This window comes from Actinacidiphila alni (assembly GCF_900112845.1).
In the GTDB taxonomy this organism is placed as follows: Bacteria; Actinomycetota; Actinomycetes; order Streptomycetales; family Streptomycetaceae; genus Actinacidiphila; species Actinacidiphila alni.
Genome location: NZ_FONG01000009.1, coordinates 1 through 230,686, shown reverse-complemented (window position 1 = coordinate 230,686; position 230,686 = coordinate 1). Strand labels below are relative to the sequence as shown.

General features: G+C 72.6%; 197 protein-coding genes, 1 tRNA gene, 1 rRNA gene, 2 pseudogenes and 1 riboswitch (1 of these 202 cut by a window edge). Of the genes and pseudogenes, 121 read left to right on the top strand and 80 right to left on the bottom strand.

The window, feature by feature from the left end:
• The 3 genes from BM076_RS17510 to BM076_RS17500 form a co-directional block, all read left to right on the top strand.
• On the top strand, positions 1–246 hold the end of the coding sequence (locus BM076_RS17510; protein WP_093714492.1) for a winged helix-turn-helix domain-containing protein. It extends 363 nt beyond the left edge of the window; 246 of the gene's 609 nt are visible here — the last part of the coding sequence; its start codon lies off the left edge, out of view; it ends in the stop codon at positions 244–246.
• 78 nt (positions 247–324) lie between these two features.
• Positions 325–1,668 (top strand): MFS transporter, encoded by a 1,344-nt coding sequence (locus tag BM076_RS17505; RefSeq protein WP_093714491.1) that lies wholly within the window; start codon positions 325–327, stop codon positions 1,666–1,668.
• Positions 1,669–1,736: 68 nt separating this feature from the next.
• Positions 1,737–2,231: an FBP domain-containing protein gene (locus BM076_RS17500; protein WP_093714490.1), complete on the top strand. Its 495-nt coding sequence runs from the start codon at positions 1,737–1,739 to the stop codon at positions 2,229–2,231.
• Positions 2,232–2,288: 57 nt separating this feature from the next.
• On the opposite strand, the gene BM076_RS17495 is transcribed toward BM076_RS17500, so the two are convergent.
• The gene (locus tag BM076_RS17495; protein WP_093714489.1) at positions 2,289–3,242 is read right to left on the bottom strand and encodes a quinone oxidoreductase family protein; all 954 of its coding nucleotides are present in this window, start codon (positions 3,240–3,242) and stop codon (positions 2,289–2,291) included.
• A gap of 92 nt (positions 3,243–3,334) precedes the next feature.
• Here BM076_RS17495 and BM076_RS17490 point away from each other — a divergent pair, with 92 nt between their 5' ends.
• Positions 3,335–3,793, top strand: coding sequence for a MarR family winged helix-turn-helix transcriptional regulator (locus tag BM076_RS17490; protein ID WP_093714488.1), 459 nt, complete (start codon positions 3,335–3,337; stop codon positions 3,791–3,793).
• 26 nt (positions 3,794–3,819) lie between these two features.
• Here BM076_RS17490 and BM076_RS17485 read toward each other — a convergent pair whose 3' ends face one another.
• Positions 3,820–4,452, bottom strand: coding sequence for a TIGR03085 family metal-binding protein (locus BM076_RS17485; protein ID WP_093714487.1), 633 nt, complete (start codon positions 4,450–4,452; stop codon positions 3,820–3,822).
• 115 nt (positions 4,453–4,567) lie between these two features.
• The gene (locus BM076_RS17480; protein WP_093714486.1) at positions 4,568–5,275 is read right to left on the bottom strand and encodes a hypothetical protein; all 708 of its coding nucleotides are present in this window, start codon (positions 5,273–5,275) and stop codon (positions 4,568–4,570) included.
• Between the two features lie 360 nt (positions 5,276–5,635).
• On the opposite strand from BM076_RS17480, the gene hisI reads away from it, so the two are divergent.
• Together hisI and BM076_RS17470 are read left to right on the top strand one after the other, a co-directional pair.
• Positions 5,636–5,995 (top strand): phosphoribosyl-AMP cyclohydrolase, encoded by a 360-nt coding sequence (hisI, locus tag BM076_RS17475; RefSeq protein WP_407640669.1) that lies wholly within the window; start codon positions 5,636–5,638, stop codon positions 5,993–5,995.
• Between the two features lie 59 nt (positions 5,996–6,054).
• On the top strand, positions 6,055–7,563 hold the full coding sequence (locus BM076_RS17470; protein ID WP_093714485.1) for an anthranilate synthase component I: 1,509 nt from the start codon (positions 6,055–6,057) through the stop codon (positions 7,561–7,563).
• 95 nt (positions 7,564–7,658) lie between these two features.
• Here the strand turns inward: BM076_RS17470 and BM076_RS17465 are convergent, their stop codons facing one another.
• The gene (locus tag BM076_RS17465; protein WP_093714593.1) at positions 7,659–8,885 is read right to left on the bottom strand and encodes a S53 family peptidase; all 1,227 of its coding nucleotides are present in this window, start codon (positions 8,883–8,885) and stop codon (positions 7,659–7,661) included.
• Between the two features lie 511 nt (positions 8,886–9,396).
• Here BM076_RS17465 and BM076_RS17460 point away from each other — a divergent pair.
• The 11 genes from BM076_RS17460 to BM076_RS17415 all read left to right on the top strand — a co-directional run bounded on the left by BM076_RS17460 (position 9,397) and on the right by BM076_RS17415 (position 22,751).
• The gene (locus BM076_RS17460) at positions 9,397–9,996 is read left to right on the top strand and encodes a TIGR02234 family membrane protein (protein ID WP_093714592.1); all 600 of its coding nucleotides are present in this window, start codon (positions 9,397–9,399) and stop codon (positions 9,994–9,996) included.
• A gap of 140 nt (positions 9,997–10,136) precedes the next feature.
• Positions 10,137–10,433, top strand: coding sequence for an HGxxPAAW family protein (locus tag BM076_RS17455; protein WP_093714484.1), 297 nt, complete (start codon positions 10,137–10,139; stop codon positions 10,431–10,433).
• A gap of 88 nt (positions 10,434–10,521) precedes the next feature.
• The gene (locus BM076_RS17450) at positions 10,522–10,980 is read left to right on the top strand and encodes a DUF2752 domain-containing protein (protein WP_245796118.1); all 459 of its coding nucleotides are present in this window, start codon (positions 10,522–10,524) and stop codon (positions 10,978–10,980) included.
• 192 nt (positions 10,981–11,172) lie between these two features.
• The gene (trpC, locus tag BM076_RS17445) at positions 11,173–11,979 is read left to right on the top strand and encodes an indole-3-glycerol phosphate synthase TrpC (RefSeq protein ID WP_093714483.1); all 807 of its coding nucleotides are present in this window, start codon (positions 11,173–11,175) and stop codon (positions 11,977–11,979) included.
• A 10-nt stretch (positions 11,980–11,989) separates the two neighbouring features.
• Entirely contained in the window at positions 11,990–12,133 is a 144-nt protein-coding gene (trpM, locus tag BM076_RS38305; protein WP_407640668.1) for a tryptophan biosynthesis modulator TrpM, read from the top strand.
• 88 nt (positions 12,134–12,221) lie between these two features.
• Positions 12,222–13,505 (top strand): tryptophan synthase subunit beta, encoded by a 1,284-nt coding sequence (trpB, locus tag BM076_RS17440; RefSeq protein ID WP_093714482.1) that lies wholly within the window; start codon positions 12,222–12,224, stop codon positions 13,503–13,505.
• Positions 13,502–14,320 (top strand): tryptophan synthase subunit alpha, encoded by an 819-nt coding sequence (gene trpA / locus BM076_RS17435; protein WP_093714481.1) that lies wholly within the window; start codon positions 13,502–13,504, stop codon positions 14,318–14,320. Before trpB ends, trpA begins: the two co-directional genes overlap by 4 nt.
• Before the next feature lie 118 nt (positions 14,321–14,438).
• Entirely contained in the window at positions 14,439–15,248 is an 810-nt protein-coding gene (locus BM076_RS17430) for a DsbA family protein (protein ID WP_093714480.1), read from the top strand.
• Between the two features lie 75 nt (positions 15,249–15,323).
• A complete protein-coding gene (lgt, locus tag BM076_RS17425; RefSeq protein ID WP_093714479.1) occupies positions 15,324–16,283 on the top strand; it encodes a prolipoprotein diacylglyceryl transferase in 960 nt (319 codons plus the stop codon).
• A gap of 443 nt (positions 16,284–16,726) precedes the next feature.
• A complete protein-coding gene (gltB, locus tag BM076_RS17420) occupies positions 16,727–21,295 on the top strand; it encodes a glutamate synthase large subunit (protein ID WP_245796117.1) in 4,569 nt (1,522 codons plus the stop codon).
• On the top strand, positions 21,288–22,751 hold the full coding sequence (locus tag BM076_RS17415; RefSeq protein WP_093714478.1) for a glutamate synthase subunit beta: 1,464 nt from the start codon (positions 21,288–21,290) through the stop codon (positions 22,749–22,751). Before gltB ends, BM076_RS17415 begins: the two co-directional genes overlap by 8 nt.
• Before the next feature lie 167 nt (positions 22,752–22,918).
• On the opposite strand, the gene BM076_RS17410 is transcribed toward BM076_RS17415, so the two are convergent.
• Positions 22,919–23,845, bottom strand: coding sequence for a hypothetical protein (locus BM076_RS17410; RefSeq protein ID WP_093714477.1), 927 nt, complete (start codon positions 23,843–23,845; stop codon positions 22,919–22,921).
• Positions 23,846–24,008: 163 nt separating this feature from the next.
• On the opposite strand from BM076_RS17410, the gene pepN reads away from it, so the two are divergent.
• From pepN to BM076_RS17395, 3 genes are all read left to right on the top strand, one after another.
• Positions 24,009–26,528: an aminopeptidase N gene (gene pepN, locus BM076_RS17405; protein WP_093714589.1), complete on the top strand. Its 2,520-nt coding sequence runs from the start codon at positions 24,009–24,011 to the stop codon at positions 26,526–26,528.
• Positions 26,529–26,994: 466 nt separating this feature from the next.
• Positions 26,995–28,452, top strand: coding sequence for a pyridoxal phosphate-dependent decarboxylase family protein (locus BM076_RS17400; RefSeq protein ID WP_093714476.1), 1,458 nt, complete (start codon positions 26,995–26,997; stop codon positions 28,450–28,452).
• A gap of 65 nt (positions 28,453–28,517) precedes the next feature.
• On the top strand, positions 28,518–29,993 hold the full coding sequence (locus tag BM076_RS17395) for a lysine N(6)-hydroxylase/L-ornithine N(5)-oxygenase family protein (RefSeq protein ID WP_093714475.1): 1,476 nt from the start codon (positions 28,518–28,520) through the stop codon (positions 29,991–29,993).
• On the opposite strand, the gene BM076_RS17390 is transcribed toward BM076_RS17395, so the two are convergent.
• A complete protein-coding gene (locus BM076_RS17390) occupies positions 29,962–31,800 on the bottom strand; it encodes a bifunctional metallophosphatase/5'-nucleotidase (RefSeq protein WP_093714474.1) in 1,839 nt (612 codons plus the stop codon). The genes BM076_RS17395 and BM076_RS17390 overlap by 32 nt on opposite strands.
• Positions 31,801–32,077: 277 nt before the next feature.
• Here BM076_RS17390 and pyk point away from each other — a divergent pair, with 277 nt between their 5' ends.
• From pyk to BM076_RS17360, 6 genes are all read left to right on the top strand, one after another.
• Positions 32,078–33,514, top strand: a complete 1,437-nt coding sequence (gene pyk, locus BM076_RS17385; RefSeq protein ID WP_093714473.1) for a pyruvate kinase — start codon at positions 32,078–32,080, stop codon at positions 33,512–33,514.
• A 487-nt stretch (positions 33,515–34,001) separates the two neighbouring features.
• Positions 34,002–35,249 (top strand): branched-chain amino acid ABC transporter substrate-binding protein, encoded by a 1,248-nt coding sequence (locus BM076_RS17380; protein WP_245796116.1) that lies wholly within the window; start codon positions 34,002–34,004, stop codon positions 35,247–35,249.
• A 110-nt stretch (positions 35,250–35,359) separates the two neighbouring features.
• Positions 35,360–36,289 carry a branched-chain amino acid ABC transporter permease gene (locus tag BM076_RS17375; RefSeq protein WP_093714471.1) on the top strand — a complete coding sequence of 310 codons (930 nt, stop codon included), beginning with the start codon at positions 35,360–35,362 and terminating at the stop codon, positions 36,287–36,289.
• 5 nt (positions 36,290–36,294) lie between these two features.
• Positions 36,295–38,184 carry a branched-chain amino acid ABC transporter permease gene (locus BM076_RS17370; RefSeq protein ID WP_093714470.1) on the top strand — a complete coding sequence of 630 codons (1,890 nt, stop codon included), beginning with the start codon at positions 36,295–36,297 and terminating at the stop codon, positions 38,182–38,184.
• A 7-nt stretch (positions 38,185–38,191) separates the two neighbouring features.
• On the top strand, positions 38,192–39,163 hold the full coding sequence (locus BM076_RS17365; RefSeq protein WP_093714469.1) for an ABC transporter ATP-binding protein: 972 nt from the start codon (positions 38,192–38,194) through the stop codon (positions 39,161–39,163).
• On the top strand, positions 39,160–39,876 hold the full coding sequence (locus BM076_RS17360; protein ID WP_093714468.1) for an ABC transporter ATP-binding protein: 717 nt from the start codon (positions 39,160–39,162) through the stop codon (positions 39,874–39,876). The genes BM076_RS17365 and BM076_RS17360 overlap by 4 nt, the downstream gene beginning before the upstream one ends.
• 79 nt (positions 39,877–39,955) lie before the next feature.
• Here BM076_RS17360 and BM076_RS17355 read toward each other — a convergent pair whose 3' ends face one another.
• A complete protein-coding gene (locus tag BM076_RS17355) occupies positions 39,956–40,597 on the bottom strand; it encodes an ANTAR domain-containing response regulator (protein ID WP_093714467.1) in 642 nt (213 codons plus the stop codon).
• A gap of 90 nt (positions 40,598–40,687) precedes the next feature.
• On the opposite strand from BM076_RS17355, the gene BM076_RS17350 reads away from it, so the two are divergent.
• Positions 40,688–40,770: transfer RNA gene (locus BM076_RS17350), tRNA-Leu, on the top strand.
• Positions 40,771–40,813: 43 nt separating this feature from the next.
• On the opposite strand, the gene BM076_RS17345 is transcribed toward BM076_RS17350, so the two are convergent.
• Both BM076_RS17345 and BM076_RS17340 read right to left on the bottom strand, forming a co-directional pair.
• Positions 40,814–41,299, bottom strand: coding sequence for a PaaI family thioesterase (locus tag BM076_RS17345; RefSeq protein ID WP_093714466.1), 486 nt, complete (start codon positions 41,297–41,299; stop codon positions 40,814–40,816).
• A gap of 54 nt (positions 41,300–41,353) precedes the next feature.
• On the bottom strand, positions 41,354–43,672 hold the full coding sequence (locus BM076_RS17340; protein ID WP_093714465.1) for an FdhF/YdeP family oxidoreductase: 2,319 nt from the start codon (positions 43,670–43,672) through the stop codon (positions 41,354–41,356).
• Between the two features lie 236 nt (positions 43,673–43,908).
• Here BM076_RS17340 and polA point away from each other — a divergent pair, with 236 nt between their 5' ends.
• Entirely contained in the window at positions 43,909–46,629 is a 2,721-nt protein-coding gene (gene polA, locus BM076_RS17335) for a DNA polymerase I (RefSeq protein WP_093714464.1), read from the top strand.
• Between the two features lie 244 nt (positions 46,630–46,873).
• On the top strand, positions 46,874–48,187 hold the full coding sequence (locus BM076_RS17330; RefSeq protein ID WP_093714463.1) for a lytic transglycosylase domain-containing protein: 1,314 nt from the start codon (positions 46,874–46,876) through the stop codon (positions 48,185–48,187).
• Positions 48,188–48,311: 124 nt separating this feature from the next.
• On the opposite strand, the gene BM076_RS17325 is transcribed toward BM076_RS17330, so the two are convergent.
• Complete coding sequence (locus BM076_RS17325; RefSeq protein ID WP_245796122.1) at positions 48,312–51,080, bottom strand: ATP-dependent RNA helicase; 2,769 nt, start codon at positions 51,078–51,080, stop codon at positions 48,312–48,314.
• A gap of 104 nt (positions 51,081–51,184) precedes the next feature.
• On the bottom strand, positions 51,185–52,087 hold the full coding sequence (locus BM076_RS17320) for a class I SAM-dependent methyltransferase (RefSeq protein WP_093714461.1): 903 nt from the start codon (positions 52,085–52,087) through the stop codon (positions 51,185–51,187).
• A gap of 282 nt (positions 52,088–52,369) precedes the next feature.
• On the opposite strand from BM076_RS17320, the gene rpsA reads away from it, so the two are divergent.
• The 5 genes from rpsA to BM076_RS17295 all read left to right on the top strand — a co-directional run bounded on the left by rpsA (position 52,370) and on the right by BM076_RS17295 (position 57,306).
• Positions 52,370–53,875 (top strand): 30S ribosomal protein S1, encoded by a 1,506-nt coding sequence (rpsA, locus tag BM076_RS17315; protein ID WP_093714460.1) that lies wholly within the window; start codon positions 52,370–52,372, stop codon positions 53,873–53,875.
• A 183-nt stretch (positions 53,876–54,058) separates the two neighbouring features.
• Complete coding sequence (locus tag BM076_RS17310; RefSeq protein ID WP_093714459.1) at positions 54,059–54,988, top strand: PAC2 family protein; 930 nt, start codon at positions 54,059–54,061, stop codon at positions 54,986–54,988.
• A 148-nt stretch (positions 54,989–55,136) separates the two neighbouring features.
• Complete coding sequence (gene coaE, locus BM076_RS17305) at positions 55,137–55,835, top strand: dephospho-CoA kinase (RefSeq protein ID WP_093714458.1); 699 nt, start codon at positions 55,137–55,139, stop codon at positions 55,833–55,835.
• 107 nt (positions 55,836–55,942) lie between these two features.
• Positions 55,943–56,374 (top strand): tetratricopeptide repeat protein, encoded by a 432-nt coding sequence (locus BM076_RS17300; protein ID WP_245796115.1) that lies wholly within the window; start codon positions 55,943–55,945, stop codon positions 56,372–56,374.
• 5 nt (positions 56,375–56,379) lie between these two features.
• The gene (locus tag BM076_RS17295; RefSeq protein WP_093714457.1) at positions 56,380–57,306 is read left to right on the top strand and encodes a slipin family protein; all 927 of its coding nucleotides are present in this window, start codon (positions 56,380–56,382) and stop codon (positions 57,304–57,306) included.
• A gap of 36 nt (positions 57,307–57,342) precedes the next feature.
• Here the strand turns inward: BM076_RS17295 and BM076_RS17290 are convergent, their stop codons facing one another.
• Together BM076_RS17290 and BM076_RS17285 are read right to left on the bottom strand one after the other, a co-directional pair.
• Entirely contained in the window at positions 57,343–59,700 is a 2,358-nt protein-coding gene (locus tag BM076_RS17290) for an alpha-L-fucosidase (protein WP_093714456.1), read from the bottom strand.
• 290 nt (positions 59,701–59,990) lie between these two features.
• Complete coding sequence (locus BM076_RS17285) at positions 59,991–60,494, bottom strand: methylated-DNA--[protein]-cysteine S-methyltransferase (protein WP_093714588.1); 504 nt, start codon at positions 60,492–60,494, stop codon at positions 59,991–59,993.
• A 197-nt stretch (positions 60,495–60,691) separates the two neighbouring features.
• On the opposite strand from BM076_RS17285, the gene BM076_RS17280 reads away from it, so the two are divergent.
• The 7 genes from BM076_RS17280 to BM076_RS17250 all read left to right on the top strand — a co-directional run bounded on the left by BM076_RS17280 (position 60,692) and on the right by BM076_RS17250 (position 70,216).
• Positions 60,692–61,690 carry a hypothetical protein gene (locus tag BM076_RS17280; protein WP_093714455.1) on the top strand — a complete coding sequence of 333 codons (999 nt, stop codon included), beginning with the start codon at positions 60,692–60,694 and terminating at the stop codon, positions 61,688–61,690.
• A 165-nt stretch (positions 61,691–61,855) separates the two neighbouring features.
• Entirely contained in the window at positions 61,856–63,952 is a 2,097-nt protein-coding gene (gene uvrB / locus BM076_RS17275) for an excinuclease ABC subunit UvrB (protein ID WP_093714454.1), read from the top strand.
• Between the two features lie 163 nt (positions 63,953–64,115).
• Positions 64,116–64,694: a TerD family protein gene (locus tag BM076_RS17270; protein ID WP_093714453.1), complete on the top strand. Its 579-nt coding sequence runs from the start codon at positions 64,116–64,118 to the stop codon at positions 64,692–64,694.
• Between the two features lie 126 nt (positions 64,695–64,820).
• Entirely contained in the window at positions 64,821–66,791 is a 1,971-nt protein-coding gene (locus BM076_RS17265; RefSeq protein ID WP_093714452.1) for a TerD family protein, read from the top strand.
• A 224-nt stretch (positions 66,792–67,015) separates the two neighbouring features.
• On the top strand, positions 67,016–68,011 hold the full coding sequence (locus BM076_RS17260) for a TerC family protein (protein WP_093714451.1): 996 nt from the start codon (positions 67,016–67,018) through the stop codon (positions 68,009–68,011).
• 60 nt (positions 68,012–68,071) lie between these two features.
• The gene (locus BM076_RS17255) at positions 68,072–69,106 is read left to right on the top strand and encodes a cytochrome c oxidase assembly protein (protein WP_093714450.1); all 1,035 of its coding nucleotides are present in this window, start codon (positions 68,072–68,074) and stop codon (positions 69,104–69,106) included.
• A 27-nt stretch (positions 69,107–69,133) separates the two neighbouring features.
• The gene (locus tag BM076_RS17250; protein WP_177246483.1) at positions 69,134–70,216 is read left to right on the top strand and encodes an acyltransferase domain-containing protein; all 1,083 of its coding nucleotides are present in this window, start codon (positions 69,134–69,136) and stop codon (positions 70,214–70,216) included.
• Between the two features lie 20 nt (positions 70,217–70,236).
• Here the strand turns inward: BM076_RS17250 and BM076_RS17245 are convergent, their stop codons facing one another.
• Positions 70,237–70,893 carry an MBL fold metallo-hydrolase gene (locus tag BM076_RS17245; protein WP_093714449.1) on the bottom strand — a complete coding sequence of 219 codons (657 nt, stop codon included), beginning with the start codon at positions 70,891–70,893 and terminating at the stop codon, positions 70,237–70,239.
• A 51-nt stretch (positions 70,894–70,944) separates the two neighbouring features.
• Entirely contained in the window at positions 70,945–71,739 is a 795-nt protein-coding gene (locus tag BM076_RS17240) for an alpha/beta fold hydrolase (protein WP_093714448.1), read from the bottom strand.
• Between the two features lie 166 nt (positions 71,740–71,905).
• On the opposite strand from BM076_RS17240, the gene BM076_RS17235 reads away from it, so the two are divergent.
• Positions 71,906–72,769, top strand: coding sequence for a helix-turn-helix transcriptional regulator (locus tag BM076_RS17235; protein WP_093714447.1), 864 nt, complete (start codon positions 71,906–71,908; stop codon positions 72,767–72,769).
• Positions 72,770–72,779: 10 nt separating this feature from the next.
• On the opposite strand, the gene BM076_RS17230 is transcribed toward BM076_RS17235, so the two are convergent.
• Positions 72,780–73,508: a maleylpyruvate isomerase family mycothiol-dependent enzyme gene (locus tag BM076_RS17230; RefSeq protein WP_093714446.1), complete on the bottom strand. Its 729-nt coding sequence runs from the start codon at positions 73,506–73,508 to the stop codon at positions 72,780–72,782.
• Positions 73,509–73,723: 215 nt separating this feature from the next.
• On the opposite strand from BM076_RS17230, the gene uvrA reads away from it, so the two are divergent.
• Positions 73,724–76,729: an excinuclease ABC subunit UvrA gene (gene uvrA, locus BM076_RS17225; RefSeq protein WP_093714445.1), complete on the top strand. Its 3,006-nt coding sequence runs from the start codon at positions 73,724–73,726 to the stop codon at positions 76,727–76,729.
• A gap of 147 nt (positions 76,730–76,876) precedes the next feature.
• Positions 76,877–77,299, top strand: a complete 423-nt coding sequence (locus tag BM076_RS17220; RefSeq protein WP_093714444.1) for a Rieske (2Fe-2S) protein — start codon at positions 76,877–76,879, stop codon at positions 77,297–77,299.
• Positions 77,300–77,326: 27 nt separating this feature from the next.
• Here BM076_RS17220 and BM076_RS17215 read toward each other — a convergent pair whose 3' ends face one another.
• Positions 77,327–78,148, bottom strand: coding sequence for a hypothetical protein (locus BM076_RS17215; protein ID WP_407640667.1), 822 nt, complete (start codon positions 78,146–78,148; stop codon positions 77,327–77,329).
• A 443-nt stretch (positions 78,149–78,591) separates the two neighbouring features.
• Here BM076_RS17215 and BM076_RS17210 point away from each other — a divergent pair, with 443 nt between their 5' ends.
• The 11 genes from BM076_RS17210 to BM076_RS17160 all read left to right on the top strand — a co-directional run bounded on the left by BM076_RS17210 (position 78,592) and on the right by BM076_RS17160 (position 89,577).
• Positions 78,592–79,191, top strand: a complete 600-nt coding sequence (locus BM076_RS17210) for a papain-like cysteine protease family protein (protein ID WP_093714443.1) — start codon at positions 78,592–78,594, stop codon at positions 79,189–79,191.
• A gap of 4 nt (positions 79,192–79,195) precedes the next feature.
• Positions 79,196–80,098: a hypothetical protein gene (locus BM076_RS17205; protein ID WP_093714442.1), complete on the top strand. Its 903-nt coding sequence runs from the start codon at positions 79,196–79,198 to the stop codon at positions 80,096–80,098.
• Positions 80,099–80,299: 201 nt separating this feature from the next.
• Entirely contained in the window at positions 80,300–82,387 is a 2,088-nt protein-coding gene (gene uvrC / locus BM076_RS17200; RefSeq protein ID WP_093714441.1) for an excinuclease ABC subunit UvrC, read from the top strand.
• Positions 82,384–83,310 carry an RNase adapter RapZ gene (gene rapZ, locus BM076_RS17195; protein WP_245796114.1) on the top strand — a complete coding sequence of 309 codons (927 nt, stop codon included), beginning with the start codon at positions 82,384–82,386 and terminating at the stop codon, positions 83,308–83,310. The genes uvrC and rapZ overlap by 4 nt, the downstream gene beginning before the upstream one ends.
• A 2-nt stretch (positions 83,311–83,312) precedes the next feature.
• Complete coding sequence (locus BM076_RS17190; protein WP_093714585.1) at positions 83,313–84,317, top strand: gluconeogenesis factor YvcK family protein; 1,005 nt, start codon at positions 83,313–83,315, stop codon at positions 84,315–84,317.
• On the top strand, positions 84,308–85,285 hold the full coding sequence (gene whiA / locus BM076_RS17185) for a DNA-binding protein WhiA (RefSeq protein WP_093714440.1): 978 nt from the start codon (positions 84,308–84,310) through the stop codon (positions 85,283–85,285). Before BM076_RS17190 ends, whiA begins: the two co-directional genes overlap by 10 nt.
• Before the next feature lie 188 nt (positions 85,286–85,473).
• A complete protein-coding gene (gap, locus tag BM076_RS17180; RefSeq protein ID WP_093714439.1) occupies positions 85,474–86,478 on the top strand; it encodes a type I glyceraldehyde-3-phosphate dehydrogenase in 1,005 nt (334 codons plus the stop codon).
• A gap of 161 nt (positions 86,479–86,639) precedes the next feature.
• A complete protein-coding gene (locus tag BM076_RS17175) occupies positions 86,640–87,854 on the top strand; it encodes a phosphoglycerate kinase (RefSeq protein WP_093714438.1) in 1,215 nt (404 codons plus the stop codon).
• Positions 87,855–87,858: 4 nt separating this feature from the next.
• Positions 87,859–88,644, top strand: a complete 786-nt coding sequence (gene tpiA / locus BM076_RS17170; protein WP_093714437.1) for a triose-phosphate isomerase — start codon at positions 87,859–87,861, stop codon at positions 88,642–88,644.
• A 158-nt stretch (positions 88,645–88,802) separates the two neighbouring features.
• Positions 88,803–89,039, top strand: a complete 237-nt coding sequence (gene secG / locus BM076_RS17165) for a preprotein translocase subunit SecG (protein ID WP_093714436.1) — start codon at positions 88,803–88,805, stop codon at positions 89,037–89,039.
• Between the two features lie 202 nt (positions 89,040–89,241).
• Positions 89,242–89,577, top strand: a complete 336-nt coding sequence (locus tag BM076_RS17160; RefSeq protein ID WP_073497103.1) for an RNA polymerase-binding protein RbpA — start codon at positions 89,242–89,244, stop codon at positions 89,575–89,577.
• 117 nt (positions 89,578–89,694) lie between these two features.
• Here BM076_RS17160 and BM076_RS17155 read toward each other — a convergent pair whose 3' ends face one another.
• Positions 89,695–90,561, bottom strand: coding sequence for a MurR/RpiR family transcriptional regulator (locus BM076_RS17155; protein ID WP_093714435.1), 867 nt, complete (start codon positions 90,559–90,561; stop codon positions 89,695–89,697).
• A gap of 78 nt (positions 90,562–90,639) precedes the next feature.
• Between BM076_RS17155 and BM076_RS17150 the strand changes: the two genes are divergently transcribed.
• The 4 genes from BM076_RS17150 (at position 90,640) to pgi (ending at position 95,664) form a co-directional block, all read left to right on the top strand.
• Positions 90,640–91,683: an N-acetylglucosamine kinase gene (locus tag BM076_RS17150; protein WP_093714434.1), complete on the top strand. Its 1,044-nt coding sequence runs from the start codon at positions 90,640–90,642 to the stop codon at positions 91,681–91,683.
• Between the two features lie 157 nt (positions 91,684–91,840).
• Positions 91,841–92,605 (top strand): sugar isomerase domain-containing protein, encoded by a 765-nt coding sequence (locus BM076_RS17145; RefSeq protein ID WP_093714433.1) that lies wholly within the window; start codon positions 91,841–91,843, stop codon positions 92,603–92,605.
• Positions 92,606–92,720: 115 nt separating this feature from the next.
• Positions 92,721–93,968 (top strand): MFS transporter, encoded by a 1,248-nt coding sequence (locus tag BM076_RS17140; RefSeq protein WP_093714432.1) that lies wholly within the window; start codon positions 92,721–92,723, stop codon positions 93,966–93,968.
• A 37-nt stretch (positions 93,969–94,005) separates the two neighbouring features.
• Entirely contained in the window at positions 94,006–95,664 is a 1,659-nt protein-coding gene (pgi, locus tag BM076_RS17135) for a glucose-6-phosphate isomerase (protein WP_093714431.1), read from the top strand.
• Positions 95,665–95,734: 70 nt separating this feature from the next.
• On the opposite strand, the gene pgl is transcribed toward pgi, so the two are convergent.
• Genes pgl through tkt form a run of 5 tightly spaced genes read right to left on the bottom strand, consistent with a single transcriptional unit; the run spans position 95,735 to position 102,328 of the window.
• On the bottom strand, positions 95,735–96,472 hold the full coding sequence (gene pgl / locus BM076_RS17130; protein ID WP_245796121.1) for a 6-phosphogluconolactonase: 738 nt from the start codon (positions 96,470–96,472) through the stop codon (positions 95,735–95,737).
• 38 nt (positions 96,473–96,510) lie between these two features.
• Positions 96,511–97,551: a glucose-6-phosphate dehydrogenase assembly protein OpcA gene (opcA, locus tag BM076_RS17125; protein ID WP_093714429.1), complete on the bottom strand. Its 1,041-nt coding sequence runs from the start codon at positions 97,549–97,551 to the stop codon at positions 96,511–96,513.
• The gene (gene zwf, locus BM076_RS17120; protein ID WP_093714428.1) at positions 97,548–99,086 is read right to left on the bottom strand and encodes a glucose-6-phosphate dehydrogenase; all 1,539 of its coding nucleotides are present in this window, start codon (positions 99,084–99,086) and stop codon (positions 97,548–97,550) included. Before zwf ends, opcA begins: the two co-directional genes overlap by 4 nt.
• Before the next feature lies 1 nt (position 99,087).
• On the bottom strand, positions 99,088–100,206 hold the full coding sequence (gene tal / locus BM076_RS17115; protein WP_093714427.1) for a transaldolase: 1,119 nt from the start codon (positions 100,204–100,206) through the stop codon (positions 99,088–99,090).
• Between the two features lie 34 nt (positions 100,207–100,240).
• On the bottom strand, positions 100,241–102,328 hold the full coding sequence (gene tkt, locus BM076_RS17110; RefSeq protein WP_093714426.1) for a transketolase: 2,088 nt from the start codon (positions 102,326–102,328) through the stop codon (positions 100,241–100,243).
• A gap of 35 nt (positions 102,329–102,363) precedes the next feature.
• Between tkt and BM076_RS38020 the strand changes: the two genes are divergently transcribed.
• The 4 genes from BM076_RS38020 to BM076_RS17095 all read left to right on the top strand — a co-directional run bounded on the left by BM076_RS38020 (position 102,364) and on the right by BM076_RS17095 (position 105,165).
• A complete protein-coding gene (locus BM076_RS38020; protein ID WP_265737099.1) occupies positions 102,364–102,492 on the top strand; it encodes a hypothetical protein in 129 nt (42 codons plus the stop codon).
• Between the two features lie 150 nt (positions 102,493–102,642).
• Positions 102,643–103,590: a heme o synthase gene (locus tag BM076_RS17105; protein ID WP_093714584.1), complete on the top strand. Its 948-nt coding sequence runs from the start codon at positions 102,643–102,645 to the stop codon at positions 103,588–103,590.
• Between the two features lie 66 nt (positions 103,591–103,656).
• Positions 103,657–103,995 (top strand): hypothetical protein, encoded by a 339-nt coding sequence (locus BM076_RS17100; protein ID WP_093714425.1) that lies wholly within the window; start codon positions 103,657–103,659, stop codon positions 103,993–103,995.
• 72 nt (positions 103,996–104,067) lie between these two features.
• Positions 104,068–105,165, top strand: coding sequence for an amidohydrolase (locus tag BM076_RS17095; protein ID WP_093714424.1), 1,098 nt, complete (start codon positions 104,068–104,070; stop codon positions 105,163–105,165).
• A 31-nt stretch (positions 105,166–105,196) separates the two neighbouring features.
• Here BM076_RS17095 and BM076_RS17090 read toward each other — a convergent pair whose 3' ends face one another.
• The gene (locus BM076_RS17090; RefSeq protein ID WP_245796113.1) at positions 105,197–106,189 is read right to left on the bottom strand and encodes a COX15/CtaA family protein; all 993 of its coding nucleotides are present in this window, start codon (positions 106,187–106,189) and stop codon (positions 105,197–105,199) included.
• A 156-nt stretch (positions 106,190–106,345) separates the two neighbouring features.
• Between BM076_RS17090 and BM076_RS17085 the strand changes: the two genes are divergently transcribed.
• Positions 106,346–107,647: a glycosyl hydrolase family 28-related protein gene (locus BM076_RS17085; RefSeq protein WP_093714423.1), complete on the top strand. Its 1,302-nt coding sequence runs from the start codon at positions 106,346–106,348 to the stop codon at positions 107,645–107,647.
• A gap of 24 nt (positions 107,648–107,671) precedes the next feature.
• On the opposite strand, the gene BM076_RS17080 is transcribed toward BM076_RS17085, so the two are convergent.
• Both BM076_RS17080 and BM076_RS17075 read right to left on the bottom strand, forming a co-directional pair.
• The gene (locus BM076_RS17080; protein ID WP_245796112.1) at positions 107,672–108,457 is read right to left on the bottom strand and encodes an ABC transporter permease; all 786 of its coding nucleotides are present in this window, start codon (positions 108,455–108,457) and stop codon (positions 107,672–107,674) included.
• Positions 108,454–109,380 carry an ABC transporter ATP-binding protein gene (locus tag BM076_RS17075; protein WP_093714422.1) on the bottom strand — a complete coding sequence of 309 codons (927 nt, stop codon included), beginning with the start codon at positions 109,378–109,380 and terminating at the stop codon, positions 108,454–108,456. Before BM076_RS17075 ends, BM076_RS17080 begins: the two co-directional genes overlap by 4 nt.
• A gap of 156 nt (positions 109,381–109,536) precedes the next feature.
• Here BM076_RS17075 and BM076_RS17070 point away from each other — a divergent pair, with 156 nt between their 5' ends.
• The 10 genes from BM076_RS17070 to dapD all read left to right on the top strand — a co-directional run bounded on the left by BM076_RS17070 (position 109,537) and on the right by dapD (position 119,516).
• Complete coding sequence (locus tag BM076_RS17070; protein WP_245796111.1) at positions 109,537–110,364, top strand: helix-turn-helix transcriptional regulator; 828 nt, start codon at positions 109,537–109,539, stop codon at positions 110,362–110,364.
• A complete protein-coding gene (sufB, locus tag BM076_RS17065) occupies positions 110,361–111,782 on the top strand; it encodes a Fe-S cluster assembly protein SufB (RefSeq protein WP_093714420.1) in 1,422 nt (473 codons plus the stop codon). Before BM076_RS17070 ends, sufB begins: the two co-directional genes overlap by 4 nt.
• A 111-nt stretch (positions 111,783–111,893) precedes the next feature.
• Positions 111,894–113,060: a Fe-S cluster assembly protein SufD gene (gene sufD / locus BM076_RS17060; RefSeq protein ID WP_093714419.1), complete on the top strand. Its 1,167-nt coding sequence runs from the start codon at positions 111,894–111,896 to the stop codon at positions 113,058–113,060.
• On the top strand, positions 113,060–113,377 hold the full coding sequence (locus BM076_RS17055) for a non-heme iron oxygenase ferredoxin subunit (protein WP_093714418.1): 318 nt from the start codon (positions 113,060–113,062) through the stop codon (positions 113,375–113,377). The genes sufD and BM076_RS17055 overlap by 1 nt, the downstream gene beginning before the upstream one ends.
• A 7-nt stretch (positions 113,378–113,384) precedes the next feature.
• Positions 113,385–114,149: a Fe-S cluster assembly ATPase SufC gene (gene sufC, locus BM076_RS17050; RefSeq protein ID WP_093714417.1), complete on the top strand. Its 765-nt coding sequence runs from the start codon at positions 113,385–113,387 to the stop codon at positions 114,147–114,149.
• Positions 114,150–114,172: 23 nt separating this feature from the next.
• Complete coding sequence (locus BM076_RS17045; RefSeq protein WP_407640671.1) at positions 114,173–115,423, top strand: cysteine desulfurase; 1,251 nt, start codon at positions 114,173–114,175, stop codon at positions 115,421–115,423.
• 13 nt (positions 115,424–115,436) lie between these two features.
• On the top strand, positions 115,437–115,919 hold the full coding sequence (sufU, locus tag BM076_RS17040) for a Fe-S cluster assembly sulfur transfer protein SufU (protein ID WP_093714415.1): 483 nt from the start codon (positions 115,437–115,439) through the stop codon (positions 115,917–115,919).
• Positions 115,916–116,257 (top strand): metal-sulfur cluster assembly factor, encoded by a 342-nt coding sequence (locus BM076_RS17035; protein ID WP_093714414.1) that lies wholly within the window; start codon positions 115,916–115,918, stop codon positions 116,255–116,257. Before sufU ends, BM076_RS17035 begins: the two co-directional genes overlap by 4 nt.
• 153 nt (positions 116,258–116,410) lie before the next feature.
• Positions 116,411–118,177 (top strand): DUF2264 domain-containing protein, encoded by a 1,767-nt coding sequence (locus BM076_RS17030; protein ID WP_093714413.1) that lies wholly within the window; start codon positions 116,411–116,413, stop codon positions 118,175–118,177.
• A gap of 358 nt (positions 118,178–118,535) precedes the next feature.
• Positions 118,536–119,516, top strand: coding sequence for a 2,3,4,5-tetrahydropyridine-2,6-dicarboxylate N-succinyltransferase (gene dapD, locus BM076_RS17025; RefSeq protein ID WP_093714412.1), 981 nt, complete (start codon positions 118,536–118,538; stop codon positions 119,514–119,516).
• A 23-nt stretch (positions 119,517–119,539) separates the two neighbouring features.
• On the opposite strand, the gene BM076_RS17020 is transcribed toward dapD, so the two are convergent.
• Entirely contained in the window at positions 119,540–120,511 is a 972-nt protein-coding gene (locus BM076_RS17020; protein ID WP_093714411.1) for an NAD-dependent epimerase/dehydratase family protein, read from the bottom strand.
• Between the two features lie 122 nt (positions 120,512–120,633).
• Positions 120,634–121,248, bottom strand: coding sequence for a pyridoxamine 5'-phosphate oxidase family protein (locus BM076_RS17015; RefSeq protein ID WP_093714410.1), 615 nt, complete (start codon positions 121,246–121,248; stop codon positions 120,634–120,636).
• Between the two features lie 175 nt (positions 121,249–121,423).
• Between BM076_RS17015 and BM076_RS17010 the strand changes: the two genes are divergently transcribed.
• Positions 121,424–121,897 (top strand): DoxX family protein, encoded by a 474-nt coding sequence (locus BM076_RS17010; protein WP_177246482.1) that lies wholly within the window; start codon positions 121,424–121,426, stop codon positions 121,895–121,897.
• A gap of 24 nt (positions 121,898–121,921) precedes the next feature.
• On the opposite strand, the gene BM076_RS17005 is transcribed toward BM076_RS17010, so the two are convergent.
• Positions 121,922–123,241: a hypothetical protein gene (locus BM076_RS17005; RefSeq protein WP_245796110.1), complete on the bottom strand. Its 1,320-nt coding sequence runs from the start codon at positions 123,239–123,241 to the stop codon at positions 121,922–121,924.
• A gap of 219 nt (positions 123,242–123,460) precedes the next feature.
• Here BM076_RS17005 and BM076_RS17000 point away from each other — a divergent pair, with 219 nt between their 5' ends.
• On the top strand, positions 123,461–124,948 hold the full coding sequence (locus tag BM076_RS17000; protein ID WP_093714409.1) for a carboxylesterase/lipase family protein: 1,488 nt from the start codon (positions 123,461–123,463) through the stop codon (positions 124,946–124,948).
• Positions 124,949–125,168: 220 nt separating this feature from the next.
• Positions 125,169–126,689, top strand: coding sequence for a hypothetical protein (locus BM076_RS16995; RefSeq protein ID WP_093714408.1), 1,521 nt, complete (start codon positions 125,169–125,171; stop codon positions 126,687–126,689).
• 622 nt (positions 126,690–127,311) lie between these two features.
• Here BM076_RS16995 and BM076_RS16990 read toward each other — a convergent pair.
• The 3 genes from BM076_RS16990 to BM076_RS16980 form a co-directional block, all read right to left on the bottom strand.
• A complete protein-coding gene (locus BM076_RS16990) occupies positions 127,312–127,956 on the bottom strand; it encodes an HNH endonuclease family protein (protein ID WP_093714407.1) in 645 nt (214 codons plus the stop codon).
• 285 nt (positions 127,957–128,241) lie between these two features.
• Positions 128,242–129,474, bottom strand: coding sequence for a TerD family protein (locus BM076_RS16985; protein ID WP_093714406.1), 1,233 nt, complete (start codon positions 129,472–129,474; stop codon positions 128,242–128,244).
• A gap of 62 nt (positions 129,475–129,536) precedes the next feature.
• Complete coding sequence (locus tag BM076_RS16980) at positions 129,537–130,388, bottom strand: alpha/beta hydrolase (protein WP_177246475.1); 852 nt, start codon at positions 130,386–130,388, stop codon at positions 129,537–129,539.
• A 310-nt stretch (positions 130,389–130,698) separates the two neighbouring features.
• Here BM076_RS16980 and BM076_RS16975 point away from each other — a divergent pair, with 310 nt between their 5' ends.
• Positions 130,699–131,934 (top strand): PP2C family protein-serine/threonine phosphatase, encoded by a 1,236-nt coding sequence (locus BM076_RS16975; RefSeq protein WP_407640666.1) that lies wholly within the window; start codon positions 130,699–130,701, stop codon positions 131,932–131,934.
• A complete protein-coding gene (locus tag BM076_RS16970) occupies positions 131,931–133,769 on the top strand; it encodes a sensor histidine kinase (protein ID WP_245796108.1) in 1,839 nt (612 codons plus the stop codon). Before BM076_RS16975 ends, BM076_RS16970 begins: the two co-directional genes overlap by 4 nt.
• Positions 133,770–133,781: 12 nt before the next feature.
• Here BM076_RS16970 and BM076_RS16965 read toward each other — a convergent pair whose 3' ends face one another.
• Positions 133,782–134,612: an NAD-dependent epimerase/dehydratase family protein gene (locus BM076_RS16965; protein ID WP_093714403.1), complete on the bottom strand. Its 831-nt coding sequence runs from the start codon at positions 134,610–134,612 to the stop codon at positions 133,782–133,784.
• Positions 134,613–134,834: 222 nt separating this feature from the next.
• Between BM076_RS16965 and BM076_RS16960 the strand changes: the two genes are divergently transcribed.
• Together BM076_RS16960 and BM076_RS16955 are read left to right on the top strand one after the other, a co-directional pair.
• Positions 134,835–135,767, top strand: coding sequence for a 5-dehydro-4-deoxyglucarate dehydratase (locus BM076_RS16960; RefSeq protein ID WP_093714578.1), 933 nt, complete (start codon positions 134,835–134,837; stop codon positions 135,765–135,767).
• Positions 135,768–135,855: 88 nt separating this feature from the next.
• Positions 135,856–137,067, top strand: coding sequence for a hypothetical protein (locus BM076_RS16955; RefSeq protein WP_093714402.1), 1,212 nt, complete (start codon positions 135,856–135,858; stop codon positions 137,065–137,067).
• 255 nt (positions 137,068–137,322) lie between these two features.
• On the opposite strand, the gene BM076_RS36655 is transcribed toward BM076_RS16955, so the two are convergent.
• The 4 genes and pseudogenes from BM076_RS36655 to BM076_RS16935 form a co-directional block, all read right to left on the bottom strand.
• Positions 137,323–138,270: a hypothetical protein gene (locus BM076_RS36655; protein ID WP_093714401.1), complete on the bottom strand. Its 948-nt coding sequence runs from the start codon at positions 138,268–138,270 to the stop codon at positions 137,323–137,325.
• Between the two features lie 197 nt (positions 138,271–138,467).
• A pseudogene (locus BM076_RS16945) lies at positions 138,468–138,995 on the bottom strand (SigE family RNA polymerase sigma factor); the annotation flags it as partial.
• Positions 138,996–139,115: 120 nt separating this feature from the next.
• On the bottom strand, positions 139,116–141,914 hold the full coding sequence (locus BM076_RS16940; RefSeq protein WP_093714577.1) for an ABC transporter permease: 2,799 nt from the start codon (positions 141,912–141,914) through the stop codon (positions 139,116–139,118).
• A gap of 5 nt (positions 141,915–141,919) precedes the next feature.
• The gene (locus BM076_RS16935) at positions 141,920–142,618 is read right to left on the bottom strand and encodes an ABC transporter ATP-binding protein (protein ID WP_093714400.1); all 699 of its coding nucleotides are present in this window, start codon (positions 142,616–142,618) and stop codon (positions 141,920–141,922) included.
• Positions 142,619–142,685: 67 nt separating this feature from the next.
• Here BM076_RS16935 and BM076_RS16930 point away from each other — a divergent pair, with 67 nt between their 5' ends.
• The gene (locus BM076_RS16930; RefSeq protein WP_093714399.1) at positions 142,686–143,288 is read left to right on the top strand and encodes a PadR family transcriptional regulator; all 603 of its coding nucleotides are present in this window, start codon (positions 142,686–142,688) and stop codon (positions 143,286–143,288) included.
• Between the two features lie 28 nt (positions 143,289–143,316).
• On the opposite strand, the gene BM076_RS16925 is transcribed toward BM076_RS16930, so the two are convergent.
• Complete coding sequence (locus BM076_RS16925; RefSeq protein WP_093714398.1) at positions 143,317–144,093, bottom strand: class I SAM-dependent methyltransferase; 777 nt, start codon at positions 144,091–144,093, stop codon at positions 143,317–143,319.
• 35 nt (positions 144,094–144,128) lie between these two features.
• On the bottom strand, positions 144,129–144,899 hold the full coding sequence (locus tag BM076_RS16920) for an IclR family transcriptional regulator (RefSeq protein WP_093714397.1): 771 nt from the start codon (positions 144,897–144,899) through the stop codon (positions 144,129–144,131).
• A 172-nt stretch (positions 144,900–145,071) separates the two neighbouring features.
• On the opposite strand from BM076_RS16920, the gene BM076_RS16915 reads away from it, so the two are divergent.
• Entirely contained in the window at positions 145,072–146,604 is a 1,533-nt protein-coding gene (locus BM076_RS16915) for an aldehyde dehydrogenase (NADP(+)) (protein WP_093714396.1), read from the top strand.
• Between the two features lie 45 nt (positions 146,605–146,649).
• Here BM076_RS16915 and BM076_RS16910 read toward each other — a convergent pair whose 3' ends face one another.
• Positions 146,650–147,024: a DUF488 domain-containing protein gene (locus tag BM076_RS16910; protein WP_093714395.1), complete on the bottom strand. Its 375-nt coding sequence runs from the start codon at positions 147,022–147,024 to the stop codon at positions 146,650–146,652.
• 121 nt (positions 147,025–147,145) lie between these two features.
• A complete protein-coding gene (locus tag BM076_RS16905; RefSeq protein WP_093714394.1) occupies positions 147,146–148,597 on the bottom strand; it encodes an MFS transporter in 1,452 nt (483 codons plus the stop codon).
• A gap of 70 nt (positions 148,598–148,667) precedes the next feature.
• Here BM076_RS16905 and BM076_RS16900 point away from each other — a divergent pair, with 70 nt between their 5' ends.
• From BM076_RS16900 to BM076_RS16885, 4 genes are all read left to right on the top strand, one after another.
• The gene (locus BM076_RS16900) at positions 148,668–149,639 is read left to right on the top strand and encodes a GlxA family transcriptional regulator (RefSeq protein ID WP_245796107.1); all 972 of its coding nucleotides are present in this window, start codon (positions 148,668–148,670) and stop codon (positions 149,637–149,639) included.
• A gap of 98 nt (positions 149,640–149,737) precedes the next feature.
• The gene (locus tag BM076_RS16895; protein WP_093714392.1) at positions 149,738–150,829 is read left to right on the top strand and encodes an amidohydrolase family protein; all 1,092 of its coding nucleotides are present in this window, start codon (positions 149,738–149,740) and stop codon (positions 150,827–150,829) included.
• A 302-nt stretch (positions 150,830–151,131) separates the two neighbouring features.
• The gene (locus tag BM076_RS16890) at positions 151,132–152,352 is read left to right on the top strand and encodes an SCO1860 family LAETG-anchored protein (protein ID WP_245796106.1); all 1,221 of its coding nucleotides are present in this window, start codon (positions 151,132–151,134) and stop codon (positions 152,350–152,352) included.
• A gap of 143 nt (positions 152,353–152,495) precedes the next feature.
• Positions 152,496–155,654 carry an ABC transporter substrate-binding protein gene (locus BM076_RS16885; RefSeq protein WP_093714391.1) on the top strand — a complete coding sequence of 1,053 codons (3,159 nt, stop codon included), beginning with the start codon at positions 152,496–152,498 and terminating at the stop codon, positions 155,652–155,654.
• A gap of 25 nt (positions 155,655–155,679) precedes the next feature.
• Here the strand turns inward: BM076_RS16885 and cobC are convergent, their stop codons facing one another.
• The 15 genes from cobC to BM076_RS16810 all read right to left on the bottom strand — a co-directional run bounded on the left by cobC (position 155,680) and on the right by BM076_RS16810 (position 175,709).
• On the bottom strand, positions 155,680–156,795 hold the full coding sequence (cobC, locus tag BM076_RS16880; RefSeq protein WP_093714390.1) for an Rv2231c family pyridoxal phosphate-dependent protein CobC: 1,116 nt from the start codon (positions 156,793–156,795) through the stop codon (positions 155,680–155,682).
• Positions 156,779–157,738 (bottom strand): sirohydrochlorin chelatase, encoded by a 960-nt coding sequence (locus BM076_RS16875; protein WP_093714389.1) that lies wholly within the window; start codon positions 157,736–157,738, stop codon positions 156,779–156,781. The genes cobC and BM076_RS16875 overlap by 17 nt, the downstream gene beginning before the upstream one ends.
• Positions 157,735–158,412: a precorrin-8X methylmutase gene (locus BM076_RS16870; RefSeq protein ID WP_093714388.1), complete on the bottom strand. Its 678-nt coding sequence runs from the start codon at positions 158,410–158,412 to the stop codon at positions 157,735–157,737. The genes BM076_RS16875 and BM076_RS16870 overlap by 4 nt, the downstream gene beginning before the upstream one ends.
• 55 nt (positions 158,413–158,467) lie before the next feature.
• Positions 158,468–160,339, bottom strand: coding sequence for a precorrin-3B C(17)-methyltransferase (gene cobJ, locus BM076_RS16865; RefSeq protein ID WP_093714387.1), 1,872 nt, complete (start codon positions 160,337–160,339; stop codon positions 158,468–158,470).
• A complete protein-coding gene (cbiE, locus tag BM076_RS16860) occupies positions 160,336–161,583 on the bottom strand; it encodes a precorrin-6y C5,15-methyltransferase (decarboxylating) subunit CbiE (protein WP_093714575.1) in 1,248 nt (415 codons plus the stop codon). Before cbiE ends, cobJ begins: the two co-directional genes overlap by 4 nt.
• Before the next feature lie 4 nt (positions 161,584–161,587).
• Positions 161,588–162,445, bottom strand: coding sequence for a precorrin-4 C(11)-methyltransferase (gene cobM, locus BM076_RS16855; protein WP_093714386.1), 858 nt, complete (start codon positions 162,443–162,445; stop codon positions 161,588–161,590).
• Positions 162,442–163,173 carry a precorrin-2 C(20)-methyltransferase gene (gene cobI, locus BM076_RS16850; protein WP_093714385.1) on the bottom strand — a complete coding sequence of 244 codons (732 nt, stop codon included), beginning with the start codon at positions 163,171–163,173 and terminating at the stop codon, positions 162,442–162,444. Before cobI ends, cobM begins: the two co-directional genes overlap by 4 nt.
• The gene (locus BM076_RS16845; protein ID WP_177246481.1) at positions 163,170–164,756 is read right to left on the bottom strand and encodes a cobyrinate a,c-diamide synthase; all 1,587 of its coding nucleotides are present in this window, start codon (positions 164,754–164,756) and stop codon (positions 163,170–163,172) included. The genes cobI and BM076_RS16845 overlap by 4 nt, the downstream gene beginning before the upstream one ends.
• Positions 164,753–165,349: a cob(I)yrinic acid a,c-diamide adenosyltransferase gene (gene cobO, locus BM076_RS16840; RefSeq protein WP_093714384.1), complete on the bottom strand. Its 597-nt coding sequence runs from the start codon at positions 165,347–165,349 to the stop codon at positions 164,753–164,755. The genes BM076_RS16845 and cobO overlap by 4 nt, the downstream gene beginning before the upstream one ends.
• A 22-nt stretch (positions 165,350–165,371) precedes the next feature.
• Positions 165,372–167,441 (bottom strand): putative cobaltochelatase, encoded by a 2,070-nt coding sequence (locus BM076_RS16835; protein WP_093714383.1) that lies wholly within the window; start codon positions 167,439–167,441, stop codon positions 165,372–165,374.
• Positions 167,442–167,487: 46 nt separating this feature from the next.
• On the bottom strand, positions 167,488–171,180 hold the full coding sequence (gene cobN / locus BM076_RS16830) for a cobaltochelatase subunit CobN (RefSeq protein WP_093714382.1): 3,693 nt from the start codon (positions 171,178–171,180) through the stop codon (positions 167,488–167,490).
• An 86-nt stretch (positions 171,181–171,266) separates the two neighbouring features.
• Positions 171,267–172,784 carry a cobyric acid synthase gene (locus BM076_RS16825; protein ID WP_093714573.1) on the bottom strand — a complete coding sequence of 506 codons (1,518 nt, stop codon included), beginning with the start codon at positions 172,782–172,784 and terminating at the stop codon, positions 171,267–171,269.
• The gene (locus BM076_RS16820; protein ID WP_093714381.1) at positions 172,781–173,731 is read right to left on the bottom strand and encodes a cobalamin biosynthesis protein; all 951 of its coding nucleotides are present in this window, start codon (positions 173,729–173,731) and stop codon (positions 172,781–172,783) included. The genes BM076_RS16825 and BM076_RS16820 overlap by 4 nt, the downstream gene beginning before the upstream one ends.
• A gap of 150 nt (positions 173,732–173,881) precedes the next feature.
• Positions 173,882–174,010: riboswitch (cobalamin riboswitch) on the bottom strand.
• Between the two features lie 143 nt (positions 174,011–174,153).
• Positions 174,154–174,444 carry a hypothetical protein gene (locus tag BM076_RS16815; RefSeq protein ID WP_093714380.1) on the bottom strand — a complete coding sequence of 97 codons (291 nt, stop codon included), beginning with the start codon at positions 174,442–174,444 and terminating at the stop codon, positions 174,154–174,156.
• 32 nt (positions 174,445–174,476) lie between these two features.
• Positions 174,477–175,709, bottom strand: a complete 1,233-nt coding sequence (locus BM076_RS16810; RefSeq protein WP_093714379.1) for an inorganic phosphate transporter — start codon at positions 175,707–175,709, stop codon at positions 174,477–174,479.
• A 176-nt stretch (positions 175,710–175,885) separates the two neighbouring features.
• Here BM076_RS16810 and BM076_RS16805 point away from each other — a divergent pair, with 176 nt between their 5' ends.
• From BM076_RS16805 to BM076_RS16795, 3 genes are all read left to right on the top strand, one after another.
• A complete protein-coding gene (locus tag BM076_RS16805) occupies positions 175,886–176,551 on the top strand; it encodes a class II aldolase/adducin family protein (protein WP_245796105.1) in 666 nt (221 codons plus the stop codon).
• Between the two features lie 165 nt (positions 176,552–176,716).
• A complete protein-coding gene (locus BM076_RS16800) occupies positions 176,717–177,832 on the top strand; it encodes an alpha/beta hydrolase (protein WP_093714378.1) in 1,116 nt (371 codons plus the stop codon).
• 168 nt (positions 177,833–178,000) lie between these two features.
• Entirely contained in the window at positions 178,001–179,380 is a 1,380-nt protein-coding gene (locus BM076_RS16795; RefSeq protein ID WP_177246479.1) for a hypothetical protein, read from the top strand.
• A gap of 60 nt (positions 179,381–179,440) precedes the next feature.
• On the opposite strand, the gene ypfJ is transcribed toward BM076_RS16795, so the two are convergent.
• Entirely contained in the window at positions 179,441–180,334 is an 894-nt protein-coding gene (gene ypfJ, locus BM076_RS16790; protein WP_093714376.1) for a KPN_02809 family neutral zinc metallopeptidase, read from the bottom strand.
• Positions 180,335–180,504: 170 nt separating this feature from the next.
• Between ypfJ and BM076_RS16785 the strand changes: the two genes are divergently transcribed.
• The 3 genes from BM076_RS16785 to BM076_RS16775 all read left to right on the top strand — a co-directional run bounded on the left by BM076_RS16785 (position 180,505) and on the right by BM076_RS16775 (position 183,653).
• Positions 180,505–182,103, top strand: coding sequence for an ABC-F family ATP-binding cassette domain-containing protein (locus BM076_RS16785; RefSeq protein ID WP_093714375.1), 1,599 nt, complete (start codon positions 180,505–180,507; stop codon positions 182,101–182,103).
• 427 nt (positions 182,104–182,530) lie between these two features.
• Entirely contained in the window at positions 182,531–182,752 is a 222-nt protein-coding gene (locus tag BM076_RS16780; RefSeq protein WP_177246478.1) for a helix-turn-helix domain-containing protein, read from the top strand.
• A gap of 109 nt (positions 182,753–182,861) precedes the next feature.
• The gene (locus tag BM076_RS16775; protein WP_093714373.1) at positions 182,862–183,653 is read left to right on the top strand and encodes an enoyl-CoA hydratase/isomerase family protein; all 792 of its coding nucleotides are present in this window, start codon (positions 182,862–182,864) and stop codon (positions 183,651–183,653) included.
• Positions 183,654–183,768: 115 nt separating this feature from the next.
• Here the strand turns inward: BM076_RS16775 and BM076_RS16770 are convergent, their stop codons facing one another.
• Positions 183,769–184,527 (bottom strand): hypothetical protein, encoded by a 759-nt coding sequence (locus BM076_RS16770; RefSeq protein WP_093714372.1) that lies wholly within the window; start codon positions 184,525–184,527, stop codon positions 183,769–183,771.
• Positions 184,528–184,661: 134 nt separating this feature from the next.
• On the opposite strand from BM076_RS16770, the gene BM076_RS16765 reads away from it, so the two are divergent.
• The 5 genes from BM076_RS16765 to amaP all read left to right on the top strand — a co-directional run bounded on the left by BM076_RS16765 (position 184,662) and on the right by amaP (position 187,380).
• Positions 184,662–185,162, top strand: a complete 501-nt coding sequence (locus tag BM076_RS16765) for an Asp23/Gls24 family envelope stress response protein (RefSeq protein WP_093714371.1) — start codon at positions 184,662–184,664, stop codon at positions 185,160–185,162.
• Between the two features lie 77 nt (positions 185,163–185,239).
• Entirely contained in the window at positions 185,240–185,440 is a 201-nt protein-coding gene (locus BM076_RS16760; protein ID WP_093714370.1) for a hypothetical protein, read from the top strand.
• A complete protein-coding gene (locus BM076_RS16755) occupies positions 185,440–185,811 on the top strand; it encodes an Asp23/Gls24 family envelope stress response protein (protein ID WP_093714369.1) in 372 nt (123 codons plus the stop codon). The genes BM076_RS16760 and BM076_RS16755 overlap by 1 nt, the downstream gene beginning before the upstream one ends.
• Positions 185,812–186,089: 278 nt before the next feature.
• Positions 186,090–186,776: a DUF6286 domain-containing protein gene (locus tag BM076_RS16750; RefSeq protein ID WP_093714571.1), complete on the top strand. Its 687-nt coding sequence runs from the start codon at positions 186,090–186,092 to the stop codon at positions 186,774–186,776.
• Positions 186,777–186,783: 7 nt separating this feature from the next.
• A complete protein-coding gene (amaP, locus tag BM076_RS16745; RefSeq protein ID WP_093714368.1) occupies positions 186,784–187,380 on the top strand; it encodes an alkaline shock response membrane anchor protein AmaP in 597 nt (198 codons plus the stop codon).
• A 160-nt stretch (positions 187,381–187,540) separates the two neighbouring features.
• On the opposite strand, the gene BM076_RS16740 is transcribed toward amaP, so the two are convergent.
• The 5 genes from BM076_RS16740 to BM076_RS16720 form a co-directional block, all read right to left on the bottom strand.
• Positions 187,541–188,302, bottom strand: coding sequence for an SDR family oxidoreductase (locus BM076_RS16740; RefSeq protein ID WP_093714367.1), 762 nt, complete (start codon positions 188,300–188,302; stop codon positions 187,541–187,543).
• Between the two features lie 3 nt (positions 188,303–188,305).
• Positions 188,306–190,114: a glycoside hydrolase family 15 protein gene (locus BM076_RS16735; RefSeq protein ID WP_093714366.1), complete on the bottom strand. Its 1,809-nt coding sequence runs from the start codon at positions 190,112–190,114 to the stop codon at positions 188,306–188,308.
• A 59-nt stretch (positions 190,115–190,173) separates the two neighbouring features.
• Entirely contained in the window at positions 190,174–191,022 is an 849-nt protein-coding gene (locus tag BM076_RS16730) for an SURF1 family cytochrome oxidase biogenesis protein (RefSeq protein ID WP_093714365.1), read from the bottom strand.
• Positions 191,023–191,097: 75 nt separating this feature from the next.
• Positions 191,098–191,349, bottom strand: coding sequence for a hypothetical protein (locus BM076_RS16725; RefSeq protein ID WP_093714364.1), 252 nt, complete (start codon positions 191,347–191,349; stop codon positions 191,098–191,100).
• A 71-nt stretch (positions 191,350–191,420) separates the two neighbouring features.
• Positions 191,421–192,434, bottom strand: coding sequence for a DEDDh family exonuclease (locus BM076_RS16720; protein ID WP_093714570.1), 1,014 nt, complete (start codon positions 192,432–192,434; stop codon positions 191,421–191,423).
• 107 nt (positions 192,435–192,541) lie between these two features.
• Here BM076_RS16720 and BM076_RS16715 point away from each other — a divergent pair, with 107 nt between their 5' ends.
• The 3 genes and pseudogenes from BM076_RS16715 to BM076_RS16705 all read left to right on the top strand — a co-directional run bounded on the left by BM076_RS16715 (position 192,542) and on the right by BM076_RS16705 (position 195,264).
• Complete coding sequence (locus BM076_RS16715; RefSeq protein ID WP_093714363.1) at positions 192,542–193,462, top strand: sterol desaturase family protein; 921 nt, start codon at positions 192,542–192,544, stop codon at positions 193,460–193,462.
• Positions 193,459–194,136, top strand: coding sequence for a lysoplasmalogenase (locus BM076_RS16710; RefSeq protein ID WP_407640665.1), 678 nt, complete (start codon positions 193,459–193,461; stop codon positions 194,134–194,136). Before BM076_RS16715 ends, BM076_RS16710 begins: the two co-directional genes overlap by 4 nt.
• A gap of 16 nt (positions 194,137–194,152) precedes the next feature.
• Positions 194,153–195,264 (top strand): annotated as a pseudogene (locus BM076_RS16705) (zinc-dependent alcohol dehydrogenase family protein).
• Positions 195,265–195,293: 29 nt separating this feature from the next.
• Here BM076_RS16705 and BM076_RS16700 read toward each other — a convergent pair.
• Positions 195,294–196,889, bottom strand: a complete 1,596-nt coding sequence (locus BM076_RS16700) for a S8 family peptidase (protein ID WP_093714362.1) — start codon at positions 196,887–196,889, stop codon at positions 195,294–195,296.
• 143 nt (positions 196,890–197,032) lie between these two features.
• On the bottom strand, positions 197,033–197,254 hold the full coding sequence (locus BM076_RS16695) for a hypothetical protein (protein ID WP_093714361.1): 222 nt from the start codon (positions 197,252–197,254) through the stop codon (positions 197,033–197,035).
• Between the two features lie 270 nt (positions 197,255–197,524).
• Here BM076_RS16695 and moaA point away from each other — a divergent pair, with 270 nt between their 5' ends.
• Positions 197,525–198,514 (top strand): GTP 3',8-cyclase MoaA, encoded by a 990-nt coding sequence (gene moaA, locus BM076_RS16690; RefSeq protein ID WP_218160076.1) that lies wholly within the window; start codon positions 197,525–197,527, stop codon positions 198,512–198,514.
• Here the strand turns inward: moaA and BM076_RS16685 are convergent.
• Together BM076_RS16685 and BM076_RS16680 are read right to left on the bottom strand one after the other, a co-directional pair.
• Positions 198,497–198,751 carry a hypothetical protein gene (locus BM076_RS16685; RefSeq protein WP_093714568.1) on the bottom strand — a complete coding sequence of 85 codons (255 nt, stop codon included), beginning with the start codon at positions 198,749–198,751 and terminating at the stop codon, positions 198,497–198,499. The two genes, moaA and BM076_RS16685, sit on opposite strands and share 18 nt — an antisense overlap.
• 137 nt (positions 198,752–198,888) lie before the next feature.
• Positions 198,889–199,269 (bottom strand): DUF3099 domain-containing protein, encoded by a 381-nt coding sequence (locus BM076_RS16680; RefSeq protein WP_093714359.1) that lies wholly within the window; start codon positions 199,267–199,269, stop codon positions 198,889–198,891.
• Between the two features lie 232 nt (positions 199,270–199,501).
• Between BM076_RS16680 and BM076_RS16675 the strand changes: the two genes are divergently transcribed.
• Positions 199,502–199,786 (top strand): GlsB/YeaQ/YmgE family stress response membrane protein, encoded by a 285-nt coding sequence (locus BM076_RS16675; RefSeq protein ID WP_093714358.1) that lies wholly within the window; start codon positions 199,502–199,504, stop codon positions 199,784–199,786.
• Positions 199,787–199,798: 12 nt separating this feature from the next.
• Here the strand turns inward: BM076_RS16675 and BM076_RS16670 are convergent, their stop codons facing one another.
• Genes BM076_RS16670 through BM076_RS16660 form a run of 3 tightly spaced genes read right to left on the bottom strand, consistent with a single transcriptional unit; the run spans position 199,799 to position 203,325 of the window.
• On the bottom strand, positions 199,799–200,380 hold the full coding sequence (locus BM076_RS16670; protein WP_245796104.1) for an RNA 2'-phosphotransferase: 582 nt from the start codon (positions 200,378–200,380) through the stop codon (positions 199,799–199,801).
• Between the two features lie 24 nt (positions 200,381–200,404).
• Positions 200,405–201,799, bottom strand: a complete 1,395-nt coding sequence (locus BM076_RS16665) for a metallopeptidase TldD-related protein (protein ID WP_093714356.1) — start codon at positions 201,797–201,799, stop codon at positions 200,405–200,407.
• Positions 201,796–203,325, bottom strand: a complete 1,530-nt coding sequence (locus tag BM076_RS16660) for a TldD/PmbA family protein (RefSeq protein ID WP_093714355.1) — start codon at positions 203,323–203,325, stop codon at positions 201,796–201,798. The genes BM076_RS16665 and BM076_RS16660 overlap by 4 nt, the downstream gene beginning before the upstream one ends.
• A 299-nt stretch (positions 203,326–203,624) precedes the next feature.
• Between BM076_RS16660 and BM076_RS16655 the strand changes: the two genes are divergently transcribed.
• From BM076_RS16655 to fabI, 3 genes are all read left to right on the top strand, one after another.
• Positions 203,625–204,536, top strand: coding sequence for a lytic polysaccharide monooxygenase auxiliary activity family 9 protein (locus tag BM076_RS16655; protein WP_093714354.1), 912 nt, complete (start codon positions 203,625–203,627; stop codon positions 204,534–204,536).
• 121 nt (positions 204,537–204,657) lie between these two features.
• Positions 204,658–205,377 (top strand): 3-oxoacyl-[acyl-carrier-protein] reductase, encoded by a 720-nt coding sequence (fabG, locus tag BM076_RS16650; RefSeq protein WP_093714353.1) that lies wholly within the window; start codon positions 204,658–204,660, stop codon positions 205,375–205,377.
• Positions 205,378–205,381: 4 nt separating this feature from the next.
• A complete protein-coding gene (fabI, locus tag BM076_RS16645; RefSeq protein ID WP_093714352.1) occupies positions 205,382–206,173 on the top strand; it encodes an enoyl-ACP reductase FabI in 792 nt (263 codons plus the stop codon).
• Positions 206,174–206,322: 149 nt separating this feature from the next.
• On the opposite strand, the gene BM076_RS16640 is transcribed toward fabI, so the two are convergent.
• Positions 206,323–207,009: a FadR/GntR family transcriptional regulator gene (locus BM076_RS16640; protein ID WP_093714351.1), complete on the bottom strand. Its 687-nt coding sequence runs from the start codon at positions 207,007–207,009 to the stop codon at positions 206,323–206,325.
• 22 nt (positions 207,010–207,031) lie between these two features.
• Here BM076_RS16640 and BM076_RS16635 point away from each other — a divergent pair, with 22 nt between their 5' ends.
• The 4 genes from BM076_RS16635 to BM076_RS16625 all read left to right on the top strand — a co-directional run bounded on the left by BM076_RS16635 (position 207,032) and on the right by BM076_RS16625 (position 209,729).
• Positions 207,032–208,438 carry a CynX/NimT family MFS transporter gene (locus BM076_RS16635; protein ID WP_093714350.1) on the top strand — a complete coding sequence of 469 codons (1,407 nt, stop codon included), beginning with the start codon at positions 207,032–207,034 and terminating at the stop codon, positions 208,436–208,438.
• Positions 208,439–208,480: 42 nt separating this feature from the next.
• A complete protein-coding gene (locus tag BM076_RS38015; protein ID WP_265737098.1) occupies positions 208,481–208,603 on the top strand; it encodes an SGM_5486 family transporter-associated protein in 123 nt (40 codons plus the stop codon).
• A gap of 220 nt (positions 208,604–208,823) precedes the next feature.
• Positions 208,824–209,078, top strand: a complete 255-nt coding sequence (locus BM076_RS16630) for a hypothetical protein (RefSeq protein ID WP_093714349.1) — start codon at positions 208,824–208,826, stop codon at positions 209,076–209,078.
• Between the two features lie 135 nt (positions 209,079–209,213).
• Positions 209,214–209,729, top strand: coding sequence for a SixA phosphatase family protein (locus BM076_RS16625; RefSeq protein WP_093714348.1), 516 nt, complete (start codon positions 209,214–209,216; stop codon positions 209,727–209,729).
• Between the two features lie 33 nt (positions 209,730–209,762).
• Here BM076_RS16625 and serB read toward each other — a convergent pair whose 3' ends face one another.
• Entirely contained in the window at positions 209,763–211,007 is a 1,245-nt protein-coding gene (gene serB, locus BM076_RS16620; RefSeq protein WP_093714347.1) for a phosphoserine phosphatase SerB, read from the bottom strand.
• A gap of 67 nt (positions 211,008–211,074) precedes the next feature.
• Positions 211,075–212,955 carry a streptophobe family protein gene (locus BM076_RS16615; protein ID WP_093714346.1) on the bottom strand — a complete coding sequence of 627 codons (1,881 nt, stop codon included), beginning with the start codon at positions 212,953–212,955 and terminating at the stop codon, positions 211,075–211,077.
• A gap of 231 nt (positions 212,956–213,186) precedes the next feature.
• On the opposite strand from BM076_RS16615, the gene BM076_RS16610 reads away from it, so the two are divergent.
• Positions 213,187–215,922, top strand: a complete 2,736-nt coding sequence (locus BM076_RS16610; protein ID WP_093714345.1) for an FHA domain-containing protein — start codon at positions 213,187–213,189, stop codon at positions 215,920–215,922.
• 72 nt (positions 215,923–215,994) lie between these two features.
• Here the strand turns inward: BM076_RS16610 and BM076_RS16605 are convergent, their stop codons facing one another.
• From BM076_RS16605 to BM076_RS16595, 3 genes are all read right to left on the bottom strand, one after another.
• Positions 215,995–216,840, bottom strand: a complete 846-nt coding sequence (locus BM076_RS16605; RefSeq protein WP_093714344.1) for a lysozyme family protein — start codon at positions 216,838–216,840, stop codon at positions 215,995–215,997.
• Between the two features lie 250 nt (positions 216,841–217,090).
• Complete coding sequence (locus BM076_RS16600) at positions 217,091–218,215, bottom strand: S-adenosylmethionine:tRNA ribosyltransferase-isomerase (RefSeq protein ID WP_093714343.1); 1,125 nt, start codon at positions 218,213–218,215, stop codon at positions 217,091–217,093.
• On the bottom strand, positions 218,212–218,943 hold the full coding sequence (locus tag BM076_RS16595; protein WP_093714342.1) for an SDR family NAD(P)-dependent oxidoreductase: 732 nt from the start codon (positions 218,941–218,943) through the stop codon (positions 218,212–218,214). Before BM076_RS16595 ends, BM076_RS16600 begins: the two co-directional genes overlap by 4 nt.
• Before the next feature lie 193 nt (positions 218,944–219,136).
• On the opposite strand from BM076_RS16595, the gene BM076_RS16590 reads away from it, so the two are divergent.
• From BM076_RS16590 to BM076_RS16580, 3 genes are all read left to right on the top strand, one after another.
• A complete protein-coding gene (locus BM076_RS16590) occupies positions 219,137–220,300 on the top strand; it encodes a GAF domain-containing sensor histidine kinase (protein ID WP_093714341.1) in 1,164 nt (387 codons plus the stop codon).
• Positions 220,293–220,937, top strand: coding sequence for a response regulator (locus BM076_RS16585; protein WP_093714340.1), 645 nt, complete (start codon positions 220,293–220,295; stop codon positions 220,935–220,937). The genes BM076_RS16590 and BM076_RS16585 overlap by 8 nt, the downstream gene beginning before the upstream one ends.
• 198 nt (positions 220,938–221,135) lie before the next feature.
• Positions 221,136–221,378: a chaplin gene (locus BM076_RS16580; RefSeq protein WP_093714339.1), complete on the top strand. Its 243-nt coding sequence runs from the start codon at positions 221,136–221,138 to the stop codon at positions 221,376–221,378.
• 57 nt (positions 221,379–221,435) lie between these two features.
• Here the strand turns inward: BM076_RS16580 and BM076_RS16575 are convergent, their stop codons facing one another.
• The gene (locus BM076_RS16575) at positions 221,436–222,224 is read right to left on the bottom strand and encodes a hypothetical protein (protein ID WP_093714338.1); all 789 of its coding nucleotides are present in this window, start codon (positions 222,222–222,224) and stop codon (positions 221,436–221,438) included.
• A 125-nt stretch (positions 222,225–222,349) separates the two neighbouring features.
• On the opposite strand from BM076_RS16575, the gene BM076_RS16570 reads away from it, so the two are divergent.
• The 4 genes from BM076_RS16570 (at position 222,350) to BM076_RS16555 (ending at position 225,622) form a co-directional block, all read left to right on the top strand.
• Positions 222,350–223,141, top strand: a complete 792-nt coding sequence (locus BM076_RS16570) for an ABC transporter ATP-binding protein (RefSeq protein WP_093714567.1) — start codon at positions 222,350–222,352, stop codon at positions 223,139–223,141.
• 69 nt (positions 223,142–223,210) lie between these two features.
• Positions 223,211–223,642, top strand: coding sequence for an NfeD family protein (locus BM076_RS16565; RefSeq protein ID WP_093714337.1), 432 nt, complete (start codon positions 223,211–223,213; stop codon positions 223,640–223,642).
• Between the two features lie 149 nt (positions 223,643–223,791).
• Positions 223,792–224,757, top strand: coding sequence for an SPFH domain-containing protein (locus tag BM076_RS16560; RefSeq protein ID WP_093714336.1), 966 nt, complete (start codon positions 223,792–223,794; stop codon positions 224,755–224,757).
• A gap of 97 nt (positions 224,758–224,854) precedes the next feature.
• Positions 224,855–225,622 carry a sulfite exporter TauE/SafE family protein gene (locus BM076_RS16555; protein ID WP_093714335.1) on the top strand — a complete coding sequence of 256 codons (768 nt, stop codon included), beginning with the start codon at positions 224,855–224,857 and terminating at the stop codon, positions 225,620–225,622.
• Positions 225,623–225,638: 16 nt separating this feature from the next.
• Here BM076_RS16555 and BM076_RS16550 read toward each other — a convergent pair whose 3' ends face one another.
• The 3 genes from BM076_RS16550 to BM076_RS16540 form a co-directional block, all read right to left on the bottom strand.
• Positions 225,639–226,148 carry an HNH endonuclease gene (locus BM076_RS16550; RefSeq protein WP_093714566.1) on the bottom strand — a complete coding sequence of 170 codons (510 nt, stop codon included), beginning with the start codon at positions 226,146–226,148 and terminating at the stop codon, positions 225,639–225,641.
• Positions 226,149–226,563: 415 nt separating this feature from the next.
• The gene (locus tag BM076_RS16545) at positions 226,564–227,112 is read right to left on the bottom strand and encodes a YbhB/YbcL family Raf kinase inhibitor-like protein (protein ID WP_093714334.1); all 549 of its coding nucleotides are present in this window, start codon (positions 227,110–227,112) and stop codon (positions 226,564–226,566) included.
• A 67-nt stretch (positions 227,113–227,179) separates the two neighbouring features.
• A complete protein-coding gene (locus tag BM076_RS16540) occupies positions 227,180–227,977 on the bottom strand; it encodes a sporulation protein (RefSeq protein ID WP_093714333.1) in 798 nt (265 codons plus the stop codon).
• A gap of 126 nt (positions 227,978–228,103) precedes the next feature.
• Between BM076_RS16540 and BM076_RS16535 the strand changes: the two genes are divergently transcribed.
• The 3 genes from BM076_RS16535 to BM076_RS16520 form a co-directional block, all read left to right on the top strand.
• Positions 228,104–228,739 (top strand): DNA-3-methyladenine glycosylase, encoded by a 636-nt coding sequence (locus tag BM076_RS16535; protein WP_093714332.1) that lies wholly within the window; start codon positions 228,104–228,106, stop codon positions 228,737–228,739.
• A gap of 86 nt (positions 228,740–228,825) precedes the next feature.
• Positions 228,826–230,100: a tyrosine--tRNA ligase gene (tyrS, locus tag BM076_RS16530; RefSeq protein ID WP_093714565.1), complete on the top strand. Its 1,275-nt coding sequence runs from the start codon at positions 228,826–228,828 to the stop codon at positions 230,098–230,100.
• Between the two features lie 454 nt (positions 230,101–230,554).
• Positions 230,555–230,686, top strand: a 16S ribosomal RNA gene (locus BM076_RS16520); the annotation flags it as partial.

Here is a 230,686-nt window from a genome sequence, read left to right as displayed (position 1 = left end):
CGCGCCGAGCGCTACGAGCAGTATCTGAACCAGCAGGGCGCCTGGCCCGCGCAGTGGTCGGACGCCGCCTTCAGCTCCGAGTACATGCCGCGGCTGACCGCCCCGGAACTGCGGGAGATGGCCGAGGAGATCGGCGAGCTGATGCGGCGCTGGGCCGACCGCGGCACGGCCGCGGACGACGCCGGCGACACCGAGGGCCGGGAATTCGTCGCCGTGCAGATGTACGGCTTCCCCTTCCGCCCGTAGCGACCCGGCCCCCGCAGGTCCCGTCCGCGCACCACCGGCAGCCCCGTTCCGTACGCCATGCCCAGGGAGGGCCGCACCATGACCGCGACCGCGATATCCGCCCCGCCCGACCGGCCCGCCCACAAGGACCGCAACGTGCTGCGCTGGCTGGCCGCGTACACCGCGTCCATGCTCGGCGACAGCGTCTACTTCCTCGCCCTCGGCTTCGCCGCCGCCAAGGTCGCGCCGCCGACGCAGGTCGGCCTGGTGATGGCGGCGGGCGCGGTGCCGCGCGCCGCGCTGATGCTCGGCGGGGGAGTGGTCGCCGACCGCTTCGGGCCGCGCCGGGTGGTGATCGGCAGCGACGCGGTGCGCTGCGCGCTGATCCTCGGCGCGGCCGCGGCGCTCGCCCTGGCCTCGCCGGGCCTGTGGCTGCTGGTCGTCGTCGCGCTGCTCTTCGGCGTCGTGGACGCGCTCTTCATGCCCGCGGTGGGCGCGCTGCCGCCGCGGATCGTCGCTCCCGACCAGCTGATGCGGCTCCAGGGCATGCGTGCCCTGACCATCCGCTTCGGCACCATCGTCGGGCCGCCGGCCGGCGGCCTCGTGATGGGCCTCGGCGGCGCCACCGCCGCCTTCACCGTGGCGGGCCTGCTCTTCGCCACATCCGTGCCGCTGCTGGTCACCACCCGGATCGGCCCGCTGCCGTCCCCGTCGTCCGGCGAACCGGCGAAGACCGGCCGGGACAGCGGCGCCTGGCGGGAACTGGTCGACGGGCTGCGCTACGTACGCCGCCACCGGCTGGTCGGACCGCTGGTCGTCTCCGGCGCGCTCTGTGAACTGGGCCTGGTCGGCCCGCTCAACGTCGGCATGGTGCTGCTCACCCAGAACCGCGGCTGGGGTTCCACCGGCTACGGCTGGATCATCGCGTGCTTCGGCGCGGGCGCGGCGGCCGGCGCGCTGCTGCTCACCGTACGGGGGCGGATCGCGCGGGCCGGGGCTGTGCAGATCGGCACCCTCTTCGCCGGGTCCGCGGGCGTCGGCCTGATCGGCGTGGTGCCCGCGCTGCCGCTCGCGGTCGCCGTCGCCCTGGCCACCGGGCTGCTCTGCGGTATCTGCGGGGGCCTTGGCTACGCCCTCGTCCAGTCGGCCGCCGAGGCCGCCTACCTCGGCCGGGTCACCTCCGTGATGAGCCTGAGCAGCTTCGGCCTCGCGCCGCTCGCCTACCCCCTGTTCGGCGCGGCCGTCGGCCTCTGGGGCGCGGGCCCGGTCTTCCTGGCCAGCGCCGGCCTCGGGATGACCGGAGGTCTGCTCGGTCTGCTCACGCCCGCGGTCCGGGCGGCGGAACTGCCGCGCAAGGCGGGCGCGGCTCCGGAGGAGGGCGCCGCGGACGCCGCCGACTCCGCGGACCGTACGCCGGAGCCTGCCGGCGCCGCCCGCGGCTGACCTGCTGACCGCCTGACCGGCGGAAAATGCTGTGACGGGTGCGGGGGAGCGCTGTTAGCTTCGCGTCCATGGACCCCCTCGGTGAAGCAGACATCCGCAATTCGTTCGTCAACTGCTCGAAGGGGGAGGCCAAGCGGATCAGCCTGCCGCGTGACCTGGGCGAGCTGCCGTGGGCCGACCTGGACTTCCTCGGCTGGCGCGACCCGGGCGCCCGTGACCGGGCCTATCTCGTACGTCCCGGTGCCGAGCCGCTCGGCATCACCCTCCGGGTCGCCCCCGGTGCCCGCCGCAATCTGCTGCGCAGCAGCCTCTGTTCGCTCTGCCTGACCGGGCACTCCGGCGGTGGGGTCGACCTCCTCGCCGCCCCGCTCGCCGGCCCCGCCGGCCGCCAGGGCAACACCGTCGCTCTCTACATGTGCGCCGACCTCGCGTGCCCGCTCTATGTCCGTGGGAAGAAGGGTTCCGCCCTGGTCAAGCGGCTCGAGGAGACCCTCACCCTGGAAGAGCAGATTTCCCGTACTCTCCGCAACCTGGACGCCTTCCTGGCCAAAGTCACTGCGTGACGGCACCTCTGCGCACGGGGATGCCCCTATCGGGCACCCCTCTCCGGAGGAGGCGGGTTACCGCGGGGTGAGGACGAGGCGGGTGCCCGGGGCGGCGGGAGCGGTCCAGGCGGATTCGACGTCCGCGAGGGGGACGGACCGGGCCGAGACGGCGAGAGAGGGAAGCTCGGCGATGAGGGAAGGGAGTTCGGCGACGATACCCGCCGCGGTGACCGAGCCCTGCCCGCTGCCGAGAATGCGGAGATTCGCGGCCCGCAGCACGAACGACGGCAAGGCGATCTCCGCCCCGGCCACGGACCCGATCTGGACCCAGTCGAGCGCCGCGCTCCGGTCCGCCCGCCGCTTCAGAAGAGCGGGCATGGCCCGCTGCGTGGGCTCGCCCCAGGTGTAGTCGATCACGACGTCGACATCCGCCGCGGCCGCCCCCAGCCGCTCCGCGGCTTCCTCGGGGTCGCCTGCGAGGGAGACGGTCTCCGTGGCACCGAGGTCACCGAGCAGACCGAGCCGGTCCGCGTCGCGCCCGGCGGCAACGACCCGCGCCGCCCCGAGACGGCGGGCGATCTGCACGGCCATCTGCCCGGCGTTGCCGGTCGCGCCGAGCACGAGCACGCTCTGCCCCGCCCGGAAGGAGATCCGGCGGCGCAGCGCGACCCAGGAGGACATCGCCGGGTTCATGGCGGCGGCGACCACCACCGGATCGGCGTCCGCGGGCAGCGCGACGGCGCGCCGCGGGTCGACGAGCGCCTGCTCGGCCATGGTGCCGGGCACGTCGTCCCCGGCGACGAAGTAGACGCTGCTGCCGTCGGGCAGCCGCCCGACACCGTCGACCCCCGGAACGAGCGGCAGCTTCCCGTCGCTGGTGTAATGCGTGCCCGCGGCACCCGAGCGGACCCGCGGGTGCAGTCCGGCGGCGAGCACGTCCACCAGGACGTGCCCGTCACCGGGCCGCGGGGCCTCGAACTCCTCGTAGCGCGGCGGGTGGTCGAACGAGCGGACGACGGCGGCGTACATGACGACTCCTCACGGAAGGCGGCGCACGGACTTAGTACGTGACACCAACCAAATTAATTGGTGCCACGTACTAAGTCAAGTACGATGGGGCCATGCCGACCGACACCGCACCCGCGGACCCGCCCGCCCAAGCCCCTGACCTGGGGATCGTCGACAGCCTGGCCCAGCTGTCCTTCCTGGTGCAGGGCGCCCTCGCCAAGGTCGCGGCCGAGCTGGGCCTGTCCGTGATCCAGCTCCGCCTGCTGGGCGTGCTGCGCGACCGGGAGCCCGGGATGCAGGAGCTGGCCCGCCATCTGGAGCTGGACAAGTCCAGCGTCACCGGTCTCGTGGACCGGGCCGAGCGTCGCGGACTGGTGCGCCGCGCGCCGTCACCGCGCGACCGCCGCGCCGTCCAGGTGACGCTGACGGACGAGGGGCGGGCGGCGGCCCGGGCGCTGGAGGAGGACGCGGGCCGACGGATCCGGGCGCTCGCCGCGCACCTCGGCGACGAGCAGCGCGCCGCGCTCTCCCGCCTCGCGAGCACGCTGGTGGCCGGCGCCACCGCGGTCTGAGGCGGCGCCGGTAGGGGAGAGAACCGCTACAGGCCGAGCTTGGCGTCGTAGAGCCTGGCCACCGCGTCCTTGTCGCCGTCCACCTCGACCTTGGCGGCGTCCTGGCGGCCGGAGGCGAAGATTGTCAGTTCGGCGGGGTCGCCGGTGACGGTCACGACGGGGGAGCCCTTGCGGGCGACGGCGGTCTGGCCGTTCGGGCGGCGCAGGACGAGGCCGACCGGCGACTTGCGGCCCGCGAGCCGGGCGGTGCGCTCCAGCCGGGCCCACAGCGCGTCGGCGAAGACCGCGTCCACGGCCCGCGGTGTCCAGTCGGGCACGGCACGCCTGACGTCCTCGGCGTGCACATAGAACTCGACGGTGTTGGACGCCTCGTCCAGCTGCTTGATGGAGAAGGGCGACAGCCTGGGCGGACCCGTCCTGATGAGCTGGATCAGCTCCTCGTACGGCTTGCGCGCGTACTCCTTGCGGACCCGTTCCAGCCGGTCCGCGAGCTGCGGGACGATCAGTCCCGCCGCGGCGTCGCCGCGCCGTTCGCGTACCACCACGTGGGCGGCGAGATCGCGGGTGGACCAGCCCTCGCACAATGTCGGGCCGTCCGGGCCCGCCTGCTCCAGCAGATCGGCGAGGAGCAGACGTTCACGCTGGGCATGTGTCGACATGACGCCAGATTACGACCTCGCGGCCGGTACGTCCGCTCCCCGCCCTGCTGTCCCCACGACGACAGGCCGGCGGCCGGGCCCGATGACGTACTCACGGGTCGGCCGGTCCCCGGGCCTAGCCCAGCGGGGCGTAGAGCTTCTTGCTGTTGGTGCCGTTGTTCAGGGTGAGCGAGCAGGTGACCGTCTTGCGGCCCTGCAACTCATAGGTGGTCAGCTTCGGGAACAGCGCGTACGGGTAGTACAGCCGTCCGTCGGCGGGCAGGTGCTTCTTGGCGTCGGCCGTGCACAGCTCCAGCGCCTTGGACTGGATGTCCTGGTCGTCGGTGAAGGTGCCGGACAGCGTCTCGTTGGCCACCACCTGGCCGTCGTGCGCGGAACTGCACGACTTGGTGGTCACCGTGTCGATGGTGGGCGTCAGCGTCGGCGCGTCGAAGCACTTGCCGGGCGAGAGCACCACGTACGGCACGACCTTCTCCGTCGGAGTGGTGGTCGGCAGATCGGTGAACGGGTCGTCGGTCGGCGTCTCGATCGGGTCGTCCGACGGCTCGGTGAAGCTCGGTATCGGCTCGGTGCTGAAGGTCGGCATGTCCGTCGGCAGACCGGTCGGCAGCGTCACCGTCGGCGTGCCGGTCGGCTTGTTGGCCTGGTCCTTGTCGTCGCCCCCGCCACCGGACAGCGCCACGGCGGTGCCGATGCCGGCGACCACGAGGAGCACCACGAGACCGATCAGCAGATTGCGCTTGTTGTTGTTCGGCGGAGGCGGCGGCGGGTAACCGCCGGGTCCACCGGGACCCTGCGGGTAGCCGTAACCACCGGGCGGCACCGGCGGTCCGGGCGGGCCCGGCTGGCCGTAACCGCCCTGCTGCTGGCCGTACGGTCCCGGCGCGGCCTGCGTCGGGTCCTGCGGATAACCGTAGTTCTGACCGCCGCCTTGTTGCGGATAGCCATAACCGCCGTTACCCGGCGGAGGGGGAGGTGGGGGGCCGAAGCCCTGCGGTGGCCCGAAACCGCCCCCCTGGTCGGGAGGGGGCGGCGAACCTTCTGGCGGCGGTGGTGGAAAACCCATGACGGCAGGATGCCCCATACGGGTGACATGAGCGAGCGGCAACCGGATGCCGGTCAACTCACTTGTCCTCTTTGCCGGTTATTGACGCTTTTCGAATTCTTGAAAATCGGCGGCAGAATGGTCACCATGCCCGCCACCTCGCTCGACCCCGAAGTCGCCGCCCGCCTCAAGCGCACGGCCGACGGTCTCGTACCCGCCATCGCCCAGCAGTACGACACCGGTGAGGTGCTGATGCTCGGCTGGATGGACGACGAGGCGCTGCACCGTACCCTCACCACCGGCCGCTGCACGTACTGGAGCCGCAGCCGCCAGGAGTACTGGGTCAAGGGCGACACGTCCGGCCACGTCCAGCACGTCAAGTCCGTCGCCCTCGACTGCGACGGCGACACCCTGCTGGTGAAGGTCGACCAGGTCGGCGCCGCCTGCCACACCGGCGACCGCACGTGCTTCGAGGCCGGCCCGCTGCCGCTGGGCTAGGGCCTGTCCGGAGACGCGGCGCTTGGCCGTGCCCGGGCGGCGGCGACTAATCTCGGCGCATGGACCTTGAGACCTTCCGGAAGTTGGCGGTCGACCGCCGGGTGATTCCGGTGACGCGCAAGCTGCTCGCCGACGGCGACACCCCGGTGGGGCTGTACCGCAAGCTCGCGGGGGAGCGCACCGGCACCTTCCTGCTGGAGTCCGCGGAGAACGGGCGTTCCTGGTCCCGCTATTCGTTCGTCGGGGTGCGGTCGGCGGCCATGCTGACCGCGCGCGACGGACAGGCGCACTGGCTCGGCGCGCCGCCGGTCGGCGTGCCCGTCGACGGCGACCCCCTGGAGGCGCTGCGCGTCACCGTCGAGGCGCTGCACACCCCGCGCGACCTGGCCGCCGGGATGCCGCCGTTCACCGGCGGCATGGTCGGCTACCTCGGCTACGACATCGTCCGCCGCCTGGAGCGGATCGGCGAGCACACCCGGGACGATCTGCGGCTGCCCGAGCTGACGATGCTGCTCACCTCCGACCTCGCCGTCCTTGACCACTGGGACGGCACCGTCCTGCTGATCGCCAACGCGATCAACCACAACGACCGCGACACCGGGGTCGACGAGGCGTACGCGGACGCCGTCACCCGCCTCGACGCGATGGAGGCCGACCTCGCGCAGCCCGCCGAGTACGCCCCGGTCGCGCTGCCGCCGTCCGAACTGCCGGAGTACACCGCGCTGTGGGGCGGGGCCGCATACCAGCGCGCGGTGGACGACGTGAAGGAGCGGATCCGGGCGGGCGAGGCGTTCCAGGTGGTGCCCTCGCAGCGCTTCGAGACGCCGTGCACGGCGTCCGCGCTGGACGTCTACCGGGTGCTGCGGGCCACCAACCCCAGCCCGTACATGTATCTCTTCCGCTTCCCCGGCGAATCCGAGGGCGAGGGCGGCGGCTTCGACGTCGTCGGCTCCAGCCCCGAGGCGCTGGTCAAGGTCGAGGACGGGCGCGCGATGGTGCACCCCATCGCGGGCACCCGGCCGCGCGGCGCGACCCCGCGGGAGGACACCGCGCTCGCCGAGGAGCTGCTCGCCGACCCCAAGGAGCGCGCCGAGCACCTGATGCTCGTCGATCTCGGGCGCAACGACCTGGGGCGGGTCTGCGAGCCGGGCAGCGTGGAGGTCGTCGACTTCATGTCCGTCGAGCGCTATTCGCATGTGATGCACATCGTCTCGACCGTCACCGGCCGGGTCGCCGAGGGCCGTACCGCCTTCGACGTGCTCACCGCGTGCTTCCCGGCCGGCACGCTCTCCGGCGCGCCCAAGCCGCGCGCCATGCAGATCATCGAGGAGCTGGAGCCGTCCCGGCGCGGGCTGTACGGCGGCTGCGTCGGCTATCTCGACTTCGCCGGCGACTCCGACACCGCCATCGCCATCCGCACCGCGCTGCTCCGCGACGGCACCGCCTACGTCCAGGCCGGCGCGGGTGTCGTCGCCGACAGCGATCCGGTGGCCGAGGACACCGAATGCCGCAACAAGGCCGCCGCCGTGCTCAGGGCGGTCGCCACCGCCAACCGTCTGCCGCGCTGAGTCGCTCTTCGCGGAGGAGCAGACACCAAGGGGCGCGGGGACCTGCGCCTGGCGCAGGTCCCCGCGCCCCTGTCGGGCGCCGTGTTCCGAGGGCGTCAGCCCGTGAAGGCGGCGGTGCCGTTCGGGGTGCCGAGGCCCGTGGGGCCGTCGTAACCGTCACCGCCGTTGCACTGGTAGGTGCTGTCGCAGGAGCCGTTCGACCCGCTGGTGACGTCATTGAGGGCGTCGGTGTGGGCGTACGGGAACGACGACGGGTAGGACCCGGAGGACGGCGTACCGGCGAGCGCGTAGACGGACGCGATCAGGGGAGCCGAGGCACTGGTGCCGCCGAAGACCTCCCAGCCGCTGTCCGATCCGTAGGTGTCGTAGACCGCGACCCCCGTGGCCGGGTCGGCGACCGCCGAGACATCGGCGATGGTGCGCTTGCCGCAGCCCGAGTCCGTCTGCCAGGACGGCTTCGCGTCGTAGGCCGAGCAGCCGGAACCGGTGCCGCTCCACACCGACTCGGACCAGCCGCGGCTGGACCCGTCCTTGGTCAGCGAGGTGCCGCCGACCGCGGTGACGTACTGCGAGGCCGCCGGGTACTCCGCCCCGTAGCCGCTGTCACCGGCGCTGACGGTGATCGCCACGCCCGGGTGGTCGAAGTAGGAGCTGTCGTACGACGGGTCGGAGGAGGACTCGCCGCCGCCGTAGCTGTTGGACACGTACTTCGCGCCCAGCGACACCGCGGTGTTGACGGCCTCGCCCAGGTTGGTCATCGACGAGTCGTCCGACTCGACCAGCAGGATGTGGCAGTCGGGGCACGCGGCGCTGACCATGTCGAGGTCGAGCGATATCTCCTCGGCCCAGCCCGCGTCGGGGCTCGGCAGCGAGGACGAGCTGCCGGACTGGCCGACCTTGGAGAAGCAGCCGTTGGCGGTGGAGCACTCGGGCAGACCGTACGTGGAACGGTAGGTCGCCAGGTCCGCCTCGGCGTTGGGGTTGTCGTACGCGTCGACGATGGCCACCGTCGCGCCGGACCCGCCGGAGGACGGCAGGCCGTACGCGCTCTGCAGGTCCGCGGGGCCGAAGCCGGAGGGGGCCGCGGCCGGGTCCACGGAACCGGTGGACTTCTTGAGGGTGCTGATGCCCTTGGTGACCTTCAGCGCCTTGCAGGCCATCACGTCGGGATGGCTGCTGACCGCACAGGAGCGTGCGGTGTCGACGCCGTGCGCCGCGGGGGAGGCCCCGGCGGTGGGCGCGAGGGCGAATCCGGACAGGGCGAGGCCGCCCGCCGCGGCGACCGCGAGCGCGGTCCTGCGGGCGGTGCGGGTGAGGGTGATCGAACGCAACTAATGCCTCCCGTGTGTGGGGTTGGGGGCTGCGGGTGCGTGACTGGTGGTGCCATTGGTGCGAGTAGGAATTAGTGGGACGGCCGAGAACGTACGGTGACCGGCGCACGTCAACAAGGAGGGGTTCGGAAGCTATACCTCCGTTTTGCCTGCGCTATAAGGGAGTTGAGCAACTCATGGCCTCCCGTTGACCTTTCGGCAGGTGTGAAATCGCAACGTCCTGATATCGGATCGAACAGCCGTCATGGCCGGTGTGCCGGGATCACACAGGATCGACACAGCGTCTTTCGGCCGCCGGCCGCACCGCCGTCCCGGCCCTCCCCGCGACCCCGCCCGAGGGGCCGCCGCGAGGACAGGCGATAGTGGAGGGGTGACCGACATCCAGGCCGAGACCGACACCGGGGCCGAGACCGACACCGGCACCGGGGCCGAGACCGAGACCGGGGCGAGCACCGGAGCGGACGCCGGGGCGAGCACCGGCGCCGCCGCCCGCCGCGCCGCCATGCGGACCCTCGCCGTCGCGCTCGCCTGCGGCGTGATCGGCGCCAGTGTCGTCCTGCTCGCGGCGGGCAAGACCTGGGCGCGCGGCACCGCCGCCTTCGGCCAGGGCACCCTGCCGGTGCACGCCACCGGCAGTCAGGCCACCGCCCTGCCCGGCGCCCTGGCCCTGGTGGGCCTCGCCGCCCTGGTCGCCGTCTTCGCCGTCCGCCGGTTCGGCCGCTACGCCGTCTCCGGGCTGCTCGCGCTCAGCGGCCTCGGCGTGATCGTGATCGTGCTGGCCCGCCGCTCGGCCACCGGCGCCCTCAATGAGCGCGCCGCCGCCGCGTCCGGCCTCACCCACGCCACCGCCGGGCACACCAGCACCACCGGCTGGCCGCTGGTCGCGGTGGCCGGCGGCGTCCTGCTGCTGGTCGCCGGCCTGCTCGCGGTGCGGTACGGGGCGGCCTGGCCCGCGATGTCCAGCCGCTACGACCGGCCCGGCGCCCGCCCCTCGGTCCGCGGCCGGGCCGCCGCCCGGCCCGCTCCGGTCGACCCCGACCGGGCCGAGGACCTGTGGAAGGCCCTGGACCGCGGCGAGGACCCCACCCAGGCGGCCGGCTGACCCGCGCCGCCGCGGGGCGACGTACGACACACCCTTCCCGGCCCACCCCCGTGCACGGCGGGGCGGGAAGACGCGCAACAATGGAGAGGACGTCGGTGGTCACAAGGACGCCGCCGGCGACGAGGACTCAGGGAGCACACATGGCGGTCCATCACGACCACGGACACACCCCCGCCGCGTGGACCGGCGTGATCATCTCCTTCATCGGCTTCTGCGCGGCCGGCCTCTTCATGGTCGCCGCCCAGCCGGTCCCCTTCTGGGCGAGCATCGGCGTCATCCTGCTCGGCGCCGTCGTCGGCGGTGCCATGCGGGTCATGGGCCTGGGCAAGAAGGAGGACCCGCAGGTGCGGACCGCGCGCGCCGAGGCGGCCGAGGCGGTCACCGCCCAGTCCGCGACGCCCGCCGAGACCCCGGCCGAGGCCAACGCGAGCGCCTGAGCCGGGCCGCCCACCGGGCGCAGCCGCCGGCCCCCGCCCCGGGGTCCGCGTGCTGCGCCTTCGTGCGTCCGGGGGCAGAATCGGCGCTGTGACCGACGACACGGCCGTCCAGGCCCGCCCCGCGACCGGCCCCGCTCCCGCCGCGCCCGGCGGCGCGCTCGCCCGGGTCGCCGTACCGCTGGGCGTCCTCGGCGCCGTCGCCGCCGCCTTCGCGTACGTCGGCAGCGTCGACCCCAATACGCCGGGCCACTATCCGGCCTGCCCGCTGCTGCACTACACGGGCGTCTACTGCCCCGGCTGCGGCGGCCTGCGCAGCGCCTACGCCGTCGCCCACGGCCACCTCGGCACCGCGCTCGGCTGCAACGCGCTCGCGGTCGCCGGATACGTCGTCTTCGCCGTGGTCTGGACGGTCTGGTTCGGCCGCCGGGCGCGCGGCCGGCCGTTCGAACCCGCGCTGCGCCCGGCGTACGGCTGGGCCCTCGGCGCGCTCGTGCTGGCCTTCACCGTTGTCCGGAATCTGCCGTTCGGCGGCGCGCTGATCCCCTGAACGGCGTCCGCGGCGGTCCGCGTCCCGGAAGGTGTTTGTCCAGGTAGTGGGACCGCGAATCCCCGGATGCGGGCCCCGGGCCCGCATCCCGATACCATCGGAGTGCCGGTGGTTCCCACCATTGGCTTGATCGTTTCGCTGCTTGATCATCCGGCAGTACGAACCCGGCCCGTCCGGAAGGGGAGCTCTCGCGTGAGTGTGCTCGACGAGATCATCGACGGAGTCCGCGCTGACCTCGCCGAGCGGCAGGCCCGCGTCACCCTCGACGAACTCAAGGAGCGGGCCGCCAAGGCACGCGACGCCAGGGACGGGGTGGCCGCGCTGCGCGGCGACGCCGTCAAGGTGATCTGCGAGGTCAAGCGGTCCAGCCCGTCCAAGGGCGCGCTCGCCGCGATCGCCGACCCGGCCGGACTCGCCGCCGACTACGAGGCGGGCGGCGCGGCGGTGATCAGCGTCCTCACCGAGCAGCGCAAATTCGGCGGCTCGCTCGCCGACCTGGAGGCCGTCCGGGCCAAGGTCGACATCCCCGTGCTGCGCAAGGACTTCATCGTCACCGCCTACCAGCTGTGGGAGGCCCGCGCGTACGGCGCCGACCTCGCGCTGCTGATCGTCTCCGCGCTGGACCAGGAGGCCCTGGTCTCGCTGGTCGAGCGGGCCGAGTCGATCGGCCTCACGCCGATCGTCGAGGTGCACGACGAGGAGGAGGTCGAGCGGGCGGTGGACGCCGGGGCGAAGATCATCGGGGTCAACGCGCGCAATCTGAAGACCCTCGAGGTGGACCGGGGCAACTTCGCCCGGGTCGCACCCGAGATCCCCGACCACATCGTCAAGATCGCCGAGTCCGGGGTGCGCGGGCCGCACGACCTGATCGCGTACGCCAACGACGGGGCCGACGCCGTACTCGTCGGCGAGTCGCTGGTCACCGGCAAGGACCCGCGGGCCGCGGTCGCCGATCTGGTGGCGGCCGGCGCGCATCCGGCGCTGCGGTTCGGCCGCTAGACTCACCGCCATGTCCCTCGCCTCGCGTCTCGCACCCGGGTGCCGCCCCCGCGGCTGCCGGGCGCCCGCGCGCAAGGTGCTGGGACGGCGGGTGCGGTACGTGATCGGGTGCGAGCCCGGGCAGGTGAACGGCAGGCGATGGCGCCGCGGCTGAGTCCGCGAGCACAGCCACGCCCTCGGGGCGACGTCATGCCCACACCCCGCCGTACCTCGCCGTGCGGCGCACAGCCAGGGACATCCCCATGCCAGAAACGCCAGCAGCAGCACAGGACTTCTTCCATCCGGATCCGGACGGATCCGTCCCCACCCCGGCCGGCTACTTCGGGGCCTTCGGCGGCAAATTCATCCCGGAGGCGCTGGTCGCCGCCGTGGACGAGGTGGCCGTCGAGTACGACAAGGCCAAGTCCGACCCCGCCTTCGCCGCCGAGCTGAACGACCTGATGGTCAACTACGCCGGCCGCCCCAGCGCCCTCACCGAGGTGCCGCGCTTCGCCCGGGAGGCCGGCGGCGCCCGGGTCTTCCTCAAGCGCGAGGACCTCAACCACACCGGCTCGCACAAGATCAACAATGTGCTGGGCCAGACCCTGCTCACCAAGCGGATGGGCAAGACCCGCGTCATCGCCGAGACCGGCGCGGGCCAGCACGGCGTGGCCACCGCCACCGCCTGCGCGCTCTTCGGCCTGGACTGCACGATCTACATGGGCGAGATCGACACGCAGCGCCAGGCGCTCAACGTCGCCCGGATGCGGATGCTCGGCGCCGAGGTCGTCGCCGTCACCTCCGGCAGCCGCACCCTGAAGGACGCCATCAATGAGGCGTTCCGCGACTGGGTCGCCAATGTCGACCGCACCCACTACCTCTTCGGCACGGTCGCGGGGCCGCACCCGTTCCCCGCGCTGGTGCGCGACTTCCACCGGGTGATCGGCGTCGAGGCACGCCGTCAGCTGCTGGAGCGCGCCGGGCGGCTGCCGGACGCGGCCGTGGCCTGTGTCGGCGGCGGCTCCAACGCCATGGGCCTGTTCCACGCCTTCCTGCCCGACGGCGCGGTCCGGCTGATCGGCTGCGAGCCCGCGGGCCACGGGGTGGCCACCGGCGAGCACGCGGCCACCCTCACCGAGGGCGAGCCCGGCATCCTGCACGGCTCCCGCTCCTACGTCCTCCAGGACGACGAGGGCCAGATCACCGAGCCGTACTCGATCTCCGCCGGACTCGACTACCCCGGCGTCGGTCCCGAGCACTCCTTCCTCAAGGACTCAGGCCGCGCCGAGTACCGCGCGGTCACCGACGACGAGGCGATGCAGGCGCTGCGGCTGCTGTCCCGTACCGAGGGCATCATCCCCGCCATCGAGAGCGCCCACGCCCTGGCCGGCGCGCTCCAGGTCGGCCGCGAGCTGGGCCCCGACGGCCTGGTCCTGGTCAATCTCTCGGGCCGTGGCGACAAGGACATGGACACGGCGGCCCGCTACTTCGGGCTGTACGACGCGACCGCCGAGGTCGACGAGGACAACGAGGTGGCGGTCAAGTGAGCGGCAACGCAGAGCTGTTGAGCCGGACCCTGGCCGGCGCCAAGGCCGAGGACCGGGCCGCGCTGGTGGCGTACCTGCCCGCCGGATTCCCGACCGTGGACGGCGGGATCGAGGCGGTCAAGGCGGCATTCGAAGGCGGCGCCGACGTCGTCGAGGTGGGGCTGCCGCACAGCGACCCGGTGCTCGACGGCCCGGTCATCCAGACCGCCGACGACATCGCCCTGAACAAGAACCACGTCAGGATCGCCGACGTGCTGCGCACCGTACGGGAGGCGCACGCCGCCAGTGGCAAGCCGGTGCTGGTCATGACCTACTGGAATCCGGTCGACCGCTACGGCGCCGAGCGGTTCGCCGAGGAGCTGGCCGAGGCGGGCGGCGCGGGCTGCATCCTGCCGGACCTGCCGGTCGAGGAGTCCGAGGTGTGGCGCGAGGCCGCCGAGCAGCGGGGCCTGGCGACCGTCTTCGTCGTCGCGCCGTCCAGCCGCGACGAACGGCTCGCGCGGATCACCGCGGCGGGCAGCGGCTTCGTCTACGCCGCCTCCCTGATGGGGGTCACCGGCACCCGGGAGAGCGTCGGCGACCAGGCCGCCGACCTCGTACGCCGCACCCGTGCCACCACCGACCTGCCGGTCTGCGTGGGCCTCGGCGTGTCGAACGCGGTGCAGGCCGCCGAGGTCGCGTCCTTCGCGGACGGGGTGATCGTCGGCTCGGCCTTCGTCAAGCGGATCCTGGACGCGGACGGCGATCTGCCCGCCGCCCTCGACGGTGTCCGCACCCTGGCCGCGGAACTGGCCGAGGGCGTCCGCAAGCGCTGACCGCGCCGTCCCCCGGTCCGGGCGGTGACCCCGGCAAACCCGGCCCGATGTAACACGTTGGGGCGAATCGCGGTGCGGGAGGGCGCTGAAGTGCCCTCCCGCACCGTTGGTCAGGGACGTGAGCCAGAAGAACCGTGACGGAAAGCGCAGCGCCCGCGAGGCCCTGCGAGAGCAGCGTGAGAAAGAGCAGGCCCGCGCCCGGCGCAAGCGCACCCTGGTGGTCGCGAGCGGGGTGGTCGCCGTCCTCGCCATCGCCGCCGTGATCGGCGTGGTCGTCGCCAATCACAAGGACAGCGACAAGAACTCCACGCCCGCCGCCGCGCCCAAGGGCGCCACCGGCAAGGACAATGTGGTCATCCCGGTCGGCGCCGCCGACGCGCCCTCGGTGCTGACCATCTACGAGGACTTCCGCTGCCCGGCGTGCGACGCCTTCGAGAAGACCTTCACCCCCACCATCCACAGCCTCGAGGACAGCGGCCAGATCCGTACGGAATACCACCTGGTGACGCTGATCGACGGCAATCTCGGCGGTTCCGGCTCGCTGGACGCCGCGAACGCCGCCGCCTGCGCCCAGGACGCCGGGAAATTCCGCGCCTTCCACGACGTGCTCTACAGCAATCAGCCGGACGAGCAGGACGACAAGTTCTCCGACAAGAACCACCTGCTGGACCTGGCGGGCAAGGTCGACGGACTGAAGACGCCGACCTTCACCGCCTGCGTGAACAACGGCACGCACGACTCGTGGGTGAAGAAGTCCAACAGCGCCTTCGGCTCCTCCGGCTTCAATTCCACGCCGACCATTCTGCTGAACGGCAAGAGCATCTACGGCAGCACCAGCAATCTCACGCCCGACTCCCTCAAGCAGATGGTGACGGACGCGAACAAGGGCAAGAAGGCGGGCACGGTGACCGCGACCCCGGCCTCCTGAGGCCGGTCCGTTATCCATACGTAGCCGGGCGGGTTGCCGCTCTTCCCGTCCGGCAGGGTAGCGTCGGTCATTGCCATGGAACTCGCATTCATCCCCAGCCCCTCGCACGGAGTCGTCCACCTCGGGCCCATTCCGCTGCGCGGCTACGCGTTCTGCATCATCATCGGCGTCTTCGTGGCGGTGTGGCTCGGCGGCAAGCGCTGGGTCGCCCGCGGCGGCCGGCCGGGCACGGTCGCGGACATCGCCGTATGGGCGGTGCCGTTCGGTCTGGTCGGCGGCCGGCTGTACCACGTGATCACCGATTACGAGCTGTACTTCACCGACGGCAAGGACTGGGTCGACGCCTTCAAGATCTGGCAGGGCGGGCTCGGGATCTGGGGGGCGATCGCGTTCGGCGCGCTCGGCGCCTGGATCGGCTGCCGCCGCCGGGGGATCGCGCTGCCGGCCTACGCCGACGCCATCGCGCCGGGCATCGCCTTCGCGCAGGCGGTCGGCCGCTGGGGCAACTGGTTCAACCAGGAACTGTACGGCCGGCCCACCGATCTGCCGTGGGCGCTGAAGATCGACGCGGCGCACCGGCCGGAGGCCACGCCGGACATCGCCACGTACCACCCGACCTTCCTGTACGAGTCGCTGTGGTGCGTCGGCGTCGCGCTGCTCGTGCTGTGGGCCGACCGCCGCTTCCGGCTCGGCCACGGGCGGGCCTTCGCGCTGTACGTCGCCGCGTACACCGTGGGGCGGTTCTGGATCGAGCACATGCGGGTCGACTACGCGCACCGCATCCTGGGCATGCGTCTCAACGACTGGACGGCGATCGTCGTCTTCGTCGCGGCCGTCGTCTACTTCGTCCTGGTGGGCCGCAAGCGGCCCGGCCGCGAGGAGGTCGTCGAGCCCGGCTACGTACCGGACGGCGCGGAGCCGCCCGCCGCGGAGGACGCCGAGGAGCCGGAGCCGGAGTCGGCGACGAAAGCGGACTCCGAGCCGGAATCCGCTCCGGAACCGGACAGCGAAGAAGCGTCGTCCAAGACGCCCTGACACACCCGCGCACCGCCACGGCCCCCCGCAGCAGGAGCGCGGGGGGCCGTCCGCGCGTGCCGGGGTTACCGTCGTAGGAGGACGTACCCGCCCTCCTCGCCGCAGGCCGACCGCCCACGGCGAAACCCACCGGAAACCCGTGGCCACAAGCCGCACGTTTCCCCGTCGTTTCAGTGCCCGTCGCACGGGGCATTACCCGTGGGCGCCCCGGCAGAAAGCGGCCCGGTAGCGCGCTGGACCCAGCCGGACGACCTCCGACACGGCGATGGCCCGAATTGATCGTTCCACCCCCCATCACGTCCACATGCTGGAACTGAGTGACCGCTTCTCGAACACTCGGCCATCATGTAACCTGCACGAAATCGCAGAGGGCCAACGTCGTCCCTGTTGCGCATGCCTATGACAGGCGATGCATACAAGCCAAAGACGACGACGGGAGAGCCATGCGTTCGCGTTCCGCGTTCATGGACGGGCGCCCCGCCCCGCAGGGGATGTACGACCCCCGCAACGAGCACGATGCCTGCGGCGTCGGTTTCGTGGCCACCCTCACCGGCGAGGCGAGCCACGCGCTCGTGGATCAGGCGCTGACCGTTCTGCGCAATCTGGAGCACCGCGGTGCCACCGGCGCCGAGCCCGACTCGGGCGACGGCGCGGGCATCCTCCTCCAGATCCCGGACGCCTTCCTGCGCGAGGCCGCCGGCTTCGCGCTCCCCGAGCCCGGCCACTACGCGGTCGGCCTCGCCTTCCTGCCGGTCGAGCACGAGGACCGCGCCAAGGCCGTCGACGCGATCGAGCGGATCGCCGTCGAGGAGGGCCTGACCGTCCTCGGCTGGCGCGAGGTCCCGGTCGCCCCCGAGCTGCTGGGCGCCACCGCCCGCTCGACCATGCCGTACTTCTCCCAGCTCTTCGTCGCCGACACCGCGGGGAACGCCGCCGGCCTCGACCTGGACCGGCCCGCCTTCGTGCTGCGCAAGCGCGCCGAGCGCGAGGCCGACGTGTACTTCCCGTCGCTGTCCGCGCGCACCGTCGTCTACAAGGGCATGCTGACCACCGGCCAGCTCGAACCCTTCTTCCCCGACCTGTCCGACCCGCGGTTCGCCACCGCCATCGCGCTGGTCCACTCCCGCTTCTCCACCAACACCTTCCCGAGCTGGCCGCTGGCCCACCCGTACCGCTTCGTCGCGCACAACGGCGAGATCAACACGGTCAAGGGCAACCGCAACTGGATGCGGGCCCGCGAGTCGCAGCTGGCCAGCGACCTGTTCGGCCCGGCGGGCTCCGGAGCCAACGCGGACCTGGAGCGGATCTTCCCGATCTGTACGCCCGGCGCCTCCGACACCGCGTCCTTCGACGAGGTGCTGGAACTGCTGCACCTCGGCGGCCGGTCGCTGCCGCACTCCGTGCTGATGATGATCCCCGAGGCGTGGGAGAACCACGAGGCGATGGACACCGCGCGCCGCGCCTTCTACCAGTACCACTCCACGCTGATGGAGCCCTGGGACGGCCCGGCCTGCGTCACCTTCACCGACGGCTCCGTCGTCGGCGCGGTCCTGGACCGCAACGGACTGCGCCCCGGCCGCTATTGGGTCACCGACGACGGCCTGGTCGTGCTCGCCTCCGAGTCCGGCGTGCTGCACGACATCGACCCCGGCAAGGTGGTCCGCAAGGGCCGCCTCCAGCCCGGCCGGATGTTCCTGGTCGACACCGTCTCGCACCGGATCGTCGAGGACGACGAGATCAAGGCCGGCATCGCCGCCGAGAACCCGTACGCGGACTGGCTGGAAGCCGGTCTGATCAACCTCAACGACCTGCCCGAGCGCGAGCACATCGTGCACACCCACGCCTCGGTCACCCGCCGCCAGCAGACCTTCGGCTACACCGAGGAAGAGCTGCGCGTCATCCTCGCGCCGATGGCCCGCACCGGCGGCGAACCGCTCGGCTCGATGGGCACCGACTCGCCGATCGCCGCGCTCTCCGAGCGGCCCCGGCTGCTCTTCGACTACTTCACCCAGCTCTTCGCGCAGGTCACCAACCCGCCGCTGGACGCCATCCGCGAGGAACTCGTCACCTCGCTGATCTCCACCATCGGCCCGTCCGGCAACCTGCTGGAGCCCAGCCCGGCCTCCTGTCGCAACATCACCCTGCCCTTCCCGGTGATCGACAACGACGAGCTGGCCAAGCTGATCCACGTCAACGCCGACGGCGACATGCCCGGCCTGAAGGCCGCGACGCTCTCCGGCCTCTACCGGGTCACCGGCGGCGGCACCGCGCTCGCCGCCCGGCTCGCCGAGATCTGCGCCGAGGCCGACGCCGCCATAGAGGACGGCGCCCGGCTGATCGTGCTCTCCGACCGGCACTCGGACGCCGAGCACGCGCCGATCCCGTCGCTGCTGCTCACCTCCGCCGTGCACCACCACCTGATCCGCACCAAGCAGCGCACCCAGGTCGGCGTCCTCGTCGAGGCCGGCGATGTGCGCGAGGTGCACCACGTGGCGCTGCTCATCGGCTACGGCGCCGCCGCCGTCAACCCCTACCTGGCCATGGAGTCCGTCGAGGACCTGGTCAGGGCCGGCACCTTCCTGCCCGGCATCGAGGTCGAGACCGCGCTGAAGAACCTGATCAAGGCGCTCGGCAAGGGCGTCCTGAAGGTGATGTCCAAGATGGGCATCTCCACCGTCGCCTCCTACCGCGGCGCGCAGGTCTTCGAGGCGATCGGCCTGGAGGCCGACTTCGTCGACACCTACTTCCACGGCACCGACACCAAGATCGGCGGCGCCGGCATCGACGTCGTCGCCCAGGAGGTCGCCGCCCGGCACGCCAGGGCCTATCCGCTGTCCGGCATCCCCGCCGCGCACCGCAGGCTCGACATCGGCGGCGAGTACCAGTGGCGCCGCGAGGGCGAACCGCACCTGTTCGACCCGGACACCGTCTTCCGGCTCCAGCACGCCACCCGCACCCGGCGCTACGACATCTTCAAGCAGTACACCCAGCGGGTGAACGAGCAGTCCGAGCGGCTGATGACGCTGCGCGGCCTGTTCGGGCTGAAGAACGACCGCGGCCCGGTCCCGATCGACGAGGTCGAACCGGTCTCCGAGATCGTCAAGCGGTTCTCCACCGGCGCCATGTCGTACGGCTCGATCTCCCGCGAGGCGCACGAGACGCTCGCCATCGCCATGAACCAGCTCGGCGGCAAGTCCAACACCGGCGAGGGCGGCGAGGACCCGGAGCGGCTGTACGACCCGGCCCGGCGCAGCGCCATCAAGCAGGTCGCCTCCGGCCGCTTCGGCGTCACCTCCGAGTACCTGGTCAACGCCGACGACATCCAGATCAAGATGGCCCAGGGCGCCAAGCCCGGCGAGGGCGGCCAGCTGCCCGGCCACAAGGTCTACCCGTGGATCGCCGGCACCCGGCACTCCACCGCCGGCGTCGGCCTGATCTCGCCGCCGCCGCACCACGACATCTACTCCATCGAGGACCTCGCCCAGCTCATCCACGACCTGAAGAACGCCAACCCCAGGGCGCGGGTGCACGTCAAGCTGGTCTCCGAGGTCGGCGTCGGCACCGTCGCCGCCGGTGTGTCCAAGGCGCACGCCGACGTCGTCCTGATCTCCGGACACGACGGCGGTACGGGCGCCTCGCCGCTCACCTCGCTCAAGCACGCGGGCGGCCCCTGGGAGCTGGGCCTGGCCGAGACGCAGCAGACGCTGCTGCTCAACGGGCTGCGCGACCGTATCGTCGTGCAGACCGACGGCCAGCTCAAGACCGGCCGCGACGTGGTCATCGCCGCGCTGCTCGGCGCCGAGGAATTCGGCTTCGCGACCGCGCCGCTGGTGGTCTCCGGCTGCGTCATGATGCGGGTCTGCCACCTCGACACCTGCCCGGTCGGCGTCGCCACCCAGAACCCGGCGCTGCGCGACCGCTTCAGCGGCAAGCCCGAATTCGTCGTCAACTTCTTCGAGTTCATCGCCGAGGAGGTCCGCGAGATCCTCGCCGAGCTGGGCTTCCGCTCCATCGACGAGGCCGTCGGCCACGCCGAGCTGATCGACGCCGACCACGCCATCGAGCACTGGAAGGCGCAGGGCCTGGACCTGGCCCCGCTGCTGTACGTGCCGGAACTGCCCGAGGGCGCGGCCCTGCGCCGCACCACCTCGCAGGACCACGGCCTGGACCGCGCCCTGGACAACGAGCTGATCCGGCTCGCCGCCGAGGCGCTGGAGACCGGTGCGCCGGTCCGCGCCCAGGTCGAGATCCGCAACGTCAACCGCACGGTCGGCACCATGCTCGGCCACGAGGTGACCAAGAAGTACGGCGGCGCGGGCCTGCCCGACGACACCATCGACGTCACCTTCACCGGCTCCGCCGGCCAGTCCTTCGGCGCGTTCCTGCCCAAGGGCATCACGCTGCGGCTGGAGGGCGATGCCAACGACTACGTCGGCAAGGGCCTGTCCGGCGGCCGGATCGTGGTCCGCCCGGACCGCGGCGCCGACCACCTCGCCGAATACTCCACGATCGCCGGCAACACCATCGCCTACGGCGCCACCGGCGGCGAGCTGTTCCTGCGCGGCCGTACCGGCGAGCGCTTCTGCGTCCGCAACTCCGGCGCCACCGTCGTCTCCGAGGGCGTCGGCGACCACGGCTGCGAGTACATGACCGGCGGCCGGGCCGTCGTGCTCGGCGCCACCGGACGGAATTTCGCGGCCGGCATGTCCGGCGGCATCGCCTACGTCCTCGACCTCGACCCGGGCGCCGTCAACTTCGGCATGGTCGGCATCGAGGCGCTGGACGCCGGCGACATCACGTGGCTGCACGATGTGGTGCGCCGCCACTTCGAGGAGACCGGCTCCACCGTCGCCGAGCGGCTGCTCGCCGACTGGGGCGGCGCCCTCACCCGCTTCGGCAAGGTCATGCCGAGGGACTACAAGGCAGTGCTCGCCGCCAAGAACGCCGCCGAGCAGGCCGGACTCTCCGAGTCCGAGACCACCGCGAAGATGATGGAGGCGGCAAATGGCTGACCCCAAGGGCTTCCTCACCACCCCGCGGGAGACCGCGCCGACCCGCCCGGTCGAGGAGCGCAAGCAGGACTGGAACGAGGTCTACGTCCCCGGCGGCCTGCTGCCGATCATCACCAAGCAGGCCGGCCGCTGCATGGACTGCGGCATCCCGTTCTGCCACAACGGCTGTCCGCTGGGGAATCTGATCCCCGAGTGGAACGACTACGCCTACCGCGAGGACTGGACCGAGGCCAGCGAGCGGCTGCACGCCACCAACAACTTCCCGGAGTTCACCGGGCGGCTGTGCCCGGCGCCGTGCGAGTCCGCGTGCGTGCTCGGCATCAACCAGCCCCCCGTCACCATCAAGAACGTCGAGGTCACCATCGTCGACAAGGCGTGGGACAACGGCGACGTGACCCCGCAGCCGCCGGAGCGGCTGTCCGGCAAGACCGTCGCCGTCATCGGCTCCGGCCCGGCCGGCCTGGCCGCCGCCCAGCAGCTCACCCGGGCCGGGCACACCGTCGCGGTCTACGAGCGCGCCGACCGGATCGGCGGACTGCTGCGGTACGGCATCCCCGAGTTCAAGATGGAGAAGCGGCACATCAACCGGCGCATCGAGCAGATGCGCGCCGAGGGCACCAAATTCCGCACCGGTGTGCAGATCGGCACCGACCTGGACGCGGCCAAGCTCGCCAAGCGGTACGACGCGGTGGTCGTCACGGCCGGCGCGACCGTCTCGCGCGACCTGCCCGTCGAGGGCCGGGAGCTGAACGGCATCCACTTCGCCATGGAGTACCTGCCGCTGGCCAACAAGGTGCAGGAGGGCGACTTCGTCGCGCCGCCGATCACCGCCGAGGGCAAGCACGTCGTCGTCATCGGCGGCGGCGACACCGGCGCGGACTGCGTCGGCACCGCCCACCGGCAGGGCGCGGCCTCCGTCACCCAGCTGGAGATCATGCCGCGGCCGTCCGACGAGCGGCCGGGCCACCAGCCGTGGCCGACGATGCCGGCCGTCTACAAGGTGACGTCCGCGCACGAGGAGGGCGGCGAGCGGGTCTACGCCGTCAACACCGTGCGCTTCACCGGTGACGCCGAGGGCAACGTCAAGGAGCTGCACCTGGTCGAGGTGGTCTTCCAGGACGGGAAGTTCGTCCCGCAGGAGGGCACCGAGCGGGTCATCCCGGCCGAGCTGGTCACCCTCGCGATGGGCTTCACCGGCACCGACCAGTCCAACGGCCTGGTCGAGCAGCTGGGCCTCGCCCTGGACGCGCGCGGCAACATCGCGCGCGACGCCGACTACGCGACCAATGTCGACGGTGTCTTCGTCGCCGGTGACGCCGGGCGCGGCCAGTCGCTCATCGTGTGGGCGATCGCCGAAGGGCGCTCGGCCGCGCGGGCCGTCGACACCTACCTCACCGGGGTCGCCTCCGCGCTCCCGGCCCCGATCCGCCCGACCGACCGGCCGCTGGCCGTCTGACCCGGGCCGGCAGATCGCGGCTGATCCCGGCTGCTTCGAGCTGTCCCACTCGTCCCGCACAACGGCGTGCGGAACGCGCAACACCGCAGCGCCCGCCACTCCCCGACCAAGGAGGCGGGCGCTGCGCCCATTGCGGCGGCCTTCGGGCAAGATCCACAAGACACGCCCTAGGTGTCGACGTCCAGCTCGGTCCTGCACAGCGTGCAGCGGGCCCGCAGCCGGCCCCGGGACGGGACGCGGATGCGCTGGAAGCAGGTGGGGCACGGGAAGGAGACGCGCAGACCCGTGGCGGCGGTCTCGAAGGAGTAGTCGGGTCCCGAGGTCAGGGAACGGCGGTCCCGGGCGTAACGGCGGCGGGCCGCCCAGCCCGCGGCGGCCAGCGGAGCGACCTTCAGGTCCTGGCCGGCCCGGGCCAGCCCGGCCCGGTAGGCGTCGCGGGCCTGCGCGCTGCGGAACCACGGCTCGATGTCGTCGCCGAAGGCCCGCGCCCGCTTGGCCAGCACATAACCGAACTCCTCCGGCGTGAGATAGCCCAGCTTGTACGCCGACATCATCAGCCGCTCACCGCGGATCGCGGCCTCCTCGCGGTAGGCGTCCAGCAGCAGCCAGCCGGCCCCCAGATACGCGGTCGCCGTGTCGGTGAGAATCTCGTTGTCCCGCGTCCCGGCGAATTCCAGACCGAGGCGGTGCAGATAGACGTGCATCACCTCGTGCGCGAGGGCCGCGCCCACGTCCCGCCGGTCGGTCCTGAACCGCGAGTGCAGCTCGATGAAGTACTCGGGACCCGCGGCCAGCTCCACGTTCCCGGCGTGCACCATGTCCCGGAAGCTCACCACCATCCGGGCGTCCGGCAGCCGGAAGTGCTGCACCATCACCCGGGCCACCCGCTGCGCCCCCAGATAGAGGTCCTCGTCCGCGGGAAAGTCCACCAGCTCCGGATGGACACTGGCGGCGAACCGGTCCACCCCGTCCCCCGACAGCCGCCGGTACAGCGCGGTCAGCGCGGCCCGCACCGTCCCCAGATGCGGGAACCCGTGCACGATGGCCCCGCCCCCGGCCGCCGGAGAAGTGCCCGTATCCGCCCGCTCGACCATGCCCACCTCCCCGTACGTCCCGAGCCTACGCGTCGCTCCACGCCGTTGTCGCCGTCCCCACGGGGCCCTCACCCGCGGGTGTCCCGCTGAGCGGACACGCTCTGAGCGAATTCGGTGAACGAATCCGGTGACGGGGGCGGCGGGGTGCGGCAGCATGTGCGACATGCCTGCTCTGACCCGCGCCGAGGCCGAGACCCGCGCCAGTGATCTGACCGTTCGCCGTTATGCGATCGACCTCGACCTCACCAGGGGGGAGGAGGTGTTCGGGTCGGTGTCGGTGATCGAGTTCACCGCCGACCGCGCCTGTGACACCTTCGCCGAGGTGAAGCCCGCCGTGCTGCACCGGGTGCTGCTCGACGGGGTCGCGCTGGACCCGGCGACGCTGGACGGGAACCGGCTGCCGCTGACCGGTCTGGCCGCGGGCGACCACGAGCTGCGGGTCGAGGCCGACATGCACTACTCGCACACCGGCGAGGGCATGCACCGCTTCACCGACCCCGCCGACGGCGAGGCGTACGTCTACACCCAGCTGTTCATGGAGGACGTGCAGCGCGTCGCCGCCGCCTTCGACCAGCCCGACCTGAAGGCCGTCTTCGAGGTGACGGTCACCGCGCCCGAGGCGTGGACGGTGCTCGGCAACACCGTCACCACCCGTACCGGGCCCGGCCGTTGGCAGCTCGCGCCGACCCCGCTGATCTCCACGTATCTGCTCGCCGTCGCCGCCGGCCCCTGGCACTCGGTGCGCACCGAGCACGCCGGGCTGCCCTTCGGCCTGCACTGCCGCCGCTCGCTCGCCCCGCACCTGGACCGGGACGCCGAGGAGCTGTTCGACATCACCCGGCGCTGCTTCGACCGCTACCACGAGCTGTTCACCGAGCCGTACCCCTTCGACTCCTACGACCAGGCGTTCGTCCCGGAGTTCAACGCGGGCGCGATGGAGAACCCGGGCCTGGTCACCTTCCGCGACGAGTACGTCTTCCGGTCGGCGTTCACGCCCACCGAGGCGCAGTTCCGGGCGATCGTCGTCGCGCACGAGATGGCGCACATGTGGTTCGGTGACCTCGTCACGCTGCGCTGGTGGGACGACATCTGGCTCAACGAGTCCTTCGCCGAGTACATGGGCTTCCAAGTCCTGTCCGAGGCCACCGACTTCACCGGCACCTGGACCGACTTCGCGGTCTCCCGCAAGGCGTGGGGCACCGACGCCGACCAGCGGCCGTCCACCCACCCCGTCGCCCCCGACCCCGAGGCCGTCCCCGACACCGCCTCCGCGCTCAACAACTTCGACGGCATCTCCTACGCCAAGGGCGCCTCCGCGCTGCGCCAACTCGTCGCCTGGCTCGGCCGGGAGGACTTCCTCGCCGGCATCAACGAACACTTCAGGCGGCACCGCTTCGGCAACGCCACCCTCGCCGACTTCATCGACTCGCTCGCCGGCGCCACCGACCGCGACGTGCCCGGCTGGGCCGCCGCCTGGCTGCGCACCACCGGCGTCGACACCCTCACGCCCACCGCCACGGCCGTCTCCGACGACACCTGGCGGCTGGAGATCGGCCACGACGGCAAGCGCCCGCACCGCATCGAGGTCGGACTGTACGACCGGGCCGCCGACGACCCGTCCCGGCTCGTGGCCCGCGAACGCGTCACCGTCGACATCGAGGCGACCGCGACCGTCACCACCCACGACCTGCCCGGCACCCGGCCCGATGTCGTCCTGCTCAACGACGGCGACCTCACCTTCGTCAAGATCCGCTTCGACGAGCGCTCCTGGGCGACGCTGGAGGAGACCCTCAGCGGGCTGCCCGACCCGGTCAGCCGGGCCGTCACCTGGTGCGCCGCCCGCGATCTGGTACGCGACGCCAAGATCGAGCCGCGCGCCTATCTCGCCCTGGCGGCAAGCCAGTTGCCCGCCGAGACCGACCCCGCGATCGTCGAGTCCGTGCTCACCTTCGGCCGTACGCTGGTCGCCGACCGCTACCTCGACCCGGCGCTGCGGCCGGACGCGCTCGGGCGGATCGCCGCCACCAGCCGCGCCCTGCTCGCCGACGGCGGGCCCGGCGTCAGGCTCGCCGCCACCCGCGCCCTCATCGACTCCGCCGTCACCGCGGGCGAGGCGGCCGTGCTGCGCGGCTGGTACGACGACGGCAAGATCCCGGGTGCCGCCGATCTCGATCCCGAGCTGCGCTGGCGGGCGCTGCTCCGGCTCACCGTGCTCGGCGCGGCCACGGCCGCGGACATCGACGCGGAGCTGGAGCGGGATCCCAGCGGGACCGGGCGGGAAGGGGCCGCCCGGTGCCGGGCCGCGCTGCCGGACGCGGGCGCCAAGGAAGCGGCGTGGCAGTCGATGTTCCACGACGACACGCTCTCCAACTACCTTTTCGCGGCCACCGCGCAGGGGTTCTGGCACCCCGAGCAGGCGGATCTCCTCGAACCCTTCGTGGCGCGCTTCTACCCCGACGCCGTGGCGCTCACCGCTCGGCGCGGTGCCGCCATCGCCGACGCCGTCGGGCGGCACGCCTTCCCGGCCACCGCCGTCACCCCCGCCTCCCTCGCCGCGGGCCGCGCCACCCTCGCCGACCCGGGGCTCACCCCTGCCTTTGCGCGCGTGCTCACGGACCGCCTCGACGACCTGTCGCGTGCCGCGCGCATAAGGAACCTCGCCCCCGCGGAGAACGGTGCCTGATCTCCTGCGGAGGGCGGTGCGTGATCCCTTGTCGGGGGTGCGTGATGTCTCCTGCGGAGTGCGGTGCCTTCTCGCCTGACGGCGAGCGAGGTCTTTTAGGGGCGCGGGGAACTGCGCGGCCCGCCCCCACCGGCCGGTGGTCGCAAAACAACAGCGTCTGCCCCGCTGAGGGCGGTTTTTCGCCTGAAGGCGCGCTACGGCTGGGCGCGCAGTTCCCCGCGCCCCTATCGGGCACCCACTTCCGCCGGCGCCGCGCCGCGTCCTCGCGCCCCTGGAGGGGCACCCACTTCCGCAGGGGGGCGGGGACAGGGGTCGTGCCCCTCAAGGCGTCGGGCGCCCACAGCCGCTTGAGGGTGAACGTTGCCCGCGCGTGCGGGTGGGACCTGCCCGGCCCGGGGGCGATACCCGGGGCGGGGCCGCGTCGTTGAGGGAGAGAGGGTCGGGCGAGGACAGGCGGCGGCGGAACATGGGGAAGCCAGGGTTGGCGGGAGGCGCCCAAGGAGCGCGGGAATTGGCGGCGTTGGCGCAGACGGTGTGCGCCGCCCTGGCGGAGGGCGCGGCAACCCGCGGCGGCCCCCTGCCGGACGGCGGCCCGCAAGCGGTGGCGGCACGCCTGACAGCGGCGACGGGCCCGGCCCTGCCGGACGAGGGCACGGGCGCCGAGGAAGCACTGCGCACCCTGGTGCGCGAAATGGCGGCGGGCGCCGCCGACCCGGCGGACCCGCACTGCGTGGCCCACCTGCACTGCCCGCCCCTGGCGGTCGCGGCGGCGGCCGATCTCGCCGCGTCCGCGCTGAACCCCTCCCTGGACTCGTGGGACCAGGCCCCGGCGGCCACCGCCTTGGAGACGCACGTCACCGAGGCGCTGGCCGCCCTGGTGTACCCGGCGGCGCACGCCCCGCAAGCCCTGGTGACGACGGGCGGCACCGAGTCCAACCAGATGGCGCTGCTCCTGGCGAGGGAACGCGCGGCCCGGGCGGGCCGCCGCCCCGTACAGGTGGTGTGCGGGGCGAACGCCCACCACGGTGTGCGGCGCGCCGCCTGGCTGCTCGGCCTTCCGCGCCCGGTGGTGGTGGCCACCCCCTCCGGCGTGCTGGACCCGGCCGCCGTGGACCGCGTACTCCACGGACTCGCACCGCACACGCTGCTGGTGGCGACCGCGGGCAGTACGGACAGCGGCGCGATCGACCCGCTGCCCGCACTCGCCGAGTGCGCCGCCCGGCACGCCGCCGAACTGCACGTGGACGCCGCCTACGGCGGCCCGCTGCTGTTCAGCGACCGGGAGACGGCCAAGCTCGCCGGCCTGGACGCGGCCCACTCCGTCACCCTCGACCTGCACAAACTGGGCTGGCAGCCGGTCGCCGCCGGCCTGCTGGCCGTCCCCGACGGCGCCGCGCTCGACCCGCTCGGCCACCGCGCCGACTATCTGAACGCGGCCGACGACACCGAGGCCGGCCTGCCCGATCTGCTGGGCCGTTCGCTGCGCACCAGCCGCCGCCCCGACGTGCTGAAGATCGCCGTCACCCTGCGGGCGCTGGGCCGTACGGGCCTGGGCGCGCTGGTCGACACCGTCTGCGACGCGGCCGGCGCACTGGCCGAACGCATCGACCGCCACCCGGATCTGGAACTGTTCGCGCGCCCCACGATCAGCACGGTGCTGTTCCGGCCGCGCGAGGCCACCGACGACGACATCGCCGAGCTGCGCCGCCGGCTGCTGTACGACGGCCGCGCCGTCCTGGGCAGGGCGCGGGCCGGCGGCCGGCTGTGGCTGAAGGCCACCCTCCTCAATCCGCGGCTGACCGCCGCCGACCTCGACGCACTCGTGGCCCTCGTGGCGGCGGCGCCCGCACCGGACGAGCCGGGCCCGCCCCGACTGCCGCACCCCACGCACCCCTTCACCACGGAAGGCACCACCCCCCGATGACCCCCAGCAACGACGCTCCGGACGGGGCGCGAGGAACAGCGCGACCCGCACCCGTACCCCCGCCCATGCCCGTCACCCCTCCCGCACCCGTACCGGCACCCGTCTCCGTACCGGCGCAGGCGCAGGCACCCGCCGAACCGCCGAGGCCCGCCGACCAGCCCGCGCCCTTCGACCTGCTGGGCATCGGCATCGGCCCGTTCAACCTCTCGCTCGCCGCGCTCGCCGACGGTGTGCCCGACCTGACGGCGGCCTTCTACGACCAGCGGTCCTCCTTCCAGTGGCACCCCGGGCTGCTGATCGACGGCGCGACGCTCCAAGTGCCGTTCCTGGCCGACCTGGTGACCCTCGCCGACCCGGCGAGCCGCTGGTCGTTCCTGAACTGGCTCAAGACCCGCGAGCGGCTCTTCCCGTTCTACTTCGCCGAGCGCTTCCATGTGCACCGCGCCGAATACGACGCCTACTGCCGGTGGGCGGCCGACGCGCTGCCCAGTACGCACTTCGGGCAGCAGGTCGACGCGGTGCGGTGGAATCCGGGCCGCGGCCTGTTCGAGGTCGACCACACCCATCTGGACGAGCACGGCGAGGCCGAGGCACTCGGCCGCACCTACGCCCGGCACCTGGTGATCGGCATCGGCACCGCGCCGTACGTACCGGAGCCGCTGCGCCCGCTGGCCGAGGCGCCGACCGTGCCGGTCGTGCACTCCGCCGACTACGTCAAGCAGCGCGAACGGCTGCTGGGCGCCGAGCACATCACCGTCGTCGGCTCCGGCCAGTCCGGCGCCGAGGTCTTCCTCGACCTGCTGCGGTCCCGCCCGGCCGGCCGGGAGCGGCTGACGTGGCTGGCGCGCACCCCCGCCTTCGCGCCCATGGAGTACAGCCGGCTGGGCCTTGAGCACTTCACACCGGACTACTCGCGCTACTTCCACGGCCTCGCGGAACCGGTACGGGACCGGCTGGTGCCGCAGCAGTGGCAGCTGCACCGTGGCATCGACGACGCCACGATCACCGCGATCCACGACGAGCTGTACCGCCGCACCCTGGACGGCGGCTGGCCGGACGCCGTGCTCACCCCCGGCGTCAGCGTGCGCACCGCGGGCCGGATCGGCACCCAGAGCATCGAACTGCACCTGGAACACGTCGAACAGGGCACCCGTACCCGGCTGATGACCGACGCGGTCGTGCTGGCCACCGGCTACCGGGAGCGCCCGCTCGACCAGTTGCTCGCGCCGCTGGACGCGTATCTCAAGCGGGACTCCGCGGACCGCCCGAAGGTCGACGCGCGGCACCGGCTGGAGCTGGACCGGGCCGTGACCGGCCGGATCTACGTGCAGAACGCCGAGCGGCACAGCCACGGCGTCGGCGCGCCCGACCTGGGCCTGGCCGCCTGGCGCTCGGCGGTCATCCTCAACGACCTGACCGGCCTCCTGACCGGCGCGGAGCACTTCCCGCTGCCGGCCAGGACGGCCTTCACCACCTTCGGGCTCGACGGTGCCGCCGCCGGTGACGTCCCTACGAGAACAGCGGCACTCCGGCGCGGGTGAGCCGCCACTCGTCGCCGCCGAAGGTCGACGGGTCGACGGTGCCGTGCGCCTGCACCCAGGCGATGATCGTGTTGCGGATCTCGTCGGAGTTGGACCACACCGACTGGGCGGTGGCCACGTGCGGGTAGTTGCTGCCGCCGCCGGAGCGGTAGTTGTTGACCGCGAGCACGAACTGCGCCGCCGGGTCGACGGGCGCGCCCGCGTGCGTCAGGTTGACGATGCGGGAGCCGGCCGGCTGCGCGATGTCGATGTCGTAGCTGACGCCGCTGAGGATGTCGTAGCTGTAGTCCGGGGTGTTGTTGGCGTTGGTGATCTTCGTGACGTCGACCGGGGCGTCCGGCGCGGTCTGCACGAAGTAGCCCGCCGACCACTCCAGGTAGTCCTTGACCTGGGCGCCGGTGAGGAGCTTGGCGTCCAGGGTGTTCTCGTAGACGTACAGGCCCGCCACATCGCGCAGCGACAGCGGCCCGGCGGGGAAGACGGCGGTCCTGGAGAAGGGCGACGCCTCCGACAGCACCGGCAGATCGGCGTACGCGGTGCCGGCCAGCGCCGCCTTCACCGTGTCGGACTGCACCAGGTTGAGGAAGTCGATGATCGGGGTGTCCTTGTACGTGGACTCCGCCGCCGACATCTGCGCGGTGCAGGTGCCGATGACCTGGTTGACGTACGCCACGACCTTGTTGTGCTCGTCGCGGACGAGCTTGGCGACGACCGGGTCCTCGTCGACGGTGTTGGCGTTGCGCACCTCGGCCTTGACCGAGGTGACGTGCCAGCGGCCGCGGTCGAACTCCAGGTCGATGTCGAAGACGCTCAGCCGCATGCCCCACATCAGCGGCTCGGACAGCACGACGGTCTTTCCGGTCTCCTCGTTGACCACGAGGGTCTGCGGGCGCTCGACGTGGGTGTGGCCGACCAGGATCGCGTCGATGCCGGGCACCTGCTGGGCCACCAGCGACGAGGCGTTCTCCGGGTACGGGATCGCGTCGCCGTAGGAGGTGCTGCCGTCCAGGCCGGAGTGGTCGGTGCAGATCACCACGTCGCAGCCGAGCGCCCGCAGCTTCGGGACATAGATCTTCGCCTGCTCGACCAGGCCGGGGAAGGCCATCCTGCCCTGGACGTTGGCCTTGTCCCAGATGGCGATGCCGGGGTTGGTCAGGCCGAGGATGCCGACCTTGACCGGGCGGGCGCCGCGGACGCAGATCTCCTTGACCAGGTAGGGCGGGAAGGCGGGCTTGAGGGTCTTGGCGTCCACCGCGTTGGCCGCCAGCAGCGGGAAGTCGCACTGGTCCTGGAAGGCGCGCAGCAGCGGGATGCCGTAGTTGAACTCGTGGTTGCCGAGCGCCGCCGCGTCGTACTTCATGTGGTTCATGGCCAGCGCCATCGGGTGCCGCGGGCCCCTGCGGGCGCCGGTGATCGGCTCGACCCGCGCGTAGTAGTACGACAGCTGGGTGCCCTGGATGATGTCGCCCGCGTCGATCAGCAGCGTACGGTCGTGGCCCTTCTCGGCCCGCGCGTGCTCCACGAGAGTGGCGACCTTGGCGAGGCCGACGTCGTTGTGGGTGGCGTCGTCGTACTCGGCGTTGGTGAAGTAGTCCCAGTTCAGGGCGTGTCCGTGCAGGTCGGTGGTGCCCAGCACCCGCAGGCTGAACGTCTTCGGGTGTCCGTGCCCGTGCCCGTGACCCTTGCCGTGCTGCTCTGCGGCCTCCGCGGGGCTCGCGCCCACGACCGCGCCGGCGGTGCCGGCGAGCGCCACCCCGGCCCCCGTCGCGGCCGAACGGTTGATGAAGTCCCTGCGGTTGAGCGCCATCTCGTCTCCTCGATCCCGTCGGCCCCCGTTTGGGAACAACGCGCGTAGATTCTGCCCCGGCCGCCCCACCCGGCGACACCCCCCACACGTAACCGGCGGATGTCGCCCGCGTGACGTACTCGGTAAGTGACGCGGGGCGGTCACGGGAATGACAGAAGCGCTCATCGGAGCGGGGGAGTGCACACTTAAACACTTGTCAACAACCGTTAATTCAGCCGTCGTTGGGCTGTTGCCGTCAACGTGTTCCCTACCAACGAGTAGGTCATACGCTCGACACATGCGCCGAGCCAAAATTGTCTGCACACTGGGCCCCGCCACCGACTCCTACGACCAGATCAAAGCACTGGTCGAGGCCGGAATGGACGTGGCCCGCCTGAATCTGAGCCATGGAGCGTACGCGGAGCACGAGGACCGCTACCGACGGGTCCGCAAGGCCGCCGACGAGACCGGCCGCAGCGTGGGCATTCTCGTCGACCTTCAGGGTCCGAAGATCAGGCTCGGCCGTTTCGCCGAAGGACCTGTACTTCTCGAACGCGGTGACGAGTTCACCATCACGGTGGACGACATCGAGGGTGACCAGCAGATCTGCGGCACCACGTACAAGGGCCTGTCCGCCGACGTCGCACGCGGTGAGCGGATCCTGGTGGACGACGGCCGGGTCACCCTGGAGGTCACCGACGTCGAGGGACCGCGGGTGCACACCATGGTCATCGAGGGCGGCATGGTCTCCGACAACAAGGGCCTCAACCTCCCCGGGGTCGCCGTCTCCGTGCCCGCCCTGTCCGACAAGGACATCCGCGACCTGCGCTGGGGCCTGCGGATCGGCGCCGACATCATCGCGCTGTCCTTCGTCCGCACCGGCCGGGACGTCGAGGACGTGCTGCGGATCATGGCGGAGGAGGGCCGCCGGGTCCCGGTGATCGCCAAGGTCGAGAAGCCCCAGGCCGTCGACGCCCTCGAGGGCATCGTCGACGCCTTCGACGGCATCATGGTCGCCCGCGGCGACCTCGGCGTCGAAATGCCCCTGGAGGCCGTGCCTATCGTGCAGAAGCGGGCCATCAAGCTCGCCAAGCGCAACGCCAAGCCGGTCATCGTCGCCACCCAGATGCTCGACTCGATGATCGACAACTCCCGGCCCACCCGCGCCGAGGCCAGCGACGTCGCCAACGCCGTGATGGACGGCACCGACGCCGTCATGCTCTCCGGCGAGACCAGCGTCGGCAAGTACCCGATCGAGACGGTCAAGACGATGTCCCGGATCGTGACCGCCGCCGAGGAGGCGGTGCTCGCCACCGGCCTGCCGCCGCTCACCGAGCGGAACAAGCCCCGCACCCAGGGCGGCGCCGTGGCCCGCGCCGCCGCCGAGATGGGCGACTTCCTCGGCGCCCGCTTCCTGGTCGCCTTCACCCAGTCCGGCGACACCGCCCGCCGGCTGTCCCGCTACCGCTCGCCGATCCCGACGCTGGCCTTCACCCCGGAACCGGCCACCCGCTCCCAGCTCAACCTCACCTGGGGCGTGGAGACCTTCCTCGGCCCGATGGTGCAGACCACCGACGAAATGGTCCAACAGGTGGACGAGCAACTGCTGCGCACCGGCCGCTGCAAGAAGGGCGACGTCGTGGTGATCACGGCCGGCTCGCCGCCCGGCGTGCCCGGCGCCACCAACATGGTCCGGGTGCACCACATCGGCGAGGACGATTCGCCGAAATCCTGAGCCGTACCCGGGAAAGCCTTCCCGCGCACAACACGCCCCGTTCGGCATTCGCCGGACGGGGCGACGCCTTTCCCCGCCTACCCCGTCTGCCGATTCGAAAAACTTAACGCTATGTAACGCGAACGCAATACGGATTCAAAAGGGGCACCGGAAGCGCGCACACACCGCCGATCCCGCGCCAATCGCACCCTCCCCGCGGCCTCGCCGCACCGTCGCCAGGCAGCCGACGCCGGGGCGGAAGTGCGCGTTCTCACCATGCGGACACCGGAGCAAAGCACCCAAACCCGTCGCACAACCTCAGCAGAACCTCAAGAGTTTCCGTCCGGCATAACAAGACAGTCACACTCTTCACTCGACCTCTGCCCGACCCCCCTCCACGCGCCTAGAGTCACGGCCAGTCACCGCGCCTCCGGATTTGTCAGTTCGGGTTCCAGCGCGCGACTCGGCGTCTCATCAGAGACGGCCGCGCCAGGGGAAAGGACTGATCGTGCGACACCGTTCCTTGCTTGTACTGACCGCCGTACTCACCACTGGAGCCCTCACGCTCACTGCCTGCGGCTCGCGGGACGACGACAAGAAGGGCAGCGGGGACAGCACCGGCAGCGCCAAGACCACCGTTGTCATCGGTGTCGACGCTCCGCTTACCGGGCAGAACTCGGCCACCGGCCTCGGCATCCAGTACGGCGTGCAGATCGCGGTCGACGACGCCAACAAGAACAACCTCGTCCCCGGCGTCACCTTCAAGGTCAAGGCGCTGGACGACAAGGCGCTGCCCGCCACCGGCCAGCAGAACGCCACGGCGCTCGTCGCGGACAACACCGTGATCGCCGCCGTCGGCCCGCTGAACTCCGGCGTCGCCCAGTCCATGCAGCAGGTGTTCAACACCGCCAACATGGTCGAGATCTCGCCGTCCAACACCAACCCCACCCTGACGCAGGGCAAGGACTGGAACGCCGGCAAGAAGGTCCGCCCGTTCAAGACCTACTTCCGTACCGCCACCACCGACGCCCTGCAGGGCGGCTTCGCGGCGGACTACGCGTACAACACGCTCAAGAAGAAGAGCGCCTTCGTCGTGGACGACAAGCAGACCTACGGCGCCGGCCTCGCGGGCATCTTCAAGGACAAGTTCGGCAAGCTCGGCGGCAAGATCGCCGGCACCGACCACGTCAACACCGGTGACACCGACTACTCGACGCTGGTCACCAAGATCAAGAACTCCAAGGCCGACATCCTCTACTACGGCGGCCAGTACGACGAGTCGGAGCTGATCACCAAGCAGCTCAAGGCGGCCGGCGTCAACATCCCGCTCATGGGCGGCGACGGCATGTTCTCCGACACCTACATCAAGACGGCCGGCAAGGCGTCCGAGGGCGACCTCGCCACCTCCGTCGGCGTCCCGGTCACCACGCTCGCCGGCGCCAAGGACTTCATCGCCACCTACAAGGCGAAGAAGTACCCCGGTGACTACGGCACCTACGGCGGCTACTCCTACGACGCCGCCACCGCCATCATCAAGGGCGTCAAGACCGTCATGGACGCCAACGGCGGCAAGCTCCCCGCCATGAACGACGCCCGTGCCAAGCTCGTCGACGCCGTCCAGAAGGCCGACTTCGACGGCATCGCCGGACACGTCTCCTTCGACGAATTCGGCGACACCACCAACAAGCAGCTCACCGTGTACCAGGTCAAGAACGGTGCGTGGGCAGCAGTGAAGAGCGGCACCTACAACGGCTGACCGACTCCCGTAGCACCCAGGGCCGCGCGGCCGGTCACCCCGACCGCGCGGCCCCGCTCACATCCGGCGTACCTTCCCCCCTGCTCCCTCAGTGACATGGAGGCCATGCGGTGCACACCCTGCCGCAACAGCTGGCCAACGGGCTGTTCATCGGCTCGATGTACGGGCTCATCGCCATCGGTTACACGATGGTGTACGGCATCGTCCAGCTCATCAACTTCGCCCACGGCGAGATCTACATGACCGGTGCCTTCGGGGCGCTCGCGGTCTGGACGAATCTCCCCGACGGCACGTCCATCTGGCTCGCACTGCCCTTGATGCTGCTCGGCGGCGCCATCGTGTCCGTGCTCATCGCCATCGCCGCCGAACGCTTCGCGTACCGGCCGCTGCGCGGCGCACCACGCCTGGCACCACTGATCACGGCCATCGGCCTCTCCCTGGCACTCCAGCAGGCGATCTTCCTCTGGTACCCCGGCGCCGACAACGCCAAGAGCTTCCCGCAACTGCCCGGCGGCCCCTACCACGTCGGCTCGATCAGCATCCAGAGCGGCGACATCTTCCTGGTCTGCGCCGCCGTCGTCTGCATGATCGGCCTGGCCGCCTTCGTCCGCACCAGCCGCACCGGCCGCGCCATGCAGGCCACCGCGCAGGACCCGGACACCGCCCAGCTCATGGGCATCGACACCAACCGCATCATCGTGATCGCCTTCGCCATCGGCGGCTTCTTCGCCGCCGTCGCGGGCCTCGCCTCCGGCCTCAAATACGGCCAGGTCAAGTACGACATAGGCTTCCAGGCCGGCCTCAAGGCGTTCACCGCGGCCGTCCTCGGCGGCATCGGCAACATCTACGGCGCCATGCTCGGCGGCCTCGTCCTCGGCATCGCCGAATCCTGCGCCTCCGCCTACGTCTCCAACATCCCGGGCATGCAGCAGCTCGGCGGCGGAAGCTGGGCGAACGTCTGGGCCTTCGTGCTCCTCATCGTCGTCCTGCTCGTCCGGCCGCAAGGCCTGCTCGGCGAGCGCGTCGCGGACAGGGCGTGACACCGATGACCGACATCCCCGTAGCCGCCGCAGAGACCGCGGCCGTCACCACCGCCAAGCCGTCCGCCCGCCGGATCGCCCCCTTCGTCCCGCTGCCGCTCACCGCGGCCCGCGCGGTCACCCTGATCGGCGTCGTCGCGACCATCGCCGCGACCTTCATGTCCTGGACCTACACCACCGACTTCCCCGGCGACCTCACCGTCACCGGCTACCCCGGCGGCCTCCAGGTCCTCACCCTGGTCAGCGGCATCCTCACCGGACTGTTCGCGCTCGGCGCCTTCGGCCTCAAGGGCCTGCGCTGGCTCGCGCCCAACCACTCCCACAACGCCGTCCTGCTGCTGGCGCTCGGCACCTTCGCCACCACCTGGTACACGGTCATCGCCATCGCCCAGGAACTCGGCGGCCTGGCCAACCTCGACCCCGGCGGCTTCGTCGCCGCCGTCGGCACCCTGGTGCTGCTGATCGGCGCCCTCGCGCTGCCGATCCACCGGCACCCCCAGGAGGACCCCAACGCCGAGTACTTCGAACTCGGCCGGCTCTCCACCGTCCCCGTCGCCGTCGCCGGCTACAAATGGCTGCGCGAACTGCGCCCCCACCACACCGACCTGCCGGTGCCCGACCCGACCCGGCTGCCCGGCTGGGTCCAGCGGCTGATCATCACCCTCGCCGCCGCCGTCGGCCTCGAAGTGCTCACCTACGGCCTCGCCACCGGATACACCGAGATCTTCCTCGGCTTCCTGATCGTCGTGGTCTTCGCCATCTGGGCACTCAGCGCGTCCGGCCTGCTGCGGCAGTTCTCCGGACTCACCGCCGCCCACCGCTCGTTCGCCAACACGATGGGCTTCCTGGCCGCCCTGGCCTACCCCTTCGCGCAGAACGACGAGCACTACGCCAACCTCGGCGTCAACATCCTGATCTTCGGCACCGTCGCCCTCGGCCTCAACATCGTCGTCGGCCTCACCGGCCTGCTCGACCTCGGTTACGTCGCCTTCCTCGGCGTCGGCGCCTACGCCGCCGCCCTGGTCTCCGGCTCGCCGTTCTCCATCTGGTCCGGCGTCCAGTTCCCGTTCTGGGCCGCCGCCCTCACCGGCATGGCCGCTTCACTCGTCTTCGGCGTCCTCATCGGCGCCCCGACCCTGCGGCTGCGCGGCGACTACCTGGCCATCGTCACGCTCGGCTTCGGTGAGATCTTCCGCATCGTCGTCAACAGCCTCGACGGCGTATCGGGCCCCAAGGTCACCAACGGACCCAACGGCATCTCGCAGATCCCCGACCTGTCGATCTTCGGCTACAACCTCGGCGACTCGCACGACGTCGGCTCCGTCACCCTCGGCCGGTTCGCCAACTACTACCTGCTGATGCTGCTGATCACCGTCATCGTGGTGCTGATCTTCACCCGCGCCGCCGACTCCCGGATCGGCCGCTCCTGGGTCGCCATCCGTGAGGACGAGACCGCCGCCACCGCGATGGGCATCAACGGCTTCCGGGTCAAGCTCATCGCCTTCGCCCTCGGCGCCTCGCTCGCGGGCCTGGCCGGCACCGTCAGCGCCCACGTCACCTACAACGTGGTGCCCAGCCCGTACCAGTTCGCCGGCGCCGCCCCGCCCAACTCGGCCTTCCTGCTCGCTGCCGTCGTCCTCGGCGGCATGGGTACGGTCAGCGGCCCGATCCTCGGCGCGGCACTGCTCTACCTGATCCCGGAGAAGCTCGGCTTCCTCCAGCGGTACGAGCTGTTCGCCTTCGGCCTCGCCCTCGTCCTGATCATGCGCTTCCGGCCCGAGGGCATCATCCCCAACCGGCGCCGCCAGCTCGAATTCCACGAGGACGAGACCCTGGTACCCGGCAAGCGTCCGCTCGGCGACGACACCGTCCCGGTCAGCTCGGCAGGGGCGTGAGGACACCATGACCACCATCACCAAAGAGCAGCCGACCCCGGCGCAGGCCCCCGACGGCGGCCCCCTGCTCCAGGCCAGCGGCGTCATCATGCGCTTCGGCGGCCTCACCGCCGTCCGCGACGTCGACCTCACCGTGAACAGCGGCGAGATCGTCGGCCTGATCGGCCCCAACGGCGCGGGCAAGACCACCTTCTTCAACTGCCTCACCGGTCTGTACGTCCCCACCGAAGGCACCGTCAGCTACCGCGGCGAGATCCTGCCGCCCAAACCGCACCTGGTCACCCAGGCCGGTGTCGCCCGCACCTTCCAGAACATCCGGCTCTTCTCCAACATGACCGTGCTGGAGAACGTCCTCGTCGGCCGGCACACCAGGACCCGCGAGGGACTGCTGTCCGCCCTCATCCGCGGCCCCCGCTACCACAAGGCCGAAGCCCGGTCCCGGGAGCGGGCCATGGAGATCCTGGAATTCATCGGCCTCGCCGACAAGGCCGACCACCTCTCCCGCAACCTCCCCTACGGCGAACAGCGCAAGCTGGAGATCGCCCGCGCACTGGCCAGCGAACCCGGCCTGCTGCTGCTGGACGAGCCGACCGCCGGCATGAACCCGCAGGAGACCCGGGCCACCGAGGAACTGGTCTTCGCCATCCGCGACCAGGGCATCGCCGTCCTGGTCATCGAGCACGACATGCGGTTCATCTTCAACCTCTGCGACCGGGTCGCCGTCCTCGTCCAGGGCGAGAAACTCGTCGAGGGCACCTCCGACATCGTCCAGCAGGACGAACGCGTCATCGCGGCCTACCTCGGCGAGCCCTTCGAAGGGGCGCCCGCCGACGAGGGCGACGCGGCGGTCGAGCAAGCGGAGGCCGGGTTCGGGGCCGAGGCCGAGGCGGAGGCCGGGGCCGGGACCCGGGCCGAAGCCGGGGCAGACGCCGGGATCGCGGCAGACGACGCAGGGGAAGAGCAGGAGAACGACCGATGACCGCACTGCTCGAAGTCGAGGACCTCAGGGTCGCCTACGGCAAGATCGAGGCCGTCAAAGGCATCTCCTTCTCCGTCGAAGAAGGCCAGATCGTCACCCTGATCGGCACCAACGGCGCCGGCAAGACCACCACGCTGCGCACCCTCAGCGGACTGCTCAAGCCCGTCGGCGGGCGCGTCAGCTTCAACGGCAAGGCACTCACCCGGGTGCCCGCCCACCGCATCGTCGCCCTGGGCCTGGCCCACTCCCCGGAAGGGCGGCACATCTTCCCCCGGCTCACCATCGAGCAGAATCTCCAGCTCGGAGCCTTCCTCCGCAAGGACGCCGCAGGCATCACCAAGGACATCCAGCGCGCCTACGACCTCTTCCCCATCCTCGGGGAACGCCGCAAGCAGGCAGCAGGCACGCTCTCCGGCGGCGAACAGCAGATGCTCGCCATGGGCCGCGCCCTGATGTCCCAGCCCAAACTGCTCATGCTCGACGAACCCTCCATGGGCCTGTCGCCGATCATGATGCAGAAGATCATGACGACCATCGTCGAACTCAAGTCCCAGGGCACCACCATCCTGCTCGTCGAACAGAACGCGCAGGCCGCGCTCTCGCTCGCCGACCAGGCGCACGTCATGGAGATCGGCACCATCAAGCTCTCCGGCACCGGCCAGGACCTGCTCCACGACGAAGGCGTCCGCAAGACGTACCTCGGCGAGGACTGACCCACAGTCCCGCGACAACGCTCAGGGCCCGCACCCCCGGAAAGGGGTGCGGGCCCTGAGCGTCGGCCGTGCCGGGCGGCTACTTCTCCGCGACCTCCTCGATCACGGCCTGCGCCACCGCCTGCATCGACATCCGCCGGTCCATCGACGTCTTCTGGATCCAGCGGAAAGCCGCCGGCTCCGACAGCCCGTACTTCGTCTGCAGCACACTCTTCGCCCGGTCCACCAGCTTGCGCGTCTCCAGCCGCAGCGACAGATCCGCGATCTCCGCCTCCAGGGCCTTCAGCTCCTGGAACCGGCTCACCGCCATCTCGATCGCCGGCACCAGATCACTCTTGCTGAACGGCTTCACCAGATACGCCATCGCCCCCGCGTCCCTGGCCCGCTCCACCAGCTCCCGCTGCGAGAACGCGGTCAGCATCAGCACCGGGGCGATCTTCGCCCCGGCAATCCGCTCCGCCGCCGAGATCCCGTCGAGCACCGGCATCTTCACATCGAGGATCACCAGATCCGGCCGCTGCTCCTCGGCCAGCTTCACCGCGGTCTCGCCGTCCCCGGCCTCCCCGACCACGGAGTACCCCTCCTCCTCCAGCATCTCCTTGAGATCGAGCCGAATCAGCGCCTCGTCCTCGGCGATGACGACCCGCGTCGTCAACGGAGGTACGTGGGACTTCGACTGCTCGTCCTCGAGCGGAACGGCGGACTCGTCGGGCGCGCTCACGGTGCTCCTCGTATCAGGCGGGGTGCTGCACCTAGAGCCTACCTAGCTGCGACGCCGCGCACCTACACGGTACGCTGGGCACGCGACCTGGCCGGGTTGGCGGAATGGCAGACGCTGATGTCTCAAACACATCTGTCCGAAAGGACGTGCGGGTTCGAATCCCGCACCCGGTACCTGTAGAAGTCCCGCGCCGATCGGCGCCGCAGGCCCGCCCCGTCAGTTCGCCGGGGGTGTGGTGGAGCCGGTGGGGGTGGCGGGGCGGAGCATGCAGGTGAGGCGGGCGGTGCAGACGCGTTTGCCGGCCTCGTCGGTGATGACGATCTCGTAGGTGGCCGAGGAGCGGCCGCGGTGGACCGGGGTGGCGGTACCGGTGACGGTGCCGGCGCGCAGGCCGCGGTGGTGGGTGGCGTTGAGGTCGACGCCGACGGCCATCTTGCTGGGCCCGCCGTGCAGCATCGCCCCGACCGAGCCGAGGGTCTCGGCGAGCACGGCGGAGGCGCCGCCGTGCAGCAGCCCGAGCGGCTGGGTGTTGCCCTCGACGGGCATGGTGCCGACCACCTTCTCGGGCGCCGCCTCCAGGATCTCGATGCCCATCCGCTCACCGAGGTGACCGCCGGAGAACAGGCCCCGCAGGTCGACGCCGAGCCCCGCGTACTGCTCCAGGATCTCCGGCGGGAAGTGGGTGGTGGTCCGCTCGCCCATGGGGTGGTGCTCCGATCGTCCTCGTCCGGTCAGGCGTGTGTACTGCTCAGTTTTCTACCGGACGGTCGGTGCCGGCCGTGCGCCGGGGGCCTGCTCGGAGGTCCGCTCCAGCCGGATGACCACGGATTTCGAGGCGGGCGTGTTGCTGGTGTCGGCGGTGTGGTCGAGGGGCACGAGGACGTTGGTCTCGGGGTAGTAGGCGGCGGCGCAGCCGCGCGGGGTGGGGTAGTGGACGACGCGGAAGCCGTCGGCGCGCCGCTCGGTGCCGTCCTTCCACTCGCTGACGAGGTCGGCGTAGTCGCCGTCGGCCAGGCCGTTGGCGGCGGCGTCCTCGGGGTGCAGCAGGACGACGCGGCGGCCGTTCTTGATGCCGCGGTAGCGGTCGTCGAGGCCGTAGATGGTGGTGTTGTACTGGTCGTGCGAGCGCAGCGTCTGGAGCAGCAGCCGCCCTTCCGGCACGTGCGGGTATTCGACGGCGGCGGCCGTGAAGTTGGCCTTGCCGGTGGCGGTGGGGAAGCTGCGGCTGTCGCGGGGCGCGTGCGGCAGGGTGAAGCCGCCGGGGCGCCGCACCTTGGCGTTGAAGTCGTCGAAGCCGGGCACGACGCGGGAGATGCGGTCGCGGATCGTGTCGTAGTCCCGTTCGAAGTCGGCCCACGGCACGACGCTGCGGTCGCCGAGGACGGCGCGGGCGAGCCGTACGACGATGGCGGGTTCGGACAGCAGGTGCGGGGAGGCGGGGTCGAGGCCGCCGCGTGAGGCGTGCACCATGCCCATGGAGTCCTCGACGGTGACGAATTGCGGGCCGCCGGCCTGCCGGTCCTTCTCGGTGCGCCCGAGGGTGGGCAGGATGAGGGCGCGGGCGCCGGTCACGGTGTGCGAGCGGTTGAGTTTGGTCGAGACGTGGACGGTCAGCCGGGCCTTGCGCATGGCGGCCTCGGTGACGTCGGTGTCGGGGGAGGCGGAGACGAAGTTGCCGCCCATGGCGAAGAAGACCTTGGCGGTGCCGTCGCGCAGCGCGCGGATGGCGCGGACGACGTCGAGGCCGTGTTCGCGCGGCGGCGCGAAGCCGAATTCCTTCTCCAGGGCGTCCAGGAAGGCGGCCGGGGGCCGTTCGAAGATGCCCATGGTGCGGTCGCCCTGCACATTGCTGTGGCCGCGGACGGGGCAGACGCCGGCGCCGGGGCGGCCGATGTTGCCGCCGAGCAGCAGGAAGTTGACGACTTCGCGGATGGTGGGCACCGCGTGCTTGTGCTGGGTGAGGCCCATGGCCCAGCACACGACGACGCTCTTCGCGTCGAGGACGAGGGCGAGCAGTTTCTCGATGTCGGCGCGGCGCAGCCCGGTGGCGCGTTCCACCTCGTCCCAGTCGGTGGCCAGCGCCGCCGCCTCGTACTCGGCGAAGCCGTGGGTGTGTTCCGCGATGAAGTCGCGGTCCAGGGCGCGGTCGCCGGTTTCGAGCATGAGGCGGCCGAGTGCACGGAAGAGTGCCTGGTCGCCGCCGAGCCTGATCTGGAGGAACAGGTCGTTGAGCACGGTGCCGGTGCCGGCCAGGCCCGCGGCGGTCTGCGGATTGCGGAAGCGTTCGAGGCCGGCTTCGGGCAGCGGGTTGACGGTGACGATCTTCGCGCCGGCCTGCTTGGCCTTCTCCAGGGCGGAGAGCATCCGCGGGTGGTTGGTGCCGGGGTTCTGGCCCGCGACGATGATCAGGTCGGTTTTGTAGAGGTCGTCGAGCAGCACGCTGCCCTTGCCGACGCCGAGGGTCTCGGTGAGGGCGGAGCCGGAGGACTCGTGGCACATGTTGGAGCAGTCGGGCAGATTGTTGGTGCCGAGTTCGCGGGCGAAGAGCTGGTAGAGGAAGGCGGCTTCGTTGCTGGTGCGTCCTGAGGTGTAGAAGACGGCCTCGTCGGGGCTGTCCAGCGCGGTCAGTTCGTCGGCGACGATGGAGAAGGCCCGTTCCCACGGGACGGCCTCGTAGTGGTCGGCGCCTTCGGCCAGGTACATCGGCTGGGTGATCCTGCCCTGCTGGCCCAGCCAGTAGCCGCTGCGGCGCGCGAGGTCGGAGACGGGGTGGGCGGCGAAGAAGTCCGGTGTGACCCGGCGCAGGGTCGCCTCCTCGGCGACGGCCTTGGCACCGTTCTCGCAGAATTCGGCGACATGCCGTTTGTCGCCCTCGGGCCAAGCGCAGCCGGGGCAGTCGAAGCCGTCCTTCTGGTTGACCTTGAGCAGGGTGAGCGTCGCCCGCCGCACCCCCATCTGCTGCCCGGCCACTTTGACGGTGTGCCCGATCGCGGGCAGTCCCGCGGCACTGTGCTTGGGCGGCGTGACGTGCGGGGCGTCCTGGACGGGGTCGTGTGCCGGAGACTTCTTCGCCATACCCCTATTATTCCGCCCTCTCGCCTCCGGGCGCTTAGACCCGGTGTCGACGTTCCTCTTCGACGGTCGCTCTCCCCCAGACTCCGTCCGGGGGTGCCCCCATCGCTCCCTGCTCATCGTCTCTTTCGACACCGGCGCGCCTTTTGGCTCGATGGCTACAGACGGGTGGGCGTTCAGAGTTGCCGGTACCGCGCCGGAGGCGGGGCGTTGTCGTACCCGCGTGGGAGGATCGGGGCGTGGCAGACAACGCATCCGCATCGAAGACGACGACCGACCGCCCCCGGCTGCTGCTGCTGGACGGGCATTCGCTGGCGTACCGGGCGTTCTACGCGCTGCCCGTGGAGAACTTCAACACCGCCACGGGCCAGCCGACGAACGCCGTCTACGGGTTCACGTCCATGCTGGCGAACACGCTGCGTGACGAGCGGCCGACGCATCTGGCGGTGGCGTTCGACGTGTCGCGCAAGACGTGGCGGTTCGACGAGTTCCCCGAGTACAAAGCGAACCGGAGCAAGACGCCGGACGAGTTCCGCAGTCAGGTGGAGCTGATCGGTGAGCTGCTGGACGCGATGGGCGTCAGCCGGTTCGCGGTGGAGGGCTTCGAGGCGGACGACGTGATCGCCACGCTGGCGACGCAGGCCGAGGCGCTGGGGTACGAGGTGCTGATCGTGACCGGCGACCGGGACTCGTTCCAGCTGGTCACGGAGAACGTGACGGTGCTGTATCCGACGAAGGGCGTGTCGGAGCTGACGCGCTACACCCCGGCGAAGGTCGAGGAGAAGTACGGGCTGACGCCGCAGCAGTATCCGGACTTCGCGGCGCTGCGCGGCGACCCGTCGGACAACCTGCCGGGCATCCCGGGCGTCGGTGAGAAGACCGCGGCGAAGTGGATCACGCAGTTCGGTTCGTTCGCGGACCTCGTCGAGCGGGTGGACGAGGTGAAGGGCAAGGCGGGCGAGAATCTGCGGGCCCACCTGGAGGCGGTCAAGCTCAACCGGCGGCTGACGGAGATGGTGCGGGACGTGGCGCTGCCGTCCGGCCCCGAGGGCCTGGCCCGGGAGCCGTACGACAGGGACGCGCTGCTCGGTGTGCTGGACGTGCTGGAATTCCGCAATTCCAACTTCCGGGAGCGGCTGTTCGCCGCCGACCCGGGCGCGGAGCAGGAGGAGGCGCAGATCGCCGAGGGTGTCGCGGTGGAGGGCACGATGCTCGCCGCGGGCGACCTGCCTGCGTGGCTGGAGCAGCACGGCGGGGCGCCGCTGGGCCTGGCGAGCGTGGACACCTGGGCGCTGGGCGCCGGGAGCGTGACGCAGGTGGCGCTGGCGTCGGCGGAGGTCGCGGCCTGGTTCGACCCGGCGGAGCTGGACGAGGCGGACGAGCGGGCGTTCGCGGCGTGGATCGGCGACCCGGCGCGGCCGAAGATCCTGCACAACGCGAAGAATGTGGAGCGGGTCTTCGCCGAGCACGGCTGGTCGGTCGCCGGGGTGACGATGTGCACGGCGCTGGCCGCGTATCTGATCAAGCCGGGCCGCCGCTCCTTCGCGCTGGACGTGCTGTCGGTGGAGTATCTGGGCCGTGAGCTGGCGCCGGCCGACGCGGCCGGCGGGCAGCTGGCGTTCGGCGAGGAGGGCGAGGACGAGGGCGCCGCGGCGGCCGACGCGCTGATGGTGCAGGCCCGTACGGTGCTGGATCTGGCCGAGGTGTTCGGCGAGCGGCTGACCGAGGTCGGCGCCGCCGATCTGCTGCGCGACGTCGAACTTCCCACCTCCGCGCTGCTGGCGCGGATGGAACGGGCCGGGATCGCCGCCGACCGGCCCCATCTGGAGGGCCTGGAGCAGCAGTTCGCGGCGGCCGTGCAGCACGCGGTGACCGAGGCGCACGCCTCGGTGGGCCACGAGTTCAACCTCGGTTCGCCCAAGCAGCTCCAGGAGGTGCTCTTCGGCGAGCTGGGCCTGCCGAAGACGAAGAAGACGAAGACGGGGTACACCACGGACGCCGACGCGCTGGCGTGGCTGGCCGCGCAGACCGAGCACGAGCTGCCGGTGATCATGCTGCGCCACCGCGAGCAGGCCAAGCTGCGGGTCACCGTCGAGGGCCTGGTCAAGACGATCGCCCCGGACGGGCGGATCCACACCACCTTCAGCCAGACGGTGGCGGCCACCGGCCGGCTGTCGTCCACCGACCCCAATCTGCAGAATGTGCCGGTCCGCACCGACGAGGGCCGGGCGATCCGCCGCGGTTTCGTCGTCGGCGAGGGGTACGAGTCGCTGCTGACGGCCGACTACAGCCAGATCGAACTGCGGGTGATGGCGCACCTGTCGCAGGACGAGGGGCTGATCGCGGCCTTCGCCTCCGGCGAGGACCTGCACACCACGGTCGGCTCGCAGGTGTTCGGTGTGGAGCGGGACGCGGTGGACGCGGAGATGCGCCGCAAGATCAAGGCGATGTCGTACGGCCTGGCGTACGGGCTGTCCGCGTTCGGTCTGTCGCAGCAGCTGAACATCGAGGCGGTCGAGGCGCGTGGGCTGATGGAGACGTACTTCGAGCGGTTCGGCGGGGTGCGGGACTATCTCCACCGGGTGGTGGAGGAGGCCAGGGTCACCGGTTACACCGAGACGCTGCTGGGCCGCCGCCGCTATCTGCCGGATCTCAACAGCGACAATCGGCAGCGCCGTGAGATGGCCGAGCGGATGGCGCTCAACGCGCCGATCCAGGGCTCGGCCGCCGACATCGTGAAGATCGCGATGCTCAAGGTCGACCAGGCGCTCACGGACGAGAAGCTGGCGTCGCGGATGCTGCTCCAGGTGCACGACGAAATCGTGCTGGAGGTCGCACCGGGCGAGCGGGCGAAGGTCGAGGAGCTGGTGCGCCGCGAGATGGCCGGCGCGTATCCGCTGCGGGCGGCGCTGGATGTGTCGGTGGGTGACGGCGCCGACTGGGAGTCGGCGGCGCACTGAGCCGGTCCGCGGTCGCGCGGGCGGCGCCCTGCGGGCCCGCGCGAGTCTGTGAACGGGCTGTGTGAACGAGTCGCGACCCCTTGGTGAAAGGTCCGCCGAGGGGGCGCCGGCGTTGCCGTATTGCCGGTATTTATGGTGGATCGCGTCCCTGACGGACTGTGGTCCGGGGGCTGAAGTTGCCGTAGGGTCGGTCGAGTTGCGGCGCGGGGTCCGCGCCGGTCTCGCACCTGGGGAGGTCCGCGATATGTCAGCGCGGCGGTACGGCCGGAGGCTACGCAGAGGAGCGGCGGGTACGGCGGTGGCCGCCGCGGCGATGGCGGCGCTCGGCGCCTCGCAGGCCCCGGGACTCCTCCCGGTGGCGCACGCCGCCCCCCAGCACGCCGCGAACTCCGCGACCCCGCCGTCCGGCCCGCAGATCGACGGCGGCTCGCCGTACATCACCGACATGCCGCCGCTGAACACCCCGACAGGACCCGTCGCATCGCCCACCCCCGGCGCCCCGGTCGGTGTCACCCCGATCGGCCCCGGCGGCCCGAGCCTGCCCGCGACCGTGCTGGACGCGTACAAGCGGGCCGAGGCCAGCGTCGCCGCGAGCAACCCCGGCTGCCACCTGCCGTGGCAACTGCTCGCCGCCATCGGCCAGGTGGAGTCCGGCCAGGCCCGCGGCGGCGCGGTGGACGCCAACGGCACGACGTACACCCCGATCCTCGGCCCGGTGCTCGACGGCAACGGCTTCGCGAACATCGGCGACACCGACGGCGGCGCGTACGACGGCGACGCGACGCACGACCGGGCCGTGGGCCCGATGCAGTTCATCCCCTCGACGTGGCAGAACTGGGGCGCCGACGGCAACGGCGACGGGGTGCGCAACCCCAACAATGTGTACGACGCCGCGCTGGCCGCCGCCCACTACCTGTGCGCCGACGGCCGCGATCTGGCCGTGCCCGCCGACATGGACCGGGCGATCCTCGGCTACAACCACTCGCAGGCGTACCTCGATCTGGTGAGGGCCTGGTACGAGCACTTCCGCAGCGGTGACGCGGTGACCGTGCCCGACCGGTCCGGTACGCCGGCCGGCGGCACCCCGCCGTACGCCAACACCCCGAAGCCGTCGACCAGTCCGTCCGCGCCCACCACCCCGGGCGGTCAGCCGTCGCCGTCCCCGTCCGGTTCGCCGAGCCCGACCCATGTCGGCGGTTCCGTCGTCCCGCCGACCGCAGGCGAGCCGTCGACGAGCCCGAGCAAGAATCCGCCGACCACCGGCACCCCCACGACACCGCCGACCACCGGCACGCCGACCGACCCCACGGACCCGCCCACGACACCCGGCTGCCCGACGGACAGCCCCACGCCGACGCCGTCCGACAGCGCGAGCCCCAGCCCGACGGCGACGGACACCCCGACGCCCACCGACAGCCCCACCGGCACGCCCGACCCGTGCGCCACGGACACCCCGACGCCCTCGGACTCCCCGTCGGCCTCCGGCGACGGCAGCACCCCGAGCGCCGAGCCGACCGGCAGCGCGGCCACCGGCGAGGCGGTCACCGCGGCGCCGTAGCCCGCGTCCGCACCCGCGGCGGTCACCGGCGGAGGGGGTCGACTTGGCGGGACCGGGCGTCCCCGCGTCCGCACCCGCGGCGGTCGCCACGGCTCCGTAGCCGTCGTACGCGCCGCGAACGGCCTTACGCGCGGCGGCTGTTGTTGGTGCGCCTGGTCGGTACGGCGGTCGCCGGGTCCTCGGGCCACGGGTGCCGCGGGTAGCGCCCGCGCAACTCGGCGCGGACCGCGCGGTAGCCGTCGCGCCAGAACGACGCCAGGTCCGCGGTCACCGCGGCCGGGCGCCCCGCCGGCGACAGCAGATGCACCAGGACGGGCGTCCCGGCGATCTCGGGCGTCGCCGACAGCCCGAACAACTCCTGGAGCTTCACGGCCAGTACGGGTTGCTCGCCGCTGTAGTCGACGCGGATCCGGGAGCCGCTGGGCACCTGGATGCGCTCCGGGGCCAGTTCGCCGAAGCGGCCCGCCGCGCCCGTCGCCCACGGCAGCAGCCGGGGCAGCGCGGCGCCCGCGGACACGCGCTCCAGGTCGGCCCGCCGCCGGGCCCGCGCCAGCTCGGGCCCCAGCCACTCCTCGGCCCGCTCCAGCAGCGCCTCCTCCGAGACGTCCGGCCAGTCGCCGCCGAGCCGCCGGTGCACGAACGCCATCCGGTCCCGTACCTCCCGGGCCTCCCGCGACCAGTGCAGCAGCCCGGTGCCCTCGCGGCGCAGCCCGTCCAGCAGCGCGGCCCGCACCGCCTCGGGGTCGGGCGAGCGCAACGGCACCGCCGACAACTCCAGGGCGCCCAGCCGCTCCACCCGGCGCGCCACCACGTCCCCGTCCCGCCAGCGCACCTCCTCGTACGTCTCCAGCAGGCCGGCCGCGGCCGTCCGTGCGATGTCCTCGTCGATCACCGCCGCCAGCCGCACCCGGGCCTCGGCCCGCCCGGCGGCCCGGTCCGCGACGGCCACCACGATCCACTCGGCCCCGCCGACCCCGCCGGTCACCTCCGCGCCGGTCCCGGACGCCATCGCGTACAGATCGCCCCCGCGCCGCCGCGCCACCCGCTCGGGAAACGCCAGCGCGACCACGAGCCCCGCGGCGGCATCGTCGGAGAGCGCGCCGCGGCCGCTTGCGGCCGGGACCTCGGCGACGCGCCGCGCGGCGGTGCGGATCTTTTCGTCTTCGGCCCCAGGCGGTTCGGTGCCGGGCCGCGCGCCTGGCGCTGTGCCACGGTCGGCCGCGGCCCGATCGGTGCCGGCCGGCGCGTCCGTCGCCGTCCGGCTGCCGGCCGCAGGCGGTTCAGCCGTCGTCCGGGACCGCGCGTCCGGCGCCGTCGTGGTCGGCACCACCGGCCCGCTCCGGGCGTCCACGTCGCCGGTGGCAGCCTCTTCCGTCACCGTGGCGCGCAGCCGCTCCGCCTCGGCGCGCCAGCGGGCGGCGTACGGGTCGGCGGCGTGCCGGGCGGTGCGCCAGGCGGCGGTGAGGTCGGGGCCGTAGGAGTGGGGGAGTTCCTCGCTGAGCAGGGCGGTGACCTCGGCGGCGCGGCGCGGTCCGAGGACGGGCGCGGCGTCGAGGAGGGCGCGGGCCAGGCGCGGGTGCAGGCCGATCCTGGCCAGCCGGCGGCCCCGGTCCAGGGCGCGGCCCGCCGCGTCGACCGCGCCGAGGCCGCGCAGGGTGTCGCGGGCCGCCGCGAGGGCGCCGGGCGGTGGCGGGTCGAGCAGCGCCAGGTCGGAGGCGTCCGGGTCGCCCCAGCACGCGGCCTGCAACGCGAAGGCGGTGAGGTCGGCGAGCGTGATCTCGGGGGAGGGCCGGCGCGGCCTGCGGGCGTCCTCGGCCTGCGGCCAGCAGCGGTAGACGGTGCCCGGGCCCTCGCGCCCGGCGCGCCCCGCGCGCTGGTCGGCCGCCGCCCGTGACACCCGTACGGTGACGAGCGCGCCGAGCCCGCGCGCGTGGTCCATGCGCGGCTCGCGGGCCAGACCGCTGTCCACCACGACCCGCACTCCCGGCACGGTCAGGCTGGACTCGGCCACCGACGTCGCCAGCAGCACCCGCCGCCGCCAGCCCGGCGTCAGCGCCGCGTCCTGTACGGCGGCGGGCGCCCGGCCGTGCAGTTGCAGCACCTCGATGTCTCCGATGTCTCCGATGTCCCCGAGCTGCCCGGCGACCCGGGCGATCTCCCCGACGCCGGGCAGGAAGCACAGCACGTCCCCGTCGCGTTCCCGCAGCGCCCGCCGTACCACCGCCGCCACATGGTCGAGCAGCGCCCGGTCCACCCCGCGGCCGGTGTGCGGCGACCGGACCGGGCCTGGCGGCGGCGCCCACTCCACGGCCACCGGGTGCAGCACCCCGCTGGTCTCGACCACCGGCGCGGGCGGACCGTCGGCCCCGCCCAGCAGCGCCGCCCAGGCCCCGGTGTCGGTGGTCGCGGACGCCGCCACCAGCCGCAGCTCTGGCCGCAGCAGGGTCCGTACGTCCAGCAGGAACGCCATCGAGGTGTCCGCGTCCAGATGCCGTTCGTGGCACTCGTCGAGGATCACCGTGCTCACCCCGGGCAGCTCCTGGTCGCGCTGGAGCCGTTGCAGCAGCACACCGGTGGTGACCACCTCGACCGCCGTACGGGCGGAGACCCGGCGCTCGCCGCGTACGGTGAAGCCGACCGTCCCGCCGACCCGCTCGCCGAGCAGCCAGGCCATCCGCCGGGCCGCGGCCCGCGCGGCCATCCGGCGCGGTTCGGCCACCAGCACCCGGCCGCCCAGGGCGTCGGCGAGCAGCAGCGGCACCAGCGTCGTCTTGCCGGTGCCGGGCGGCGCGGCCAGTACGGCGCAGCCCCGCGAGCGCAGCGCCGCCAGCAGGCCGGGCACGGCCGCGGCGACCGGCAGCGCACGCCCCTCGGGCCGGACCGCGCCGCCGATGCCGATATCGATACCGATGCCGGGGTTGTCGCCGATGACGGGGCCGGGGCCGGGACTGGTGCCGTTGCCGTTGCCCGTGCCGGTCGCGGAATCGCCGCCCGCGGTCACTCCGCCGCGCAGACGAAGATCGCGGTGCCCGGCAGCAGACGGCCGCGCAGCGGGGACCAGCCGCCCCAGTCCTGGTCGTTCCAGCGCGGCCACTCGGGCTCCACCAGATCGACGAGCCGCAGGCCGGCCGCGGCGATCTCACGGACCCGGTCGCCCAGCGTGCGGTGGTGCTCGACGTAGACGGCCAGGCCGCGGTCGTCCTGCTCCACGTACGGGGTGCGGTCGAAGTAGGAGGCGACGGCGGTCAGGCCCTCGGGCCCCGGCTCGTCGGGGAACGCCCAGCGCACCGGGTGCGTGACCGAGAAGACCCAGCGCCCGCCGGGCCGCAGCACCCGCCGCACCTCGCGCTGCACCCGCGCGGTGTCCGCGATGAAGGGGAGCGCGCCGTACGCCGAGCAGGCCAGGTCGAAGGAGGCGTCGGCGAAAGGCAGCGCGCCCGCGTCGGCCTGGACGAGCGGGACGAGACCGGCGCCCGTCTCCCCGTCCTGGTCGATCCGGCGCGCGTGCTGGAGCTGCCGGAAGGACAGGTCGAGCGCGACCGGCCGGGCGCCCTGGGCGGCCAGCCAGCGCGAGCACTGCGCGGCGCCCGCGCCGATCTCCAGCACGTCCTTGTCCTTCAGACCCGCCACCGGGCCGAGCAGCCCGGCCTCCACCTCGTCCAGGCCCTCGGGCCCCCAGACGAAACGGGCGTCACCCAGGAAGTCGCCGTGCTCCAGCTGGTAGTCGTCCGCGTTCCGGTCCCACCAGCGGCGATTGGCCCTGCTGCTCTCCGCGGCGCCCGCCCTGCGCCGGGTCGCCTCCGCTTCCGCATCCGTCTGCGCGGCCCCGGCGAGCGCTCGGGGGTCTCCCAGGACTCGGGGTTCTTTGGCATCGTCTTGGGAAAAGGGTCCTTGGATCATCGCGGCAGTCGTCGTACTCTCTGAGAAGACCTGGCACTGGGTGACTTGTGCCGGTTCGGTCCGTTACGCGCCCGGTGGGCTCTTCGTGCGTTGACCGTGCCCGGCTGCCCCCGTATGCTACAAGTTGCGCTGCGAGCCTGCGCGCCTCAGACAGAGCAGGCTGCGCTCGGAATCTGTTGCATACCTCTCGGCCTCGGGCTGTCCGGAATTCGGCAGGAGCGAAAAGGGTTCACGGCGTAGCAGTACCTACGACTTACTGTCCGTACCGGAGTCCTTTCCCTAATGACGAGCAGCACCGAGGCCCCTCGCACCACCCCGCAGGTGGCGGTCAACGACATCGGCAACGAGGAAGCCTTCCTCGCCGCGATCGACGAGACGATCAAGTACTTCAACGACGGCGACATCGTCGACGGCGTCATCGTGAAGGTCGACCGGGACGAGGTCCTGCTCGACATCGGTTACAAGACCGAAGGTGTCATCCCCTCCCGCGAACTCTCCATCAAGCACGACGTCGACCCCAACGAGGTCGTCGCCGTCGGCGATGAGATCGAGGCCCTGGTTCTCCAGAAGGAGGACAAGGAAGGCCGCCTGATCCTCTCGAAGAAGCGCGCTCAGTACGAGCGTGCCTGGGGCACCATCGAGAAGATCAAGGAAGAGGACGGCATCGTCACCGGTACGGTCATCGAGGTCGTCAAGGGTGGTCTCATCCTCGACATCGGCCTCCGTGGCTTCCTGCCGGCCTCGCTCGTCGAGATGCGCCGCGTCCGCGACCTCCAGCCCTACGTGGGCAAGGAGCTCGAAGCCAAGATCATCGAGCTGGACAAGAACCGCAACAATGTGGTCCTGTCCCGCCGCGCCTGGCTGGAGCAGACCCAGAGCGAGGTCCGCCAGACCTTCCTCACCACCCTGCAGAAGGGCCAGGTGCGCTCCGGCGTCGTCTCCTCGATCGTCAACTTCGGTGCGTTCGTGGACCTCGGCGGTGTCGACGGCCTCGTGCACGTCTCCGAGCTGTCCTGGAAGCACATCGACCACCCGTCCGAGGTCGTCGAGGTCGGTCAGGAAGTCACCGTCGAGGTCCTCGACGTGGACATGGACCGCGAGCGCGTCTCCCTGTCGCTGAAGGCGACCCAGGAAGACCCGTGGCAGCAGTTCGCCCGGACCCACCAGATCGGGCAGGTCGTGCCCGGCAAGGTCACCAAGCTCGTTCCGTTCGGTGCGTTCGTCCGCGTGGACGAGGGCATCGAGGGTCTGGTGCACATCTCCGAGCTGGCCGAGCGCCACGTGGAGATCCCGGAGCAGGTCGTCCAGGTCAACGACGAGATCTTCGTCAAGGTCATCGACATCGACCTCGAGCGTCGCCGCATCTCGCTGTCGCTCAAGCAGGCCAACGAGTCCTTCGGCGCCGACCCGGCCTCGGTCGAGTTCGACCCGACGCTCTACGGCATGGCCGCGTCGTACGACGACCAGGGCAACTACATCTACCCCGAGGGCTTCGACCCCGAGACCAACGACTGGCTCGAGGGCTACGAGAAGCAGCGCGAGGAGTGGGAGGGCCAGTACGCCACGGCCCAGACCCGCTTCGAGCAGCACCAGGCGCAGGTCATCAAGTCCCGCGAGGCCGACGAGCAGGCCGCTGCCGAGGCCGGCAACGCCGCGCCCGCCGCGTCCGGCGGTGCGGGTGTCAGCGGTGGCTCCTACTCCTCGGAGTCGGACGACACCTCCGGCGCCCTCGCCTCCGACGAGGCCCTCGCCGCTCTGCGCGAGAAGCTCGCGGGCGGTCAGAGCTGATTCGCCGGCCGCTGGCATAGCCACAAAGGGCCTGGCCCGCACCCCTCCGGGGCGCGGGCCAGGCCCTTTTCCGTAGGAGTACGTCCGGGGGCAAGCCCCCGGACCCCCCTTACCCCGGCGGGTGGGGGAATGGCGGGGGGATCTCGTTCGTTGAGGGGGGAGAGAGCGAGGAGGACGATCATCGTGCTGGATCCGCAAGGGCTGTACGAGTACGTGCCGGGCGGGGCCGAGGCCGTCGACGCAGCGGTCGGAGACGCAGGGCCCGTCCTGCTGTACCACTTCGAGGGGTACATGGACGCCGGTGAGACCGGCGAGCAGATCAGCGCGCAGTTGCTGGACCGGCTGGACAACCAGCTCATCGCGCGCTTCGACGCCGACCGACTGGTGGACTACCGCGCCCGCCGCCCCCTGATGACCTTCGAACGCGATCACTGGACGTCCTACGAGGCGCCGGAGATCGACCTCTATCTGCTGCGGGACACCACCGGCACCCCCTTCCTGCTGCTCACCGGCTCCGAGCCGGACGTGGAGTGGGAGCGGTTCGCCACCGCGGTGCTCCAGGTCATCGAGCGGCTCGGGGTGCGCCTGGCCATCAACTTCCACGGCATCCCGATGGGCGTGCCGCACACCCGCCCGGTCGGCCTCACCCCGCACGGCAACCGGGTGGACCTGATGCCCGGCCACCGCGCCTGGTTCGACGAGGCCCAGGTGCCGGGCAGCGCCGCCTCCCTGATCGAGCTGCGGCTCGCCGAGGCCGGCCGTGACGTGCTGGGCGTCGCCGCCCACGTGCCGCACTACCTGGCGCGTTCCCCGTACCCGGACGCGGCCCTCGCCGTACTGGAGACGATCACCGCCGCCACCGGCCTGGTCCTCCCGGAGGTCGCGCACGCGCTGCGCAATGAGGCCCACACCGTCCGCGTCGAGATCGACCGCCAGGTCGCCGAGGGCGACGGCGAACTCGTCTCGGTCGTCCGCGGTCTGGAGAACCAGTACGACGCGGTGGCCGGCTCCCAGTCCCGCGAGAGCCTGATCGCCGAACCCGTCGACCTGCCCTCCGCCGACGACCTGGCCGCCGAGTTCGAACGCTTCCTCGCCGACCGCGAGGACGACTGACCGCCTGCGGCGCGCACGCCCGGCCGTCGCGGCCTGGTCACGCCGTATCCGCGTCCCGTGCGGACGCGGATACGGACGTACGAGCGCGCTCAGCTGTCGGTGCAGGCGTGACCGGCAGCCGCGCGAGCCCGGCACGTAAGGTGGGGGCATGCTGAATGTGGGGCTGACCGGGGGGATCGGGGCCGGGAAGAGCGCGGTCGCCGGGCTGTTGGTGGAGTACGGGGCGATCCTGATCGACTCCGACCGGATCGCACGCGAGGTGGTCGAGCCGGGCACCGAAGGGCTGGCCGCGGTGGTGGCCGAATTCGGCGCGGACGTGCTCGCGGCGGACGGGACCCTGGACCGCCCCAAGCTGGGCGCGATCGTCTTCGCCGACGAGGAGCGCCGCAAGGCGCTGAACGCGATCGTGCACCCGCTCGTCGGCCACCGCTCCGCGGAGTTGCGCGCCACGGCGGGCCCCGACGACATCGTCGTCAACGACGTACCCCTGCTCACCGAGAACGAGCTGGCACCCTTCTACGACCTGGTGATCGTCGTGGACGCCGGCACGGACACCCGGGTCGACCGGCTGGTCCGGCAGCGCGGCATGAGCGAGGACGAGGCCAGGGCCCGGATGGCCGCCCAGGCCACCCGCGAGCAGCGCCTGGCCGTCGCCGACATCGTGATCGACAACGACGGCCCGATCGAGAAGCTGGAACCGCAGGTCCGCGCGGCCTGGCAGCGGCTGCGCGCGCTCGCCGACGACAAGAAGGCCGACCACACGAAGGCCGACGACACGAAGGCCGACGCGACGCAGGCCGACGACAGAGCGGCCGGGCCGGCCGGGGACGCGTCGCCGCAGGTCTGACGGCCGGGGGCCGCGCCCGCCCGGGGAATGTGGTTGCCGTCGGCGACGTTGGGTATGTCAGACCAGACGATCAGTCGTCACCCGTGCCCGAATTCAGGGAGGCGGCCTTGCACGAGCGGACCCCAGAGACGCACGTCATCGACTTCCGCGCCGCGGAGCAGCTGCTGGAGGCGCGCGACCCGCGCGGCGCCGTCCAGCTCCTCGACCCGGTGATCTCCGCCCATCCGGAGAACACCGCGGCCCGGCTGCTGCGCGCCCGCGCCTTCTTCGCCGCGGCCCAACTGCGGCCCGCGGAGCTCGAATTCCAGATAGTGCTGGAGCGCGAGCCCGACAACGCCTTCGCGCACTTCGCGCTGGCCCGCACCCTCCAGCGCGCCAACCGCGCGGAGGAGGCCCAGCGGCACTTCCGGCTGGCCGCCGCCCTTGACCCGCGCCCCGACTACCTGGCCGCGGCCCGCTTCGGCGACTCGCCCGACGCGTCCGGCGGCACCGGCCCGGGCACCCCCGGCACCTTCGGCTTCTCCGACGACGCCGGCTGACAGCCATGGCAGCGCTGTGGGTCATCCTCGCGATCGCCGCCGTCCTCGGCCTGTTCAGCAGCTTCCGCGTGGTCAAGCAGTACGAACGCGGGGTGATCTACCGCTTCGGCCGGGTCAGTTCGCTGCCGAAGGAGCCGGGACCGCGCATGCTGGTGCCCTTCGTCGACCGGATGACCAAGGTCAATATGCAGGTCGTCACGCTGCCGGTGCCGTCCCAGGACGGCATCACGCGGGACAATGTGTCGGTACGGGTCGACGCCGTGCTCTACTTCCGCGTCGTCGACCCGATCCGGGCCACCGTCGATGTGCAGAACTACGAATTCGCCATGCTCCAGGTCGCCCAGACGTCGCTGCGCTCCATCATCGGCAAGAGTGAACTGGACGACCTGCTGTCCGGGCGTGAACGCCTGCACGAGGGCCTTGAGTTGATGCTGTCCACGCCCGCCACCGGCTGGGGCGTGCACATCGACCGGGTCGAGATCAAGGACGTGGCGCTGCCGGAGTCCATGAAGCGGTCGATGGCCCGGCAGGCCGAGGCCGACAGGGAACGCCGGGCCCGGATCATCACCGCGGACGGCGAACTCCAGGCGTCGCAGAAGCTGTCGGAGGCGGCCAGGACCATGGACGCCAATCCGTCGGCCCTTCAACTGCGGCTGCTCCAGACCGTGGTGGAGGTCGCGGCGGAGAAGAACTCGACCCTCGTCATGCCCTTCCCCGTGGAGATGCTGCGCTTCTTCGACCGGGCCGCCGCGCGGGGCGACCCGCCGGCGCAGGAGGCGAAGGCGGACGGGTCGAAGACCCCGGCCACCGACGAACTCGCCGCCCCGGAAACCCAGTCGGCGGTGGAGGCCGCCCCCGAGGAACCGCCCGCCCTCGACCGGAAGCAGACCGGGCCGCTGCAGATCCCGGACCCGCGCTCGTCCGAGGAGTGAGCCCCATCGGCGGCCGGCCACGCGGTGAGTCCCGGCTCACCGCGTCCAGTCGATCTTGAACACCCAGGCGTAGCGGCCCTTCGCCCGCGCCGCCGCCGGCACCCGTACGGTCAGCGTGCCGCCGTCGAAGTCCCAGTCCAGTGGCCGGTCGTGACCGAGCATCGTCACCCGGTCGCCCTTGCGGACCGGCACCGGTGCCTGGACGGTGAGCGTGCTGCCGGGCTCGGCGAGCGAGGAGATGTAGAACGCCCTGCCCTGCCTGACGCTGAACCGCAGGTCACCGAGTTGCGCCATCGGCGCCCAGTAGGTGGTGCCGTACACCGACTCGCCGTTGACCTTCAGCCAGGCCCCGGTCTCGCGCAGCCGCTGCTGCATGATCGCCGGGATCGTACCGTCGGCCTTGGGGCCGATGTCGAGCAGGAAATTGCCGTTCTTGCTGACGATGTCGACCAGGCTCCGCACCACCTCCTCGGCCGTCATGTAACGGTCGTCGGGGGTCGCGCTGTTGTAGCCGTAGCTGTGCGGGTCGAGGCCGCGACTGGCCTCCCACTTGGCCACCACCGTGGAGTTGTAGGTGGTGTATTCCGGGGTGGTGAAGTCGTGCGGCGCGATCCCCGAGCGGTCGTTGACCGTGACGTCCTTCGGACGGCCGCGGTTCTTGGCGTTGTTGAAGTAGTCGGCGAGCACGTGCTCGCAGTCGTTGGCCCCGCCGATGTCGCACCAGATGACGTCCGGGTCGTAGCCGTGGATCAACTCCCGCATCTGCGGCGCCTGGTAGTCCTTCACGAAGTCCTTGCCCGCGGTGTAGCCGGTGTACGGCACGGGCTCCAGCGTGTACGGATTGCGGGGCGCGTGCCCCATCCACGGGCTGTCGGGGTTGAACCACTCCGGCATCGAGAAGTACAGCCCGTTGCGCAGTTGCGGGGTCCAGCGGCGGGAGGCCGCGAAGAGGTCGCCGACCAGGTCGCGGTGCGGGCCCATCCGTACCGCGTTGCGGTCGGAGACCTTGGTGTCCCACAGCGCGAAGCCCTCGTGGTGCTTGGAGGTCAGCACGTAGTACTCGGCGCCGGCTTCCTGGAACAGCTCCACCCAGGAACGCGGGTCGAAGCGGCTCGCGGTGAACAGCGGGATGAAGTCGTCGTACGCGAAGTCCTCGCCGTAGGTCCGCGCGTGGTAGGCGTGCACCGGGTCGTCGGTGCCCTGCATCGAATTCCAGTACCACTCGGCGTACGACCCGCCGACCGGTGACCAGGCGGGCACCGAGTAGACGCCCCAGTGGATGAAGATGCCGAATTTGGCGTCGCTGAACCAGTACGGCGCCTGATGGGTGCTCAGCGAGGCGTCGGTGGGCCGGTAGTCGGGGGTGCCGAGGACCAGCGGGGTGCTGCGGGCCGAGGCGGTGCCGCCGCGGCCCGCGACCCGGACGGTGCCGGTGGCGGCCGTGCCCGCCGCGGTGCCCGCGGTGTTGCGGATGCCGATCCGCAGCCGGGCCTGCTCGCCCGGGCCGAGCACCGGGATCGCGGCCGGCGCGAGGGTACGGGCGCCGGGCACGGACACGTCGACCGATACGGCGTCGGCCGGGGTGATCCACGCGGTGCCCGCGTTGAGCACGGTCGCCTCGATGCTCTGCGTGCCGCGCGGCCCGGTCAGGGAATTGGTGGAGGCCGCCGAGCGCAGCAGCAACGCCCGCCCGGCGGCGGCCGGTTGCAGCGACAGGGCGAAGACGTGCAGCGCGGAGGTGCCTTCGGTGGCCGGGCCGGTGACGGGCAGCGTGACGGCGACGGCGTCGCGGGCCGGGTCCGTCCACAGGTCGCTGATGCCGATCGCGACCGGGTGGGCGTCGGTGCCGGTCGGCGAGTAGCGGAAGGACGCGGTGAGTTCGCCGCCGCCGGAATACCAGTCGGAGCCGCCGAGCGGCGCGCTGGAGGTGCTGCCGTCGGCGTAGTGCACGGTCGCGGTGCCGGAGGCGGCGCCGTAACTGCACGAGACGAGGAAGGAGGCGGACAGATAGCGGCCCGGCGGCAGGTCGAGACGCTGGCCGTTCGCCACGATGTTGTTCTTCGCCCCGGCAGCGGAGGAGGGGAAGAGGAAGTCCACCCCTCCGATGACTGTCGGTCCGGCGGGAAGTTCCTCGCCGGGGAAGGAGTAGCCGGAACCGTCGAAATTCCCGCCCCGGGCGGCGGCGGTGTCGATGCCGTCGTTGTCGAACCAGGCGTCGAGGGGGACGGGAACGGCGCCGGGAACGCTGCCCCACGTATCGGAACGGTGCGCTGACGTGCTGGTGTCGGCAGTATCGGCTGCCGCGCTTCCGGTGACGATGGCACTGCTCGCCACGGCGGCGCCGGCCGCCAACACGAGCACCTGGCGACGGGGGAACCCCTGCGTCGGGGACATGCGCCCTCCCTGCATCCTGTGTGGAGCGGCTCATCCGGAGATGCTCAGCGAAGCTCCGCGATGGTCCGCGAAGGAATACATCCGATGACTGATCCTGGGGAGGTGAGGCGTCCCTGTCAATGGATCCGACAAGAAAGGGGTGCTGCGCACGGCGAGCGGGGCGTACGGAAGTGCCGCGGCGCGGGCGGGGGGTGACGTGCCGTCAGGGGCAGCCGCCGGTGGCAGGCGATGACACGGCCTGAGCGCAGCCGCGGGCGCGGGCGCCGAGGCCGGTGGTGCTCGGGGCCGGGTCAGAACAGCGGCGCGGGCAGCACACCTTCCAGGGCCAGCAGAATCCGCTTGATCTCCAGGCCGCCGCCGAAGCCGCCTATGCCGCCGTCGCTCTCCACCACCCGGTGGCACGGCACCACGACGGGTATCGGGTTGGAGGCCATCGCGACCCCGACCGCCCGTGCCGCGCCCGGCTCGCCCACCCGGTCGGCCAGGCCCTGATAGCCGACGACCGCGCCGTACGGCACCCCGGTCGCCAGCTCGCGCAGCACCCGGCGGTTGAAGCCGGTGATCAGCGACCAGTCGAGCGGCAGGTCGAACTCCTTGCGCTCACCGGCGAAATACGCCTCCAACTGGTCGGTGACCGGCACCAGCCGGGCCGCGTCCTCCACAGGATCGGTGCCCAGTCGCCGCCCCATCGACGCCACCGCGCGCCGTGTCGCGGCCTCGTCGGCCCGGAAGCCCACATTGACCAGACCCTCGTCGGTCGCCGCCACCAGCAGCGGCCCGATCGGGGTCTCCATGACCGTCCAGGCGGTGTTGTTCGTCACGCGGTCCAGCGTAGGACGGGGGTACGACAACGGGGCCGCGCGGCCGTCGGCGCGACGGCGGCACCGGGGCGGGCCGGGCCGATCGTATGACTGTCCTGGCCGGGTCGGGGTCCCGTACCGACTCCGTCACAACAGGTGACGAGACGGTCACCCGGGGAAAAGTGGCCGCCATGACGCGAACCGACTACGCCGACGCGCTCGCAGAACTCGCCCGCGCCCAGCACCGGGTGGCCACCACGGGGCAGCTCGCCGCGGTCGGCGTGCCCGCGAGCGCCGTCCGCAATCTGTGCGCGCCCGGCGGCCGGTGGCAGCGGGTGCTGCCCAAGGTCGTCGTGCTGGGCCCCGGGCCGCTCACCGCCGACCAGCGCTGCCGCGCCGCCCTCGCCTACGCCGGCCACCCCTCGGCCGGCGCCGCGGACCCCGCGGCCGCCGCCGACCCGGCCGACGGCGGCGCCGTGCTGACCGGCGCCGCCGCCCTCGCCCTGCACGGGGTGGGCCGCGCGCCCTTCGAACCGGTCGCAGGCGGCCGGATCGTCGATGTGCTCGTGCCGCGCGACCGCACCGTGCGGACCCACACCTGGGTCCGGGTGCACCACGCCGCCGCGATCGGCGGCGCCCACTACGCGGAAGGGCTGCCCGTCGCGCCGCTCACCCGCGCCATCGTGGACGCCGTCCGCGCCTCCTGCGACCCGCTGTGGCTGCGCGCCGTCCTCACCGAGGCCGTCACCGAGCGCCGCGTCCGGCTGGAGACGCTGGCCGAGGAACTGGCCGCCGAGTCGCTGGCCGCCAAGGCGGGCGTGCCGGAAACACTGCGCGACCTGCGCGCCCAGGCCCGCGGCCCGGTCCCGGAACCACTGCGCGCGCTGGTCCGCGGCAGCCGCGTACGGCCGCCGCTGTGGCGCCCGGTGCTGCGGCTGGACGGCGGCTATCTGGGCGCACCCGACGCGTACTGGCCGCGCGAGGGCGTCGTGCTCGCCATGGCCGCGGCCGTGCCCGCCGCCCGCGAAGGACACGAACGGCTCGCCCGGCTCGGCCTGCGGGTGCTCACCGTGCCGCCGGAGGCGCTGACCACCCGCCCTGGACAGGTCGCGGGCACGCTGCGGGAGGCCCTGGACAGCGGCCCGTACGGGCCCGTCGACCGGATCGCGGTCTTCCCCGGCGCGGGCTGACCGCCACCGCCGCGCCGGTCGGACCACCACCCGCCGCCAGCCCGCGGCCCACCCATGGCTCGCTCCACGCCCGCCGCCTGCCCGCCGCCCGCCCATGGCTCGCTCCACGCCCGCCGCCGCGTCCGGGCCCGGCCGATTGTCAGTGGGGGGTCGTACGGTGGTGACATGCGGCCCGTATCAGACATCGAACGCAGTGTGGCGCCCTTCGAGGTCGTCAGCCCCTACCAGCCCAGCGGCGACCAGCCCGCTGCCATCGACGAGCTCGAGAAGCGGATCCGCGGCGGCGAGCAGGACGTCGTGCTGCTCGGCGCGACCGGCACCGGCAAGTCCGCCACCACCGCGTGGATGATCGAGCGGCTGCAGCGCCCCACCCTGGTGATGGCGCCCAACAAAACCCTCGCCGCCCAGCTCGCCAACGAATTCCGCGAGCTGCTGCCGAACAACGCGGTCGAGTACTTCGTCTCGTACTACGACTACTACCAGCCCGAGGCGTACGTCCCGCAGACGGACACCTACATCGAGAAGGACTCCTCCATCAACGAGGAGGTCGAACGGCTGCGGCACTCCACCACCAATTCGCTGCTGACCCGGCGCGACGTCGTGGTGGTCGCCTCCGTCTCCTGCATCTACGGCCTCGGCACCCCGCAGGAGTACATCGACCGCATGGTGCGGCTCAATGTCGGCGACGTCATCGACCGCGACCAATTGCTGCGGAAATTCGTCGACATCCAGTACGCGCGCAATGACCTGGCCTTCACCCGCGGCACCTTCCGGGTGCGCGGCGACACCATCGAGATCTTCCCGGTCTACGAGGAGCTGGCCGTCCGGATCGAGATGTTCGGCGACGAGATCGAGGCGCTTTACACCCTGCACCCGCTCACCGGTGAGGTGATCACCGAGGACCGGCAGATCTACGTCTTCCCCGCCACCCACTACGTCGCGGGTCCCGAGCGGATGGAACGCGCGATCGCCGGCATCGAGAAGGAGCTGGAGGGGCAGCTCGCGCTGATGGAGAAGCAGGGCAAGCTGCTGGAGGCCCAGCGGCTGCGGATGCGCACCACGTACGACATCGAGATGATGCGGCAGATCGGCACCTGCTCCGGCATCGAGAACTACTCCCGGCACATCGACGGCCGCGAGGCCGGCTCCGCGCCCGACACCCTCATCGACTACTTCCCCGAGGACTTCCTGCTGGTCATCGACGAGTCGCACGTCACCGTGCCGCAGATCGGCGCGATGTACGAGGGCGACGCGTCCCGCAAGCGGACCCTGGTCGACCACGGCTTCCGGCTGCCGTCCGCGCTCGACAACCGGCCGCTGAAGTGGGAGGAGTTCCTCACCCGCGTCGGCCAGAGCGTCTATCTGTCGGCGACCCCCGGCAACTACGAGATGTCGCGCACCAAGGGCGTCGTCGAGCAGATCATCCGCCCGACCGGCCTGGTCGACCCCGAGGTCATCGTCAAGCCCACCGAGGGTCAGATCGACGACCTGGTGCACGAGATCCGGCTGCGCACCGAGAAGGACGAGCGCGTCCTGGTCACCACCCTCACCAAGAAGATGTCCGAGGACCTCACCGACTACCTGCTCGAACTCGGCATCCAGGTGCGCTATCTGCACAGCGACATCGACACCCTGCGCCGCGTCGAGCTGCTGCGCGAGCTGCGCGCCGGCGAGTACGACGTCCTGGTCGGCATCAATCTGCTGCGCGAGGGCCTGGACCTGCCCGAGGTGTCGCTCGTCGCCATCCTCGACGCCGACAAGGAGGGCTTCCTGCGCTCGGGCACCTCGCTGATCCAGACCATCGGCCGCGCCGCCCGTAACGTCTCCGGCCAGGTCCATATGTACGCGGACAAGATCACCCCGGCGATGGAGAAGGCCATCGAGGAGACCAACCGCCGCCGCGAGAAGCAGATCGCGTACAACAAGGAACGCGGCGTGGACCCGCAGCCGCTGCGCAAGAAGATCGCCGGGATCCTGGACTCCTTCGCCCGCGAGGACGCCGACACCGAGGAACTGCTCGGCTCCGGACGGCAGCGCTCGCGCGGCAAGGCGCCGGTGCCGGGGCTGTCGGCGAAGCCCGGCGAGAAGCGGACCGGGAAGACGCTGCCCGCCGAGGAGTTGGCCGACCTCATCGGTCAGCTCACCGACCAGATGCACGCGGCGGCGGCCGAGTTGCAATTCGAGGTGGCCGCCCGGCTGCGCGACGAACTGGGCGAACTGAAGAAGGAGTTGCGTCAGATGAGGGAAGCGGGCATGGCGTAACGCGTGGGAATCGCAGGGAAGTGACCGGTACGCGTCGGCCGGAAGCCGGCCGGAATTTGTCACGCGGCGAACCGGGATACCGTTGCGCGGCGTCTTGTTAGGGTGCGGGGCAACCGCACAAACGGGTGGCACAACCGCACATACGGGTGGAAGGGGACAGCGCGTGACGGTCAACATGACCAAGGGCCAGAAGATCAGCCTGAGCAAGTCCGACGGAGGGTCGCTGACGGCGATCCGGATGGGTCTGGGCTGGCAGGCGGCGCCCCGGCGCGGGCTCTTCGGTTCCCGGACCCGGGAGATCGACCTCGACGCCTCCGCGGTGCTCTTCGCGGACAAGCAGCCGGTCGACGTGGTGTTCTTCCAGCACCTGACCAGTGACGACGGCTCCGTCCGGCACACCGGCGACAATCTGGTCGGCGGCGCGGGCCAGGGCGGCGACGACGAGTCGATCCTCGTGGACCTCCAGCGGGTGCCGGTCCACGTCGACCAGATCGTCTTCACGGTGAACTCCTTCACCGGCCAGACCTTCGCCGAGGTGCAGAACGCCTTCTGCCGGCTCGTCGACGAGACCAACGGCCAGGAGCTGGCCCGCTACACGCTGACCGGCGGCGGCCAGTACACGGCGCAGATCATGGCCAAGGTGCAGCGCGGCGCGAGCGGCTGGTCGATGACGGCCATCGGCACGCCCGCCAACGGCCGGACGTTCCAGGACCTGATCCCGGCCATCCTGCCCGCTCTCTGAGGCACCCCCGGGACCGGACCGCCGTACGGGGGCGGCCGGTCCCGGGACAGCCCGGCCCGCGAAGGGGAACACCCGGCCCGCGGGACGGACCATCACACACGAATGACGGGAACGGGGGCGGCGGACATGACGGCCGAACTGGTCCGGGGACAGAACCATCCGCTGCCCGGCACCCGGATGGAGATCCGGGTGTCGGCGGGCACCCCCGTGGTGGCCGCGGTCAGCCTCGGGGACGAGCAGGGCCGGGTCGTCGGCGACAGCACGCAGTGGCTCGCCCACCCCGGTGTGCCGCAGCTCCCCGGCATCGAGGTGCCGCGGCAGGCCGCCGCCGAGCACCGGCTCGCGGTGGACCTCGGCGCGATGCCGCCGGCCGTGCACCGTGTGCATGTGCTGCTCGCGCTGCCCGGCGCGGCAGGCCGCCCCGGCGCCCCGGCCGCCTTCGGCGCCGCCCCCGCCCCGCACCTGGCCGTCACCACCACCGAGGGCGCCGCCATCGCCGCCTTCACCATCACCGGACTCGGCGCCGAGACGGCACTGCTGGCCATCGAGCTGTACCGGCGGCAGGGCGCCTGGAAGGTGCGCGCGGTCGGCCAGGGGTACCAGGGCGGCCTGCCCGCGCTGTTCCTCGACCAGGGCGTGCCCGACGCCGCCGCCGTGGCCGCGACGATCGACGAGGCCGTCGGCCGGGAGCTGTCGCGCTCCGTGGACCTGCCGCCCGTGCCGCGTACGGTCACCTCGCCCCGGCCGCCCGCCACCGCCGCGCAGGGCGCCGCTCAGCAGAGTGCCCCCGCCGCGCCGTCGTCCTCGGCTTCTTCCGGAGCCCCCGCTTCCTCCGGCCCCGTCGACTACCGGCATCCGCGGCGCAGGTCCACCCCGCCGCCCGCGCAGCCGCCCGGCCGCACGCCGTCCGGATCGCCGTACGACACCCCCGCGACCCCCGCACAGCCGCAGCCGCCGCAACCCGCGGCGGCCCAGGGCAGCGGTCAGCCGGGCACCCCGCACACACCGGTCGCGGGCGACGCCACCGGCTGGTCGATGGAGGAGCGGCTGCACAATCAGGTCTGGGGCATGTTCGAGGATCTGTCGCGTACCGTCGCCGCCTACCGCAGCGCCGTCGACTTCGCCGAGTCCCGTTTCGAGCAGGAGCTGGACCGGCTGCTCGCCGACCCCAGGACCCGCGGCGGCCCCGCCGCCGAGGCCGCCCGCGACCAGGCGCAGGCCCGCCAGTTCGCGCTGGTCGACCAGGCCCGCGCCGTACTCGACCGCGACCTGGCGCAGCTCACCGCCGAGGCCGAGGTCGTCGAGCCCGCGCTGCCCGCGGCCTTCGCCGGCTGGGAGAACCCGGTCTGGCACGCCTACCGGGTGCCGGACCAGCCGCCGCTGGCCGTACGCCTGGGCGCGCTGACCCTGCCGGAGGCGCCCGAGCTGCGCATTCCGCTGCTGGCCCGGCTGCCGCTTGACCGCGGCCTGTGGATCGACAGCTCCGAGGACCGCGGCCTGGCGATGGAGACCGCGGTGGCGATCGCCGCCCGGCTGCTCGCCTCCTATCCGGTCGGCGGCTTCGCCGTGCACGCCCTGGACCCGGCGGGCTCCGGCGGCAAGGCGCTCGCGCCGCTCGGCGCGACCGGCGCGCTCGCCATGCCGCCGCCGGCCGCGGGCGTCGCGGGTGTCGGCGAGGTGCTGAACCGGCTGACAGAGCGGGTCGACCTGCTCCAGATGGCGCTGCGCGGCGGCGCCGCGGACTCGCTGCCGCCCGGCTTCGACACCGCGGAGCAGCTGCTGATCGTCAACGAATTCCCGTACGGCTTCGACGACCGCGCGGTCAACCAGCTGCGCTACCTCGCCGACGAGGGGCCGCGGGCCGGGGTGCATCTGCTGCTGGTCGCCGACCGGGAGGACGCGTCCGCGTACGGGCCGGTCCTCGATCCGCTGTGGCGTTCGCTGCTGCGGCTGACCCCGCTGCCCAGCGACCACCTGGCCGATCCGTGGGTGGGCCACGCCTGGACCTTCGAGCCGTCGCTCGTGCCGCCCGGCAGCCAGGTGCTCACCCAGGTGCTGCGGCAGATCGCGGCGGCGCGGCCGGCGTACGGGGCCTGACGGCTCCCGTCCCGAGCCCCGGGCGCGCGGCCTTCCTCCGGGTAAACCGCCACTGAGCTGCACGCTTGTACGAATCTTTACTATTCCATGGGTAAATCGTGTACTGTTCTTGGTGCGGAGGGGTCCACCGACGGTTGGCCGGCGCTGAACGGACGGCGTCGAGTGGTGCGCTCCTCCGGCAGCGACGACGCTGACAGTTGCCGTATCCATTCGCCGGAGGACCTGTGGACGTCTCCCTCGCCCTCTGGGCGCTCACCATCGCCGGACTGATCGCCCTGATCGCCGTGGACTTCGTCATCGGCCGCAATCCGCACGACGTCTCCGTGAAAGAGGCGGGGATCTGGACGGTCGTCTGGGTCGTGCTCGCCGGGCTCTTCGGGCTCGGCCTGCTGGTCTTCGCAGGTGGTGAGCCCGGCGGCGAGTTCTTCGCGGGCTACATCACCGAGAAGTCGCTGAGTGTCGACAATCTCTTCGTCTTCGTCCTGATCATGTCCAAATTCGCGGTGCCGTCGCAGTACCAGCAGCGCGTCCTGCTGGTCGGCGTGTTGATAGCGCTGGTGCTGCGGGCGGTGTTCATCGCGGCCGGCGCGGCCGTCATCGCCAACTTCTCCTGGATCTTCTACCTCTTCGGCGCCTTCCTGATCTGGACCGCCTGGAAGCTCATCCAGGACGCCCGCTCCGGCGAGGAGGACGAGGAGTTCGAGGAGAACCGGCTGCTCAAGGCGGTCGAGAAGCGCGTACCGTCCACCGACCGCTACCACGGCACCCGGCTGTTCATCCGGGAGAACGGCAAGCGGCTGATGACGCCGATGCTCGTCGTGATGCTGGCCATCGGCACCACCGACGTGCTCTTCGCGCTCGACTCGATCCCCGCGATCTTCGGCCTCACCCAGGACCCGTACATCGTCTTCACCGCCAACGCCTTCGCCCTGATGGGCCTGCGCCAGCTGTACTTCCTGATCGGCGGCCTGCTGAAGAAGCTGGTGCACCTGTCGTACGGGCTGTCGATCATCCTCGGCTTCATCGGGGTGAAGCTGGTGCTGCACGCGCTGCACGAATCCGGGGTGCACGTGCCCGAGATCTCCATCCCGGTCTCGCTCGGCGTCATCGTCGTCGTGCTCGCGGTCACCACCGTCACCAGCCTGATCGCGTCCAAGCGGCAGGCGGCGGCCGAGGGCGAGGCGGCCGACGAGGAGCGCCCCGCGACCCCTGTGCGCTGAGCCGTACGGCCCGAGGTCTACCGTGGCCCCCGTAGCGGACGGTGGCACGGAAGGGCACGGATGGTGGCGAGCAGCCTGGCGACCCAGCGGGCGGGCGCCCCGCACCCCACGGCGCTCCCCGAGCTGACCGGCGCGCGGTACTTCGACGACTGGCGGCTCGACGCCGTGGCACTGACCGTCGTCGTCCTGCTCGGCGTCGCGTACGGGCTCGGCGTACGGCGCAAGCGGCGCGCGGGGGAGCGGTGGCCGCTGTGGCGCACCGCCGCCTTCTACGTCCTGGGTCTGGGCACCCTCGTGGTCGCCACGATGTCGTCGCTGGCCGTCTACGACCGGGTGCTGTTCTGGCCCGCCGCCGTGCAGAACATCCTGCTCGACCTGTTCGCGCCGCTCGGCCTCGCCCTCGGCGACCCGCTGGCCCTCGCCGCCCCCGACGGACGGCTGCGCCGCGCCTTCTCCGGCCGTGCGGTGCGACTGCTGATGTATCCGCTGGTCAGCTCGGTGCTGGTACTCGCCTCCGAGCTGACGATCTACTTCACGCCGTATTTCTCCACCGCCCTCGGCAACGGCCTGGTGCTCCAGTTGATGCACCTCCAACTGCTGCTCACCGGCTGCCTGTTCGTGCTGCCGATGCTCAGCCGCCAGGACCTGCTGCCGTCCTGGTGCGGCCACCCCGTGCGGGCCGCGCTGGTCTTCTTCGACGGCCTCTTCGACTCCGTGCCCGGCATCGTCGTCATGACCAGCGGCACCCTGGTGGCCGGGCACTGGTACGCCGCCCACCCCCGCACCTGGGGCCCGAGCGTCCAGCACGACCAACTGCTCGGCGGCGGCCTGATGCTCACCCTCGCCGAACTCGTCGCCCTGCCTTTCCTGATCCTGGTCTTCTTCGAATGGTGGCGCGCCGAGCGCGAGAAGACCGCGGAACTCGACGCCCGCCTCGATCGCGAGGCACTCGCCGCGGCGACCGCCGTCCCGGCCCCGTCCGCCGCCCAGGCATCCCCGGCATCCCCGGCCGCCCCGCCCGTACCCGAGATGACCCGCCCCTGGTGGGAGACCGACCAGGGCGAGGTCGGCGAACGCATGCGCCGCGGGCGCTGAACCGCGCCGCTGACGTACGTTGGCCGTATGAGCGCACGGGGGACACGGGGGACACCGGAAATCGACCTGCGGGCCGCGCACCGGGCGGGGAGCAAGGCGGCGGGCGCGCTGCTGGCCGAGCCGGAGACGGCGGACTGGGTACGGAAGCTGGCCGCGGCGGACGTACCGGACGCCGAGGTGCGGCTGCCCGCCGGGAGCGCGCTCGCCGAGGTACTGCTCGACCTGGCGGTGCCGCAGGAGGAGATCAATCCCGTCGTCGCGGGCCGGGCCGCGCTCGCGGGCGACGAACTGCTGACCGCGCTGCTGGACCGCTGTGTGCGGCTGCTGGTCAGGGACATGGGCGTGGTCGGCGGCGGACGGGACGGCGGACCGCGGTTGGGCCCGTCGATCCCCGAACTCCCGGACGGTACGGGCCCCGCGGGCACGTGGTTCGCGCTCTACGTGCTGGCCGCCGCCGCGCCGCACACCCGCGCCTACCACGCGGGACTCGGCGTACCGCCGGACGTCTCCCGCCGCACCCTGGCCGACGTGGGGCGGCAGTTCGCCGTGCACCGCCGCCGGCACGGCGTCCCCGGCCTGGCCAACTCCTCATGGCTGCTGCGGCACTTCCGCGGTGTGCTCTTCCAGCTCGGCCGCCTCCAGTACGAGCGGACCCGGCTCGGCGGCACGACCGGCGAGGCCGTCGCCGCCGCCGGACTGCCGTACGGACCGGGCGACCCCGCCCTCGCGGTGCACATCCCCGACTTCCACGGACCGCTGACCCCGGACGCCTGCGACGACTCGCTCGCCCGCGCCCGCGCCTTCTTCGCCCGCCACTTCCCGGCCGAGCCGCCCGCCGTGGCCACCTGCCACTCCTGGCTGCTCGACCGCCAGCTCGCCGACCGGCTGCCCGCGGACTCCAACATCGTCCGCTTCCAGAGCCGTTTCCACCCCGGCCGCCCAGGACCCGACCCGGACGACCGGCTCCCCCTGTCCTTCGTCTTCGGCGACGCGACCCTCCCGCTGACCGCCTACCCCCGCCGCACCACCCTCCAGCGCACCCTCCTCGACCACCTCACCTCGGGCGGCCACTGGTACGAGGGCAACGGCTGGTTCCGCTGGGCGGACTGAGCGGCGGCGCGTCCGCGCGGCTACCAGCCGCGCTCGCGCCACTCGTCGAGGTGGGGGCGCTCGGTGCCGAGGGTGGTGTCGTTGCCGTGGCCCGGGTAGACCCAGGTCTCGTCGGGGAGGACGTCGAAGATCTTCTTGGTGACGCCGTCCAGGAGTGAGGCGAAGGCCGCCGGGTCGTCGTGGGTGTTGCCGACGCCGCCCGGGAAGAGGCAGTCGCCGGTGAAGACGTGGGGGTGGCCGTGCGGGTCGTCGTAGACGAGGGCGACGCTGCCCGGGGTGTGGCCGACGAGGTGCCGGGCGGTGAGGGTGATGCGGCCGAAGGTGACGGTGTCGCCGTCGTCCAAGGGCACATCGGTGGGGACGGGCAGGCCGACGGTGTCCGCGCGGCCCGCGTACGTACGGGCCCCGGTCGCCGCGACGACCTCGCGCAGCCCCTGCCAGTGGTCGCCGTGCTGGTGCGTGGTGACGACCGCGTCCAGGCCGTCGGAGCCGATGACGTCGAGCAGCGTCGCCGGTTCGTTGGCCGCGTCGATCATCAGCTGCTTGTCGGTCGCCCGGCAGCGCAGCACATACGCGTTGTTGTTCATCGGCCCGACCGCGACCTTGGTGATGATGAGGTCTTCCAGCTCGTGCACATCGGGCGTCCCGCCCACCGTTACTTCTCCGCTGTACGCCATGGCGCCAGCCTAGAGGCTCGCAGTCCCGGCTCACTCACCGGACCGCCGCCTTCACGCGGCGTCACCGACGGGCGTCTCCGCGAGGAAGCCGTCGACCAGTGCGGCCAGCTCGGCGGGCCGCTCGACGCGCGCCACATGGCCGCTGTCGAGTTCGGCGTAGCGGCTGCCCGCGATGCCCGCCGCCAGCTCGCGCGCGTTCGCGACCGGCACCAGCGCGTCGAGCGCGCAGCCGATCACCAGGGCCGGTGCCTGGACGCGGGGGAGCGCGGCACGGATGTCGAGCGTGATGTCGAGGTCGATCTGCCGCAGCAGATTCGGGGTCGGCCGCATCGCGGTCGCCAGCGCCTCCACGGCCTGCGGGGTCAGGGAGTTGAGGTAGGGGCGGCTGAAGGCGGTCACCATGGCCCAGCGGGCGAAGGCGTCCGGCCGGTCGGCGAGCGTGCGCCACACGGACAGGCCGTTGTGCACGTACGGGTCCTGCTGGCCGCAGAAGCCGGACAGCGCGATCAGCCGGCGCACCAGCCCCGGGTGTTCGGCGGCGGTCAGCACGGCCACGGGCGCGCCCAGCGAGTAGCCGAGCACGTCCACCGGGCCGCGCCCCAGATCCGCCAGCACGGCGGCCAGCTGGGCGGCGAGCAGGCCGGCGGTCAGCGGGCCGCCGTCGTCCTCGGCGGCCTCGCTGCCGGACAGGTCCGGCAGCACGACGGTGTACCGGTCGGTGAAGTAGCCGAGCGCGGACTCCCAGGTCACGGAGCCCGCGCCGGTGCCGTGCACCAGCACGAGCACCGGGCCCGAGCCCTCCACGCGGTACGGGATGCGGGCGCCGTCGACGGTCACGATGGGCATGGCGGTCCTCTTTCCGAGGTCGTCGGGAACGCGGCCGGGGAGCCGGCCGCGACGTCAACGATGCGGCGGCGCGGCCGCATTGAGGAGCGGACCGCACTCCCTAGGACCGGCGGTCCTACCGTCGCGCGGGCCCCGCGCACCGCCGCCGATGACGGAGGATGAGGTCATGCGGACCGAACTGAACCGACGGGAACTCGCCGACTTCCTGCGCCGCTCGCGCGAGCGGCTGCGCCCCGGCGACGTCGGCCTCGCGGCCGGACCCCGGCGCCGTACGCCGGGCCTGCGCCGCGAGGAACTGGCGCTGCTCGCCGGGATGTCCGCCGACTACCTGATGCGCCTGGAACAGGCGCGCAGCCCGCAGCCGTCCACCCAGCTGCTCGGCGCGCTGGCCCGCGCCCTGCGGCTGACCGAGGACGAGCGCGACCATCTGTACGTGCTGGCCGGCCACCGCCCGCCCGAGGGCCGCAGGGCCGGCAGCCACGTACGCCCCGGACTGCTGCACCTGCTCGACCAGCTGACCGGCACCCCCGCGCAGATCGTCGGCGACCTGGGCGACCTGCTCGCGCAGAACGCGATGTCCGAGGCCGTCTTCGGCTGTGTGTGCACGGTCGAGGAGCCGGACCGCAACATCGTGTGGCGCTGGTTCACCGACCCCTTCGTCCGCGAGGCGTTCCCGGAGGAGGAGCACGAGGAGCAGGGCCGGCTCGCGGTCGCCGACCTGCGCACAGCGGTGGCGCGGCGCGGGTCCGGCGACGCGGAGGCCGAGGCGCTGGTGGCCCGGCTGCGCGCGGCCAGCGACGAATTCGCCGCGCTGTGGGACCGGCACGAGGCGGCCGTACGGCGGCGCAGCCGGATGCGGGTGCGGCACCCCGAGGTCGGCCTGGTCGTCTTCGACTACGAGATGCTGCTCAGCCCGGCCGAGGACCAGCGGCTGCGGATCTTCACCCCGCCGCCGGGCACGGCGAGCGCCGAGGCGCTCGACCTGCTGCGGGTCGTCGGCCCTGCGACGGCGCACCGCAGCCACCGGTGACGGCCGGGGGTCAGAGTGGCGGGAGCACGGGCAGCGGGCCGTCCGGCGTGACGGTCAGGCCGTCGTACGGGGCGCGGCCGGAGAGCCAGGCCAGCAGCGGGCGGGTGGCGCCGCTGACGGTCAGGTCGGGCTCGGCGGCGGCGCCGATCGTCCAGTCGGTGCCGGCCTCGGTGTCCAGGATCCGGACGGCGGCGACGCCCTCGTGCCCGGTCAGGCCGTCGGCGAGCACGGCCAGCTCGCGGGCGGCGAAGCCGGCGGGCAGATCCGCGGTGCCGTAGCCGGCGCCGAGGTCCACCAGGTGCAGCCGCAGCTCGACCAGCCGCCGCCAGGGCACCTCGGCGGCGGCGATCACCTTGCCCGAGCGCATCGTGACCTGCGCCGCCCAGCCGGCCGGCGGCACCTGCGCGGCGGCCTCCTCCAGCCGCGCGGCGGAGGCCCGCAGATCGTCGAGCTGGACGTCGAGCGGGCGTCCCGCGCCCTGCTCGATGTCCCGGTCGCGCGTCGCCGCGTCGGCGTACATCGGCGTCTCGACGCCGGTACGCGCCCAGGTCAGCAGATTCACCAGCGCGTCGGCGTTGCGCGCGACATGCGCCAACAGGTGGCCGCGGCTCCAGCCGGGCAGCAGGGACGGCCCGGCGAGGGCGTCGGCGGGCAGCTCGGTCGCCGCGGCCAGGAAGTGCTCGGTGGCTTCCCGTACGGCGACCGCATCGCGGGCGGGATCCGGTCGTTGGACGGTCACGTACCGACGCTAGCGCGTCACCCCGTGCTCGCGCACAGCACACGATCGGGTGATGTGGTGGGAGGATGCCCGTAAATCGAATGTGCGTGCTATATGGTCGGTGCGTCGCAACTCCGCAGAACGAAGAGAACTGGAAGAAAAGCCGAGGGCACCCCGTTTAGGCTGACCGGGGGGTGCCGACCCTCCCCCCGTTTCTATGAAAGGTGCGCACTGGCGTGGCCGATCGACTCACCGTCCGTGGCGCTCGCGAGCACAATCTCAAGAACGTGTCGCTCGACCTGCCCCGCGACTCCCTCATCGTGTTCACCGGGCTGTCCGGATCGGGCAAGTCCTCCCTCGCCTTCGACACGATCTTCGCCGAGGGCCAGCGCCGGTACGTCGAATCGCTGTCCTCGTACGCGCGCCAGTTCCTCGGCCAGATGGACAAGCCCGACGTCGACTTCATCGAGGGCCTGTCTCCCGCCGTCTCCATCGACCAGAAGTCCACCTCGCGCAACCCGCGCTCGACGGTGGGCACCATCACCGAGGTCTACGACTACCTCCGGCTGCTCTTCGCCCGGATCGGCAAGCCGCACTGCCCCGAGTGCGGCCGGCCGATCTCCCGGCAGTCGCCGCAGGCCATCGTGGACCGGGTGCTGGAACTGGAGGAGGGCAGCCGCTTCCAGGTGCTGTCCCCGCTGGTCCGCGAGCGCAAGGGCGAATTCGTCGACCTCTTCGCCGACCTCCAGACCAAGGGCTACAGCCGGGCCCGGGTGGACGGCGCCACGATCCAGCTCACCGACCCGCCCAAGCTGAAGAAGCAGGAGAAGCACACCGTCGAGGTCGTCGTCGACCGCCTCACGGTGAAGGACAGCGCCAAGCGCCGGCTCACGGACTCCGTCGAGACCGCGCTCGGCCTGTCCGGCGGCATGGTCATCCTGGACTTCGTGGACCTCCCGGAGGACGACCCGCAGCGCGAGCGGATGTTCTCCGAGCACCTGTACTGCCCGTACGACGACCTGTCCTTCGAGGAGCTGGAGCCGCGCTCCTTCTCCTTCAACTCGCCCTTCGGCGCCTGCCCCGACTGCACCGGCATCGGCTCCCGCATGGAGGTCGACCCGGAGCTGATCGTCCCCGACGAGGACAAGTCCCTGGCCGAGGGCGCCATCGCGCCCTGGACCGGCGGCATGTCCAAGGGCTACTTCGAGCGGCTGGTCGAGGGCCTGGCGGGCGAGCTGGGCTTCCGCACCGACATCCCCTGGGCGGGCCTGCCCGCCCGCGCCAAGAAGGCCCTGCTCTACGGCCACAAGGCCGAGGTCCGCGTCGCGTACAAGAACAGGTACGGGCGCGAGCGCGCGTACAACGCGCATTTCGAGGGCGCCATCCCGTTCGTCAAGCGGCGCCACCAGGACTCCGAGTCCGACTCCAGCCGGGAGCGCTTCGAGGGCTACATGCGCGAAGTGCCTTGCCCCACCTGCCACGGCAGCAGGCTCAAGCCGATCGTGCTGGCCGTCACCGTCCAGGACCGCTCCATCGCCGACGTCTCCGCGATGTCGATCAGCGACTGCGCCGAATTCCTCGGCGCGATGAAGCTGGACGCGCGCGACAAGAAGATCGCCGAGCGGGTCCTGAAGGAGGTCAACGAACGGCTGAAGTTCCTGGTCGACGTCGGCCTGGACTACCTCTCGCTCAACCGCGCAGCGGGCACCCTGTCCGGCGGTGAGGCCCAGCGCATCCGGCTCGCCACCCAGATCGGCTCAGGACTGGTCGGCGTGCTGTACGTGCTGGACGAGCCGTCGATCGGTCTGCACCAGCGCGACAACCACCGGCTGATCGAGACGCTGGTGCGGCTGCGCGACCTGGGCAACACCCTGATCGTCGTCGAGCACGACGAGGACACCATCAAGACCGCGGACTGGGTGGTGGACATCGGCCCCGGCGCCGGTGAGCACGGCGGCAAGGTCGTGCACTCGGGATCGCTGAAGGAGCTGCTGGTCAACGACGAGTCGCTGACCGGGCAGTATCTGTCCGGCCGCCGCGTCATCGTCACCCCGGACGCGCGCCGCCCGATCGACCGCAAGCGGCGGCTGACCGTGCACGGCGCCCGCGAGCACAATCTCCAGGACATCGACGTGTCCTTCCCGCTGGGCGTGCTCACCGCCGTCACCGGCGTCTCCGGATCCGGCAAGTCCACGCTGGTCAACGACATCCTCTACACCCACCTGGCCCGCGAGCTGAACGGGGCGCGCAGCGTCCCCGGCCGGCACACCCGGGTGGACGGCGACGACCTGGTGGACAAGGTCGTGCACGTCGACCAGTCGCCGATCGGCCGCACCCCGCGCTCCAACCCGGCCACGTACACCGGTGTCTTCGACCATGTGCGGCGGCTCTTCGCGGAGACGATGGAGGCGAAGGTCCGCGGCTATCTGCCCGGCCGCTTCTCCTTCAACGTCAAGGGCGGCCGCTGCGAGAACTGCTCGGGCGACGGCACGATCAAGATCGAGATGAACTTCCTGCCGGACGTCTACGTGCCGTGCGAGGTCTGCCACGGCGCGCGCTACAACCGCGAGACGCTGGAGGTGCACTACAAGGGCAAGTCCATCGCCGAGGTGCTGGAGATGCCCATCGAGGAGGCGCTGGACTTCTTCGAGGCGGTGCCCGCCATCGCCCGGCACCTGCGCACCCTGCACGAGGTCGGCCTCGGATACGTCCGGCTCGGCCAGTCCGCGCCGACGCTGTCCGGCGGCGAGGCGCAGCGCGTGAAGCTCGCCTCGGAGCTGCAGAAGCGCTCCACCGGCCGCACCGTCTACGTGCTGGACGAGCCGACCACCGGTCTGCACTTCGAGGACATCAGCAAGCTGATCAAGGTGCTCCAGGGGCTGGTCGACAAGGGCAACACCGTGATCGTCATCGAGCACAATCTCGATGTCATCAAGACCGCCGACTGGGTGGTCGACATGGGCCCCGAGGGCGGCAACGGCGGCGGTCAGGTCGTCGCCGAGGGCACCCCGGAGCAGATCGCGGGCGTTCCGGCCAGCCACACCGGCAAGTTCCTGCGCGATGTGCTGGGCGCCGAGCGGGTCAGCGACGCGGCGGCGGCGTCCGCCTCGCCCGCGCCCAAGAAGCGGGCGACCGCGGCGAAGAAGGCTGCCCCGGCCACGGCCGCCAAGAAGACGGCGGCCAAGAAGACCGCGGCCAAGAAGACGGCGGCGCCGCGCAAGCGGACGGCGGGCAAGGCGTAGGGCGGTACGCCGCAGCGCCGTACGCCGGGGGGCCGACCGCCGCGGCGCGCGCGTACGGGCCCCCGCGCGGCACAGAAGGAACGGACAGGTCGGGGACGTAGGGTTCGGGTCGCGAGATCCTCCCCACTTCCCCGACCTGGAGCGCCCATGACCACCGAACTGCCCGCCTGCCGCCGTACCGTGCTGCGCGGCGCCGCCCTGGCCGGAGCCGCCGGGCTCGGCCTCACCGCGTGCGGCGGCTCCGGCGGCGGTTCGTCCGACGGGCCGACGAAGCCGGTGGAGCTGGGCGCGGCCAGTGAGGTGCCGGTCGGCGGCGCCAAGCTCTACCGCGACGACAAGGTCGTGGTGGCACAGCCGAAGCAGGGCACCTTCAAGGCGTTCAGCGCGGTGTGCACGCACGCGGGCTGCGTCGTCGACTCGGTGGACGGCACCACGATCTCCTGCCCGTGCCACGGCAGCCAGTTCGACGCCGACACCGGCGCCGTCGTCCAGGGCCCGGCGACCAAGCCGCTGCCCGCCGTCACCGTGACCGTCTCCGGCGGCAAGCTCACCGCGGGCCCCGCCGCCTGACCGGACGGGACACGCGGAAAGCCCTTCTCACGCCCATTCCCAGGCCAGGCCCAGCAGGCCGGGCCGCACCGCCTCCTGGAAGAAGTGCGCGGCCCCGCCGGGCCCGAGCGGCGCCTCGCCGACAGCGCGGCGGGCCGTGCTGTGCGTGGCCTGCTCGAAGCGTTCGCAGCGCACCGGCAGCGCGGCCGGGTCGAAGGACACCCCGAGCACGTACTGGCCGCCGCCGAACACGAAGCCGCGCACGTATTCGGTGCTCGGCGGTCCCGAGCCGTCGGTGAAGCCGTAGTCGAGCAGCGCGGTCTCGCCGCTGCGCAGCCGCGCGTCGAAGAGCAGCTCGGCGACGACCACCCCGGCCGCCGCGTGCCGCCGCACCCGGCCGACCCGGCAGCCGCCGTACGCCCGGAGCGTCACGCCGTCCACCGCGCAGCCGGGATCGCCGTGGTGGATGGCCAGATAGCGGTCCACACCGTCCCGGTGCGCGCGCACCATCTGCTGCGAATCGCGGGCCAGCAGCTCGCGGCCGGCCCCGATGCGGACCCGCTCGACGTGCAGCACGGTGTGCAGCCCGCCGTCGGCCGGCGACCCCAGCTCGTCGAGGATGCCGGTGAGCGCGGGCGCCTGCTCCAGCAGCGAACGGTACGGCCGGGACTGCGGGCGGTCCCTGGCGGCGGGGGAGGGCCGGGGTGGCAGCAGCCGCCGCAGCGAGTGCGCGGGCAGCTCCAGGATCTCCTCCAACGCGGCCACCGCGCGCAGTGATTCGGGCCGCTCGGGGCGGCGCAGCCCGCGCTGCCAGTAGCTGAGGCTGGTCACCCCGACCTGGACGCCGCGCTGCGCGAGCCGGTGCCGCACCCGGTGCAGGGGCCAGGCCCCGGGCGGCCAGCGCCGCCCGCAGCGCCGCGTCGAACGGGCCGGTGCGCAGCGCCTCCGCGAGGTCGGTCCTCGGTGCCATGTCCTCGCTCCTGCCGGATGCGTGCCGCTGGATGCGTGCTGTCGGATGCGGATTGTCGGATACGGATCGTCGGACGCGGGTTGTCGGACGTCTGCTCGCGGGACGCGTCCTGGTGGATCGCGTCCTGCCGGACGTGCCGGGGCACGGGGGTGAATGTTCACCGCGGCCGGGGCCGGGCGGGGGCCGCGCGCCGCGGGTGAGCTGCTCGTCCTCGGCGGCTGTTCACATCCGGGAGCGCGGCGTTCACACCGCGTTCGCCCCTGTATTGAAGCCCGTTGACCCGTACAGGACAACCCCGGGATGCTCGGGGCGTCCCTCCACCCCCACCCTCGTGAGGTACACCATGCCCCCAGCATCCGCGGCGGTACCCCGTACCGCCCGCAGGTCCCTGCGCCGCAGGGTCACCGCGCTCGGCGTCACCCTCCTGTGGGCCCTCGCCCTCGGCTCGGGCACCGCCAACGCCACCCAGAACATCCTCGACATCACCATGCAGCAACAGCAGCAGAGCAATTGGTGCTGGGCCGGCAGCGGCAACACCATCGCGAGCTGGTACGGCTACGGCTACACCCAGAACCAGTTCTGCGACCTGGCGTTCAACCGGTCGACCGGCTCCTCCTGCCCCAACTCGCAGGCCACGCTCGCCAATGTGCAGACCGCCTTCCGCGCCATCGGCATCACGCCCGGCAGCTATGTGACCGGCTACCTGGGCTACGGCACGCTGCAGAGCGAGATCAACGCGGGCCGGCCGGTCGAGACCCGCATCCAGTGGTCGTCCGGCGGCGGCCACATGGAGGTCATCTACGGCTACGACACTGCGAACAACTGGGTGTACTGGGGCGACCCGTGGCCGTCGGACTACCGCTACAACTGGGCCGACTACAGCTACTACGTCAGCAACGGCAGCTTCTCCTGGACCCACTCGCTCTACCGGATCGGGGCGTGACGCCGTGCACAGGTATCTCACCGCGGCAGCGACCGCGGCGCTGACGGTCACCCTGCTCGGCGCGGCCGGTGCCGCCCACGCCGACAGCGGCCCCGCCGCACCCCGTGTCTCCGACCCCCGTACCTCCGCCTCCGACCCCAGTGGCAGCACCGCCCGGGGCGCCGCCTCCTCCCCGGCGGCGCTCGACCTCGCCGGACGGTTCTTCGCGTCGGAGGCGGCCCACTCGGCGGGCACGGCGGGCACATCGGCGTCGGGCGGCAAGGCCCCCGCCGCGCGGCCCGACGCCGTCGGCCCGGCCGCGCGTCCCGCCGCGGCCGGCCCCGCCGACCGCGCCCATGTCACCGGCCCGACCGTCGAGGTGAACACCCTCAACCCGGCCTTCGTCTCCGGTGATCCGGCCGCGCCCGTCGCGCTGCCCGACTTCTGGGCCACCGAGGCCGTCGCCGCGGACGGCAGGACCGCCTCGGTCTGGACGGTGCGCAGCGGCGGCAGTTGGAAGGTCGTCAACATCGCCTCGGGCGCCGACGAGAGCGGCTACGCGGCCCGCGCGGCGGCCGACGGCGGCGGCAGCGTCTTCCGCGAACCGCAGATCAACGCCTGGTACGCACTGCGCGCCGGGCGCGTCCTGCCGCTGAACGACGAGGCGCGGCAGGCGGTGGGGGCGCACGGCGCCACCGTGGCCGCGTACCAGCGGCAGGTGCACGGCCGCTACGCGGACAAGCTGCCGGGCTCCGTGTACGACCGCGACGGCTCCGGCGGCGGCTTCCGTCCGCGGGCGGCGCGGGACGGCGGCACGGACCCCGCGGCCGTCGCGGCGGGCGCGGGCGCGGCGGCGCTGGGCCTCGCGGCGGCGGGCGCCTGGACGGCGCGGCGCCGGCGTACCGCCCGGGTGCCCGCCGCGCGGTGAGACCGGCGGGCGACGGGCGGCACCCCACCCCGCCCGTCGCCCGCCCATCCCGTCGCCCGCCCCACTTCTCGCCCGCCCGTCCCGTCGTCCGCGCGCCCGTTGCCCGCCCAGCCGTCGACCGCGTGGTCCCGTCCCCGCGCGCCCGCCGGCCGGTCCGCGCCGCAGGCGGGAATGTCGCATCCCGCCAGTAGGGTGGGAGACATGGCGGACCCCAGCAGCTATCGACCGAAGCCGGGCCAGATCCCCGACTCTCCCGGGGTCTACAAATTCCGGGACGAACACCGTCGGGTGATCTACGTCGGCAAGGCGAAAAGCCTGCGCCAGCGCCTGTCCTCGTACTTCCAGGACATCACCAACCTGCACCAGCGGACCGCCACGATGGTGACCACCGCCGCCTCCGTCGAGTGGACGGTGGTCTCCACCGAGGTGGAGGCGCTGCAGCTCGAATACTCCTGGATCAAGGAGTTCGACCCGCGGTTCAACGTCAAGTACCGCGACGACAAGAGCTATCCGTCGCTCGCCGTGACGATGAACGAGGAATTCCCGCGGGTCCAGGTGATGCGCGGTCCCAAGCGCAAGGGCGTGCGCTACTTCGGCCCGTACGCGCACGCGTGGGCGATCCGCGAGACCGTCGACCTGCTGCTGCGGGTCTTCCCCGTCCGCACCTGCTCCGCCGGGGTGTTCAAGCGCTCCGCGCAGATCGGCCGCCCCTGCCTGCTCGGCTACATCGGCAAGTGCTCCGCGCCCTGCGTCGGCCGGATCAGCGCCGACGAGCACCGCGAACTGGCCGAGGAATTCTGCGACTTCATGGCCGGTCACGCCGGCACCTATCTGCGCCGCCTGGAGCAGCGGATGAAGGACGCGGCGAGCGCGATGGAGTACGAACAGGCCGCCCGGCTGCGGGACGACCTGGAGGCGCTGCGCCGCGCGATGGAGAAGAACGCGGTGGTGCTCGCCGACGCCACCGACGCCGACCTGATCGCGGTCGCCGAGGACGAGCTGGAAGCGGCCGTGCAGATCTTCCACGTCCGCGGCGGCCGGGTCCGCGGCCAGCGCGGCTGGGTCACCGACAAGGTCGAGGCGGTCGACACCGCGGGCCTGGTCGAGCACGCGCTCCAGCAGCTGTACGGCGACGAGAGCGGTGACGCCGAGCACTCCGGCGGCAGCGGCGGTGTGCCCAAGGAAGTGCTGGTGCCCGCGCTGCCCACCCCCGCGGAACCGGTCGCGCAGTGGCTCAGCGACCGCCGCGGCTCTCACGTCAGCCTGCGCGTCCCGCAGCGCGGCGACAAGAAGGACCTGATGGCCACCGTGCAGCGCAACGCCCAGCAGGCGCTCGCGCTGCACAAGACCAAGCGCGCCTCCGACCTCACCACCCGCTCCCGCGCCCTGGAGGAGATCGCCGCCGCCCTCGACCTGGACACCGCGCCGCTGCGGATCGAGTGCTACGACATCAGCCACCTCCAGGGCGACGACGTGGTCGCGTCCATGGTGGTCTTCGAGGACGGCCTGGCCCGCAAGAGCGAATACCGCCGCTTCCAGATCAAATCCTTTGCCGGGCAGGACGACGTCCGGTCGATGCACGAGGTGATCTCCCGCCGCTTCCGCCGCTATCTGCTGGAGAAGCAGAAGACCGGCGAATGGGACGGCGAGGCAGGCCGATCGCTGGAGTCCGGCGAGGTCACCGCGGACCACGAGGAGCAGGTGTCGGGCCCGATCGACCCCGACACCGGACGGCCGCGCAAATTCGCCTACCCGCCGCAGCTCGTCGTGGTCGACGGCGGCCAGCCGCAGGTCGCCGCGGCCCAGAAGGCGCTCGCGGAGCTGGGCATAGACGACGTCGCCGTGTGCGGCCTCGCCAAGCGCCTCGAAGAGGTGTGGCTGCCCGGCGACGACGACCCGGTGATCCTGCCGCGGTCCAGCGAGGGCCTGTACCTGCTCCAGCGGGTCCGCGATGAGGCGCACCGGTTCGCGATCTCCTACCAGCGCAGCAAGCGCTCCAAGTCGATGAAGGCGGGCGCGCTGGACTCCGTACCGGGGCTCGGCGAGACCCGCAGGCAGGCCCTGCTGAAACACTTCGGCTCGCTGAAGCGGCTGCGCTCGGCGACGATCGAGGAGATCTGCGAGGTCCCGGGGATCGGCCGCCGTACGGCGGAGACGGTCGCCGCGACCCTGGCAGCCGCGGCTCCGGCCGCACCCGCGGTGAACACCGCGACCGGAGAGATCATCGAAGCTGACGACGGCGTCCCGCCCGGGGCGGAGCCGTCCGACCATCGGGGGCAGAGCACATGAGCGAGCAGGACGAACAGGACGGAAAGCACGTGACTTCCGGCGGAGCGGGGGAGGCCGTCGAGGCCATCCCCGAACTGGTGATCATCTCCGGCATGTCCGGAGCGGGCCGCAGCACCGCGGCCAAGTGTCTTGAGGACCTCGGCTGGTTCGTGGTCGACAATCTGCCGCCCGCGCTGATCCCCACGATGGTGGACCTCGGCGCCCGCTCGCAGGGCAATGTCGCCCGGATCGCGGTGGTCGTGGACGTCCGCGGCCGGCAGTTCTTCGACAATCTGCGCGAGTCCCTCGCGGACCTCGCCACCCGCAGCGTCAAGCGCCGGATCATCTACCTGGAGGCGTCCGACGAGGCGCTGGTGCGCCGCTTCGAGTCGGTGCGCCGCCCGCACCCGCTGCAGGGTTCAGGCCGGATCGTCGACGGCATCGCGGCCGAGCGCGACCTGCTGCGCGAACTGCGCGGCGACGCCGACCTGGTGATCGACACCTCCAGCCTCAACGTGCACGAACTGCGCGCCAAGCTGGACGCGCAGTTCGCCGGCGAGGAGGAGCCGGAACTCCGGGCCACCGTCATGTCGTTCGGCTTCAAGTACGGCCTGCCCGTCGACGCCGACCTGGTGGTGGACTGCCGCTTCCTGCCCAACCCGCACTGGGTGCCGGAACTGCGCCCCTTCACCGGGCTCAACGACGAGGTGGCGCAGTATGTGTTCAACCAGCCCGGCGCCAAGGAGTTCCTCGACCGGTACGCCGAGCTGCTGCACATCATCGCCGCCGGTTACCGCCGGGAGGGCAAGCGGTACGTGACGATCGCGGTCGGCTGCACGGGCGGCAAGCACCGCAGCGTGGCGATGTCGGAACGGCTGGCGGCGCGGCTGGCCGCGGATGGGGTGGAGACCGTGACGGTGCACAGGGACATGGGGCGCGAGTGATCATGACGGGTCGGCGGCGGCGCCGGAGTCCGGACCGCCGCGCCGGGGTGCCGCCCAAGGTGGTCGCCCTCGGCGGCGGGCACGGCCTGGCCGCCTCGCTCGCCGCACTGCGCCGGATCACCGGCGACCTGACCGCGGTGGTCACCGTCGCGGACGACGGCGGCTCCAGCGGACGGCTGCGGCAGGAGATGGGCGTCCTGCCGCCCGGCGACCTGCGCAAGGCGCTCGCCGCGCTGTGCGGGGACGACGAATGGGGGCGGACATGGGCCCGAGTGGTCCAGCACCGCTTCACCAGCGAGGGTGATCTGCACGGCCACGCGGTCGGCAATCTGCTCATCGTCGCGCTGTGGGAACAGCTGAACGACGAGGTCGCCGCACTGGAGTGGGTCGGGCGGCTGCTGGGCGCCCACGGCAGGGTGCTGCCGATGTCCGCGGTGCCGCTCGACCTGCACGCGATCGTCCGCGGCCACGACCCGGCGCTGCCCGACGAGATCAGCACCGTACGCGGCCAGGCCACCGTCGCCCTCACCCCCGGTGAAGTGCAGGAAGTCCAGGTCGTACCGGTCGATCCGCCCGCCGTGCCGGAGGCCGTGCAGGCCGTGCTCGACGCCGACTGGGTGGTGCTCGGACCCGGCTCCTGGTTCTCCTCGGTGATCCCGCACCTGCTGGTGCCGGAGCTGGCCGAGGCGGTCATGAGCACCAGGGCCCGACGGGTCCTCACGCTGAACCTCGCGCCGCAGCCGGGAGAGACGGAAGGATTTTCTCCGCAGCGTCACTTGGAGGTTTTGGCCCGACACGCCCCTAAACTCACCATCGACGTGGTTCTCGCCGACGAGGCCGCCGTACCCGACCGCGACAGCCTCTCCGAGGCCGCGCAGCGTTTGGGCGGCACGGTCGAGCTGGCTCCGGTCGCCGCCCCCGACGGGCCGCGGCACGACCCGGAGCTGTTGGCCGCCGCGTATGACAGGATTTTTCGTATGCGTGGAAGGATCGGCCCATGGCGATGACGGCAGCGGTGAAGGACGAGATCTCCCGGCTTCCCGTCACCCGGACCTGCTGCCGGAAGGCGGAGGTCTCGTCGATCCTGCGGTTCGCGGGCGGGCTGCACCTGGTGAGCGGCCGGATCGTGATCGAGGCGGAGCTGGACACCGGGATCGCGGCGCGCCGGCTGCGCAAGGACATCCTGGAGATCTTCGGGCACGCCTCCGACCTGGTGGTGATGGCCCCCGGCGGGCTGCGCCGCGGCAGCCGGTACGTGGTCCGGGTCGTCGCGGGCGGCGACCAGCTCGCCCGGCAGACCGGTCTGGTGGACGGCCGCGGCCGGCCGATCCGCGGCCTGCCCCCGCAGGTCGTCTCCGGCGCCACCTGCGACGCCGAGGCGGCCTGGCGCGGCGCCTTCCTCGCCCACGGCTCGCTCACCGAGCCCGGCCGCTCCTCCTCGCTGGAGGTCACCTGCCCGGGACCCGAGGCCGCGCTCGCCCTGGTCGGCGCGGCCCGCCGGCTGCAGATCCCCGCCAAGGCCCGCGAGGTCCGCAATGTGGACCGGGTCGTCGTACGCGACGGCGACGCGATCGGCGCGCTGCTGACCCGGCTCGGCGCCCACGACTCGGTGCTGGCCTGGGAGGAGCGCCGGATGCGGCGCGAGGTGCGGGCCACCGCCAACCGGCTCGCCAACTTCGACGACGCCAATCTGCGCAGGTCCGCCCGGGCCGCGGTGGCGGCCGGCGCCCGCGTGCAGCGCGCGCTGGAGATCCTCGGCGACGACGTACCCGAACATCTGGCGGCGGCCGGGCAGCTTCGGATGGACCACAAGCAGGCGTCACTGGAGGAGCTGGGCTCGCTCGCCGAGCCGCCGCTGACCAAGGACGCGGTGGCCGGCCGGATCCGCCGGCTGCTGGCGATGGCCGACAAGCGCGCCTCCGACCTGGGCCTTCCCGGCACCGACGCCAATCTCACCGACGAAATGGTCGGCTGAGGGGCGCACCGCGGGCACCCGCCGGGCGGACGGAGCGGACGCGTCCCCGGCGGGGCGCGGCCGGTCGGCCGGGCGCGCGGCCCGATGTCACCTCCCGGGCCCGGGCCGGGTAGGCTCGGGCGTGGTCGGGGACATCCCATATTTCGCAGCCGGAGAGGGCTCCGGCGAATGAGCGAGGAGATCGGTTCGTGACGATCCGGGTAGGCATCAACGGCTTTGGCCGCATCGGTCGTAATTTCTTCCGCGCCGCCTTGGAGCAGGGTGCGGACATCGAGATCGTGGCTGTCAACGACCTGGGTGACACCGCGACGACGGCGCACCTGCTGAAGTACGACACCATCCTGGGCCGCCTCAAGGCCGAGGTGAGCCACACCGCCGACTCGATCACGGTCGACGGCAAGACCATCAAGGTGCTCGCCGAGCGCGACCCCGCCGCCATCAAGTGGGGCGAGCTGGGCGTCGACATCGTCATCGAGTCGACCGGCATCTTCACCAAGGCCGCGGACGCGGGCAAGCACATCGCGGGCGGTGCCAAGAAGGTCATCATCTCGGCGCCCGCCAAGGACGAGGACATCACGATCGTGATGGGCGTCAACCAGGACAAGTACGACCCCGCGAACCACCACATCATCTCCAACGCCTCCTGCACCACCAACTGTGTGGCGCCGATGGCGAAGGTGCTGCTGGAGAACTTCGGCATCGTCAAGGGCCTGATGACGACGGTGCACGCGTACACCAACGACCAGCGCATCCTGGACTTCCCGCACAAGGACCTGCGCCGCGCCCGCGCCGCCGCCGAGAACATCATCCCGACCACCACGGGTGCCGCGAAGGCCACCGCGCTGGTCATCCCGGAGCTGGCGGGCAAGCTGGACGGCCTGGCCATGCGCGTCCCGGTCCCGACCGGCTCGGTCACCGACCTGGTCGTCGACCTGGAGCGCGAGGTCACCAAGGACGAGGTCAACGCCGCCTTCCAGAAGGCGTCCGAGGGCCAGCTCAAGGGCCTGCTGGAGTACACCGAGGACCCGATCGTCTCCTCGGACATCGTGAACTGGCCGGCCTCCTGCACCTTCGACTCGTCCCTGACCATGGTCCAGGGCAAGACCGTCAAGGTCATCGGCTGGTACGACAACGAGTGGGGCTACTCCAACCGCCTCGTGGACCTCTCGGTCTTCGTCGGCGGCCAGCTCTGACGGCCCAGCGGCCGACGCACACAGCGATGTGAGGGACAGGGTCCGGACGGGCGCGACGACGCGCCGGTCCGGACCCTGTCCCTTGCCCGCGCTCTCCGGCGCCTCCGGCGCCCTTCCGTGGCTCTCAGTACCCGCCGCAGTACCCGTAGGAGACCGTACAGATGAAGACGATCGACGACCTGATCAGCGAGGGGCGGATCGCCGGCAAGCGGGTGTTCGTCCGCGCCGACCTCAATGTCCCGCTCTCCGGGGACACCATCACCGACGACGGCCGGATCCGGGCCGCCGTCCCCACCGTCAGCAAGCTCGCCGAGGCCGGCGCCAAGGTGATCGTGGCCTCGCACCTCGGCCGCCCCAAGGGCGAGCCCGACCCGCAGTTCTCGCTCGCCCCGGTGGCCAAGCGGCTCGGTGAGCTGCTCGGCAAGGACGTCACCTTCGCGACCGACACCGTCGGCGACAGCGCCACCGCCACCGTGGCGGGCCTGGCCGACGGGCAGGTCGCGCTGCTGGAGAACCTGCGCTTCAACGCCGGCGAGACGGCCAAGGACGACGCCGAGCGCGGCGCTTTCGCGGACCGCCTCGCCGAACTGGCCGACACCTACGTCGGCGACGGCTTCGGCGCCGTGCACCGCAAGCACGCCTCGGTGTACGACCTGCCGGCCCGCCTCCCGCACGCCGCCGGCGGCCTGATCGCCACCGAGGTCGGCGTCCTGAAGAAGCTCACCGAGGACGTCTCGCGCCCCTACGCGGTGGTGCTCGGCGGATCCAAGGTCTCCGACAAGCTCGGCGTGATCGACCACCTGCTGGACAAGGCCGACCGCATCCTGGTCGGCGGCGGCATGGTCTTCACCTTCCTCAAGGCCCAGGGCCACGAGGTCGGCAAGAGCCTGCTCCAGGAGGACCAGATCCCGGTGGTGCTCGACTACCTGGAGCGCGCCAAGGCCAAGGGCGTGGAATTCGTGCTGCCGGTCGACGTCGTCGGCGCCACCGAGTTCCCCGACCTCAAGACGAAGGCGCCGTCCTCGCCGGTCAACGCGGCCGTGGACGCGATCCCCGCCGACCTGATCGGCCTGGACATCGGCCCGGAGTCCCGCAAGCTGTTCGCGGCCAAGCTCGCCGACACCGCGACCATCTTCTGGAACGGCCCGATGGGTGTCTTCGAGCACCCGGACTTCGCCGACGGCACCCGCGCCGTCGCGCAGGCGCTGCTCGACTCCGACGCCTTCAGCGTGGTCGGCGGCGGCGACTCGGCCGCGGCCGTCCGCATCCTGGGCTTCGACGAGAACGCTTTCGGCCACATTTCCACCGGCGGCGGCGCGAGCCTCGAATACCTGGAGGGCAAGACCCTCCCCGGCCTTGCGGCCCTGGAGGGCTGATCCGATGACCGAGCAGAGCACCCGCACCCCGCTGATGGCGGGCAACTGGAAGATGAACCTCAACCACCTCGAGGCCATCGCGCACGTCCAGAAGCTCGCCTTCGCGCTCACCGACAAGGACTACGACGCGGTCGAGGTCGCCGTCCTGGTGCCGTACACCGACCTGCGGTCCGTGCAGACGCTGGTCGACGGCGACAAGCTGAAGATCAAGTACGGCGCCCAGGACCTGTCCGCGCAGGACTCCGGCGCCTACACCGGCGAGATCTCCGGCTCGATGCTGTCCAAGCTGAAGTGCGCCTACGTGGCGATCGGCCACTCCGAGCGCCGTCAGTACCACGGCGAGGACGAGGCGGTCGTCAACGCCAAGGTCAAGGCCGCCTACCGGCACGGCCTCACCCCGATCCTGTGCGTCGGCGAGGGCCTGGACATCCGCAAGGCCGGCGAGCAGGTCCCGTACACCCTCGCGCAGCTCGACGGCGCCCTCAAGGACATCACCGCCGAGCAGGCCGCCACCATCGTGATCGCCTACGAGCCGGTCTGGGCGATCGGCACCGGCGAGGTGGCCACGCCCGAGGACGCCCAGGAGGTCTGCGGGGCGATCCGCGGCCGGCTGGCCGAGCTGTACGACCAGGAGCTGGCCGACGCGGTGCGGATCCAGTACGGCGGCTCGGTGAAGTCCGGGAACGTCGCCGCGATCATGGCGCAGCCGGACGTGGACGGCGCCCTGGTGGGCGGCGCCGCGCTGGACGCGGAGGAATTCGTCAGGATCGTGCGCTTCCGCGACCAGTGAGCCGGGGCCGGGAGCCGCGGGGCCGCCCGGCACAGGGCTGAGCGGCCGGGCAGTGGGCCGCGGGGCCCTTCACGAAGTACCCTGTCGGGGCCGGACCGGCGTGACCGCGCCGTCCGGCCCCGCGCCGTTGTCATGTAGTCGAGAGAGTTGGTCCAGCCGTGGTCATCGGGTTCTCCATCGCCCTCATCATTTTCAGCCTGCTGCTTCTGCTGCTCGTGCTGATGCACAAGGGGAAGGGCGGCGGCCTGTCGGACATGTTCGGCGGTGGCATGCAGTCCTCCGTCGGCGGCTCCTCGGTGGCCGAGCGCAACCTCGACCGGATCACCGTTGTGGTCGGTCTGCTGTGGTTCGCCTGCATTGTCACGCTTGGTCTGGTGATGAAGTACAAGAACTAGCCCGCGGCCGTGCCCGTCCGTGCGCGTTCCTGGTCCGGTGTTCGACTCCCGCGCATCCAGGGAGAACTGACGCCTCGTCGCCACCCCGGCTTACTATGGGGGAACGTCCTCGGGGGACAGGTCGAGCGCCTGCCACTGGACGGCACGTAAGGTCTCCGTAAACTGGCGACCTCGCAGCACCATCACGCAGGGAGTTACGACCGTGGCAAGTGGCAACGCGATCCGTGGAAGTCGGGTCGGAGCGGGGCCGATGGGAGAGGCCGAGCGCGGCGAGTCCGCGCCCCGTCTCCGCATCTCCTTCTGGTGCTCGAACGGGCACGAGACCCAGCCGAGTTTCGCCAGCGACGCGCAGATCCCGGAGACCTGGGACTGCCCGCGCTGCGGTTTCCCGGCGGGGCAGGACGAGGAGAATCCGCCGGCGCCGCCGCGTACCGAGCCCTACAAGACGCACCTCGCCTATGTGCGGGAGCGGCGCAGTGCCGCCGACGGCGAGGCGATCCTCGCGGAGGCGCTGGCCAAGCTCCGCGGCGAGATCTAGCAGACGATCCGGACCAGGCGCGACCGGGTACGGCCCTCGGCTGCCGGGCGGGCTCAGGCAACTGAGCCCGCCCGGCAGCCGAGGGCTTTCGCGTGGCGCGGCGGACCGCCGTCCGCCTCAGCGGCGGCGTGGGCGGGCCGTGTGGGCGTCCGCGATGTGCGCCGTCAACGCGATGGAGGCCGTCGCCCGTTCGTAGGTGAGTTGCGCGACGCGCGCGTACAGACAGTCCACGATCAGCAGCACCGAGTGGCGGGTGCCGAAATTGCCGTGCCGGAAGCTGGTCTCGCCCGAGGACGAGGTGAGGCGTACGTCGGCGGCCTGCGCGATGGGCGAGCGCGGGTCGCCGGTGACGGCCACGGTGGCGGCGCCGCGCTCCGCGGCCAGCCGCAGCGGCTCCAGCACCTCGCGGGTGGCGCCCGAGTGCGAGACGGCCAGCACCGCGTCGGAGGGCGTCAGCAGGGCCGCGGAGGTCTCCGCCGCGTGCACCTCGGTCCTGGCGTGCGCCGCGCAGCCGATGCCGAACAGCCGGGCCTCCGCCTCCCGGGCCACGATGCCCGAGCCGCCGACGCCGTACACATCGATCCTGCGGGCCCTGGCGAGCGCCTGCGCGGCCCGTTCCAGCGCCTCGCGGTCCAGCCGGTCCGCGGTCTGCCGCAGCGCCCGCAGGTCCGCCTCCGCCACGACCCCGATGACCTGGTCCAGATCGTCCTCGGGCCCGATCTGCGGCCCCAGCGCCGCGGCCGGCGGCTCCGCCCCGGCGCGGCCCTGCTCCTGCGCCAGCTCGATCAGCAGGTGCTGGTACGAATCCAGCCCGAGCGCCCGGCAGAAGCGGGTGACGGTGGCCTGTGAGGTGCCGGTGCGCCGGCCCAGCTCGGCCGCGGAGCCGTGCGTCGCCGCGACCGGGTCGGCCAGCACCAGCTCGCCGACCTTGCGCAGGGAACCGGACATCCGGGGCAGTTCGGTGCGGATCAACGCGGTGATCATGGTGACTCGTCTCGGCTGGACGGTTGGCGTTCGGCAGGGCTTGCTTCCGGGTGAATCTATCAACCACCATTCGTGGCGATGAGTGAAATCTACAGCCGACCGCTCGTGATCGGCATCGACGCGGGCGGCACGCGCAGCCGCGCGACTCTGGCGGAGGCGGCGCCCGAGGACCCCACCGGCCGGGATGACGCGGCCGAGGTCGTGGTGCTCGGCCGCGGCACCGGCGGTCCCGGCAACGCGCTGAGCGTCGGCCGCACCGACCTCACCCGGCATCTGACGGAGGCCGTCACCGAGGCGGTGCCCGAACCGCTGCGCGGGCGCGTCGCCGCGGTCTTCGGCGGCTTCGCGGGCGCCGCGGTCGGGCTCGGCCCCGAGCGCGGCCACGGGCTGGCGCTGTCCTGCCTGGAGGACGCGCTCGCCGCTGCCGGGATCACGGCCGCCGCGGTCGGCGTCGGCGGCGACACCGAGGTCGCGCTCGCCTCGGCGCCGGGCGCGCCCGCCGACGGTCTGGTGCTGATCGCCGGCACCGGGGCCATCGCCACCCGGCTGACCGGCAGGCGCCGCTCGGCCGTGGTGGACGGCCACGGCTGGCTGCTCGGCGACGAGGGCAGCGGCTTCTGGCTCGGCAACCGCGCGGTGCGCGCGGCCCTCGAAGCGCTCGACGGCCGCGGCCCCTGGACCACCCTGGTCGACCGTGTCGCCGCGCACTTCCTGCCGCCGGGCCTGTACGGGGGGAGCGGTCCGTACGGGCGGCCGGACCCGTACGACAGGGCGGCGGACGGCGAGGCCCGCGCCCGGCTCAGCGAGGCCATGGTGACCAGCGCCTACGCCCATCCGCCGACCCGGCTCGCCCGGCTCAGCCGGGAGGCCGTCGCGGCGGCGGAGGAGGGCGACGCGGTCGCCCTGGGACTGCTCGACGGGGCGGCCGACCTGCTGGCGGGCACGGTCCGCGCCCTGGCGCCGCGGCCGGGCGAGCCCCTCGTCCTCACCGGCGGGCTGCTCGGGCCGGGCGGCCCGCTGCTCGGCCGGGTCGTCGGCCGGCTCGACGGGCTCGGCCTGCGGGTCTTCCCGGTGGCGGACGGCGGCCCTGGCGCCGCGGCGCTGGCGCGGCTGATGCTGTGAGGCGCCCGGCCGGGCCCGGGGGCTCTTGACGGCAGCGCGAGCGTTGGTTCATTGTTTCATCGGAACGGCGTGATGATGGTTGATCGAGCCAGATCGACGCTGGGTCACGCCGGACCCTTCCACCGAACCCACCATCCCACCAAGGGGGGCTCCGGCCATGGCCGAAGCACAGCTCAGCGCCGCACGGTTCGCCGACGAGGGGCGCGCCGCCGTCGAGCGGGCCATCGCGGCCAACAAGGACTCCGTCGGCGCGGCGGGCCGGCTGTTCGCCGACAGCGTGGCCGCGAACGGCGTGATCCACGGCTTCGGGACCGGGCACTCGCAGGCGACCGTCCTGGAGATCGTCGGCCGGGCCGGCGGCCTCATCCCGACCAACCGGATCGGCCTCGCCGACCTGGTGCTGCGCGGCGGCGAGGACCGGTCCGTCCTGGACGACCCGCTGCTGGAGCGCTCACCGGGCCTGGCACGGCGGCTGTACGACCTCGCGGGACCGCAGCCGCAGGACCTGTTCGTGATCGTGTCCAACTCCGGGGTGAACAACTCCGTGGTGGACATGGCCCTCCAGGTCAAGGAGGCCGGGCACAAGCTGGTCGCGCTCACCTCGCTGACCCACACCCGCGCCGTGCCGGCCCTGCACCCCAGCGGCAAGCGCCTGGCCGACATCGCCGACGCGGTGCTCGACAACTGCGCCCCGGCCGGCGACGCCCTGCTCCCGCTGCCCGACGGCGGCGCGCTGTGCGGCGTCTCGACGATCACCTCCGCGCTGCTGGTGCAGATGGTCGTCGCCGAGGCCGTCGGCCTGCTCACCGCCGAGGGCAAGGAGGCGCCGGTCTACATCTCGGCGAATCTGCCCGGCGGCTTCGAGCGCAACGCGGTCCTGGAGGAGCGCTACGCCGGCCGGCTGCACCGCGGCGGCTTCTGACCCGGCCCCGACCGGCATTCCCCCTGGTCAACGCGATTGTCAGTGGCGGCCGTTACGGTCCTCGGAAGTGATCACCACGGTGATCGGACACCGGGAGAACCGGCCAGGGGGAGCCATGTCCGTCGACGCGACCGAGCCGTCCGCGCTCGCCGAAACCGCCGCGCTGCCCTGGCGCGGCGGCTTCGGACGGCTGTGGAGCGCCGCGGTCGTCTCCCGCTTCGGCGACGGCCTGCGCGGCGCCGCACTGCCGCTGCTCGCCACCTCCCTGACCACGAATCCGCTGCTGATCTCCCTGGTCACCGCCGCGGGCTATCTGCCGTGGACCGTCTTCGGGCTGCTCGGCGGCGCCGTCGCCGACCGGGTCGACCAGCGCCGCGCGATGCGCTCGGTGGACGCCGTACGCGCCCTGCTCACCGGCGCGTTCGCGCTCACCGTGGCGCTCGGGCACGCGAGCATCACGCTGCTGCTCGTCCTCGCCTTCGCGCTCACCACGCTCCAGACCCTCTTCGACAACGCGGCCACCGCCCTGCTGCCCGCCGTCGTGCCCACCACCGTCCTCGGCCGGGCCAACTCCCGCCTGATGACCGGCCAGACCATCGCGAGCGCCTTCATCGCCGCGCCCCTGGTGGCGGCGCTGCTCGCGCTGTCCGCCGGCGCCCCCTTCGCGGTGGACGCCGCCAGCTTCGCCGTCGCCGCGGCCCTGGTCGCCTCGCTGCCGATACCCGTACGGGAGCGCCCGCCGCGACCGGCGGGCCGCACCCTGCGCCGCGACATGGCCGAGGGCCTGCGGACGCTGTGGCGGGACCGCGTGCTGCGGTCGCTGTGCGCGGCCAACACCACCGCCAACATCGGCGTCGGCGCCCTGGTGGCCACCCTCGTCCTCCAGGTGACCGGCTGGCTGCACGCCGGGCACGGCGGCTTCGCCGCCGTCATCACCGCCTACGGCATCGGCAGCGTGCTCGGCGGCGCCGTCGCCGGACGGCTCGGCCGGTGGCTGGGCACCGCCCGGGCGCTCGCCGCGGGACTGCTGGTGCAGACCGGCTGCCTGGCCGTCCTCGGCAGCGTGCGGTCGCTGCCCGCCGCGATCACCGTGATGGCCGTATTCGGCGCCCTCGGCATGGTATGGAACGTGAGCGAGGTGACACTGCTCCAGGAACGCACCCCCATGGCCCTGCTGGGCCGGGTCAGCGCCGCCAACCGCACCCTGTCGGTGGCCGGTGCCCCACTGGGCGCGCTGCTCGGCGGGGCCGCCGCCTCCGCCTGGGGGCTGAACGCCCCGGCGCTGGTCGCCGCCGCATTGTTCACCTGCGCGTCGGGTGCGCTGATACCCGCCCTCGTCTCGTTCCGGCGCGTCATCAATTAGCGTGGGGCGTGCAGCGAGGACGAGGAGAAGTGGACTGATGTCCGAGACGAACACGCAGGGCCCGAAGGCTCTCGACCAGCGTCCTGAATGGCACGCGCTCGCCAAGCACCGCGAGGAGCTGGCAGACGCGCACCTGCGGGATCTGTTCGCGGCGGACCCCGGGCGGGGCGGCCGCTACACCCTCCAGGTGGGGGACCTCCACCTGGACTACTCCAAGCATCTGGTGACGGACGAGACGCTGCGGCTGCTGCGCGAACTGGCCGCGGCGACGGGCGTGTTCGAGCTGCGCGACGCGATGTTCCGCGGCGAGCGGATCAATGTCACCGAGGACCGGGCTGTGCTGCACACCGCGCTGCGCGCCCCGCGCTCCGCGGTGATCGAGCTGGACGGCCAGGACGTCGTACCGGCCGTGCACGCCGTGCTCAACAAGATGCAGGTGTTCGCCGACCGCATCCGCTCCGGCGAGTGGACCGGCCACACCGGCAAGCGGATCAAGAACATCGTCAACATCGGCATCGGCGGCTCCGACCTCGGCCCCGCGATGGCCTACGAGGTGCTGCGCGCCTGGACCGACCGCGATCTGACGGTCCGCTTCGTGTCCAACGTGGACGGCGCCGACCTGCACGAGGCGGTCCGCGACCTGGACGCCGCCGAGACGCTGTTCATCATCGCCTCCAAGACCTTCACCACCATCGAGACCATCACCAACGCGACCTCCGCCCGCAATTGGCTGCTCACCGAGCTGCGCGCGGACGAGTCGGCGGTCGCCAAGCACTTCGTGGCGCTGTCCACCAACGCCGAGAAGGTCGCCGACTTCGGCATCGACACCCAGAACATGTTCGAGTTCTGGGACTGGGTCGGCGGCCGCTACTCCTACGACTCGGCCATCGGCCTGTCCCTGATGCTGGCCATCGGCCCGGACCGGTTCCGCGAGATGCTCGCCGGATTCCACCTGGTCGACGAGCACTTCAGGACCGCCCCGCCGGAGGAGAACGTCCCGCTGCTGCTCGGCCTGCTCGGCGTCTGGTACGGCGGCTTCCACGACGCGCAGTCGCACGCCGTGCTGCCGTACAGCCACTACCTGAGCAAGTTCACCGCCTACCTCCAGCAGCTCGACATGGAGTCCAACGGCAAGTCCGTGGACCGCCAGGGCAACCCGGTCGGTTGGCAGACAGGACCGGTCGTCTGGGGCACCCCGGGCACCAACGGGCAGCACGCGTACTACCAGTTGCTGCACCAGGGCACCAAGCTGATCCCCGCGGACTTCATCGGCTTCGCGCGGCCGGTCGACGAACTCGGGCCGCTGGCTGCCCAGCACGACCTGCTGATGGCCAACTTCTTCGCCCAGACGCAGGCGCTGGCCTTCGGCAAGACCCCGGACGAGGTCCGCGCCGAAGGGGTCGCCGAGGAACTGGTCCCGCACAAGACGTTCCGCGGCAACCACCCGACGACCACCATCCTCGCGAACGAGCTGAGCCCGTCCGTGCTCGGCCAGCTCATCGCCCTCTACGAGCACAAGGTGTTCGTCCAGGGCGCGGTCTGGAACATCGACTCCTTCGACCAGTGGGGCGTCGAGCTGGGCAAGGTCCTCGCCAAGCGGATCGAGCCCGCGCTCGCCGAGGGCAGCGCCGTACCGGGCCTGGACACCTCCACCACGGCCCTGGTCGCCAAGTACCGCGAGCTGCGCGGCCGCTGAGGCACCCGGACGACGGGAAGGGGCCGGAAGGACGTCACGTCCTTCCGGCCCCTTCCCGTCGCTTCGCGGCCTACGACGAGGCCGGAGGATAGAGCTGCGGCGGCAGCTTGGCCGCCGCGGCCCGGTCCAGCAGCCACAGCGTGCGGGCCCGCCCGTGGGCGCCCGAGGCGGGCGCCTGGACCTCGCCCGGGGCCGACAGCGCCAGGGCGACCGCAGAAGCCTTGTCCTCGCCCGCCGCGAGCAGCCACACCTCGCGCGCCGCCCGGATCGCCGGCAGCGTCAGCGAGATCCGGGTCGGCGGCGGCTTCGGCGCGCCGTGCACCCCGATCACCGTCCGCTCCGTCTCCCGCACCCCGGGATGCTCGGGGAAGAGCGACGCCACATGCGTGTCGGGCCCCACCCCCAGCATCAGCACGTCGAAGGCCGGCACCCGGGCCCGGTCCTCGGGCCCCGCCGCCGCGGCCAGCTCCGCCGCGTAGGCGTCGGCCGCCGCGCCGGCGTCCGCGTACGGCCCGTCCGAGGCGGCCATGGCGTGCACCCGCTTCGGATCGACCGGCACCGCGTCCAGCAGCTCCGCGCGCGCCTGGGTGACATTGCGCTCCGCGTCGCCCTCCGGCAGGAAACGCTCGTCGCCCCACCACAGGTCCAGGTGCGCCCAGTCGACCGCGTCCCGCGCCGGGGACGCGGCCAGGGCGGCGAGCAGCGCGTTGCCGTTGCGCCCGCCGGTCAGCACCACCGAGGCGCTGCCGCGCGCGGCCTGGGCGTCGACCACCTTGGTGATCAGCCGGGCCGCCGCGGCCTGCGCCATCAGCTCCTTGTCGCGGTGCACGACCACCTGCGGCGTGCTCACTTCGCGTTCGCCGCCTTCTTGGCCGCCGCGGCCTTCTTCGCGGGCGTCGCCGGCGCCTTGTCCGCGGGCTTGACGGTGCCGTCGGGCTTGACCGTCTCCGCCCCGCCGGGGTTGCTGATCAGGTGCTTGACGCCGAACTGCACCGTGGAACGGTAAATGTCGTCCGGGTCCAGCCTGCGCAGTTCCTCGGCGATCAGCTCCGAGGTCTCCCGCCGCTTGAGCGCCACGTGCCGGTCCGGCTGGCCGGGCATCGCCAGCTCGGCGAGCCGCCCGTCCGCCCGGTCCAGGCAGATGTCGCCGTCCGCGGTGGACAGCCGGGTCGCGGTGATCCCGGGCCCGTCGGAGACCCGGCGCTCCACCGGAACGCCCAGCCGGTCGGCCAGCCACAGCGCGAGCAGCTCGGTGCTCGGGTTGTACGCCTCGCCGTCGACGACCGCCTCGGTGATCTTCGAGTGCTTCTGGTCCAGGGCCGCGGCGAGCATCGAGCGCCACGGCGTGATCCGGGTCCAGGCCAGGTCGGTGTCACCGGGGGAGTAGCTCTCGGCGCGGTGGCCGAGCGCCGCCACCGGGTCCTCGGCCGCCGAGGAGTCGGTGATCCGGCGCTGGGCGAGCCGGCCCAGCGGGTCCTCCGCCGCGTTGGGCGGGGCGTCGTCCGGCCACCAGACCACCACGGGGGCGTCCGGCAGCAGCAGCGGCAGCACCACCGACTCGGCGTGGTTGGCCAGTTCGCCGTGCAGCCGCAGCATCACCGTCTCGCCGGTGCCCGCCTCGGAGCCGACCAGCACCTCCGCGTCGAGCCGGGCCATCGCCCGGTCCCGCGGGGAGCGGCCGGGCCGCTTGACGACGACCAGGATCCGCGACGGGTGCTCCTTGGACGCCTCGGTGGCGGCCTTGAGCGAGTCGTACGCGCTGCCCTCGTCGGTGACGATGACCAGGGTCAGCACCATCCCGACCGCGGGGGTGCCGATCGCCCGCCGGGCCTGGATCAGCCCGGCGTTGATCTTGGATGACGTGGTGTCCGTGAGATCGATCTTCATGGCCGGCGCCAGCTCCTGCCGTCTCGTGCGAGCATCTCGTCCGCCTCGGCCGGTCCCCAGGTCCCGGACGCGTACTGGGCGGGCTTGCCGTGCTTGTCCCAGTACTCCTCGATCGGGTCGAGGATGGTCCAGGAGATCTCGACCTCCTGGTGACGCGGGAAGAGGTTGGCGTCGCCGAGCAGCACATCCAGGATGAGCCGCTCGTACGCCTCGGGGCTGGACTCGGTGAAGGACTCGCCGTACGCGAAGTCCATCGTCACGTCCCTGACCTCGGTCGAGGTGCCGGGCACCTTGGAACCGAACCGCACCGTCACGCCCTCGTCCGGCTGCACCCGGATGACCAGGGCGTTCTGCCCCAGCTCCTCGGTCGCCCCGGACTCGAACGGCAGGTACGGCGCCCGCTTGAAGACCACCGCGATCTCGGTGACCCGGCGGCCCAGCCGCTTGCCGGTGCGCAGGTAGAACGGCACACCCGCCCAGCGCCGGTTGTTGATCTCCAGCTTGACGGCCGCGTAGGTGTCGGTCTTGGACTTGGGGTCGATGCCGTCCTCCTCCAGGTACCCGAGCACCTCCTCGCCGCCCTGCCAGGCGTGCGCGTACTGGCCGCGCACGGTGTTCTTGCCGAGGTCGTCGGGGAGCACGACGGCGCTGAGCACCTTCAGCTTCTCCGCGGTGAGCGCCTTGGGGTGGAAGGAGCCGGGCTCCTCCATCGCGGTCAGCGCCAGCAGTTGCAGCAGGTGGTTCTGGATCACGTCGCGCGCGGCGCCGATGCCGTCGTAGTACCCGGCGCGGCCGCCGATGCCGATGTCCTCGGCCATGGTGATCTGCACGTGGTCGACGTACGACCGGTTCCAGATCGGCTCGTACATCGTGTTCGCGAAGCGCAGCGCCAGGATGTTCTGGACGGTCTCCTTGCCCAGGTAGTGGTCGATCCTGAAGACCTCGTTGGGCGGGAAGACCTCGTGCACGATCTGGTTGAGCTGCTGCGCGCTGGCCAGGTCGTGGCCGAACGGCTTCTCGATGACCGCGCGCCGCCAGGAGTCCCCGGTGCCCTCGGACAGCCCGTGCTTCTTGAGCTGCTGCACCACATTGGGGAAGAACTTCGGCGGCACCGACAGGTAGAAGGCGAAGTTGCCGCCCGTACCGCGCGCCTTGTCCAGCTCCTCGATGGTCGCCTTCAGCGTCTCGAAGGCGGTGTCGTCGTCGAAGTCGCCCTGCACGAAGCGGCAGCCCTCGGCGAGCTGCTGCCACACCTCCTCACGGAAAGGGGTGCGGGCGTGCTCCTTGACCGCGTCGTGGACCTCCTGCGCGAAGTCCTCGTTCTCCCACTGCCTGCGGGCGAAGCCGACCAGGGCGAAGCCCGGCGGCAGCAGGCCGCGGTTGGCCAGGTCGTACACGGCCGGCATCAGCTTCTTGCGGGACAGGTCGCCCGTCACACCGAAGATGACCAGACCTGACGGCCCCGCGATGCGCGGCAGCCGCCGGTCCAGTGGGTCCCGGAGCGGGTTGCCTTCCGGCGATGTCTGCGTCGACAACTCAGACCTCCGAGGGGGCGAGCCGCTCGAGTTCCGCCTTGGTGGAGTCCAGCAGCTCGTTCCAGGCCGCGGCGAACTTCTCCACGCCCTCGTCCTCCAGTTGCTGCACCACGTCGTCGTACGAGATGCCGAGCGCCGCGATGGCGTCCAGCTCCGCCTTGGCCTGCTCGTACGTGCCGTGCACGGTGTCGCCGGTCACCTCGCCGTGGTCGGCGGTGGCGTCGAGGGTGGCCTCCGGCATGGTGTTGACCGTGTTCGGCGCGACCAGCTCGGTGACGTACAGCGTGTCGGGGTAGGCCGGGTCCTTGACGCCGGTCGACGCCCACAGCGGACGCTGCTTGTTGGCCCCGGCCTTCTCCAGCGCCAGCCAGCGCTCGGAGCCGAAGACCTCTTCGTACGCCTGGTAGGCCAGCCGCGCGTTGGCGACGGCCGCCTTGCCCTTGAGCGCCTTGGCCTCGTCGGAGCCCAGCTTCTCCAGCCGCTTGTCGATCTCGGTGTCCACCCGGGACACGAAGAAGGACGCCACCGAGTGGATCTGCGACAGGTCGAGGCCGGCGGCCTTGGCCTTCTCCAGGCCGGAGAGGTAGGCGTCCATCACACCGCGGTAGCGCTCCAGCGAGAAGATCAGCGTCACATTGACGCTGATGCCCTTGCCGATGACCTCGGTGATCGCGGGCAGCCCGGCGGGCGTGGCCGGGATCTTGATCAGCGTGTTCGGCCGGTCCACCAGCCAGGCCAGCTGCTTGGCCTCGGCGACGGTGGCCCTGGTGTTGTTGGCGAGCCGCGGGTCGACCTCGATGGAGACCCGGCCGTCCTGTCCGTCGGTCGCGTCGAAGACCGGGCGCAGGATGTCGGCCGCGTCCCGTACGTCGGCGGTGGTGATCATCCGGATCGCCTCGTCGACGGTGAGTTTGCGGGCCGCGAGGTCCGCGAGCTGCTGGTCGTAGCCGTCGCCCTGCGAGATCGCCTTCTGGAAGATCGACGGGTTGGTGGTGACACCCACCACATGCTGCTGGTCGATGAGTTCGGCCAGGTTCCCGGACGTGATCCGCTTGCGCGAGAGGTCGTCCAGCCAGATCGCGACGCCTTCGTCGGAGAGGCGCTTGAGTGCGTCTGTCATGAGAATTGCATCTCCTACTTGTCGTGTGCCTGCGTCAGCGATCTACGGCGTCGAGAGATTCCCGGGCCGCGGCGGCCACCGCGTCCGCGGTGAACCCGAACTCCTTGAAGAGCACCTTGCCGTCGGCCGAGGCACCGAAGTGCTCCAGGCTGACGATGCGTCCGGCGTCACCCACGAAGCGGTGCCAGGTCAGGCCGATCCCGGCCTCGACCGCGACCCGCGCCTTCACGTCCTTGGGCAGCACGCTGTCGCGGTACGCCTGGTCCTGCTCGTCGAACCACTCCACGCACGGCATGGACACCACACGGGTCGGCACCCCGGCCGCCTGGAGCTGCTCGCGCGCGCCGACCGCGAGCTGCACCTCGGAACCGGTGCCGATGAGGATGACCTGCGCCGGTCCGCCCTCGGCTTCCTGGAGCACGTAACCGCCGCGCGCCGCGTCCTCGTTGCGGTCGTAGGTGGGCACACCCTGCCGGGTGAGCACCAGGCCGTGCGGGGCGCCCTTGCCGTACTCCTTCGTCCAGCGCCCCAGCACCTCGCGCCAGGCGATCGCGGTCTCGTTGGCGTCCGCCGGCCGCACCACATTGAGCCCGGGGATCGCGCGCAGCGACGCCAGGTGCTCCACCGGCTGGTGCGTCGGGCCGTCCTCGCCCAGACCGATCGAGTCGTGCGTCCACACGTACGTCACCGGCACGTGCATCAGCGCGGACAGCCGGACCGCGTTGCGCATGTAGTCGGAGAAGACCAGGAAGGTGCCGCCGTAGACACGGGTGTTGCCGTGCAGCGTGATGCCGTTCATCTCGGCGGCCATCGAGTGCTCGCGGATGCCGAAGTGCACGGTGCGGCCGTACGGGTCGGCGCCCGGCAGCGGGTTGCCGGCCGGCAGGAACGACGAATTCTTGTCGATCGTCGTGTTGTTGGAGCCCGCCAGGTCCGCGCTGCCGCCCCACAGTTCGGGGATGACCGGGCCGAGCGCCTCCAGGATCTTGCCGGACGCGGCGCGGGTGGCCACCGACTTGCCGGTCTCGAACGCCGGGATGTGCTGCTCCCAGCCGGCGGGCAGGTCGGCCGCCTCGACGCGGTCGTAGGTCGCTGCCCGCTCGGGGCTGGCGGTCCGCCAGGCGGCGAAGGACTTGTCCCACGCGGCGCGGGCCTCGCGGCCCCGCTCGCCGACGGCGCGGGTGTGCGCGATGACCTCGTCGGCCACGTCGAAGTGCTTGTCGGGGTCGAAGCCCAGCACTTCCTTGGTGGCGCGGACCTCGTCCTCGCCGAGCGCCGAGCCGTGCGCGGCCTCGGTGTTCTGCTTGTTGGGGGCCGGCCAGGCGATGATCGAGCGCATCGCGATGAACGACGGCCGCTCCGTCTCGGCCTTGGCCGCCGCCAGCGCGGCGTGCAGCGCGTGCACGTCCAGGTCGCCGTTGGGCAGCTGGTCGACGCGCTGGGTGTGCCAGCCGTACGCCTCGTACCGCTTGACGGTGTCCTCGGACACCGCGGTCTCGGTGTCGCCCTCGATGGAGATGTGATTGTCGTCCCAGAGCAGGATCAGATTGCCCAGCTTCTGGTGACCGGCCATCGAGGACGCCTCGGCGGAGATGCCCTCCTGGAGGCAGCCGTCGCCGGCGATGGCGTAGATGGTGTGGTCGAAGGGGGAGGTGCCCGGGGCGGCGTCCGGGTCGAACAGGCCGCGCTCGTACCGCGAGGCCATCGCCATGCCGACGGCGTTGGCGACGCCCTGGCCGAGCGGCCCGGTCGTCGTCTCGACCCCGCGGGTGTGGCCGTACTCCGGGTGGCCCGGGGTCTTGGAGCCCCAGGTGCGGAAGGCTTCGAGGTCGGCCAGCTCCAGACCGTACCCGGCGAGGTAGAGCTGGGTGTAGAGGGTCAGGCTGGAATGCCCCGCGGAGAGCACGAAGCGGTCCCGGCCGACCCAGTCGGCGTCCGCCGGGTCGTGCCGCATGACCTTCTGGAACAGCAGGTACGCGGCCGGGGCCAGGCTCATCGCCGTGCCGGGATGGCCGTTGCCGACCTTCTGCACGGCATCCATGGCCAGGACGCGGGCGGTGTCCACGGCCCGCTGGTCCACATCGGTCCACTCAAGGTCTGTGGTGGTCGGCTGCTTGCTCACCCTGGGTCAGGGCTCCTCTCCACATGCTTGTCCACATGCTGAAAACGCCGGTGACATGGTGCCTGCCCGGCGTTGTCGAGCGTACCGCCGCGTGGGCGCTCACCTTTTCGATCCTGCCCCGGTACGCCGGTCTTCGCCTCCTGAACGCGGTTAACGCCTGGTGAACCGGCCCCGGCAACACACGCCACCCCCCAAAAGCGGACGGAGTATTCCCTGCGTCTAGAGTGGCGTGGTACGCGCAAGTCGGATCGGGTCCCGCGCTGTCGCAGGTGACCGGACTTGCTGGACTTCTCCTCTCTTCTCTTGGGGTGTTCGTGACGGCCGTCGAATCCCGACCCGCTGGGGTCCTCGGGACGGGCTCCTCCGCTCACCGGCCGTTCGGGGCCCGTGTGATGGGCTTTGTGGCGCTGACCAAGCCGCGCATCATCGAACTGCTGCTCATCACGACGGTCCCGGTGATGTTCCTGGCGGCCGGCGGGGTGCCCGACCTGTGGCTGGTGGTCGCCACCGTCGTCGGCGGCTATCTGTCCGCGGGCGGCGCGAACGCGCTCAACATGTACATCGACCGCGACATCGACGCGCTGATGCACCGCACCGAGCAGCGTCCGCTGGTCACCGGTCTGGTGTCGCCGCGCGAGGGACTGGTCTTCGGCATCACGCTCTCGGTGGTCTCGACCGTCTGGTTCTGGACGCTGGTCAATCCGCTGTCGGCGGTGCTGTCGCTGACGGCGATCCTCTATTACGTCTTCGTCTACACGCTGGGTCTCAAACGGCGTACGGCGCAGAACATCGTGTGGGGCGGCGTCGCGGGCTGCCTCCAGGTCTTCATCGGCTGGTCCGCGGTCCGCGACGAACTCGCCTGGGCGCCCTTCGTCCTCTTCCTCGTCCTCTTCTTCTGGACGCCGCCGCACTACTGGCCGCTGTCGATGAAGGTCAAGGACGACTACGAGCGGGTCGGCGTGCCGATGCTCCCGGTGGTCGCGGGCAATCAGGTGGTGGCCCGGCAGATCGTCCTCTACAGCTGGGTGATGGTGCTCACGTCGCTGGCGCTGTGGTGGCCGCTGGGGGAGACCTCCTGGTTCTACCCGCTGGTGGCCGCGGCCCTGGGCGGCTTCTGGCTCAAGGAGGCGCACGGCCTGCACGCCCGTGCCAAGGCCGGCATCACCGGCCCCAAGCTCAAGGAAATGCGCCTCTTCCACTGGTCCATCACCTACGCGACCCTGCTGTTCGTCGCGGTGGCGGTCGACCCCTTCCTGCACTGAACCGCCACCCCCGGGCTTGGTCCCCGGGGGTGCGCCCGGCGGTTACCGGGCAGTAGCATCGGTCGCATGGCTGAGAGCACTCCCGAACAGACCCCGCGCGAGGCGCGGACGATCGCGCGGCTGGCACGCCGGATCGACGCCTTCGGCAGGAAGCACGGCGGCCCGGCCGAGGCGAATGTCGCCTACATCGGCCGGCGCGGCGCCCGTATCGTGCTGGTCGCCCCGGACGGCGCCTGGGGCGACGTCGTGGCCCCGAGCCTTGCCGCCGCGGAAGCCGCCGTCGCCAAGGCCGGGGTGACCGTCCACGAGGACTTCGACGGCGACTTCGCGGCCAAGGTCCGCACCGGCCCGTACGAGTGGGCCCGGATGGCCGGGATCCAGATCGGCGGCCCCGCCAACACCTGACGGCGCCCTCGTCCGTTAGACCGGGAGGACCGGGAGACCGGACACGGCGCAGGACGGCGAAGGGCGGGGCGGATGACCGGCGACCTGGGCGCGGGCGCTGCCCCGCCGCACCTGGTGGACGCGTCCTGCCACGGCGTGCTCGCCGCCGACCTCGGCCTCGGCGCGTTCGAGGCGCAACTGCCGGGCACCGCCGCGCCGCACAGCACCCTGTTCGACAGCGCGACCGGCTTCGCGGTGCGCCGCTGGTGCCCGCCGCTGCTCGGCCTGGAACCGCACTGCTCCCCGGCCCGCTATCTGGCCCGCCGGCGCGAGCTGGGCGCGTACGAGGCGGCCCGGCTGCTGCTGCGCTCCACCGGCATCAGCGCCTATCTCGTCGACACCGGCGAGCCCGGCGACCTCACCGGGCCCAAGGAACTGGGCGCGGCGGGCGACGCGGCGGCATACGAGATCGTCCGCCTCGAACCGCTGGCCCAGCAGGTCGCCGACACCTCCGGCACCGTCGACGGTTTCCTGGCCAATCTCGCCGAGGCCGTGCACGGCGCGGCGCAGGGCGCCGTCGGCTTCTCCTGCGCCGACGCCGGCCCCTTCCCCGAGGGCGCCGACCAGGCGCTCGGCACCGGTCCGCCGGACGCCGGGCAGGTGCGGTACGCCGCCGCCGACTGGCTCGCGCTGCGGCGGGTCGGTGAGCGCCCCGCCGACCCCGTACTCCTGCGCCACCTGCTGTGGAACGCGGTCGCCACCGGACTGCCGCTGACGCTCCGGCACCGCCCCGCCGGTCCCGGGCCGGGCGCCGCCGAGGGGTTCCTGCGGGCCACCACGGGTCTCGGCACCGATGTGGTGCTGCTGCCGGGGCCCGGGCAGGAGAGCGCGGCGGCCGACCTGGCGGCCGTACTCCCGCAGGTGCATGTCGCGCTCGGCGCCGATCCGGCCGCCGCGCTGGCCCGCGCCCCCTTCGCGAAGGTGCTGCACGCCTCGGGCGCCGCCGCGCTGCCCGAGCTGTACGTCACGGGGGTGCGGAGCTTTCGTGCCGCGCTCGGCCGGCTGATCGGGGAGCGGGTCGACGGCGGCGAGTGGTCGGCCGCCGACGGCCGCAGGGTCGCCGCACTGGTCGGCGAGGACAACGCCCGCCGGGTCTTCCGACTGGAGCCGACGAGGGAGACCAGGCCCTAGACCGCTTCCGACAAAGGGGCGGCGGCGCGGCTCAGACGCCGATGCTCACCGCTGAACCGGACTGCGCCGGCCCCGGCACCACGGCGGGCGCGGCGAGCGGCCGTTCGCGCATCGCCAGCATCACCCGCAGCATCGCGATCCACACGATGCACGCGCCGAACATGTGCAGGCCGACGACGGCCTCCGGCAGATCGGTGAAGTACTGCACGTACCCGATCACGCCCTGGGACATCAGCACCAGGAACAGGTCACGGGTGCGGTCGCGCGGCCCGACCGGCGCGTCCACCGCGCGCAGCACGAACCACAGCGCGACGGTCAGCGCGACCACCACCCAGGCGAGGTCGGCGTGCAGCTGCGCCACCGACTTCCAGTCCACCGGGATGCGGTGCACATCGTTGGAGTCGCCCGCGTGCGGCCCGGCGCCGGTGACGACCGTGCCCACCGCGACCAGCAGCCCCGTCGCGAGGGTCAGCAGCCAGCCGAGCTGCTGCACCGGCTTGCCGACCAGCGGGCTCGGCGGGGCGTCGCCCTCGGTGGTCCGCCGCCACATCAGCACGGCGATCGTGATGAGGATGAAGGCGAGCAGGAAGTGCACGCACACCGTGTAGGGGTTGAGACCGGTCAGCACGGTGAAGGCGCCGAGCACCGCATTGGCCACGACCATCCAGAACTGCGCCCAGCCGAGCCGGGTCAGACTGCGACGGTACGGTTTCTGCGACCGCACCGCGATGATGGCCCAGCCGACGGCGGCGCAGAGAACGTACGTCAGCATGCGGTTGGTGAACTCGATCGCTCCGTGTACGCCCATCGCCGAGGTGGGCACCCAGCTGTCGCCCACGCAGCGCGGCGCCGTGGGGCAGCCGAGACCGGAACCGGTCAGCCGCACCGCGCCGCCGGTGACCACGATGACCACCGACATGACCAGGGCGGACAGGGTCGCGCGGCGCACCGTGGCCGGGGACGGCGTCCACCGGTCGGCGATGGCGGCGAGGGGGTTTCGCGCGAGTTCGAGAAGCTTCGGCACGCGCCCATGGTAGGCGGCGCGCTTGTGCACGCTTTCACGAGGGGTGTCCACAGGGTGTCCACGCGCGACGCCCGCTCTTCACGAAAGCACCCGAACCCGGCGTCGCGGCCCTACCATCGGGGGTCACGCACGGGGACCGACGACGGGAGGCGCCGTATGACCGGCGAACACCGTGACACCGTGGGCCGCAGACATCTGCTCTACGGAGGCGCCGCCGCGGCCCTGGCCGGCACCGGCATCGCCGCCTACGCCAGCAGCACCTCGCACTCCTCGGCCGCCGACGTCACCCCGGCCTCGGCGGCCGGCCACCCCGGATACGTGGACGTGGTCGCCGACTTCGGCGCCAAGGGTGACGGCCACACCGACGACAGCGCCGCCTTCGCCGCCGCGTACGCCTACGCCGAGCAGCGCGCCGCGGCCGGCACCGGCCGCACCGTGATCGACGTGCCGCCCGGCGTGTTCCGGATCACCAAACCGCACGCCTTCCTCGACGCGAACAAGCCCACCCGCCAGGTCAACGGGCTGCGCTTCCGCGGCGCGGGCCTGCGGATCAGCGACATCGTCTTCGACCCGCCGAACGCCGAGGACGCGTATCTGTGCCGCAATGTCGACACCTGGCAGAACATCGCCTTCGAGGGCCTGCGCTTCACCTCGGCCACCCCCGGCGCGTCCTTCTTCTACTCGTACTCCACCGGCGGCGCCGCCAACTACCGCTTCTCGGACTGCGAGTGGATGGGGGAGTGGGAGTACGGGCTCGCGCTCGACGGCAGCAACACCAACTCCGAGATGCGCTGGGAGGCGTGCCGGGTCGGCGGCGCCTACCGCAAGGCGTTCCTCTACTCCGGGCTGTCGCTGAACTCCAAGAACCTGGAGCAGCAGGACCAGTTCCTCAACTACTGGTTCACCGACATGAACGTCACCTACGAGTGGGGCAATTTCCTGGAGTTCCCGTACGGCGGCTCGGTGACCTGCCGCGCGGGCAGCTACATCATCACCGGGCGCCGCCCCACCCCGCACCCCGACTACGGCTTCGAGAGCGCCTTCTTCCGCTTCCCGCGCGCCTCGCACTTCGACGGCGCCCAGCGCTTCCACGCCGAGGACATCCGCTTCGAACTGCGCGACCCCTCGGTGGTCGTGATCGACTGCGCCTGGAACCGCGGCACCGTGCACTTCAACGACTGCGACGACACCGCGCACGCCTTCAAGGACTTCTCCGACGACCTGCGCGCCCACCGCTACACGATCGGCGCCAACGGCCCGCTGGTGCGCTACGACTCCTGCCAGCTGGTCGGCGCGCACCAGTTCCGTACGGCCGCCGACGCGGCGCCGCCGGTGTGCGTGCGCTACGACATGTGCCGCTTCGGCTCGCACGCCCCGGCGTCCTTCCTGGCGCTGGACGCGGGGCGGGGGCGGGACTTCGTCCGGTTCACCGACTGCATTCCGGCCGGCGGGGCCTGATCGCGGCTCCGGCCGCTCCCGGGGCTACTCCCAGCGGAAGAAGCGGGCCGCGGCGGCCAGGCCGACGACCGCCCACACGGCGAGGATGCCGAGGTCGCCCCACGGCATCCCGGCGCCGTGCTGGAGCACGTCGCGCAGCCCGTCGGACAGCGCCGAGATCGGCAGCAGCTTCAGTACCGACTGCACACCGTCGGAGAATTTGCTCAGCGGCACGATCACCCCGCCGGCGACCAGCAGCAGGATGAAGACCAGATTCGCCGCGGCCAGCGTCGCCTCGGCCTTCAGCGTGCCCGCCATCAGCAGTCCGAGCCCGGAGAAGGCGGCGGTGCCGAGCAGGAGCAGCAGTACCACGGCGAGCGGATCGCCGTGCGGCGACCAGCCCAGCGCGAAGGCGATCACCACCAGCAGGGCGATCTGGAGCAGCTCGGTGACCAGCACCGAGCAGGTCTTCGCCGTCATCAGCGCCCAGCGCGGCAGCGGCGAGGCGCCCAGCCGCTTGAGCACGCCGTAGCGGCGCTCGAAGCCGGTCGCGATGGCCTGCCCGGTGAAGGCGGTGGACAGCACGGCGAGCGCGAGGATGCCGGGGGCCAGGAAGTCCACCGACTTGCCCGCGCCGGTGTCCACGATGTCGACGGCGCTGAACAGCACCAGCAGCAGCGCCGGGATCACCACGGTGAGCAGCAGCTGCTCGCCGTTGCGCAGCAGCATCCGGGTCTCCAGCAGCGCCTGCGCCCGGATCATCCGCACCGTCGGCGCGGCGCCGGGCGCGGGCGCGAAGACGCCGGTCGCGGCACTCATCTCGGCACTCATGCGCGCAGCTCCTTGCCGGTCAGCTCCAAGAAGACGTCCTCCAGGGTGCGGCGCTCCACCGAGAGGCGGTCGGGGAGCACGCCGTGCTGGGCGCACCAGGAGGTGACGGTGGCCAGCAGTTGCGGGTCGACCTTGCCCTCGATGCGGTAATTGCCGGGCGTCAGCTCGGCGGCGGCGGTGTCGGCGGGCAGCGCGTTGAGCAGCGAGACCAGGTCCAGGCCCGGGCGGCCGGAAAAGCGCAGGGTGTTCTCGGCGCCGCCCCGGCACAGCTCGTCCGGGGTGCCGCGGGCGATGGCCCGGCCGCCGTCGATGATCACCACCTGGTCCGCGAGCTGCTCGGCCTCGTCCATGAAGTGGGTGGTGAGCACGACGGTGACGCCGTCCGCGCGCAGCTCCCGTACGAGGTCCCAGGTCGCGTGCCGGGCCTGCGGGTCCAGGCCCGCGGTGGGCTCGTCGAGGAAGACCAGTTCGGGGCGGCCGACCACGGCCATCGCGAGCGCGAGGCGCTGCTGCTGGCCGCCGGAGAGCCGGCGGTAGGCGGTGCGGCCGCAGGACTCCAGGCCGAGCCGTTCGATCAGCAGGTCCGGGTCGACCGGGTTCGCGTGCAGCGTCGCGGTGTGCCGCAGCATCTCCTCGGCGCGCGCGCCCGGGTAGACGCCGCCGGACTGCAGCATCACGCCGATCCTGGGCCGCAGCCGGGCGCCGTCGGTCACCGGGTCAAGGCCCAGCACCCGTACGGAGCCACCATCCGGCCGCCGGTAGCCCTCGCAGACCTCGACCGTGGTCGTCTTGCCCGCGCCGTTCGGCCCGAGCACGGCGGTCAGCCCGCCGCGGGCCACGGACAGATCGAGGCCGTCCACCGCGGTCCTGGTCCCGTACCGCTTGACCAGACCGGTCACCTCGACCGCGGGCTCGTTTCGCATGCTGCGAGTCTAGGGAGCGCGGCGGACCGCCCGTGCGGCAGGTCCGCGGGGGCCCCGCCCGGAGGCGTCACTTAGGTAACCCTAAGTGACGCAGTACACCACGATCGCCACCCGGGCGGCTTGCTCGGGCCTGAGGAATTACGCAACAATGGTGTTGTGGAATACGGACGTGGTGCTGCCCAGGGGGCGGCGGAGGAGCAGACGACCGGGGAGCGGCGCACCCGCAACCGGGTCGCCCGGTCCATCCTGGACCACGGCCCCTCCACCGCCGCGGACCTCGCCGAGCGGCTCGGTCTCACACAGGCCGCCGTCCGCCGGCACCTCGACGCGCTGCACGCGGACAATGTGGTCGAGCCCCGCGACCAGCGGGTCTACGGCCACCGCGGCCGTGGCAGGCCCGCCAAGGTCTTCGCGCTGACCGACTGCGGCCGGGACGCCTTCGACCAGGCGTACGACCAGCTCGCCGCCGACGCCCTGCACTGGATCGCCAGGTCCGCGGGCGGCGGCGAGAGCGGCCAGGCCGCGGTCTCGGAATTCGCCCGCGCCCGGGTCGCCGACCAGGCCGAGCGGTACCGGCCCATCGTGGAGGCCGCGGCCCCCGGTGACCGGGCCCGCGCCCTGGCCCAGGCCCTGTCCGCGGACGGGTACGCTGCTACGGCGCGCAGCGCCCCCGGCCCTGCCGGGGAGCAGCTCTGCCAGCACCACTGCCCGGTGGCCCACACCGCCGAGCAGTTCCCGCAGCTGTGCGAGGCGGAGGCCGAGGTCTTCTCCCGCCTGCTCGGGACGCATGTCCAGCGGCTGGCCACCATCGCCCACGGCGACGGGGTGTGCACCACGTTCATCCCGCGCGCCGACCACGCGAGCACCACCGCGGCGGCGGATCCGGAAATACCCGGGGACGCCGCGCGGGTTTCACCGCACGACCCATCAGCTTCAGCAATCGCACCAGCATCTGCCAGCACGTCCGGGAGGAACCCCGCATGACTGCTCCCACGGAGACCACTCACCCGGAGCTCGAAGGACTCGGCACGTACGAGTACGGCTGGGCCGACTCGGACGTGGCGGGCGCCGCGGCCAAGCGCGGCCTGTCCGAGGCCGTCGTCCGCGACATCTCGCAGAAGAAGTCCGAGCCCGAGTGGATGCTGAAGATGCGGCTGAAGGGCCTCAAGCTCTTCGGCAAGAAGCCCATGCCGACCTGGGGCTCCGACCTCACCGGCATCGACTTCGACAACATCAAGTACTTCGTGCGGTCCACGGAGAAGCAGGCGGAGTCCTGGGAGGACCTGCCCGAGGACATCAAGAACACCTACGACAAGCTGGGCATCCCCGAGGCGGAGAAGCAGCGCCTGGTCGCCGGTGTCGCCGCGCAGTACGAGTCGGAGGTCGTCTACCACCAGATCCGTGAGGACCTGGAGGAGCAGGGCGTCATCTTCCTCGACACCGACACCGCCCTCAAGGAGCACCCCGAGCTGTTCCAGGAGTACTTCGGCACCGTCATCCCGGCCGGCGACAACAAGTTCGCCTCGCTGAACACCGCGGTGTGGTCCGGCGGCTCCTTCATCTACGTGCCGAAGGGCGTGCACGTGGAGATCCCGCTCCAGGCCTACTTCCGGATCAACACCGAGAACATGGGCCAGTTCGAGCGGACGCTGATCATCGTCGACGAGGACGCGTACGTCCACTACGTCGAGGGCTGCACCGCGCCGATCTACAAGTCGGACTCGCTGCACTCCGCGGTCGTCGAGATCATCGTCAAGAAGGGCGCCCGCTGCCGTTACACGACCATCCAGAACTGGTCGAACAACGTGTACAACCTGGTCACCAAGCGCGCGGTCGCCTACGAGGGCGCCACGATGGAGTGGGTCGACGGCAACATCGGCTCCAAGGTGACCATGAAGTACCCGGCCGTCTACCTGATGGGCGAGCACGCCAAGGGCGAGACGCTGTCCATCGCCTTCGCGGGCGAGGGCCAGCACCAGGACGCCGGCGCGAAGATGGTGCACATGGCGCCGAACACGTCGTCCAACATCGTCTCCAAGTCGGTGGCCCGCGGCGGCGGCCGTACGTCCTACCGCGGTCTGATCGAGATCGGCGAGGGCGCGGCGGGCGCGAAGTCCAACGTGCTGTGCGACGCGCTGCTCATCGACACCGTCTCGCGCTCGGACACCTACCCGTACGTGGACGTCCGCGAGGACGACGTGTCCATGGGCCACGAGGCAACCGTCTCCAAGGTCTCCGACGACCAGCTCTTCTACCTGATGAGCCGCGGCATGACCGAGTTCGAGGCCATGGCGATGATCGTGCGCGGCTTCGTCGAGCCGATCGCCAAGGAGCTCCCGATGGAGTACGCCCTGGAGCTGAACCGGCTGATCGAGCTGCAGATGGAAGGCGCGGTCGGCTGACCGCCGCACCCTCGGTCCACCGAAGCGGTCCACCGAAGCGGTCCGCTCAAGCGGCCCACCCAAGCGGTCCGCTCAAGACGTTCGTTCCGAAAGAGAGCAGTACGACACACCATGGCTGACAACACTCCTGCGGGCAGCACCACGGACGGTGCCATCACGGTGGGCCATCCCACCGACGCCCGGGTCAGCGCGGCCCCGTCCTACGACGTGGCCGACTTCCCGGTGCCGCACGGCCGCGAGGAGGAGTGGCGTTTCACTCCGCTGGAGCGGCTGCGCGGCCTGCACGACGGCACCGCCGAGGCCACCGGCGGCCTGCGGGTCGAGGTGACCGCGCCCGAGGGCGTCACCGTGGAGACCGTGGACCGCACCGACGCCCGCGTCGGCAAGGCGGGCAAGCCCGCCGACCGGGTCGCCGCGCAGGCGTTCAGCGCCTTCGAGAAGGCCTCGGTGATCTCGGTCCCCAAGGAGACCGTGCTCACCGAGCCCGTACGGATCTCCGTGCACGGCGACGGCGGCACCGCCTACGGCCACCAGGTGATCGAGCTGGGCGCCTTCGCCGAGGCCGTGGTCGTCATCGACCACACCGGCGACGGCACCCTCGCCGCCAATGTGGAGTTCCTGGTCGGCGACAGTGCCAAGCTCACCGTCGTCTCCGTGCAGGACTGGGCCGACACCGCGGTGCACGTCGCTCAGCACACCGCGCTGGTCGGCCGGGACGCCACCTTCAAGTCGGTGGTCGTCACCTTCGGCGGCGACCTCGTCCGGCTGCACCCGCGGGTGATCTACGGCGCGCCCGGCGGCGAGGCCGAGCTGTACGGCCTGTACTTCACCGACGAGGGCCAGCACCAGGAGCACCGGCTCTTCATCGACCACGACACCCCGCACTGCCGGAGCAACGTCACGTACAAGGGCGCGCTCCAGGGCCAGGACGCGCACGCGGTGTGGATCGGCGACGTGCTGATCCGCGCCGCTGCCGAGGGCACCGACACCTACGAGCTCAACCGCAACCTGGTGCTTACCGACGGCGCCCGCGTCGACTCGGTGCCCAACCTGGAGATCGAGACCGGCGAGATCGTGGGCGCCGGACACGCCTCCGCGACCGGCCGCTTCGACGACGAGCAGCTGTTCTACCTCCAGTCCCGCGGCATCCGCGCCGATGAGGCCCGCCGCCTGGTGGTGCGCGGCTTCTTCGGCGAGCTGGTCCAGCAGATCGGCCTCGCCGATCTGGAGGAGCGGCTGATGGCGACGATCGACGCCGAACTGGAGGCGTCGGTCTGATGTCCTTCGTCCGTGCCTGCGCCACCAGCGACCTGGAGGAGGACACTCCGCACCGGGTCGAGCTGGACGGCGTCCCGGTGTCGGTGGTCCGCACTGCGGGCGAGGTGTTCGCGATCAACGACATCTGCTCGCACGCCAACGTCTCGCTCTCCGAGGGCGAGGTCGAGGACTGCCAGATCGAGTGCTGGCTGCACGGCTCCAGCTTCGACCTGCGCACCGGCAAGCCGTCCGGGCTGCCGGCCACGCGGCCGGTCCCCGTTTACCCCGTAAAGATCGTTGGGGACGACGTGCTCGTCTCCGTCACCCAGGAGTCCTGAGGCACCCATGGCAACGCTTGAAATCACCGACCTGCACGTCACCGTCGACGCCGAGAACGGTCCGCGCGAGATCCTGCGCGGAGTCGACCTGACCGTGAAGCAGGGCGAGACCCACGCCATCATGGGCCCCAACGGCTCCGGCAAGTCCACCCTCGCGTACTCGCTGGCCGGCCACCCCAAGTACACGATCACCGGCGGCACCGTCACCCTCGACGGCGAGGACGTGCTCGCGATGACCGTCGACGAGCGGGCCCGCGCCGGCCTCTTCCTCGCCATGCAGTACCCGGTCGAGGTCCCCGGCGTCTCCGTCTCCAACTTCCTGCGCACCTCCGCGACCGCGATCCGCGGCGAGGCGCCCAAGCTGCGCACCTGGGTCAAGGAGGTCCGGGAGACGATGGAGCGGCTCCAGATGGACCCCTCCTTCGCCGAGCGCAACGTCAACGAGGGCTTCTCCGGCGGTGAGAAGAAGCGGCACGAGATCCTCCAGCTCGAACTGCTCAAGCCCAAGGTCGCCATCCTCGACGAGACCGACTCCGGCCTCGACGTGGACGCGCTGCGGATCGTCTCCGAGGGCGTCAACCGGGTCCGCGAGAGCGGCGAGGTCGGCACCCTGCTGATCACGCACTACACGCGCATCCTGCGCTACATCAAGCCCGACTTCGTGCATGTCTTCGCGCAGGGCCGGATCGCCGAGTCCGGCGGCGCCGAGCTGGCGGACAAGCTGGAGGAAGAGGGCTACGAGTCCTACGTGAAGGGTGGCGCTGCGGCGTGACATCGACCTCGTCCGCGGGCCGCGTGCCTGCCGGACTCCTCGACACCGAGGCGATCCGCAAGGACTTCCCCGTGCTGGACCGTCTGGTCCACGACGGGAAGAAGCTCGTCTACCTGGACAACGCGGCGACCTCGCAGAAGCCGCGCCAGGTACTCGACACGCTGAACGAGTACTACGAGCGGCACAACGCCAACGTCCACCGCGGTGTGCACGTGCTCGCCGAGGAGGCCACGGCGCTGTACGAGGGCGCGCGCGACAAGGTGGCCGCCTTCATCAACGCGCCCAGCCGCGACGAGGTGATCTTCACCAAGAACGCGTCGGAGTCGCTGAATCTCGTCGCCAACATGCTCGGCTGGGCGGACGAGCCGTACCGGGTCGACAGCGACACCGAGATCGTCATCACGGAAATGGAGCACCACTCCAACATCGTGCCGTGGCAGCTGCTCTCGCAGCGCACCGGCGCGAAGCTGAAGTGGTTCGGCCTGACCGACGACGGCCGGCTCGACCTGTCGGACATCGAGCAGATCATCACCGAGAAGACGAAGATCGTCTCCTTCGTGCTGGTCTCCAACATCCTGGGCACCGTCAACCCGGTCGAGGCGATCGTGCGCCGCGCCCAGGACGTCGGCGCGCTGGTGCTGATCGACGCCTCGCAGGCCGCGCCGCACATGGTGCTCGACGTGCAGGCGCTCGGCGCGGACTTCGTGGCCTTCACCGGCCACAAGATGCTCGGCCCGACCGGCATCGGTGTGCTGTGGGGCCGCCAGGAGCTGCTGGAGGACCTGCCGCCCTTCCTCGGCGGCGGCGAGATGATCGAGACCGTCTCGATGCACTCCTCCACGTACGCGCCCGCGCCGCACAAGTTCGAGGCCGGTACGCCGCCGATCGCCCAGGCCGTCGGCCTCGGCGCGGCGGTGGACTACCTGAGCGCGATCGGCATGGACAGGATCGCCGCGCACGAGCACGCGCTCACCGAGTACGCGGTGGGCCGGCTGCTGGAGGTGCCCTCGCTGCGGATCATCGGCCCCACCACGGCCGAGGACCGCGGCGCCGCGATCTCCTTCACGCTCGGCGACATCCACCCGCACGACGTCGGCCAGGTGCTCGACGAACAGGGCATCGCCGTACGCGTCGGCCACCACTGCGCGCGCCCGGTCTGCCTGCGGTACGGAATTCCTGCGACCACGCGGGCGTCGTTCTATCTGTACTCCACCCCGGCCGAGGTCGACGCCCTGGTCGAGGGACTGGAACAGGTACGGAACTTCTTCGGCTGATGGCGGTGCGGTTGTGAAGCTGGACTCGATGTACCAGGAAGTGATCCTGGACCACTACAAGCACCCGCACGGGCGCGGCCTTCGGGACGGCCAGGCGGAGGTGCACCACGTCAATCCGACCTGCGGTGACGAGATCACCCTGCGGGTGCGGATGGACGGCAGTGTCATCGGCGACGTCAGCTACGAGGGCCAGGGCTGCTCGATCAGCCAGGCCAGCGCCTCGGTGCTGAACGACCTGCTGGTCGGCAAGGACCTCGCCGAGGCGCAGAAGATCCAGGAGACCTTCCTGGAGCTGATGCAGTCCAAGGGCCGGATCGAGCCGGACGACGCGATGGAGGAGGTGCTGGAGGACGCGGTCGCGTTCGCCGGTGTCTCGAAGTACCCGGCGCGCGTCAAGTGCGCCCTGCTGAGCTGGATGGCGTGGAAGGACGCGACGGCGCAGGCGCTGTCGGAGCCTTCCGGGTCCGCCGACGCTTCCGGAGGGAAGACCGCATGAGCCCCGTACCCAACGGCCTGAGCACCACGCCGGCCTCCGAGGAGGAGATCCGCGAGGCCCTCTACGACGTCGTCGACCCCGAGTTGGGCATCGACGTCGTCAACCTCGGCCTCATCTACGGCATCCACGTGGACGACACCAATGTCGCCACCCTCGACATGACCCTCACCTCGGCCGCCTGCCCCCTCACCGACGTCATCGAGGAACAGGCCCAGTCCGCCACCGAGGGCATCGTCAAGGACCTCAAGATCAACTGGGTCTGGATGCCCCCGTGGGGCCCGGACAAAATCACCGACGACGGCCGCGAACAGCTCCGCGCGCTGGGCTTCAACGTCTGAGGCACGACGTCCGAGGCCGAACGCCTGAGCAACGCCCCGCCCCGACCCCGGCGCACGGAACCCCGTGCACCGGGGTCGCGTCGTGAGAGCCGTTGACGGCCTCCCGGGGATGTTGCGAGAATTTTCGCAACATCATCAGGGAGGGTGGGGTCGATGGCGGGCGGTGGGGATGCGCGGGGGGAATTGCAGGCGTATGTGCGGGAGTTGGTGGAGCCGCTGGTGGGGTGTGCCAGTCCTGGTGGGGCGCGGATACGGCCCGGGGTGAGTGTCGCGCACTATCCGGACACGGCCGCGGATCTGGAGGGGTATGCGCGGCCGCTGTGGGGGCTGGCGCCGCTCGCGGCGGGTGGGGGTGACTTCGGGCACTGGGACCTGTGGGCCCGAGGGCTGGCCGCGGGGACCGATCCGGGGCATCCCGAGTACTGGGGCACGGCCGACGGGATCGATCAGCGGACCGTCGAGACCGCCGCCATCGGCTTCGCCCTCGCCCTCGCGCCCGACAGGCTCTGGGACCCGCTGACCGGCAAGGAGCGCGACCGGGTCGGCGCATGGCTGGCGAGCTATCTGCACGTCCGGACGCCGGAGAACAACTGGAACTTCTTCCCGGTGATGGTCAGCCTCGGCCTGGACCGGGTCGGGTACGGCCACGACCGGGACGCCCGGCACGCCCGCCTGGACCGGCTGGAGGGCTATGCCCTCAACGGCGGCTGGTACGCCGACGGCGACACCGCGCAGCGCGACTACTACATCCCCTGGGCCATGCACTTCTACGGCCTGATCTACGCGGCCCTCGCGGGGGACGGCGACCCCGCGCGCGCCGCCCGCTTCCGGCAGCGCGCCGCCGACTTCGCGCCCGGCTTCCGGCACTGGTTCGCCGCCGACGGCGCGGCCGTCCCCTTCGGCCGCAGCCTCACCTACCGTTTCGCGCAGGGCTCCTTCTGGGGCGCGCTGCCGTACGCGGGCGTGGACGCCGTACCGTACGGCGAGGCCAAGGGGCTGCTGCTGCGGCACCTGCGGTGGTGGCGGGAGCGCTCGGCGCTGACCTCGCCCGGCGGGCTGCTGTCCATCGGCTACGGCTATCCGCAGCCCGCGCTCGCCGAGCAGTACAACAGCCCCGGCTCGCCGTACTGGGCGGCGAAGGCTTTCCTGCCGCTCGCGCTGCCCGCCGACCACGCCTTCTGGACGGTGCCGGAGGAGCCCGCCGCCGACCTGCCGGACGCGCTCGCCCAGCCCGACGCGGGCGCGGTGCTGCTGCGGTCGGGCGGCGACGCGACGCTGCTCAGCGGCCGACAGTACAACCACTGGGCGCGCGGCGGCTCCGCCAAATACGCCAAATTCGCCTACTCCACCCGCTTCGGCTTCAGTGTGCCGGTGGACGGCCTCGGGCCGGAGCCCGCGGCGTACGACTCGGTGCTCGCGGTCAGCGACGACGCGGGCGACGCGCCGCGCCATTTCCGGATCCGTGAGGACCAGGACGACCCGGCGGTCGAGGACGGCAACACCGTACGCAGCACTTGGCGGCCCTGGCCTGACGTGGAGATCACCACCTGGCTGACCGCCGCCGCGCCCTGGCACCTGCGGACCCATCGCATCCGCACCGGCCGGGCGCTGCACACCGCGGAGGGCGGCTTCGCCGTCGACCGCGACGCCGGACTGACGCTCCGTCAGGAGGTGGACGGCGGCGCGGTCGTCGTCAACGAGGCGGGGGAGCTGAGCGGGCTGCGCGATCTGGACGGCGCCCGCGAGGGGCGCGTCGTCGAGCCGCTGTCCGGCACCAATGTGCTGGCCCGGCGCACCGCGCTGCCCACGCTGGTGACGCAACTGGAGCCGGGGGAGCACTGGTTGCGCTGCGCGGTGCTCGGCGCGGGTCCGGGACAGGCCGCCGCGTGGGACGGCGAGGCTCCCGAACGCCGTTACTGAACCGGGGTGTTCAGGCCCCGGCGGCCTCGCGTACCGCCGCCAGGGCCGCGTCCACTTGCCCCTTTAGGGGCGCGGGGAACTGCGCGGCCCGCCCCCGCCGGCCCGGTGGTCGCAGAACAAACAGCGTCTGCCCCGCTGGGGGCGGTTTTTTGCCTGCGGCCCGGCGTGGGCTGAGCGCGCAGTTCCTCCCCCAGCTACCGCTGGGAGGTGCCCCCAGCGCCCCTAAAAACATGACTCCCGCACTTCGCAGGAGACATCAGGCACCCACCCCCGGAGGGGCACCGCGCTCCGGAGGAGAAGCGTCTCGGAGGGCGGGCCGATTGCGTGCGGCGGGGCGGAAAGGGTTAGCGTCGGGGCTATGAATGAGTCACGTGCCACCGGCGCCACCGGCGTCGGCCTCGCCACCGTCGCCGCCGACGGCACCGTCCTGGACACCTGGTACCCCGCACCCGAGCTGACCGCCGAGCCGGGCCCCGCGGGCACCGAGCGGCTGTCCGCCGAGCGCGCGGCGGAACTGCTGGGCGCGGCGGCGCCCAAGGCGCTGGGCGCGGACCCGCGCCGCGGCGTGGAGGTGGTCGCGGTCAGGACCGTCATCGCGTCGACCGACGACAAGCCGCTCGACGCGCACGACGCGTATCTGCGGCTGCACCTGCTGAGCCACCGCCTGGTCCGGCCCAACGAGCCGAATCTGGAAGGGCTGTTCGGTCTGCTGGCGAACGTCGCGTGGACGTCGATCGGCCCGGTGCCGGTGGCCGGCATCGAGGCCGTGCGGCTCGCGGCCCGCGCCGAGGGCCTGCACCTGTCGGTGTACGGCGTGGACAAATTCCCGCGGATGACCGATTACGTCGCCCCGTCCGGCGTACGCATCGCCGACGCCGACCGGGTCCGCCTCGGCGCGCACCTGGCGTCCGGCACCACCGTGATGCACGAGGGCTTCTGCAACTTCAACGCGGGCACGCTCGGCACCTCGATGGTCGAGGGCCGCATCTCGCAGGGCGTCGTCGTCGGTGACGGCTCCGACATCGGCGGCGGCGCGTCCATCATGGGCACCCTGTCCGGCGGCGGCACCCAGCGCGTGTCGCTGGGCGAGCGCTGCCTGCTCGGCGCCGAGTCGGGCCTGGGCATCGCGCTCGGCGACGACTGCGTCGTGGAGGCCGGCCTGTACGTCACCGCGGGCACCCGCGTCACGCTCCCGGACGGCACGATCGTCAAGGCCCTGGAACTCTCCGGCGCCAACAATCTCCTCTTCCGCCGCAATTCGACCACCGGCAAGGTCGAGGTGCTCCAGCGCACCGGCTCCTGGGGCGGCCTCAACGCGGCCCTGCACAGCCATAACTGACACACCGTCAGCATGCGCGGGCGTCACGCCGTACGGGCCGCCGCCGCCAGTACCGCCTGCTCCTCCTCGGGGGACCAGCCGGCCTGGAGCGGCGGTTCGCCGCGTTGCCGGTCCCAGGCCAGGACGTCGGCGGCGGTCACCGCCAGTGGGGTGGCGGGCATCCCGGCCGCCCTGGCCCGCGCGGCGCTGCGCTGCTGCGAGGCCAGGTCGTGGCGGATCAGCGGGAACATCGGCGGTACGGCTCCGGCCTCCGGCGTGACCCGTACGATCTCCACCTCCGTACCCGCGGCCCGCGCGCACGTCTCGATCAACTCGCCGAGGGTGACGGCCGGTTCGGGGCCGACCGCGTGGAAGGCGCCGGGCCTGCCGTCCTCCAACAGCCGCACCACCAGCCGGGCCAGGTCGCGCGCGTCGACGACCTGCACCGGCTGCGCGGGGTCGCCGGGCAGCGCCACCCGGCCGCCGCGGGCCGCCGCGCGCACCCAGTAGGTGAACATGTCGGACGGGTCGTAAGGGCCCGCCACCTTGCCGGGCCGGACGATCGTGGCGCGCTCGCCGTAGCGCGCGGTGACGTCGTCCTCGCAGGCGACCTTGCACGGCCCGTACGTGGACTCGTCCAGCTCCTCGGTGTCGCGCACCGGCGCCCTGCGCGGGGTGTCCTCGTCGGTGCCGGGACCGGAGCACGGCCGCTGGTAGACGGCGTGGCTGGAGATGAACAGATAGCGGCCGACCCGGTCGCCGAGCGCGTCCATCGCCTGCCCGACGTGCCGCGGCACATAGCCGCTGACGTCCACCACGGCGTCCCAGCGCGCGTCGCCCGCGAGCGCCGCGTAATCGCCGGTGTCCCGGTCGCCGGTCAGCCGGGCGACGCCGGGGAAGAGGCCGGTGCCGGTCCTGCCCCGGCTGAAGATCGTCACGTCGTGGCCGCGGCCGAGGGCGTCCGCGACGATGGCGCGGCCGATGAAGGAGGTGCCGCCGAGTACGAGGATGCGCATGAGGACCGACCCTACCGAGGGCCGCCGGGGCCGTCAGGCGGGTTTCGGGCCGGACGCGGAGCACCTCGGGCCGGAAGTTGAGCACCTCAGTGGGAGACGGAGCACCTCGGGCCGGACAAGCTTCAGCTGTAGATCCGCTCCGCGTACGCGGGCCCGTAGTACTCCTCCAGCGCTTCGAGCGAATCCTCGCGCCGCTCCAGGGCCTTGGAGATCCGGGCCCGGGAGGCCATCGCCTCGGGGTGCCAGGTGTCCGGCTTCCACAGGTCGCTGCGCAGGAACGCCTTGGAGCAGTGGAAGAAGACCTCATCGATGTCCACCAGCACCGCGAACTGCGGGCGGTTGCCCCGTACCACCATGCGGTCGAAGAAGTCGGCCTCGCGCAGCAGGCGCGCCCGGCCGTTGATCCGGAGGGTGTCACCGCGGCCGGGGATGAAGAAGATCAGGCCGATGTGCGGGTTGGACAGGATGTTGTGGAAGCCGTCCGCACGGCGGTTGCCGGTCCGTTCGGGGATCGCGATGGTGCGGTCGTCCAGGACGAGAGTGAAGCCGGCCGGGTCGCCCTTGGGGGAGACGTCGCAGCTGCCGTCGGCCGCCGAGGTGGCCACCAGGCAGAAGGGCGCCGCCGCCAGCCACTCCCGGTCAAGGTCGTGCAGCCTCGTCCGCACTTTGTCGCGGACGATCGGGGTGGGTTCCCCGAGCAGCTCGCGCAGTTCGGCCTCGTCGGTGATCTCCCGCATGCGCCGTACACCCCCACCGGTTGCGTCCCTGTCAGGTCCCTGAAGGGTCCCTTTCGGGAACTCGTACTCTACCGGCCGCCTTCTCGGCGCCACCGATGAGTTCCGGCGCGGGCCCCGGTCTACCTCTTCGACAGACAGCGCATCGCGCGCACGGAACCGACCCGAGGAGTCCACGGTGACCCACACCGCCGCCACCACCGCAGTCTCGCCCGCCCCCTCCACCGGCACCGCCGCCTCTGCCGCGCCCCGCACCGGGAGCGGCCGGGCGCGCGCCTCGCTCATGGGCCTGCAGATCGTGCTGGCCCTCTTCTACACCTTCGCCAGCGCGGCGCCCAAGCTGCTCGGCCTCGACGCCGCCGCCGACTCATTCGACCGCATCGGCTTCGGCGACTGGTTCATGTACGTCACCGGCGCGCTGGAGTTCGCCGGCGCCGTCGCCCTGGTGATCCCGGTGCTCTACCAGGTCGCGGCGGTCGCCATGATCGGCCTGATGATCGGCGCCACGGTCACCCAGATCACCGTCTTCGACGGTCAGAACGTGGCCACGCCGATCATCCTGATACTGCCGCTGGCCGTGATCGCCTGGGCCCGCAGGGACAGTACGACGGCGCTGCTCGCGCTGCTGCGGCGGGCGGTGGACCGGACCTGAACCCGCCGTGCACCGGCGGGAGTTCTACCCGCGACGGCCGCCTCGTAGCGACGACACCACGAGGCGGCCGTAGCGGGTGGTGAGCGCGGCGGTCGTGGCGGCGAAGGAGGCGGCCAGGGCCGCCGTCAGGTGCCAGGGGTCGGAGTCGCCCAGCACCTGGAGGACCGACAGCGCGGTGCCGAGCGGCAGCCCGAGGACGGTGAGGACGCCGAGGGCGCCGGCGATCTGCTGGCTCTCCTGGGTCTGCACCAGCCGGGCGTGGTCGGCGGCCTCCGCGAGGATCTGCGCGAAGCGCTCGGGCAGCCGGTGCCGCTGCTGGAAGTCCAGCAGGATGTTGTTCGCGGGGCCGTGCGCGGTCAGGTGCTGGCGCCAGTAGGTGCTGCGGAAGACCGCGATCCGCTGCTCCAGGTCGGCGACGCGGCGGGCCAGGCCCGGCCCCTCGAAGACCTCGGACAGGTCGTCGGTCAGTTCGTCGATCCGGTCGCGCTGGGCGTTGCCCAGCAGCAGCGCGTCCAGGTACGCGGCGCGGGCGTTGACCGCCGCGATGTCGTAGAAGTCGCCGCTGCCCGGGCCGGGATCGGGGCGGTGGCCGAGGAAGGCGGCGCCCTGGCGGAGCACGAGCACGCTCCAGTCGGTGGAGATCCGGTTCGCCCCGATCCGGCGCGCCGCGAAGTCCTCCGGCGGCAGCGGGAGATCGGCCGGCGTCGACCGTGACGCCAGCGACCGCAGCAACCAGTCGGCGGAGTCCGGCAGTTCACCGGTCTCGGGGTCGCGCAGCGCCGCCGTCAGGCCGGGCCCCGGGGTGAGGAAGGCCACCGTGTACGGGCGGGACAGCGCGAACGGTGAGGCGGCCGGGGCGGGTTCCGCCACCCCGGCCAGCAGCGCGGCGGGCGCGAACACCCCGCTCAGCGGATCGGGCGGCGCGTCCTGGCGATGGCTGATCGCCCGCAGCAGCGGCAGCATCGGTTCGCCCACCACACTGAAGTGCGCGATGGCCAGGGCCTGTTCCGGCGACCGCGCGGTCGGAGTCCGCAGCAGCTCCAGGCCGTCAAGACGCAGCCCGCCCTCGGTCTGGGACGCCGTACGGTGCCAGCGCCGCTCGTACAGTGCCCGCGCCGCCGCCGGTGTGAACAGCCGCCGGCGCGACTCGGCGTCCGCCACCCGCCCCGCCGTCGCGAACGGCAACGGCCCCCGCGCCCACCCCGGATCGGCCACCAGCCGGGCCGGCAGCAGCACCGCGAACGTCTGCCGCACCCCGGCCGCCCCGAGCAACTCCTCCGACAGCCGCTCCGTCGCCCGCCGCCACCCGGGCGTACCGCCCGCTGCCCCCGTCGATCGGCTCATGCGCCCATCCTGTCCGCCCGGCCGGGGGAGGAGAACCGAATCACGGCGCGGCTCCTGGCTGCGTTGATGGCGGGTGATCGAAATCCGTTCCATCCTGCCCGGTGCCTCTGACAGCGTGGGTCAATGACCGACCGCTTGGTATGTTGACTGTCGTCGCGGCCCCCTCCCGCGGGTGCGGGCCGCCGGTAGCGTACGCGAGCCGACGAAGGAGTCCGGGGCATGGACGAACCGGTGTGCACCACCCGGCAGGGCGACGTCCGGGGTGAGGCGGGCCCCGGCGGGTCCGCCGTGTTCCGCGGAATCCCGTACGCGGCACCGCCGTTCGGGGCACTGCGCTTCATGGCGCCGCAGCCGCCCGCCCGTTGGGACGGGGTGCGGGAGGCCACCGCCTTCGGCGCGACCGCCCCGAAGGGCCCGTACGCGCCGCCCTTCGACGTCCTGCTGCCCGACCCCGACATCGCGGGCGAGGACTGCCTCAACCTCAATGTGTGGACGCCGGACACCGACGGCGCCGCGCCCGTGATGGTGTGGCTGCACGGCGGCGCCTTCATGAACGGCTCAGGATCGCTGCCGCTCTACGACGGCGCCGCCTTCGCCCGCGACGGCGTCGTCTGCGTGACCGCCAACTACCGCCTGGGCGCCGACGGTTACCTGACCCTGCCGGGCGCGCCCGACAACCGCGGTGTGTTGGACCAGATCGCCGCCCTGGAATGGGTCCGCGACAACATCGCGGCCTTCGGCGGCGACCCCGCCTGGGTGACCGTCTTCGGCGAGTCCGCGGGCGCGATGAGCATCGGCGTCCTGCTCACCGCCCCGGGCGCCCGCGGCCTGTTCCACCGCGCGATCCTGCAGAGCGGCGCCGCCCACCACAGCATCGGCCCGGAGACCGCGCGCATGGTCGCCGCCCGCTTCGCGGCGAACCTCGGCGTCGAACCGACCATGGCGGGCATCGGCTCGGTGCCGCTCGACCGACTGCTGCCCGCGCAGACCGCGCTGCGCGCCCAGGTCACCGCCGACCCCGACCCCCGGATCTGGGGCGAGGCCGCGCTGAACGCCATGCCCTTCGAACCGGTCGCGGGCACCGCGAGCACCGCCGCGGTCGGCGCCACCATGCCCGGCGCCGACTGCGGCGTCCAACTGCTGATCGGCACCACCACCGAGGAGTACCGGCTCTTCACCGTCCCCAGCGGTGTCATCGACTTCATCGACGACACCCGGCTGCGGGCCGGCGCCGCCCGCCACGGCCTCGACCCCGCCACCGCCCTGCCGGTCTACGCGGCGGCCCGGCCCGGCGCCACGCCCGGCGACCTGTACTCCGCCGCCCTCACCGACTGGTTCTTCCGGATCCCCGCGATCCGCCTCGCCGAGGCCGTCCCCGGCTCCCACCTGTACGAATTCGGCCGCCGCTCCACCGCCTACGAAGGCCGCCTCGGCGCCTGCCACGCCTCCGAGATCGCCTTCGCCTTCGACAATCTCGCGGCCCCCGGCGAATCCGGCCTGCTCGGCGCGGCCCCGCCGCAGCCGCTCGCCGACGCCATGCACGCCGCCTGGGTGGCCTTCGCGACCACCGGCGACCCGGGCTGGCCCGCGTACGACACCGCCGACCGTACGACGATGGTGTTCGGCACCGCGGACGAGCCCGTACGCGTCGGGCCGGTGCGCGATCCGCGCGCCGAGGAACGCGCGCTGTGGGACGGGGTGCGCTGACACCGGGTGCGTACGGCGACGGCGGCCGTGGCCGGAACCCCGCGTGACGGCCGGGTGAACGACCGGGACGGCGACCCTCCCGCGGCCCGGAGGAGGACGGGCGGGGTCCCGCAGGGCCTACGCTGAGTACGCGCGCCCGGCGCGCGTGCCGGTCCGTCCCGCCCCCATGCCGTACGCCCATGCCGTACGGCCGTTCCGCCGCCGTATAGGAGCACACCCCATGTCCGAAGGTCCCCTCGTCCTGCCGCCCGTACGGCTGCTCCCCGCGGCCGACCTCGCGCGGCTGGCGCTGGCCGTGCCGCTGCTGGACCGAGCGCTGCGGCTGACGAAGTGGGCCACGCCCGAGCGGCCGGTCGACGCGATGGGCGAACTGCTCGACGACGACCTCGTACGGGCCGCCGACGAACTCGGCCTGTCCACCGACGAGGGCGAGGAAGGACTCGCCGAGACCGCCCAGGCGTGGGGCGTCGCCGTCGACACCGGGCTGCTCGCCGTCGAGATCGACGAGGAGGCCGAGGAGTCCACGCCGGTCGGCGAACTCGCCGGACGCGCCGTGCCGGGCGAGGCGTACGAGCGGATCACCGGCGGCGACCCGCAGGACGTCCTCGACATCTGGCTGGCGGCCGCCGAGACGGCGCTCGCCGAGGCCGCCGCGCCCGACTTCGAGAGCCTGCGCGAGGTCATGGAGGACGGCGACCAGGTCCTGCTGGACGAGCTGGACTGGGACCCGGAGGAGGAGGCCGAATTCCTCGACAGCGCGCTCGCCAACCTCTACGCCCTGATGGCGATGGAGGCGGCGGAGGCCGCCGACGCACCCGGGGACGGGCCCGTGGACGAACCCGGCTCCGTGCCGCTGCCGGTGCTCGCCGCCTCGCTCGTCGTGCCCGACGAGATGGAGCAGCCGAGCGACGCCGTGCTGGAGGAGGTCACCGAGGTGATGATGCGGCTCGACGACCACTTCCGGCTGCTCGCCACCTCCGGCCTGCTGGACTACCAGCCGGTCGACGAGGCGCTCATCGAGGAGGCCGAGGACGAGGAGGCGCCCGGCGGCGCGGGGGAGGAGCTCGACCCCGAGGAGGTCTCCCGCTACGGCCTGGTCCGGCTTACCCCGCTCGGCGTGCACGGCATGCGCGAACGGTTCGCCGACGCCGGGGCGCACGCTCCCGCGATCGGGGATCTCGCGGCGGGCTCGGGCACCGCTCTCCTCGAAGCCCTGACCCACTACCCGGATCACGCGGCGCGCGCCGAGGCGGAGTTGTGGCTCGCGGGCCGCAAGGCCGCGGACGCGGCGCGCGAACTGCTCGCCGCCGCGCGCGGCGACGACCCCGAGGCGCCCGGGCGCCGGCTCATCTGCCAGCAGACGCTCACCCTGCTCGGCGCCGAGGCCGAGCCCGCGCTGCGGGAGGTCCTCGACGACCGCAGGCTCGGCGGGCTCGCGCGGGTCTGGCTCACCGAGCGCGGCGCCGCCGATGTGCCGGCGCCCGACGCCGACATGGTCTTCTGGCTCACCATCGACACCTTGGCGGCGCAGCTCGCCGCCGATGACGCGCCGGAGTTGCTCTCCGATCTCGTGCGGGATCTCGTGGCGCGGCACGACGGTTTCTTCGACGCGGCGTGGCGGGTCGATCATCCGGCCACCGCCGACGTTCTCGAAGCGATGGGGAGGCTTCATCCGGACCGGAAGTCCGCCAAGGATGCGCGCAAGGCCGCTTTCAAGGCCCGTTCCCGCACCTCGTCCTGACCAGGGGCCCGGCCCCTGTACCCGCCCCGCCCGCGCGGAGTGCGGTGCCCCTCCGGGGGAGTGGGGTGTGTGATGTCTCCTGCGGAGGACGGTGCCTCTCCGGGTGGGGTGCCTGAGGTCTCCTTCGGAGTGCGGGAGTCATGTTTTTAGGGGCGCGGGGAACTGCGCGCTCAGCCCCCACCGGTCCGGTGGTCGCAGAACAAACAGCGTCTGCCCTGCTGGGGGCGGTTTGTCAGCAGCAGCCCCGCGCGGCCTGAGCGCGCAGTTCCCCGCGCCCCTGACGGGGCGCCCCTCTCCGCCGGCGGCGGGTGGAAGGGCTTGCCCTTAGAGACGGGTGGGGCACTCCGCTTTAGGCGGGCTTTGCGAATTTTTGGGGTTGTTCAGGGGCGGACCCCTGGGAGTGGGCCGGCGTTCACGAGGAGTTGGCCGAGCGGCGGCACGGTGTGCCGCAACGCACCGCGCGACGAACCGCGACGTAAGGAGCCTCGCTGGCGATCACCGGCCCCTGGCGCAGGCAGGGGCAGGAACTGCTGACACGCCGTCGGCCCGCACGCGGCTGCCCCGGTCACCGCCATGACCGGGGCAGCCGTACGTGAGGTGCCGGTGGGGCGGCAGGAAGGTTTCAGCAGCCGCTGAGGATCGAGCTGAGCTTCGACTTCTCCGCGCTGTCCACGGTCAGCCCGTAGTAGTGCTTCACCTGCACCCAGGCGCGGGCGTACGTGCACTGGTACGACGCCTGCGGCAGCCATTCGGTCGGGTCGCCGTCGCCCTTGGAGCGGTTGGAGTGCGCGGACACCGCGATCAGTTGCGGCCGGGTCACGTCATTGGCCAGCGCCTGGCGCTGCGCCGTCGTCCACGCCCACGCGCCGGAGCTCCACGCCTCGGCGAGCGGTACCAGGTGGTCGATGTCGAAGGTCGACGGGTCGGTGGTGGTCACGCCGTCGTAGGCGCTGGTCCAGTGTCCCGAGGTGGCCTTGCACGAGCTGTTGGTCACCACGCTCGTGCCGTCGCGCTTGATCACGTACTCGCGGGTGTCGCAGGTGCCCGAGATGGTGATCCAGGTCGGGAACAGATCACGGTCGTACGTCGAGGCGTGCGTCTCGGGGGTCGCCGTCATCCCGGACAGATAACTGCGGGCGGTCGAGGCGGCGATGGGGGTCGGCAGGGCGGCCTGCGCGGTGCCGCCGCCGACGAGCAGCGCCGTCGCCGCGAGCAGCGCGGCACTGACGGCGGCACATATTCCGTGCACGAGACGGTTTTTGGGCATGACTGAGCGCTCCCGTGGCTAGGGGGTGGAGCGGTACGGATGGTGCTCGACCAGGGTCCCGGCCATGGGTCTATGCGGGTAGACCGTCAGCGGTAAATTTTATGTGACCATGACATGTTGATGTGCGAACGTCGGGCGGCGGCCCTGTGACGGCAGCCGCGTGACGGCGGCCCCGTGGCGGTGGTCCTGTGACGGTGGGTGCGGGGGGCTACGGGGACGCGTGACGACGGAGGCGGGCGACGACGCTGCCCGCGTCGTCGCCCGCCCCGGCGGAAAGGATGGCGCTCAGAGCGCGGAGGCGCCCGGCTTCACCATTCCCTTGGCGGTGCGGGAGTCGACGAAGTCGCCCATGGCGGTCATCTCCCACTCGCCGGAGAACTGCTTGATCAACTTCGCCATGAGTACCCCGGTGCGGGCCTCGCCGCCGGTCAGGTCGAAGCGGACCAGCTCCTCGCCGGAGCCCGCGTCGAGCAGCCGGCAGTACGCCTTCGCGACCTTGTTGAACTTCTGGCCCGAGTAGGAGTTCACGGTGAAGACCAGACCGGTCACCTCGGGCGGCAGCCCGCCCAGGTGCACGGTGATCGTCTCGTCGTCGCCCGAGCCCGCGCCGGTCAGATTGTCACCGGAGTGCTGCACCGCGCCGTTGAGGATCGCCAGCTTGCCGAAGTAGCAGGTCGCGATGTGGTTGCGCTGCGGGCCGTAGGCGATGACGGAGGCGTCCAGGTCGATGTCCCGGCCGCCGAAGGCGGGCTCCCAGCCGAGCCCCATCCGCACCGAGGTGAGCAGCGGCCGGCCCGCCTTGACCAGCGAGACCGTCTCGTTCTTGCGGAGATTGACCCGGCCCTTGTCCAGATTGACCTTGCCGGGCGCGGCGGCCGGCGCGGGCGACGCCGGGGGAGCGGCGGGCGGCGGCGGCAGATGCGCGGCGGGCGCACCGGTGGGCGGCGGGGCGCTCGGCATCGCCGCGGCGGGCGGCGGCGGTGCGCTCACGGACGCGGCGGGGGCCGGGGCGGCGGGCGCCGCGGGCTCGTCGACATTCACCCCGAAGTCGGTGGCGATTCCGGCCAGCCCGTCGGCGTAGCCCTGGCCGACCGCGCGGACCTTCCAGGCACCGCCGCGCCGGTACACCTCGACGACCACGAGCGCGGTCTCCGGGCCGAGCCCGGTGGGTGTGAAGGTGGCGATCACCGAGCCGTCGTCGGCGCCGCGCACGGTGGCCGTCGGGGTGGTGCCCGCGAAGGGGCCGCCGCCGTCGAGACTGGCGGTGACCACGATCTTCTCGATCCCGGCCGGTACGGCGGCGGTGTCGACGGTGATCGTGTCCGGCCCGGAACCGCCTCCGGAACGGTGGGTCACGCCGGGCCCCTGGGGCTGGTTGTAGAAGACGAAGTCGTCGTCGGAGCGCACCTTGCCGTCACCGGTCAGGAGCAGGCCCGAGACGTCGAGCCGCGCGGAGGGGGCGGCGACGTCCACGGCCACCCGGGGCACGGAGAGCGGCACATTCGAGCCAGGCGTCATAGCGGTCATGCCCCCCGTAACGACCGACACACCTTTGCGGTTCCATTACCCGGGTGATCGGGTTACCGGCCTCCGGGACCCGGCCGGTCGCCCCGTACGACGGAGACGGCGGGAATGGTGAGGCCGTCGGGCGACTCCGGGGGCAGCGCGAAGGCGGACACCGCTTCGGGCGGCAGCGGGGCGATGCCGAGCAGGCCGCACACCGCCCGGGTGGTGAAGGAGTGCCACAGCGCCGCCTGCCGCAGCATCGCGTGGTCGCCGCCCGGCAGCTCGAAGCGGCAGACCGCCGCGCCCTCGGCCCTGGCCAGCTCCGCCAGCCGCAGCGACCCGGCGGGCGAGGTGATCCGGTCGGCCGTCGCGTGCAGCATCACCAGCCGGGTCTTCGCCAGCTGCGCCACCGGCTCGCCCGGCGGGCACCACGGGGCCAGCGCCACCGTGCCCACCACCCCGGCCGTACCGGCCACCCGCAGCGCCGCCCGGCCGCCCATGGAGTGCCCGACCAGGACGACCGGCGCCCCGTCCGTCCGCCGCTCCAGCTCGGCCAGCGCCCGCGCGGCGTCCCGGGCGGCGTCGGCCCGGTCGCCGTTCCAGCCGCGGTGCCGGTAGCGGGCCTCGGCGAGCAGCACCCCGTGGCCCTCGGTCGCCCGGGCCAGCGCGCGGACGAACGGCCGCATCCGCAGCCCTGGCGCGTTCAGCAGCGTGGGCGGGCGCAGGCCGTGCTCCCGCCCGCCGTGCAGCACCAGCACCGCGGCCCGCGGCGCCGTCACCGGCCGCCGCACCAGCAGCGGCCGGTAGCGCGGGCGCGGCGACCCGCCGCCCGCGCCGGAACCGCCGGTGATGCCGCCGGGCCCACCGGAATCCCCGCCGTCCGCCCCCGCGTCCGTCCCGGCGCCCGTCCCTGTCGTTCCCGCCACTCCCGCACTCCCGTCGGCTCGCCCGCTCACCGTGCCGGACCGCCCGAACGCGGCTGCCGCGACGAGGCGGCGTACCCGCACCGGCGTACCCGGTCCATCCTCTGTCATTCGTGGCCGGGACGGTCCCGGACGGGTCCCGCGGCGCTCGGATCGCACAGGTTCGCCGATCGAACACGGGAGCGCACGCTCTCGCGTATACGCTCCTGCCCTGGGCAAGTACGCTCAGCGCAAACTCAGTGGTCGGGCAGGGAAAAGCGGAGGACGAAACGTGGCTCGAAGTGGCCCGGCCGGGGTTCCGGCCGGACTTCCGGTGGGCATACCGCGCGCCCGTGACGGCCGTGACAGCCGGGGCTCGCGTGCCGCGGCGTCCCCATTGGGGCAGTCGGGCCCGGAAACCGTCCTGCTGGTCGAGGACGACGACGGGGACGCCCTGCTCGTCGAGGAGTACCTCGCGCTGAGCGGCGCCCCGATCGAGGTGGTCAGGGCGCGCGACCTCGCCGAGGCGCTGGCCATGCTGAGCCACCGCGCCGCTCCCGAGTGCGTCCTGCTCGACCTGCACCTGCCGGACGCCTTCGGGGTGGACGCGGTGTCCCGGCTGCTCAAGGACGCCCCCCGGGCAGCCGTCGTGGTGCTGACCGGCCTGTCCGAGGAGGACGCCGGGCTCGCGGCCGTCGCCTCCGGCGCCCAGGAGTATCTGTCCAAGAGCGCTCTGGAACCGCAGTCGCTCAGCCGCGCGATCCGCTACGCCGTACAGCGCAAGCAGATCGAGCGGGCCAATGTGGCGCTGCGCGAGAGCTCGATGCGGGCCGAGGAGAACGCCCGCCTGGAGCGCGGCCTGCTGCCCACCCCGCTGCTGCGCGGCGACGACTGGCAGGTGACCGCCCGCTACCGGCCCGGCCGCGACCACGCGCTGCTCGGCGGCGACTTCTACGACGTGGTGCAGACCGCCGACGGCACGGTGCACGTGGTGATAGGCGACGTGTCGGGGCACGGCGCCGCCGAGGCCGCGCTCGGGGTGTGCCTGCGGGTCGCCTGGCGCTCCTTCGTGCTGGCCGGCACCCGGGGCGCGGAACTGCCCGCGATGCTGGAGCAGATGCTGGTCGCGGAACGCGCGGGCGAGCACGTCTTCGCCACCCTCACCTCGCTGGAGTTCCCGCCCGACCGCGGCACCGTGAAGATCGTCAGGGCCGGGCACCCGGGGCTGCTGCTGCGCCGCGGTACCGACGTCCAGTGGTGCGAGCCGCCGTACGGACCCGCGCTCGGCCTGGTGCCCGGCAGCGGCGTCTGGCCGGAGACGGCGGAACCGCTGGACGGCGCCTCCGTGGTGCTCTTCACCGACGGCCTCTTCGAGTGGAAGTACGGCGACGGGCCCGACGAACGGCTCGGCGAGGAGGGCCTGCTGGCGCTGGCCCGCAAACACGGCGCGCTGCCGGCCGACGACTTCGTCGACGCGCTGATCCAGGCGGCGGAGACCGCGACCGCCGGACGTGGCGGTCTTGAGGACGACGCGGCCGTGGTGCACGCGGGATGGCGGCCACGGACATGAGCGATGTGAACGGTACGAGCGGCCGCAACGGCGCGGACAGCACGGACAACGCGGACAGTACGAGCAGCACGAGCGGCGTGGGCGACACGGCCGGCGCTTCCGAGGCGATCGCCCCGGACGCGCCGGAAACCCCGGACGGCTCCGACGCCTCGAAGACCGGCCGGCGGCAGGTGAGCGGACGGCTCACCGTCCAGGGCTGGTTCCAGCTCGTCCTCGGCATCATGACGCTGCTCGTCATCGTCTTCGCGGTGATCGGTGCCCAGTTGCTCTCCCGCACCACCACGATCTCCGACCACCTGTCGAACAATGTGCAGCCCGCCCGGGTGGAGTCGGTCCGCCTCCAGACGGCGCTGCTCGACCAGGAGACGGGCGTACGCGGCTACGTCCTCACCCACTCGCTGGAGTTCTTCCAGCCCTACAAGGACGGGCTCGCTGAGCAGAAGCGGGTCAACGCCCGGCTGAAGCCGCTGATCGCCGGCAACACGCGGTCCATGAAGGACCTGACGGCGCTGACCGTCGCGGCCGACCACTGGCGCAATGTGTACGCCAAGCCACTCACCGCCGACGCCACCGCGGGCGTGCCCGTCGACTCCGACCGCGCGCTTCTGGACGGCAGCAAGAAGGCGTTCGACGACGTCCGCACCCTGTTCACCATCCAGGACACCCACCTCCAGGCGGAACGGCAGCGCAGCCAGGACGAGTTGAAGCACGTACGGGGCGAGCGGGACGCGGTGCTGCTGGCGATGCTCGCCTCCTTCCTCGCGGCCGTCGTGGTGCTCGCCGTACTGGTGCGGCAGATCGTCGGACGGCCGCTGCTGCGGCTGCGTCACGCCTCGCTGCGGGTGGCGGGCGGCGACTTCGACACCCCGATCGAGTCCAGCGGTCCGGCCGATCTGCAGGTGCTGGCCGAGGCCGTGGAGGCGATGCGCGGCGGCATCGCGGGAGCGCTCGCACAAGCCCGCGACCAGCGCGAGCTGCTGGCCGTCCAGGCGCTGGAGCTGACCGAGCAGTCGGAGGAACTGCGGCGCTCCAACGCCGAGCTTGAGCAGTTCGCCTATGTCGCCTCGCACGACCTCCAGGAGCCGCTGCGCAAGGTGGCGTCCTTCTGCCAGCTGCTGGAGAAGCGCTACCGGCACGCGCTGGACGAACGCGGCGTGCAGTACATCGACTTCGCGGTGGACGGCGCCCGGCGCATGCAGATCCTCATCAACGACCTGCTGGCCTTCTCCCGGGTCGGCCGGGCGCAGGACGACCACCGCCCGGTGCAGTTGGACGCCACCCTCGACCAGGCGCTGTACAACCTGGCCGACCGGCTGGAGGAGTCGGGCGCGCGGGTGGAGCGGCCGAAGGCGCTGCCGGACACCGTCGGCGACGCGACCCTGCTGGCCCTGGTGTGGCAGAACCTGATCGGGAACGCGATCAAATTCCGTGCCGCCGACCGCACTCCGGTGATCACGGTGGAGGCGGGCACCGCGCCCGACGGCAGCCTCGCACTCAGCGTGACCGACAACGGCATCGGCATCCAGGAGGAGTTCAGCGAGAAGGTCTTCGTCCTCTTCCAGCGTCTGCACAGCCGCAACACCTACGAGGGCACCGGTATCGGACTCGCGATGTGCCGGAAGATCGTCGAGCACCACGGCGGCCGGATCTCGGTGGACAACGAGTACACCGGCGGCACCCGGATCCGCTTCACGCTGGCCGTCCCGCAGGAGGGCCCGGCGGACGCGGCCGGGGCCCTGCCGGGGCCTTCCCGGGACACCGGGGCCCTGCCGGGGGCGGCCGGAGCCGTCGAGACCGCCGGTGTCCCCGGGACCCCCGGGGACACCGAGGGGTGACGGCGGGCCGCGTCAGTACGGCCAGACCGGCGGCTCGGTGCAGAACTGGCCGCCGAGGTTGGCGTGCGCCGGATTGTCCGGGTCCAGTTCGCCCTGCGCGGCGATGAGCGCGGCGGCGTACGGCTCGGAGTCGTCCTGCGGTTCGTAGCCGAGCGCGCGGGCGCCCGAGAGGTCCCACCACAGCCGGGTGTTGGCGGAGCTGCCGTACACGACGGTGTGCCCGGTGGTGCCGGCGCTGAGTGCGGCGTGGAAGAGCCGGGCGCCGTCGGCCGGGCTCATCCACACCGACAGCATCCGTACGGTGGTGGGTTCGGGGAAGCAGGAGCCGATCCGTACGGAGACGGTGTCGATGCCGTGCAGGTCCGCGTAGAGCTGGGCGAGGTCCTCGCCGAAGCACTTGGACAGGCCGTAGTAGGTGTCGGGGCGGCGCGGGGTGTCGACCGGGATCAGCGATTCGCTCGGTACGGGGGTGCCCTGCGGCCTGGGCGTGAAGCCGACGGCGTGGTTGCTGGAGGCGAAGACGATCCGGCGGACGTCCTCCTCGCGGGCCGCCTCGTAGAGGTGGTAGGTGCCCTCGATGTTGCTGCGCAGGATCTTCTCGAAGGGCGCCTCCAGGGAGATCCCCGCCAGGTGCATGATCGCGTCGACGCCGTGCACCGCCTCGCGCAGCGCGTCGCGGTCCGTCAGGTCCGCGGTGAACACCTTCGCGCCGTCCGGCGCTCCCTCGACCGGGCGGACGTCGAACAGCCGCAGGTCGTACCCGTACGCCGGGAGCAGGCCGCGCATGAGGGTGCCGAGGCCGCCTGCGGCGCCGGTGAGCAGGACGGTGCGGGGAGCGGGCATACGGGGGTCTCCGTGTCTGGCGGGCGGCTCGGTGTCCGCCGCGAGTATATCCGTGGACGTGATTCAGGTACGTGGACAAGTGCGGAAAATCGGCCGCTCGGCATCCTGGAGCCGTGGAGGTGCCGATCGGCTTGACCCGCACATGGGGCCTCGCCTAGCGTGGCAGCGTTCATGAATATAGACATGAATCAGATGAGCGCACAGACCTTCAGGGGGAACCCGATGACCTCACCCGCCCTCGCCGAGCGTCTCGACGGCCTGCTGTTCTTCCCTGTCACGGCCTTCGGCCCGGACGGCGGTCTCGACCTCGACGCCTTCCGTGCGCATGTGCGCGCGGGAGTGGAAGCGGGCGCCGCGGCCGTCTTCGCGTGCTGCGGCACGGGTGAGTTCCACGCGCTGTCCCCCGAGGAGTTCGGCGCGTGCGTCGCCGCGGCCGTCGAGGAGACCGCCGGGCGGGTGCCGGTGGTGGCGGGCGCCGGATACGGCACCGCGCTCGCCCTGCAGTACGCCGGGATCGCCGAGCGGGCGGGCGCCGACGGGCTGCTCGCCATGCCGCCCTACCTCGTCGTGCCCGACCAGGAGGGCATGCTGCGGCACTACACCGCGCTCGCGGCCGGCACCGGCCTCGACGTCATCGTCTACCAGCGCGACAACGCCGTCTTCACCCCCGAGACGGTCGTCGAACTCGCCCGGGTGCCCAACATCATCGGCCTCAAGGACGGCGTCGGCGACCTCGACCTGATGCAGCGGATCATCAGCGCCGTCCGCACCGAACTTCCCGGCCACGACTTCCGCTACTTCAACGGCCTGCCCACCGCGGAACTCACCGGTCTCGCCTACCGCGGCATCGGAGTGCGGCTCTACTCCTCGGCCGTCTTCGCCTTCTCGCCCGAGATCGCGCTCGCCTTCCACAAGGCGCTCACCACCGGCGACGACGCCACCGTCGACAAACTGATCGACGGCTTCTACCGGCCGCTGGTCAACCTCCGCAATCAGGGCCGCGGTTACGCCGTCTCGCTGGTCAAGGCCGGGGTGCGGCTGCGCGGCCTGGACGTCGGCGAGGTCCGGCCGCCGCTGTCGGAACCGGCCCCGGCGCACGTCAAGGAACTGGCCGAACTCATCGAGCGGGGCCTCGCGCTGCTCGGCGACCGCTGACCCGCGGTCCCGACATGACGACCGTGACAACCGTGATGACCGCGCCGACCGTGCCGATCACGAGGACCGCGCCGACCACGAGGACGCCATGAGGACTTCCGCCTTCGTCTACCCCTGGGACGTCGTCGGCGACCCGGCCGCGGCCGACCGGATCGCCGCGCTCGGCGTCCAGCAGGTCACCCTCGCCGCCGCCTACCACTCCACCCGCGCGCTGACCCCCCGGCACCCGAAGCACCGCGTGGTCACCGCCGAATACGCCGCGGTGCTCTACCCGCCGGACGAACAGCGCTGGCGTGGCCGGGAGTTGCGGCCCCGCCCGGCCGGCGGCTGGGCGGCCGACGACGCCCCTGACGGCCGCCGCGACGGCCACCGGGACGCGTACGGTGCCGCCGCCCGCGCCCTGGCCGCCGCCGGCCTCGACGTCCACACCTGGGTGGTGCTCGCCCACAACTCCCGGCTGGGCGCGGAACATCCGGCCACCTCGGTCGTCAACGCCTTCGGCGACCGCTACCCGTGGGCGCCCTGCATCGCCCAACCCGCCGTCCGCGCCTACCTGGTGGACCTCGCCGCGGAGGCGGCCGTACGCCCCGGCGCGGCCGGCACCGAACTGGAGTCCCTCGGCTGGTACGGGCTGGCGCATCTGCACGCGCACGACAAGATCGGCGGGGTGCCGCTCGACGACGCCGCCCAGTACCTGATGTCGCTGTGCTTCTGCGCCGACTGCCGCGCCGGATACGCCGAACTGGGCGCCGAACCCGCCGAGTTGGCCGCCGCCGTCCGGAGCGCGCTGGCCCCGGTCTTCGCCGGCGGGAGCGCGGAGGCCGGGACGGGGGTGGCCGCGATCGAGAAGCTGCTCGGCCCCGACACGACCGCGCTCACCCTCGCCTGGCGCACCGCGACGGCCGCCTCGCTCCAGGAGGAGGCCGTCGCCGCCGTACGGCGGGCCGCCGCGCCCGGCTTCCAGGTGCTGATGCACGCCGACCCGGCGCCGTACCGCTGCGGCGCCAACGCCGGTGTGGACGCGGCCCGGATCCTCGGCCGGGTGGACGGTTTCGTGCTGCCCTGCACCGGCGGACCGGCCGTCCGCGAGGCGATGCTGGCCCCGCTCGCACCGCACCGCCGCGAAGGCACCGTGCTCGCGGCCAACTTCACCATCGTCTCCGGCATGGGCGGCAGCCCCGGCACGCTTGCCGCGGACGCCGCGCACGCGGCGGAGCTGGGCGCCACCGAACTGCGGCTGTACCACGCGGGCCTGGCCTCCGACGCCGACCTCGGTGCCGTACGGGCGGCGCTGGCCTGAGCGCCGTCCGACGCTCCCCGGGGCCGCGCACCCGGCCCGGGGAGCGGCGATCATGGGGGTACCGCCGCGCCCCGGGCGTCACCCTCCGCTGATGCGGGAGGGCTGTGCGTACTCAAGTCGCCGCCGGGGCGCGGGAGGTTGCCGTGCCGCGCGGGGAATTTTCCGGCACCCGGCACCCGGCACCCGGCAGTCGATCGCCCGCGGCTGTCGCGGACCCGCACCGGGCAGGTCCGGAGAGTCCCGTGCCGGGCAGGCTCAGAAACGGCCGTCGACCGTCAACGGGCCGTCCGGGCCCTGCGCCTGGACGCTGTAGCGGTCGCCGCCCGCGTCGCGGTCGCCCTGCGCGTGGTCGAACTGCGCGGAGAAGGTGTGGTCGCCCGCCGCCAGCGTCTGCCCGGAATCGAGCGTCCAGCGGTAGACCAGGTCGTCGCCCTCCACGCTCACGGTTGCCGCCGTCGCACCGGACTCGGTGGTCCACGAACCGGTGCTGCTGACCCCCGCGGTGCGTGCCACCCGTACTTCCACCGTCAGCGACGTCAGCGGCCGCGTCGTGGTCAGCACCAGATCGCTCTGCGTCCACGACGGATTGCTCGCGCCGTCCACGGAGGCCCGCGCCGACAGAGCGCCGTCCTGGGCGGTGCCGTCACCGGGGGACGTGCTCCCGCCGCCCGCCGAGCCGGAGCCGGTGGCGGTGGCCGAGGACGGCGGGGGAGTGGTGGCCGCGCGGTGCGTGCCGCCGGACGGCGGGAGCACGGGGTGCGTGGCGCCCTTGGCGTGCCGGCCGGCCGACGGGGACGCGTCCTGCCGGGTGCCCGGATGCGCGGCGGGGGAGGTGGGCCCTGCCGGGTGCGAGGTGGGCCGCTGGGAAGGGGCCGGGCCGGTCGAGGTCACCACGGACCTGGTGGGTTCGCCGTCGCCGGTCACGGCGCCGACCGCCAGGCCGCCGATGCCGATCGCCCCGGCGACGGCCGCCGTCACGGCGGCGATCCGCAGCCACGGCGCCCCCGCCCCGGGCGGCCGGTCGCGTACGGGGCCGGGCGGGGGGTCCGCGGTGTCGCGGGCCGCCACGGCCCGCTCCTCGTCCGCCATGCCGCGCTCGACGCGGGCCAGCATCCGGTCCCGGTCGGGCCGGTGGGCCCCGGCCGCGTCCCGCAGCCGGTCCGGCAGTCCGGCCCGGTCGGCCCGGTCGGTCCTGTCGGCCATCACACTCCCCGTCCCGTACGAGGACGAGCCGCTGGACCCGCCGCACCCATCATCCGCGCCGCGCGGGGAGCGGCCGGCACGGGGGCCGTACCGGCCGGTGCCGCCGCCCGGTCCTGGACGGCGGCGGGGACCGTGCTCTGGACCGCGTCCGGAACTGTGCTCTGGACCGCGTCCGGAACCGTGCTCTGGACCGCGCCCTGGACGGGACCCGCCTTCGGTGCGAGCAGCCGCTCCAACTCCGCGACGCCGCGCGACGTCTGGCTCTTCACCGTACCGACCGAGATGCCGAGCACCGCCGCGGTGTCCCGCTCCGACAGGTCGAACGCGTGCCGCAGCACCACGCACGCCCGCTTGCGGAACGGCAGCCGCTGCAACGCCTCGCGCACGTCGAGCACCGCGGGCACGTCCGGCCCGTCCGTACGGTCCTGGTCCTGCGGGTGCGACCAGAACAGCGCGATCCTGCGCCGCTCCCGTACCGCGCTGCGGATCCGCGAGCGGGCCAGATTGGCGACCACGCCGCGCGCGTACGCCACCGGGTGCTCCGCGGCCCGCACCCGGTCCCAGTGCCGCCACATCGCGACCAGCGCGTCCGCCGCCAGGTCGTCGGCGGCGTCCGCCTCACCGGTCAACAGGTGTGCCAGCCGCGCGAGTTCGGCGTAGTGCTGTTCGAAGAACGTGTGGAAATCCGCGGCGGCGTCGGCGTCGTCACCGATGACGGTCCCCACGGTCACCTCTTCCTGCCCGGACCTCCCCGCCACGGCGCGGCGAGAGCGTAGCAGCGGCGCGACGCTCTGGGCAGAGGTCACGCTCACGCCGAACCCCGCCCCCGCCCGCACCCCGCCGCGTCAGTCCGCGGCCAGCAGCTGGGCCGGCGGGCGGCGGGACCGGGCGCGGATCGGGAGGGCGAGGGTGGCGCAGACGAGGAGGACGGCGGCGGCGGTCGCCAGGAGGGCGGCGCCGGTGACCGCCAACAGGCGGCCGTGCAACAGACCCTGACCGATCGTCAGGACGGCGGTGAGGCCGACCGCCGCGCCGGTCAGGCCGCCGAGGAGGGCGATACCGACGCCTTCGTAGAGGGTGAGGCGGGCCAGTTCCCCGGTGGTCCAGCCCGTCGCGCGCAACACGGCCAGATCGGCGGCCCGTTCGCGCTGGGCGAGCACCAGCACGTCCACCGCGCCCGCGGCGCCGAGCAGCAGCGACAGCGCCACGCTCAGGTAGTCCGCGGTGCGGGCCTGGGCGATCACCGCGTTGCCGAGCAGTGTCCCGGCGACCTCGCCGCGGAAGGCCAGGGTGAGCGCAAGCAGCAGCGTGAAGGCGGCCACCCCCAGCGCGAGACCCGCCGCGCCCAGCAGCGTACGGCCGCGCATCCGCAGCAGATTGACCAGCGCGAGACCGGCGACCGACCGTACCGGGATCGTCCGGCGCACCGCGGTCACCGGCGCGGTGACCGCGTCCAGCGGCCCCATCCGGGTGGCCCGCCACGCGGGCAGCAGGCCCGCCGCCACCGCGAGCAGCAGCGCCACCGGCAGGACGAGCGCGGCCTTGGTGCCCGCGTCGCCGAGGCCGAGCAGGCTGCCCAGCAGATAGGCGACGCCCGCGCCCAGCGCGCCCGCGCCGAGCCCGATCACCGTCAGCTCCCCGAGGATCAGGGCCAGCACCTCGGGCGCGCTCCAGCCCAGGCAGCGCAGCGTGCCGATCTCGGTGCGGCGCGAACGCACCGAGGCCAGCGCCGCCTGCCCGATGAACAGCCCGCACACCACCAGCACCAGGACGAAGAGGATCGCGCTCTTCTTGTCGACGGCCGTCAGGATGCGCAGCGCCACCCCCTTGGCGGTCCACGCCTCCGTGATCCTGAAGCCGGACGGCAGCGTGACGGTCTGCGGCGCGGGCGAGGCGCCGACCGTGACCTCGACGTCGAGCGTCGGATACGCGCTGTGGATCTGCGCGACCACCGCGTTGACCCGGGCCCGCGAGCCCGCGTCGACGCCCTTCACCCCGGCCACCCGGACCCGGATCGCGCTGACCGGCGCCTTCTCCTGCGCGGTCGGCACCCGCCGGCTGTGGGTGAGCGCCGAGGCCGCGTCGAGGGTGGTCAGCAGTGTCGGCGGCGGGCTGAGATAGCCGCCGAGATTGCGGTCGGGCAGCAACGGCCCGTCGTGCAGGGCGATCCGGGTGGCCGCGTCGGCGCCGGTCGCCCGCGGGGCGCGGTAGGTCTCCAGTGGCACGTCGGACAGCGCGTCGAAGCCGCGCAGCTTCCCGGTGTCGTAGCGGCCCACCAGACGCAGGTGCGGGATCGGCCCGCGGCCCGCGTCGTATCCGTCGCAGACCTGTCCGGTCCAGCAGAAGGTCGAGGGGTGCGCGGTGACCGCGCGGTACTGCGGGCCCCTGTTCTCCTCGGGGACGGCCTGCACCGGCTGGTCGTTGACGTTGGTCCGCCACAAATCGGGCCGCTGCGGGGGCTGTTGCAGCACGGTCAGGCCGCCGCCCTTGGTGACGCGGTAGCGGACCGGGCCGACGGTCCAGTAGTCCTCGGTGTCGACGGAACCGGCCGAGGGCAGATACGTGAAGGCGCCGGCGAGATCGGCGCCGACCGTGCCGACGGGCGTGCCGGCCAGGCCGTTGACGTAGTCGTGGGCGCCGGGGCTGCCGAGCCTGGCGGGCAGCGCGGCCGGGTCGCCGACGGTGAGCCGTTCCACATCGGCGTCCATGCTGCCCGCGGTCAGCGGCTGCGCGCTGAGCAGCACCGGGACCTGGAAGCCTGGTGCGCCGTCGTCGTCGCCCGCCCCCCACACGGCCGTGTCGCGGCCGGTCAGCATCCGGCCCGAGGTGACCGCGCCGCCGAGGCCCACCAGCCGGTCCTCGGCCGCCGGGTCGACGGCCGACAGCAGGACGGGGAAGGAGACCGGCACCGTCACCGTGGCCTTCTGCTGCCCCGACCGGCAGGTCATCGCGGAGTTGAGGTCGGGGTCGAGAGCCGACATGTCGCGCAGGTCCTCGGACTCCGGGCTCGGCGTCAGAGGGGTGCCGTCGCCGTTGTGGTCGAGGCCGGTCCTGTCGTCGTTGTAGAACCAGCAGACGTCGTACGTCCTCCCGTTCGCCCGCTGCGTCTGGAGGCCGTCCCAGACGGAGAGGTCGGCGGCGTCCCGATGGTGGGTGGTGATCGGCGCGCGGGTCAGGTACAGGTACTGGCTCGCGCCCTGGTAGCTGCTGCTGAGACCGGCGGTCACCGTCGGCCTGATCCGTAGGATCTGCGCGGGCGCCGCGCTGTCGAGGAAGGCGGAGACGTCGATCGTGACGCTGCTGTCGACCATCAGATAGCCGATGTTGGCGACGGGCGCGGCCACGTCGACGCCCGCCATCCTCCTGATCCGCTTGTACTGGTCGAGGGTGATGCCGCCGAACACACCGGACAGGAAATTCGCCTGGAGCAGGCCGCGTTGCCGCTCCACGTCGGTGACCGCGCCGGGCGGGCGGACGAGAATGTCGTACGCGGACCGCGCGTTGCGCCGCGCCAGGCCGGTGGTGTGCGCCTGACTGGTCGTCACCGTCGAGGTGAGCAGCGTGAAACTGGTCGCGGCCACGAGGATGCCCGCGGCCAGCCCGAGCGCGCGGCCCCTGCGGCGGCGCAGCTGCGACCAGATCATGCCGATCACGGCCGCAGCCCCCCGAGCCGCTCCAGCACGTCGTCGGCGGGTGTGATCTCATCGTCGGCGATGACGCGGCCGTCGTGCAGCCGTACGATCCGGTCGCAGCTCGCGGCGACCTCGGTGTCGTGGGTGGCGACCAGCAGGGTCATGCCGTATCGCTCGCGCAGGGAGAGCAGCAGGTCGATGATCTCGCGTCCGGTGACGCTGTCGAGATTCCCGGTGGGCTCGTCGGCCAGCAGCAGGCCCGGGCGGTTGATCAACGCCCGGGAGATCGCGACCCGTTGCTGCTGTCCGCCGGACAGCTCCGACGGCAGCGCGGCGGCCCGCCCGGCCAGCCCCACCGCCTCCAGCAGCTCCGCCGCCCTGGCCCGCCGGTCGAAGTCCACCCGGCGCGGCAGCACCGGCGCGAGGACGTTGTCCAGCACGGTCAGCGCGGGCAGCAGGTGGAAGCGCTGGAAGACGAAGCCGATCCCGCGGCGGTGGGCGTCCATCCGGCGCGCGGTCAGCGCGGTGCCGTCCACCTCGACGGTGCCGCGGTCGGGCCGGTCCATGCCGCCGACCAGGTGCAGCACCGTCGACTTGCCCGAGCCCGAGGGGCCGGTGAGCGCGACGGCCGTGCCGTCGGTGATCCGCAGGGTGACGCCCGCCAGCGCCGTCACTCCGGGATACCGGCGGGTGACGTCCCGCAGAATCACGCCCATGGTGGCTCCCCATCTCCCACGGCACTGCGATGCGGGAGTACATTGTCACAATCTAGGAGGGGTGTAAATGCCACTGCACCACGCGGTGCTCGCGCTGCTGACCGAAGGTCCCAACCACGGCTACGAGTTGAAGGGCTCCTTCGAGCAGGCCATCGGCCCGCAGTGGGGCGGGCTGAACATCGGCCACCTCTACCAGATCCTGGACCGGCTGGTGCGGGACGGCTATGTCACCCGCTCGCAGATCCAGCAGAGCGACCGGCCGGACAAGACGCGGTACACCCTCACCGAGGCGGGCGCCGCGGAGGTGCGGCAGTGGGCCACCACCGCCTGGGTGCGCTCCGGCGGCTTCCGCGACGAGCTGTTCCTGAAGCTCTTCGGCGCCACCGCGCTGGGGCCCGCCGCGCTGGCCGAACTGGTCGCCGACCAGCGGCAGACGTATCTGTCGGAGCTGGCGGGACTCACCCGGCAGCGCCGCGCCCACACCGGCGATCCGCTCGTCGCCCTGCTCATCGACGCGGCCATCGCCCACACCAAGGCCGACCTCGAGCTGATCGAGAGCGCCGAGCGGCGGCTGGCGCCGCAGGCCAGGGCACCGCAGGCCGGGGCGGCCGGGGCGAAGCCGGCCGAGGTGCGGGCCGTGGACGAGGAGCGGGAGGAGCGGGGCGCCTGACGCCGCGTCAGGGGGCTTGCTCCTTCGGTCACTTGAGCGCGCAGCGCTGTTCCCGCGTGACGATCTCCAGGTCGAAGGAGCCCCCGGACGTCTCGGGGCGGGTGAGCAGATACTCCCGTACCCGCCCCAACAGGGCCTCGCGCTCGGCCGGTTCGAGCACCAGCACATGGGAGTGGGTGGCGATGGTGGCCAGCAGCGAGTCAATGGTGCGCGGCTGCCGGTGCGGGAAGTCGGCGTTCTCCACCGGGGTGAACGCGGCGTGCGGCTCGATGCCCCGGCCCGAGGCCCAGTCCAGGAAGGAGACCCGTCCGGACGACGCTTTCCCGAGCCCCGCGATCCACTCCACCCGGTCGTCGTCGGTGTTCCACACCGCGCCCAGCGTGCCGCCGGGCCGCAGCACCCGGGCGATCTCCGGCAGCGCCCGCTCCTGGTCGAACCAGTGGAACGCCTGCCCCACCACCACCGCGTCCACCGACGCGTCCGGCAGCGGGATCGCCTCCGCGCCGCCCGCCAGTGCCGTCACCGACGGCAGCAGCCGGACGAGTTCGCCGCGCATGCCGTCGTCCGGCTCCACCGCCGTCACCCGGTGGCCGAGCGCCACCAGCGACGCGCTCAGCTTGCCGGTGCCCGCGCCGAGGTCCAGGACGTCCAGCGCCCCGTCCCGCGACCCCAGCGCCCACCGCACCCCGGCCTCCGGATAATCCGGCCGGTGCTCGGCATAAGCGGCGGCCTCCGCCCCGAAGGAGGAGGCCCGGCGCGCGAACATCTCGGGGTCGGTGCCGTCGGCACCGGTGTGAGTTGCCATGCGCCGACCCTACGCGGGCCCCCCGGGGCCCTTCCTCAGAGCCGCCGCGTGGCAAGCAACAGCCGGTCCCTGGCGTCGAAGAGCGCGTCCTTGATCATCTGCTCGTGGGCCGGGGTGAGCCGGGCGACCGGCACCGAGCAGCTCACGGCGTCGCGCGCCGGCGTGCGGTACGGGACGGCGATGCCGAAGCAGCGCAGGCCCAGCGTGTTCTCCTCGCGGTCCACGGCGAAGCCCTGCTCCCGGATCTGGGCCAGCTCCTCGATCAGCTTCTCGCGGTCGGTGTGGGTGTGCTCGGTCAGCGGTTCCAGCGTCTCCGGCAGCAGCTTGCGCACCTGCTCGTCGGTGTACGTGGCCAGCAGCGCCTTGCCGAGCGAGGTGGAGTGCGCGGGCAGCCGGCGCCCGACCCGGGTGAAGGGCCGCAGATAGTGCTGGGACTGCCGGGTGGCCAGATAGACCACGCTGGTGCCGTCCAGCCGGGCGAGGTGGATGGTCTCGCTGGTGTCGTCCGACAGCCGGTCCAGCGTGGGCCGGGCCGCGGCCACCACCTCGTCGCCGTCGATGTACGAGGTGCCGACGAGCAGCGCCCGCACCCCGATGCCGTACCGGGTGCCGGTGGCGTCGGTCTCGATCCAGCCCAGCTCGACCAGTGTGCGCAGCAGCATGTACAGGCTGGACTTCGGATATCCCACCGACTCCTGCACGGCGGCCAGGCTGTGCATGCCGGGGCGGCCCGCGAAGAACTCCAGCAGTTCCACCGTGCGGACCGCGGACTTGACCTGGGAACCGGCTCCCTCGGCAACAGCCATCGCGTACGACCCCTCGCGTTCGTTCGTCTTGTTCCGTCGGGGCCCGTGGACGTAGGCTCCGAAGAGTGATTCACATCTGAAGACGCCGTTCAGTATATAGAACGAAGCCCTCGCGCAGCACAGAAGCAGTACGGAAATCGTCGCGCAGTACGGAAATGTGGAGGTTCTTCCGGTGGCAGTACCAGTCTGGAGCGTCGACCCCCGAACCGGGAAGCAGCGGGAGCAGGTCGCGGTGGAGGCCACGGCCGGGGACGTGGACGCCGCCGTGCGCGCGGCGGCCGCCGCCCTCCCCGCGCTCGCCGACCGCAGCGTACGCTCCCGCCTGCTGCGCGGCGCCGCCGGGCTGCTGGAGGAGGATGCCGAGCGGATCATCGCCGCCGCCGACGCCGAGACCGCGCTCGGCGTCCCCCGGCTCACCGGCGAACTCGCCCGCACCGCCTACCAGTTGCGCGCGTTCGCGGACGTGGTCGAGGAGGGCGGCTTCCTTGACGTGATCATCGACCACGCCGACCCGGACGCCAAACCCATCCCGCGCCCCGACCTGCGCCGCTTCAAGGTCCCGCTGGGCGTCGTCGCCGTCTACGCGGCCAGCAATTTCCCGCTCGCCTTCTCCGTGCCCGGCGGCGACACCGCGAGCGCGCTGGCGGCCGGCTGCCCCGTCGTCGTCAAGGCGCACCCCGACCACCCCGCGACCTCCGCGCTCTGCGCCGACGTGCTGCGCCGGGCCGCCGTCGCCGCGGGCCTGCCCGACGGCACGATCGGCCTGGTGCACGGCTTCGAAGCGGGCGTCGCCCTCGTGAAGCACCCCTCGATCGCAGCGGCGGGCTTCACCGGCTCCGTCCCCGGCGGCCGGGCCCTGTTCGACGCGGCGGCGGCCCGCCCGCGCCCGATCCCCTTCCACGGCGAGCTGGGCAGCCTCAATCCGGTGGTCGTCACCGAGGAGGCCGCCGCCGAGCGCGCCGAGCAGATCGGCGCGGGCCTCGCCGGGTCCTTCACCCTCGGCGTCGGCCAGTTCTGCACCAAGCCCGGCCTGGTCCTGGCGCCCGGCGGCGAGCACGGCGACCGGCTGGTGGCCGCGCTCACCGGCGCCGCCGCCGGCGCGGGTCCCGGTGTGCTGCTGGACGCCCGCATGCGCGACAACTTCCTCAAGGGCGTCGCCGCCCGCGCCGGCCTGCCCGGCGTCGCGCAGCCGGTCCCCGCGGGCGACGGCGGCGAGCACGCCGTACGCCCCGGCTTCCTCACCGTCGCCGCCGCCGACCTCGCCGGGCAGGACGCGTACGACCTGCTGCTGGAGGAGTGCTTCGGGCCGCTGACCGTCGTCGTGCGGTACGGGTCTGCCGCCGAACTGGCCGCGGTCCTCGACCGGCTGCCCGGCAATCTCACGGCGACCGCGCACCTGGGCGCGGAAGAGGCCACGCGGTCCGGCGGCGAGGCGGCGGAGCTGCTGGCCCGGCTGACCGCGCTCGCCGGCCGCGTCCTGGTCAACGGCTGGCCGACCGGTGTCGCCGTGGCACCCGCGCAGCACCACGGCGGCCCCTACCCGGCCACGACCTCCACGTCGACCTCCGTGGGCGGCACCGCGATCGAGCGCTGGCTGCGGCCGGTGGCGTACCAGGACACGCCGCCCGCGCTGCTGCCGCCCGAGCTGCGCGACGACAATCCGCCGGGTGTGCCGCGCCGGGTGGACGGCGTGCTGGAGCGCTGACGGCGCGGTGGCTGATGCTGAGCCCGCTGAGGGGGTCGAGCCGGCTCAGCCGGTGAGGTGGCCCAGGAGCACCGGCACATGGCTGTGCTCCGGGTCCTTCACCGCCGTCAGCAGCGTCACGCGCCGGGTACGGGCCAGCTCGCGCAGCCGCCGTACGGCCTCGTCCTGCGCGGGCCCGGCCAGCTCCGCCCGGTAGCGCTCGGCGAAGTCGGCGTACTGATCGGGGTGCGCGTGGAACCAGGTGCGCAGCTCCGTGGAGGGCGTCAGCTCCTTGCACCACTCGTCCACCGCGGCCCGCGCCTTGGCGACCCCGCGCGGCCACAGCCGGTCGACCAGCACCCGGACCCCGTCGTCCGCGTCCGCCTCGCCGTAGATCCGCCGCACCCGGAAGCCGGCCGCCGTGTCCGCGCCCTTCGTCATGCCGCCCGCCTCCCAGCTTTCCGGCCCTGCGGTCCGGCCCTGTGACCGTTGGTGGTCCGGCCGGGTGGACCGCCCTTGCGTCCTTCCAGCCAACGCCTTCCGCCGCCGTCGCGCCACCGTGTCAGCGGTGCGGCGCCGCCGGGCGGCGGAGCGCGAGGGTGGCGAGCGCGGTGACCGTCAGCAGCGCGGCGGACAGCAGCAGACAGGTGCGCAGGCCCGGCAGGAAACGGTCGGGGCGCGCGACCAGCGCGCCGAAGGCCGCCACGGCGAGGGCGCCCGCGATCTGCCGGCCCGCGTTGAGCACACCGGCCGCCAGGCCCGCCCGCTCGGCCGGTGTCGCGTCCAGCAGCGCGGCGGTCAGCGGCGGTACGGCCAGCGCGCCGCCCAGGCCCAGCGGCACCATGACGACCGCGAGCAGCGCCGCCGGGGTCCCGGCACCGACCGGCAGCAGGATCAACAGGCCGACGATCATCAGCAGCTGTCCGGCGAGCATCGGCAGCCGGGGCCCGAACCGCGCGGCCAGCCGGCCGGCGACGACGTTCACCAGCGCGATCAGCGCCGTCATCGGCAGGAACATCAGCCCCGCGCCGAGCGCGGACTGCCCGCGCACCTGCTGGAAGAAGAGGCTGAGCACGAAGATCATCCCGTAGAAGGCGAAGCTCAGCGCGGCGCCCACCGCGACGCAGACCGCCACCGTACGGTCCCGGAACAGCCCCAGCGGTACGACGGGGTGCGCGGTGCGGGCCTCGATCAGGAAGAAGCAGACGAGCACCGCGACCGCGACGGCCGCCGCCACCGCCCCCAGCCCGCCGCCCTCGATCACCGCGAAGGTCAGCGCGGCGAGGCCGAGCACCGCGGTGAGCTGGCCGGGCACGTCCAGCGGGGCGGTCCGCCGGGGGGAGCGCGGCGTACGGGCCAGCAGCGCGGCGGCGAGCAGGCCGATCGGCAGATTGATGAAGAAGATGCCGCGCCAGGACCAGACCGAGGTCAAAGCGCCGCCCGCGACCGGCCCGAGCGCCACGGCCACCGCGCCGCCCGCCGCCCACAGCGCGACGGCCCGCGCCCGGCCCATGCCGGAGCTGCCGGAGCCGCCCGCGTCCGGATATGCCTGCCGTACCAGCGCGAGCGACGCGGGCAGCATCACCGAGGCCGCCGCGCCCTGGACGACCCGGGTACCGATCAGCACACCGAGGCCCGGCGCACACCCGCAGGCCGCCGAGGCCGCGGTGAAGACGGCCAGGCCCGCCAGGAAGGCGCGCCCCGCGCCGATCCGGTCCGACAGCGCTCCGGTCGACAGCATGAAGGCGGCGAACACCAGCGTGTAGCCGTCCACCACCCACTGCAGCGCGGCCAGACCGCCGTGCAGATCGGCGCCGATGGACGGCAGCGCCACGGTCACGACGGACGCGTCCAGGGTGATCACGAAGAAGCCGAGCAGCGCGGCGGCCAGCGTACGGCCGGGCGAGCGGACGACCGCCTCAGCGGCCGGTACGTCGGAAGCCGGTGCGCCGGAAGCCGGTACGGGGGAGGCCGGTACGGGCAGCGGCGCGTCATCGGTCAGGCAGGAAGACATGCGATCAGCGTGGCGGCGGTCGGCGCCGTACAGTAGTGGCCTCAATGCCATGGTTCCGGAGGTTCTGGCCATGCCCTTCAGCTGCCACCGGCCGCACCGGGTCGCGGTGATCGCCGCGCGGCCGGTGTCGATGTTCAACCTCGCCGTGCCCGAGATGCTCTTCGGCAAGGTCGAGGTGGACGGCGGCCCCGGTTACGAGGTCGAGCTGTGCACCCCGGACCCCGGCGCCGTCGGGACCGGCGGCGGCGCCGAGCTGATGATCCGGCCCGGCCTTGAGGCGGTCGAACGGGCCGACACCGTGATCGTCGCCGGTACCGGCTCCCGGGAGGACCCCGACCTGCGGGTGGTGGACGCGCTGCGGCGGGCGGCCGGCGCGGGCAAGCGGGTCGCCTCCATCTGCACCGGCGCCTTCCTGCTCGCCGAGGCGGGGCTGCTCGATGGCCGCCAGGCCACCACGTACTGGGCGTACACCGGCCAACTCGCCGAGCGGTACCCGGCGGTGGTCATGGAGCCGGACGTGCTCTTCGTCCAGGACGGCCCGATGCTCACCTCCTCCGGCTACGCGGCGGGCATCGACCTGTGCCTGCACATCATCCGCACCGACTACGGCGCGGCCGTCGCCAACACCGTGGCGCGGCTCGCCCTCGTCGCACCCGTACGGCACGGCGGGCAGACGCAGTTCACCGAGACCCCGCTGCCCGCCGAGACCGGCACCTCGCTCGCCGCGACCAGGGCGTGGGCGATGACCCGGCTCGACCAGCCGCTCACCCTCGCCGACCTCGCCCGGCACGCGTCGGTCAGCGTCCGTACGCTCTCCCGCCGCTTCCACGCCGAGGCCGGGCTGAGCCCGCTCCAGTGGCTGCTGCACCAACGCGTCGAACGGGCCAAGGAGTTGCTGGAGACGACGACGCTGCCGGTCGACCAGGTCGCGCGGGCCAGCGGCCTGGGCACCGCCGACTCGCTGCGCGCGCATCTGCTGCGCCGGGCGGGCCTGACCCCCAGCGAGTACCGCGCGACCTTCTCCCGGCTGACCGCGGTCTGACGGTTCTGTCCTCACGACCCTCCCCGCACGGCACCGCACGGCACGGCACGGCGCGACCCGGCCGCCGGACCGCGGCCCCGCCTCGTACAGTGCGGTGCATGGCTGCTGAGAGCGATGTGCTGCACATCAAGGGACGCGTGCTGGTCGGGCCCGAGGAGATCAGGGACGAACTGTGGGTGGTCGGCGGGCGGATCAGCTACGACCGCCCGGCCGCCGCGCCGGCCGTGACCGTCACCGGCTGGACGCTGCCGGGCCTGGTCGACGCGCACTGCCACGTCGGCCTCGACGCGCAGGGCCCGGTCGACGCGGCCACCGCGGAGAAGCAGGCGCTCACCGACCGGGAGGCCGGGGCGCTGCTGCTGCGCGACGCGGGCTCGCCCAGCGACACCCGCTGGGTCGACGACCGCGCCGACCTGCCGCGGATCATCCGGGCGGGCCGGCACATCGCCCGTACCCGCCGCTACATCCGCAACTACGCCCATGAGATCGAGCCCGGCGACCTGACCGCGTACGTACGGCGCGAGGCGCGGCGCGGCGACGGCTGGGTGAAGCTGGTCGGCGACTGGATCGACCGGGAGGCCGGCGACCTGGCCGCCTGCTGGCCCAAGGGCGCGCTCACCGAGGCGATCGCCGCCGCCCACGAGGAGGGCGCCCGGGTCACCGCGCACTGCTTCGCCGAGGACTCGCTCACCGACCTGGTCGAGGCCGGTATCGACTGCGTCGAGCACGCCACCGGGCTGACCGAGGACACCATCCCGCTCTTCGCCGAGCACGGCGTCGCCATCGTCCCGACGCTGGTCAACATCGCCACCTTCCCCGCACTCGCGGCCGGCGGCGAGGCCAAATTCCCGCGCTGGGCCGACCACTTGAGGCGGCTGCACGCGCGCCGCCACGACACCGTACGGGCCGCGTACGACGCCGGGATCCCGGTCTTCGCCGGTACGGACGCGGGCGGCAGCCTCGCGCACGGGCTGATCCCCGACGAGGTCGCCGAACTGGCCGCGGCCGGCCTGCCCGCCACCGCCGCGCTGTCCGCCGCGACCTGGGGCGCCCGCGCCTGGCTCGGCCGCGACGGCCTCACCGAGGGCGCGTCCGCCGATCTCGTGGTCTACGACAGCGACCCGCGCGCGGACGTCCGGGTGCTGGCCGCGCCGCGGCGGATCGTACTGCGCGGCGCCGTCGTCGGCTGACCGCGGCGACGGTCGTTGACGGACCGTTACCCGGAGGCGGCGGTGCACGTTGGACATCACCGCGCACGCACCGGCGCGTCAACCGAGGTGAGCGGTGTCATCCCGTGATCCGGGTGACGCGGGGGAACAGCCGTGCCGCAAGATTCGAAGAAGCACACGGAAACCACCCTTATGGGTGAACTGACGCCGTGTGCCCGCCAGTTCACCCTCAGTGCGTAAACATGGCCGGGTCGATGTCCCCGGCGGCTGTCCCCAACAGTCCCGCGCCGGGGACTCCATGCCACTTGTGGGGGTTTTCCACCGTGTACCGCACCATCAACGTCAGCCTGCCCGCACGCCGTTCGGCCGCCGCCATCGGCGCCGCCGTCGCCCTCGCGGCGGGCACCCTCGTCGTCGCGCCGGGCGCGCAGGCGACGCCCGCCGGCACGGGGGGCGGCTCGTCCACCGCGACCGTGCTGCGGGCAGGGCTCGACGTGTCGCTGTTGAACAAGACCGTGGACGTGCCGCTGAACGTCTCGCTCAACGATGTGAAGGCGCCGGCCGACGCCAAGGAGACCGCGCTGACCGTGAAGGTGGGCAGCGGTGTGGAGCACGGGCGCGAGGTGAACATCCTGCGGGCCGACGTCGCGACGGCCAACGCCACGGCCGACCGCTGGAAGGCCGAGGGCTACGCCAACATCGCCAAGGCAGAGGTCCACGTCCCGGGCCTGCCGCTGCTCTCCCTGGTGAAGCTGGACGCGATCACCTCCAGGGCCACCTGCCAGGTGGGCCACAAGCCGACCGCCAGTTCCAAGCTGGTCGGTGTGACGGTTCTCGGGAAGACGATCTCGCTCAACGCGGTGGGCAGCACGGATCTGGACGTCGCCGGGGTCGGCAAGGTCAGCCTGCGCCTCACCGATACCGTCATCACCTCCCGTACGGCCGCGGCCACCGCCCTCCAGTTGAAGATCCACATCAACCCGCTGGAGCTGGGCGTCGCCGACGTCACCGGTGACGTCACGCTGGCGCAGGCCACCTGCCGTACGCCGCAGGCGAGCGGCTCGACCGGCGGCTCGACCTCGGGCGGCAACTCCGGCGGCTCCTCCAACGGCGGTTCGACGAACGGCGGTTCCACCAACGGTGGATCGACCAACGGTGGATCGACCAACGGCGGTTCGACCAACGGCGGCTCCAGTTCCGGTTCGACGAACGGTGGCTCGACCAACGGCGGTTCCACCGGCGGCCACTCCACGTCCGGCTCCACCTCCGGTTCCACGTCCGGCTCGACCAGCGGTTCCACGGGCGGCCACTCCACCAGCGGCTCGTCCGGCTCCGCCGGCACCTCGGGCAGCTCCGGCACCGGCGGTACCGACACCCGCGCGCAGACCGGCACCGACACCGTGAGCACCGGCGACCTCGCCGAGACCGGTGCCAGCTCCTCCACGCCGTACATGGCCTTCGGCGCCGTCGGCCTGGTCGCGGCCGGCGCCGGCGCCTTCCTGCTCACCAACCGCCGCCGCAAGGCGTCCTCCGGCGCCGAGTAACGCCGCGGCGGCCGAATCGGGCGAACACCCCAATAGTGGGGAGGGCGGCTCCGCTCCGGGAGCCGCCCTCTACGCTGTTCCCCACGAGCGGCGGCTGGGCTACCGTTCACCTTGGGGATGGGCGAGCGGGGCGGGCGGAGTAGATGGTCGACGGGCTTTTCGCGGGTCGTTACGAACTGGCGGAGCTGCTCGGCTCCGGTGGAATGGCCCGAGTGCACCGCGCCCGCGACACCCGCATGGGCCGCGTCGTCGCCGTGAAGACCCTGCTGCCGGAACTGGCCAGCGACCCCGACGCGCGCCGCAGATTCGCCCGCGAGGCCCAGGCCGCGGGCGCCCTCAACCACCCCGGCATCGTCACCGTGCACGACCAGGACGAGGTCCGTACCGACGACGACACCGTGGTGCCGTTCCTCGTCATGGAGTACGTCCAGGGCAGCACCCTGGCCCAACTCGTCCGCGAGCAGGTCTGGTTCGACCCGGAGCGCGCGGTACGGATCGCCTGCGACATGCTGGACGCGCTGGCCCACGCGCACAGCCACGGCACCGTCCACCGCGACGTGAAGCCCGCGAACGTGATGATCACCTCCGAAGGCGCCGTCAAGGTCGCCGACTTCGGCATCGCGCACGTCCTGCACACCGCCGACGCCCGGCTGACCGCCACCGGCTCCGCCATCGGCACTCCCAGCTACATGTCGCCCGAGCAGATCAACGGCGTGGACATCGACGCCCGCAGCGATGTGTACGCGGTCGGCTGTGTGCTGATGGAACTGCTCACCGGCAAGCCGCCGTTCACCGACGGCAATCCGATCAACCTCATGTACTGGCACGTGCACACCCCGCCGCCCGCGCCCTCCCAGCGCAATCCGCGGGTGCCCAAGGAACTGGACGCGCTGGTGCTCGGCGCGCTCGCCAAGGACCCGGCCGACCGCCCCACGGACGCCGCCGCCTTCCGCGACCGGCTGCGCGGCTGGCTGGCCGACACCGGCTCCAGCGCCCTGACCGGACCGGCCGCGACGCCCGCCACCGGGCCGCGGGACGGCGGCGCCCCCGACTCCGGAGGCCACGGCTCCCAGGATTCCGGCTCCCAGCATTCCGGCCGCCGCACCCCGGCCGCCGACCCGCGTGCCACCTTCGGCGTGCCCGGCGCGCCGCTGCCCGCGCTGCCGCCCAAGGCGCGCTCCGGCGAGCAGACCCCGCCGGGCACCCCGCCGAAGCCACTGTCACCGTCCGGCACCCCGGCCGCCGCCTCCGCCGCGGGCCGCGGCACGCCCGTACCGCCCGCGTCCGCCGCGGGCCAGGGCACCCCAACGCCGTCCGCCGCGCGCGACGCGACCCCGCACCCGGCCGGCTACGGACAGCCGGAGCACCCCGCGTACCGCACCCCGTCGCGGCCGCTGCCGCCGCAGTACCTGCCGAACGCGCCCCGGCCGCCGGGCACCCCACCGCCGATCAACGTCCGTTCGCCCGGCCAGGCCGTGCCGCCCGGCCCCCGCGCCGGCCGACGCCGCTGGATCGCGGCCGGCGCGGGCGTCGCGGTCGCCGCCGTCGCGGTGACCGTGACGCTGATCTTCGCGCCGATCGGCGGCGGCAAGGGCACCGACGACCCCACCGACACCCCGACCGTGCAGAACGCCGCGCTCAAACTGCACGGCGGCAAGGAGGGCAGCGGCTACAGCGGCGGGGTGAACGGCGTCGTCCGCCCCTCGACGGCCACCGGCGGCACCCTCAATCTGATCACCACCTATGCGACGCCCAACCTCCTCGACCCGGCCGCCACCTACGACCAGGCGTCGTGGAACCTCCAGCGGATGTTCCTGCGCAAGCTCGTCGACTACGCACCCGTGCCCGGCGACGGCGGCCGCAAGGTGGTGCCCGACCTCGCCACCGACACCGGCCAGGTCAGCTCCGACGGCCGCACCTGGACCTTCCGCCTCAAGGACGGCGTGACCTTCGACAACGGCACGCCGATCACCTCCAAGGACGTCAAGTACGGCATCGAGCGGACCTTCGACCGCGGCGCCTTCCCCGAGGGCCCCTCCTACTTCACCGACATCCTCGACCAGGGCCAGCACTACCCGGGCCCGTACGCGGACACCGACACCGACAAGCTCGGTCTCCGCTCGGTCACCACCCCCGACGACCGCACCATCGTCTTCAAACTCGCCAAGCCCTACGCCGACTTCCGCTATGTGCTCGCGCTGTCCATCGGCGCGCCGGTCCCGCGTTCCGCCGACACCGGCCAGGGCAAGGACTTCGAGAAGCACCCGGTCGGCAGCGGCCCGTACAAGGTGGCCAGTTACACGCCGGGCTCGTCGCTGCACATGGTCCGCAACACCCACTGGAACCCCGCGACCGACACCGTCCACTCCGCGCTGCCCGACGCGGTCGACCTGAAGATCGTCACCAGCCAGGACGCCGTGGAGTCCGCGCTGCTCAGCGGCGCCGCCGATCTGGACCTGGCCGGTCAGACGCTCAGCGACACGACCGAGACGAAGATCCTCAACGACCCGTCGCTGAAGGCCAACACCGACCTCGTCTTCACCGGCACCACCCGCTATCTGAGCCTCCAGACAGCCGTCGCGCCGCTCGACCGCTTCGAGTGCCGCCGCGCGGTGCAGTACGCCGTGGACAAGGCCGAGGTGCGCGCCAAGCTCGGCGGGCAGTACGAAGCAGGCGACATCGCCAGCACCATGCTGCCGCCGACCACCGACGGCTACAGCACCTCGGCCACCCCGTACGGCGCGCAGGGGCCGTATCCGGACGAGGCCCGCAAGCAGCTCAGCGAGTGCGGGCTGCCCGACGGCTTCAGCGTCACCATGGCGGGCATCAAGGGCTCGCCGCGGCTCCAGGACGCGATGGAGTCCATCAGTTCCTCGCTCGCCGAGATCGGCATCAAGGTCAAGATCGTGACCGAGGACTCCTCCGCCTTCTACGACACGCTGCTGTCGCCCAGCAAGCTCAAGGCCGCCAAGTGGGGCATCGTGATGACCGGTTGGGCCGCGGACTGGCCGACCGGCGGCGGCTTCCTGCGCGCGCTGATCCAGCCCGGCAGCGTCAACAACTACGCCAATCTGGACGACACCGAGATCAACAATCTGGTGTCCGAGGCCGACAACACCGCCGACCCGGGCAAGGCCGCGTCGATCTGGCAGACCGTGGACGCCAAGGTGATGGGCGAGAGCACGATGGTCCCGCTGATCTACGTCCAGCACCTGGTCTACCGCGGCACACGCCTGACCAATGTCTACGACCAGCAGGTGCTCGGCGGCGTCGACCTGACGGCGCTCGGCATCAAGTCCTAGCGCTGCCGGGGGAGTCGGGCCCCGGTCACATGTCGAGGTCGGCCAGGGCCGTGGCCAGGGCGTTGACGAAGCCGTCGGTCGTACGGCGGTCGCGGACGGCGACGCGGAGCCAGTCGGTGCCGAGGCCGGGGAAGGTGTCGGCGCGGCGGACGGCGTAGCCCATCGCCCGCAGATCGCGGCGGACGGCGGCGGCACCGGGGATGCGCAGCAGGACGAAGGGCGCCGCGGGCGCGTTGCCCGCGACCTCGACACCGGACAGTTCGGCCAACCGGTCCAGCAGATAGGCGCGTTCGCCGACCACCGTACGGGCCGCCTCCGCCGCCTCCGCGAGGGCGTCCGGCGCGACGCACGCGACGGCCGCCGCCAGCGCGGGGGTCGACACCGCCCACAGCGGCTGCGCGCGCTCCAGCGCGGCGATCGTGCCGGCGTCGCCGAGCACATAGCCGATCCGCAGCCCGGCGAGCCCCCAGGTCTTGGTGAGGCTGCGCAGCACGACCAGGCCCGGTACGTCCCGGGCCGCCGCCAGCGACTCGGTCTCGCCCGGCACCGCGTCCATGAACGCCTCGTCCACCACCAGGGTGCGGCCGGTGCGGGCCAACTTCCGTATCGCGGCGGCCGGATGGAGGACGGAGGTCGGATTGGTCGGATTGCCGACCACCACCAGATCGGCGTCCTCGGGCACCGCCGCCGGATCGAGCACGAAGCGGTCGGCCTCGGCGAGCAGGGCCCGCCGCACCTCGTGCCCGGCCGCCCGCAGCGCCGCCTCCGGTTCGGTGAACTGCGGGTGCACCACCACGGCATGACGTGGCGTCAGCGCGCGGGCCAGCAGGACGAACGCCTCGGCCGCGCCCGCCGTCAGCAGCACCTCGCCGTCCGGCCGGCCGTGCCGTACGGCCACCGCGTGCCGGGCCGCGCGCCCGTCGGGATACGCGGCCAGGTCCGTCAGCGAGGCCGCGATCCGCTCGCGCAGCCACACCGGGGGAGTGCCCGCGCGGACATTGACCGCCAGGTCGATCAGGCCGGCACCGACCTCCGCGTCGCCGTGGTGCCGCAGGTCGTATGCGTCGGGCCCGTCGTCACCCCCGGCGGCGGTCCGCGCCGCGGCGAGGCCGTCGGGCTCGCGGTCAGTGGGCGTGCGCATGGTGGCCGCCCCCGTGATCGTGGGAGCCGTGGTCGTGGGAGCCGTGGCCGTCGTGCGGGTCGTGGTCGTGCGGGCCGTGGCTGTGCGACGGGTCGTCCGGGTGGTGGTGCGGCTGCTGCGGCCTACCCACGCGGTCCTCGAAGCCGGGCAGCTTCACCCGGTACACGCAGGTGTCGCAGTTCATCCGCAGGTCGCCCTCGACCGTCTCGCGGTAGCGCTCCAGCACCAGCTCCGCCAACTCCGGCTCGGGGCCGATCACTTCGGCGTTCCGTACGTCGAGCCCCGGCTGCCCGGCCGCCCATGCGGCGGCCTGCTCGCGCACCCGGTCCGGCAGCACCCCGGTGAACAGGAAGTACGGCAGGACGACGACGCTGCGGGCCCCCAGCCGCAGGCAGCGGTCGAGCCCCGCCGGCACGGACGGCTCGGCCAGCGACACGAACGCGGTCTCCACGCCCGCGTAACCGCGGCCCTCCCACAGCAGCCGCGCCACCTTGTACACCTCGGCGTTCGCGTCCGGGTCGGTCGATCCCCGGCCCACCAGCAGCACCGTGGTGTCCGCGCGGTCCGCCCCGGCCAGCGCCTCGTCGATCCGCCGCTCCAGCACTGTCAGCAGCTTCGGGTGCGGGCCGAGCGGGCGGCCGTACGCGTACGACGTGCCCGGGTGCCGCTGCTCCTCGCGGGCCAGCGCCGCCGGGATGTCGCCCTTGGCGTGCCCGGCCGACACCAGCACCAGCGGCACGGCGGCGAACCGCCGTTCGCCCGCCTCGACCAGGGCGGCCACCGAGTCCGCCAGCGGCGGCGGCGACAATTCGATGAAGCCGCCGCCGACCGCCAAGTCTGCGCTCTTGGCGCCCAGTTGGTCGACGAAGGAACGGAAGGCCGCGGCGCCGGCCGCGTCACGCGTGCCGTGGCCGACGAGGAGGAGGGCGGGGGGTCGGCTCACTGGTGGTTCTCCTTGACGGGATGTGCGGGCACGGCGTGTTCGGGGGCGGCGTGTTCGGGGAGTCGGCGCCCGGGCACGGGCTGTTCGGGGGGTGCGGGGAGGTCGGCCGGGTCGGTGTACAGCAGGGCGTTGAGCGCGGCGGCGGCCACCGCGGAGCCGCCCTTCTCCGAGATGTTGCTCACCGCGGGCAGCCCCGACGCCCGCAGGTGCGCCTTGCTCTCGGCTGCGCCCACGAAACCGACCGGCATGCCGATCACCAGCGCGGGCGCCGCGTCCAGTGCGAGCAGCTCCTCCAGGGCGGTGGGCGCGCAGCCGATCACCCACACCGCGCCGGGCCCGACCTGCGCGTACGCCAGCCGCACCGCGTGCGCGCTGCGGGTCAGCCCGGGCCCCGGCGAGGCGTCGGCGAGCCGGCACACCGAGGACCGGGCGGTGATCCCCGACGCGACCATCTCGACGTCCGCGACGACCGGCGCGCCCGCGTGCAACGCCGCGTGCGCCGCCCGCAATTCGTCCTCGTCGCACACCAGGTCCGTGGCGTAGCCGAGGTCCGCGCTGGAGTGGATCACCCGCTCCACCACGGCGCGGCGCAGCGGCGTCATGCCCGAGGTGTCGAGGCGGGACCGCAGGATGCGGAAGGACTCCTGCTCGATGGGGTGGACCGTACGGCTCACGCGGCATCTCCTCCGGAGGGGGCGGCGGGGGACGGGAGTGGGGTACGAGAGGTGGTCACGGCGCCTGCCAGCGGTAGCCGCGCGGGGTGACCATGCGGCCGGCGACGGTGCGGCTCGCGGTGTTGCCGACGGTCACGACCGTCACCATGTCCACGGTGGCGGGGTCGAGGCCGGCCAGCGTGGTGACCGCGACCCGCTCGTCCGGGCGGGAGGCGGCGTGCACGACGCCCACCGGGGTGTCGGGCGCGCGGTGCCCGGCCAGGATCGACAGGGCCTTCGGCAACTGCCAGTCGCGGCCCCGGCTGCGCGGGTTGTAGAAGGTCACCACGAGGTCGGCCTCGGCCGCCGCCCGCACCCGTCGCTCGATCACGTCCCACGGTGTGTGCAGGTCCGACAGGCTGATCGACACGTGGTCGTGGCCGAGCGGCGCGCCCAGCAGGGCGGCTGCCGCCAGCGCGGCGGTCACGCCGGGGACGCCGACCACATCGATGTCGTCGGCCGCCTCGGCGAGGGCGGGGGAGGCCATCGCGTACACCCCGGCGTCGCCGCTGCCGATCAGCGCGACGGCGTGGCCCGCGCGGGCCTCGGCGACCGCGGTGCGCGCCCGCTCCTCCTCCGCGCCCAGGCCGGACTCCAGCACCCGGGTGCCGGGCGCGAGCAGGTCGCGGATCTGGTCCACGTACTGGTCGAGGCCGACGAGCACCGAGGCGCGGCGCAGTTCGGCGACCGCGCGCGGCGTCACCAGGTCGCGCGCACCCGGGCCGAGGCCCACCACGGCGAGCCGGCCGCGCGGGTGGCGGCGGGCGACGGCGGCGGTCGCCATCGCCGACTTCCGCTTCTGGGCGACGAGTTCGCCGCCGGGCGCGGCGGCCAGCGCCGCCGCCTCCGCCACGGACGCGGTGCCGACCGCGGCGAGCGGGGCGGCCGAAGGATTCGGTACGGGGATGGCCGCGAGGGTGTCCGCGGGAAACGTCAGCAGCGGTACGCCGAAGGCCGCCGCCGCGGCCACGATCCCGGCTTCCGACGCCTTCGCGTCCACGGTCGCCAGCGCGGTGACGCTGCGCTCGGCCAGCCCGGCCTCCGCGAGCGTGCTCCGCACGAGGGTCACCACTTCCTCCCGGGTGACGCCCCGGCTGCCGCCGATGCCGACCGTCAGCGAAGGCGGCCTCAGGAACACGGTGTTCCCGGCCGTGATCCGTCGATCGGTGAGCCACACCGCGTACGGCGCTTCGTCCTCCGCCCCCCTCTCGGCCGGCGTCGGTTCGGCACCGCCGGGCCGCGCCGCTTCGGATCGGCCGGTTGCGGCGGTCCTGAGGGAACCGTCCTCCCTCGGGTGCCCTTGGCTGGCTTCGGGGGAAGCGTTCTTCCTCGTGGCGCTCTCTCCCGGAGGGAGCTTTTCCGCCATAGACGGCGGGGCCGGGATGAGGGCCGGGGGGAGGGGTGGGTGGGGCCAGATGGTGTCGGTGTGGAAGGTGACGGGTGGGGTGCCGTCGAGGAGGGCGCGGGTGACGGCGGGGAGGGCGCCCTCGGCGGGGTAGGGGAGGGTGTCGAGGGCGGTGGCGCCGACGGCGTCGGTCGCGGTGGTGACGACCGGCTCGGCGCCGAGGACGGAGGAGACCGCCGCGGCAAGGGAGTTGGCGCCGCCGCCGTGCCCGCCGAGGAGGGCGACGGCATAGCGGTGCGCCTCGTCCACGGTCACGACACCAGGATCCTCGGCCTTGCCGCGCAGGTGCGGCGCGAGCAGGCGGACGGCCGCCCCCGTGGCGAGGAAGAGCACGAGCTGGTCGCACTCCGCGAAGGCCGCCCCCACCACCTCCCGCAACGGCCGCGCGCCGTCGTCGTAGAGCACCGTCCTGCCCGGCCACGCGGCGGCGAGCCGCTCGCACCCGGTGCGGCCCGCCGCGGTCGCGGAGATGAGGCCGATCACAGAGATTCCCCTTCACTGGTGGCGGACGCGGGCCGCGCCCACAGCACGAACACCGGATTCGCCGCGGCCAGCCGCGTCACGTCCCCGGGCAGCGGCGCGAGCCGCGACGACTGGAGCAGGACACCGTCGGGCACCCACCCGGCGGCGCGCAGCGCGCCCCGTACCTCCGGCACCCGGTCGACGGCGGCCAGCGTCACCACGACCGAGCGCCGCGCCCGCCTGGCGCACGCCGTCACGATCGCGGCCAGCTCCCGCCCGCCGCCCCCGACGAACACCGCGTCGGGCGCCGGCAGCCCGTCGAGCGCCGCGGGCGCCTCGCCGTGCACGACCTGCACCTCGACACCGTGCGCGGCGGCGTTCGCCCGCACCCGGCCGGCGCCGTCGGCCGTCTTCTCCACGGCGATCACGGCGGCGCCGAACCGGGCGCACTCCACCGCGACCGCGCCGGACCCGGCGCCGACGTCCCACACCAGGTCCCCGGTGCGCGGCCCGAGCCTGGCCAGGGCCAGCGCCCGCACCTCGGCCTTGGTGACCATCGAGTCGCGGTGCGCGAAGTCCTCCTCGGGCAGCGCCCACCCGGCGGGCGCGACCGGCGCGCCGGCGACCGTACGGGAGGCGCCGGCCCGCCCGTCGAGCGCCGCGTCGGCCAGGCACAGCACGACCGCGGCCCCGGCCGCCGACCAGTCGCGGGCGGCGGCCTGCTCCGGCGTGACCCGCTCCACGCGCTCCGCGTCCGTACCGAGCGCCGAGCCGACGACGAGAGTGCGCGCCAGGCCGGTACGGGCCAGGGCGGCGCCCAACTCCGCGGGCCCGGCGCCCGGTCCGGTCAGCACGGCCGTCTTGGGGTGCGCCCGGCACACATGCACCGCGGTCCGCAGCTCGCGGCCGTGCGCGCTGACCACCACCGCGTCGTCCCAGCGCAGCCCGAGCCGCGCGAAGGCCACCGCGACCGACGGCGACGACGGCCGTACGTCGAGGGCCGCCGCGCCGAACCGCGCGCCCAACGCCCGTACGATGCCGAAGAATCCGGGATCGCCGGAGGCCAGCACCACCACCCGGGCGCCGGGCGCGGCCACGTACTCCGCGATCGTGTCCAGCGCGGGCGAGAGCGGGCCGAGCACCAGCCGCCGTACGCCGGACGGCAGTTCGGCGGCCTCCAGGTGGCGGGCGGCGCCCACCACCAGATCGGCGCCGCCGACCACGGGCGGCGCCCCGCCCGTGCCCATGCCGAGCACCGTGATCACGCCGTCACCCATGGGACTCACGAGGCTCCCGCGCTTCCTCGCCCGCCCGCGACTCCCGCAGCGCGCGCCGCGCCGCCGGATCGGCCCGCCGGAAACCGTGGAAGTGCCCCGGGTGGTAGAGGTGCGAGCGGGTCCCGGACGCCGCGAGCGCCGGGCCGACCAGGAAGAGCGTGTGCTTCCACAGCTTGTGCTCCTTGACGGTCGCCTCCAGCGTGCCGACCGTGCAGCGCAGCAACAGCTCCTCGGGCCACGTGACCTGATGGGCGATCAGCACCGGGGTGTCGGTGCGGTAGCCGCCCTCCAGCAGCTCGGCGGCCAGTTGACCCGACCGGGCCGCGGACAGGAACACCGCCATCGTCGTACCGTGCCGGGCGAATTCCCTGACCTCCTCGCCCGGCGGCATCGGCGTCTTGCCGCCGCCCAGCCGGGTCAGGATCACCGACTGCGCCACCTCGGGAATCGTCAACTCCCGCCCGGCCAGCGCCGCGACGGCCGAGAAGGAGGACACGCCCGGCACGATCTCGACCGCGATGCCGAGCGCCGCGCACCGGTCCACCTGCTCCTGCGTGCCGCCCCACAGCGCCGGGTCGCCGGAGTGGATCCGCGCCACCCGCAGCCCCTCGCGCAGCGCCCGCCCGTACACCGCGACCACGTCCTCCAGGGACATCGCCGCCGAGTCCAGGATCTCCGCGTCCGCGCGGGCGTGCTCCAGCACCTCCGCCTGGACCAGGCTCGCCGCCCAGATCACGACGTCCGCCTCGGCGATGGCCCGCGCCGCCCGGAAGGTCAGCAGATCCGCCGCGCCCGGGCCCGCGCCGACGATCGTCACCTTCGCCCCGGCCGGGGCCTGCGCCGCGCTCACAGCTTCCCCCCTCGGCCGCCGTCGCGCCGCGCGGGCGCGATCAGCGTCGACAGATACGGCAGCGGCCCGTCCAGCAGCTCCGCCGCGGGCCGGATCGACTCCTCCGGCAGCCCCAGCGAACTGCCCCACACCGCGCCCTCGGTCCTGCCCGTCTCGCGCAGCGCCGCCGCGACCTCGGCGGCCAGCCGCCCGAATTTGTACGCCACGACCGTGCCGGGACCGGCCAGCGCCTCCTTCAGCACCGCCGCCCCCGCCGTCACCGGGACCAGCGTCAACGGCTCGGTGCCCTCGGTCAGTACGGCGCCGCCGCGCGCTGCCAGCTCCTGCATCGCCGTGATCCCCGGCACCGTCTCCACCCGCACGCCGGGCACCAACTCCCTGATGGTGTGCGCCAGATACGTGAACGTGGAGTACACATTCGGGTCGCCGATCGTCGCGAAGGCCACCGTGCCGTGCTCCCGCAGCAGCTCGGCCACCCGCGCGCCCGCCGCGTCCCACGCCGCCTCGCGCCGCGCCCGGTCGGTCCGCTCGTTCAGCGCGAACACCACGCGGACGACGCGCTCGGCGTCCACGTAATGCAGCACCGTCGCCTCGGCGCGACCGCGCTCGCCGGTGTCCAGCACCGGTACGACGACGGCCGCGGCCGCGCGCAGCGCGTTCACTCCCTTGACGGTCACCAGCTCCGGGTCGCCGGGGCCCACCCCGACGCCGGTCAGCAGCGCGGTCATCGCGCACACCTCTCTACGAAGCGCCGTGCCAGCGACGGCTCGGCGGCCCAGTGCACATGCAGATACGAGGCATGCACGTCCGTGGTGGTGAAGCCCTCCACCCGGCGGCCGGTGCCGCCGGTCAGGCCCCACGCCGGTGCCGGGCCCGCGCCCGGCGCAACTCGCGTCCGGTGGAATTCGTGACCGCGCAGGCGCAGGCCCGCCGGTGCCAGGACGCTGTCGCCCAGCGCGACGGCCTCGCGGTAGCCCAATGTCAGGCGGTCGGTCATCGTCGCCCCGGCGTCGAGCACCCCGCACATCGGGGCGCCGTCCAACTCCCGTGCCAGGTAGAGCAGTCCGGCGCACTCTGCCGCGATCGGCCCCTCGAAGGCGGCGACCGCTTTGCGCAGCGGTTCGTTCGCCGAGAGGTCGGCGGCGTAGATCTCGGGGAAGCCGCCGCCGAGGACGATTCCGGCGGTGCCTTCCGGGAGGGCCTCGTCGCGGAGCGGATCGAAGGTCACGAGCTCCGCTCCGGCCGCGCGCAGCAGCTCCACCTGTTCCGCGTACGCGAAGGTGAAAGCCGCCCCGCCGGCGACGGTCACCACGGGCCGCCTGCGGCGGGCTGTCTCCCCTACCCCGCCCCTTCCCGAAACCGGGGGCCGGCCCCCGGACCCCCGGTCCTCGAACTCCCCCAGACTCCGTCCGGGAGGTGCCCCCAGACGGGCTGGTTGAGGATGAGGCTCGGAGCCCACGGGCGTGCCAGAAGCACAATTCAGCCCGTCCGGCGTTTGAGGACCGGGGTCCGGGGCCGACCCCCGGTTTCGGGAAGGGGCGGGGCTGGGGAGAGAAGCGCCGCAGGCCGCCACCTCCTCCACCGCGTCCCAGGCGGTGCCGTCCAGCGGCGGGGCGCTGCGCGCCAGGGCCAGCAGGGCCGGGAGGTCGCAGGAGTCGCGCAGCCGCCCCGCGAGATCGCGGACCCACGCGACCGCCTCGGGCCGCCGCTCGGCGGCGGGCACCAGCCCGAGGTGCCGGGACGGCACATGGACGTCGGCCGCGCGCCGCAGAGCGCCGAGCACGGGCACCCCCGACTCGTCGAGCGCCCCGCGCAGAAGAGCTTCGTGCCGGTCGGAGGCGACCTTGTTGAGGATCACCCCGCCGATCCGGACCCCGGGGTCCCAGGAGGCGAAGCCGTGGACGAGCGCGGCCACCGACCGCGACTGCGACGAGGCGTCGACCACCAGGACGACCGGCGCCCGCAGGATCTTGGCGACCTGTGCGGTGGAGCCCAGCTCCCCCTGCCCGGCGGCGCCGTCGAAGAGCCCCATGACGCCCTCGACGAGGGCGAGTTCACAGCCCGCCGCGCCGTGCGCGAAGAGCGGCACGATCCGCTCGGGCCCGCAGAGGTACGGGTCGAGATTGCGCCCGGGCCGGCCGCAGGCCAGCGCGTGGTAACCGGGGTCGATGTAGTCGGGCCCGGCCTTGTGCGGGGAGACGGCGAGCCCGGCCGCCGCGAAGGCGGCCATCAGCCCGGTGGCGACCGTCGTCTTGCCGCTGCCGGAGGCCGGCGCGGCGACGACGAGCCGGGGCACGGCGGTGGACGTCACCACTCGATGCCCCTCTGCCCCTTCTGCCCCACGTCCATGGGGTGCTTGACCTTGGACATGTCGGTGACGAGATCGGCGGCGTCCACGAGCGCGGGCGGCGCGTTGCGCCCGGTGATCACGACGTGCTGGGTGCCGGGCCGGTCGCGCAGCGCACCGACCACCTCGGCGGTGTCGACCCACCCCCAGTGCATGGGGTACGCGAACTCGTCCAGCACGTACAGCCGGTACGTCTCGGCGGCCAGGTCCCGCTTGACCTGCTCCCACCCCTCGCGGGCGGCCTCCTCGCTGGATTCCAGGTCCCGCTGCACCCAGGACCAGCCCTCGCCCATCTTGTGCCAGGCGACGGTGCCGCCCTCGCCGGAGGCGCCGAGCACGCGCAGCGCCCGCTCCTCGCCGACCTTCCACTTCGCGGACTTGACGAACTGGAACACCCCGACCGGCCAGCCCTGGTTCCACGCGCGCAGCGCGAGACCGAAGGCGGCGGTCGACTTGCCCTTGCCGATGCCGGTGTGCACGATCGTCAGCGGCCGGTTGCGGCGCTGACGGGTCGTCAGGCCGTCGTCCGGTACGGCATTCGGCTGTCCCTGCGGCATCAGACGGCCCTCCTGTCGTCGCTCACGCGGCCCTCCGTACGTCCTTGACCAGTGCGGACACCGTGTCCGCGCGCAGTTCGTCCAGCGTCACCGCGACACCCGCCAACTCCCGGGCCAGCGCGCCCGCGAGGCCGAGCCGTACGGGCCCCGACTCGCAGTCCACGACCACCGCGGCGGTGCCCTCGGCGGCCAGCAGGCGGGCGGCCCGCCCGGCCAGCGCCACCGGTTCCGGGCCGCCGGTCGCGCGGCCGTCGGTGACGACGACCAGCAGCGGGCGCCGCGAGGCGTCCCGCAGCCGCTCCACCCGCAGCACCTCGCGGGCCTTGAGCAGCCCGGCAGCCAGCGGCGTACGGCCGCCGGTCGGCAGCTTCTCCAGCCGGGCGGCGCCCGCGTCGACCGAGGAGGTCGGGGGCAGCGCGAGATCGGCGCCGGCGCCGCGAAAGGTGACCAGGCCGACCTTGTCGCGCCGCTGGTACGCGTCCAGCAGCAGCGACAGCACCGCGCCCTTGACGGCGCTCATCCGCTGCCGGGCCGCCATCGAGCCGGAGGCGTCGACCACGAACAGCACGAGATTGCCCTCGCGGCCCTCGCGGACCGCCTGCCGCAGGTCGTCGCGGCGGATCACCAGACCGCGGCCCGACCGGCCGCGGGCCCGCTGGTGCGGGGCCGCCGCCTGCACGGTCGCCGCCAGGTGCAGCTTGATGAGCGGGCCGTGCGGGCGGCGGGCGCCGGTCGTCCTGCCGTGCGCGGTCCGCGCCCGCGACCTGCGGCCGGCCGCGCCCTCGCCGAGTCCCGGCACGTCGAAGTGCCGCGCCTTGAAGGGGTCGGCGGCGCCCACCGCGGGCCGCTCGCCCGCGGCGGCACCCGCGGCCGGGGGCCGCTCCGCGGGCTGTTCCGCGTCGGGGGAGTCCTGACCCGCGGCCTCGGGGGCCGGGCCGTCCGCCGCCTCGCCGTCCGGCCCGCTCTCCGGGCCGCCGTCCGGCCCGTCCTGCGGCGGCCGTCCGCCGCCGGGTCCGTCCGGATCCGGATCGTCGTCCCCGTCCCCGTCCCCGTCCCCGCCGTCGCCGTCGTTCTCGTCGGCGCCGCGCTCGCGCTCCAGCGTCTCGTCGAGCTTGTCCTCGTCCAGGCCCGGCGCGTCGAAGGGATTGCGGCGGCGCCGGTGCGGCAGCGCGAGCAGCGCCGCCGTGCGGACGTCCTCGGCCAGGACGACGGTGCGGCCCGCCCAGGCCGCCAGCGCCGTCGCGGTGCGCGCCATGACGATGTCCGCGCGCATCCCGTCCACCTCGAAGGCCGCGCAGGTCGCCGCGATCTGCCGCAGCGCGCCGTCGCCGAGGCGCACCTCGGGCAGCAACCGCCGTGCGGCGGCGATCCGTTCGCGCACCCCCTGCTCGTCCGCCGCCCAACGGGCCGTGAAAGCGGCCGGATCGGCGTCGTACGCGAGCCGCCGCCGTACGACCTCGACGCGCTCGTCGGTCTCCCGCGAGGCGGTCACCTCGACAGTGAGGCCGAAGCGGTCGAGCAACTGCGGGCGCAGCTCGCCCTCTTCGGGGTTCATCGTGCCGACCAGCAGGAAACGGGCCGCGTGCCGGACGGAGACGCCCTCGCGCTCCACATAGCTCGCGCCCATCGCCGCCGCGTCCAGCAGCAGGTCCACCAGGTGGTCGTGGAGGAGATTCACCTCGTCCACGTACAGCACACCGCGGTGCGCCGCCGCGAGCAGGCCCGGCTCGAACGCCTTCACGCCCTCCGCGAGCGCCCGCTCGATGTCCAGCGCGCCGACCAGCCGGTCCTCGCTCGCGCCGACCGGCAACTCCACGACGCGGGCCGGCCGTTCGGCGCCGCCGCCCGCTTCGTGCGGGCCGTCCGGGCACCCCGGGTCGGGCGCCGCCGGGTCGCAGGAGAAACGGCACCCGGGCACCACCGCCACCTCCGGCAGCAGCGCGGACAGCGCCCGCACCGCCGTCGACTTGGCGGTGCCCTTCTCACCCCTGACCAGCACCCCGCCCACGGCCGGGCTCACCGCGTTCAGCAGCAGCGCCAGCCGCAGGTCGTCCTGCCCGACGAGCGCGGTGAACGGATACGGCGTACTCACGATGCCTCCAGATGGTCACGGTCGCGGGTCCTCGTCGACGGCGTCCTCATGCGTCGTCACCTGCCACGTCGCCCTCCAAGTCGCCTTCGAGCTCCAGATATGTGGCGCGCAGCCGCTCCAGCGTGTCCGGGTCAGGGGCGGACCACAGACCGCGGTCGGCGGCTTCGAGGAGGCGCTCGGTGATGCCGCGCAGCGCCCAGGGGTTGGACTTCCGCATGAAGTCCTGGTTCTGCGGGTCGAAGACGTACTCGGTGGCGAGCCGCTCGTACATCCAGTCGTCGACGACGCCCGCGGTCGCGTCGTAGCCGAAGAGGTAGTCGACGGTGGCCGCCATCTCGAAGGCGCCCTTGTAGCCGTGCCGCCGCATCGCCGCCATCCAGCGCGGGTTGACGACCCGGGCCCGGAAGACGCGGTGCGTCTCCTCACCCAGGGTGCGGGTGCGGACCTGGTCGGTGAGCGCGGAGTCGCCGACGTACGCCTGCGGGGACGATCCGGTCAGGTGCCGGACCATGGCGACCATGCCGCCGTGGTACTGGAAGTAGTCGTCGGCGTCCACGAGATCGTGCTCGCGGGTGTCGACGTTCTTCGCGGCGACCTGGATCCGCCGGAAGGCGGCCTCCATGTCGCCGCGCGCGGCCCGCCCGTCCAGGCCCCGGCCGTACGCGTAGCCGCCCCAGACGGCGTAGACCTCGGCGAGGTCGGCGTCCGAGCGCCAGTTGCGGGCGTCGATCAGCGGCAGCAGGCCCGCCCCGTACGCGCCCGGCTTGGAGCCGAAGATCCGGGCGGTCGCGCGCCGCCGGTCGCCGTGCCCGGTGAAGTCCTCGTCGGCGTGCGCCCGCACGTGGTTGACGGCCGGGTCCTCGTCCAGCTCGGCGACGGTCCGCACCGCGTCGTCCACCAGGGCGACGACGTGCGGGAAGGCGTCACGGAAGAAGCCGGAGATCCGGACGGTGACGTCGATCCGTGGCCGCCCCAACTCCTCGGCGGGGATCACCTCGAAGCCGGTGACGCGGCGCGACGCGTCGTCCCACAGCGGCCGGCAGCCGAGCAGCGCGAGGATCTCCGCGATGTCGTCGCCCTGCGTGCGCATGCAGGAGGTGCCCCACACGGTCAGGCCCACCGACGCCGGGTACGCGCCGGTGTCCGCCAGATGCCGGGCCAGCAGCGAGTCCGCGAGCGCCGTGCCGACGTCCCAGGCGAGCCTGGACGGAATGGCCTTGGGATCGACGGAGTAGAAATTACGGCCGGTCGGCAGCACATTGACCAGCCCGCGGGTCGGCGACCCGGACGGCCCGGCCGGTACGTAACCGCCGCGCAGCGCCCGCAGGATGTGGTCGATCTCGTCGGTGGTCCTGGCCAGCCGCGGCACGACCTCGCGCGCGGCGAATTCCAGTACCCGTACGGCGTCCGGTACGTGGTGCCCGCCGAGCACGTCCCGTACGACGCGCGTCGCCGCGTCCGGCGACCAGTCGGCGGCCTCCATCGCCTCGGCGAGACGGCGCGCGATCTGCTCCAGCAGGTCGACGGCGTCCGAGCCGGTACGGGCCGGTCCTTCGGCGAGCGCGGTGAGCGTCGGCGGCAGCTCGGCGCGGGCGCCCGGCTCGGCCAGCAGCGCCTTCTCCTCCAGGCCGAAGGAGGCGGCGAGCGCGGCCCGCAGGCCCGGCAGCGCGGCGCCGACACCGCCCCACACCTGCGCCGAACGCAGCACCGCCAGCACCAGATTGACCCGGGCCTCGCCGACCGGGCCGCCGCCGAGGATGTGCAGACCGTCCCTGATCTGCACGTCCTTGATCTCGCAGAGCCAGCCGTCGACATGCAGCACGAAGTCGTCGAAGCCGTCCTCGTCGGGCTGTTCGTCCACATGCAGGTCGTGGTGGAGTTCGGCGGCCCGCACCAGCGTCCAGATCTGGCTGCGGATCGCCGGGGACTTCGTCGGGTCGAGATCGTTCACCAGGGCGTACTCGTCGAGGAGTTGCTCCAGCTTCGCCAGATCGCCGTAGGTGTCGGCGCGGGCCATCGGCGGCACGAGATGGTCCACAACGGTGGCGTGACCGCGCCGCTTGGCCTGGGTGCCCTCGCCCGGGTCGTTGACGATGAACGGGTAGACCAGGGGGAGTTCGCCCAGCACCGCGTCCGGCGCGCAGCCCGCCGACAGACCGAGGCCCTTGCCGGGCAGCCACTCCATCGTGCCGTGCTTGCCGAGGTGCACGATCGCGTCGGCCCCGAAACCGCCCTCGGCAGCCGAGGTCTCCAGCCAGCGGTACGCGGCCAGGTAGTGGTGCGACGGCGGCATGTCCGGGTCGTGGTAGATCGCGATCGGATTCTCGCCGAAGCCGCGCGGCGGCTGGATCATCACCACGACATTGCCGAATTGGAGCGACGCCAGCACGATGTCGGTGCCGTCGATGTAGAGGGAGCCCGGCGGCTCGCCCCAGTGCTCCAGGATGCCGGCCCGCAGGTCGGGGTCGAGGGCGGCGAACCACTTCTCGTAGTCCGCCAGCGGGACCCGCGCGGGCGCCGCCGCGAGCTGATCCTCCGTCAGCCACTCCACGTCGTGCCCGCCGGCCGCGATCAGCCGGTGGATCAACTCGTCGCCCTCGCCCGGGTGTTCACCGGTCACGTAACCCGCGTCGCGCAGCGCGTCCAGCAACCGGACGGCGGAGGCCGGGGTGTCCAGGCCGACCGCGTTGCCGACCCGGGAGTGCTTGGTCGGGTAGGCGGTGAAGACCAGCGCGAGCCGCTTGTCCGCGTTCGCCTTGTGCCGCAGCGCCGCGTGCCGCACCGCGATCCCGGCGACCCGCGCGGCCCGCTCCGGATCGGCGACGTAGACCGGCACATCGCCCTCGCCGGTCTCCTTGAACGAGAACGGCACCGTGATCAGCCGCCCGTCGAACTCCGGGATCGCCACCTGCATCGCCGCGTCCATCGGTGTCAGCGCCGCGTCCGACTCCTGCCAGGCCGTCCGGGACGACGTCAGGCACAGTCCCTGGAGGACGGGGACGTCCAGGTCCGCGAGCGCGCCGATGTCCCACGCCTCGTCGTCACCGCCCGCGCTCGCCTCCGACGCCACCGTGCCGCCGGCCGCCAGCACCGTCGCCACGATCGCGTCGGCCCGGCCGAGCAGCTCGTACAGCCCGTCGTCGGCCCCCCGGAGTGAACCGCAGTACACCGGAAGAGCGTTGGCGCCCCTTTCCCGGACCGCCGCGCACAGTGTGTCCACGAAGGCGGTGTTCCCCGACAGTTCGTGGGCGCGGTAGAAGAGCACCGCGACCGTCGGACGGCCCTCCTCGTACGGATGCGCGCCGTGCACGCCGTGGTCGGGCATGCGGCGCGGCGCCGCGAAGCCCTCGCCGCTCATCAGGACGGTGTCCGACAGGAAGCGGGCCAGCTCGGTGAGATTGTCCGGGCCGCCCTCGACCAGATAGCGCAGCGCCTGCGCGACGACGCCCGCGGGCACCGACGACAGCGCCATCAGCTCCGCGTCCGGCACCGACTCGCCGCCCAGCAGCACCGTCGGCACCCCGGAGGCCGCGAGCACCGCGAGCCCCTCCTCCCAGACCCGTCGGCCGCCGAGCAGCCGCACCACCGCGAGGTCGGCGCCGTCCAGCAGCGCGGGCAGGTCGGCCGCCGGGTCGACCCGGGACGGATTCCCGATCCGGTACGTGACAGTGCCGTCGCCCGCGGCGCGGGCCGCCAGCAGATCGGTGTCGGCGGTGGACAGCAGCAGAACGGTGCTCACGTGTGTCCCATCGTCAAGGTGGTCGGGTCCCGCCGCCCGGCGGGGGAGCGGGACGGAAGGCCGCGAAGTGGTGTGCCCGGCGCCGGTCATGGCGCGCCCGGCGGTACGAAGGGCAGGCCCGGCGGCGGGCCCTGCTCGATCAGCCGCAGCAGCGCGGCGGTGTCGGCGTGCTCCTCGATCAGGTCGCCGAGCCGGTCCGCCTGCTCCTCGCGCAGCGCCGCGAAGACGGTGTCCGGCGCCGGCACGAAGCGGCGGCCGGCCGCGGCGGCGACCCGGCGCAGGAAGGCGCGCCGGAAGCCGTCGCTCTCCAGGGAGCCGTGCCAATGCGTGCCCCAGACCGCGCCGACCCGGCAGCCGTCCAGGAACTCCTCGTCGCCGCCGCGGACTTCGGCCACGCCGTGGTGGATCTCGTAACCCTCGACCGGCTCCCCGTACGCCGTGCCGGCCGGCCGGGCCAGGGTCTTCGCGGCGGCGAACCTGACCCGGACCGGCAGCAGACCGAGGCCCGGGACGCTGCCCGCCCGCGATTCCACGTCGTCCTCGATGTGTTCGGCGAGCATCTGGAAGCCGCCGCAGATGCCGAGCAGCGGGCGGCCCTCGGCGGCGCGGCGCGCGATCGCGTCCGCGAGGCCGCGTTCGCGCAGCCACTCCAGCGCCCGCACGGTGCCGCGGGTGCCCGGCAGCACCACCAGATCGGCGTCCGCCAGCTCCTCCGGGCGGTCCACGAACCGCACCACGACGCCGGGTTCCGCCGCGAGCGCGTCGACGTCCGTGAAGTTGGACATCAGCGGGACGGCGGCGACCGCGACGCGCAGCAGGTCCTCGCCGTGCGGTGGCGCGACCACCGACTCGCGGACGGTGCCGCGCAGCGACACACGGAGGCCGTCCTCCTCGTCGATGCCGAGGCCGTGCGCGTACGGCAGCACGCCGAGCGCCGGGCGGCCGGTGAGGCCGCGCAGCATGTCCAGACCCGGCTGGAGCAGGGAGACGTCGCCGCGGAATTTGTTGACCAGATAGCCCGCGACCAGGGCCTGGTCCCGCGGGGCGAGCAGCGCCGTCGTACCGAAGAAGGAGGCGAAGACGCCGCCGCGGTCGATGTCGCCGACCACCACGACGGGCAGGTGCGCGGCGCGGGCCACACCCATGTTGACGATGTCGGTGCGGCGCAGATTGATCTCGGCGGGGCTGCCGGCGCCTTCGCAGATCACCGCGTCGTACTGGGTGCGCAGCTGCTCCAGGCAGTCGGTGACCGTCGCCAGCAGATCGGCCTGCCGGCCGCCGTGGTAGCCGCGGGCGCTCAGCTCGCCCACCGCCTTGCCGAGCACGATCACCTGGCTGCTGCGGTCGCCGCCCGGTTTGAGCAGCACCGGATTCATCAGCGCCGTCGGCTCCACGCCCGCCGCCTGCGCCTGCATCGCTTGCGCCCGGCCGATCTCGGCGCCCTCCCGGGTCACGAACGAATTCAGCGACATGTTCTGCCCCTTGAACGGCGCGACCCGCACCCCCCGCCGCGCCAGCCACCGGCACATCCCCGCCGTCACGACGGACTTGCCCGCATCACTGGTCGTCCCGGCGACCAGCAGCCCGCCCCCGAGCCGCGTCACGAGGCGGCCCCGCGCGGCAGGGGGAAGGCGGTGGTTGTGAGGGCGCACAGGGCGAGCGTCAGGGCCGAGACGCGCCGCGAGAGGCGGATGGCGCGAGGGATGTCCGCGGGGGTGGGGGGCGGGAGTTCGGGGCCGAGGAGGGCACGGTGCTCGGTGCGGCCGGCGTAGGACAGGGGGCCGCCGAGGCGGCGGCGGAGGGCGCCGGCGAAGGCGGCCTCGACGGGGCCCGCGTTGGGGCTCGGGTGGGCGGCGGCGTCGCGCCGCCAGACCGCGAGGGCGGTACGCGGCGACGGCCCGCAGAGGACGGCGAGCGCCGCCGTCAGCCGGGCGCCCGGGTAACCGGCCACGTCGTCGAGACGCGCGGCGGCCCAGCCGAACCGCAGGTGCCGCGGCGACCGGTGGCCGACCATCGCGTCCAGCGTGTTGACGGCGCGGAAGCCGACCAGCCCCGGCACCCCGCCCAACGCGCCCCACACCAGCGCCCCGACGACCGCGTCCGAGGTGTTCTCGGCGACGGACTCCACCACGGCCCGCGCGATCCCCGCCTCGTCGAGCGCCTGCGGGTCCCGCCCGCACAGATGCGGCAGCCGGGCGCGGGCCGCGTCGAGGTCACCGGCCTCCAGCGCGGCGCCGACGGCCCGCGCCTCACGGGCCAGCGACGTACCGCCGAGCACCGACCAGGTGGCGGCGGCGGTCAGCCCGGCGCGCAGCACCGGCGAGGACCGTACGGCCCGCTCGGCGAGCACGGCAGCGGCCACCGCGCCCCCGGCGCACAGCGCGGCGTACACCGCCCCGCTCGCCCGGTCGTCGCGCCACATGCGGCGCTCCAGCGCCGCCGCGGCGCGGCCGAACGCCGCGACCGGATGGCCGCGCCGCGGGTCGCCCGCGACGAGATCGCCGAGAAAGCCGAGTGCGGCGCCGTACGCGAAAACGCGATCGGCACGCATCGGTTCAGCCCACGTCCACCGGCATCCGGTGCGACGGTGAAGGCGACGGCGGGGGTGTGTCCGGTCGGAAGAGGAAGAAGCGCGCGCAGCCGGGCATGGCAGAAGTCCTCACTCAGGGTCCGCGCCCTGGTTCGACGTGACCGGCGGTGAGAGTCTCCTGGCTCCCGGATCTACGCACTCCCGGTCTTCCAACCGGACTTCCGGCCGTGACGTACGGGTTGGGAGTGCACTCCCCGGTGACAGTGGCGGGACCGCGCCGGATTCGCACCGGACTTCCTCTCCTGCCGCCGCATGGCCTCCGCAGTCCACCACGTGCGCGCAGGCCCGTCAACTCGCCGTTGACCTGGGAAGACGGAGTGTGGCGAGGTCCACATCCGGTCGGCCGACGGCGAGTTCGCGCCAGGTCGTTCGAGTCGCGCCGTTCAGCCCACGATCAGATGGATGCCGTACGCGACGGCGGCCGCGCAGGCGGCGAAGCAGACCCAGCCGCCGGTACGGGCCAGCAGCGCGGCCCCGCCGCCCGTACCGGAGGGATCAGAGGAGGCAGAGGGACCAGAGGAAGCAGGGGACCCGGAGGAAGCGGAGGCAGCGGAAGCGGAGCCGCCGCGCCGGCCGGTGGCGACGATGCCGAGGGTGAACACGCCGACCAGGCCGACGGTCGCCACCAGGGTGACGACGAAGACCGTGCCGAGCGCGTGCCAGTCGATGCTCATGAAAGGACGTCCTTGGGTGTCGGGCGCGGCGGTCAGGCCGTGGCGGGTGCGTCGGTGGCGGGTGCGACGGGACCCGCGGGCGGCGGGATCACGGCCGCGATGGCCGCGGTGACGGCGCCCTGCGGCTCCACGGCACCGACGGTGCCGGCGGTCGCGACGGCCCCGTCGTCGTTCACATTGGCGCTGGTGACCGGCTTGCGCCGGGACGCCGTACGGATCACCGCGCACACCGCGAGACCCAGCACCGCCACCGTGGTCACACCCCATGTGCCCTGATCGGCGAGCAGCGCCGTGCCGGCCGCGACGAGCCCGGCCGCGGGCAGCGTGAACGCCCACGCGGCGACCATCCGCCCCGCGGTGCTCCAGCGGACCACGGCGCCGCTGCGGCCGAGGCCCGCGCCCATCACCGAGCCGGAGCAGACCTGCGTGGTGGACAGCGCGAAGCCGAGGTGCGAGGAGGCCAGGATGGTGGCCGCGGCGCCGGTCTGGGCGGCGAAGCCCTGCTGCGGCTGGATGTCGGTGATGCCCTTGCCCATGGTGCGGATGATCCGCCAGCCGCCGATGTACGTCCCGAGGGCGATGGCGCTGCCCGCGGAGACGATCACCCACAGCGGCGGGTCGGAGTGCGGGGCGACGACGCCGCCGGTGATCAGCGCCAGGGTGATGACGCCCATCGTCTTCTGCGCGTCGTTGGTGCCGTGGGCGAGCGAGACCAGGCCGGCCGAGGCGATCTGGCCGGCGCGGTAGCCCCTGGAGGTGGCCTCGGGGTCGGCGTCGCGGCCGATCCGGTAGGTGAGGCGGGTGGCGAGCATCGCGGCGAGGCCCGCCACGAAGGGCGCGGCGACGGCCGGGATGAGCACCTTCATGACGACCGCGTCGCCGTGCACGCCATGGGCGCCGACCGAGACGAGGGTGGCGCCGATCAGACCGCCGAAGAGGGCGTGCGAGGAGCTGGAGGGCAGTCCGGCCAGCCAGGTGAGCAGATTCCAGACGATCGCGCCGACCAGGCCGGCGAAGATCACTTCGGGCTTGATGCCGGACGACTCGTCGATGATGCCGCCGGAAATGGTCTTGGCGACCTCCACGGAGAGGAAGGCGCCGACGAGGTTGAGCACGGCGGACATGGCCACCGCCGTCTTGGGCTTGAGCGCGCCGGTCGAGATGGTGGTGGCCATCGCGTTGGCGGTGTCGTGGAAACCGTTCGTGAAGTCGAACACGAGCGCGGTGACGATCACGATTCCGATCAGGAGCGTGATGTGTTCCATGGACCCAGGCATTCGTTTGATCGGACAGTGGCGAGGCGACCGTACGGACGGTGAGTGAACGGAAGATGAACTGACGGCGGATTCGTGGTGCCGGAGTGGGCGAGTGGCCTGCCGTCAGTATCGAGCCGAATCGCGTGATCCGACCCCGCCGGGAAGCGGGCGGTGATAATGCCTTCGTGCGGGACTCCCTGGAGAAGGCTTGGTCGGACGTGGTGGACACCGCCCGGCGCTCGGTCGCCGACGGTCTGGTGGTCGGTACGTCCGGCAATGTGTCGGCCCGGGCCGGCGATCTGGTGCTGGTCACCCCGACCGGCGTCCCGTACGACCGGCTCGGCCCGGACGACGCGGTCGTGGTGGACCTCGCCGGGCGGCAGCTGATGGGGGAGCTGCGGCCGACCAGCGAGCTGCCCATGCACCTGGCCGTCTACCGCGCCACCGAGGCCCGGGCGATCGTGCACACCCACGCCCCGCACGCGACGGCCGTGTCCACCCTCGTCGACGAGCTGCCGCTGATCCACTACATGGCCGCGGCCCTCGGCGGCCGGGTGCGCGTCGCCGACTACGCCACCTACGGCACCGACCGGCTCGCCGCCGCCGTGCTCAAGGCGCTGCGCGACCGCACCGGCTGCCTGATGCGCAACCACGGCACGCTCGTGTACGCCGACACGCTCGGCAGGGCGTACGACAACACCGCCCAGCTGGAGTGGATGTGCCGGGTCTGGCTGCTCGCCGAGTCCGCGGGCGTCCGCACCCCGCGCACGCTCTCCGGACGCGAGCTGACGAAGGTCGCGGAGAAGCTGCGCGGCTACGGGCAGCCCGGCGCGGCACCGGACGAGGACTGATCCGGCCGGCCGCGGAGGAGCCCCCCGGGCCGGGCGCGGAGAAGCACCCCGGCCGGTCGCAGAGGAGCACCCCGGGCCGTACGGTCGGCCGCCGCCCGGGGCGACCGTCACCCGGCTGCCGCCGTCCCCTGGCCGCTTCGCGGCGCGGCGCCCACACTGGAGGGGATGCGTACCCGAACCGCGGTGGCCATGGCCGCCACCACCGTGCTGGGTGCCGGTACGGCCGCGCTGGCGGCCGGCCGGTACGGATCCCGTTTCGCCCTCAGGCCGGCGCCGCAGGTCCCGGCGTCCGAGGGCGACATCACGCTGCACGGCGCGCGCGCCGACCGGGTGGTGCTCACCCGCACCCCGGCCACGGCGCGCCCCGGCGTCTGGGGCCTGACCGGGCCCGATCTGCACGCCGCCGTCGGCGAGATCCTCGACACCACCGCGTACTCGGTCACCCGGCGGCTGCTGGGCGTCCAGCGCGGCACCCTCACCCCCGGCGGCCGGGTCCGGCTGACCCCGCAGGTGTACGCGGGCGACCCCGGCAGCGCCCTCGGCCTGGAGCACACCGATGTGCTGGTGCCGGGTGAACTCGGGCCGCTGCCCGCCTGGTTCGTGCCCGGCGCTCGCGACACCTGGGCGATCACCGTGCACGGCCTCGGCACCACTCGCGAGCACCCGCTCAATGTGGCGACCGCCCTGCACACCCACGGCTTCCCGCAGCTCGTCCTCGGCTACCGCAACGACCCGGGCGCCCCCGCGTCCCCCGACGGCATCGGCCACCTCGGCGCCACCGAGTGGCGCGACCTCGACGCGGCGATGCGCTACGCGGTCGAGTACGGCGCCCGCCGCATCGTGCTCCTCGGCTGGTCCAGCGGCGCCGCCATGGCGCTGCGCGCGCTGGCGTGGTCCGAGGTGCGCGACCGGGTCAGCGGTCTGGTGCTGGACTCCCCGGTGCTGCACTGGCAGGACACCGTCCGCGCCGCCGCCGCGTCGCACGGCGTGCCCGACGCGCTGATGCCGCTGGCCGTCCGCGCCGCCGAGGGCCGGGCCGGGCTGCGGCCGGAGAGCGTCGCCGATCTCGCGGACCCGGCCCGGCTGACCGTCCCCACCCTCCTGGTGCACGGCCCCGACGACACCCTCGCGCCCTGGGCCGCCTCCCGCGAACTGGCCGCCCTCCGCGACGACTTGGTGATCCTGCACACCGTGCCCGGCGCGCCGCACGGCGCGATGTGGAATGTCGGCCCCGCCGACTACGAGGAGACGCTGCGCCGATTCCTCACCCCCTTGATGTGAACGGCCGCGCGGGCCGCCCGGACAGTTGACGGCGGCCCGCCCCGTACGCCCTGACCTGCCGGAAAACCGGCCCGCCGGCAACCGGAGCGATGCCGTCCGGCCCATGGCGGAAGGAGCCGGGCCCGGTTCCGTTTGGGATTATGGGCGCTCACCGGGGAGACTTCTCCAGTGACGTCCCGTAGCCCGCGAGACACTCCGCTTCGCCTTGTGCCCCGACGGCCGCTCACCGCGGCCCGCCGGACCGCCACGACGCGCCGGTCCAGACCACCGCGCCCGCCCGAGGGCACCCCGCCGCTGGACCGGCTCGCCCGGCTCGCCAGGACCGAACTGGCCGACGCCGTACGGCTCGCGCGCTGGGCCGGCACCGGCCCCGGCACCGCGGGGCCGACCGGGATACTGCCCGACGACGCGGCCGAACAGGCCGCCGCGGCACTCACCCTGACCCGGTCGCAGATCCGTACCGCGTGGGACCGGGCCCGGCTGTCCGGCCTGATCGAACTGCACGGCGGCACCGCCAGGCCCGGCTGGCGGCTGCGGGCCTGGGACACCGACGACACCGCGGTGCTGCGCGGCTGGGTCGCGCTCTTCGACGCCTGGTCGCTGGCCCACCCCTTCCTGCCGGGACCCGCGGCCGGGCCCGACCCGGCGCTGGTCGCCGAAGTCGTCGAGGCCGCACCGCAGTTGCTGTCCTTCCTGCACCTGTCCGACGAGCCGGTGCCGATCGACACTCTGCTGGACCTGCTGCGCCAGCGGGTGGCGGAACTGCGCGCCGAGCGGCACGAGCCGCCCGCCGACGCCGCGGGCGACGAACCCGACCCGCTGCCCGCGCTGCTCGACTGGACGCTGGACGCCCTCGCCCGGGTCGGCGCGCTGCGCCCGCGCGACACCGAGCGCCCCGACGAGGTCACGCTCACCGCGATCGGCAGCTGGGCGGTGTGGGTCAAGCTGGAGCAGATCTGCGTGGCCGCGCAGGGCCCGGCCGGGCACATGGAGCAGTCCGCCGAGACCATGCTGCGGGCCAGCGCCCGGCTGTCCCCCGGACCCGCCCGCGACGAGTACCGCGCGTGGCTGGCCGCCCGCCCGGTCGCCCCGGCCGTCAGCGAACTGCTGGAGACCGCGCGCGGCGACGACGCGCTGCTGCGCGGCCTGGCCTTCGAAGCGCTGCGGGTGGTCGGCGACCCGGCCGAGTCCGCGGTGCGCGACGTGGTCGACGAGCCGACGCTGCGGCCGTACGCGGTGCTGTGGCTGGCCGAGCTGGACGGCGGCGACCCGGACACCGCGACCGGGCTGCTGACCCGCGAGGAGGCCACCTGGCTGTGGATCGACACCGCCGCGGCGGTCGCCGACCACGGCGAGGACCATCTGCTGGTCAGTCACCTGGAGACGGCCGTCCAGGGCTCGGTCCCCGGGCTGCTCGAAGAGGTGCGCAATGTCGGCCATCCGCGGACCGTCCAGGTCTTGGTGGCGCTGGCCGCCGCGCACCCGGACCCGGCGCTGGCCAAGGCGATGCGCAGGGCCGCCTTCCAGGTGCACACCGGAGAAGCCTGACGGCGAGCAAGGGGGGCGGGGATCCGGGACGCGGCCCCCGTACGCGGAAGCGGCGCGGGCTCAGCCGAAGGTGTCGCAGGCGGCCAGGTCGCCGGTCTGGAGGCCGGTGGTGAACCACTGCTGGCGCTGGGCGGCCGAGCCGTGCGTCCAGGAGTCCGGCGACACCCGGCCCTGCGCCCGGGACTGGATCGTGTCGTCGCCGACGGCCGCCGCCGCGTCCAGGCCGCGCGCGATGTCGTCGTCGGTCACCGCGGTGACCAGCGGGGAGCCGGTGACCGGATTGAGGGTGCGGGTGGCGTTCTTCGCCCACAGCCCGGCGTAGCAGTCGGCCTGCAACTCCACCCGTACGGACTTGCTGTTGGCGCCGCTGCGGCCGTCCTGCGCCGCGCTCAGCACCCCCGTCAGATTCTGCACGTGGTGGCCGTACTCGTGCGCGACGACATAGCTCTCGGCGAACGGGCCGCCCCGGGCGCCGAATTGGGTCTGGAGCGTGCGGAAGAAGCCGAGGTCGATGTAGACCTTGCGGTCCGCCGGGCAGTAGAAGGGCCCGGTGCGCGGGTCGGCGACACCGCAGCCGGTGCGGACCGGACTGTCGAAGAAGACGGTGGGCGCCGGCCGGTAGGTGGCGCCGCGGCGGCTGAACTCGCCGGTCCAGTACGCCTGCACGCTGTTCACCACGGCGACGATCCGGCACTCGTCCACGGCGTTGGCGTCCCGCCCGGTCGAGCACGTACGCGCCAGCTCGGCGTTGACCGCCGGAGTGCCGGCGGAGGTGTCGCTGCCGCCGCTGAGCCCCAGCTGATTGGGGCTGATGCCGAACACCAGGCCCACCACGATCGCGAGGAGTCCGGCGATGCCGCCGCCCAGCATCTTGCCGCTGGGACCGCCCCCGGAGCCGCCACGCTGGTCCTGGACCTGCGAGGTGTCGAGCCGTGCGTCGTCGTCGAACTGCATGTGCCCGATTATGTGGGATTTGTCGCATCGTGGCGCGGGGAGGCCCGCGCCGGTCATCCGTTTGCCGGGCGCCAGTAGACTGGTCCCCATGGCAGTTCTCTTCCTCGATTAGCCACGGCGTACGACCTCGCGCCCGTTTCCGTCGTCCGTCCCGTCCTGGAGCTTTTCCCGTGATCACTGCCACCGGCATCGAGTTGCGCGCCGGCGCCCGCGTCCTCATCGAGTCCGCCTCCTTCCGCATCGCCAAGGGCGACCGGATCGGCCTGGTCGGCCGCAACGGCGCCGGCAAGACCACCCTGACCAAGGTGCTGGCCGGCGAGGGCCAGCCCGCCGCCGGCAGCGTCACCAGCTCCGGCGAGGTCGGCTATCTGCCGCAGGACCCGCGCACCGGCGACCTCGACACCCTCGCCCGCGACCGCATCCTGTCCGCCCGCGGCCTCGACACCGTCCTGCGCAAAATGCGGGAGAACGAGGAGCGGATGGCCAATGGAAAGGGCGCCACCCGCGAGAACGCGATGAAGAAGTATTCGCGGCTCGAAACGGAATTCCTCACCAAGGGCGGATATGCCGCCGAGGCCGAGGCCGCCACCATCGCCGCCGCCCTGGGACTTCCCGACCGCATCCTCGGCCAGCCGCTGCACACTCTCTCCGGCGGCCAGCGCCGCCGGGTCGAACTGGCCCGGATCCTCTTCTCCGACGCCGACACGCTGCTGCTCGACGAGCCGACCAACCACCTCGACGCGGACTCCATCACCTGGCTGCGCGACTACCTGAAGACCTACCGCGGCGGATTCATCGTGATCTCGCACGATGTCACCCTGATCGAGACGGTGGTGAACAAGGTCTTCTATCTGGACGCGAACCGCTCCCAGATCGATGTGTACAACATGGGCTGGAAGCTCTACCAGCAGCAGCGTGAGGCGGACGAGAAGCGGCGCAAGCGCGAGCGCGCCAATGCGGAGAAGAAAGCCGCCGCCCTGAATTCCCAGGCCGACAAGATGCGTGCCAAGGCCACCAAGACCGTCGCCGCGCAGAACATGGCGCGCCGCGCAGAGAAGCTGCTGTCCGGCCTGGAGGCGGTCCGCGCCTCGGACAAGGTCGCCAAGCTGCGCTTCCCCGACCCCGCGCCGTGCGGCAAGACCCCCCTGATGGCCGAGGGCCTGTCCAAGTCGTACGGGTCGCTGGAGATCTTCACCGACGTCGACCTGGCGATCGACCGCGGCTCCCGGGTCGTCATCCTCGGGCTCAACGGCGCCGGCAAGACCACGCTGCTGCGGCTGCTGGCCGGGGTGGAGAAGCCCGACACGGGCGAGGTCACCCCCGGGCACGGCCTCAAACTGGGCTACTACGCCCAGGAGCACGAGACGCTCGACCCGGACCGTACGGTGCTGGAGAACATGCGCTCGGCCGCGCCCGACACCGATCTGGTCGAGATCCGCAAGATCCTCGGCTCGTTCCTCTTCTCCGGCGACGACGTCGACAAGCCGGCCGGGGTGCTCTCCGGCGGCGAGAAGACCCGGCTGGCGCTCGCCTCGCTGGTGGTCTCCAGCGCCAATGTGCTGCTGCTCGACGAGCCCACCAACAACCTCGACCCGGCCAGCCGCGAGGAGATCCTCGGCGCGCTGCACACCTTCACCGGCGCCGTGGTGCTGGTCACCCACGACGAGGGCGCGGTCGACGCGCTCCAGCCGGAGCGGATCATCCTGCTGCCGGACGGCGTGGAGGACCTGTGGGGCCAGGACTACAAGGACCTGGTGTCGCTGGCCTGAGGCCGCCGCCGACCCGAGGCCGTGGGACCGCCCGGGGCATTACGCGGCCCCGGGCCCCGGCCGCACGCCGCCGCGCCGGGTGATCATGCCGATTCGATCATTCGGCCCATTGATCATCCGTCATCTGCGTGAGTCCGGCTCGTACCGCGCGCCCCCGCGGCCCGGTACGGCCGGGCGCCGCGGTGATCAGTGGCGTGACGTGGCGGAACTCCTTACCAACCACGGCTGACCTGCCGATATTCCCCGCAAACCGTTCTCGGCCGGTAATTGCCGGGCCGGAAATGCCGCTTCCGGGGCCTTGGCAGCGGCCTATGCGGCGCATTCCTCCGGTGAATGTCCCGTGATGGACCTTGTCGAATGGGTGGCCAGGAACGCCCTTAGGGGTGATCATGAGAGTCCATAGCGCACTTCCCTGGAGGAGGCACGGGTGGCCGAGACTCTGAAGAAGGGCAGCCGGGTGACCGGCGCCGCGCGCGAGAAGCTCGCGGCGGACCTGAAGAAGAAGTACGACTCCGGTGCGAGCATCCGGGCGCTGGCCGAGGAGACCGGCCGCTCCTACGGATTCGTGCACCGGATGCTCAGCGAGTCCGGCGTGACCCTGCGCGGTCGCGGCGGTGCCACACGGGGCAAGAAGGCCACCGCGGCCTGACGGCTCCGCGGGCGGACACCACGGGCCCGGGCTCGAAGGGCCCTGTCCGGCAGGCGGATCCGATTGGTTACTCTTCGGTAATCCAGTCCGGTCCGCTCGGAGGTGCCCAGTGCCCGACGCCAAGATTCTGCTCGAACGTGACGGAGTCCGGCTTGCCGTCGACGACTCCGTCGCGCACATCACCTTGTGCAATCCGGCCAAGCGCAACGCTCAGTCGCCCGCCCTGTGGCGCGCCCTGACCGAAGCGGGACGGCTGCTGCCGGGACAGGTACGGGTCGTCGTACTGCGCGGTGAGGGCGTGTCCTTCTCCGCCGGACTCGACCGGCAGGCATTCACGCCCGAGGGGTTCGACGGCGAACCGTCGTTCCTGGACCTCGCGCGTGGCTCGGAGGACGGTCTCGACGCGGCCATCTCCGGCTACCAGGACGCCTTCAGCTGGTGGCGGCGCACCGATCTGATCACGGTCGCCGCCGTCCAGGGTCACGCCATCGGCGCCGGTTTCCAGCTCGCGCTCGCCTGCGACCTGCGGGTGTGCGCCGACGATGTGCAGTTCGCCATGCGCGAGACCAGCCTCGGCCTGGTCCCCGACCTCACCGGCACCAAGCCGCTGGTGGAACTGGTCGGCTACGGTCGCGCCCTGGAGATCTGCGCCACCGGCCGCTTCGTGCGCGCCGACGAGGCCGAGCGCACCGGCCTGGCCAATCTCGTCGTCCCCGCCGCCGACCTCGACGCCGCCGTCGGCGACCTCGTCGCCGCACTGCTCGCCCCGCCGCGGGACGCCGTCATCGAGACCAAGGCCCTGCTGCGCACCGCCGCCGCCCACACCGAGACCGAGCAGTACGCCGCCGAACGCGCCGCCCAGGGCCGCCGGCTGCGCGACCTGGCGGGCGTCGGGGAGTAACCGCCCTGCGGCGCGCAGAAGCACACGGGAGCGCCCACGACCGCCCCCCGGCGTCGGCACCGCCGGTCGTACCGCCCGCGGCGCGCGGAAAACGTACGGGCACGGCCGCCCGGCGTCAGCCCGCGTCCGTCACCACCACGGCCGTACGCACCGGGCCCGGGGCGTCCGGGGACGCGGCGGCGGTGACCGCGGCGGCCACCGCCCTGACCACCTCAAGGGGGCGGTGGCCGGGGGAGACCGCGATCTGCACCTGGACCCGGCGGCCCGGCTCGTCGTCCGGGTCCTCGGAGTCCTTGATCCGCACCCCGGAGCCGAGTCCGACGGGCCGCGTGCTGAGCCGTACCACCCCGGGCACGGACAGCGCCGCCGCCGCGACCGCGTCGCTCAGCTTCCGCACCCCGACCACCACGGGGCCGTCCGGGTCGTACGGTTCGACCTCCGCGCCCGGATCGCCCGGCGGCAGCTCCGTACCGTCGCTGTCGTCGCCGTCCAGCAGCCCGGTGACCTGGAGGTCCACCGCCGACACGGCGATGCCGAGACCGTCCCGCGCGGTGGTCCACAGCACGTCCCGCAGCCGGTCCGCGACCAGCGGCAGCGGCTCGTCGGGCGCGGCCTCGAACGACGCCTCGATCCGTACCGGCAGATGCGGCAGCGCGCCCACCGGCGCCGTGTCCGGCACGTCACCGCCCGATTGGGTCAGCGCCAGCGACACTTCCCCGAGCCGTACCCCGGACAGCCCAGCCGTGGTCCACCGCAGCGCCCGTACGGTCGCGCGCTCGGTGATCCACGCGTCGTCGTCGGGGGCGCCGAGCGGCAGCAGACGGCCCAGCGCGACCTGCTCCCGTACCGTCCTGGCCAGTCGGTCCATGGTCACCGCGCATCGCCTTCCGCAGGCCGACCACTCTATTGGGGGGTCGGCGGAACCCTGTCGTCGCTTCCCCGCAGCGCGCGGGGGCATGCGCACATAGTGTGGGGCACGGAGCAGCGCAGACGAAGGGACGACTCGCGATGACGGACACCGCGCAGCACGACAGGGACGAGCCCGAGGGCTCGTCGGCACCGGGTGAGGGCAGGACCCTGGACAAGGGCAACGCGGGCGGGCGCAAGGCGCTCGGCGCCCCGGCCACCCGCGGCCGCACCACCATCGCCGACGGCGTGGTGGAGAAGATCGCCGGACTCGCCGCGCGCGACGTCGTGGGCGTGCACGCGATGGGTACCGGCCTGTCCCGCACCTTCGGCGCGGTCCGCGACCGGGTGCCGGGCGGCAGCCGGTCCGTCTCGCGCGGCGTGAAGGCCGAGGTCGGCGAGGTGCAGACCGCGCTCGACCTGGACATCGTCGTCGAGTACGGCGTCTCCATCGTCGAGGTCGCCCGCGCCGTGCGGGAGAACGTGATCACCGCCGTCGAGCGGATGACCGGCCTCGAAGTGGTCGAGGTCAACATCGCGGTCGGCGATGTGAAACTTCCCGACGACGATGACGACGACGAGCGTGAGCAACGCGTCCAGTAGGGGTCCAAGTCAGTGCAGACGGAAAGGTCATGCGCGGCCAACGGGGCCGGCACGGCCAATGGGACGGAGAGCGGACGATGAGCATGGCGGTGATCGGCCTGGCCGTCGGAATGGCGCTCGGCTTCGCCGGATACTTCGGCGGGTTCGGAGCCTTTCTGCTGGTGGCGGCGCTCGGCGCGGTCGGCTTCGTGGCCGGGAAATTCCTCGACGGCGACCTGGAACCGGGGGAGTTCTTCCGCTCCCGTGACCGGGACCGCGACCGCGACCGGCGGCGTTGATGGGGACAGCCGTCCCCGCACCGCTGCCCGCCGCCGACCGCGGTGCGCTGCGGATCGCCGACCGGGTGGTCGCGAAGATCGCCGCACAGGCGGCCGGTGAGGTGCTGGGCGACGCCCCCGGCGCCGCGCTGGTGCCGCGTGACCGGTCCCCGCACGCCTCGGTGTCGGTCCGCAAGGACAGCGCCAGGCTGCGGCTCACCCTCGAACTGGGCTATCCCGCCGACATCGGCGCGGTCTGCGGCTCGGTGCGCGGACATGTCACCTCCCGCGTCGAGGCGTTGACCGGCATGTCGGTGCCCGAGGTCGCCGTCGAGGTGGAGCGGCTGCACTCGGCCGCGGACCGCCGCAAGGACGAGGGAAGGGTGCAGTGAGCGACGAAAGCCCCGGCGGGCGGCCGGACGACGACGGGGCGGACCCGTCGGGACCCGCCCCGGACCCGGCCGGCACACCGGCGGACGGCGCCGGGCGCCCCGCGGGCGCGCGAAATGTGCCGGGCCGGGACGCCGATTCCGGCCCGGCCGCCGCGCCCGCGCGCGATCCGAGCGGTGACGGCGGTACGGCCGCCGGGTCCGACGCCGAGCCGACCGTACGGTTGGGGAAGCCGGCGTCCGGGACCGGGGCCGGCCCCGACACCGAGCCGACCGTACGCATGGCGAAGCAGCCTTCCGGGACCGGGCCGGAGGAGGCCGGGCCCGAGCCCACCGCGCGGCTCGGGACGCTCACGGAGGAGCCGGCCGGGAGCGGCGTCGCGGCGCCGTACGAGCCGGCCGCCGGGCGGCAACCGCTCGTCGGCGCACGCCGGTTCTGGGCCGGGCGCCGGGTGCCCTCGGCGCTGACCGCGGCCGTGATCCTCGCCGTCGCCGGGCTGTTCCTGTACGACGTGTCGGCGGTGCGCGCGGACCGGGACGCGATGAGCTGGCGCAAGCGGCTCGCCGACGAACTGGCCACCCGTCACCTGGACGACGTCTGGGTGATCGTCGGCGCCGCCGTCGCCGCGGTGCTCGGCCTGTGGCTGCTCGTGCTCGCCCTCACCCCGGGCGAACGCGGCCTGCTGCCGATGGCCCGCCACGGCCAGGACGGCGTCCGCGCCGGGCTCGACCGGCGCGCGGCCGAACTGGTGCTGCGGGACCGGGCGATGGGGGTCGCCGGCATCCGCTGGGTCCGCGTCACCGTACGCCGCCGCAAGATCGACGCCCGCGGCAGTTCGCACTTCCGCGACCTCGACGACGTCCGCCGCGACCTGACGGCCGCGCTCGACGACGCCGTGCGCCAGCTCGGCCTCGCCAGAACGCCGCAGGTGCGCGTCCATGTCCAGCGCGCGGAAAAGAAGGGGTGACCGGCTGATGCGTACCGCGCTGAACCGGATCCTGCTCGCACTGACCGGCCTGGTGCTGCTGGTCGTGGGCCTGTCCGTGCTGGTCGGCGGCCTCGATCTGCAACGCCGGTGGAATTTCACGATGCCGCACTGGTGGCCCTTCACCGGTCCCAAGGACGTGCTGCTCACCGCGCACGACAGGACCCGTTACCGCGCCCACGACTGGTGGTGGCCGGTGGTCATCGCCGCGCTCGGCGTGCTCGTGCTCGCTGCCCTGTGGTGGCTGCTCGCGCAGGCCCGCACCCGGCGGCTGCGCCAGCTGCGGGTGGACAGCGGCGACGGGCAGGGCGCTCTGCTGCGCGGTCGGGCCGTGGAGCACGTGCTGACCTCGGAGACCGAGGCGTACAAGGGCGTGGAGTGGGCGCGCGCCGCGCTTGGCGGCAAACGCGGCGCGCCCGCGGCGCGGATAGTGCTCGGCCTCGCCCCCGACGCCACCCCCGACGAGGTGGTCGCCGGCCTCGACACGGCGGTCCTGGACCGCGCCCGTACGTCCGCCGGCCTCGACCGCCTCCCCGCCGAGGCCCGCCTGCGCCCCGTACGACACCGGGCTTCGCGGGTCAACTGACGGGCGCGGCAGCGGATGTGAGAGGGCGGTCGGGCAGCGGGCCCGACCGCCGGGCGGCACCGGGCCCCGCGGGCCGACCGGTCGGCGCGGATTTAGGGCCCCGGCTCGGCCGCCGGCGTCGTACGGCGCCGGGACAGCTCCCGGCGCCGCCCGCCGGCGGTCAGAGGGCGTGGAGCGCGCCGCCGTCGACCGGCAGCATCAGGCCGGTCAGATAGGACGCGGCCGGGGACAGCAGGAAGGCCGCCGCCCGGCCGAACTCCTCGGGGGTGCCGTAGCGGCCGAGCGGGATCGCCGCGCTCGCCTTCGCCCTGGCGGCCTCCGGGTCGCCGCCCAGCGCGTCCAGCTCCCGCACCCGGTCGGTGTCGATCCGGGCGGGCAGCAGGCCGACCACCCGGATGCCGTGCGGACCCAGCTCCGCGGCGAGCGTCTTGGCGAAGCCGGCCAGCCCCGGCCGCAGGCCGTTGGAGACGGCGAGGCCGGGGATCGGCTCGCGGACCGACCCGGACAGCACGAAGCCGATCACGCCGCCCTCGCCGAGTACACCGGCCGCGGCCCGCGCGAGGCGCACCGCGCCGAGGAAGACCGTCTCGAAGGCGCCCAGCCACTGCTCGTCGGTGATGCCGACGGCCGCACCGGCCGCCGGCCCGCCGACGCTGATCAGCACGCCGTCCACCCGGCCGTAGGCGTCGCGGGCCGCCGTCAGCAGCCGTTCCGCCGTCTCCGGCGCGGAGTTGTCCGCCACGACGCCCAACGCCCGCTCAGGCCCGCCCAGTTCGTCCGCCGCGGCGGCCACCGCCTCGGCGGAGCGGCCGGAGACCACCACCTTGGCGCCGTCCGCGACCAGTTCGCGTGCGGCGGCGAGGCCGAGGCCGCGGCTGGCGCCGGTCAGCACGTACACCCGGCCGTCGAGTCCCAGATCCATGGGTCAGCAGTCCTTCGCAGTAGGGGCGCCCGACAGGGCGACCGCGGTGTTGACGAGGCCGACATGGCTGAACGCCTGCGGGAAGTTGCCGAGCAGCCGGCCCGCGACCGGGTCCCACTCCTCGGCGAGCAGCCCCACGTCGTTGCGCAGCGACAGCAGCCGCTCGAACAGCTCGGTCGCCTCCTCGGTGCGCCCGGTCGCGTGCAGCGCGTCCGCCAGCCAGAACGAGCAGGCCAGGAAGGCCCCTTCGGAGCCCGGCAGGCCGTCCACCCCGGCCGCTTCCGGGGTGTAGCGGCGGACGAATCCGCCGAGGTCCAGTTCGCGGCGCACCGCCTCCACCGTGCCGACCACCCGCTCGTCGGACGGCGGCAGAAAGCCGACCTGCGGGATCAGCAGCGTCGCCGCGTCCAGTTCGGTCGAACCGTAGGACTGGGTGAAGGTGTTGCGCCGCGCGTCGTAGCCCTTCTCGCAGACCTCCGCGTGCACCTGCGCCCGCATCGAACGCCAGCGCGCCACATCGCCCTTGAGCCGCGGCAGCGCCTCCACGGTGCGCACCGCGCGGTCGGCGGCGACCCACGCCATCACCTTGGAGTGCACGAAGTGCCGCCGCGGGCCGCGGACTTCCCAGATCCCCTCGTCCGGGTCGCGCCAGTTGGACTCCAGGAAGTCCATCAGCGCCCGCTGCAGATTCCAGGCGTGCGGCTCGTCGCTCATCCCGGCCGACCGCGCCAGATGCAGCGAGTCCAGCACCTCGCCGTAGACGTCCAGTTGGAGCTGTCCGGCCGCCGCGTTGCCGATCCGGACCGGCGCCGAGCGCTCGTAACCGGCCAGCCACGGCACCTCGTACTCGGTCAGCCGCCGCTCGCCGCCGATGCCGTACATGATCTGCAGGTCCGCCGGATCGCCGGCGACCGCGCGCAGCAGCCAGTCCCGCCAGGCGCCCGCCTCCTCCAGGAAGCCGCCGGAGACCAGCGCGTTGAGGGTCAGGGCGGCGTCGCGCAGCCAGCAGTAGCGGTAGTCCCAGTTGCGGACACCGCCGATCTCCTCGGGCAGCGAGGTCGTCGCGGCGGCGGCGATCCCGCCGCTCGGCGCGTACGTCAGCGCCTTGAGCGTGATCAGCGAGCGCAGCACCGCGGGCCGCCACGGCCCGTCGTACCGGCACCGCGCGGACCAGGCGTCCCAGTCCGCCAGGCTCTGTTCCAGTGCCTGGTACGGGTCCACCCGTCGCGGGCGCTTCTCGTGCGAGGGGTGCCAGGTCAGTATGAACGCCACCCGCTCGCCGGCCTCGACGGTGAAGTCGGCGTACGTCCGCATGTTCCTGCCGTACGCCTTCACCGGCGGTTCGCTGCGCAGCCAGACCGAGTCCGGGCCCGCGATGGCCACCCGGTGGCCGTCGGTGCGGCGCATCCACGGCACGACCGCGCCGTAGTCGAACCGCAGGCTCAGCTCGACGTGCATGTCGACCTGCCCCGACACGCCCTCGACGATCCTGATCACATCGGGGGCCCGGTCGCGCTGCGGCATGAAGTCGGTGACCTTCACCGTGCCGGTCGGCGTCTCCCAGAAGGTGTCCAGCACCAGGGTGTCGCCGCGGTACGAGCGGTGGGTGCACGTGGCCGGGCCGTCCGTCTCCCGTGTGGCGGCCGGCGCCAGCAGCCAGCGGCCGTTGCCCTCGTCGCCGAGCAGCGCCGCGAAGCACGCGGCCGAGTCGAAACGCGGCAGGCACAGCCAGTCGATGGAACCGTCCCTGCCCACCAGCGCCGCGGTCTGGAGATCGCCGATGAGCGCGTAGTCCTCGATACGTCCTGGCACGGTGTCGCCTCGCCGCCTTCCAGTGGGGATGGATCCGTCCAGGGTGCGGGGACCGGACGTCAGACCGCCACCGGAACGCTGCCCTCGGGTTCCTGCGGGCTCTCCGGATTGTCCTGCTTCTCCTTCGCCGCGACGCGTTCGGCGCGCTCGCGGCGGAACAGCACCACCCAGCCGACCGGCACCATCGCGGTGAACAGCCACCACTGGATCGCGTACGCCATGTGCGGGCCGATGCTGCTGTGGTCGGGCTCCGGGATCAGCGCGGGCTGGTGCGGGCCGGGCTTCGGCGAGACCGACACCAGCTCCAGATAGCCGGACACCAGGGTCGCGGGGACGAATTTCGCGTCCGCCGTGCTGCTGATCAGCATGATCTGCCGGTCGGGCAGGCCCTTGCGGTTGCGGATGCCGGTCGCGGACGTCGTCTCGTCGGGGCGCAGCCGCCCGGTCACGGTCACCTCGCCGGTCGGCGGCGGCGTGATCCTCGGGAATTTCGTCGGGTCGTCGCCGGGCGAGATCCAGCCGCGGTTGACCAGGACCGCCCGGCCGTCGTCCAGGATCAGCGGGGTGATGACGTGGTAGCCGACCTCCTGGCCGCCGCCGGAGGTGTCGTCGGAACCGGAGTTGCCCGCCGTACGGTGCCGGGCCACCACCTCGTGCGCCGTGTCGAAGTGGCCCTTGGCCGTCACCGAGCGGTACAGATCACGCTTCGGGAGGACGGCGCCGGGGTGCGTCACCGTCTCGACCGGGACCGGCTTCGCCGCCAGGCTCGCCGCGATGATCCTGTTGTTCGCCACCCGGTGCTCGTGCCGATGGAGCTGCCAGAAGCCCAGTCTGACCATGGTGGGCATCATGACCAGACCGAGGAGGGTGAGGAACACCCATTGGCGGGACCAGAGGAAGCGGTACACCCCACGACGGTACAACTCGGTCCCCGCGGCTCCTGCGGTAGGGGGTCACCTGTCCCGGGTCACCCGCTCCCGGGCTCAGGCCGGGGCGACCGTGCCGACCCGGTCCACGATCCCCGTCCCGCCCTCCGCCTTCGCGCAGTGCCCGCCGCAGTACCAGTGACCGTCCACCTCCACCCCGTGCCCCACGATCCGCACCATGCAGTGCTCGCAGATCGGCGCCATCCGGTGGATCGCGCACTCGAAGCTGTCGAAGACATGCACCGCGCCCTGCGCGTGCACCTCGAAGCTCATGACGTAGTCGTTCCCGCAGACCTCACAACGTGCCATGCCGCCAGGCTGCGGCCCCGCCCCCGCCCGGGCAACACGGCACGACCCGTCCGGGTCACGACATCACTCCGTCAGCCGTGGACGCCGTCGGCCGGGGTCACTGCCTTCAGGAGTTCGGTGAAGCGGTGCTCGTCGATGACGGGGGTGCCGAAGGTGCGGGCCTTGACGGCTTTGGAGGTGGGGGAGTCCGGGTCGTTGGTGACCAGCAGGCTGGTGAGGCGGCTGACGCTGGAGGCGACGTGCAGGCCCGCGTCGGTCGCCCGGTCCTCCAGCAGCTCGCGGTCTATCCCGGTGTCGCCGGAGAAGGCGACGCGCATGCCCTGCACGAGCGGCCCGTCGGGCGCGAGCCGCCCGGGGTTGGGGTACGGGCAGGCGGGCCGCTTGCGGGACGGGCGCCAGCCGGTGGTGCGGTACGCGCCGGGCCCGTACGAAGGGCGGCCGGAGCGCGGCGAGGGGACCGTCTCGGACGCGCCGTCGACCCACTCGGTGAGCGGCCGGCAGGTGTGCAGCGGCAGCGGGAGCCCGGCCGCGGCGGCCAGATGCAGGCTCGGCCGGAACGCCTCGGCCAGCACCCGCGCGTCGTCCAGGGCGTGGTGCGCCCGCCGCTGCTCGACCCCGTAGTGCGCAGCCAGCGACTCCAGCTTGTGGTTGGCCAGCGGCAGCCGCAGCTCCTTGGCGAGCACGATCGTGCACAGCCGCTGCTCGACGGGCGCGGCGGAACCGGCCCGCGCGTACTCCCGGGCGAGCATCGACCAGTCGAAGACCGCGTTGTGCGCCACCAGCACGCGCCCCGCGAGCCGTTCGGCGAGCTGTTCTGCGATCTCGGGGAAGAGCGGGGCGTCGGCGAGCATCGCGCCGGTGAGCCCGTGGATCCACACCGGCCCCGGGTCGCGCTGCGGGTTGACCGGCGAATACCAGTGGTCCTGCACCTCACCGCGGGCGTCCAGCCGGTACACCGCCGCGGACACTATCCGGTCGTCCCGGCCGAGTCCGGTGGTCTCGACGTCGACCACCGCGTATCCGTCCGGATAGGCGGTGGGCCACGGGGACGGGGGCGGTGCCTGCGCGGTGGAGTTGTCGAGCATGGTCACAGAGAATACGGCTCGCCACTGACAGCTACCGGCCACCCCGGCCCGTACTTGTCGGTAACAAGGTCTGGTGCGGCGCCCGGACGTGCCCCTATGGTGCGTTCATGCCGCAACTGCCCGATGTCGTGCTGTGGTCGATACCCGCCTTCGTGCTGCTCACCGTCGTGGAGATGGTGAGCTACCGCTTTCATCCCGACGAGGACGCCGCCGGTTACGGGGGCAAGGACACCGCCACGAGTCTGTCCATGGGACTGGGCAGTCTGGTCACCGACGCGCTCTGGAAGATCCCGGTCGTGGCGATCTACTCCGGTGTGTACGCGCTGACCCCGCTGCGGGTGCCCGTCGAGTGGTGGACGCTGCCGCTGATGCTGCTCGCGCAGGACTTCTTCTACTACTGGTCGCACCGCGGCCACCATGTGATCCGGATCCTGTGGGCCTGCCACGTCGTGCACCACTCCAGCCGGAATTTCAACCTCTCCACGGCACTTCGGCAGCCGTGGACCAGCCTCACGTCCTGGCCGTTCTACCTGCCGCTGATCGCGCTCGGCGTGCACCCGGCGGCGCTGGCCTTCTGTTCCTCCGTCAATCTCGTGTACCAGTTCTGGATCCACACCGAACGGGTCGACAAGCTGGCCGCCCCGCTGGAGTTCGTCCTCAACACGCCGTCGCACCACCGGGTGCACCACGCCTCCCAGGGCGGTTACCTGGACCGCAACTTCGGCGGCATCCTCATCGTCTGGGACCGGCTGTTCGGCTCCTTCACCGCCGAGGCCGAGACACCCGTCTACGGCCTCACCAAGAACATCGCCACCTACAACCCGCTGCGGGTCGCCACCCACGAGTACGCCGCGATCGCCCGCGACCTCGCCGCCGCCCCCACCTGGCGGGCCCGCGCGGGCCACCTCTTCCGCGGCCCGGGCTGGCGGCCGGAAGCGGCGGCGGACACCGCGGCGCCTGGCACGGCGGCGCCGGACATGTCGGTGTCGCCGGCACCGGCCACCACGACCAGCCCGTCCGTCTCGTGAGAACCCCTGGCCCGGGGACCGGTGCGCGCTCGCGGGACGCGTTCTGCGCCCTCGCCGTCCTCCATCTGACCGCGATCGCCCTGGACCAGCACCTCGTCCAACTGGCCACCAAACCCCTCCTGATGCCGGCGCTCGCGGCCTGGGCCGCCGCCCGCGGCGCCCCGCGCGCCCTGCTCGCCGCCCTGATGTGCGGCTGCGCGGGCGACGTCCTGCTGGAGATCGGCGGCACCGTCCCCTTCCTGCTCGGCATGGCCGGCTTCGCCGCGGGCCACATCTGCTACCTGCGGCTCTTCGCCGCCCGGCGACTTCACGGACACGCCCCGGGCCCGCAGCACGCGGTCTACGCCGTCGTGTGGGCGGTGATGGTCGCCCTGCTCTGGCCGGGACTCGACGCCGGACTCCGGGTCCCGGTCGCCGCCTACAGCCTGCTGCTGACGGCGATGGCGGCGGCCGCGTACGGCCTCGGCCCGGTCACGGCGCTCGGCGGCGCCCTCTTCCTGCTGTCCGACACGCTCATCGCGACCGGCCTCGCGGACTGGCCGGAGCTGCCGGGCCACGACTTCTGGATCATGGCGACCTATCTGGCGGCGCAGTCGCTGCTCGCCGCGGGGGCGCCGCGCGCGGTGGCGGCCGACCCGGCGTACCGTGGAGCCGCCCCGATCACACCGAGCTGACCAGCGAGGACACCGCATGCGCGCCACCGTCATCCACGCACCGCACGACCTGAGGGTGGAGGACGTGCCGGACGCGCGGGTCCGGCACGCGGGGGACGCCGTGGTCCGCGTGGTGCGGGCCTGCATCTGCGGCAGCGACCTGTGGGCGTACCGCGGGGAGTCCGCGCGCAAGCCCGGGCAGGGGGCACCCCCGCGCCCGAAGGGCTGAGGGGGAGGATCGGGCACGAATTCCTCGGCGTGGTGGAGGAGACCGGCGCCGACGTCTCCGGGCTGCGGACCGGCGACCTGGTCGTGGCGCCGTTCGTATGGTCGGACGGCGTGTGCGCGTACTGCGCCGAGGGCCTGACGACCTCCTGCGTACACGGCGGATTCTGGGGCTCGATCGGCGAGCAGGGCCAGTCCGACGGCGGCCAGGGCGAGGCGGTCCGGGTGCCGTTCGCCGACGCCACCCTCGTCAGGCTGCCCGCCGACGCGCTCTGCGACGAGCGGCTGCTGACCGCGCTGCTGTCGCTGTCCGACGTGCTGGGCACCGGGCACCACGCGGCCCTCGGCGCCGGGGTGCGGCCGGGCGCGACGGTCGCGGTGGTCGGGGACGGCGCCGTGGGCCTGTGCGGGGTGCTGGCCGCGAAGCGGCTGGGCGCTGGGGTCCCCCATGCCGGAGGCCAGGGGAGGATCATCGCGCTCGGCCGGCACCGGGCGCGCACCGACATCGCCCGGGGCTTCGGCGCCACCGACGTGGTCGCCGAGCGCGGCGACGAGGCCGTGGCCGCGGTCCGCCAACTGACGGGCGGACAGGGCGCGCACGCGGTGATCGAGGCCGTCGGCACCGAACAGTCGATGCGGACCGCGGTCGGCATCACCCGTGATGGCGGCGCCATCGGCTACGTCGGCGTCCCGCACGGCAGCGGCACGGGCCTCGACCTCGGCGAGATGTTCGACCGCAACATCGCGCTGCGCGGCGGTGTCGCGCCGGTCAGGACGTACATCCCCGAGCTGCTGCCCGACGTGCTGAACGGCAGCGTCGACCCGTCCCCGGTCTTCGACCTGACGGTGGGTCTCGGCGAAGTGCCCGACGGCTACCGCGCGATGGACGAGCGCACCGCCCTCAAAGTGCTGGTCAAGCTCTGAGAGAGCGGTGCGCGGCGGCTGCCCCCCCGTTACTCGACGACGGCGTCCAGCGCGTCCACGATGCCGTGCCCGTAGAAGCTGTTGTACGGCTTCGGGCCCGTGCAGGTGGCGTTCTGCACGCCGTCGCCGTCCGGGTCGTACAGCCCGGTCGGGCAACCGGGGTTGTCCGCCTCGGCCTTGAGCAGCGCCTGGAGCAGCGCCGGTGAGGCGTGCGGGTGCCGGCTCTTGATCAGCGCGGCGACCGCGGCGACATGCGGGCTGGCCATCGACGTGCCCTGTAGGTAGCCGTACTTTCCGCCGGGGAGCGTCGACAGGATGCGGCCGTTGCCGGACGGCGTGTCCGGGATCTGGTAGCCGTCGCCGCCGGGCGCGGCCACATCGATGACGTTCCGGCCGTAACTGGAGTAGTACGACTTGAGGTTCTGCGCGCCGGTCGCGGACACCGTGACGACGCCCGGGAGTTGGGTCGGGATGTCCAGGCAGACGTGCGGGTCGACGGTGCGGGTGACCGCCGTGGAGTCGTCGGGGCTTGAGGTGTCGGTCAGTGAGTGCGAGGCGAGGTCGTCGGCGCTGTTGCCCGCGGCGGCGACATTGAGCACACCCTTGCGGGTGGAGTACGCGGCGGCCCGCTGGACGGCGTCCACGATGGCGCGCTGGTCCGGGTCGTTCGGGCAGTTGTAGAGCCAAGGGTCGATGTAATAGCTGTTGTTGGTGACCGCGATGCCGTGGTCGGCGGCGAAGACGAAGGCGCAGACCACGCTCTCGGGGTAGAACAGCGCGGTGCCCGGCTCGCTGACCTTGATCGCCGCGATCCGTACGCCCGGGGCGACGCCCGCCACACCGACACCGTTGCGCGCGGCGGCGATCTCACCGGCCACATGGGTGCCGTGGTAGTCGACCGCGGGGTCCCACGGGCGCCAGGCGCCGGCCGAGGTGTCGGGGACACCGCCCACGCAGCTCGCGGACTGCTTCGGGGAGAAGTTGGCGGCCAGGTCGGGGTGGGTGTCGTCCACACCGGTGTCGATGATCCCGACGGTCACCCGGGGGCTGCCCGGGTTCACCCGCGCCGCCTTGTCGGCGCGGATCGCCCGCAGGTCCCACTGGTCGGCCTCCAACGGCTCCTGCCCGTCGGTCCGTTGCGCACCGATGGCGGCGGCCTCGGCGGCGGTCAGCGTCCGCAGGGAGCCCGCCTGGGTGGTCGCGGTCGGCTCGATGGCGGCCGTCCTGGTCGCCCCCGCGCTGTGCACGCCGCGCACCCGCCGGAGCGCCGCCCCGAAGCCGGGGTCGGCCGAATGCGCGACGATCACGCCTATCCGGTCGTAGGCGATCACCACTTGGCCGCCCGCACGGGATATCGCGCGCTCGACGGACTTCTGCGTGCCGCGCCCGCCGTCGACGGAGACGACGTACGACAGCAACGGCCCGTCCGTACGCGGCGCCTGGCCGTTCGTCCGCGGCGCCTGGCCGGGGTGCGCGGCGGTGGCGGCGCCGAGCCGGGCGTGCGCGGCCTGCGTGGCGGACGCCGATGTGGTGCCGGGGATCAGGGCGACGGCGGCGGCCATCGCCAGGCCGAGCCCGGATGTGAGCGCGCGGCGCCGCCGGGGGAGTCCTGGGAGCGGAACCATGGGGTCTCCAATCGTCCATCGGCCGCCGGACGGGCGGGTCTGCCGTACGGCGTGTGCATGACGATGGAAACTAGTGCCCAACGGGCGCCCGAAGAAGTCCACTTGCGCGGATCGGTCCGAAACGGCCCCGCGGCGGCGGCCGTTCAGCCGTCCCGGCGGCCGGATCGCAACGCCTGGATGCTCAGCAGCGGCAGCCGCACCCGGTACGGATGGCGGGGCGCGACCGGGGTGACGGTGGCGGCCGGGGCGGTGGGAGCCACGGGGGAGGCGGGAGAGCCGGCGGTGGTCGGCAGCCACACGCTCCCGTACGGCCTGCGGGCCGGGACCTGCGGCTGGTGCGGCGGCGGGGTGGGCGGGGTGTTCACGGCGGTGCCTCGGCGGATCCTGGGCGGCAGGGTGACGGGAGGGTGACGGCGTGGTGTGCGCCGCCGGACTGCTCAACGAACCGGGCGCGCCGCGGTGTCGCATCCGGCCGCGCGTGCTCGCCGGGTCGCCCGCCCGGCCGTATCTTCAACAAATTGTTGTAGATTGGCCTGCCGCATTGTCGGCACCACGTCATAGGGTGGAAGGACCGCGGCGCATCCGGCGCCCGGACGTGTCACGCGCACCCGAGCGCCCGAAAGGAGGCGGAGCCCGTGCTCATCGACACCTACGGCCGAGTGGCGACCGACCTCCGCGTCTCCCTCACCGACCGCTGCAATCTGCGCTGCACCTACTGCATGCCGGAAGAGGGCCTGCAGTGGCTGGCCAAGCCCGATCTGCTGACCGACGACGAGATCGTCCGGATGGTACGGATCGCGGTCACCGAGCTGGGCGTGACCGATGTCCGCTTCACCGGCGGCGAGCCGCTGCTGCGGCCCGGCCTTGTCGGCATCGTCGAGCGCTGCGCGGCCCTGGAGCCGCGCCCCAAGCTGTCGCTGACCACCAACGGCATCGGGCTGCGCCGCACCGCCGCCGCGCTGCGCGCCGCGGGCCTGGACCGGGTCAATGTCTCCCTCGACACCCTGCGGCCCGAGGTCTTCCGCACCCTGACCCGCCGCGACCGGCACGCGGACGTCCTGGCCGGCATGGCCGCCGCCGCCGAGGCGGGCCTGGCCCCGGTGAAGGTCAACGCGGTGCTGATGCGCGGCGTCAATGACGACGAGGCGCCCGAGCTGCTGGCCTGGGCCGTCGAGCGGGGCTACGAACTGCGCTTCATCGAGCAGATGCCGCTCGACGCCCAGCACGGCTGGCAGCGCACCGACATGGTCACCGCGGACGAGATCCTCGCCGCCCTGCACGACCGCTTCACCCTCACCCCCGAGGGCGAGTCGACCCGCGGCTCCGCGCCCGCCGAGCGCTGGCTGGTGGACGGCGGCCCGGCCCGGGTCGGTGTGATCGGCTCGGTCACCCGCCCCTTCTGCCACGCCTGCGACCGTACGCGGCTGACCGCCGACGGCCAGGTCCGCAACTGCCTGTTCGCCCGCGAGGAGTCCGACCTGCGCTCGGCGCTGCGCTCCGGCGCCTCCGACGCGCGGATCGCCGAGCTGTGGCGGGCGGCGATGTGGGGCAAGAAGGCGGGCTCGGGCCTGGACGACCCGGCCTTTGCGCAGCCCGAGCGCCCGATGTCAGCGATCGGCGGCTGAGCCGCCGCCCCCGGAGTCCTGCGAGTTCTCCCACTCGGCGAGCGGCACGACGTCCTTGAGGAAGCCGCGCATCCCCAGGAACTGCGACAGGTGCTCGCGGTGCTCCTCGCACGCCAGCCACGTCTTGCGCCGCTCCGGCGTGTGGAGTTTCGGGTTGTTCCAGGCCAGCACCCACACCGCGGGGGTACGGCAGTCCTTCGCCGAGCAGATCGGCTTCTCGTCGGTCACGGGACCCAGTAAACAGAACCGTCGCCGGGCATGGCGACGCCGGGCAGCCACGGGGGGAGCCGCCCGGCGTCGGTCCGTCGCTCCGACGGGGGATGCGGAGCGCGTACGAAGTATGTCACGCGCTCAACCGTCCGTGGAATGGAACTTCACGATTGATCTGAGCTTTTCTTGAGGTTCGGCGCGGCGGGCTCGGGAACGTACGCGGCACGCCGTTCCGCATCGGCCGGCTCGCCCGCCTCCAGCATCGGCCTGGCCTGCGGAAGCACGAAGGACGACGGCAGCGAGGGCACGTTCTCGCGGCCCGCGTTGGCGAAGACCACCGCCACGTACGGCAGCAGCACGCCGACCACCAGCATCCCCCAGGCCAGCACGCGTTCGACGTCCCACAGCACCACGGTGAGGATCACCGAGACGGTACGGATCGACATCGAGATGATGTACCGCCGCTGCCGCCCCGCCACGTCCTGGGTCAGCCCGGTACGTGCTCCTGTGATCTGGAAGACCTCAGGCCCGCCCTGCTTCCGCATCGCGCTCCCACCACCCGCTCGCTCGGCCGAGCTGTGCTGATCACGGGTCACAGCGCCCGGCCCGGTCTCCTTACGGTACGCCGCGACCCCGCCCGCATCGAGAGCGGGGTGCGGGCGGGGCGCGGCCGGGTACGTCGGACGGCCCTCTCGACATGCGGTGCGGCCGGAGCGGGCACAGACTGGCGGCACGAGTGCCGGGCGTTCGCCGCCCGGACGCGAGGAGGCGAGTGACATGGGTTGGTTGTGGGCGATCATCGTCGGTCTGGTGCTGGGTCTGATCGCCAAGGCGATCCTGCCCGGCAAGCAGACGCTGCCGCTGTGGCTCACCGTGATCTGCGGTATGGGCGGCAGTGTGCTCGGCAATGCCGTGTCCACCTGGATCGGCGTCAACGACACCAAGGGGTTCGACTGGACCCGGCACGTACTGCAGCTCATCGGCGCCGTGGTCGTGGTGGCCGTCGGCGACGCCCTCTGGTCGATGTACAAGGGCACCAGGAAGACCACCGCACCACGGTGACGCCCGGCGGGGTCAGGCGTCGGCCTGCCGCAGCCGCTCCGGCGGGACGCGGTCGGTCAGCCACACCCCGTTGGCACTGACCCGGAAGACATGGCCCTCGGCGGCCAGCCCCCGGGCGTCCACCACCAGCACCACCGGACGGCCGTGCCGTGCTCCCACGCGCACGGCCGTCTCCCTGTCCGCCGACAGGTGCACGTCCTGCCGCGACATCGGCCTGAGCCCCTCCGCCAGGATCAGCGGCAGGGTCCGGGCGGCGGTGCCGTGGTAGAGCACCTCCGGCGGTTCCACGGCCTCAAGGCCCAGCTCCACGGTCACCGAATGACCCTGGCTGGCCCGTATCCGGCGGCCGTCCTCGGAGTAGGCGAACCGCTTCTTGTTGTTGGTCGCCACCACATGGTCCAGGTCGGCGCGCGAGATGCGGCGGCCCTTGGCGGCACACGCGGCCAGCAGCACGTCCACCTCGACCCAGCCCGCCGCGTCGAGCGTGATGCCGACCGCGTCCGGATTGTGCCGCAGCACCATCGACAGGAATTTCGACGTCCTGACCGTCTTCTTCTCGTCCAGCATGATCCTTTCGTTCCTCTGATTCCTCATGTCGTCTTCCTCGGGCCGTCGCGGTCAGACTCCTTGGCTGACCGAACTCATGTTGAAGTCCGGGATCCGCAGGCTCGGTGCCGCGGCCCGGGTGAAGTAGTCGCTCCACTCGCGCGGCAGCGTCCGCTCGGTGCGGCCCGCCTCGGCGGCCCGGCCCAGCAGGTCCACCGGCGACTCGTTGAAGCGGAAGTTGTTCACCGCGCCGGTCACCTCGCCGTTCTCGACGAGGTAGACGCCGTCGCGGGTGAGGCCGGTGAGCAGCAGCGTGGCCGGGTCGACCTCGCGGATGTACCACAGGCAGGTCAGCAGCAGCCCGCGCTCGGTGTCCGCGACCAGTTCCTCCAGGGAGCGGGTGCCGCCGCCGTCCAGCACCAGATTGTCGACGCCGGGCGCCACCGGCAGCCCGGTGAGGCCGGCGCTGTGCCGGGTGGTGGTGAGATGGGTGAGCGAGCCGTCCCGGATCCAGTCCACCGGGCCGAGCGGCAGCCCGTTGTCGAACACCGAGATGTCGTCGCCCGAGGCGTGCGCGATCACGAAGGGCGCCGCTTCGAGGCCGGGCTCCGCCGGGTCGCTGCGCAGCGTCAGCGGCAGCGGGGACAGCTTCTCGCCGACCCTGGTGCCGCCGCCGGGACGGCTGAAGACCGTACGGCCCTCCGCCGCGTCCCGGGCCGCCGCCGACCAGAGCTGGTAGATCATCAGGTCCGCGACGGCCGACGGCGGCAGCAGCGTCTCGTACCGGCCCGCCGGCAGCTCGACCCGGCGCTCGGCCCAGGCCAGCCGCTGGGCCAGACCGGTGTCCATGGCCCGCGGGTCCACATCGGTGAAGTCCCGGGTGGCGGCGCCCGCCCACGCCGAGCGCGTACGGTCCGGGGACTTCGCGTTGAGCTCCAGGGTGCCGGTCGGCTGGTCGTGCCGCAGCCGCAGCCCGGTCGAGGAGCCCAGATACGTCGAGGTCATCGAGTGGAAGGCGAAGCCGTACAGCTCGCGTCCGCCGGCGCGGGCCGTCGCGAAAGCCTCGCCGAGGGCGGGTGCGAAGGACGCGAAGACGTCCGAGCCGGTCTCGGCGGGCGCCTCGGTGAAGGCGGCCGACGCGGGCACGTCCGCCACCAGGGGCTGCGCGTCCTCGGCCGGGCCCGCCTCGCGCGCGGCCGCCTCGGCGGCCCGCACCAGCGGCTCCAGCTCGTCGGCGGTCACCGCGGCGCGGGAGACCACACCGGAGGCGGTGCCCTGGGCGCCGTCCACGGTGGCGATCACGGTGAGCGTACGGCCGCGGGTGACGCCGTTGGTGGTCAGCGCGTTGGCCGCCCAGCGGAGATTGGCGCTGGACTCCTCCTCGGCGATCACCACGCAGCCGTCCGCGGTGGACAGCTCCAGCGCCCGCTCGACGATCTCGTGCGGCTTGCTCGTCGCGCTGCTCATCGTCCGGCCTCCTGGGTGGTGTTGAGAATGCTGACGCCCCGGAAGAGGGCCGACGGGCAGCCGTGGCTGACGGCCGCGACCTGGCCCGGCTGGGCCTTGCCGCAGTTGAACGCGCCGCCCAGCACATAGGTCTGCGGGCCGCCGACGGCCTCCATCGAGCCCCAGAAGTCGGTGGTGGTGGCCTGGTAGGCGACGTCCTTGAGCTGGCCCGCCAGCTTGCCGTTCTCGATCCGGAAGAACCGCTGCCCGGTGAACTGGAAGTTGTAGCGCTGCATGTCGATCGACCAGGACCGGTCGCCGACCACGTAGATGCCGCGTTCGACGCCGCCGATCAGCTCCTCGGTCGAGGGCCCGTCGGGCGCCGGCTGGAGCGAGACATTGGCCATCCGCTGCACCGGGACATGGCCGGGGGAGTCGGCGTACGCGCAGCCGTTGGACCGCTCGAAGCCGGTGAGTTTCGCGATCCGCCGGTCGAGCTGATAGCCGACAAGGGTGCCGTCCTTGATCAGGTCCCAGGACTGTCCGGCCACGCCCTCGTCGTCGAAGCCGACGGTGGCCAGGCCGTGCTCGGCGGTGCGGTCACCGGTGACATTCATCAGCGGGGAGCCGTACTTGAGGGTGCCGAGCTGGTCGAAGGTGGCGAAGGAGGTGCCCGCGTACGCCGCTTCGTAGCCGAGTGCGCGGTCCAGCTCGGTGGCGTGGCCGATCGACTCGTGGATGGTCAGCCACAGATTGGACGGGTCGACCACCAGGTCGTACGCGCCCGCCTCGACCGACGGCGCGCGCATCTTCTCGGCCAGCAGCTCGGGGATACGGGCCAGTTCGGCGTCCCAGTCCCAGCCGGCGGCGGGATCGGTCAGATACTCCCAGCCGCGGCCGACCGGCGGCGCCAGGGTGCGCATCGAGTCGAAGTCGCCGGTGGCCGGGTCGACCGAGACCGCGGTCAGCTGCGACTGGAGGCGGACCCGCTGCTGTGTCGTGGTGGTGCCGGCGGTGTCGGCGTAGAACTTGTTCTCCTGCACGGTCAGCAGCGAGGCGTCCGCGTGGTCCACCCCGTCGGCCGCCAGCAGCCGCGCCGACCACTCGGACAGCAGCGCCGTCTTCTCGGCGTCCGGGACGTCGAACGGGTTGATCCCGTACGCCGACACCCACACCCGGTCGGCGTGCACCGGCTCGTCGGCCAGCTCCACGCGCTCGTCGGAGCCCGCCGCCGCGATCACCTTCGCGGACAGCCTGGCCATCGCGACGGCCTGCGCGGCGACCTTCGCCGCCGCGTCCATCGTCAGGTCGACACCGGAGGCGAAGCCCCAGGCGCCGCCGTGCACCACCCGTACCGCGTAGCCGAGATCGGTGGTGTCCGAGCTGCCGGACGGGCGGGCGTCGCGCAGCCGCCAGGTCGCGCCGCGCACCCGCTCCAGCCGGAAATCGGCATGGTCGGCGCCCAGCGCGCGGGCGCGGGCCAGCGCGGCGTCGGCGAGTGCCCGCAGCGGCAGCGCCAGAAATGACTGATCGACCTCATGAGGCACGACGGACTTCCCCTTCGACCGTTCGACAGGTACTCGCAGTGAATCATGACCGGCCGACAGCCAGCGCGTACTTTTCCCGCCCCTGTGGACAAACGCGCCGCCGCCCGCGACCGGCCGGCGACCGGCACCCGGCCGGCGCCGTACGACGCACTGAGGATTCGTCAGATGCCAATACGGTCAGACTTCTTGAGGTTGGTCCAGACCAATCTCTATGCTCGGGTCGCCGCCCTCACTCCTGTCCGCTGCACCACATCCCGCACCACACCCCGCATGACCCCGCATGACAAGGAGCCCCCCACATGTCAGCACGCCGCAATGCGGTCACGCTCGGCGCGGTCGGCGCCGCCGCACTCACGATCGCCGCGCTCACCCCGGTGACCGCGAGCGCGCACGGAGCGCTCAGCACCCCGGTCAGCCGGGTCTCCGGCTGCTTCGCCGAAGGCCCGGAACACCCCCAGTCGCAGGTCTGCAAGGACCTGGTCGCCGACAGCGGCACCCAGCCGCTGTACGACTGGAACGAGGTCAACATCGCCAACGCCAACGGGCAGAGCCGCACGATCATCCCCGACGGCCACCTCTGCTCCGCCAACCGCGACAAGTACCGGGCGCTGGACTGGGCCCGTACCGACTGGCCCGCCACCACCGTCGCGGCCGGCACCACCGACATCAGCTTCCGCGTCACCGCCCCGCACAAGGGCACCATGACGCTCTACATCACCAAGGCCGGCTACGACCCGACCAAGCCGCTGAAGTGGTCCGACCTGGACGACACCCCGATCGCCGTCTACAACACCGTCGCGTCGGCGCCCAGCGGCTACTACACCTTCCCGGCCACCCTGCCCAGCCGCACCGGCAGGCATCTGATCTACCAGGTGTGGCAGCGCAGTGACAGCCCCGAGGCGTTCTACGGCTGCTCCGATGTCGTCTTCGGCCAGGGAACGCAGGCGGCCGCCGCGGCCGCCCCGAAGGCGCCGACCGAGCAGCAGATCGCGGCCGGCGCGGCCAGGTCCACCGTCAGCCACCACGGCCACGGCGGCGACGTCGCCGTGACATCCACCACGGCGAAGCTCGCCACCAGCGACGTGACCGCCGGGGACAGCTCGACCGGCACCCTGGAGACGACGCTGTCCGGCAGCGCCGTGCTGGCCTCGGGGGCCGTGGGGCTGCTGCTCTGGAGCCGCCGCAAGGCCGCCGCCCGCGCGAAGGTCTGACCGCCGCTTCTGTAGGAAGCCCACAGCGACCACGGGAGCAGCCTGTCGGGGCCGATTCCCCGGAACGGTGCCGGGACCGATAGCTTTTCACGGAGAAACTCACGACTTAGGGAGTGATCCGTTGAGCCGCTCGGTTCTCGTCACCGGAGGCAACCGGGGCATCGGCCTCGCCATCGCCCGCGCCTTCGCCGACGCGGGCGACAAGGTCGCCATCACCTACCGCTCGGGCGAGCCGCCGGCCGAGCTGCTGGAGCGTGGCTGCCTGGCGGTGCGCTGCGACATCACCGACTCCGAGCAGGTCGAACAGGCATACAAGGAGATCGAGGAGAAGCACGGCAACGTGGAGGTGCTGGTCGCCAACGCCGGCATCACCAAGGACCAGCTCCTGATGCGGATGTCCGAGGACGACTTCACGTCCGTCGTCGACACCAACCTCACCGGCACCTACCGGGTCGTGAAGCGCGCCAACCGCGGGATGCTGCGGGCCAAGAAGGGCCGTGTCGTCCTGATCTCGTCGGTCGTCGGACTGCTCGGCTCGGCCGGACAGGCCAACTACGCCGCGTCCAAGGCCGGACTCGTCGGCTTCGCCCGGTCGCTGGCCCGCGAACTGGGTTCGCGCAACATCACCTTCAACGTCGTGGCACCCGGTTTCGTCGACACCGACATGACCCAGGTGCTCACCGACGAGCAGCGCGAGGGCATCGTGGCGCAGGTGCCGCTCGGCCGCTACGCGAAGCCCGAGGAGATCGCCGCGACGGTGCGGTTCCTCTCCTCGGACGACGCCTCGTACATCACTGGAGCCGTCATCCCCGTTGACGGCGGATTGGGCATGGGTCACTGAGAACATGAGCGGAATCCTCGACGGCAAGCGCATCCTCATCACGGGTGTGCTGATGGAGTCCTCCATCGCCTTCCACGCGGCCAAGCTGGCCCAGGAGCAGGGGGCCGAGATCCTCCTGACCGCCTTCCCCCGGCCCACCCTCACCGAGCGCGTCGCCAAGAAGCTGCCGAAGCCGGTCAAGGTCATCGAGCTGGACGTGACCAACGCCGAGCACCTGGAGCGCCTGGAGAAGGTGGTCCGCGAGGAGCTGGGCGGCCTCGACGGCCTGGTGCACTCCATCGGCTTCGCCCCCCAGGACGCCATGGGCGGCAATTTCCTCAACACCTCCTTCGAGTCCGTCGCGACGGCCATGCACGTCTCGGCGTTCTCGCTGAAGTCGCTGACGATGGCCTGCCTTCCGCTGATGCCTGCACCTGACAGCGCCTCCGGCACGGGCGGCGGCTCGGTCGTCGGCCTGACCTTCGACGCGCAGTTCACCTGGACCGGTTACGACTGGATGGGCCCGGCCAAGGCGGCGCTGGAGGCGACCTCCCGCTACATGGCCCGCGACCTCGGCCCGCGCAATGTGCGGGTCAACCTGGTCTCCGCCGGTCCGATCGGCTCGATGGCCGCGAAGTCGATCCCCAGCTTCAACGAGCTGTCGGACACCTGGAACCACCTGTCCCCGCTGGAATGGAGCACCGCCGACCCGGAGCCGGCCGGTCGCGGCATCGTCGCGCTGCTCTCCGACTGGTTCCCGAAGACCACCGGCGAGATCGTGCACGTGGACGGCGGCGTGCACGCGGTCGGCGGCTGACCGTACGGCGGACGTCCCGTACGGCGAGTGTCCGTACGGCGAGTGTCCATACGGCGGACGCCTTCGTCACGAAGCACTGCAGTGCCCCGCACCGGACAGGTGCGGGGCACTGCAGTGTCCGTGTCCGTGTCCGTGACCGGCGTCCGGGGTCAGCGGGTGAGCGCGCCGCCGAAGCGGCAGTGGAAGGCGTGGTCGCGGGCCTCGGCCGCCGCCGTCACCGGGTCGGCGGCGCGGATCGCGGTGACCAGTCCGGCGTGGTCCAGATGGTCCTCCGGCCGCAGGTCGGTGCCCACGTCGGCGCGCAGGAAGTCCCGCAGCACCTCGCCGAGGTCGGCGTAGAGCGCGGTGAGCACGTCATTGTGCGAGGCCGCCACCACGGCCAGGTGCAAGGTCGCGTCGGCCTCGACGAAGATCTCGGCGGCGCCGGACTCCCAGGCCCGTTCACGCCGCTCCAGCGCCGCGTCGAGCTGCCGCAGATCGGCGTCGGTCCTGCGCTGCGCGGCGAGCGCGGCGGCGGTGCCTTCCAGCGAACCGCGCAGCTCGGCCACGTGCAGCGGATCGGCGTCGGCGAAGCGGGCGCGCATCACACCGGCAAGCTCGCTGGTGGCCACCACATAGGTGCCGGAACCCTGCCGGATGTCGAGCAGACCGTTGTGCGCGAGCGCCCGCACCGCCTCGCGCACGGTGTTGCGCGCCACACCGAGCCGCTCGACCAGCTCGGGTTCCGTGGGGATACGGGAGCCGACCGGCCACGCACCCGAGGTGATCTCGGAGCGGAGGCTGGCGATCGTACGGTCGGCGAGTGTGGTGTGCCGGGGCACGGGACCGAGATTCATCCCATCATTCTATGATGGGTGCATGCGTGATGACGAATCCCCCGCCCCCGGCACCGCGAAGGGCCTGACCGCCACCCCGACACCGGCCGCGATACCGGTCCAGGCCGCCGCCACGCCCTCCGGCGCCTCCCGTACCGCGTCCGCCGCCGCGCCCGGCACCGGCGCGAGCCCCTGGCTGCGCCGCCTCGTCGTCGTCGGACTCCTGCTGGCCGCCGTCAACCTCCGCCCCGGCATCACCAGCCTCGGCGCCCTGCTGGAGGAGGTCCGCGACGGCCTCGGCATGAGCGGCACCATGGCGGGCCTGCTCACCTCCGTGCCCTCCGCGTGCTTCGCGCTCTTCGGCTTCGCCGCGCCCCGGCTGGCCCGCCGCTTCGGCCCGGGCGCCGTGGTCTGCGTCGGCATGGCCGCCATCACCGCCGGGCTCGCGCTGCGCCCGCTGGCCGGGAACACCGTGCTGTTCCTGGTCCTCAGCGCCCTCGCGCTCGGCGGCATCGCCGTCTCGAACGTGCTGATGCCGGTCATCGTCAAGCGCTACTTCCCCGACAAGGTCGGCACGATGACCGGCCTGTACTCGATGGCCCTGTCGCTCGGCACCGCGCTGGCCGCCGCCGTCACCGTCCCCATGACGCACGCCCTCGGCCACGGCTGGCGGCTCGGCCTCGGCGTCTGGGCCGCCCTGGCCGCGGTCGCCGTGCTGCCCTGGCTGCCGCTGGTCCGCGACCGTACGGGCGCGCCGCGCGAGCCGGTCGGGACCCCCGCCGAGGACAGCACGCGGTCCGCCGACCGTGCGCAGGCCACCGACCGTACGCGGGCCACTGACCGTACGCGGGCCGCCGGGGACGGCGGTTCCGGCCGGATCACCGGCAGCCGCACCGCCTGGGCGCTCGCCTGCTTCTTCGGGCTCCAGGCCACCGCCGCCTACATCACCATGGGCTGGATGCCGCAGATCTTCCGGGACGCCGGCCTGTCCGCCGACAAAGCGGGCCTGCTGCTCGCCGTCACCATGGTGATGGGTGTGCCGCTGTCCTTCGTACTGCCGCCGCTGGCCGCCCGGATGCGCACCCAGGGCCCGCTGGTGGTGCTGCTCGGCGTCTTCGGCCTGATCGGCTACGCGGGCCTGTGGAGCGCCCCGGCCGCCGCGCCGTGGGTGTGGGCGCTGCTGCTCGGCGTCGCCAACTGCGCCTTCCCGCTGGCCCTGACGATGATCGGGATGCGCTCGCGCAGCGGCGCGGGAGTGGTCAGGCTGTCCGCCTTCGCGCAGAGCACCGGCTATCTGATCTCCATCCCCGGGCCGATCCTGGTCGGCACGCTCAACCAGGCGAGCGGCGGCTGGGGGCTGCCGATCCTCTTCATGACCGCGCTGATGGTGCCGCAGATCGTCTGCGGGGTGCTCGCCGGACGCAGACGGCACATCGAGGACGAATGGTGACCCCGGTGCGGGGGAGACGCGGCCCGGTGCGAGACTGAGCCCATGCCCGTACTCGAACCGAACCCCCCGCAGAGCCAGCGGCGCCTGCTCATCGTCTTCGGACTCATGATGGGTGTCCCCGCGCTGGTCGCCATCGTCGCCACCATCGCCGCCCGCATGGGCTGACGAGGCCGCCCGCCCGTCCGCGGCGCCCGTCCGTACGGCCGCTTCCGGCCACGACCCCGACAGGGGGGTGGGGACAACCCCACCATCCCTAGGGGGTCAGGGTCAGGGTCAAGTGGGTGGACGACCGGATGGGGTCACACGGCGCCCGCCCGTAGCGTCTCAGTGCAGTCAGACAGCAGTCAGACAACGGCACTTCGACGGTTCTCCGGAGGCGGTCACCGTGACCACGCAGTCCCCGCACTTCTACTCCCGGCAGTCCGGGACCACCGCCGGCCCGGCCACCGGGAAGCACGAGCCGGAGCAGGTGCAGACCCGGCTGCCGTGGTGGGCGGTCGCGCTGCCCGCGCTCGCCTTCGCGGCCCTGCTCGCGCTGCTCAGCGGCGGCACCGCCGACGCCTCCACCGCCTCCTCCTCCGGCGATCTGCTCGGCCGGATCGCGGCGGCCCTGCCGCACTTCGTCGCGCACATCCTGTGACCCGTTCCGCGCGTCCCACGAACCGCCGCCGGCCCCGCACCGCACGCCCCGGCAGGGTACGCAGCGCCGGGCGGTACGGCGCAGGAGATCGCCCATCCCGCGCCTGACAGCGGGTTTTCTGGAAAGCTGAGGGGCATGACCGCCGATTCGCCCCGCACGATCGTCCTGCTCCGCCACGCCAAGGCCGACTGGCCGTCGGTCGCCGACCACGAGCGGCCACTGGCCGACCGGGGACGGCTGGACGCCGCTGCGGCGGGCCGCCGCCTCGCCGACGACGGCATCACCCCGGAACTCGCCCTGTGCTCCACCGCGGTCCGTACCCGGGAGACCTGGAAGCTCGCCGCGCACGAGATGCCGCACCGCCCGAAGACCGTCTACGAGGAGCGGCTCTACGAAGCCACCCTGGGCGATCTGCTGGCCCTGCTCACCGAGACCCCCGACGAGATCGGCTCGCTGCTGCTGATCGGCCACAATCCCGGCACCCACGCGCTCGCCGACGCCCTCGCGGGCGGCGCGGAGGGCGACACCGCCGCCCGGATGTCCCGCGGCTTCCCGACCGCCGCCTTCGCCGTCGTCACCTTCTCCGGCTCCTGGAAGTCCGTCGAGCACGGTGTCGGCCGGCTGACCGCCTTCTGGGCACCGCACGACTGAGCCGCCGCGTACGGCCCACGGCCGCGCTCGCGGTCAGAGCGTGGGGACGCCGTCCAGCGCGTCGGCGGCCTCGATCTCCTCGCGGGTGATGCCCAGCAGATACAGCACCGTGTCGAGGAAGGGCACCGTCACGGCGGTGTCCGCGGCCTGCCGGACGACGGGCTTGGCGTTGAAGGCGACGCCGAGCCCGGCCGCGTTGAGCATGTCCAGGTCGTTGGCGCCGTCGCCGATCGCCACGGTCTGGCTCAGCGGCACCCCGGCCTGCTCGGCGAAGCTGCGCAGCAGCCGTGCCTTGCCCGCCCGGTCCACGATCGGGCCGATCACCTTGCCGGTGAAGCGGCCGTCCACCACCTCAAGGGTGTTGGCCGCCGCGAAGTCCAGGCCGAGCCGCGCCTTGAGGTCGTCGGTGACCTGGGTGAAACCGCCGGAGACGACACCCACCTGGTAGCCGAGCCGCTTGAGCGTACGGATCAGGGTGCGCGCGCCGGGTGTCAGCCGCACCTCGGAGCGGACCTTGTCCACCACCGAGGCGTCCAGACCCGCCAGCAGCGCCACCCGCGCGTGCAGCGACTGCTCGAAGTCCAGCTCGCCGCGCATCGCGGCGGCCGTCACCTGCGCGACCTCGGCCTCGCAGCCCGCGTGCGCGGCGAAGAGTTCGATCACCTCGTCCTGGATGACGGTGGAGTCCACGTCCATCACCACCAGCCGCTGCGCCCTGCGCTGCAAGCCTGCCGGGACCACCGCGACATCGATGCCGAGCGCCGCCGCCTCCACCGAGAGCACCGAGCGCAGCGCCCCGGGCTCGGCGCCCGAGACGGCGAACTCGACCGCGGTCACCGGGTACTTGGCGAGCCGGAAGATCCGGTCGATGTTGCCGCCGGCGTTGGTGATCAGCGCCGCGGTGGCGGCCGTCGACTCCGCGGTGAGCGGCCGGCCGAGCACGGTGACATGCGAACGGCCCTCGCCGCGCGGCCGGTTGTCGCCCGTGCCGGAGATGATCTCCGCCTCCATGCCGATGGACTCGGCCCAACTGTGCACGGTGGAGCGCAGTTCGCCCTCCAGCGCGGCGGCCGGGGCCGTCACCAGGGCGCACAGCACTATCCGGCCCCGGGTGACCACCTGCTCGATGTCCACCACGTCCAGCCGGAAGGCGGCGAGCGTGTCGAAGAGCCCGGCGGTGATGCCGGGGCGGTCCTTGCCGAAGATCTTGACAAGGAGGGTGGGCGCGTCCGCCGGAGGAACGTCGGCGACAGGCGCGGGCTGCGAGACGTCGTTCATGGTGGTCCCACCGTATCGGCCCGGCCCGGCGGGGCGACCGCCCGTCTCGGGTGGCGGACCGCCCCGGTCAGCGGGGGCGGCGCGGCGGGCGGGGCGCCGCGGGCGGCGGGGGAGGCGGCGGCTCCGGCCACTTGTCCTCGGACCCGCCCGGGGCGGGGCGGCGCGGGCCGGGCGGCGGGCCCACGACGGTCGGCGAGTCCGCGCCACCGGCCCCGGGCGCGGCCTGCTCCTCCCCGGACCGCGGCTCCGCGTACGGGTTCGACTCGTCCTCGGGCCGGTAGACCGGGCTCGGCAGATACGGTCCCGGCTCGTACGCGATCGCCGGATACGTACGGCCCGCGTCGTCACCACCGGGCGCTCCGGCCGGCGTCCCCTTGCCGGTCTCCGCCGCCGCTTCGCCGTACGGCCCCGCGGGCGCGGCGCCGGGCGGTTCGGCGTACGGATGGTCGGCTGGCGGCTCGGCGTACGGATTGTCCACCGATGGTTCCGCGTACGGGTTGTCGGCCACCGGCAGTACGGCCGTGGCGACCACCGGCACCCCGCCGGTGGCGGGAACGGCGGCCGGGACCTGGCCGTCGGGACCGGCCGCACCGGACATACCGGCCAGCGCCAGCGGCGCGACCTGCCGCCCCGCGGACCCGAAGGCCAGCGCCAGCAGCGCGCCCAGGGCCGCCGCGCCCGCGCCCCACAGGGCGCCGAGCAGCAGCCCCAGCGGCAGGGAGCCGTGCAGATCGATCCCGGCGCCGACCGCATCGAGGCCGAACACCGACAGATTGGCGTTCACCTTCACCTTGCTCAGTTGGGTGAGCAGCGGCAGCGCGAGCGCCGTGACGATCCCGAGCCGCAGCGCGCACCGGCCCACGAACCCGGTCTTCGTGCTGTCGCCGAGCGGTGTACGGGTGGCGGTCAGCGCGCCCGCGACCAGCATCATCAGCGCGATGGCGACCGGCAGCAGCCACACCCGCCCGTCGAGGTCGGCGAGCGCGCCCGGTGTGATCGTCTTGCCCGCGCCCCCGGCCAGCAGCTTGTCGACGGGGTCGGGCAGGAACGCCGTCAGCGGTCCCGACGCCTGGCCCTTCCACGGCACGAACAGGCCGAGCGGCACCGCGAGCCACACCCCGTTGGGCGCGCCGATCAGCGCGCCGCCCATGATCCGGCCCGGCTCGTCACCGGTCAGCGCCGCGTAGCAGGCCGCCGCGTCACCCGCGAGCACCGCGACGACCAGCACCGCCACCAGCGCGGACACCGCGGGCCGCACCGTACGGTGCACGCCCTCCCAGCCGGCCGGCAGCGGGGTACGGCGCGAGGCGAGCAGCGCGATCAGCAGCACGCCGAGCACCCACAGCAGACCGCCCATCAGGGTCCGGCCGGTGGCGACCTCGAAGGTGATCGACGCTTTGGTCTGGATCAGCCCCTGCAGACCGTCCGCGAGGCCGCCGCTGATCTTGCCGACGCCCGGCAGCTTGCCCAGCAGGTCGTCGGTGGTGCCCTTGGACGGGCTCAGCGCGGAACCGTCGATGGCGACCGTGTCCTGCCCGGCCCAGGCGAGGCCGCCGAGCACGGCGAGGAAGAGCACCGCGGTGCTCACCACCCGCGCCAGCAGTTCCCGCACGCTCACCTCGGCACCGGCCCGGCGCAGCGAACGCAGGAAGACCCACGACAGCAGCAGCGCGCCGACCAGGGCCACGCCCAGCGGCGCTATCCCGATCCCGGCCTGCGTCTGCGAGCCGCTGAGCCCGAACGCCCCGACGTCGCCGCCGGGCCGCGCCTTGCCGCCGACCGCCATCGCGACCACGGCGGCGGTCATCGGCCCCAGCGAACCGGCGGTGTCCGCGCCGAGCAGATGGAGCGCGAGCGCGGCCGTGCCCGCCATCGCCAGAAAAGCCCAACTCACCGACGCCACAGCGGCGAGCAACACACTCGTCCACGGCGTGGTCCGTGCACTCATCCCGACCCCCGAGGCCGTACGTCCCCCGCGCGTGCACGCCGACGCGAGCACGCGAGCACCAGCACCTCAATGCGCCCCACTCTCCGGGGCCGAGCGGGCCGCCGTCAACGTCCGTTGCGGAACCCGTACATCGGGGCTGTTTTCTGTTACGAGACAGGAGCCTGCAATAGTTCCTCCCGAACTTCGCTATCTCTAGACTCCCCCCATGGGGGACTACTCGGGGGACAACACATGGGGCTTGGGGTGCCTGAACTCGTACTCGAATTGAACGGACGGACCTGGACGCTGGACGCGGCCAGGTCGTACAGCCTCGGGCGCGACCCGTCGGGTGATCTGGTGATCAACGATGCCCGGGTGTCGTGGCGCCATGCCACGATCCGGCGCGGGGAGCGCGGTTGGCTCATAGAGGACCTGGGCAGCACCAACGGCACGTTCGTGCAGGGGCAGCGGGTCCAGCAGACCGAGGTCGGGCCCGGCTCGACCATCCACCTCGGCAACGCCACGGACGGCCCCCGGCTCAACTTCGCCGCGGGCGCCCCGGCGGGCGGCGACGTGTACAGCGCGGAGACCGCGCACGCGACGCCGCAGCAGCGCTACCAGCAGGCGCCCGTCGCCGCGCAGGCCGCGGCGGCCCCGCCGCACGTCCAGCCGCAGGCGCAGCCGCAACAGCACGCGCAGCCGCAGATGCCGCAGCAGGCCCAGCCGCACGTCCAGCCGCCGGCCCAGCAGGCGCAGATGCACGCCCAGGCGCCCGCCGCGCCGCCGCGCCAGCAGCAGCCGGGCGGCTGGGGCCAGCAGCCGCCCGCCCAGCAGCCGCCGCAGCAGTACGCGCCGCAGCAGCCCCAGCCCCAGCAGGGCCAGGGCGGCTGGGGCCGGCCCGGCCAGCAGCCGCCGGTCCAGCAGCCGCCGGCCCCGCGCCAGCAGCCGCAGCAGCCCGCCGGCGGACACCCGCAGGGCGTGCGCAGCCCGACCACCTTCCACCAGCTCGCCCTCGGCCGGGTCATGAAGATCGGCCGTGCGCTGGAGAACGAACTGGTCGTCTCCGACCTCCAGGTCTCCCGTTACCACGCGGAATTCCGGGCGCACCCCGACGGCCGCTACGAGATCGTCGACCTCGGCAGCCACAACGGCACCTATGTCAACGGTCAGCCGATCCAGCGCCATCTGCTCGGCCCCAACGACATCGTCGGCGTCGGCCACTCCACCTTCCGGCTGGTCGGCGACCGTCTCGAGGAGTTCGTCGACACCGGCGAGGTCTCCTTCTCGGCCCGCCGCCTGACGGTCACCGTGCCGCACGGCAAGACCACCAAGCAGATCCTCAAGGACGTCTCCTTCGGCGTCCCGGAGAAGTCGCTGATCGGTGTGATCGGCCCGTCCGGTTCCGGCAAGTCCACGCTGCTGCGCGCGCTGACCGGCTACCGGCCCGCCGACCAGGGCGAGGTGCTGTACGACAACCGGAACCTGTACAAGCAGTTCGCCGAGCTGCGGCAGCGCATCGGCCTGGTCCCGCAGGACGACATCCTGCACAAGGAACTCCAGGTCAAGACCGCGCTGCGGTACGCCGCCAAGCTCCGCTTCCCCGGTGACACCGCGTCCGCCGAGCGCGAGGCGCGGATCGACGAGGTGCTGCGCGAGCTGAAGCTCGACATCCACGCCGACAAGCGCATCACCTCGCTCTCCGGCGGCCAGCGCAAGCGCGTGTCCGTCGCCCTGGAGCTGCTCACCAAGCCGTCGCTGATCTTCCTGGACGAGCCGACCTCCGGCCTCGACCCGGGCATGGACCGCGACGTGATGAAGCTGCTGCGCGGCCTGGCCGACGACGGCCGCACCGTCCTGGTCGTCACCCACTCGGTGGCCGAACTGGCGCTGTGCGACAAGCTGCTGGTGATGGCCCCGGGCGGCTCCGTCGCCTACTTCGGCCCGCCGGACGAGGCGCTGAACTTCTTCGGCTACGAAACCTGGGCCGATGTCTTCTCCGCCTTCGAGAACTACCGCGACTACGACTGGGGCGGTCGCTGGCACGGCTCGCAGCACTACCAGATGTACGCCGCGGAGCTGGACCAGGCGGCGCCGCAGCAGGCGCCGGTGATCCCGCACCAGGTGGCCAGGCCGCCCAAGCCGCAGGCGTGGATGCCGCAGCTGATCACGCTGATCCGCCGCTATCTGTCGGTGATCGCCTCCGACCGCGGCTTCATCGCCCTGATGTTCATCCTGCCCGCCGTGCTCGGCGTGGTGAGCGTGGTCATCCCGGCGGCCAGCGGCCTCGGCCCCGGACCGGTCAAGGCGCACGGCATCAACAAGGACGCGGGCACCATCCTGCTGATCCTCGCGGTCGGCGCCTGCTTCTCCGGCGCCGCCAACTCCGTGCGTGAGCTGATCAAGGAACGGGTCATCTACGAACGGGAACGGGCCACCGGCCTGTCGCGGTCGGCGTATCTGATGTCCAAGGTCATCGTGCTCGGCCTGATCACCGCGGTGCAGGGCGCCATCATCTGCGGCATCGGCTTCGCACCGCGCACCATGCCCACCGAGGGCGTGATCTCCAAGGGCCAGCCCGCGATCGAGATGACGCTCGCCATCATCGGCCTCGGCTTCACCTCGATGATGTTCGGCCTGATCATCTCCTCGCTGGTGAAGACCGCAGAGAAGACGATGCCGCTGCTGGTCATGTTCGCCATCGTCCAGGTGGTCTTCACCGGCGTGCTCTTCCAGCTCTACGACTCGCCCGGCATCGAGCAGTTCGCCTGGCTGATGCCGTCGCGCTGGGCGGTCGGCGCGCTGGGCGCCACGGCGAATCTCAATGTGATCATGCCGTGGGACCCGACGGGTCCGCCGGACTCGCTGTGGAAGCACACCGCGGGCACCTGGACGCTCGACATGATCGTGCTGCTGGCGCTCGGCGCCGTCTGCGGTGTCGTGGTCTCCCGGCTGCTGCGCCGGCACGAGCCGGAAGTCATGCGGAAGTAATCGGTCCGAATACACGGAAAGGGCGGTGGGACCATTCGGTCCCACCGCCCTTTCGTACTACGGCTGTTGGAATCAGTACGCGGAGTCCACGTTGTCCATGGAACCGTAGTTCGCCGCGGCGTAGTTGCAGGCGGCGGTGATGTTCGCGACCGGGTCGTAGATGTCCCACGAGGTGCCGTCGACGTGGTACGCCTGGAAGGTCGGGTCGATGACCTGGAGCAGGCCCTTCGACGGAATACCGGCGGCGGCGTTGGAGTCGTACAGGTTGATCGCCTGCGGGTTGCCGCTCGACTCGCGCATGATGTTGCGGTAAATGCCGTCGTAGCTGCCGGGGATGCCGTGCTGGGCCATGATCGCCAGCGACTGCTTGATCCAGCCGTCCAGGTCGTTGGAGTACGTGGTGGTGGTCTGCGGCGTGGACTGCACGGCGGTACGCGTCGTGGAGCGGTTCGCGGCGGCCTTGTCCTTGGCGCGCTGGGCGGCGGCGTCCTGAGCGGCCTTCTTCTTGGCGGCGGCCTCGGCGGCGGCCTTCTTCGCGGCGGCGTCCGCTGCCGCCTTCTTCTTCGCGGCGGCCTCCTCGGCGGCCTTCTTCTTGGCCGCGGCCTCGGCGGCGGCCTTCTTCTTCGCCGCCTCTTCCGCCGCCTTCTTCTTCGCGGCGGCCTCGGTGACGGCGCGCTGCTTGGCGACACCGGCCTGCGCGTCGATGCTGTTGACGCTCTTGGCCTGCTGTTCGGCGGTGACCTGGAAACCGGTCGGGTCGCCGACGGCGGCGGCGGAGGCGGACGCGGAGGCAGTCCCGCCGGTCGCCTGCAGACCGGTGACGGCCAGGACGACCGCGGCCGCGGCAGCGGCGCCGGCCGCCGTGATCTTGTGGGTCTTGGTCAGCCGACCGATCTTCGGGATCGTGGGGAGCTGCATAGGAATTAACCTCTTCCGTTTGCGGACTGGAGAATTCTTAGAGGGTCCGAAAACGGGGGTCAACGAGCGTTCCTACGAACTCCATTCGTAGCCGCCGGGCAAGCGCCGGGAAATCGCTATTTCCCGCCGGGTGTACGGGGCGGCCATTCCACTAAGCGGCCTAGTATGTGACGCAGGTCCTATAGGTCACCTCACACGGCGGCGCCCCCGCCGTCACCCAAGGCGACGACGGGGGCGCTTTATGTGACGTTTATGGCAGCAGAAGATTGACGTCGCCGAATTCGTGCCAGCGATATCCGCCGCGCAGCGCCTCGGCGTAGACCCGCTCCAGCAGCCGGTCCCCGGACAGCGCCCGCAGCATCAACAGGTGCGAGGCCTCCGGCTCGTGCAGCCCGGTGAGCAGTCCGTCCACCGCGCGCACCCCGCGCTCCGGGGTGACCACCAGCTCCGTCCAGCCGCCGCCGGGCCGCACCACACCGCGCTCGTCGGCCACCGACTCCAGCGCCCGTACGGCCGTGGTGCCCACCGCCACCACCCGGCCGCCGCCCGCGCGCGCCGCGTTGACCTGCCGGGCCGTGGCCGCCGACACGGCGAAGGGCTCGGCGTACGGCGGCTCGTGCGACTCGACCGACGCCACCCCGGTGTGCAGGGTGATCGGCGCGATCTGCACGCCCCGGCTGACCAGCTCGGTCACCAGCGCCCTGGTGAACGGCCGCCCGGCGCTCGGCATCTCCGCCGAGCCCGTGCCGTCGGGCGACGGCACCGCGAACACCGTCTGATACGCGGCCAGCGGCTGGTCCCGCTCGGTGTAGCCGTAACGGATCGGCCGGCCGTGCCGCCGCATGTACGCGATCGGGTCCCAGTCCGTCGGCCGCGCCACCCACAGCCGGTCCGCGGCCGGGTCGAGCGGTTCGGCCAGCACCAGCCGCGTGCCGCCCGCCAGCTCCACCACCGCGCCCGCCGGGCCGCCGGTCCTGCGCACCGTCGAGCCGTGGCCGTCCGGGTCGCGCACCTCCACCACCCAGCGGCCGTCGGCCCCGCGCGTCGAGAAGTGCACCACCACCGGGGCGCCGTCCAGCCGCCCGTCGACCGCGGCGGGCAGCGTCCGCGAGGTGTTCACCACCAGGACGTCACCGGCCCGCAGCAGTTCCGGCAGCGCGCGGAAGGCGTGCTGGGCGACGGCTCCCGTGCGCCGCTCGCCGACCAGCAGCCGTACCGCGTCCCTGCGGGCGGCCGGGGCGGTGGCCAGCAGGGAGTCCGGGACGCGCAGCCCGGCCAGCCCGCCCGTACCGCGCCCTATGTCCTTATTGCTGACTCTTGTCCCCTTTATATGGGCGGCCTGCTTTGTGCCGACCGTCCGCGGTGCGGCACTCATCGCGCCTCCCGCAGCGCCGGCGCGGTGTACCGGCCGCTGGGCGCCCCCTCGTCCAGCAGCCGCAGGACCGCCGGGGCCACGGCCTCCGGCAGCGGCCGGTCCGCGAAGTCCGCGTCGTCCGGCACCGCCGCCGCGTACAGCGCGGTCCGCAGATCGCCCGGGTCCACCCACCACACCCGCAGCTCCGGCTCCTCCTGCGCGAGCACCGCCGACAGCTGTTCGAGCGCCGCCTTGCTCGCGCCGTAACCGCCCCACGTCGGATACGCCTCGACCGCCGCGTCCGAGCTGACGTTCAGCACCGCGCCGCGCGCCGCCCGCAGCGGCACCAGCGCCTCCTGCGTCAGCGCCAGCGGCGCCGTCACATTGGTCTCCAGCGCCTCCCGCAGCCCCGTCACCGGCAGCTCGGCCAGCGGCACCAGCGGCTCGGCGCCCAGCGCGCTCGCGTTGTTCACCAGCAGATCCACACCGCCCAGCTCCCGCGCCGCCGCCACCAGCTCCGTACGGTGCCCCGGCGACGTCACATCGCCCGGCACCGCCCGCACCGGTGGCCGCCCCGGCGCCGACCCGGCCCGCCCGTCCCCGTACTGCCGCTCCAGCTCCCGCGCCGCGGACCGCAGCGCGTCCGCGTTCCGCCCGTCCAGCACGAGGTCCCAGCCGCGCTCCGCCAGCCCGGCGGCCAGCGCCCGCCCGAGTCCCCGCGACGCCCCCGTGATGATCGCTACCGGCATGATCGAACCCTCCGCACCGGAGCCCGGCCGACCGCCGGGCCACCTCGTGCCCTCACCGTAGGAACGCGTCGGTCCCACCCGCCTCGGCCGCCCGCCGCACCGCCCGCGGTCACTTGGGACTAGTCCGCACGACCGAGCCCGACCCGTCCGGCGGCGCATACGCACGGTCACCCCACGCCGGTACGGTGGGGACATGCCCATCCGGCCGCCACGAGGCGGAATCGAAGCGGTCAGCGCCGCGGTCCTGGCGATGAGCCGCCAGGTGGAGGTGCGCGACGTCCTGCAGACGATCGTCGCCTCCGCCCGCGAGCTGCTCGACGCCGAGTACGCGGCCCTGGGCGTGCCCGACGACCACGGCGGTTTCGCCCAGTTCGTGGTGGACGGCGTCAGCGACGAGGAGTGGAAGGCGATCGGCCCGCTGCCCCGGCAGCACGGCATCCTCGCCGCGATCCTGCACGAGGCCATCCCGCTGCGGCTGGCCGACGTCCGCACCTTCGAGAGCTTCCAGGGCTGGCCCAAGCACCACCCCGACATGCGGGACTTCATCGGCATGCCGGTGGTGGACTGCGACGAGATCCTCGGCGCGGTCTTCCTCGCCAACAAGAAGTGCGGCCCCGACGGAGCCCGCCGCGCCGACGGCACCTGCGGCTTCACCGAGGACGACGAGGACCTGCTGCGGATCCTCGCCGACCACGCCGCGATCGCGCTCACCAACGCCCGGCTCTACGAGCGCAGCCGCGAACTGACCCTCGCGGGGGAGCGGGCCAGGATCGCGCACGAACTGCACGACGCCGTCTCCCAGAAGCTCTTCTCGCTGCGGCTGACCGCCCAGGCCGCCGCCTCCCTGGTCGACCGCGACCCGGTCCGCGCCAAGGGCGAGCTGAGGCAGGTCGCGGCGCTCGCCGCCGAGGCCGCCGACGAACTGCGCGCCGTCGTCGTCGAACTGCGCCCGGCCGCGCTCGACGAGGACGGCCTGGTCGCCACCCTGCGCACCCAGGCCGACGTGCTCGACCGGGTGCACTCCGCCGACGTCAGCTTCCACGCCTGCCGGGTCAGGGCACTGCCCGCCGCCCAGGAGGAGGCGCTGCTGCGGGTCGCCCAGGAGGCGATGCACAACGCGCTGCGGCACGCGCACGCCGACTCCGTGGACGTCGTCCTCGAAGGCCACGACAAGGGCGCCCGGCTGCGGATCAGGGACGACGGCCGCGGCTTCGACCCGTCCGCGGTCCGCCGGGCCGGCCGGCACCTCGGGCTGGTCTCCATGCGGGACCGGGCCAGCGGTGTCGGCGGCCGGCTCACCGTGCAATCGGAGCCCGGCAAGGGCACCGTCATCGAGATGGAGGTGCCCGGTGGCTGAGAACACCATCCGCGTGCTGCTCGTCGACGACCACCAGGTCGTCCGCAGGGGACTGCGCACCTTCCTCGAGGTGCAGGGCGACATCGAGGTGGTCGGCGAGGCCGGCGACGGCGAGGAGGGCGTCGCCCGCGCCCAGGAACTGCGGCCCGACGTGATCCTGATGGACGTCAAGATGCCCGGCGTCGACGGCATCGAGGCGCTGCGGCTGCTGCGCGACGCGGAGAACCCGGCCCGGGTGCTGATCGTCACCAGCTTCACCGAACAGCGCACCGTCGTCCCCGCGCTGCGGGCGGGCGCCGCCGGGTACGTCTACAAGGACGTCGACCCGGTCGCGCTCGCCGACGCCATCCGCTCCGTGCACGCCGGACACGTCCTGCTCCAGCCCGAGGTGGCCGGCGCGCTGCTCTCCCAGGAACAGGGCGGCACCGGACAGGGCCGGGGCAACGCGCTGACCGAACGCGAGCGGGAGGTGCTCGGGCTGATCGCCGACGGCCGCTCCAACCGGGAGATCGCCCGGGCCCTGGTCCTGTCGGAGAAGACGGTCAAGACGCACGTCTCCAACATCCTGATGAAGCTCGACCTCGCCGACCGCACCCAGGCCGCACTGTGGGCGGTCCGCAACGGCGTGGGCAACTGAGCGACGGCGCTGGCGGCCGGGCGACGGCGTGAGCAACCGGACGACGGCGTGAGCGACCGCGCGACGGCGGATTCCGGAGTGAGATTCATACTGTCGGGTGTATGTCGCCCGAACGACGCATCCTGATCGGCGACTTCCCGTTCTGCATGGCGTACCGCGGCGCATCGCCGCGGTGCCCCAGCAAGGAGGAAGTTCGAAGTGATGAACCTGAAGAAGGCCGCGACCATCACCCTCGTGGCGGGCGGCCTGGTCGCCGCCGGTACCGGTGTCGCCTCCGCCAGCGGTGCCGACGCGTGCGGCACCGCCGTGAAGTCCCCGGGCGTGGCCTCCGGCAACCTGGTGCAGGTTCCGGTGCACGTCCCGGTCAACATCAGCGGCAACTCCGTGAACGTGATCGGCCTGCTGAACCCGGCCTTCGGCAACGCCGCGGTCAACAAGTAACCGCACCCGCGCGGTACGGCGGCGCGTACGCGGCGGGCAGCCGCGTACGCGCCGTTCTCACGACCGGCGCCGCTCCGCCTCCTCCACATACGCGTTGTACGCCGCCACCTGCGCCCGGCGCGCGGTGCGCTCCACCGGCCGCAGCAACTCCGCCCGCGCCGCGATCTGCGAGGCGCTGACCGCCCCGCCGTGCCCGTCCGAGGCGATCGCCACCAGCGCCGCGATCCGCTGCGCCAGCGCCAGCACCCGTACCGCCCGCGGCGGATAGCCCGGCGCCAGCAGCTCGCCGCCGCGCTCGGCCCGCGCCCGGTACGCCTCCAGCGCCGCCTGCGCGGACGGGCCCGCGCCCGCCACGTCCAGCCGCGCCAGCGCGTCCGTGGCGTCCCGCAGCGCCTCCGCCAGCTCCCGCTCGGCCTCGCTCAGCGAGGGCACGTCGGCCGGCGGCGCGTCCCGTACCGGCAGGCACTGCCACTCCACCTCGACGTGCAGATCGCCCGCCGGCCCCGCCTCGTACACCTCCGGCACCAGACCGACCGCCGCACCGCCCACCGTCAGCACCGCCTCGCCCGCCGCCAGCGCCCGCGCGTTGAACTCCGGCGGCCCGCTCAGCCCCAGCGGGTGCCCCGACACCGGCAGCGCCAGCCGCAGCCCGGTCACCCCCAGCGCGCGCAGCCGGCCGAGCCCGAGCGTCAGCCCCACCGGGACCGGCTCGCCCGGCAGCCCGGAGATCCGGTGCACGGCATCGGTCCCGGTGATCTCCTGTGCGACGTCATCGGGCGCGGCAAGTCCGGCAAGCAGGGCATTTCCCCACGCGGCCAGCCGCCCTGAGCGAGGTTCATCAAGCATGCCCCCAGCCTATGGACTGGACCCGACGCGCGGTGGCGTAAGTTTTCCCCGGGGGATCCTTCTGGACCCGTGCCTACCGGCGCACAGGACAGACAGCCGAGACTGCAATGGGAGACAACGCGCTCATGAGCGATGTGCTGGAGCTGGTGGACGTATCCGTGGTCCGCGACGGACGGGCTCTGGTGGACCATGTGTCGTGGTCGGTCGCCGAGGGAGAACGCTGGGTCATCCTCGGTCCCAACGGCGCGGGCAAGACCACCCTGCTCAATGTCGCGTCCAGCTATCTCTTCCCGACCACCGGCACCGTCCAGATCCTCGGCGACAAGCTCGGCAATGTCGACGTGTTCGAACTCCGCCCGCGGATCGGCATGGCCGGCGCCGCCATGGCCGAGAAGATGCCGCGCCGGCAGACCGTCCTGGAGACCGTCCTCACCGCCGCGTACGGCATGACCGCAACCTGGAACGAGGGGTACGAGAAGGTCGACGAGGATCGCGCCCGCGCCTTCCTCGACCGGCTCGGCATGAGCGAATTCCTCGACCGCAAGTTCGGCACCCTGTCCGAGGGCGAGCGCAAGCGCACCCTGATCGCCCGCGCGATGATGACCGACCCCGAACTGCTGCTGCTCGACGAGCCCGCCGCCGGCCTCGACCTCGGCGGACGCGAGGACCTGGTACGCCGCCTCGGCCGGCTCGCCCGCGACCCCATCGCGCCCTCCATGATCATGGTCACCCACCACGTCGAGGAGATCGCGCCCGGCTTCACCCACGTCCTGATGATCCGTCAGGGCAAGGTCGTCGCCGCGGGACCGATCGACCTCGAACTCACCTCCCGCAATCTCTCCCGCTGCTTCGGCCTGCCGCTGGTCGTCGAGCGCCGCGGCGACCGCTGGACGGCCGCCGGACTGCCGCTGTCCTGACCGTCCCACCCGCCCCAGGAGAACTCGTCCCACCTGCGCACTGCCGCAACTGCCCCTCGCACGCCTACGATTGACCATGTGGACGCATGGTTGTGGTGGCTGATAGCGGCAGTGGGTCTCGGCATTCCACTGGTGATCACCGCGATGCCCGAATTCGGGATGTTCGCGGTCGGTGCGGTGGGCGGCGCGGCGACCGCCGGCATGGGCGGCGGCATCGTCGCCCAGGTCGTGGTCTTCGCCGTGGTGTCGGTCGCACTGCTGGTCTTCGTACGGCCGATCGCCTACCGCAACCGCCAACGCCCCGAACAGCGCAGCGGCGTCGACGCACTCAAGGGCAAGCAGGCCGTCGTCCTGGAACGCGTCGACAGCGGCTCGGGCGGCCGGATCAAGCTGGGCGGCGAGGTGTGGTCGGCACGGTCCCTGGACAGCGGCCGGACCTTCGACCCCGGACAGCACGTGGACGTGGTGGAGATCGACGGCGCCACGGCCGTCGTCATGTAACCGCACCACCCGCAGCCAACGGGCCCGCCGCGACCGGGAATTCGCCGAACCGGCACGCGGGGTGCCTACTGTCTGCGACAATTGATCATGTCGTCGTATCCGATGGCGGTACGTGACACCTCCGGACCCAAACGGCGCGGGGAGCGGCCATGCAGCCCATCATCATCGTCCTGATCATCCTGGTGGTGCTCGTCTTCATAGCGCTGATCAAGACCGTCCAGGTGATCCCGCAGGCCAGCGCCGCCATCGTCGAGCGCTTCGGCCGCTACACCAGGACCCTCAGCGCCGGCTTGAACATCGTGGTGCCGTTCATCGACACCATCCGCAACCGCATCGACCTGCGCGAACAGGTCGTGCCGTTCCCGCCGCAGCCGGTGATCACCCAGGACAACCTGGTGGTCAACATCGACACCGTCATCTACTACCAGGTCACCGACGCCCGCGCCGCGACGTACGAAGTCGCCAGCTACATCCAGGCGATCGAGCAGCTCACCGTCACCACCCTGCGCAACATCATCGGCGGCATGGACCTGGAGCGCACCCTCACCTCCCGCGAGGAGATCAACGCGGCACTGCGCGGCGTCCTCGACGAGGCCACCGGCAAGTGGGGCATCCGCGTCAACCGCGTCGAGCTGAAGGCGATCGAACCGCCCACCTCCATCCAGGACTCGATGGAGAAGCAGATGCGCGCCGACCGCGACAAGCGCGCCGCGATCCTCACCGCCGAAGGTGTCCGGCAGTCCCAGATCCTCACCGCCGAGGGCGAGAAGCAGTCCCAGATCCTGCGCGCCGAAGGTGAGGCCAAGGCCGCCGCGCTGCGCGCCGAGGGCGAGGCCCAGGCGATCCGTACGGTCTTCGAGTCGATCCACGCCGGCGACCCGGACCAGAAGCTGCTCGCGTACCAGTACCTCCAGATGCTGCCGAAGATCGCCGAGGGCGACGCCAACAAGCTGTGGATCATCCCCAGCGAGCTGAACGACGCGCTCAAGGGCCTCGGCGGCATCGTCAACATCCCCGGTGCCCCCGGCAGCGGCGGCGCCGGCCTCGGCGCCCGCGACACCGCCGCCAAGACCCCGGCACCGCGCCGCGAGTCGCCGCCCTTCGACAAGGACTGAGACGACCGTGGGCCGCACACCCCCGCTGTGACATGATCGCCGCGCACCCCTCGACCTCGACGGCGGGGAGGACGCGCGGAGATCATGGAGACCACACATGTCATGGGCGGAAGCACTGGCCGTGTTCGCGGCCGGAATCGGTGCGGGCACCATCAACACCATCGTCGGCTCCGGGACCCTCATCACCTTCCCGGTCCTGCTCGCGGTCGGCCTGCCCCCGGTCACCGCCAATGTCTCCAACTCACTGGGGCTCGTACCCGGTTCCGTCACCGGCGCGATCGGCTACCGCGGTGAACTCGCCGGCCAGCGCCCCCGCCTGCTGCGGCTGGGCGCCGTCGCCTTCGCCGGCGGACTCATCGGCGCCATCCTGCTCGTCACGCTGCCGTCCACGGCCTTCAAGGCGATCGTGCCCGTCCTCATCGCGATCGCCCTCGTCCTGGTGGTGCTCCAGCCCCGGCTGGCCCGCGCCGTCCAGGCCCGCCGCGACCGCACCGGAACCGCCGCCCCCGACCACGGCGGCCCGTTCCTCGTCATCGGCATGCTGCTCGCCAGCATGTACGGCGGCTACTTCGGCGCCGCCCAAGGAGTGCTCTACCTGTCCCTGATGGGACTGGTGCTCAACGAATCCCTGCAACGCATCAACGGCATGAAGAACGTGCTCGCCGCCATCGTCAACGGTGTCGCGGCCGTCTTCTTCATCATCGTCGCCCACATGGACTGGGCGGCCGTCGGACTCATCGCGGGCGGCGCCGTCGTCGGCGGCCTGATCGGCGCCCGCGTCGGCCGCCGCCTCCCGCCCACCGCGCTGCGCGCGCTCATCGTGGTGGTCGGGATCGCGGCGATCGTCCAACTCCTGCTGAAGTAAAACCCGGCGCCGGCTCTCAGGCCGACGCCGGAACGGACAACCACTCCGGCAGCGCCGCCCGGTCCCGTACACCCAGGGCCAGCAGCAGCGCGTCCGCCGGCGTCGGCTCGAACGGCCGGGTCAGCAGCCGCATCCCCGCCTGCTCCGGCGTACGGTCGGCCTTGCGCTGGTTGTCCTCGCCGCACGCGGCCACCGTGTTCAGCCAGGTGTCACCGCCCCCGCGGGACTTCGGCTGTACGTGGTCGACCGTCGTCGCCCGGCGCCCGCAGTACGCGCACCGGTGCCGGTCACGGACCAGCACACCCCGCCGCGACCACGGCGCCCGTTGTCGGAACGGCACCCGTACGTACCGGCAGAGCCGGATCACCTGCGGCACCGGAACCTCCACCGCCGCCGCACGGATCCGCAGCCCGGGATGCGCCTGCTCCACGACGGCCTTGTCCTGCATCACCAGCACAACCGCACGTCGCAGCGACACCGTCGACAGCGGCTCGAAACTCGCATTCAGCACCAGCGTCTCACGCATCCCGCCCACCTCCCGGGCCTGCCCCGCCCCCATGGCGAAGTGGCTCCACTGTGCCCCCGCGCACCGCCCCGGACAACGCAATTTCAGCGCGGCAACCGGAAGATGCGCGGGTGGAAAGGTGCTGTTCACCGCGGCGACGGCAGAAGGTGACGGCAGAAGGGGGGAAGGCATGCGCCCCGGGTGCCGTCCCCCGTGCAGAACGGGCACCCGGAGCGCATCAGCCGGCGTGGACATCCGGCCCGCAGACCGGATTCCGGCAGACGGCCGGCGCGAACGCCCGGCCACCCCCGCCACCGCGGTGCCGACCGCCTGAGGACGGTGGTCGCGTCGTCAGGCAGGCACCACTGTGCGACGGGGGAACAGCGGAGCGCAACGCAATATCCCGGGCGCGCGGACACCCGGGACCGCCGCGGACTCAGCCCGCGCCGGCCCCCTCGGGATTCTCGTACTCACCGATCAGCTGCGCCCGGCCCAGCGCGTGGAAGCGCAGGTTGAACCCGACGAAAGCCGGCGAGGCGTCCGCGTCGGGACCCAGCTTCTCCGAGTCCACCGCGTAGACGGTGAACACATAACGGTGCGAGCCGTCACCGGGCGGCGGCGCGGCGCCGCCGAAGTCCCGCGTCCCGTAGTCGTTGCGGGCGTGCACCGCGCCGGCCGGGAGCCCGGGGAAGTCACCGGAGCCCGCGCCGCGCGGCAGCTCCGTCACCGACACCGGGATGTCGAACAGCACCCAGTGCCAGAAACCGCTGCCGGTCGGCGCGTCGGGGTCGTAGCACGTGACGGCGAAGCTCTTCGTCCCGGCCGGGAACCCCTCCCACCGCAGCTGCGGCGAGACATTGCCCGCCGCGTAGACCTGATCGTCCTTCAGTACCCCGCCGGGCACCACGTCGTCGCTCACCACGGTGAACTCCGCCACCGGCGGGTGGAAGTCATGGGGGAGCGGCCGTCGCGCTTGCTCGGTCACCTCGACACCTCCTGGTCGTGCTTCCGGATCGTGCAGAGGAACTGCACCCCCCGAGCCTAGGCGGCGCTCAGAACCAGTTCCGCTTGGCGCCCACCTCGGCGAGCCACTGGTGCAGATAGTCCGCCCAGTCCGTCTGCTCGAACGCGTCGAGGTTCATGGTGAACGAGCGGTGGGTGTCGCTGCCGGTGCTGAACAGGCCCGGCTTCTTGTCCATCTCCAGGACGACGTCCATCTCACGGCCGTCCGCGACGAAGGTCACCTCGACCTCGCTGAGCCCCTTGTACTGCTGCGGCACCTTGAACTCGATCTCCTGGTAGAACGGCAGCCGCTGCCGGGTCTGCCGCAGCGTCCCCTTCTCCAGGTCCGCGCTCCGGAAGGCGAAGCCCAGCCGCCCGAACGCCTCCAGCAGCGCGTCCTGCGCCGGCAGCGGGTGGATGTTCACCGGGTCCAGATCCCCCTTGTCCACCGCGCGGGCGATCTGCAGCTCCGTCGTCACCCCCACATGCATCCCGGTGAGCTGCCGCCCCATGAACATCGTCACCGGCGCCTCCCACGGCACCTCCAGGCTGAACGGCACATCGTGCACCGCCCCCGGCTGCACCACGAACTCCCCGCCGATCCGCTGCGTGTGGAACTCGATGTTCTGGTGGTACTCGGTCTCATTGCCCTGCGCGTCCTTGCGGTCCACCTCGACCCGCGCCTGGAGTCCGACCGTCAGCCCCTGGATCCGCTGGTCGACGGAACCGCCCTGGATCCGCACCGAACCGTGCACCACCCCGCCGGGCGTCACATCCGCCTGGTGCAGCTCCGTCTCCACGGACGCCCCACCGGCCCCGAGGCTGGCCAGCATCTTCTTGAACCCCATGCGCCCACTCCCTGTCGCATCCCATTGCCGATCGTTTCCCCGCGCTTTGCCCCACGGTGGGTTTCGTGCCGTGCGAACTCTACGAACGCCAGGGGGTGCCGTCCGGTTCCACTACGCTCCTGCACCGTGATCACGCCAACCGAACAGGTCCCGCTCGACCGCTCGTTCTTCGACCGCCCCGTCCTGGAGATCGCCCCAGACCTGCTCGGCCGCACCCTCGTACGCACCACCCCCGACGGCACCGTCACCCTGCGCCTGACCGAGGTCGAGGCGTACGACGGCCCCAACGACCCCGGCTCGCACGCCTACCGGGGCCGCACCGACCGCAACGCCGTGATGTTCGGCCCGCCCGGCCACACCTACGTCTACTTCACCTACGGCATGTGGTTCTGCCTCAACCTCGTGTGCGGCCCCGAGGGCACCGCGAGCGGGGTACTGCTGCGCGGCGGCGAGATCACCACCGGCGCCGACCTCGCCCGCGCGCACCGCCCCACCTCCCGCAAGGACAGCGACCTCGCCCAGGGCCCGGCCCGGCTCGCCACCGCCCTCGCCGTCGACCGCGCGCTCAACGGCGCCGACGCCTGCGCCCCCGGCGGACCCCTGCGGATGCTCACCGGCACCCCGCCACCGGCCGGCACCGTACGCAGCGGCCCCCGTACCGGCGTCGGCGGCGCCGGCGCGGACCACCCCTGGCGCTACTGGATCGACGGCGACCCCACCGTCAGCCCCTACCGCGCCCACGCACCCAGAAAGCGTCGATAATCCACTGGCCGGAAGCGCGTACGCTCGGACACGCTGGAATCCGGCAGGACCCCGGCAGGAAGCCGACCCGAGGAGACATGGACAACGTGACGGACATCGTCGACGAGCTGCGGTGGCGGGGCGTACTCGCCCAGACCACCGACGAGGAAGCCCTGCGCAAGGCGCTCGCGGACGGTCCCCTCACCCTCTATTGCGGCTTCGACCCGACCGCGAAGAGCCTGCACGTCGGTCACCTCACCCAGATCCTCGCCCTGCGCCGCTTCCAGCTCGCGGGACACCGGCCGATCGCCCTGGTGGGCGGCGCCACCGGACTGATCGGTGACCCCAAGCCCAGCGCGGAACGGGCGCTCAACGACGTCGAGACCGTGCAGGAGTGGGTCGGCGCGCTGCGCGGCCAGCTCTCCGCCTTCCTCGACTTCGACACCCCCGGCCCGACGCAGGCCGTCATGGCCAACAACTACGAGTGGACCGAGAGCGTCTCCGCCCTCAGCCTGCTCCGTGACTACGGCAAGCACTTCAGCGTCAACCAGATGCTCGCCCGCGACACGGTCAAGAGCCGGCTCGACGGCGAGGGGATGAGCTACACCGAGTTCAGCTACGTCATCCTCCAGTCGCTGGACTTCCTGGAGCTGTACAAGCAGTACGGCTGCACGCTCCAGATCGGCGGCAGCGACCAGTGGGGCAACATCACGGCGGGGCTCGACCTCATCCGCCGGATGCAGGCCAACCAGCCGCACGGCCCGGCGCACGCCCTCACCCAGGTGCTGCTCACCAAGGCGGACGGCACCAAGTTCGGCAAGACCGAGGGCGGCGCCGTCTGGCTCGACCCGGAGCTGACGACGCCGTACGCCTTCTACCAGTTCTGGCTGAACTCCGACGACCGCGACATCGCGCGCTACCTGCGGACCTTCAGCTTCAAGCCCCGCGAGGAGATCGAGGAGCTGGAGCGCGCGACCGAGGAGCGCCCGCAGGCCCGGGCTGCCCAGCGCGCGCTCGCCGAGGAGCTGACGGCCCTGGTGCACGGCGCCGACCAGTGCGCCGCCGTGATCGCCGCGTCCAAGGCACTTTTCGGCCAGGGCGATCTCGACGGGCTCGACGAGGCCACCCTGGCCGCCGCGCTCAGTGAGCTGCCGAAGGCCCAGGTCAGCGAACTGGCCCCGGTGGCCGACCTGTTGGCCCTGGTCGAACTGGTCCCGAGCAAGTCCGCCGCCCGCCGCACCATCAAGGAGGGCGGCGCGTACCTCAACAACGCCAAGGTGACCAGCGAGGAGGCCGTGCCGGCCGCATCCGACCTGATCCACGGCCGTTGGCTGGTGCTGCGCCGTGGCAAGCGCAACCTCGGAGCGGTCGAACTCGTGTGACACGGCTGGAAATCCACGTTTGAGCGGCGGCCGAGCTTGACTCGGCCGCCGCTCGTGCGTAACGTAGTCCGAGCCGCCAAAACGGCGGGGACCGGTTCGAACCGGGCCCCACCGCACCGGACGGCCACCCACTACCTACGTCTTCCCGATCATCGGGGCGATTTTTGGTGCGCCAAAAATCAATTCGATGGACTCGATTATGAGTCGCAGCGGAAATGGGCTAACGTAGTGGACACGAAGGGAAAGCCCGGAGGGGCCGGTGAAACGGTTCCGATGGAAGCTTCCGTTCCTTGAGAACTCAACAGCGTGCCAAAAGTCAACGCCAGATATGTTGATACCCCGTCTCGTTTGTATCGGGACGAGGTTCCTTTGAAGTAACACAACAGCGAGGACGCTGTGCACCCGGGGATTATTCCTCCTCGTGGTGCCGCTCTTCCTGTGATGCGAATAAGCATTCACGGAGAGTTTGATCCTGGCTCAGGACGAACGCTGGCGGCGTGCTTAACACATGCAAGTCGAACGATGAACCATTTCGGTGGGGATTAGTGGCGAACGGGTGAGTAACACGTGGGCAATCTGCCCTGCA

What these genes read in the sequence shown, in the direction of transcription:
- BM076_RS17505 (WP_093714491.1), top strand. Translation starts at nt 325, where the DNA reads ATGACCGCGACCGCGATATCCGCCCCGCCCGACCGGCCCGCCCACAAG.
- BM076_RS17500 (WP_093714490.1), top strand. Translation starts at nt 1,737, where the DNA reads ATGGACCCCCTCGGTGAAGCAGACATCCGCAATTCGTTCGTCAACTGC.
- BM076_RS17495 (WP_093714489.1), bottom strand. Translation starts at nt 3,242, where the DNA reads ATGTACGCCGCCGTCGTCCGCTCGTTCGACCACCCGCCGCGCTACGAG.
- BM076_RS17490 (WP_093714488.1), top strand. Translation starts at nt 3,335, where the DNA reads ATGCCGACCGACACCGCACCCGCGGACCCGCCCGCCCAAGCCCCTGAC.
- BM076_RS17485 (WP_093714487.1), bottom strand. Translation starts at nt 4,452, where the DNA reads ATGTCGACACATGCCCAGCGTGAACGTCTGCTCCTCGCCGATCTGCTG.
- hisI (WP_407640669.1), top strand. Translation starts at nt 5,636, where the DNA reads ATGGTCACCATGCCCGCCACCTCGCTCGACCCCGAAGTCGCCGCCCGC.
- BM076_RS17470 (WP_093714485.1), top strand. Translation starts at nt 6,055, where the DNA reads ATGGACCTTGAGACCTTCCGGAAGTTGGCGGTCGACCGCCGGGTGATT.
- BM076_RS17460 (WP_093714592.1), top strand. Translation starts at nt 9,397, where the DNA reads ATGCGGACCCTCGCCGTCGCGCTCGCCTGCGGCGTGATCGGCGCCAGT.
- BM076_RS17455 (WP_093714484.1), top strand. Translation starts at nt 10,137, where the DNA reads ATGGCGGTCCATCACGACCACGGACACACCCCCGCCGCGTGGACCGGC.
- trpM (WP_407640668.1), top strand. Translation starts at nt 11,990, where the DNA reads ATGTCCCTCGCCTCGCGTCTCGCACCCGGGTGCCGCCCCCGCGGCTGC.
- trpB (WP_093714482.1), top strand. Translation starts at nt 12,222, where the DNA reads ATGCCAGAAACGCCAGCAGCAGCACAGGACTTCTTCCATCCGGATCCG.
- lgt (WP_093714479.1), top strand. Translation starts at nt 15,324, where the DNA reads ATGGAACTCGCATTCATCCCCAGCCCCTCGCACGGAGTCGTCCACCTC.
- gltB (WP_245796117.1), top strand. Translation starts at nt 16,727, where the DNA reads ATGCGTTCGCGTTCCGCGTTCATGGACGGGCGCCCCGCCCCGCAGGGG.
- BM076_RS17415 (WP_093714478.1), top strand. Translation starts at nt 21,288, where the DNA reads ATGGCTGACCCCAAGGGCTTCCTCACCACCCCGCGGGAGACCGCGCCG.
- BM076_RS17410 (WP_093714477.1), bottom strand. Translation starts at nt 23,845, where the DNA reads ATGGTCGAGCGGGCGGATACGGGCACTTCTCCGGCGGCCGGGGGCGGG.
- pepN (WP_093714589.1), top strand. Translation starts at nt 24,009, where the DNA reads ATGCCTGCTCTGACCCGCGCCGAGGCCGAGACCCGCGCCAGTGATCTG.
- BM076_RS17400 (WP_093714476.1), top strand. Translation starts at nt 26,995, where the DNA reads ATGGGGAAGCCAGGGTTGGCGGGAGGCGCCCAAGGAGCGCGGGAATTG.
- BM076_RS17395 (WP_093714475.1), top strand. Translation starts at nt 28,518, where the DNA reads ATGCCCGTCACCCCTCCCGCACCCGTACCGGCACCCGTCTCCGTACCG.
- BM076_RS17390 (WP_093714474.1), bottom strand. Translation starts at nt 31,800, where the DNA reads ATGGCGCTCAACCGCAGGGACTTCATCAACCGTTCGGCCGCGACGGGG.
- pyk (WP_093714473.1), top strand. Translation starts at nt 32,078, where the DNA reads ATGCGCCGAGCCAAAATTGTCTGCACACTGGGCCCCGCCACCGACTCC.
- BM076_RS17370 (WP_093714470.1), top strand. Translation starts at nt 36,295, where the DNA reads ATGACCGACATCCCCGTAGCCGCCGCAGAGACCGCGGCCGTCACCACC.
- BM076_RS17365 (WP_093714469.1), top strand. Translation starts at nt 38,192, where the DNA reads ATGACCACCATCACCAAAGAGCAGCCGACCCCGGCGCAGGCCCCCGAC.
- BM076_RS17360 (WP_093714468.1), top strand. Translation starts at nt 39,160, where the DNA reads ATGACCGCACTGCTCGAAGTCGAGGACCTCAGGGTCGCCTACGGCAAG.
- BM076_RS17345 (WP_093714466.1), bottom strand. Translation starts at nt 41,299, where the DNA reads ATGGGCGAGCGGACCACCACCCACTTCCCGCCGGAGATCCTGGAGCAG.
- BM076_RS17340 (WP_093714465.1), bottom strand. Translation starts at nt 43,672, where the DNA reads ATGGCGAAGAAGTCTCCGGCACACGACCCCGTCCAGGACGCCCCGCAC.
- BM076_RS17330 (WP_093714463.1), top strand. Translation starts at nt 46,874, where the DNA reads ATGTCAGCGCGGCGGTACGGCCGGAGGCTACGCAGAGGAGCGGCGGGT.
- BM076_RS17320 (WP_093714461.1), bottom strand. Translation starts at nt 52,087, where the DNA reads ATGATCCAAGGACCCTTTTCCCAAGACGATGCCAAAGAACCCCGAGTC.
- rpsA (WP_093714460.1), top strand. Translation starts at nt 52,370, where the DNA reads ATGACGAGCAGCACCGAGGCCCCTCGCACCACCCCGCAGGTGGCGGTC.
- coaE (WP_093714458.1), top strand. Translation starts at nt 55,137, where the DNA reads ATGCTGAATGTGGGGCTGACCGGGGGGATCGGGGCCGGGAAGAGCGCG.
- BM076_RS17295 (WP_093714457.1), top strand. Translation starts at nt 56,380, where the DNA reads ATGGCAGCGCTGTGGGTCATCCTCGCGATCGCCGCCGTCCTCGGCCTG.
- BM076_RS17290 (WP_093714456.1), bottom strand. Translation starts at nt 59,700, where the DNA reads ATGTCCCCGACGCAGGGGTTCCCCCGTCGCCAGGTGCTCGTGTTGGCG.
- BM076_RS17285 (WP_093714588.1), bottom strand. Translation starts at nt 60,494, where the DNA reads ATGGAGACCCCGATCGGGCCGCTGCTGGTGGCGGCGACCGACGAGGGT.
- BM076_RS17280 (WP_093714455.1), top strand. Translation starts at nt 60,692, where the DNA reads ATGACGCGAACCGACTACGCCGACGCGCTCGCAGAACTCGCCCGCGCC.
- uvrB (WP_093714454.1), top strand. Translation starts at nt 61,856, where the DNA reads ATGCGGCCCGTATCAGACATCGAACGCAGTGTGGCGCCCTTCGAGGTC.
- BM076_RS17265 (WP_093714452.1), top strand. Translation starts at nt 64,821, where the DNA reads ATGACGGCCGAACTGGTCCGGGGACAGAACCATCCGCTGCCCGGCACC.
- BM076_RS17255 (WP_093714450.1), top strand. Translation starts at nt 68,072, where the DNA reads ATGGTGGCGAGCAGCCTGGCGACCCAGCGGGCGGGCGCCCCGCACCCC.
- BM076_RS17250 (WP_177246483.1), top strand. Translation starts at nt 69,134, where the DNA reads ATGAGCGCACGGGGGACACGGGGGACACCGGAAATCGACCTGCGGGCC.
- BM076_RS17245 (WP_093714449.1), bottom strand. Translation starts at nt 70,893, where the DNA reads ATGGCGTACAGCGGAGAAGTAACGGTGGGCGGGACGCCCGATGTGCAC.
- BM076_RS17240 (WP_093714448.1), bottom strand. Translation starts at nt 71,739, where the DNA reads ATGCCCATCGTGACCGTCGACGGCGCCCGCATCCCGTACCGCGTGGAG.
- BM076_RS17235 (WP_093714447.1), top strand. Translation starts at nt 71,906, where the DNA reads ATGCGGACCGAACTGAACCGACGGGAACTCGCCGACTTCCTGCGCCGC.
- BM076_RS17220 (WP_093714444.1), top strand. Translation starts at nt 76,877, where the DNA reads ATGACCACCGAACTGCCCGCCTGCCGCCGTACCGTGCTGCGCGGCGCC.
- BM076_RS17210 (WP_093714443.1), top strand. Translation starts at nt 78,592, where the DNA reads ATGCCCCCAGCATCCGCGGCGGTACCCCGTACCGCCCGCAGGTCCCTG.
- uvrC (WP_093714441.1), top strand. Translation starts at nt 80,300, where the DNA reads ATGGCGGACCCCAGCAGCTATCGACCGAAGCCGGGCCAGATCCCCGAC.
- rapZ (WP_245796114.1), top strand. Translation starts at nt 82,384, where the DNA reads ATGAGCGAGCAGGACGAACAGGACGGAAAGCACGTGACTTCCGGCGGA.
- BM076_RS17190 (WP_093714585.1), top strand. Translation starts at nt 83,313, where the DNA reads ATGACGGGTCGGCGGCGGCGCCGGAGTCCGGACCGCCGCGCCGGGGTG.
- whiA (WP_093714440.1), top strand. Translation starts at nt 84,308, where the DNA reads ATGGCGATGACGGCAGCGGTGAAGGACGAGATCTCCCGGCTTCCCGTC.
- BM076_RS17175 (WP_093714438.1), top strand. Translation starts at nt 86,640, where the DNA reads ATGAAGACGATCGACGACCTGATCAGCGAGGGGCGGATCGCCGGCAAG.
- tpiA (WP_093714437.1), top strand. Translation starts at nt 87,859, where the DNA reads ATGACCGAGCAGAGCACCCGCACCCCGCTGATGGCGGGCAACTGGAAG.
- BM076_RS17155 (WP_093714435.1), bottom strand. Translation starts at nt 90,561, where the DNA reads ATGATCACCGCGTTGATCCGCACCGAACTGCCCCGGATGTCCGGTTCC.
- BM076_RS17150 (WP_093714434.1), top strand. Translation starts at nt 90,640, where the DNA reads ATGAGTGAAATCTACAGCCGACCGCTCGTGATCGGCATCGACGCGGGC.
- BM076_RS17145 (WP_093714433.1), top strand. Translation starts at nt 91,841, where the DNA reads ATGGCCGAAGCACAGCTCAGCGCCGCACGGTTCGCCGACGAGGGGCGC.
- BM076_RS17140 (WP_093714432.1), top strand. Translation starts at nt 92,721, where the DNA reads ATGTCCGTCGACGCGACCGAGCCGTCCGCGCTCGCCGAAACCGCCGCG.
- pgi (WP_093714431.1), top strand. Translation starts at nt 94,006, where the DNA reads ATGTCCGAGACGAACACGCAGGGCCCGAAGGCTCTCGACCAGCGTCCT.
- pgl (WP_245796121.1), bottom strand. Translation starts at nt 96,472, where the DNA reads ATGGCGCAGGCCGCGGCGGCCCGGCTGATCACCAAGGTGGTCGACGCC.
- opcA (WP_093714429.1), bottom strand. Translation starts at nt 97,551, where the DNA reads ATGAAGATCGATCTCACGGACACCACGTCATCCAAGATCAACGCCGGG.
- tal (WP_093714427.1), bottom strand. Translation starts at nt 100,206, where the DNA reads ATGACAGACGCACTCAAGCGCCTCTCCGACGAAGGCGTCGCGATCTGG.
- BM076_RS38020 (WP_265737099.1), top strand. Translation starts at nt 102,364, where the DNA reads ATGCTGAAAACGCCGGTGACATGGTGCCTGCCCGGCGTTGTCGAGCGT.
- BM076_RS17100 (WP_093714425.1), top strand. Translation starts at nt 103,657, where the DNA reads ATGGCTGAGAGCACTCCCGAACAGACCCCGCGCGAGGCGCGGACGATC.
- BM076_RS17095 (WP_093714424.1), top strand. Translation starts at nt 104,068, where the DNA reads ATGACCGGCGACCTGGGCGCGGGCGCTGCCCCGCCGCACCTGGTGGAC.
- BM076_RS17085 (WP_093714423.1), top strand. Translation starts at nt 106,346, where the DNA reads ATGACCGGCGAACACCGTGACACCGTGGGCCGCAGACATCTGCTCTAC.
- BM076_RS17080 (WP_245796112.1), bottom strand. Translation starts at nt 108,457, where the DNA reads ATGAGTGCCGAGATGAGTGCCGCGACCGGCGTCTTCGCGCCCGCGCCC.
- BM076_RS17075 (WP_093714422.1), bottom strand. Translation starts at nt 109,380, where the DNA reads ATGCGAAACGAGCCCGCGGTCGAGGTGACCGGTCTGGTCAAGCGGTAC.
- sufB (WP_093714420.1), top strand. Translation starts at nt 110,361, where the DNA reads ATGACTGCTCCCACGGAGACCACTCACCCGGAGCTCGAAGGACTCGGC.
- sufD (WP_093714419.1), top strand. Translation starts at nt 111,894, where the DNA reads ATGGCTGACAACACTCCTGCGGGCAGCACCACGGACGGTGCCATCACG.
- BM076_RS17055 (WP_093714418.1), top strand. Translation starts at nt 113,060, where the DNA reads ATGTCCTTCGTCCGTGCCTGCGCCACCAGCGACCTGGAGGAGGACACT.
- sufC (WP_093714417.1), top strand. Translation starts at nt 113,385, where the DNA reads ATGGCAACGCTTGAAATCACCGACCTGCACGTCACCGTCGACGCCGAG.
- BM076_RS17035 (WP_093714414.1), top strand. Translation starts at nt 115,916, where the DNA reads ATGAGCCCCGTACCCAACGGCCTGAGCACCACGCCGGCCTCCGAGGAG.
- BM076_RS17030 (WP_093714413.1), top strand. Translation starts at nt 116,411, where the DNA reads ATGGCGGGCGGTGGGGATGCGCGGGGGGAATTGCAGGCGTATGTGCGG.
- dapD (WP_093714412.1), top strand. Translation starts at nt 118,536, where the DNA reads ATGAATGAGTCACGTGCCACCGGCGCCACCGGCGTCGGCCTCGCCACC.
- BM076_RS17020 (WP_093714411.1), bottom strand. Translation starts at nt 120,511, where the DNA reads ATGCGCATCCTCGTACTCGGCGGCACCTCCTTCATCGGCCGCGCCATC.
- BM076_RS17015 (WP_093714410.1), bottom strand. Translation starts at nt 121,248, where the DNA reads ATGCGGGAGATCACCGACGAGGCCGAACTGCGCGAGCTGCTCGGGGAA.
- BM076_RS17005 (WP_245796110.1), bottom strand. Translation starts at nt 123,241, where the DNA reads ATGAGCCGATCGACGGGGGCAGCGGGCGGTACGCCCGGGTGGCGGCGG.
- BM076_RS17000 (WP_093714409.1), top strand. Translation starts at nt 123,461, where the DNA reads ATGGACGAACCGGTGTGCACCACCCGGCAGGGCGACGTCCGGGGTGAG.
- BM076_RS16995 (WP_093714408.1), top strand. Translation starts at nt 125,169, where the DNA reads ATGTCCGAAGGTCCCCTCGTCCTGCCGCCCGTACGGCTGCTCCCCGCG.
- BM076_RS16990 (WP_093714407.1), bottom strand. Translation starts at nt 127,956, where the DNA reads ATGCCCAAAAACCGTCTCGTGCACGGAATATGTGCCGCCGTCAGTGCC.
- BM076_RS16985 (WP_093714406.1), bottom strand. Translation starts at nt 129,474, where the DNA reads ATGACGCCTGGCTCGAATGTGCCGCTCTCCGTGCCCCGGGTGGCCGTG.
- BM076_RS16970 (WP_245796108.1), top strand. Translation starts at nt 131,931, where the DNA reads ATGAGCGATGTGAACGGTACGAGCGGCCGCAACGGCGCGGACAGCACG.
- BM076_RS16965 (WP_093714403.1), bottom strand. Translation starts at nt 134,612, where the DNA reads ATGCCCGCTCCCCGCACCGTCCTGCTCACCGGCGCCGCAGGCGGCCTC.
- BM076_RS16960 (WP_093714578.1), top strand. Translation starts at nt 134,835, where the DNA reads ATGACCTCACCCGCCCTCGCCGAGCGTCTCGACGGCCTGCTGTTCTTC.
- BM076_RS16955 (WP_093714402.1), top strand. Translation starts at nt 135,856, where the DNA reads ATGAGGACTTCCGCCTTCGTCTACCCCTGGGACGTCGTCGGCGACCCG.
- BM076_RS36655 (WP_093714401.1), bottom strand. Translation starts at nt 138,270, where the DNA reads ATGGCCGACAGGACCGACCGGGCCGACCGGGCCGGACTGCCGGACCGG.
- BM076_RS16940 (WP_093714577.1), bottom strand. Translation starts at nt 141,914, where the DNA reads ATGATCTGGTCGCAGCTGCGCCGCCGCAGGGGCCGCGCGCTCGGGCTG.
- BM076_RS16935 (WP_093714400.1), bottom strand. Translation starts at nt 142,618, where the DNA reads ATGGGCGTGATTCTGCGGGACGTCACCCGCCGGTATCCCGGAGTGACG.
- BM076_RS16930 (WP_093714399.1), top strand. Translation starts at nt 142,686, where the DNA reads ATGCCACTGCACCACGCGGTGCTCGCGCTGCTGACCGAAGGTCCCAAC.
- BM076_RS16925 (WP_093714398.1), bottom strand. Translation starts at nt 144,093, where the DNA reads ATGGCAACTCACACCGGTGCCGACGGCACCGACCCCGAGATGTTCGCG.
- BM076_RS16920 (WP_093714397.1), bottom strand. Translation starts at nt 144,899, where the DNA reads ATGGCTGTTGCCGAGGGAGCCGGTTCCCAGGTCAAGTCCGCGGTCCGC.
- BM076_RS16910 (WP_093714395.1), bottom strand. Translation starts at nt 147,024, where the DNA reads ATGACGAAGGGCGCGGACACGGCGGCCGGCTTCCGGGTGCGGCGGATC.
- BM076_RS16905 (WP_093714394.1), bottom strand. Translation starts at nt 148,597, where the DNA reads ATGTCTTCCTGCCTGACCGATGACGCGCCGCTGCCCGTACCGGCCTCC.
- BM076_RS16900 (WP_245796107.1), top strand. Translation starts at nt 148,668, where the DNA reads ATGCCCTTCAGCTGCCACCGGCCGCACCGGGTCGCGGTGATCGCCGCG.
- BM076_RS16895 (WP_093714392.1), top strand. Translation starts at nt 149,738, where the DNA reads ATGGCTGCTGAGAGCGATGTGCTGCACATCAAGGGACGCGTGCTGGTC.
- BM076_RS16885 (WP_093714391.1), top strand. Translation starts at nt 152,496, where the DNA reads ATGGTCGACGGGCTTTTCGCGGGTCGTTACGAACTGGCGGAGCTGCTC.
- cobC (WP_093714390.1), bottom strand. Translation starts at nt 156,795, where the DNA reads ATGCGCACGCCCACTGACCGCGAGCCCGACGGCCTCGCCGCGGCGCGG.
- cobI (WP_093714385.1), bottom strand. Translation starts at nt 163,173, where the DNA reads ATGACCGCGCTGCTGACCGGCGTCGGGGTGGGCCCCGGCGACCCGGAG.
- cobO (WP_093714384.1), bottom strand. Translation starts at nt 165,349, where the DNA reads ATGCCGCAGGGACAGCCGAATGCCGTACCGGACGACGGCCTGACGACC.
- BM076_RS16820 (WP_093714381.1), bottom strand. Translation starts at nt 173,731, where the DNA reads ATGCGTGCCGATCGCGTTTTCGCGTACGGCGCCGCACTCGGCTTTCTC.
- BM076_RS16815 (WP_093714380.1), bottom strand. Translation starts at nt 174,444, where the DNA reads ATGAGCATCGACTGGCACGCGCTCGGCACGGTCTTCGTCGTCACCCTG.
- BM076_RS16810 (WP_093714379.1), bottom strand. Translation starts at nt 175,709, where the DNA reads ATGGAACACATCACGCTCCTGATCGGAATCGTGATCGTCACCGCGCTC.
- BM076_RS16800 (WP_093714378.1), top strand. Translation starts at nt 176,717, where the DNA reads ATGCGTACCCGAACCGCGGTGGCCATGGCCGCCACCACCGTGCTGGGT.
- ypfJ (WP_093714376.1), bottom strand. Translation starts at nt 180,334, where the DNA reads ATGCAGTTCGACGACGACGCACGGCTCGACACCTCGCAGGTCCAGGAC.
- BM076_RS16765 (WP_093714371.1), top strand. Translation starts at nt 184,662, where the DNA reads ATGACGGACACCGCGCAGCACGACAGGGACGAGCCCGAGGGCTCGTCG.
- BM076_RS16760 (WP_093714370.1), top strand. Translation starts at nt 185,240, where the DNA reads ATGAGCATGGCGGTGATCGGCCTGGCCGTCGGAATGGCGCTCGGCTTC.
- BM076_RS16755 (WP_093714369.1), top strand. Translation starts at nt 185,440, where the DNA reads ATGGGGACAGCCGTCCCCGCACCGCTGCCCGCCGCCGACCGCGGTGCG.
- BM076_RS16750 (WP_093714571.1), top strand. Translation starts at nt 186,090, where the DNA reads ATGGCGAAGCAGCCTTCCGGGACCGGGCCGGAGGAGGCCGGGCCCGAG.
- amaP (WP_093714368.1), top strand. Translation starts at nt 186,784, where the DNA reads ATGCGTACCGCGCTGAACCGGATCCTGCTCGCACTGACCGGCCTGGTG.
- BM076_RS16740 (WP_093714367.1), bottom strand. Translation starts at nt 188,302, where the DNA reads ATGGATCTGGGACTCGACGGCCGGGTGTACGTGCTGACCGGCGCCAGC.
- BM076_RS16725 (WP_093714364.1), bottom strand. Translation starts at nt 191,349, where the DNA reads ATGGCACGTTGTGAGGTCTGCGGGAACGACTACGTCATGAGCTTCGAG.
- BM076_RS16720 (WP_093714570.1), bottom strand. Translation starts at nt 192,434, where the DNA reads ATGCTCGACAACTCCACCGCGCAGGCACCGCCCCCGTCCCCGTGGCCC.
- BM076_RS16715 (WP_093714363.1), top strand. Translation starts at nt 192,542, where the DNA reads ATGCCGCAACTGCCCGATGTCGTGCTGTGGTCGATACCCGCCTTCGTG.
- BM076_RS16700 (WP_093714362.1), bottom strand. Translation starts at nt 196,889, where the DNA reads ATGGTTCCGCTCCCAGGACTCCCCCGGCGGCGCCGCGCGCTCACATCC.
- BM076_RS16680 (WP_093714359.1), bottom strand. Translation starts at nt 199,269, where the DNA reads ATGCGGAAGCAGGGCGGGCCTGAGGTCTTCCAGATCACAGGAGCACGT.
- BM076_RS16675 (WP_093714358.1), top strand. Translation starts at nt 199,502, where the DNA reads ATGGGTTGGTTGTGGGCGATCATCGTCGGTCTGGTGCTGGGTCTGATC.
- BM076_RS16670 (WP_245796104.1), bottom strand. Translation starts at nt 200,380, where the DNA reads ATGAGGAATCAGAGGAACGAAAGGATCATGCTGGACGAGAAGAAGACG.
- BM076_RS16665 (WP_093714356.1), bottom strand. Translation starts at nt 201,799, where the DNA reads ATGAGCAGCGCGACGAGCAAGCCGCACGAGATCGTCGAGCGGGCGCTG.
- BM076_RS16655 (WP_093714354.1), top strand. Translation starts at nt 203,625, where the DNA reads ATGTCAGCACGCCGCAATGCGGTCACGCTCGGCGCGGTCGGCGCCGCC.
- fabI (WP_093714352.1), top strand. Translation starts at nt 205,382, where the DNA reads ATGAGCGGAATCCTCGACGGCAAGCGCATCCTCATCACGGGTGTGCTG.
- BM076_RS16640 (WP_093714351.1), bottom strand. Translation starts at nt 207,009, where the DNA reads ATGAATCTCGGTCCCGTGCCCCGGCACACCACACTCGCCGACCGTACG.
- BM076_RS16635 (WP_093714350.1), top strand. Translation starts at nt 207,032, where the DNA reads ATGCGTGATGACGAATCCCCCGCCCCCGGCACCGCGAAGGGCCTGACC.
- BM076_RS38015 (WP_265737098.1), top strand. Translation starts at nt 208,481, where the DNA reads ATGCCCGTACTCGAACCGAACCCCCCGCAGAGCCAGCGGCGCCTGCTC.
- BM076_RS16625 (WP_093714348.1), top strand. Translation starts at nt 209,214, where the DNA reads ATGACCGCCGATTCGCCCCGCACGATCGTCCTGCTCCGCCACGCCAAG.
- serB (WP_093714347.1), bottom strand. Translation starts at nt 211,007, where the DNA reads ATGAACGACGTCTCGCAGCCCGCGCCTGTCGCCGACGTTCCTCCGGCG.
- BM076_RS16615 (WP_093714346.1), bottom strand. Translation starts at nt 212,955, where the DNA reads ATGAGTGCACGGACCACGCCGTGGACGAGTGTGTTGCTCGCCGCTGTG.
- BM076_RS16610 (WP_093714345.1), top strand. Translation starts at nt 213,187, where the DNA reads ATGGGGCTTGGGGTGCCTGAACTCGTACTCGAATTGAACGGACGGACC.
- BM076_RS16605 (WP_093714344.1), bottom strand. Translation starts at nt 216,840, where the DNA reads ATGCAGCTCCCCACGATCCCGAAGATCGGTCGGCTGACCAAGACCCAC.
- BM076_RS16600 (WP_093714343.1), bottom strand. Translation starts at nt 218,215, where the DNA reads ATGAGTGCCGCACCGCGGACGGTCGGCACAAAGCAGGCCGCCCATATA.
- BM076_RS16595 (WP_093714342.1), bottom strand. Translation starts at nt 218,943, where the DNA reads ATGCCGGTAGCGATCATCACGGGGGCGTCGCGGGGACTCGGGCGGGCG.
- BM076_RS16590 (WP_093714341.1), top strand. Translation starts at nt 219,137, where the DNA reads ATGCCCATCCGGCCGCCACGAGGCGGAATCGAAGCGGTCAGCGCCGCG.
- BM076_RS16575 (WP_093714338.1), bottom strand. Translation starts at nt 222,224, where the DNA reads ATGCTTGATGAACCTCGCTCAGGGCGGCTGGCCGCGTGGGGAAATGCC.
- BM076_RS16570 (WP_093714567.1), top strand. Translation starts at nt 222,350, where the DNA reads ATGAGCGATGTGCTGGAGCTGGTGGACGTATCCGTGGTCCGCGACGGA.
- BM076_RS16560 (WP_093714336.1), top strand. Translation starts at nt 223,792, where the DNA reads ATGCAGCCCATCATCATCGTCCTGATCATCCTGGTGGTGCTCGTCTTC.
- BM076_RS16555 (WP_093714335.1), top strand. Translation starts at nt 224,855, where the DNA reads ATGTCATGGGCGGAAGCACTGGCCGTGTTCGCGGCCGGAATCGGTGCG.
- BM076_RS16550 (WP_093714566.1), bottom strand. Translation starts at nt 226,148, where the DNA reads ATGCGTGAGACGCTGGTGCTGAATGCGAGTTTCGAGCCGCTGTCGACG.
- BM076_RS16540 (WP_093714333.1), bottom strand. Translation starts at nt 227,977, where the DNA reads ATGGGGTTCAAGAAGATGCTGGCCAGCCTCGGGGCCGGTGGGGCGTCC.